198 protein-coding genes and 1 tRNA gene (2 of these 199 only partly in view) are annotated in these 228,571 nt (G+C 64.6%); 91 read left to right on the top strand and 108 right to left on the bottom strand.

Annotated elements, in window-relative coordinates; all coding sequences use genetic code 11:
- Both dinB and N2605_RS33680 read right to left on the bottom strand, forming a co-directional pair.
- A protein-coding gene (dinB, locus tag N2605_RS33685; RefSeq protein WP_260345089.1) for a DNA polymerase IV crosses the window boundary here: on the bottom strand, positions 1–273 show its 5' portion. The gene continues 828 nt to the left of window position 1, outside the view; 273 of the gene's 1,101 nt are visible here — the first part of the coding sequence; the start codon lies at positions 271–273; its stop codon lies off the left edge, out of view.
- Between the two features lie 193 nt (positions 274–466).
- Positions 467–2,344, bottom strand: coding sequence for an acyltransferase family protein (locus tag N2605_RS33680; RefSeq protein ID WP_260345088.1), 1,878 nt, complete (start codon positions 2,342–2,344; stop codon positions 467–469).
- A gap of 363 nt (positions 2,345–2,707) precedes the next feature.
- Here N2605_RS33680 and N2605_RS33675 point away from each other — a divergent pair, with 363 nt between their 5' ends.
- Together N2605_RS33675 and N2605_RS33670 are read left to right on the top strand one after the other, a co-directional pair.
- Positions 2,708–3,151, top strand: a complete 444-nt coding sequence (locus N2605_RS33675) for a TspO/MBR family protein (protein WP_036002487.1) — start codon at positions 2,708–2,710, stop codon at positions 3,149–3,151.
- A 96-nt stretch (positions 3,152–3,247) separates the two neighbouring features.
- Positions 3,248–3,457 carry a hypothetical protein gene (locus N2605_RS33670; RefSeq protein WP_225113284.1) on the top strand — a complete coding sequence of 70 codons (210 nt, stop codon included), beginning with the start codon at positions 3,248–3,250 and terminating at the stop codon, positions 3,455–3,457.
- Between the two features lie 226 nt (positions 3,458–3,683).
- Here N2605_RS33670 and N2605_RS33665 read toward each other — a convergent pair whose 3' ends face one another.
- The 14 genes from N2605_RS33665 to N2605_RS33600 form a co-directional block, all read right to left on the bottom strand.
- Positions 3,684–4,559 carry an SDR family oxidoreductase gene (locus N2605_RS33665; protein WP_260345087.1) on the bottom strand — a complete coding sequence of 292 codons (876 nt, stop codon included), beginning with the start codon at positions 4,557–4,559 and terminating at the stop codon, positions 3,684–3,686.
- A 129-nt stretch (positions 4,560–4,688) separates the two neighbouring features.
- Positions 4,689–5,522 (bottom strand): helix-turn-helix domain-containing protein, encoded by an 834-nt coding sequence (locus N2605_RS33660; protein ID WP_225153646.1) that lies wholly within the window; start codon positions 5,520–5,522, stop codon positions 4,689–4,691.
- A gap of 388 nt (positions 5,523–5,910) precedes the next feature.
- A tRNA-Arg gene (locus N2605_RS33655) sits at positions 5,911–5,987 on the bottom strand.
- 63 nt (positions 5,988–6,050) lie between these two features.
- Positions 6,051–7,088 (bottom strand): sensor domain-containing diguanylate cyclase, encoded by a 1,038-nt coding sequence (locus N2605_RS33650; protein ID WP_260345086.1) that lies wholly within the window; start codon positions 7,086–7,088, stop codon positions 6,051–6,053.
- Entirely contained in the window at positions 7,088–10,198 is a 3,111-nt protein-coding gene (locus tag N2605_RS33645) for a bifunctional diguanylate cyclase/phosphodiesterase (protein WP_260345085.1), read from the bottom strand. Before N2605_RS33645 ends, N2605_RS33650 begins: the two co-directional genes overlap by 1 nt.
- 171 nt (positions 10,199–10,369) lie before the next feature.
- The gene (locus N2605_RS33640; protein WP_225130158.1) at positions 10,370–11,455 is read right to left on the bottom strand and encodes a branched-chain amino acid ABC transporter permease; all 1,086 of its coding nucleotides are present in this window, start codon (positions 11,453–11,455) and stop codon (positions 10,370–10,372) included.
- Entirely contained in the window at positions 11,452–12,462 is a 1,011-nt protein-coding gene (locus N2605_RS33635) for a branched-chain amino acid ABC transporter permease (RefSeq protein ID WP_036002397.1), read from the bottom strand. The genes N2605_RS33640 and N2605_RS33635 overlap by 4 nt, the downstream gene beginning before the upstream one ends.
- On the bottom strand, positions 12,459–13,181 hold the full coding sequence (locus N2605_RS33630; protein ID WP_057025905.1) for an ABC transporter ATP-binding protein: 723 nt from the start codon (positions 13,179–13,181) through the stop codon (positions 12,459–12,461). Before N2605_RS33630 ends, N2605_RS33635 begins: the two co-directional genes overlap by 4 nt.
- Positions 13,178–13,954 carry an ABC transporter ATP-binding protein gene (locus N2605_RS33625; protein WP_225134715.1) on the bottom strand — a complete coding sequence of 259 codons (777 nt, stop codon included), beginning with the start codon at positions 13,952–13,954 and terminating at the stop codon, positions 13,178–13,180. Before N2605_RS33625 ends, N2605_RS33630 begins: the two co-directional genes overlap by 4 nt.
- 200 nt (positions 13,955–14,154) lie before the next feature.
- The gene (locus tag N2605_RS33620; RefSeq protein WP_036002387.1) at positions 14,155–15,339 is read right to left on the bottom strand and encodes a substrate-binding domain-containing protein; all 1,185 of its coding nucleotides are present in this window, start codon (positions 15,337–15,339) and stop codon (positions 14,155–14,157) included.
- A 104-nt stretch (positions 15,340–15,443) separates the two neighbouring features.
- On the bottom strand, positions 15,444–17,477 hold the full coding sequence (locus N2605_RS33615) for an acyl CoA:acetate/3-ketoacid CoA transferase (RefSeq protein WP_311735348.1): 2,034 nt from the start codon (positions 17,475–17,477) through the stop codon (positions 15,444–15,446).
- Between the two features lie 245 nt (positions 17,478–17,722).
- Entirely contained in the window at positions 17,723–19,165 is a 1,443-nt protein-coding gene (locus tag N2605_RS33610; RefSeq protein WP_225153639.1) for a sigma-54 interaction domain-containing protein, read from the bottom strand.
- Between the two features lie 272 nt (positions 19,166–19,437).
- Positions 19,438–21,174, bottom strand: coding sequence for a putative bifunctional diguanylate cyclase/phosphodiesterase (locus N2605_RS33605; protein ID WP_260345084.1), 1,737 nt, complete (start codon positions 21,172–21,174; stop codon positions 19,438–19,440).
- A gap of 433 nt (positions 21,175–21,607) precedes the next feature.
- Positions 21,608–22,573 (bottom strand): sensor histidine kinase, encoded by a 966-nt coding sequence (locus tag N2605_RS33600; RefSeq protein WP_057025911.1) that lies wholly within the window; start codon positions 22,571–22,573, stop codon positions 21,608–21,610.
- A gap of 179 nt (positions 22,574–22,752) precedes the next feature.
- Here N2605_RS33600 and N2605_RS33595 point away from each other — a divergent pair, with 179 nt between their 5' ends.
- Positions 22,753–23,592, top strand: a complete 840-nt coding sequence (locus N2605_RS33595; RefSeq protein WP_260345083.1) for an SDR family NAD(P)-dependent oxidoreductase — start codon at positions 22,753–22,755, stop codon at positions 23,590–23,592.
- A 128-nt stretch (positions 23,593–23,720) separates the two neighbouring features.
- Here N2605_RS33595 and N2605_RS33590 read toward each other — a convergent pair whose 3' ends face one another.
- Positions 23,721–25,097: a cytochrome P450 gene (locus N2605_RS33590; RefSeq protein ID WP_225130147.1), complete on the bottom strand. Its 1,377-nt coding sequence runs from the start codon at positions 25,095–25,097 to the stop codon at positions 23,721–23,723.
- 262 nt (positions 25,098–25,359) lie between these two features.
- A complete protein-coding gene (locus N2605_RS33585) occupies positions 25,360–26,595 on the bottom strand; it encodes an LLM class flavin-dependent oxidoreductase (protein ID WP_109142075.1) in 1,236 nt (411 codons plus the stop codon).
- A 472-nt stretch (positions 26,596–27,067) separates the two neighbouring features.
- Here N2605_RS33585 and N2605_RS33580 point away from each other — a divergent pair, with 472 nt between their 5' ends.
- The gene (locus N2605_RS33580) at positions 27,068–28,267 is read left to right on the top strand and encodes an extracellular catalytic domain type 1 short-chain-length polyhydroxyalkanoate depolymerase (RefSeq protein WP_260345082.1); all 1,200 of its coding nucleotides are present in this window, start codon (positions 27,068–27,070) and stop codon (positions 28,265–28,267) included.
- Between the two features lie 212 nt (positions 28,268–28,479).
- Here N2605_RS33580 and N2605_RS33575 read toward each other — a convergent pair whose 3' ends face one another.
- Positions 28,480–28,782 (bottom strand): hypothetical protein, encoded by a 303-nt coding sequence (locus N2605_RS33575; RefSeq protein ID WP_225113295.1) that lies wholly within the window; start codon positions 28,780–28,782, stop codon positions 28,480–28,482.
- Positions 28,783–28,977: 195 nt separating this feature from the next.
- Between N2605_RS33575 and N2605_RS33570 the strand changes: the two genes are divergently transcribed.
- The gene (locus tag N2605_RS33570) at positions 28,978–29,346 is read left to right on the top strand and encodes a winged helix-turn-helix transcriptional regulator (RefSeq protein WP_036038584.1); all 369 of its coding nucleotides are present in this window, start codon (positions 28,978–28,980) and stop codon (positions 29,344–29,346) included.
- A gap of 2 nt (positions 29,347–29,348) precedes the next feature.
- Here the strand turns inward: N2605_RS33570 and N2605_RS33565 are convergent, their stop codons facing one another.
- Positions 29,349–30,041: an MBL fold metallo-hydrolase gene (locus tag N2605_RS33565; protein WP_225157995.1), complete on the bottom strand. Its 693-nt coding sequence runs from the start codon at positions 30,039–30,041 to the stop codon at positions 29,349–29,351.
- Positions 30,042–30,202: 161 nt separating this feature from the next.
- Here N2605_RS33565 and N2605_RS33560 point away from each other — a divergent pair, with 161 nt between their 5' ends.
- Both N2605_RS33560 and N2605_RS33555 read left to right on the top strand, forming a co-directional pair.
- Complete coding sequence (locus tag N2605_RS33560) at positions 30,203–31,804, top strand: alpha-amylase family glycosyl hydrolase (protein WP_260345081.1); 1,602 nt, start codon at positions 30,203–30,205, stop codon at positions 31,802–31,804.
- A gap of 200 nt (positions 31,805–32,004) precedes the next feature.
- Positions 32,005–32,493 (top strand): MmcB family DNA repair protein, encoded by a 489-nt coding sequence (locus N2605_RS33555; protein ID WP_109145569.1) that lies wholly within the window; start codon positions 32,005–32,007, stop codon positions 32,491–32,493.
- A gap of 207 nt (positions 32,494–32,700) precedes the next feature.
- On the opposite strand, the gene N2605_RS33550 is transcribed toward N2605_RS33555, so the two are convergent.
- Positions 32,701–33,255 (bottom strand): ActR/PrrA/RegA family redox response regulator transcription factor, encoded by a 555-nt coding sequence (locus tag N2605_RS33550; RefSeq protein ID WP_036002403.1) that lies wholly within the window; start codon positions 33,253–33,255, stop codon positions 32,701–32,703.
- A 102-nt stretch (positions 33,256–33,357) separates the two neighbouring features.
- A complete protein-coding gene (locus N2605_RS33545; protein ID WP_109142077.1) occupies positions 33,358–34,680 on the bottom strand; it encodes an ActS/PrrB/RegB family redox-sensitive histidine kinase in 1,323 nt (440 codons plus the stop codon).
- Positions 34,681–34,799: 119 nt separating this feature from the next.
- On the opposite strand from N2605_RS33545, the gene N2605_RS33540 reads away from it, so the two are divergent.
- The 4 genes from N2605_RS33540 (at position 34,800) to N2605_RS33525 (ending at position 39,140) form a co-directional block, all read left to right on the top strand.
- The gene (locus tag N2605_RS33540) at positions 34,800–35,603 is read left to right on the top strand and encodes an ABC transporter ATP-binding protein (RefSeq protein ID WP_036023980.1); all 804 of its coding nucleotides are present in this window, start codon (positions 34,800–34,802) and stop codon (positions 35,601–35,603) included.
- Between the two features lie 211 nt (positions 35,604–35,814).
- Complete coding sequence (locus N2605_RS33535) at positions 35,815–36,633, top strand: ABC transporter permease (protein ID WP_036002338.1); 819 nt, start codon at positions 35,815–35,817, stop codon at positions 36,631–36,633.
- Positions 36,634–36,754: 121 nt separating this feature from the next.
- Positions 36,755–38,083, top strand: a complete 1,329-nt coding sequence (locus N2605_RS33530; protein WP_036023987.1) for a polyhydroxyalkanoate depolymerase — start codon at positions 36,755–36,757, stop codon at positions 38,081–38,083.
- Between the two features lie 217 nt (positions 38,084–38,300).
- Positions 38,301–39,140, top strand: a complete 840-nt coding sequence (locus tag N2605_RS33525) for a M48 family metallopeptidase (protein ID WP_036023974.1) — start codon at positions 38,301–38,303, stop codon at positions 39,138–39,140.
- 324 nt (positions 39,141–39,464) lie between these two features.
- On the opposite strand, the gene N2605_RS33520 is transcribed toward N2605_RS33525, so the two are convergent.
- Positions 39,465–41,675, bottom strand: a complete 2,211-nt coding sequence (locus N2605_RS33520) for a transglycosylase domain-containing protein (protein ID WP_225148433.1) — start codon at positions 41,673–41,675, stop codon at positions 39,465–39,467.
- Between the two features lie 170 nt (positions 41,676–41,845).
- Here N2605_RS33520 and N2605_RS33515 point away from each other — a divergent pair, with 170 nt between their 5' ends.
- Complete coding sequence (locus N2605_RS33515; RefSeq protein ID WP_036002330.1) at positions 41,846–42,271, top strand: DUF1330 domain-containing protein; 426 nt, start codon at positions 41,846–41,848, stop codon at positions 42,269–42,271.
- A gap of 129 nt (positions 42,272–42,400) precedes the next feature.
- Here N2605_RS33515 and N2605_RS33510 read toward each other — a convergent pair whose 3' ends face one another.
- Both N2605_RS33510 and N2605_RS33505 read right to left on the bottom strand, forming a co-directional pair.
- Positions 42,401–43,624: an ABC transporter substrate-binding protein gene (locus tag N2605_RS33510; protein WP_225148431.1), complete on the bottom strand. Its 1,224-nt coding sequence runs from the start codon at positions 43,622–43,624 to the stop codon at positions 42,401–42,403.
- A gap of 134 nt (positions 43,625–43,758) precedes the next feature.
- Entirely contained in the window at positions 43,759–44,142 is a 384-nt protein-coding gene (locus tag N2605_RS33505; RefSeq protein ID WP_081492917.1) for a DUF1304 domain-containing protein, read from the bottom strand.
- Positions 44,143–44,214: 72 nt separating this feature from the next.
- Here N2605_RS33505 and N2605_RS33500 point away from each other — a divergent pair, with 72 nt between their 5' ends.
- Positions 44,215–44,745, top strand: coding sequence for a methylated-DNA--[protein]-cysteine S-methyltransferase (locus tag N2605_RS33500; RefSeq protein ID WP_036023966.1), 531 nt, complete (start codon positions 44,215–44,217; stop codon positions 44,743–44,745).
- 8 nt (positions 44,746–44,753) lie between these two features.
- Here N2605_RS33500 and N2605_RS33495 read toward each other — a convergent pair whose 3' ends face one another.
- Together N2605_RS33495 and N2605_RS33490 are read right to left on the bottom strand one after the other, a co-directional pair.
- A complete protein-coding gene (locus N2605_RS33495) occupies positions 44,754–44,939 on the bottom strand; it encodes a hypothetical protein (RefSeq protein WP_036023964.1) in 186 nt (61 codons plus the stop codon).
- Between the two features lie 33 nt (positions 44,940–44,972).
- A complete protein-coding gene (locus N2605_RS33490) occupies positions 44,973–47,762 on the bottom strand; it encodes a [protein-PII] uridylyltransferase (RefSeq protein ID WP_260345080.1) in 2,790 nt (929 codons plus the stop codon).
- A gap of 242 nt (positions 47,763–48,004) precedes the next feature.
- Here N2605_RS33490 and N2605_RS33485 point away from each other — a divergent pair, with 242 nt between their 5' ends.
- The 3 genes from N2605_RS33485 (at position 48,005) to N2605_RS33475 (ending at position 51,551) form a co-directional block, all read left to right on the top strand.
- Positions 48,005–48,514 carry an OsmC family protein gene (locus tag N2605_RS33485; protein ID WP_225134727.1) on the top strand — a complete coding sequence of 170 codons (510 nt, stop codon included), beginning with the start codon at positions 48,005–48,007 and terminating at the stop codon, positions 48,512–48,514.
- A gap of 184 nt (positions 48,515–48,698) precedes the next feature.
- Entirely contained in the window at positions 48,699–49,508 is an 810-nt protein-coding gene (locus N2605_RS33480; protein ID WP_260345079.1) for a hypothetical protein, read from the top strand.
- A gap of 366 nt (positions 49,509–49,874) precedes the next feature.
- A complete protein-coding gene (locus N2605_RS33475; protein WP_225113301.1) occupies positions 49,875–51,551 on the top strand; it encodes a methyl-accepting chemotaxis protein in 1,677 nt (558 codons plus the stop codon).
- Positions 51,552–51,671: 120 nt separating this feature from the next.
- Here N2605_RS33475 and mutS read toward each other — a convergent pair whose 3' ends face one another.
- Positions 51,672–54,410, bottom strand: a complete 2,739-nt coding sequence (gene mutS, locus N2605_RS33470; RefSeq protein ID WP_260345078.1) for a DNA mismatch repair protein MutS — start codon at positions 54,408–54,410, stop codon at positions 51,672–51,674.
- A 320-nt stretch (positions 54,411–54,730) separates the two neighbouring features.
- On the opposite strand from mutS, the gene pcaF reads away from it, so the two are divergent.
- From pcaF to N2605_RS33440, 6 genes are all read left to right on the top strand, one after another.
- A complete protein-coding gene (gene pcaF / locus N2605_RS33465; RefSeq protein WP_260345077.1) occupies positions 54,731–55,939 on the top strand; it encodes a 3-oxoadipyl-CoA thiolase in 1,209 nt (402 codons plus the stop codon).
- Positions 55,940–56,037: 98 nt separating this feature from the next.
- Entirely contained in the window at positions 56,038–56,931 is an 894-nt protein-coding gene (locus tag N2605_RS33460) for a dioxygenase family protein (protein ID WP_260345076.1), read from the top strand.
- Between the two features lie 123 nt (positions 56,932–57,054).
- Positions 57,055–57,756 (top strand): protocatechuate 3,4-dioxygenase subunit beta, encoded by a 702-nt coding sequence (gene pcaH / locus N2605_RS33455; RefSeq protein WP_036023956.1) that lies wholly within the window; start codon positions 57,055–57,057, stop codon positions 57,754–57,756.
- Positions 57,757–58,359, top strand: a complete 603-nt coding sequence (gene pcaG / locus N2605_RS33450; protein WP_260345075.1) for a protocatechuate 3,4-dioxygenase subunit alpha — start codon at positions 57,757–57,759, stop codon at positions 58,357–58,359.
- A gap of 263 nt (positions 58,360–58,622) precedes the next feature.
- Positions 58,623–60,311 carry a methyl-accepting chemotaxis protein gene (locus N2605_RS33445; protein WP_260345074.1) on the top strand — a complete coding sequence of 563 codons (1,689 nt, stop codon included), beginning with the start codon at positions 58,623–58,625 and terminating at the stop codon, positions 60,309–60,311.
- Positions 60,312–60,381: 70 nt separating this feature from the next.
- Positions 60,382–61,443, top strand: a complete 1,062-nt coding sequence (locus N2605_RS33440; protein ID WP_260345073.1) for an ecdysteroid 22-kinase family protein — start codon at positions 60,382–60,384, stop codon at positions 61,441–61,443.
- 64 nt (positions 61,444–61,507) lie between these two features.
- Here N2605_RS33440 and N2605_RS33435 read toward each other — a convergent pair whose 3' ends face one another.
- The 3 genes from N2605_RS33435 to N2605_RS33425 are packed head-to-tail and all read right to left on the bottom strand — an operon-like array spanning position 61,508 to position 64,719.
- On the bottom strand, positions 61,508–63,064 hold the full coding sequence (locus N2605_RS33435) for an MDR family MFS transporter (protein WP_249782035.1): 1,557 nt from the start codon (positions 63,062–63,064) through the stop codon (positions 61,508–61,510).
- 16 nt (positions 63,065–63,080) lie between these two features.
- Positions 63,081–64,244: an HlyD family secretion protein gene (locus tag N2605_RS33430; RefSeq protein ID WP_036023947.1), complete on the bottom strand. Its 1,164-nt coding sequence runs from the start codon at positions 64,242–64,244 to the stop codon at positions 63,081–63,083.
- Complete coding sequence (locus N2605_RS33425; RefSeq protein ID WP_260345072.1) at positions 64,237–64,719, bottom strand: MarR family winged helix-turn-helix transcriptional regulator; 483 nt, start codon at positions 64,717–64,719, stop codon at positions 64,237–64,239. Before N2605_RS33425 ends, N2605_RS33430 begins: the two co-directional genes overlap by 8 nt.
- Positions 64,720–64,874: 155 nt before the next feature.
- Between N2605_RS33425 and N2605_RS33420 the strand changes: the two genes are divergently transcribed.
- From N2605_RS33420 to N2605_RS33405, 4 genes are all read left to right on the top strand, one after another.
- Positions 64,875–65,369: a Fur family transcriptional regulator gene (locus tag N2605_RS33420; RefSeq protein ID WP_036002259.1), complete on the top strand. Its 495-nt coding sequence runs from the start codon at positions 64,875–64,877 to the stop codon at positions 65,367–65,369.
- A 36-nt stretch (positions 65,370–65,405) separates the two neighbouring features.
- The gene (locus N2605_RS33415) at positions 65,406–66,359 is read left to right on the top strand and encodes a DMT family transporter (protein ID WP_225171960.1); all 954 of its coding nucleotides are present in this window, start codon (positions 65,406–65,408) and stop codon (positions 66,357–66,359) included.
- Between the two features lie 13 nt (positions 66,360–66,372).
- Complete coding sequence (gene ispG / locus N2605_RS33410) at positions 66,373–67,656, top strand: flavodoxin-dependent (E)-4-hydroxy-3-methylbut-2-enyl-diphosphate synthase (protein ID WP_128266114.1); 1,284 nt, start codon at positions 66,373–66,375, stop codon at positions 67,654–67,656.
- 147 nt (positions 67,657–67,803) lie between these two features.
- Positions 67,804–68,700, top strand: coding sequence for a TauD/TfdA dioxygenase family protein (locus N2605_RS33405; RefSeq protein ID WP_260345071.1), 897 nt, complete (start codon positions 67,804–67,806; stop codon positions 68,698–68,700).
- Positions 68,701–68,799: 99 nt separating this feature from the next.
- Here N2605_RS33405 and N2605_RS33400 read toward each other — a convergent pair whose 3' ends face one another.
- Positions 68,800–69,555 carry an outer membrane protein gene (locus N2605_RS33400; protein WP_260345070.1) on the bottom strand — a complete coding sequence of 252 codons (756 nt, stop codon included), beginning with the start codon at positions 69,553–69,555 and terminating at the stop codon, positions 68,800–68,802.
- A gap of 397 nt (positions 69,556–69,952) precedes the next feature.
- Here N2605_RS33400 and N2605_RS33395 point away from each other — a divergent pair, with 397 nt between their 5' ends.
- Complete coding sequence (locus N2605_RS33395; RefSeq protein WP_036023940.1) at positions 69,953–70,765, top strand: N-acetylmuramoyl-L-alanine amidase; 813 nt, start codon at positions 69,953–69,955, stop codon at positions 70,763–70,765.
- Positions 70,766–70,872: 107 nt separating this feature from the next.
- On the opposite strand, the gene N2605_RS33390 is transcribed toward N2605_RS33395, so the two are convergent.
- From N2605_RS33390 to N2605_RS33380, 3 genes are all read right to left on the bottom strand, one after another.
- Positions 70,873–72,480: a Na+/H+ antiporter gene (locus tag N2605_RS33390; RefSeq protein ID WP_192893034.1), complete on the bottom strand. Its 1,608-nt coding sequence runs from the start codon at positions 72,478–72,480 to the stop codon at positions 70,873–70,875.
- Positions 72,481–72,526: 46 nt separating this feature from the next.
- Positions 72,527–73,384, bottom strand: coding sequence for a class A beta-lactamase (bla, locus tag N2605_RS33385; RefSeq protein ID WP_260345069.1), 858 nt, complete (start codon positions 73,382–73,384; stop codon positions 72,527–72,529).
- Positions 73,385–73,567: 183 nt separating this feature from the next.
- Positions 73,568–73,942, bottom strand: coding sequence for a nuclear transport factor 2 family protein (locus N2605_RS33380; RefSeq protein WP_025033299.1), 375 nt, complete (start codon positions 73,940–73,942; stop codon positions 73,568–73,570).
- Positions 73,943–74,036: 94 nt separating this feature from the next.
- On the opposite strand from N2605_RS33380, the gene N2605_RS33375 reads away from it, so the two are divergent.
- Entirely contained in the window at positions 74,037–74,465 is a 429-nt protein-coding gene (locus N2605_RS33375; protein WP_036023934.1) for a GFA family protein, read from the top strand.
- Positions 74,466–74,646: 181 nt separating this feature from the next.
- Positions 74,647–76,440 (top strand): caspase family protein, encoded by a 1,794-nt coding sequence (locus tag N2605_RS33370; protein ID WP_260345068.1) that lies wholly within the window; start codon positions 74,647–74,649, stop codon positions 76,438–76,440.
- Between the two features lie 79 nt (positions 76,441–76,519).
- On the opposite strand, the gene N2605_RS33365 is transcribed toward N2605_RS33370, so the two are convergent.
- On the bottom strand, positions 76,520–77,443 hold the full coding sequence (locus N2605_RS33365) for a polyprenyl synthetase family protein (RefSeq protein WP_225144854.1): 924 nt from the start codon (positions 77,441–77,443) through the stop codon (positions 76,520–76,522).
- A gap of 161 nt (positions 77,444–77,604) precedes the next feature.
- On the opposite strand from N2605_RS33365, the gene mtgA reads away from it, so the two are divergent.
- From mtgA to N2605_RS33350, 3 genes are all read left to right on the top strand, one after another.
- Positions 77,605–78,279 carry a monofunctional biosynthetic peptidoglycan transglycosylase gene (mtgA, locus tag N2605_RS33360; protein WP_036002223.1) on the top strand — a complete coding sequence of 225 codons (675 nt, stop codon included), beginning with the start codon at positions 77,605–77,607 and terminating at the stop codon, positions 78,277–78,279.
- Positions 78,280–78,450: 171 nt separating this feature from the next.
- A complete protein-coding gene (gene rpmF, locus N2605_RS33355; RefSeq protein ID WP_007598106.1) occupies positions 78,451–78,633 on the top strand; it encodes a 50S ribosomal protein L32 in 183 nt (60 codons plus the stop codon).
- A 139-nt stretch (positions 78,634–78,772) separates the two neighbouring features.
- Complete coding sequence (locus tag N2605_RS33350) at positions 78,773–79,414, top strand: hypothetical protein (protein WP_036002287.1); 642 nt, start codon at positions 78,773–78,775, stop codon at positions 79,412–79,414.
- 155 nt (positions 79,415–79,569) lie between these two features.
- On the opposite strand, the gene N2605_RS33345 is transcribed toward N2605_RS33350, so the two are convergent.
- The gene (locus N2605_RS33345; RefSeq protein ID WP_036038508.1) at positions 79,570–79,830 is read right to left on the bottom strand and encodes a hypothetical protein; all 261 of its coding nucleotides are present in this window, start codon (positions 79,828–79,830) and stop codon (positions 79,570–79,572) included.
- Between the two features lie 221 nt (positions 79,831–80,051).
- On the opposite strand from N2605_RS33345, the gene N2605_RS33340 reads away from it, so the two are divergent.
- Positions 80,052–81,743, top strand: coding sequence for a bifunctional diguanylate cyclase/phosphodiesterase (locus N2605_RS33340; protein ID WP_109142101.1), 1,692 nt, complete (start codon positions 80,052–80,054; stop codon positions 81,741–81,743).
- 114 nt (positions 81,744–81,857) lie between these two features.
- Here the strand turns inward: N2605_RS33340 and N2605_RS33335 are convergent, their stop codons facing one another.
- The 7 genes from N2605_RS33335 to N2605_RS33305 form a co-directional block, all read right to left on the bottom strand.
- Entirely contained in the window at positions 81,858–83,366 is a 1,509-nt protein-coding gene (locus tag N2605_RS33335) for a tripartite tricarboxylate transporter permease (protein WP_225126232.1), read from the bottom strand.
- Positions 83,367–83,371: 5 nt separating this feature from the next.
- A complete protein-coding gene (locus N2605_RS33330) occupies positions 83,372–83,857 on the bottom strand; it encodes a tripartite tricarboxylate transporter TctB family protein (protein WP_074447634.1) in 486 nt (161 codons plus the stop codon).
- Positions 83,858–84,040: 183 nt separating this feature from the next.
- On the bottom strand, positions 84,041–85,018 hold the full coding sequence (locus N2605_RS33325) for a tripartite tricarboxylate transporter substrate binding protein (protein WP_036023927.1): 978 nt from the start codon (positions 85,016–85,018) through the stop codon (positions 84,041–84,043).
- A 201-nt stretch (positions 85,019–85,219) separates the two neighbouring features.
- Positions 85,220–88,087, bottom strand: a complete 2,868-nt coding sequence (locus N2605_RS33320; protein ID WP_260345067.1) for a PAS-domain containing protein — start codon at positions 88,085–88,087, stop codon at positions 85,220–85,222.
- A 229-nt stretch (positions 88,088–88,316) separates the two neighbouring features.
- On the bottom strand, positions 88,317–89,192 hold the full coding sequence (locus N2605_RS33315) for a GNAT family N-acetyltransferase (protein WP_225148604.1): 876 nt from the start codon (positions 89,190–89,192) through the stop codon (positions 88,317–88,319).
- A 95-nt stretch (positions 89,193–89,287) separates the two neighbouring features.
- Positions 89,288–90,268: an amino acid--[acyl-carrier-protein] ligase gene (locus tag N2605_RS33310; protein ID WP_225148603.1), complete on the bottom strand. Its 981-nt coding sequence runs from the start codon at positions 90,266–90,268 to the stop codon at positions 89,288–89,290.
- 56 nt (positions 90,269–90,324) lie between these two features.
- The gene (locus tag N2605_RS33305; protein ID WP_057025945.1) at positions 90,325–91,542 is read right to left on the bottom strand and encodes an acyl-CoA dehydrogenase family protein; all 1,218 of its coding nucleotides are present in this window, start codon (positions 91,540–91,542) and stop codon (positions 90,325–90,327) included.
- 360 nt (positions 91,543–91,902) lie between these two features.
- Here N2605_RS33305 and N2605_RS33300 point away from each other — a divergent pair, with 360 nt between their 5' ends.
- From N2605_RS33300 to mtnA, 3 genes are all read left to right on the top strand, one after another.
- On the top strand, positions 91,903–92,175 hold the full coding sequence (locus tag N2605_RS33300; RefSeq protein ID WP_036002155.1) for a phosphopantetheine-binding protein: 273 nt from the start codon (positions 91,903–91,905) through the stop codon (positions 92,173–92,175).
- Between the two features lie 87 nt (positions 92,176–92,262).
- A complete protein-coding gene (locus N2605_RS33295) occupies positions 92,263–93,138 on the top strand; it encodes an S-methyl-5'-thioadenosine phosphorylase (RefSeq protein ID WP_057025947.1) in 876 nt (291 codons plus the stop codon).
- A gap of 30 nt (positions 93,139–93,168) precedes the next feature.
- Positions 93,169–94,275 (top strand): S-methyl-5-thioribose-1-phosphate isomerase, encoded by a 1,107-nt coding sequence (gene mtnA / locus N2605_RS33290; RefSeq protein WP_260345066.1) that lies wholly within the window; start codon positions 93,169–93,171, stop codon positions 94,273–94,275.
- Between the two features lie 120 nt (positions 94,276–94,395).
- Here mtnA and N2605_RS33285 read toward each other — a convergent pair whose 3' ends face one another.
- The gene (locus N2605_RS33285; protein WP_260345065.1) at positions 94,396–95,031 is read right to left on the bottom strand and encodes an HAD-IA family hydrolase; all 636 of its coding nucleotides are present in this window, start codon (positions 95,029–95,031) and stop codon (positions 94,396–94,398) included.
- 104 nt (positions 95,032–95,135) lie between these two features.
- On the opposite strand from N2605_RS33285, the gene N2605_RS33280 reads away from it, so the two are divergent.
- Both N2605_RS33280 and N2605_RS33275 read left to right on the top strand, forming a co-directional pair.
- A complete protein-coding gene (locus tag N2605_RS33280) occupies positions 95,136–95,894 on the top strand; it encodes a S1 family peptidase (protein WP_036023917.1) in 759 nt (252 codons plus the stop codon).
- Between the two features lie 125 nt (positions 95,895–96,019).
- Positions 96,020–97,522: a flavin-containing monooxygenase gene (locus N2605_RS33275; RefSeq protein ID WP_036002183.1), complete on the top strand. Its 1,503-nt coding sequence runs from the start codon at positions 96,020–96,022 to the stop codon at positions 97,520–97,522.
- Positions 97,523–97,752: 230 nt separating this feature from the next.
- Here the strand turns inward: N2605_RS33275 and N2605_RS33270 are convergent, their stop codons facing one another.
- Positions 97,753–98,679 (bottom strand): response regulator, encoded by a 927-nt coding sequence (locus N2605_RS33270; RefSeq protein WP_081494488.1) that lies wholly within the window; start codon positions 98,677–98,679, stop codon positions 97,753–97,755.
- Positions 98,663–102,034, bottom strand: a complete 3,372-nt coding sequence (locus N2605_RS33265; RefSeq protein ID WP_260345064.1) for a hybrid sensor histidine kinase/response regulator — start codon at positions 102,032–102,034, stop codon at positions 98,663–98,665. The genes N2605_RS33270 and N2605_RS33265 overlap by 17 nt, the downstream gene beginning before the upstream one ends.
- Positions 102,035–102,203: 169 nt before the next feature.
- Here N2605_RS33265 and urtA point away from each other — a divergent pair, with 169 nt between their 5' ends.
- From urtA to N2605_RS33225, 8 genes are all read left to right on the top strand, one after another.
- Positions 102,204–103,463: an urea ABC transporter substrate-binding protein gene (gene urtA, locus N2605_RS33260; protein WP_036002134.1), complete on the top strand. Its 1,260-nt coding sequence runs from the start codon at positions 102,204–102,206 to the stop codon at positions 103,461–103,463.
- A 143-nt stretch (positions 103,464–103,606) separates the two neighbouring features.
- Positions 103,607–104,533 carry an urea ABC transporter permease subunit UrtB gene (gene urtB / locus N2605_RS33255; RefSeq protein WP_225141260.1) on the top strand — a complete coding sequence of 309 codons (927 nt, stop codon included), beginning with the start codon at positions 103,607–103,609 and terminating at the stop codon, positions 104,531–104,533.
- A 17-nt stretch (positions 104,534–104,550) separates the two neighbouring features.
- On the top strand, positions 104,551–105,693 hold the full coding sequence (urtC, locus tag N2605_RS33250; protein WP_260345063.1) for an urea ABC transporter permease subunit UrtC: 1,143 nt from the start codon (positions 104,551–104,553) through the stop codon (positions 105,691–105,693).
- 10 nt (positions 105,694–105,703) lie between these two features.
- Entirely contained in the window at positions 105,704–106,459 is a 756-nt protein-coding gene (urtD, locus tag N2605_RS33245) for an urea ABC transporter ATP-binding protein UrtD (protein ID WP_057025953.1), read from the top strand.
- A gap of 11 nt (positions 106,460–106,470) precedes the next feature.
- Positions 106,471–107,160: an urea ABC transporter ATP-binding subunit UrtE gene (gene urtE / locus N2605_RS33240; RefSeq protein ID WP_260345062.1), complete on the top strand. Its 690-nt coding sequence runs from the start codon at positions 106,471–106,473 to the stop codon at positions 107,158–107,160.
- Positions 107,161–107,187: 27 nt separating this feature from the next.
- Positions 107,188–108,417, top strand: coding sequence for a formamidase (fmdA, locus tag N2605_RS33235; protein ID WP_157285379.1), 1,230 nt, complete (start codon positions 107,188–107,190; stop codon positions 108,415–108,417).
- A gap of 111 nt (positions 108,418–108,528) precedes the next feature.
- Positions 108,529–108,906 (top strand): FmdB family zinc ribbon protein, encoded by a 378-nt coding sequence (locus N2605_RS33230; protein ID WP_260345061.1) that lies wholly within the window; start codon positions 108,529–108,531, stop codon positions 108,904–108,906.
- A 34-nt stretch (positions 108,907–108,940) separates the two neighbouring features.
- Positions 108,941–109,981 carry an aliphatic amidase gene (locus tag N2605_RS33225; RefSeq protein WP_225144868.1) on the top strand — a complete coding sequence of 347 codons (1,041 nt, stop codon included), beginning with the start codon at positions 108,941–108,943 and terminating at the stop codon, positions 109,979–109,981.
- A 191-nt stretch (positions 109,982–110,172) separates the two neighbouring features.
- Here N2605_RS33225 and N2605_RS33220 read toward each other — a convergent pair whose 3' ends face one another.
- The 4 genes from N2605_RS33220 to N2605_RS33205 form a co-directional block, all read right to left on the bottom strand.
- Complete coding sequence (locus N2605_RS33220) at positions 110,173–110,994, bottom strand: MlaD family protein (RefSeq protein WP_036002108.1); 822 nt, start codon at positions 110,992–110,994, stop codon at positions 110,173–110,175.
- A gap of 159 nt (positions 110,995–111,153) precedes the next feature.
- Entirely contained in the window at positions 111,154–113,370 is a 2,217-nt protein-coding gene (locus tag N2605_RS33215; protein ID WP_260345060.1) for an acetate--CoA ligase family protein, read from the bottom strand.
- 134 nt (positions 113,371–113,504) lie between these two features.
- Positions 113,505–114,074: a class GN sortase gene (locus tag N2605_RS33210; RefSeq protein WP_225148593.1), complete on the bottom strand. Its 570-nt coding sequence runs from the start codon at positions 114,072–114,074 to the stop codon at positions 113,505–113,507.
- Between the two features lie 180 nt (positions 114,075–114,254).
- Complete coding sequence (locus tag N2605_RS33205; RefSeq protein ID WP_260345059.1) at positions 114,255–116,519, bottom strand: marine proteobacterial sortase target protein; 2,265 nt, start codon at positions 116,517–116,519, stop codon at positions 114,255–114,257.
- A 186-nt stretch (positions 116,520–116,705) separates the two neighbouring features.
- Here N2605_RS33205 and N2605_RS33200 point away from each other — a divergent pair, with 186 nt between their 5' ends.
- From N2605_RS33200 to N2605_RS33160, 9 genes are all read left to right on the top strand, one after another.
- The gene (locus tag N2605_RS33200) at positions 116,706–117,476 is read left to right on the top strand and encodes a helix-turn-helix domain-containing protein (protein ID WP_057025963.1); all 771 of its coding nucleotides are present in this window, start codon (positions 116,706–116,708) and stop codon (positions 117,474–117,476) included.
- Positions 117,477–117,606: 130 nt separating this feature from the next.
- The gene (locus N2605_RS33195) at positions 117,607–118,743 is read left to right on the top strand and encodes an acyl-CoA dehydrogenase family protein (RefSeq protein ID WP_260347532.1); all 1,137 of its coding nucleotides are present in this window, start codon (positions 117,607–117,609) and stop codon (positions 118,741–118,743) included.
- 132 nt (positions 118,744–118,875) lie between these two features.
- A complete protein-coding gene (locus N2605_RS33190) occupies positions 118,876–120,039 on the top strand; it encodes an acyl-CoA dehydrogenase family protein (RefSeq protein WP_225153578.1) in 1,164 nt (387 codons plus the stop codon).
- Positions 120,039–120,695, top strand: coding sequence for a glutathione S-transferase family protein (locus N2605_RS33185; RefSeq protein WP_225141236.1), 657 nt, complete (start codon positions 120,039–120,041; stop codon positions 120,693–120,695). The genes N2605_RS33190 and N2605_RS33185 overlap by 1 nt, the downstream gene beginning before the upstream one ends.
- A gap of 184 nt (positions 120,696–120,879) precedes the next feature.
- A complete protein-coding gene (locus N2605_RS33180) occupies positions 120,880–121,680 on the top strand; it encodes a helix-turn-helix transcriptional regulator (RefSeq protein WP_036023887.1) in 801 nt (266 codons plus the stop codon).
- 209 nt (positions 121,681–121,889) lie between these two features.
- The gene (locus tag N2605_RS33175) at positions 121,890–122,756 is read left to right on the top strand and encodes a beta-keto acid cleavage family enzyme (RefSeq protein ID WP_225141234.1); all 867 of its coding nucleotides are present in this window, start codon (positions 121,890–121,892) and stop codon (positions 122,754–122,756) included.
- Between the two features lie 110 nt (positions 122,757–122,866).
- Entirely contained in the window at positions 122,867–124,483 is a 1,617-nt protein-coding gene (locus tag N2605_RS33170; RefSeq protein WP_260345058.1) for an acyl-CoA carboxylase subunit beta, read from the top strand.
- Positions 124,480–126,456, top strand: a complete 1,977-nt coding sequence (locus N2605_RS33165; protein WP_260345057.1) for an acetyl-CoA carboxylase biotin carboxylase subunit — start codon at positions 124,480–124,482, stop codon at positions 126,454–126,456. Before N2605_RS33170 ends, N2605_RS33165 begins: the two co-directional genes overlap by 4 nt.
- A gap of 204 nt (positions 126,457–126,660) precedes the next feature.
- Positions 126,661–127,494 carry a hypothetical protein gene (locus tag N2605_RS33160; protein ID WP_260345056.1) on the top strand — a complete coding sequence of 278 codons (834 nt, stop codon included), beginning with the start codon at positions 126,661–126,663 and terminating at the stop codon, positions 127,492–127,494.
- Between the two features lie 105 nt (positions 127,495–127,599).
- Here the strand turns inward: N2605_RS33160 and N2605_RS33155 are convergent, their stop codons facing one another.
- Both N2605_RS33155 and N2605_RS33150 read right to left on the bottom strand, forming a co-directional pair.
- Complete coding sequence (locus N2605_RS33155) at positions 127,600–128,574, bottom strand: ABC transporter substrate-binding protein (RefSeq protein ID WP_260345055.1); 975 nt, start codon at positions 128,572–128,574, stop codon at positions 127,600–127,602.
- A 492-nt stretch (positions 128,575–129,066) separates the two neighbouring features.
- Positions 129,067–130,038: an ABC transporter substrate-binding protein gene (locus N2605_RS33150; protein ID WP_036023876.1), complete on the bottom strand. Its 972-nt coding sequence runs from the start codon at positions 130,036–130,038 to the stop codon at positions 129,067–129,069.
- 628 nt (positions 130,039–130,666) lie between these two features.
- Here N2605_RS33150 and N2605_RS33145 point away from each other — a divergent pair.
- Both N2605_RS33145 and N2605_RS33140 read left to right on the top strand, forming a co-directional pair.
- The gene (locus N2605_RS33145) at positions 130,667–130,900 is read left to right on the top strand and encodes a hypothetical protein (protein WP_306469161.1); all 234 of its coding nucleotides are present in this window, start codon (positions 130,667–130,669) and stop codon (positions 130,898–130,900) included.
- Positions 130,901–130,930: 30 nt separating this feature from the next.
- On the top strand, positions 130,931–131,311 hold the full coding sequence (locus N2605_RS33140; protein ID WP_260347550.1) for a hypothetical protein: 381 nt from the start codon (positions 130,931–130,933) through the stop codon (positions 131,309–131,311).
- Positions 131,312–131,711: 400 nt separating this feature from the next.
- On the opposite strand, the gene N2605_RS33135 is transcribed toward N2605_RS33140, so the two are convergent.
- A complete protein-coding gene (locus tag N2605_RS33135) occupies positions 131,712–132,083 on the bottom strand; it encodes an SPW repeat protein (protein WP_225145710.1) in 372 nt (123 codons plus the stop codon).
- Between the two features lie 537 nt (positions 132,084–132,620).
- Here N2605_RS33135 and N2605_RS33130 point away from each other — a divergent pair.
- Together N2605_RS33130 and ftsH are read left to right on the top strand one after the other, a co-directional pair.
- Positions 132,621–132,902, top strand: a complete 282-nt coding sequence (locus N2605_RS33130) for a hypothetical protein (RefSeq protein WP_260345054.1) — start codon at positions 132,621–132,623, stop codon at positions 132,900–132,902.
- A 228-nt stretch (positions 132,903–133,130) separates the two neighbouring features.
- Positions 133,131–134,972, top strand: a complete 1,842-nt coding sequence (gene ftsH, locus N2605_RS33125; protein WP_225114817.1) for an ATP-dependent zinc metalloprotease FtsH — start codon at positions 133,131–133,133, stop codon at positions 134,970–134,972.
- Between the two features lie 6 nt (positions 134,973–134,978).
- Here ftsH and N2605_RS33120 read toward each other — a convergent pair whose 3' ends face one another.
- Positions 134,979–135,212: a hypothetical protein gene (locus tag N2605_RS33120; RefSeq protein WP_128262508.1), complete on the bottom strand. Its 234-nt coding sequence runs from the start codon at positions 135,210–135,212 to the stop codon at positions 134,979–134,981.
- A gap of 376 nt (positions 135,213–135,588) precedes the next feature.
- Here N2605_RS33120 and rpoH point away from each other — a divergent pair, with 376 nt between their 5' ends.
- Positions 135,589–136,476: an RNA polymerase sigma factor RpoH gene (rpoH, locus tag N2605_RS33115; protein ID WP_260345053.1), complete on the top strand. Its 888-nt coding sequence runs from the start codon at positions 135,589–135,591 to the stop codon at positions 136,474–136,476.
- 344 nt (positions 136,477–136,820) lie between these two features.
- Here the strand turns inward: rpoH and N2605_RS33110 are convergent, their stop codons facing one another.
- The 12 genes from N2605_RS33110 to N2605_RS33055 all read right to left on the bottom strand — a co-directional run bounded on the left by N2605_RS33110 (position 136,821) and on the right by N2605_RS33055 (position 150,424).
- Positions 136,821–137,153 (bottom strand): hypothetical protein, encoded by a 333-nt coding sequence (locus N2605_RS33110; RefSeq protein ID WP_225153563.1) that lies wholly within the window; start codon positions 137,151–137,153, stop codon positions 136,821–136,823.
- Positions 137,154–137,232: 79 nt separating this feature from the next.
- Complete coding sequence (groL, locus tag N2605_RS33105) at positions 137,233–138,852, bottom strand: chaperonin GroEL (RefSeq protein WP_225131536.1); 1,620 nt, start codon at positions 138,850–138,852, stop codon at positions 137,233–137,235.
- 35 nt (positions 138,853–138,887) lie between these two features.
- A complete protein-coding gene (gene groES / locus N2605_RS33100) occupies positions 138,888–139,202 on the bottom strand; it encodes a co-chaperone GroES (RefSeq protein WP_036002037.1) in 315 nt (104 codons plus the stop codon).
- Positions 139,203–139,563: 361 nt separating this feature from the next.
- Entirely contained in the window at positions 139,564–140,550 is a 987-nt protein-coding gene (locus N2605_RS33095) for an ABC transporter ATP-binding protein (RefSeq protein WP_225171941.1), read from the bottom strand.
- Positions 140,547–141,554 carry an ABC transporter ATP-binding protein gene (locus tag N2605_RS33090; protein WP_036002031.1) on the bottom strand — a complete coding sequence of 336 codons (1,008 nt, stop codon included), beginning with the start codon at positions 141,552–141,554 and terminating at the stop codon, positions 140,547–140,549. Before N2605_RS33090 ends, N2605_RS33095 begins: the two co-directional genes overlap by 4 nt.
- Positions 141,554–142,447: an ABC transporter permease gene (locus N2605_RS33085; protein WP_036020171.1), complete on the bottom strand. Its 894-nt coding sequence runs from the start codon at positions 142,445–142,447 to the stop codon at positions 141,554–141,556. Before N2605_RS33085 ends, N2605_RS33090 begins: the two co-directional genes overlap by 1 nt.
- A gap of 9 nt (positions 142,448–142,456) precedes the next feature.
- Positions 142,457–143,404, bottom strand: coding sequence for an ABC transporter permease (locus tag N2605_RS33080; protein WP_036002026.1), 948 nt, complete (start codon positions 143,402–143,404; stop codon positions 142,457–142,459).
- Positions 143,405–143,437: 33 nt separating this feature from the next.
- Complete coding sequence (locus tag N2605_RS33075; RefSeq protein WP_260345052.1) at positions 143,438–145,036, bottom strand: ABC transporter substrate-binding protein; 1,599 nt, start codon at positions 145,034–145,036, stop codon at positions 143,438–143,440.
- A 412-nt stretch (positions 145,037–145,448) separates the two neighbouring features.
- Complete coding sequence (locus tag N2605_RS33070) at positions 145,449–146,999, bottom strand: AMP-binding protein (RefSeq protein WP_036020173.1); 1,551 nt, start codon at positions 146,997–146,999, stop codon at positions 145,449–145,451.
- 18 nt (positions 147,000–147,017) lie between these two features.
- Positions 147,018–148,172, bottom strand: coding sequence for an iron-containing alcohol dehydrogenase (locus tag N2605_RS33065; RefSeq protein ID WP_260345051.1), 1,155 nt, complete (start codon positions 148,170–148,172; stop codon positions 147,018–147,020).
- A gap of 366 nt (positions 148,173–148,538) precedes the next feature.
- Positions 148,539–148,784: a PilZ domain-containing protein gene (locus N2605_RS33060; RefSeq protein ID WP_036002017.1), complete on the bottom strand. Its 246-nt coding sequence runs from the start codon at positions 148,782–148,784 to the stop codon at positions 148,539–148,541.
- A 305-nt stretch (positions 148,785–149,089) separates the two neighbouring features.
- Positions 149,090–150,424 (bottom strand): DUF2235 domain-containing protein, encoded by a 1,335-nt coding sequence (locus N2605_RS33055; protein WP_260345050.1) that lies wholly within the window; start codon positions 150,422–150,424, stop codon positions 149,090–149,092.
- Between the two features lie 161 nt (positions 150,425–150,585).
- On the opposite strand from N2605_RS33055, the gene N2605_RS33050 reads away from it, so the two are divergent.
- Positions 150,586–151,266 (top strand): hypothetical protein, encoded by a 681-nt coding sequence (locus N2605_RS33050; protein ID WP_260345049.1) that lies wholly within the window; start codon positions 150,586–150,588, stop codon positions 151,264–151,266.
- A 281-nt stretch (positions 151,267–151,547) separates the two neighbouring features.
- Here N2605_RS33050 and ftsZ read toward each other — a convergent pair whose 3' ends face one another.
- From ftsZ to N2605_RS33035, 3 genes are all read right to left on the bottom strand, one after another.
- The gene (gene ftsZ, locus N2605_RS33045; protein ID WP_260345048.1) at positions 151,548–152,804 is read right to left on the bottom strand and encodes a cell division protein FtsZ; all 1,257 of its coding nucleotides are present in this window, start codon (positions 152,802–152,804) and stop codon (positions 151,548–151,550) included.
- Between the two features lie 52 nt (positions 152,805–152,856).
- A complete protein-coding gene (locus N2605_RS33040) occupies positions 152,857–153,369 on the bottom strand; it encodes a hypothetical protein (protein WP_260345047.1) in 513 nt (170 codons plus the stop codon).
- Positions 153,370–153,461: 92 nt separating this feature from the next.
- Positions 153,462–153,680: a phospholipase effector Tle1 domain-containing protein gene (locus N2605_RS33035; RefSeq protein ID WP_425248828.1), complete on the bottom strand. Its 219-nt coding sequence runs from the start codon at positions 153,678–153,680 to the stop codon at positions 153,462–153,464.
- Positions 153,681–153,992: 312 nt separating this feature from the next.
- Here N2605_RS33035 and N2605_RS36615 point away from each other — a divergent pair, with 312 nt between their 5' ends.
- The gene (locus N2605_RS36615; protein ID WP_425248873.1) at positions 153,993–154,220 is read left to right on the top strand and encodes a DCL family protein; all 228 of its coding nucleotides are present in this window, start codon (positions 153,993–153,995) and stop codon (positions 154,218–154,220) included.
- A gap of 1 nt (position 154,221) precedes the next feature.
- On the opposite strand, the gene N2605_RS33030 is transcribed toward N2605_RS36615, so the two are convergent.
- The 3 genes from N2605_RS33030 to rpmB form a co-directional block, all read right to left on the bottom strand.
- A complete protein-coding gene (locus N2605_RS33030) occupies positions 154,222–156,753 on the bottom strand; it encodes a DEAD/DEAH box helicase (RefSeq protein ID WP_260345046.1) in 2,532 nt (843 codons plus the stop codon).
- Positions 156,750–157,703: a HamA C-terminal domain-containing protein gene (locus N2605_RS33025; RefSeq protein ID WP_260345045.1), complete on the bottom strand. Its 954-nt coding sequence runs from the start codon at positions 157,701–157,703 to the stop codon at positions 156,750–156,752. The genes N2605_RS33030 and N2605_RS33025 overlap by 4 nt, the downstream gene beginning before the upstream one ends.
- A gap of 233 nt (positions 157,704–157,936) precedes the next feature.
- The gene (gene rpmB / locus N2605_RS33020; RefSeq protein ID WP_036001998.1) at positions 157,937–158,245 is read right to left on the bottom strand and encodes a 50S ribosomal protein L28; all 309 of its coding nucleotides are present in this window, start codon (positions 158,243–158,245) and stop codon (positions 157,937–157,939) included.
- Positions 158,246–158,849: 604 nt separating this feature from the next.
- On the opposite strand from rpmB, the gene N2605_RS33015 reads away from it, so the two are divergent.
- The 5 genes from N2605_RS33015 to N2605_RS32995 all read left to right on the top strand — a co-directional run bounded on the left by N2605_RS33015 (position 158,850) and on the right by N2605_RS32995 (position 165,794).
- Positions 158,850–159,653 carry a DUF3108 domain-containing protein gene (locus tag N2605_RS33015; protein ID WP_370143494.1) on the top strand — a complete coding sequence of 268 codons (804 nt, stop codon included), beginning with the start codon at positions 158,850–158,852 and terminating at the stop codon, positions 159,651–159,653.
- Positions 159,654–160,356: 703 nt separating this feature from the next.
- Positions 160,357–163,818, top strand: coding sequence for a helicase-related protein (locus tag N2605_RS33010; protein ID WP_260345044.1), 3,462 nt, complete (start codon positions 160,357–160,359; stop codon positions 163,816–163,818).
- 84 nt (positions 163,819–163,902) lie between these two features.
- Positions 163,903–164,154 (top strand): RNA-binding S4 domain-containing protein, encoded by a 252-nt coding sequence (locus tag N2605_RS33005; protein WP_074447665.1) that lies wholly within the window; start codon positions 163,903–163,905, stop codon positions 164,152–164,154.
- Positions 164,155–164,286: 132 nt separating this feature from the next.
- Complete coding sequence (gene fdxA / locus N2605_RS33000; protein ID WP_018643465.1) at positions 164,287–164,625, top strand: ferredoxin FdxA; 339 nt, start codon at positions 164,287–164,289, stop codon at positions 164,623–164,625.
- 344 nt (positions 164,626–164,969) lie between these two features.
- The gene (locus N2605_RS32995; RefSeq protein ID WP_074447640.1) at positions 164,970–165,794 is read left to right on the top strand and encodes a CarD family transcriptional regulator; all 825 of its coding nucleotides are present in this window, start codon (positions 164,970–164,972) and stop codon (positions 165,792–165,794) included.
- An 84-nt stretch (positions 165,795–165,878) separates the two neighbouring features.
- On the opposite strand, the gene N2605_RS32990 is transcribed toward N2605_RS32995, so the two are convergent.
- Both N2605_RS32990 and N2605_RS32985 read right to left on the bottom strand, forming a co-directional pair.
- Positions 165,879–167,267, bottom strand: coding sequence for an adenylate/guanylate cyclase domain-containing protein (locus tag N2605_RS32990; protein ID WP_260347531.1), 1,389 nt, complete (start codon positions 167,265–167,267; stop codon positions 165,879–165,881).
- Between the two features lie 39 nt (positions 167,268–167,306).
- Positions 167,307–167,684, bottom strand: coding sequence for a winged helix-turn-helix transcriptional regulator (locus N2605_RS32985; RefSeq protein ID WP_036020233.1), 378 nt, complete (start codon positions 167,682–167,684; stop codon positions 167,307–167,309).
- Positions 167,685–167,792: 108 nt separating this feature from the next.
- Here N2605_RS32985 and N2605_RS32980 point away from each other — a divergent pair, with 108 nt between their 5' ends.
- Positions 167,793–168,497 carry a glutathione S-transferase family protein gene (locus N2605_RS32980; RefSeq protein WP_074447641.1) on the top strand — a complete coding sequence of 235 codons (705 nt, stop codon included), beginning with the start codon at positions 167,793–167,795 and terminating at the stop codon, positions 168,495–168,497.
- Between the two features lie 185 nt (positions 168,498–168,682).
- Here N2605_RS32980 and N2605_RS32975 read toward each other — a convergent pair whose 3' ends face one another.
- From N2605_RS32975 to cyoA, 7 genes are read right to left on the bottom strand one after another with little or no spacing between them, the layout of a single operon-like run.
- Positions 168,683–169,216 carry a response regulator transcription factor gene (locus N2605_RS32975; RefSeq protein WP_260345043.1) on the bottom strand — a complete coding sequence of 178 codons (534 nt, stop codon included), beginning with the start codon at positions 169,214–169,216 and terminating at the stop codon, positions 168,683–168,685.
- Entirely contained in the window at positions 169,206–170,609 is a 1,404-nt protein-coding gene (locus N2605_RS32970) for an ATP-binding protein (protein ID WP_260345042.1), read from the bottom strand. Before N2605_RS32970 ends, N2605_RS32975 begins: the two co-directional genes overlap by 11 nt.
- Positions 170,581–171,432 (bottom strand): SURF1 family protein, encoded by an 852-nt coding sequence (locus tag N2605_RS32965; RefSeq protein ID WP_260345041.1) that lies wholly within the window; start codon positions 171,430–171,432, stop codon positions 170,581–170,583. Before N2605_RS32965 ends, N2605_RS32970 begins: the two co-directional genes overlap by 29 nt.
- Entirely contained in the window at positions 171,429–171,809 is a 381-nt protein-coding gene (gene cyoD, locus N2605_RS32960; protein WP_036001948.1) for a cytochrome o ubiquinol oxidase subunit IV, read from the bottom strand. The genes N2605_RS32965 and cyoD overlap by 4 nt, the downstream gene beginning before the upstream one ends.
- Positions 171,806–172,435, bottom strand: coding sequence for a cytochrome o ubiquinol oxidase subunit III (gene cyoC / locus N2605_RS32955; protein ID WP_225147483.1), 630 nt, complete (start codon positions 172,433–172,435; stop codon positions 171,806–171,808). The genes cyoD and cyoC overlap by 4 nt, the downstream gene beginning before the upstream one ends.
- The gene (gene cyoB / locus N2605_RS32950; RefSeq protein WP_225188586.1) at positions 172,436–174,433 is read right to left on the bottom strand and encodes a cytochrome o ubiquinol oxidase subunit I; all 1,998 of its coding nucleotides are present in this window, start codon (positions 174,431–174,433) and stop codon (positions 172,436–172,438) included.
- 25 nt (positions 174,434–174,458) lie between these two features.
- The gene (cyoA, locus tag N2605_RS32945) at positions 174,459–175,619 is read right to left on the bottom strand and encodes a ubiquinol oxidase subunit II (RefSeq protein WP_109142143.1); all 1,161 of its coding nucleotides are present in this window, start codon (positions 175,617–175,619) and stop codon (positions 174,459–174,461) included.
- A gap of 182 nt (positions 175,620–175,801) precedes the next feature.
- On the opposite strand from cyoA, the gene N2605_RS32940 reads away from it, so the two are divergent.
- Complete coding sequence (locus N2605_RS32940; RefSeq protein ID WP_225114900.1) at positions 175,802–177,130, top strand: MFS transporter; 1,329 nt, start codon at positions 175,802–175,804, stop codon at positions 177,128–177,130.
- Between the two features lie 59 nt (positions 177,131–177,189).
- On the opposite strand, the gene N2605_RS32935 is transcribed toward N2605_RS32940, so the two are convergent.
- A complete protein-coding gene (locus tag N2605_RS32935; protein ID WP_260345040.1) occupies positions 177,190–177,684 on the bottom strand; it encodes a VOC family protein in 495 nt (164 codons plus the stop codon).
- 89 nt (positions 177,685–177,773) lie between these two features.
- Positions 177,774–178,319: a carboxymuconolactone decarboxylase family protein gene (locus N2605_RS32930; protein ID WP_036001930.1), complete on the bottom strand. Its 546-nt coding sequence runs from the start codon at positions 178,317–178,319 to the stop codon at positions 177,774–177,776.
- 127 nt (positions 178,320–178,446) lie between these two features.
- Here N2605_RS32930 and N2605_RS32925 point away from each other — a divergent pair, with 127 nt between their 5' ends.
- Entirely contained in the window at positions 178,447–179,661 is a 1,215-nt protein-coding gene (locus tag N2605_RS32925) for an acyl-CoA dehydrogenase family protein (protein WP_260345039.1), read from the top strand.
- A gap of 138 nt (positions 179,662–179,799) precedes the next feature.
- Positions 179,800–180,939 carry an acyl-CoA dehydrogenase family protein gene (locus N2605_RS32920; RefSeq protein WP_225157598.1) on the top strand — a complete coding sequence of 380 codons (1,140 nt, stop codon included), beginning with the start codon at positions 179,800–179,802 and terminating at the stop codon, positions 180,937–180,939.
- A 169-nt stretch (positions 180,940–181,108) separates the two neighbouring features.
- Here N2605_RS32920 and N2605_RS32915 read toward each other — a convergent pair whose 3' ends face one another.
- The 10 genes from N2605_RS32915 to N2605_RS32870 all read right to left on the bottom strand — a co-directional run bounded on the left by N2605_RS32915 (position 181,109) and on the right by N2605_RS32870 (position 192,675).
- Entirely contained in the window at positions 181,109–182,146 is a 1,038-nt protein-coding gene (locus N2605_RS32915) for an amino acid ABC transporter substrate-binding protein (protein ID WP_036001959.1), read from the bottom strand.
- 130 nt (positions 182,147–182,276) lie between these two features.
- The gene (locus N2605_RS32910; protein ID WP_260345038.1) at positions 182,277–182,870 is read right to left on the bottom strand and encodes a L,D-transpeptidase; all 594 of its coding nucleotides are present in this window, start codon (positions 182,868–182,870) and stop codon (positions 182,277–182,279) included.
- A 361-nt stretch (positions 182,871–183,231) separates the two neighbouring features.
- Positions 183,232–184,203: a hypothetical protein gene (locus N2605_RS32905; protein WP_260347530.1), complete on the bottom strand. Its 972-nt coding sequence runs from the start codon at positions 184,201–184,203 to the stop codon at positions 183,232–183,234.
- A 103-nt stretch (positions 184,204–184,306) separates the two neighbouring features.
- The gene (locus N2605_RS32900) at positions 184,307–184,870 is read right to left on the bottom strand and encodes a thioredoxin family protein (protein WP_260345037.1); all 564 of its coding nucleotides are present in this window, start codon (positions 184,868–184,870) and stop codon (positions 184,307–184,309) included.
- A 31-nt stretch (positions 184,871–184,901) separates the two neighbouring features.
- Positions 184,902–185,591: a cytochrome c biogenesis CcdA family protein gene (locus N2605_RS32895; RefSeq protein WP_260345036.1), complete on the bottom strand. Its 690-nt coding sequence runs from the start codon at positions 185,589–185,591 to the stop codon at positions 184,902–184,904.
- A 484-nt stretch (positions 185,592–186,075) separates the two neighbouring features.
- Entirely contained in the window at positions 186,076–186,687 is a 612-nt protein-coding gene (locus tag N2605_RS32890) for a sigma-70 family RNA polymerase sigma factor (protein WP_036020284.1), read from the bottom strand.
- A gap of 406 nt (positions 186,688–187,093) precedes the next feature.
- Positions 187,094–187,825 (bottom strand): response regulator, encoded by a 732-nt coding sequence (locus N2605_RS32885; RefSeq protein WP_036020286.1) that lies wholly within the window; start codon positions 187,823–187,825, stop codon positions 187,094–187,096.
- 39 nt (positions 187,826–187,864) lie between these two features.
- Positions 187,865–189,610 carry an ATP-binding response regulator gene (locus tag N2605_RS32880; protein WP_109142153.1) on the bottom strand — a complete coding sequence of 582 codons (1,746 nt, stop codon included), beginning with the start codon at positions 189,608–189,610 and terminating at the stop codon, positions 187,865–187,867.
- On the bottom strand, positions 189,580–191,610 hold the full coding sequence (locus tag N2605_RS32875) for a sensor histidine kinase (RefSeq protein ID WP_225128589.1): 2,031 nt from the start codon (positions 191,608–191,610) through the stop codon (positions 189,580–189,582). The genes N2605_RS32880 and N2605_RS32875 overlap by 31 nt, the downstream gene beginning before the upstream one ends.
- Positions 191,611–191,664: 54 nt before the next feature.
- Positions 191,665–192,675, bottom strand: coding sequence for a TRAP transporter substrate-binding protein (locus tag N2605_RS32870; protein WP_057028609.1), 1,011 nt, complete (start codon positions 192,673–192,675; stop codon positions 191,665–191,667).
- Positions 192,676–192,971: 296 nt separating this feature from the next.
- Between N2605_RS32870 and ugpB the strand changes: the two genes are divergently transcribed.
- The 11 genes from ugpB (at position 192,972) to N2605_RS32815 (ending at position 204,477) form a co-directional block, all read left to right on the top strand.
- Positions 192,972–194,294 carry a sn-glycerol-3-phosphate ABC transporter substrate-binding protein UgpB gene (gene ugpB / locus N2605_RS32865; protein ID WP_260345035.1) on the top strand — a complete coding sequence of 441 codons (1,323 nt, stop codon included), beginning with the start codon at positions 192,972–192,974 and terminating at the stop codon, positions 194,292–194,294.
- A gap of 251 nt (positions 194,295–194,545) precedes the next feature.
- Positions 194,546–195,502, top strand: a complete 957-nt coding sequence (locus N2605_RS32860; protein ID WP_260347529.1) for an aminoglycoside phosphotransferase family protein — start codon at positions 194,546–194,548, stop codon at positions 195,500–195,502.
- 366 nt (positions 195,503–195,868) lie between these two features.
- Positions 195,869–197,488, top strand: coding sequence for an ABC transporter substrate-binding protein (locus N2605_RS32855; RefSeq protein WP_260345034.1), 1,620 nt, complete (start codon positions 195,869–195,871; stop codon positions 197,486–197,488).
- A gap of 111 nt (positions 197,489–197,599) precedes the next feature.
- Entirely contained in the window at positions 197,600–198,613 is a 1,014-nt protein-coding gene (locus N2605_RS32850) for an ABC transporter permease (RefSeq protein WP_260345033.1), read from the top strand.
- Between the two features lie 3 nt (positions 198,614–198,616).
- Positions 198,617–199,516, top strand: coding sequence for an ABC transporter permease (locus tag N2605_RS32845; RefSeq protein ID WP_260345032.1), 900 nt, complete (start codon positions 198,617–198,619; stop codon positions 199,514–199,516).
- 94 nt (positions 199,517–199,610) lie between these two features.
- Positions 199,611–201,440 (top strand): dipeptide ABC transporter ATP-binding protein, encoded by a 1,830-nt coding sequence (locus N2605_RS32840; protein WP_260345031.1) that lies wholly within the window; start codon positions 199,611–199,613, stop codon positions 201,438–201,440.
- A 26-nt stretch (positions 201,441–201,466) separates the two neighbouring features.
- Positions 201,467–201,646: a DUF4089 domain-containing protein gene (locus N2605_RS32835; RefSeq protein WP_036001861.1), complete on the top strand. Its 180-nt coding sequence runs from the start codon at positions 201,467–201,469 to the stop codon at positions 201,644–201,646.
- A gap of 4 nt (positions 201,647–201,650) precedes the next feature.
- Entirely contained in the window at positions 201,651–203,045 is a 1,395-nt protein-coding gene (locus tag N2605_RS32830) for an AtzE family amidohydrolase (protein ID WP_260345030.1), read from the top strand.
- 1 nt (position 203,046) lies between these two features.
- The gene (gene hpxZ / locus N2605_RS32825; protein WP_109142158.1) at positions 203,047–203,442 is read left to right on the top strand and encodes an oxalurate catabolism protein HpxZ; all 396 of its coding nucleotides are present in this window, start codon (positions 203,047–203,049) and stop codon (positions 203,440–203,442) included.
- On the top strand, positions 203,439–204,161 hold the full coding sequence (locus N2605_RS32820) for a GntR family transcriptional regulator (protein ID WP_225128439.1): 723 nt from the start codon (positions 203,439–203,441) through the stop codon (positions 204,159–204,161). The genes hpxZ and N2605_RS32820 overlap by 4 nt, the downstream gene beginning before the upstream one ends.
- 100 nt (positions 204,162–204,261) lie before the next feature.
- Positions 204,262–204,477: a hypothetical protein gene (locus N2605_RS32815; RefSeq protein WP_029673845.1), complete on the top strand. Its 216-nt coding sequence runs from the start codon at positions 204,262–204,264 to the stop codon at positions 204,475–204,477.
- A 15-nt stretch (positions 204,478–204,492) separates the two neighbouring features.
- On the opposite strand, the gene atzF is transcribed toward N2605_RS32815, so the two are convergent.
- Both atzF and N2605_RS32805 read right to left on the bottom strand, forming a co-directional pair.
- Entirely contained in the window at positions 204,493–206,301 is a 1,809-nt protein-coding gene (gene atzF, locus N2605_RS32810; RefSeq protein WP_260345029.1) for an allophanate hydrolase, read from the bottom strand.
- A gap of 185 nt (positions 206,302–206,486) precedes the next feature.
- Complete coding sequence (locus N2605_RS32805) at positions 206,487–206,993, bottom strand: MarR family winged helix-turn-helix transcriptional regulator (protein ID WP_260345028.1); 507 nt, start codon at positions 206,991–206,993, stop codon at positions 206,487–206,489.
- 152 nt (positions 206,994–207,145) lie between these two features.
- Here N2605_RS32805 and N2605_RS32800 point away from each other — a divergent pair, with 152 nt between their 5' ends.
- Positions 207,146–208,993 carry a feruloyl-CoA synthase gene (locus N2605_RS32800; RefSeq protein ID WP_225147467.1) on the top strand — a complete coding sequence of 616 codons (1,848 nt, stop codon included), beginning with the start codon at positions 207,146–207,148 and terminating at the stop codon, positions 208,991–208,993.
- 345 nt (positions 208,994–209,338) lie between these two features.
- On the opposite strand, the gene N2605_RS32795 is transcribed toward N2605_RS32800, so the two are convergent.
- A complete protein-coding gene (locus N2605_RS32795) occupies positions 209,339–209,845 on the bottom strand; it encodes a MarR family winged helix-turn-helix transcriptional regulator (RefSeq protein ID WP_036001836.1) in 507 nt (168 codons plus the stop codon).
- Between the two features lie 83 nt (positions 209,846–209,928).
- On the opposite strand from N2605_RS32795, the gene N2605_RS32790 reads away from it, so the two are divergent.
- Genes N2605_RS32790 through N2605_RS32780 form a run of 3 tightly spaced genes read left to right on the top strand, consistent with a single transcriptional unit; the run spans position 209,929 to position 212,732 of the window.
- The gene (locus N2605_RS32790) at positions 209,929–211,137 is read left to right on the top strand and encodes a cytochrome P450 (RefSeq protein WP_225147466.1); all 1,209 of its coding nucleotides are present in this window, start codon (positions 209,929–209,931) and stop codon (positions 211,135–211,137) included.
- A gap of 11 nt (positions 211,138–211,148) precedes the next feature.
- Positions 211,149–211,472, top strand: a complete 324-nt coding sequence (locus tag N2605_RS32785; RefSeq protein ID WP_225147465.1) for a 2Fe-2S iron-sulfur cluster-binding protein — start codon at positions 211,149–211,151, stop codon at positions 211,470–211,472.
- Between the two features lie 48 nt (positions 211,473–211,520).
- Positions 211,521–212,732, top strand: coding sequence for an ABC transporter substrate-binding protein (locus tag N2605_RS32780; RefSeq protein WP_036001888.1), 1,212 nt, complete (start codon positions 211,521–211,523; stop codon positions 212,730–212,732).
- A 220-nt stretch (positions 212,733–212,952) separates the two neighbouring features.
- Here the strand turns inward: N2605_RS32780 and N2605_RS32775 are convergent, their stop codons facing one another.
- A complete protein-coding gene (locus N2605_RS32775) occupies positions 212,953–214,215 on the bottom strand; it encodes an NAD(P)/FAD-dependent oxidoreductase (protein ID WP_036001827.1) in 1,263 nt (420 codons plus the stop codon).
- A 322-nt stretch (positions 214,216–214,537) separates the two neighbouring features.
- Between N2605_RS32775 and N2605_RS32770 the strand changes: the two genes are divergently transcribed.
- Entirely contained in the window at positions 214,538–215,710 is a 1,173-nt protein-coding gene (locus tag N2605_RS32770; protein WP_036001824.1) for an ABC transporter substrate-binding protein, read from the top strand.
- A gap of 172 nt (positions 215,711–215,882) precedes the next feature.
- On the opposite strand, the gene N2605_RS32765 is transcribed toward N2605_RS32770, so the two are convergent.
- The 10 genes from N2605_RS32765 to N2605_RS32720 form a co-directional block, all read right to left on the bottom strand.
- Entirely contained in the window at positions 215,883–217,754 is a 1,872-nt protein-coding gene (locus tag N2605_RS32765; RefSeq protein ID WP_260345027.1) for a bifunctional sugar phosphate isomerase/epimerase/4-hydroxyphenylpyruvate dioxygenase family protein, read from the bottom strand.
- Entirely contained in the window at positions 217,751–218,809 is a 1,059-nt protein-coding gene (locus N2605_RS32760) for a Gfo/Idh/MocA family protein (RefSeq protein WP_260345026.1), read from the bottom strand. Before N2605_RS32760 ends, N2605_RS32765 begins: the two co-directional genes overlap by 4 nt.
- Positions 218,806–219,543, bottom strand: a complete 738-nt coding sequence (locus N2605_RS32755) for an ABC transporter ATP-binding protein (RefSeq protein ID WP_036020339.1) — start codon at positions 219,541–219,543, stop codon at positions 218,806–218,808. Before N2605_RS32755 ends, N2605_RS32760 begins: the two co-directional genes overlap by 4 nt.
- A gap of 9 nt (positions 219,544–219,552) precedes the next feature.
- Entirely contained in the window at positions 219,553–220,296 is a 744-nt protein-coding gene (locus tag N2605_RS32750) for an ABC transporter ATP-binding protein (RefSeq protein ID WP_225185353.1), read from the bottom strand.
- On the bottom strand, positions 220,293–221,291 hold the full coding sequence (locus tag N2605_RS32745) for a branched-chain amino acid ABC transporter permease (protein WP_225185352.1): 999 nt from the start codon (positions 221,289–221,291) through the stop codon (positions 220,293–220,295). Before N2605_RS32745 ends, N2605_RS32750 begins: the two co-directional genes overlap by 4 nt.
- Positions 221,288–222,163 carry a branched-chain amino acid ABC transporter permease gene (locus tag N2605_RS32740; protein WP_036020345.1) on the bottom strand — a complete coding sequence of 292 codons (876 nt, stop codon included), beginning with the start codon at positions 222,161–222,163 and terminating at the stop codon, positions 221,288–221,290. The genes N2605_RS32745 and N2605_RS32740 overlap by 4 nt, the downstream gene beginning before the upstream one ends.
- Positions 222,164–222,381: 218 nt before the next feature.
- Entirely contained in the window at positions 222,382–223,512 is a 1,131-nt protein-coding gene (locus N2605_RS32735) for an ABC transporter substrate-binding protein (protein WP_036001805.1), read from the bottom strand.
- Between the two features lie 56 nt (positions 223,513–223,568).
- Entirely contained in the window at positions 223,569–224,444 is an 876-nt protein-coding gene (locus N2605_RS32730) for a shikimate dehydrogenase (protein ID WP_225157581.1), read from the bottom strand.
- A 131-nt stretch (positions 224,445–224,575) separates the two neighbouring features.
- The gene (locus tag N2605_RS32725; protein ID WP_036001799.1) at positions 224,576–225,514 is read right to left on the bottom strand and encodes a LysR family transcriptional regulator; all 939 of its coding nucleotides are present in this window, start codon (positions 225,512–225,514) and stop codon (positions 224,576–224,578) included.
- A 368-nt stretch (positions 225,515–225,882) separates the two neighbouring features.
- Positions 225,883–226,059: a hypothetical protein gene (locus N2605_RS32720; protein ID WP_036001797.1), complete on the bottom strand. Its 177-nt coding sequence runs from the start codon at positions 226,057–226,059 to the stop codon at positions 225,883–225,885.
- A gap of 165 nt (positions 226,060–226,224) precedes the next feature.
- Between N2605_RS32720 and N2605_RS32715 the strand changes: the two genes are divergently transcribed.
- The 4 genes from N2605_RS32715 to N2605_RS32700 form a co-directional block, all read left to right on the top strand.
- Positions 226,225–226,953, top strand: coding sequence for a helix-turn-helix transcriptional regulator (locus N2605_RS32715; RefSeq protein WP_036001794.1), 729 nt, complete (start codon positions 226,225–226,227; stop codon positions 226,951–226,953).
- Between the two features lie 83 nt (positions 226,954–227,036).
- Positions 227,037–227,696, top strand: a complete 660-nt coding sequence (locus tag N2605_RS32710) for an acyl-homoserine-lactone synthase (protein ID WP_225157580.1) — start codon at positions 227,037–227,039, stop codon at positions 227,694–227,696.
- A gap of 1 nt (position 227,697) precedes the next feature.
- Positions 227,698–227,916: a hypothetical protein gene (locus N2605_RS32705; protein ID WP_036001783.1), complete on the top strand. Its 219-nt coding sequence runs from the start codon at positions 227,698–227,700 to the stop codon at positions 227,914–227,916.
- Positions 227,917–228,219: 303 nt separating this feature from the next.
- Positions 228,220–228,571 carry the 5' end (the start) of a branched-chain amino acid ABC transporter permease gene (locus tag N2605_RS32700; RefSeq protein WP_036001780.1) on the top strand. Its footprint extends 566 nt past the window's final position, so 352 of the gene's 918 nt are visible here — the first part of the coding sequence; the start codon lies at positions 228,220–228,222; its stop codon lies beyond the right edge, outside the window.

Below are 228,571 nucleotides of genomic sequence, written 5' to 3'. Positions count from 1 at the left end.
GTAGACCTCGAAGCGCGGCCTGACGAAGATCAGGTCGGGACATTGCCGCTTCGCCGTCACCGACGGCATGGCCGAGCGAACGCCGAACTTTCGAGCCTCGTAGCTCGCCGCAGCAACGACGCCGCGTTCCGCGGAGCCGCCGACCGCGACCGGCTTGCCGCGCAGCTCCGGATTGTCGCGCTGCTCCACAGAGGCATAGAACGCATCCATGTCGATATGGATGATCTTGCGGACAGGCGAGGGCTCGCCGGTCGTCGGGTCGGATTCGCTCATGGAAAGATGATACAATCGCGTGGGGAGATGCGCGAGCTGAGGGATGCTTCCGTCGATCCGGCGGCTGAATTGAGCTGCACAATCGCGGCAGGGTCAAAAGCCATCTCAGGCTCGTGACGAGAGGCGCTCGTCAGTTCCGTTCAGTCGAAATGGCTTCGGCTCGGCCGCGATCGCTTGGGAGAGGCAGAGGCTCCTACTTGCCACGGATGAACTCGAGGAGCTGGCTTGAGGCTCCGTCGCCAACGCGCTGCGCACCTGCGACGGTGAGGTGATTGACGTCCCAATAGAGCCAGAGGCCGTCCATGGCGGTCGGACACTCGGCTTCTCCGCACAAATAACGTTCTGGATAGAGCAGAAAGATCTGGTTCGGGTAGCGGCTCCGGATCTCCTCGAGCATGGCATGGAATTCGCGATTGTCGGCCTGCACGCGATCGAGGGGCACGGCAGGACAGGGCTTGCTTGGTGCGTGCCAGAGGGGTCCCGGTGCGAAGCGGGACATTGGGCTGCGGCAGCCCGGCTCGACTCCGGGCGCTATGATCAGGATGCGCCGTCCGCTGCCGCCCAGCTCATGGATCGTGTTCTCGATGCCGGCCCGCCAGACCTGCAGGGCCGGTGCATCGACCTCCGGCGTGAGCTCGTTGCGGAGCGCATCGCCGTAGGTCATCCAGGATTGACTGAGCACGATTGGAGCCTGGTTCTGCCTGATCGCGGCGAGGTAGGTATCGCGCTGGCGTTTGCAGTCCTGCGAGCCGTCGAAAGCTGTTCGCACGAGGCCGACGAGCAACGGACAACCTTCGGCCGTGTAGGCTTCTCCCCGGACGGCGGCGCGCTTTGCCGCCGGGTCCAGCGCTGCGACATAATGCTCGGCGAAGGAGTCGCCGAGCACTTGCACGCCAACGGGGTCGCTCAATGAACCGAAGGCACATTTCGATTGTGCGCTCTTGGCGCACGGCCAGAAGCCGAATCGCTGCAGATCGGCGACCTCGCGGGCCTGTGCCGGGAGCCGCCATGGCCAGCCATCTTGGCGGTTGGCCACAAATGCAACAATCGCGAGCGCGACGATCGTCGCGGCGGCGGGGCCGGCGACTCGCAGCAGTGACGAGCGACCCGCGCGATAAGGCTGTTCGATCAGCCGATACATCAGCACAGCCAGCGTCATCGCGAGGGCGACGATCAGCGCTTTCACCGCAACCGACTTGGCGTCGTCGCCCAGGATGTAGTTTGCGTAGACGATCAGGGGCCAGTGCACGAGGTAGAGCGAGTAGGACACCAGCCCGATCCCCGCACTCAGCGGATTGGTCAGGACAGGCGAAAGGACGTGACGCTCGCCCGCCAAGATCACGCAGGCTGCACCCAGGCATGGGATGAGGGCCGTCGCGCCAGGGAAGGAGGTCGCACTGTCGAAGCTGACGACCGCGTAAGCGATCAAACCGAATCCGGCGGCAGCCAACAGCGAGCGCGCTCCGGCCTGGAAGGTCAGCCTCTGCTCAGCAAAGATGACCAGCGCTCCGATCGCAAATTCGAAGGCGCGACAGGTCGGCAGGTAGAAAGCACCCGAGCTGTCGGTTGCGAGTGTCGCTTGCGCGACGCCGAGGGAAAGAATTGCGATGCCAAGAATGAGCAAAGGCAGTGCGCGACCGAGCAATCGGCGCCCCAGCAGAATGAACACGGGCCAAAACAGATAGAATTGCTCCTCGACGGCCAGCGACCAGAAGTGAAGCACGGGGCTGGGATCGGTCGAGTTGGCGAAATAGGCGTGGCTGCCGCGCCAGAAGTAGAAATTCGAGACCGATACCAGCGTAGCCACGGCGTCTTGAGCCAGGCCCTTGAAAAGCTCCGGAGAGAACCAGAGGCCACCGACGGCCAAGATGCCGATGATGGTGACGATCGCTGCGGGAAAGAGGCGCCGGATGCGGCGCTCGTAAAATCGCTGGAGCGAAAATTCGCCGCGATCTGCCTCGCTGAGAATGATCCGAGAGATCAGATAGCCGGACACGACGAAAAACAGGTCGACGCCAACGAAGCCGCCGCCGAACGGCGGAACGTCCAAATGATAGAGGAATACGCTCAAGACGGCGATCGCCCGGAGCCCGTCAATGTCGCGTCGATGGGATAGCTTTGTAACCAAGTGCTGAATCCACTGGCGGCGGTTCGTCCGACTGCGGATCCGCGCGCGCCCGCTTGCCTTTAGCGCGCCCGCATGCGTTCCTCAACCGCAGGACGGGCCGAATTCCCCCCAATCGGGCTCGCCCCGGTCAGGCCGTCTCCGTCAACGTCGGCAACCCATCCGACGCTGCTGCGAGAAGACGCAGGACTTTGCCATGGCGCTCAGCGCATCGCTTCTCGTCGCACGGCCGCGGCTGCGCCAGGCATCGAGTCGGATTGGCTCATGGAAGGATGTTACAATCGGATGATGAGAAGGGCGAGGTGACGGATGCTTCAGTTGTTGGTCTTCGTGGCGGGCGTCGTCGGCACCGGCTGGTTGATCGGCGCGACCAATCCCCCCGGTGAATGGTATGCCGGCCTTGCCAAGCCGAGCTTCGTCCCGCCGAACTGGGCGTTCCCGATCGCCTGGACCATCCTTTACGTTCTGATCGCTGTTGCGGGATGGCGGACCTTTCGCCGTGAGCCCAGGGGCAAGGCGATGCTGGCCTGGGCGGCGCAAATGGCGCTCAACTTCATTTGGTCTCCAGTCATGTTCACGATGCACCAGATCGGCGCCGCGCTCGTCATTCTTGTCGGCCTGTTCATCGCGATCGTGACCTACATCGGTCTCGAGCTGTCACGCGACAGGCTCGCCGCCGCATTGTTCGTGCCCTACGCAGCCTGGGTCGCGTTCGCCGGTGTGCTCAATGCGGCGATCTGGCGCTTGAATTGAGGCGCTCAGTCCGGATGGATTCAAAAAACGATCTCACGCTTGTGAGTGGCAAGCCGTAGCCTGTGCTTCCATATGAGCCCGCGGAGGACAAGGCCCATGCAATACAGCTCCGAGCTCATTCACACGATGCGTCAGGCATTGGAGACCGTGATGGCAAGCGTACCGGCGCATCAATCCGTGTTCGGCCTGAAAGCGGCCGTCGCCGAATGCATCCTGAACGCCGCCGCACACGGCCACACGTCATACGATGGATTGGTGACGGCAGCGTCCGACCAGCTCCAGGCGATCATCGCGATGCTGACGTGAGGGCCGGCCTCGTGCTCGTCTTCACGGTTCGGGTGCTGCGGGTCAGTGGGTGAGAGGCGCTGCTTCCTGCGCGCGGAGCTCTCGTCCAGTGCGCTGCCCAGCGCCGGGGTCAGCATCGCGAGCAGCTCCGGATTGTGCCCGGGGGATATCGAACGCCCGGACAAATCTTACGCAATGCCGCCAATGATGAGATCGAAAGATCTTTCGTGCGTCGCTTTCGAGTAGTTTATCGCCCGGTGTAGCCGCCGTTAATGTAGATAGTCTGGCCCGTGACCCAATGCGATGCTGGCGACGCAAGGAACCGAATCAGCGGAACGACGTCGGAGACCGTGCCGAGGCGCCCCGCTACAGAAAGACGCGTCGCGTAGGCGATGGCGGCCGCGTCCTCGGGCGCCCGATAGAAGGGTGTATCTATCGGTCCGGGCGCAACGGCATTGACCGTGACACCGCGAGGCCCGAGTTCGCGCGCCATGGAGCGCGTGAACTGTTCGAGAGCTGCTTTCGATCCCTGATATAACGCATAGTTGGGAAGGTAGCCGTCGATCAGCGACGAGCATGCATTAATGATTCGCCCACCGTCCGGAAGATGACGGCTCACCTCCTTCATTATGAAAAAGCTCGCCTTGGCGTTCACTCCGAACACGTCGTCGTATTCGGCCTCGCTGATTTCGGCCACCGGCTTCTTGACCATGCGACCGGCGTTGTTGATCAGTATGTCGATGCGACCGAATTCGCGCAGCGTCGCCTCCACGAGGCGCGAATGAGTCGGCATTTCGTGGAGTTCGCCTTCGATAGTGGCGGCACGAGCACCCTGTGCGCGGACAAGGTGCGCTGCAGTCTCGGCATCAGCTCGATCGCCCGCGTCATGATAGTGGATCATGATGCTCGCACCGTCCGCTGCGAGTCCTGCTGCATATGCGCGGCCGAGATTGCGCGGCCCTCCGGTGATTAGCGCGACTTTTCCCGCGAGAACACGGGTTGGGTCTCCCGACTGATTCGTTTGGGCGTCTGTTCGACCGACTGCAGCCGCCGTAGCCGCCGCCGCGGTGATGCCAAGTGTCATCGAACGACGCGATAGCCAAATGTTTTCGTTTTGAGTCATGGTTATCCTGCGCCTCCGCTTCAGCATGTCAGCAGGCCGTCGTTCACAAAAACGGCTTGGCTCTCCGGTCACGCGAACCTAGAGGCATGAGGCCGCTGCGCGGCAGGTCGATTCTTGCTGTCTTTTGCTTCAGCGCGCGCGGATATCAGACGGCAACAGACCTGTCCGGGCACGGAACTGACGACGAAAATGATTGATGTTCGAATAGCCGAGGTCGGCGGCGATCGCTTCAACGCTATCGGGCGTGTTCCGAAGGCGTTGGCGCGCGTGCTCTAGGCGGCGGCTCGACACATATTGATGCGGCGGAGATCCGGTGGCGGCCTTGAACGCCCTGGCAAAGTGAAACGGACTTAGTGCCGCAACTTCGGCCAGCCGCGCGAGCGTCAGATCCGTGGCGGTGTGTGCTTCTACAAAATCCAGCACTCTGCGCAGGCGCCGAGTATCCAGCGAGCCTTTTGAGCGCTCGATCGCCCGCCCTCCGAATTTTCCGCACAAGACAATCGCGTAGAGGGTCCGCACCAATGAATCGCGTTCGACGTCGTTCAAATGATGCCTCCCGCGCGCGGCTGCGCGGAAACGGTCAACGATCGCCCATGCGTGAAAGTTCTCCCAGCCATGAATATCGGCAAGATCGGCATGGCCCTCAGCACCAAGTTCCTCGGCAATTTGCCTCCGCAGCGAGCCATCCGCTGAAATTTCTACCACTTCAGCGGGCGAAGTTGTTCGCACCCATTTGACCGGTTCTCCGCCGGTCAGACCGATTGTTCCGGCAGGCGCATCGCGAGCGACCGTGCGTCCATTCGCCAGCATTACAGCGGCGTTCTTCTGGCCGTTAAACCCCACCGCGATCGCTCCAGGCAGCGCGAGCGATGCATCACCTGCGTCCGCCGCGGGCGGCAGACGGAGGTGCGCAACGCGCACGCTCCCCCATGTGAACCGGGCTATGTCGATGCGATTGAACATCCGACGTGAGATTTGGGGGACGGTGTACGTCGCATCAAGCCCGGTATCTCGCCGCCAATCGGTAACATTCGTCGCTCCGGGAGAGAGGCTCCGGCGGGCAGAACTGGCTCACGCGAGCCGAGGCCGTTGCATCGAAGACGTGATCGAAAAGGCTCTGGTGAATGTGGGGCGGTTCGGTAGCGCGAGCGACATTCCGCTGCTTCGCGCTTGGTCACTCTATCCTGATCTGGGGTGTGCTTCGCGATACAGGCCATCAGGGAGATTGATGAAGCGACCGGCCAGATGAAGCTGCCTGCCGAGGGCTAGTTGAGGTAGGGCTAGTTGAGGTAGCGCGCCGCATCGAGGGAGCTGCGCGTCAATCGGTGACAATATCGCGCAAATCACAAAATGGCGCACCCGACACGATTCGAACGTGTGACCTTTGCCTTCGGAGGGCAACGCTCTATCCAGCTGAGCTACGGGTGCTAGTCGAGGTTCATTTAGCCGATTGGCGCGGGGCGGGCAACCGCTTCTCGATGGAAGCGCGCTTCAGGCCGATTTGCGCTTGACCGGGTCCGGAACCGGCTTGCCGCCGAGGGCGGCGAATTCGGCCAAAACCCGTTCGGCGCAGATGACGCGGTTGCGGCCGAGGCGTTTGGCGACATAGAGCGCCTCGTCGGCCGCGCCGAGCAGCCGGTCGGGGCCGCCGTCGGCACCGCCGGGAATATGGCTTGCGACGCCGACGCTGAGGGTAACGTGGTCGCCGGCGCCGATCGCGCCATGGGCGATCGCCAAGGCCATCACGGCGCAGCGGATCGCCTCGGCCACCATGCAGGCGCTGTCGCAATCCATGTCGGGGAGGATCAGCGCAAACTCCTCGCCGCCATAGCGGCTGGCGAGGTCGAGCGGGCGCACCGCATGCCGGCTGACGACGTCAGCCACCGCGCGCAGGCACTCGTCGCCGCTCTGGTGGCCGTGCTGGTCGTTGAACAGCTTGAAATGGTCGACGTCGACGAACAGCAGGGCCAGCGGCTTCTGCGTGCGTTGGGCGCGGGCCCATTCGCCGAGCAGCATCTGGTCGAAGGCGCGGCGGTTCGCGAGGCCAGTGAGCCCGTCCTTGGTCGCGAGCTCCTTCAGCGCCATCTCGGCGCGCTTCTGGTCGGTGAGGTCGCGCAGAGTCTCCACCACCGCGATCAGGTTGCCGGCCTCGTCGTGGATCGGGCCGGCGTCGATGGCGAGATAGAGCTGGCTGCCGAGCTTGGGCATCACGCACCAGTTCTCCGCGGAGAAGCCGAGCCCGTTGTGGCCGCGCGCGGCATATTCCGAATAATACTCCGGCAACTGCTCGGGCCGGTCGAGCGCGACGAGGTCGGCAAGGCAGGGGCGCTTCGTCTCGTAGAATGCCTGCCAGTGCTTGCTGGTGCCGATCACTTCGGCGGCCCCGACGCCGGTCAGCCGCTCGCAGGCTCTGTTCCAGATCACGACGCGGCGCTTCGGGTCAATCACGAAGGTCGGCACCACGAGGTGCTGCATCAGCCGGACGGCGTAGGAATCGGCGACATCGAGCGCCTTGCGCGACTTCGGCATCAGGCCACCGCAGCCACGGGCAAGCCATCGGAGGGACCGAACAGCTTGCGTACCTCGCTGGCCGGCTTCGGTGCACTGAACAGATAGCCCTGCATCTGCGTGCAGCCGAGCGCGCGCAGCATGTCGCGCTGCGCCTCGGTCTCGACGCCCTCGGCGACCGTGGTCATGCTGCTGGCGGCCGCGATGTTCACCACCGCCTGCACGATGATGGGCGAGCCGCTCGCCTCGGCGATGTCGACGACGAAGCAGCGGTCGATCTTGATCTTGTCGAACGGGAAGCGCTTCAGATAGCTCAGCGAGGAATAGCCGGTGCCGAAATCGTCGAGCGCGATGCGCACGCCGATCGACCGCAACTGGTGCAGGATCGAGAGCGCCGCCTCGTCGTCGCGGATCAGCACGGCCTCGGTGATCTCGAGCTCGAGCCGGCGCGGGTCGAGGCCGGAGGCGGCGAGCGCGCCCGCGATTCGCAGCGCCAGCGTGTCGCATTTGAGCTGCACGGGCGAGACGTTGACCGCGAGGCGCACATGCGCCGGCCAGGTCGCGGCCTCACTGCAGGCGGTGCGCAGCACCCAGTCGCCGAGCTCGGTGATGAGGCCGGTGTCCTCGGCGACCGGAATGAACTCCGCCGGCGACACCATGCCGCGCTGGGGATGGCGCCAGCGCAGCAGCGCCTCGCAGCCGGAGACTTCACCCGAGCGCAGGTCGACCAGCGGCTGATAGTGAATCTCGAAGCCGCCGTTGACGAGGGCCTGGCGTAAATCCTGCTCCATGCTGAGGCGTGCCTTGGCGCAGGCATCCATTGCGGGCTCGAAGAAGCGGTGGGTGCGCCGCCCCTCGGCCTTGGCCCCGTACATGGCGAGGTCGGCGTTCTTGACCAGCTGATCGAGATCGGCGCCGTCCTGGGGCGCCAGCGCGATGCCGATGCTGGCATCGGTGGAGAGCTGATGGCCGAGGCAATGATAGGGCTGCCGGATCGCCTGGTAGATCCGCTTCACGAAGGACAGCACGTCGGCGGAAGACCCGATGTCGGTCTGGATCACGGCGAATTCGTCGCCCCCGAGCCGCGCGATCAAATCGCCCTGCTTGAGACAGCCGCGCAGACGGCCGCCTATCGCCTTCAACAGCTCGTCGCCGACGTGATGACCGAGCGAATCGTTGATGCCCTTGAACTCGTCGACGTCGATGTAGAGCAGCGCAAACTGGCCGCCCTCGGCGACCTTCTCCAGCTCGCATTCGATCTGCTCGCGGAACAGGGCCCGGTTCGGCAGGTCGGTCAGAGCGTCGTAATGCGCCATATGCGCGATCTTCTCGTGATCGCGCCGCCGCTCCGTGACGTCCTCGACGACATTGATGATGTAGCGCGGCTCGCCCGACCTGTCGCGGATTCCGATCCGGGTGGACGTGATGTAGCGCCGTCCGATGCTTGGCGTGGTCCACACGTGCTCGTCCAGGAACAGCCCGTCCGGCGATTGCAGCAGCTTGTCGTCGTCCCGGGTGATGATCCCGGCGGTTTCTGCCGGATAGAGATCGAACGCGGTCTTGCCGACGATCGTCTTGCTGGTTTCGCCGAGTTGTTGCTCGGCCACCTGGTTGGCCAGCAGGTAGCGCCGCGTGCGGGCATCCTTCACGGTGATCCGTGACGGGATATGGTCGATGATCTCGCGCAGGAAGGTGTAGTTGCGGTCGCGCTCCTGCTCCAGATTGCGCTGCTCGGTGATGTCCTCGATCGTGGCGACCCAGCCGCCCTGCGCGAGCGGCGTGTTGATGACCTGGAAGGCGCGGCCGTTGGCCAGCTGATGCGTTCTCGTCGAGACCGTGCCTTCGGCGACGACCCTCATGACGTCGGCGCAAAACGCTTCGACATCGCCATCGAATGCGCCGCGCTCCTTGCGATGATACATCGCCTCGCGGATGTGGCAGCCGGGCTTGATGACGTCGTGGGACAGGCCGAACATGTCGGCGTAGCGGCGGTTGCAGGTGACGATGGTGCCGCCCGCGTCGTACAGGATCAGCCCTTGCGACATGTTGTTGAGGGCGGTGTCGAGCCGCAGCCGCTCCGCCTCGATCCGCTGCTGGGCCTCGCGGTTCTGCCGGTTGATCTGGCGGATGATCAGATAGAGGATCAGCGCGATGGTGGCGGCCGAGAGGGCAGCGGTCGCCACCAGGAAGCCGGTCTGCTGGCGCCAGTCCGCGAGCGCGGCCGCTGTGGTGTTGGTGGCGATGATGACCAGCGGAAAGTGCTTCAGCGAGGCGGCCGAACCGAGCCGCTCCTCGCCGTCGATCGGGCTGTTGCCGCGGTGGCTCTGATGACCACCTTGCGCCAGCACCTTCTTCATCAGTGGCGCATCCCTGAAGTTCCGCCCGATCAGCTCTTCGCGATGCGGATGACGCGCCAGCATCTTGCCTTCGCGGTCGAACAGGGAGATGGCCGTACCCTCGCCGAGGGCGACGGAGGCGAAGTAGTGCTGGTAGCTGTCCGGATTGATCCGCCGGACCATCGCGCCGAGGAAGGCGCCGTCCGCGCCGTTCAAGCGGCGTGCGACGATCGTGGTCCATTTGTTGATGATGAAGCTGCGGACCGATTCCAGAAGCACCGGCTCGGACTGCGGATTCAGTTTGAATGTCTTGAAATAGGCGCGTGAGGAGACGTTGATCTTGGGCAGCGGCTGGGCCCGCGACCAGTTGATCAGCTCGCCCTCGGCATCGTAGATCGCGATGTCGCCGAGATACGACACGGAGCTCATCTTGCTGCGCAGCATCTGGTTGGCGGCAGGCCCGGACAGGCGCTCGCGGAACATCGCAGGCGAGGTGATCTCCGGCAGGTTCATCTGTCCGATCAGGTCGGCGGCGACGACGTCGGAATCCTCGAATTGCTGATCGAAATGCCGCGCGATCAGCTTCACCGTGTTTTCGAGCTCACGCTCGCGGTTGGCGAGGGTCCGCTCGCGGAATTCGCCGACCGCCATGGCCGTGACGATGAAAATGCCCGCGACCAGAAATACGCCGCACAAGGTCAGCCACAGGACAGGACCGCGGCGCGCCAAGGCCTCCCAGCCGTTCCCCGCGGCTAGAGACATTCCGGCTGCTACCTTGGCAAAGACCTGGCGCATTCCCCCTCCCTGGAAGAACAGGAATACACCGCACAAATGGCGCAAACCTTAGGAAAACCAGTTACCTGAGCGTTAATCCGGTTGCGTGATGGCGCCGATATGTAGCCGCGCTTGTATCGCGCCGGTTGTGCGGCGCCGCCGCAAACGCGGCGCTGCATCATGAATCATCGGTTAATGCGAGGCGCCAGCGGTCTTCTTGCCGCCGCCATGGCGCAGCCGTCCGACCACGCCGGTCGGGAAGAAATAGACGCTGGCGATGAATAGCAGCCCGAGCCACAGCAGCCAGCGGTCGGGATGCAACAGCCCCGGCAGCAGTGGCAGCCCGGCTTCGCCCGCCGCCTTGGAGGCGACGCCCATCAGCGACTGCAGATAGTTCTGGGCGAGGATGAAGATGGTGGCGCCGATGATCGCGCCGTAGATCGTGCCCATGCCGCCGATCACCACCATCAGCAGGATGTCGAGCATGATGGAGAAGCTCAGCGAGGTGTCGGGACCTGCATAGCGCAGCCACAGCGCATTCAGGATGCCGGCGCTGGCTGCGACGAGAGCGGCGAGGCAGTTGGCGTAGGTGAGGTGGAACACGGTGCGGAAGCCGAGCGCCTCGGCCCGGAAACGATTTTCGCGGATCGCCTGGAGCACGCGCCCGAACGGCGAGTTCACGACGCGCAGCAGCGCGAGGATCATCAGGGCCGAGATCGCGAACACCAGGTAGAAGGTCAGGATGCGGCCGTTGATCTCGAAGCCGAACAGGTTCTTGGAGATCAGCACCGTGCCGGGGCGCAGCAGCTCCGGCAGCTGGAAGCTGCGCCCGTCCTCACCACCGGTCAGCCAGGACAGCTGCGAGGCCAGCACCTGGAAGGCCGAGGCGACCGCAAGCGTGATCATGGCGAAGAAGATCGCAGCGACCCGCAGCGAGAACAGCCCGATCGCGAGCGCAAGCAGGGCTGCGAGCGGCAGGCCGGCGACGATGCCGGTGGCGACCGCGGCCCAGTTCGGACCCATGCCGTACAGCGCGATCGCGATCGCGTAGCTGCCGATGCCGTAGAACATGGTGTGGGCGAACGACACCGAGCCGGTATAGCCGAGCAGGAGATCGTAGGAGGCGACGAGGGCTGCGAAGATGCAGATCTTGGCCGCGACGTTCAGTGCCTTGGCGCCCGGGAACAGGAATGGCGTTGCCGCCAGCGCCAGGATGATGACGACGAGAACGAGCGTCAGGACGCGGCTGCGCGGCGGATCGCCTGAGAGGATCATCATCGGCTGGTCACTGCATAGAGGCCGCGCGGCCGCCACATCAGAATGGCGACCATCAGCAGGATGTTGGAGACGAGGGCGAGCTTCGGCACCAGGAAGCCGCCGTAATTGGCGACCATGGCGACGAGGATGGCGCCGATGAAGCAGCCGCCGATCGATCCCAACCCGCCGATGATGACGACGATGAAGATCAGGACGGTGAGGTCGTCACTCATGGAGGCGTGCACCTGCTCGCGGTAAAGCGCCCACATCACGCCGCCGAGGCCGGCCAGCGCCGATCCGGTCATGAACACGCCGAGGAACAGGCGGCGGATGCGGTAGCCGAGCGCCTCCACCATCTCGCGATTCTCGACGCCGGCGCGGATCAGGAGGCCGAGCTTGGTGCGGTTGAGCACGAGCTGGATCGCGATGAAGACGGAAAGCCCGATCAGCATCGCCAGCACGCGGTACTTGGCGATCGCGACGTCGCCGATGATGAAGGAGCCGCGGAGCGAGGCCGGCAGAGGCATCGGGATGATCTGCGGCCCCCACAGCGCATAGAGCGTCTGCTCGGCGACGATCAGGCCGCCGGTGGTCATCAGGATCTGCTTCAGGTGCTGGCCGTAGACGGGGAGGATCAGCACGCGCTCGACGACGAGGCCGAGCGCACCCGACACCGCCATTGAGAGCAGCGCGGCTGGCCCCAGCACCGCGAGGTTCATCCAGAGCGAATCGGCCTGGATGGACGCCGCGAACGGCGCCAGCACCAGGGTCGCGACATAGGCGCCGACGGCGATGAAGGCGCCGTGGCCGAAATTGAGCACGTCCATCAGGCCGAACACCAGCGTTAGCCCTGAGGCCATGATGAAGATCATCATGCCCATGGCGAGGCTCGCGACGGTCAGCGTCAGCCAGGACGAGGTCGATCCGATCAGCGGGATCATCAGCAGCGCGAGCGCGAGCGGCAGCAGGATCGGCGCGAGATCGCGTTTCGGCTTCGGCAGCGGATCGGTTGCGGCAAGGTCTGTCACTGATGCGCCTCCAGGCTCAGGCCGAGCAGCCGCTCCTGCAGCGGCACGTCGGCGGCGAGTGCCGCCATCTCGCCGCGATGAACGATGGTGCCGTTGTCCATCACCAGCACGTTGTCGCCGAGCTCGCGGGCGGCAAAGAAATTCTGCTCGACCATCAGGATCGTGGCGCCCTTGCGCTTGATCTCCTTCAGGCACTCGATCAGCGCCATCACGATGGCGGGCGCGAGGCCCTTGGTCGGCTCGTCGATCAGGAGCAGCTTGCGCGGCTCGACGATCGCGCGCGCAATCGACAGCATCTGCTTCTGCCCGCCCGACAGGCTTCCCGCGCGCGACAGCCAGAAGCGGCGCAGCGCCGGGAAGAAGCCGAAGATCCAATCCAGCTGCTTGTCGTCGAGCGGCGCGTCGCGCGCCGCCAGCACCAGGTTCTCCTTCACCGTGAGATCGGAGAACACGGCCATGCTCTCCGGCACGTAGCCGACGCCGAGCCGCGCGATGTCGGGCGTCGCAAGGCTCTCGATGCGCTGGCCTGCCAGGGTGATCTCGCCTTTCGAGGCCTGCCACAGGCCTATGATGGTCCGCAGCGTCGTGGTCTTGCCGGCGCCGTTGCGGCCGAGCAGCATCGTGACCTGTCCTTCCGCAACGGCGAGATCGATGCCCTGCAGGATGTGATAGCGCCCGATATGGGTGTGCACGCCGGAAAGCTTGAGGAGATCGCTCATGCTGCACTCCCTGCAGCGCTTTTGGGCGCGACGCCGAGATAGGCTTCCTGCACGATCGGCGAGGCGATCACCTCGGCGGGTGCGCCGTCCGCCACCAGCTGCCCGTTATGCAGCACGATGATGCGGTCGGCGAGCGAGCGCACCACATCCATCTTGTGCTCGACCAGGAGGATGATCTTGCTCCTGTCCTGCTTGAGCTGCGCGATCAGGTTCAGGACGATCGGCACCTCGTCGATGCTCATGCCGGCGGTCGGTTCGTCGAACATGAAGACTTTTGGCTCGAGCGCGATCATCAGCGCCACCTCGAGCTTGCGCTGGTCGCCATGCGACAACGCGGTCGCAGTGACGCCGCGGCGATTGCCGAGCGCGACCTGGTCGAGGATGGCGTCGGCGCGCGCGATCAGGTCGCGGCGCACCATCCAGGGCCGCAGCATGTCGTAATGCGTGCCCGCTGCCGCCTGCACTGCGAGGCGGACATTCTCTTCCACTGAGAGGTTCGGGAAGAGATTGGTGAGCTGGAAAGCACGTCCGAGACCCGCACGGGTGCGCATTGGTGCGGAATGCTCGGTGATGTCGGCGCCGTCGAACAGGATGCTGCCGCCGGATGCCCGCAGCTGGCCCGAGATCAGATTGAAATAGGTGGTCTTGCCGGCGCCGTTCGGCCCGACGATGGCGGTCAGCTCGCCCGGGCGAAACGTGCAGGAGACATTGTTGACCGCGACATGGCCGCCGAAGCGGATGGTGAGGTCGCGGGTTTCGAGGGTGAGCGGCATGGAGAGTCTGGCAAATGATGAAACGAGATAGATCCGCAGGTCACGCTGCGCTCCCTCCCCCGCTTGCGGGGGAGGGTCGGGGAGAGGGCTGTCTCCGCAGGCGAGAACCCCCAAGAGGAAGGAGTCCTCTCCCGGCCTCTCCGCATCCGCCTTCGCTAAGGCTTCGGCGGACGAGAGCGGGAGAGGTGAAGCAAGAAAGCTTACCGCTTGTTCTTGATCGGAACGTTCATGTCCTCGATCTTCAGCTCGCGCACCGGCTCGAGCACGGCCCAGGCGACGTTCGGATCGACCTTGACCTTGAAGTGATACATGCTCTGCAGCGCCTGATGGTCCTCTTTCCGGAACACCATCTTGCCCTTGGGCGTGTCGAACTCCAGGCCCTCCATCGCGCTGATCAGCTTCTCGGTGTCGGTCGACTTCGCCTTGGTGACGGCGGCGACGACGGACATCGCAGCCGCAAAACCGCCCGCGGTGAAGAAGTCCGGCGGCGCGTTGAAGCGCTTCTGGTGCTCGGCGACCAGCCAGTCGTTCACCGGGTTCTTCGGGATCTCGTAGAAGTAATAGGTCGCGCCTTCCATGCCGGGCAGACCCTTATAGGCCGCGAGCGCCGGCAGGATGTTGCCGCCGGTGGAGAGCTCGATGCCGTAGCGCTTCGGGTCCATGTCCTGGAGCTTGGCCAGCGGATTGCCGGCGCCGGCCCAGATCACCCAGATCACCTTGCGGCCCGGCTTGTCCTTCAGCGCGTCGAACAGGCGCTGGCCGACCGCGGTGAAGTCGGTGGTCGAGGTCGGGGCATATTCTTCCGCCGCGAGCGTCGCGCCGGTCTTGGCGAGCGCTTCCTTGAACGCGGCGACGCCGTCGCGGCCGAAGGCGTAGTCCTGCGCCAGCGTCGCCACGGTGACGCCCTGCTTGCCGATCGCGACCGCGTTGGAGATCGCGTCCTGCGAGGAGTTGCGCGCCGTGCGGAAGATGTAGCGATTCCATTTCTCGCCGGTAATCTGGTCCGCGACCGCGGGCTCGACGATCAGGATCTTCTTGTTCTCCTCGGCGACGGGAAGAATGGCGAGCGCCGCGGCCGACGAGGTCGTGCCGATCGCGATATCGACCTTGTCATCCTGATAGGCCTCCGAGAGCGCGGCCTTGGCGAGGTCCGGCTTGCCCTGGTCGTCCTTGGTGATGATGACGATCTTGCGGCCGTCGAGCGTCATGCTGCCCTTGGTGGCGTATTCGAATCCCATCTTCAGGCCGGTCTCGGTCTGCTTGGCGTAGGCCTCGAGCGGACCGGTCTTGCCGTAGATCAGCGCGATCTTGAGATCGTCGGCGAGCGCGGAGGTGCCCGCGCCGAGCGCGAGGATGGTTGTTGTTATGATGAGTGATCGACGCACGATGGTCCCTCCTGATGTAAAGTTTCTGCCAACAGCGATTTGCACAACGTCACGAACATTGCAATTGATCCTTCCGGCGGCGTGCGCCGGAGCGAGAGCATGCATCATTTTTGAGCCTGGCTCGCATTGCGCGCCGCGCCGGCCTCGACCTGGCGCCAGTCCGACTGCGCTTCCTCCGCGCTCTCGAAGATGTGCGGCGCGACGCCGCGCTTCTCCAGGGCTTCGCCGAGCTTGATGCGCAGGAAACCCGACGTGGTGTAGCGCGACACGCCGGAATAGAAGCGGTCGACGAGGCTGCGCACCATGGCCGAATAATCGTCCATCAGTTCCGGCAGGATAGAAAAATTGTCATAATTGACGATGGCGTAGACGCGGCGTCCGAGCGGCGCCAGGCGGGCCTCGACGATGGCGGCGATGGTGTCGATCTCCGCCTTGCTGCGCAGCGGATAGCGCTCGAGATTGACGAAGAACAGGTTCTGCTGCTCGTCCAGCGTGAAGCGCTGGTCGAGCGGGATGGTGAGCAGGCGCTCGCGCAGATCCATCAGGCCGTCGCCGAAGATGCGCGCGTCCATCAGGGCGGGGTCGCGCGGGATCAGCGGCTTGAAGTCCATCAGGCGCAGGATGTCGCGCTCGATCTCGATGCCGGGCGCGACCTCGACGAGCTCGAGCCCGTCCTCCCGGAGCTCGAACACGCAGCGCTCGGTGACGTAAAGGGTGCGTTGCTTGCGTGCGGCGGCAAACGGGCCGCTGAAGGTGACGTGCTCGACATTCTCGACGAATTTGCGCGACGTGGCCTCGTCCAGGATGACGAGCTTGCCGTCCTTTACCGCGATGCGTTGCTTGCCCGCACCGAACGTGCCGACGAAGATCACTTCCTTGGCGTTCTGGCTGATGTTGATGAAGCCGCCAGCGCCTGCGAGCTTCGGCCCGAACTTGCTGACATTGAGGTTGCCGGTGCGGTCGACTTGGGCAAGCCCAAGGAAGGCGGCGTCCAAACCGCCGCCGTCGTAGAAGTCGAACTGGTAGGGCTGGTCGATCACCGCCTGCGTGTTGATCGCCGCGCCGAAATCGATGCCGCTCGCCGGGATGCCGCCGATCACGCCCGGCTCCGCCGTCAGCGTGATGAGGTCGATGATCCGCTCTTCATTGGCGACCGAGGCGATCCCCTCGGGCATGCCGATGCCGAGATTGACGACGCTGTTGGCCTTCAGCTCCAGCGCCGCGCGCCGGGCGATGATCTTGCGCTCGCTGATCGGCATCACCGGCAGCGAGGCGGCGCGGACCCGGATCTCGCTCGAGAAGGCCGGATTGTATTGCGTGCCGAAAGTCTGCCAGTGGTTCTCGGGCCTCGACACCACGACGCAGTCGACCAGGATGCCGGGAATCTTGACCTGGCGCGGATTGAGGCTGCCGGTCTCGGCGACGCGCTCGACCTGGGCGATGACGATGCCGCCGGAATTATGCGCCGCCATGGCGATGGCGAGCGCCTCCAGCGTCAGGGCCTCCTTCTCCATGGTGAGATTGCCGTCGGGATCGCCGGTGGTGGCGCGGATGATCCCGACATCGATCGGGAAGGTCTTGTAGAGCAGGCACTCCTCGCCGCGCAGCGTGATCAGCTCCACCAGGTCCTCGGTGGTGCGTGCGTTCAGCTTGCCGCCGCCGTGCCGGGGGTCGACGAAGGTGCCCATGCCGACACGGGTGATGTGGCCGGGCCGGTGCGCGGCGATGTCGCGGAACAGGTGCGTGATGACGCCCTGCGGCAGGTTATAGGCCTCGATCTGATTCGCAATCGCGAGCTGCTGCAGTTTCGGCGCAAGGCCCCAATGCCCGCCGATCACGCGCCGCACCAGGCCTTCATGTCCGAAATGATTGAGGCCGCGCTGCTTGCCGTCGCCCTGACCGGCCGCATAGACCAGCGTCAGATTGCGCGGCTTGCCTTGCGTATAGGGCGCATCGCCCTCATGGGACAGATAGAGCTCCTCCAGTGCGATGGCGATCTCCTCGGCAAAGCCGATGCCGACGAAGCCGCCGGTCGCCACCGTGTCGCCGTCGCGGATCAGCATGACGGCTTCATTCGCCGAGACGACCTTGCCCTTCTCGGAGTTGCGCAAGTAAGGCAGAGCTGGATGATGGCTCACGGCGTTCCTCCCGCTCCCTGGACCGTAGGCCTTGTTGTGCTTGATCTTATCGCGAAGCGCTGCCCCGGAACAGGTTGCTCCTCGCGAAGGAAAGACGGCAAAGCGGAGAGCAAGGTCCGCGCCAGATCCCGCAGCTTCGCGCAAGACCGCTGAAATCTGCGGCAATTGCCTGCAATTCGCCTCGGAAGAGCAGCCGGGTGCGGTGTCCGGAATCCGAGACTCCGGACAGTCCGGTGTCTCGAAACTCAGACGGGCGCCGATCCCGAGGCGAGGCCGAATTTCGCGAGCTTCTTGTAGAAGGTCGCGCGCGAGATCCGCAGCATCCGGGCGGCCTCGGTGATCTGGCCGTTGCTGGCGGCGAGCGCCTGTTCGAGCGTGTGCTTCTCGAACTCGGCCTCGGCCTCGGCATAGGGCACCACCAATCCGGCCGGGCGCTCGGCCGGTGCGAGCCTGACCTCGGTGCCGATGGGGAGGATGCGGGCGACATCCTCGCCGGTCAGCCGCCCGGAATCGCTGAGGATCAGCGCGCGCTCGAGGATGTTGCGGAGCTCGCGGACATTGCCCGGCCAATCGTAGCGGGCGAGCGCGGCGAGCGCGCTCGGCGTGATCTTCGCCTTGACGTAGTCGCCCGACGCGCTGATGTCGTCGAGCAGCCGGGCGCAAATGTCGGGGAGATCGTCGAGGCAGTGGCGCAGCGGCGGCAGGTCGACTGAAAGCACGTTGAGCCGGTAGTAGAGATCGGCGCGAAATGCGCCGTCGCTGACACGCTTGCGCAGGTCCACATTGGTCGCGGCGATGACGCGGACGTCGACCCTGGTGATCTTGTCCGAGCCGAGCGGCTCGATCTCGCGCTCCTGCAGCACGCGCAGCAGCTTGGCCTGCAATTGCAGCGGCATCTCGCCGATCTCGTCGAGGAACAGCGTGCCGCCGTCAGCAATGCGGAACTTGCCCTCGCGTCCCCGTCGGTCGGCACCGGTATAGGCCCCCGGCGCAGTGCCGAAGAACTCCGACTCGATCAGCGTCTCCGGGATGGCGGCGACGTTGACGCTGACGAACGGCTTGTCGGCGCGCGAGGAGGCGTTGTGGATCGCCTGCGCCAGCATCTCCTTGCCCGTCCCGGTCTCGCCGGTGAGCAGGACCGTGACGCTCTGCCGCGCGGCTCGGCTGGCGAGCTCCTTGGCGTGAGCAATGGCAGGCGTCGTGCCGACGAAATCGGCGAAGGTGAAGCGCGCCGCGCGGGCGTTGGACAATTGCCGCCGAGCCAGCCGCAGATCGCTCTCGAGCTGGGCGACGCGGGCGAGCAGGGGCTTCAGGCTTTCGAGATGATCATAGAGCACGAAGCCGATCGCGCCGATCACCGTCCCGTTCTCGTCCTCGATCGGCATGCGGGTGACGACGAGCTGCTCGCCGCCGAGCTCCATGATGTCGAGCAGGATCGGCTCGCCGGTCTCGGCCACCTTCCGCATCAGGCTGTTCGGGATCACCTCCTCGATCGACCGGCCGATCGCCTCGCTGGCATGGTCGAGACCGAGCGCGGCAAGATATTTCTCGTTGACGTAGACGACGCGCCCGCCGCGATCGATCGCAATCGCGCCCTCGCAGAGCTTCTCCAGCCGCTCGAACAGCGTTTCCATCGCGCGCGCACGGAGATAGGCGGGATCGCTGATCGAGGAGGCGGCGGCAGGCATGAGATACCTCGGGGAGGTCCGCCCCGTGTATTAGCAAAAGTGCAGCGATTTCAAAGGGGGAAATGGCGCCAAAGGAGGAATGGGCACTGAACCCAGCTCAGCAATCGCTGTCGTCCCGGGGCGCGCAAAGCGCGAGCCCGGGACCCATAACCACAGGGCGCAGTTGCTGCGCGACGCTCCCACTCCGAGTCTTCGCTAAATTGCTCCCTTTGGGTATGGGTCCCGGGCTCGCTTCGCGCCCCGGGACGACAGCGGTATGTGTCGCGCCGCCCCTACCGCCGGTACCCGCTCGCCCGCGAATAGCCCTGGCGGTGCTGTTGCGCCGGGCGGCTTGCCACGCTGACCCGCGCCTCGCTCGAGGAGGGCGTTGCGAGCTTCAGCTCCTCCAGGAAGATCGGCCGGGAGAAATAATAGCCCTGCGCGTAGCGGATCTTGGTCGCCGCCTGCAGATAGGCCAGCTCCTCGTAGGTTTCGAGGCCTTCGGCGATCACCGTCATGCCGAGCGCCTCGCTCAAGGATTCGATCGCGCGCAGGATACCCTGGCTGCGCGGACGATTATGAATGTCGGTGATGAAGGAGCGGTCGATCTTGATCTCGTCGGCGGTGATGTCGGCCAGCGCCGAGAGCGAGGAATAGCCGGTGCCGAAATCGTCGATGGAGACGCCGACGCCGAGCTTGCGGAACATCGGCAGGATCTCGTCCTGAAAATGATTCTTGGCGACGAAAGCATCTTCCGTCACCTCGATCATGAACCGCTGCGGAAAGCCGGTCTCCTCCAGCGCCTGCGCAAAGCTGCGCATGAATTCGGGATTGCCGGCCTGCTTGGCGGCAACGTTGATGCTGATGGTCGCTTCCGGGCCGAACGTGTCGTTGATCAGGTCGATCGACTTGACGATCTCGGCGAGCACGAGATGGGTCAGCTCGTCGATCAGGCCGAGCTCGCCGGCAAGATCGATGAACGAGCCGGGCGCCTGGATCACGCCTTCGTCGTCGCGCAGGCGCACCAGGGCCTCGATGCCCTTCACCGCCTGGGTGCGGATGTCGACCTTGGACTGGAAGGCGCAGCAGAAGCGCTTTTCCAGGATCGCGAGCCGCAGCGACTGCTCGACCTTCATCCGCGCCTGTGCCTCGCGTTCCATGCTGGCATCGAAGAAGGCGGCCAGTCCCTTGCCGTTGTTCTTGATGCGGTACATCGCGATGTCCGCGTTCTGCCGCAGCGTTTCGAAGCTGCGTCCATGGTCGGGATAGAGGCTGATGCCGACCGAGGTCGAGGCGAACACTTCCGAATGGTCGATGAAGAACGGCGCGGTCAGCCGCTCCAGCGTCGATTGCATGAATTCGGCGACTTCCTCCTGGCTCTGGACCGGTGACAGCAGCAGCAGGAATTCGTCGCCCGAGATGCGCGAGAGTATGTCGGAATCGCGCAAGTCCCGTCCGAGCCGCTTCGCCAGCTCGACCAGCAGCGCGTCGCCCACGGCGTGGCCGTAATAGTCGTTGATGTGCTTGAAATTGTCGACGTCGAGGAAGGCCAACGCAAAGCGTTCGCCGCTGTGGGCGTGCGCCAGCAGGGCATTGGCGCGGTGCTCGATCACGCGGCGCGAGGGCAGCCCGGTCAGCTCGTCGAAATAGGCCGAGCGGAACAGCTGGTCCTCGAAATTCTTCTGCTCGGTGATGTCGGAGGATGCGGAGATCAGGAGCTCGCGTCCGTCGAGACGAACGGGGCGATGGGTCGTGAGCAGCACCTTTCGCGCGGCGCCGACGTGAAGCGCTTCCTCGGTCACGACGGGCTGCCCGTCGCTCAGGGCCTGGCGGCAGGCCTCGCGCCGCGGCGTCAGATCGGGTGAAGGACGGCTGCCGTCCAGGCCGAGCTGCGCGGCGGCGGCATCGTTGACCAGCAGCAACTCGCCATGCGCGTCCTGCACGGTGAGGCCGGCCGGCAGCATTCTAACGATTTCCTTGAGAAAACCGAGCTCGGCTTCAGTCGCGCCGGAATATTGATTGTCGTTCATAGAAGTCATGAATCTTGTTGTTTCAGCGCGCCTTTGCAATGGGCGCGATCTTCCGCGGTTCCCTCTTAAGTTTGGTTAAGGGGTCAGGAGAAATACGGGGGTGTTTTGGAGAAAACTTGCGACGATCCGACGCGCGCTGGCGATCGTCATTAACGGAGCGTCAACGCGCTCGGCGAAACAGCGAAGTATCCGCGTGGGAGCGATTTCGCCTGCGGCCATCCTTCGAGACGCCCGCCGTGGGCGGGCCCTCAGGATGAGGGCCGGAGTGCGCTGCGCGATATCACCCGAGCACCGATGCCGCTTAGCCTCATCCTGAGGAGACCGCGAAGCGGTCGTCTCGAAGGACGAGGCCGCTTGCTCAGGTCGCGCAAGTGCCACACGCGATTGCGCCACCGCGCGGGCAGCAAGGAGCACACCTTACATGTTGCGACGTCTACTCGCTTCGTGGAATTCGGCACTGCATGATGCAATGCAGCCCGGTTTTCAGATACGAGATCTCGGTTTTGCCGTCGAAAGCCGACAGCGCCGACTTCAAGAGCTTGGTGCCGAAGCCGGGCTCCGACACCTTGTCCACGCTCGGTCCTTCGGTTTCGTCCCAGGTGATCGTCAGGCGGTCGTCGGTGATGGTCCATGACACCTGCAACAGACCGCGCGGTGAGGAGAATGCGCCGTACTTGCCTGCATTGGTGGCAAGCTCGTGAAACATCAATGACAGCGTGACCGCGAGCTTGGGCGGCAGGAACAGCCGCTCGCCGTTGAGCGTGAAGCGGACATGGCCGTAAGGCCCGAGCTCGGAGATCAGAAGGTCGCGGATGTCGCAGCCGGCTTTGTCGATCCGCGAGATCAAATCATCGGTTGCGGCCAGCGAGCGCAGCCGCGGATCGACCCGGGCCCAGACCTGCGGCTGGTCGTGCAACACCTGGTGCACCACGGCATGCACCGTCGACAGCTTGTTCTTCAGCCGATGCTGGAGCTCCTCGACCAGCAGCTTGCGATAATCTTCTTCCTCGATCAGGCGTCTGGAAATTCGGCGCTGCTCGGCCAACATGGTGCGATAGTGCTCGACACCCCAGATGGTGATCGCGCACACGGTCCAGTAAAGCGCCAGCAGGACAAACCGCGCGCGATCGGCAAATGCATCGCCGAAATTCAGCGCGACGCCGAGCACGCCGCCGACGAGCGCCGTCACGATGCCGATCCGGAATCCGCCCAGGGCCGCAGCAAAGAAGACGGCCGGGAAGTACGGCGTGAAATAGATGTCGGGACGAACCTGAGCGAGGCCCCAGCGGACCAGGGTTGCAGCCAACAGGCAGACCACCGCAAAGCCGATGCTCAGAGCGAGCGAGGGCGGCGCCGCACCCTGCCAGCCCTTGCGGAACTCCTCGATCAGCTTCCTCATGCCCTGCCTGGTTGCGATAGGCGTTCGACGATCGAGCGGCCCGTGGGGATGTTACGCATGCCGCCCGTTGAAGCATAGCTTGCCTTGTCGGAAGCGGGCAGGAATAGTGACCGCTGCCGCGACGGCCGCGGCCGGCATACGCCATTTGGCATCAAATCACTCGAAAACAGGAACATTCCATGGGCAGGCTGGACGGCAAGGTTGCGGTGATCACGGGAGCGACGAGCGGCATCGGATTGCGCACTGCGGAAGTCTTCGTTGCCGAAGGTGCCAAAATTGTGATCGCAGGCCGGCGCGTACCGGAAGGCGAGGCGTTGGCGCAGCAGCTCGGGGCAAGCTGCGTCTTCCGTCAGACCGACGTCACCGTCGAAGCGCAGATGCAGGCGCTGATCGCGCTCGCGGTCGACAAGTTCGGCAGGATCGATTGCCTGTTCAACAATGCCGGCGGGCCGGCACAGACCGGCGGCATCGAAGGTCTCGAGGTCGAGCGGTTCGATGCGGCCATGGCGACGCTGGTGCGCAGCGTCATGCTCGGCATGAAGCACGCCGCGCCCTACATGAAGAAGCAGGGCGGGGGCAGCATCATCAACAATGGCAGCATTGCCGGCCGCCTCGCCGGCTTCTCGTCGTCGATGGTCTATGGCGCGGCCAAGGCGGCGGTGATCCATCTCACCAAATGCGTGGCGATGGAGCTCGGCGAATCCAACGTTCGCGTCAACTCGATCTCGCCCGGCGCGATCGCGACCGGCATCTTCGGCAAGGCGCTGGGGCTCTCGACCGATGCCGCCGAGAAGACGCCGGCGGTGATGCGCGAAGTCTACAAGACCGCGCAGCCGATCCCCCGCGCGGGTCTTCCTGAAGATATCGCCCAGGCCGCAGTGTTCCTGGCCAGCGACGAATCCAGCTTCATCAACGGCCACGACCTCGTCGTCGACGGCGCCATGACCGGCGGCCGCAACTGGAGCCAGCAGCAGCAGGGCTATGTGGCCCTGCGCAAGGCGTTCGACCAGGAGGCGTAGCAGCTCCGGCGATGGTGCCGTAGGGTGGGCAAAGGCGCGCCCTTCGCGCGCCGTGCCCACCATCGATGTTTGCACCCGGAGAAACGTGGTGGGCACGCTTCGCTTTGCCCACCCTACGAGATCGGCGCCTAAACCGCCTTCACCTTCACCCGCAGCCCGTCCCGCGGCTTCGGGATCGGCCACATCTGCCAGTCGGGCTTGTAGCCTGGCGCGAGCGACACTTCGATATTCTCCAGGAAATGCCGCGCGAAACATTTCGCCTGCATGTAGGCGAAGTGCAGGCCGAGGCACATATGCGCGCCGCCGCCGAACGGCACGAAGGCGAAACGGTGACGGCCACGCTGTGCGTCCTCGGTGAAGCGCATGGGATCGAAACGGTCCGGCTCCGGCCAGATCTCCTTCATGTGGTGGGTATAGAGCGGGTTGATGCCGATCGCCGTGCCGGCGGGAATCGCAAAACCCTTGAAGCTGAAATCGCGCATCGCGCGGCGCGGCATCGACGGCACCGGCGGCTTGAGCCGCAGCGCTTCCTTGAACGCCATCTCGGTCAGCGGCATCTTCTCGAGATCGTCGAAGCTGGTCGGCGCGCCGGAGGCGAGGCCGAGCGCGAGCACCTCCGCGCGCAGCCGGTCCTGCCAGTCCGGATTGGCGGCGAGCTCGCCGATGAAGGAGGTCAGTGACGAGGTCAGCGTGTCGTGCGCGGCCATCATCAGGAAGCTCATATGGTCGATGATGTCCTGGTCCGACAGCAGCGCGCCGTTCTCATGGGTGGCGCGGCAGAGCTGCGAGAACAGATCGTCGCCACCGTGATTGCCGCGCCGCAGCGGAATCTGCTCGCGGAAATAGGCGATGATGCGCTTGCGTCCCTTCACCCCTCGCGCCATCTGGGTGCCGGGCAGGGGGCGGCGGATCGGGGTGACGGCGGCGGCCACCATGTCGATGAAGGCGCGGTTGATCTCGTCGACCTCGGGCCCGATATCGGCGCCGAGGAACGAGGCCGCGGCGAGATCGAGCGTGAGCTGTTTCATCGCCGGATAAAGCTGCATCTCGCCCGGCTTCGCCTTCCACTGCGCGACGCGCGCGGAAATGCCCCGGTCGAGATCGCCGAGATAGGACTTCATCGGCCCGGACTTGAACGCGACCGAGAGCGCCTTGCGATGCAGGCGATGCTCCTCGAAATCGAGCAGCATCAATCCGCGCGGAAACAACAGCCCCAGCACCTTGTCCCAGCCATGGGTCGAGGAGAACAGCTTCTGCTGGTCGAACAGCACGAGCTCGTTGGCCTCGGGCCCGAGCAGCACGACGTTGGTCTCGCCGAAAAAGTGCGTGCGGTAGACCAGTCCGTACTTGGCGCCGTTCGCCTCGATATGGCCCTTGGGATCGGCGAGCACCTGAAAGGTCTTGCCGATGATCGGCCAGCCTTCGTCGCCGGGAATGTGGGTCAGCTCGTTGCGCTTGGGCGGAGTGAACGGAAGCGCAGGGGCGGCCACATTCTGCATCGACATGACGATTGCTCCGGTTGGCTGGCCCCGCAAACATAGCACGATCCGGCCGCGATGAGCTGCGGTCGTCTTGCGCACAAAATCGTCACTTCCACCGCCGTCGTCCCCGCGGAGGCGGGGACCCATAACCACAGGGAGGAGTTTTGGTGCGAGGCTGGTAGCTCCGAGTCTTCGTAAATCCGCATCCTGTGGTTATGGGTCCTCAGATGCGCAATTGCGCATCATAGCTCGCGCTGCGCGCGCCCCGGGACGACGAGTGGAGTGCCTACCGCTTCGCCGCTTCCTTCTGCAGATCCGGCGCGTTGACGGCGGGAATGGCGACGCGGCCGGGGCCTGTCACCTTCAGCGCCTCGGCGGCCTTCTCATTCTCCATGATCTTGGCCATCACCGCCTGGCCCGCGCGCTCGAAGATCGCGCGGTTCTCGATCACGAATTTTTGCGACCTGCGCAGCCCGTCGATATAGCCGTTGATCTCTGGCACGACGTAGCGCGCCACCATGTCCCAGCTCCGGCGGGTGTTTTCCGGATTGGCCCAGTCGTGCACGAAGCCGATGATGGCGCCGACGCCGCCGGAGACCTGCATCACGTTCTTGATGGTCTTGACGAGATCGTCGGGCGTGCCGATGGTGGACGCGGCCCCCTCGACGAAGGCGGTCTTGTCGACGGCCTCGTCGGGCGAGGAGAACGCGGTGAGGCCCGGCCGCTGCAGCGTTCCGACATTATATTCGTTGTGCCAGCGCATCAGCCCGGCGCCGGCCTCGCGGCGGGCTTGTTCGCGCGTCTCGGCGATGTGCCAGGTCAGGAGCACGCGCCAGTCGGCGCGACGCACCGTGGTTCCGTGCTTCTTGGCGGCATCCTCGGCGAACTGCCATTGCTGCTGCAGCGACATCAGGCCCTGGGTCGTCATCGAGCCCAGCGAGATGATGCCGATGCCGTATTTGCCGGCCAGCGTCATGCCGGAGGGCGAGATCTGCGAAGCTACCACGAACGGCATCTCCTCCTGCAGGGGCAGGATCTGCAGCGCGGCGTCGTTCATCGTGAACCAGTCGCTTTTGGCGGTGACGCGCTCGCCGTTGAAAAGGCGGCGGATGATGCCGATCGCCTCGTCCTGGCGGTCGCGCTGCGTCATCGGATCGATGCCGAGCGTGTGCGCGTCGGAGGCGAGCGCGCCCGGTCCGGAGCCGAAGATGGCACGGCCGCCGGTCATGTGGTCGAGCTGCACCATGCGCTGGGCAACGTTGAAGGGATGGTGATAGGGCAGCGACACCACGCCGGTGCCGAGCTTGATCCTCTTGGTGCGCTCGCCGGCCGCGGCCAGGAACATCTCGGGCGAGGCGATCATCTCCCAGCCCGAGGAGTGATGCTCGCCGCACCAGAACTCGTCATAGCCGAGCGCATCCAGCTGCTCGACCAGGTCGAGATCGCGCCGGAACTGCAGCATCGGATGCTCCCCGATCGGGTGATGCGGGGCAAGAAAGGCTCCGAACTTCAGGCGCGCCATGTGTTCTCTCCGGCTGAATTTTCTGTTTCTTGGTCGTGTCAGGCTACGTGCCTGACGGCACGAACGCAATCACGCGATGTCCCGCGCGGTGGAATGCAGGCATGCGCGGCGGCAAGCGAGACGTTGCGTAGTCCTCGCCCGCTTCGCGCTTCATCACGATAAGGACACGCAGCGCGACTGGGCGGGTCCCTTCATTCGCGTTCGACATCTCCGCGAAGCCTCACAATCAGCGCGCGCAGAATTCCTCGCCCCGCTCTTGTCATTTGTGACATTCGTCATGATGGGCGCCGCATTTCCGGCGCGGATACGCCGCGCATCGGCACGAGATTGCGGACGTTGCGGTTAATACGTGCGGATTCTTGCAGATTTTCAGCCAATTTCCCGAGATTGACAGCGCACGGTCTTTTTATTTTGCGCCGCAGCAACTATCTGGTTGGGCTGGACGTTGAACGTCGCCCACCAGGAACTTGCCGTGTCGCTAGCCAGAAACATCGATCTGTTGAGACGTCTGCCCCGGCTGGACGGACTGCGCTTCGCCGAGCCCGGCCGCGGTGCAGATGGATCGAGCCCGCTGCAGGAGGTCACTGGCTTCGGCGACAATCCCGGCGCCTTGCGCATGTTCGCGTTCGTGCCGGCGCAATTGCAGCGGCCGCGCGCGCTCGTCGTCGTGCTGCATGGCTGCGGGCAGACGGCGGCCGCTTACGATCTCGGCGCGGGCTGGTCGACGCTCGCGCAACATTACGGCTTTGCGCTATTGATGCCCGAGCAGCAGCGCATCAACAATGCCAACACCTGCTTCAACTGGTTCAATCCGGAGGACACCGCGCGGGACAGCGGCGAGCCGGGTTCGATCCGCGCGATGATCGCGCACATGGTGAAGACGCATCGCATCGATCCCAGGCGCGTCTTCATCACCGGCCTGTCGGCCGGCGGCGGCATGACCTCGGTGATGCTCGCGACCTATCCGGAAGTTTTCGCGGCCGGTGCGATCATTGCCGGGCTGCCTTACGGCATCGCCTCGAACTTGCGCGAGGCGCTCGATGGCATGTTTCATTCCCCGGCGCGTCCTGCGCGCGAGCTCGGCGATCTCGTGCGCAGCGCCTCCGATCATCGCGGCCCCTGGCCGAGGGTCTCGGTGTGGCACGGCAGCGCCGACCGCACCGTCAATCCCGGCAATGCCAACGAGATCGTCAAGCAATGGCTCGACCTGCATGGCCTGCCCGAACTGCCGATGGCGGAGACCAATGTCGACGGCTATCCGCGCCAGGCCTGGTGGGACAAGGACGGCGAGACGCTGGTCGAGTCCTATGCCATCACCGACATGGCGCACGGCACGCCGCTGGGGCTCGCCGACAACGATCAGCGCTACGGCATCGAAGGCGCCTTCCTGATCGAGGCCGGCATCTCCTCGTCCTACCACATCGCGAAGTTCTTCGGCCTCACCGGCTGGATTGCGGACGCCGCGACGACGAAGGCGGAAGCCAAGCCCGTCACCAAGTCCGCCACGAAGCCTACCGCGAAGCCGGCGCCCTCGCCCGCGCCGCATCTCGCCCGCTCGATCCGCACCCTCGTCGCCGCGGAGTCGGCCGAGCCGCAGGGCGAGAAGGCGCGCGGCTTCGACCTCGGCCAGATCATCACGCGCGCGCTCACGGCCGCGGGGCTGATGAAGTAGCGCCGCTGTCGTCCCGGACAAGCGCGCCTGAAGCGCGCGCCGATCCGGGACCCATAGCCACAGGACAAAGTTGGGCACGAAGAGGTGACTCCGAGTCCCCGTAACCACATCTCCCTGTGGTTATGGATCCCGGATCGGCGCGCGCTTCAGGCGCGCTTGTCCGGGACGACAGCGAAGTTGTAGCGGCGGCTTCAATTCAGCTCCGCGAAAAGCTACCCCGTCTGATCGATCACCTCGACCGGCGTCACGCTGATCTCGCCGCCCGCGACCTTCCGCGTCACCTCCTGGTAGTGCTTGAAGAAGTCCCGCGATTGCAGCGTTTTCTGCGCAGCATCGTCGGCGACGCTGGCGAAGTGGAGATAGCTGCCGTCGTCGCGATGCTTCAGGCAACGATAACCGATCCTCCCCTTCAGCTCCGCATCGGCGTCGATCGCCTTGATGAAGCGGCCGATCTCGCGGTGCCACTCCTCCGTCGTGCCGTTCTTGAACGCGTATCTGATCATGAAGTGCTTCATGTGACGCTCCCTGTTCGTCTTGTGCGTCATCATCTGCGCGCTTGATACGATCCCGCAAGTATGGACAAAATTGATAGTATGGACTTTTTCGCCGTTGCTCCTATCCTCATCGCATAGCGTTTTCGAGCGAAGTGGATACCGGTTCGCGTAAAGAAAACGCGTCAAAACAAGAATCTTCCACATGGAGGAAACGACATGGCGAAGACGTCTCCCGCGCGCACCTGTCCGGTTGCGGCGTTTCAGAAGATGATCAGCGGCAAATACAAGCTGCGCATCGTCTGGGACCTCAAGGACGGCCCGCGCCGCTACGGCGAGATCAGAAGCGGCTTGCTGCGCGGCGCATCAGGCAGCGCCGAGATCACCCCGCGCGTGCTCAGCCGCGAATTGAAGGCGTTGACGATGAGCGGCCTGATCGACCGCAAGGATTTCGGCGAGGTGCCGCCGAAGGTCGAGTACCGCCTGACGCGCAAGGGCAAGAGCTTCGTCCCCGTCGTTGCCGCAATCCGCGAGTGGGGCGAGCGCAATCTCGGTGAGGCGACGGCGCTCGCGGACGCCGCTGAATAAGCCTACATCTCGCCGGTGATGAACGGATTGGTCATCCGTTCCTGGCCGATGCTCGAGCCGGCGCCGTGGCCGCAGATGAAGCCGACATCGTCGCCGAGCGGCAGCAATTTCGTCTTGATCGAACTGATCAGCGTGGCGTGACTGCCGCCGGGCAGGTCGGTGCGTCCGACCGAGCCGGCGAACAGGACGTCGCCGACATGGGCAAACCGCAGATCCTTGTTGAAGAACACCACGCTGCCGGGCGAATGACCCGGACAATGCAGGATGTCGAACTGCAAGCCGCCGATCGACACGCTGTCGCCCTCGTCGAGCCAGCGGTCGGGCGTGAAATCGCGTCCTCCCGTCATGCCGAAGCGCGCGCCGCTCGCCACGACGTTGTCGAGCAGGAACTTGTCCGCGACATGCGGTCCCTCGATCGGCACCGTCAGCGCATCGCGCAGCTCGGCCGCGCCGCCGACATGGTCGATATGGCCGTGGGTCAGCCAGATCTTCTCCACCGTGACGCCGGTCTGCTTGATCGCATCCAGGATCTTCGGCACGTCGCCGCCGGGATCGATCACCACGGCCTTCTTGGAAGGCTCGTCCCAGATGATGGTGCAGTTCTGCTCGAACAGCGTCACGGGAACGATGATCGCGCCCGCCTTGGCTTGCCGGGATTCTCGCCGGGATTCTTGGCTGTCGTTTTGCTCGGTCATGGCCTCACAATGCCGATTTTTGCCGGGCCGCCAAGCAAAAGATTCGGGCCCGCGCCAGGGAACAACCGTCACACGGCCGTCCCAATTGGCCCGCCAATTTGAACCGGGGCGTTGCTGTCGCGTTCTCCCGCGCAAGGCGTCAGATTTGGGTGGTCTTCGGCATGGCTCACGACAACGAGAATTGGTGGCGCGACGGCATCTTCTATCAGATCTATCCGCGCTCGTTTCAGGACTCGGACGGTGACGGCGTCGGCGATCTCGCCGGCATCCTCAAGAGGCTGCCTTACGTCAAATCGCTCGGCGTCGATGCGATCTGGCTGTCGCCGATCTTTCCCTCGCCGATGGCCGATTTCGGCTACGACATCTCGGACTATGTCGGTATCGAGCCGCTGTTCGGCACGATGGCCGATTTCGACGCGTTGCTCGCGGCCGCCCACGACAACGGCCTGAAGCTGATCCTCGACCTCGTGCCGAACCACACCTCCGACCAGCATCCCTGGTTCGCCCTGAGCCGGTCCTCGCGCGACAATCCCAAGCGCGACTGGTACATCTGGCGCGATCCGGCGCCAGGCGGCGGCGTTCCGAACAATTGGTTGTCCGAGTTCGGCGGCAGCGCGTGGGCTTTCGACGAGACCACGGGACAATATTACTACCACGCCTTCCTCGCCCAGCAGCCGGATCTCAACTGGCGCAATCCGGACGTCCGCAAAGCGATCTACGACGTGATGCGGTTCTGGCTCGACAAGGGCGTCGACGGCTTTCGCGTCGACGTGATCTGGCACCTGATCAAGGACGCCGAATTCCGCGACAATCCGGCCAACCCGCACTACGTCGAGGGCCGTCCGCCGAACGAAAAAATCCTCACGCAATATTCTACCGACCAGCCGGAGGTGCATGACGTTATCGCCGAGATGCGGCGCGTCACCGATTCCTATGGCGCGCGCGTCTTGATCGGCGAAATCTATCTGCCGCTGCACCGGCTCGTGGCCTATTACGGCAACGATCTCACCGGCGCGCAGATGCCGTTCAACTTCGCGCTGCTCTCGACCTTCTGGAGCGCCCGCTCGATCGAAAAGATCATCGAGGATTACGAAAAGGCATTGCCGCGCGGCGCCTGGCCGAACTGGGTGCTCGGCAATCACGATCGTCCGCGCGTCGCGAGCCGCGTCGGGCCCGAGCAGGCCCGCGTCGCGGCGATGCTGCTGCTGACGCTGCGCGGCACGCCGACGCTGTACTACGGCGACGAGATCGGCATGCACCAGCTCGCGATCGCGCCGGAGGACGTGCGCGATCCTTTCGAGAAGAACGTCCCCGGCATCGGTGTCGGCCGCGACGGCTGCCGCACGCCGATGCAATGGGATTCCTCGAACTTCGCAGGTTTTTCGCAAGCAAGGCCCTGGCTGCCGCTGCCGGAGGACCACATCCGCGAGAATGTCGCCAATCTCGAAGCCGACCCGCGTTCGATCCTCAACCTCTACAAGCGCCTGATCGGCTTGCGGAAGAGCTGCCCTCCGCTGGTCACGGGCGATTATCATCCGATCGCCGCGCAAGGCGATCTGCTGATCTATCGCCGCGCGGCCGGCGGCAAGGCCGTGATCGTCGCGCTCAATCTCGGCCCCGATCCGGTCGCGGTGACCAGCAGCGCGATCCGTTTCGGCAGCAGCATCTTGCTGTCGACGTTCCTGGATCGCGAAGGTGAGGAGATCGAAGGCGTGCTGGACCTGCGCGGCAACGAGGGCGTGGTGGTGGCGTCGCCCGCCTAACTGTCGTTCCGGGGCGGGACGAAGTCGCGAGCTATGATGCGCAATTGCGCATCTGAGGACCCATAACCACAGGAAGAAGTTTTGCGACGACTCGGAGTTGCCCGCTTTGCCCCACACGTCTCCCTGTGGTTATGGATTCCGGGCTCGCGCTGCGCGCGTCCCGGAATGACGGGCGGGATGGAATCGGCTATTCTCCCGCCATGGACAACACCGCCCGCATCACACTCGTGCCGCCGCCGGATCGTCGCCAGTCGGAGACGGCGCTGGCGATCGCGCGCGGCACCGCGCGTCTGTTGCGCTCGCTCGGCTTCTCCTGCATCAGCGAATTGCCGCTGCCGTCGGGCCGGCGCGCCGATCTCGTCGCGCTGAACGAGCGCGGCGAGATCTGGATCGTCGAGATCAAGTCGTCGGTCGAGGATTTGCGCGCCGATCAGAAATGGCACGAATACCGCGCCCATTGCGACCGGCTGTTCTTCGCCTTCACGCAGGATCTGCCGTGCGAGATCTTCCCCGATGACACCGGCCTGATCGTCGCCGACGCCTACGGCGCACACCTGCATTGCGAGGCACCCGAGCACAAGCTCGCCGCCGCCACACGCAAGCAGATGACGGTACGTTTCGCGATGACGGCGGCCTTGCGGATCAACCGCCTGGTCGATCCGCAGGGCCATGCGGATTTCTGGGAGTAGGCTGACTTCGTAGCCCGGATGGAGCGCAGCGCAATCCGGGACAATTGCAGCCCGTCGCGCCAATCCCGGATTACGCTGCGCTCCATCCGGGCTACGCAGTGTCGTAGGGTGGGCAAAGCGAAGCGTGCCCACCAATTAAAATTAATCAGGATCGAAATAGAGAACGTGGGCACGGCGCTTCGCGCCTTTGCCCACCCTACGAGACCTTTACCTCGGCGCGCGCTTAGCCAGGATCCGCTGCAAGGTACGCCGGTGCATGTTGAGCCGGCGCGCCGTTTCCGAGACGTTGCGATTGCACATCTCGTAGATGCGTTGGATGTGCTCCCAGCGGACGCGGTCGGCCGACATCGGGTTGGCCGGCAGCTCGGATTTGTCCGTGTTGGTCGACAGCAGTGCGGCGACGACGTCGTCGGCATCCGCGGGCTTGGAGAGATAATCGATCGCGCCCATCTTCACTGCGGTCACCGCAGTGGCGATGTTGCCGTAGCCGGTCAGCACGATCGCGCGCGCATCCGGCCGCTTCTTCTTGAGCGCCGAGACCACGTCGAGGCCGTTGCCGTCGCCGAGCCGCAGATCCACCACCGCGAACGCCGGCGCCGATTTGCCGATCTGCGCAAGCCCGTCCGAGACCGTGTCGCATGATGTCACCGAAAAGCCGCGGCTCTCCATGGCCCGTGACAAACGCTCCAGAAACGGCTTGTCGTCTTCAACGATGAGCAGCGAGCGGTCGGTCTGTTCGTTCAGGTCGGCAATGGCGTTCAAGGTTGTTTCCTCTCTCCAGCGCATCGACATATGGCGTCGCAATCGCGCGGTGCCAAGGCGGCAAATGGTCGACCCGCCCCGTTGTGCGACGCAAGGTCGCGGCTATCCTATTGTTTCTTCGAGCGTCTCGATAGCCTCAAAACGCTGTCTCGGCCATGTGATCTGAACCACCGCACCATGGTCCGGAAAGATTCGGTTGGTAAACGAGACCTTCGCGCCGGTGCGCTCCAGCAAGGTGCGCGCGATGAAGACGCCGAGGCCGAGGCCGCGCCGTTCGCCGCCACCATCATCCTGGGGGCGTCGCCGCGACAGATAGGGCTCGCCGATCCGGTTGAGGATATCGGGTGGAATGCCCGGTCCGTCGTCGGAGATCACGAGCTCGATATGGTCCTGGTTCCACCAGGCGTTCACCTCGACGGTGGTGCGGGCGAAATCGACCGCGTTCTCGACGATGTTGCCGATGCCGTAGAGGATCGCGGGATTGCGCGAGCCGACCGGCTCCGCCGCCGCGGCCACCGCGATCCGCACCTTGATCTCGACGCCGAAATCGCGATGCGGCGCCACCACCTCCTCGATCAGCTCCGACAGCTTCATGTGGTCGAACGGCGCGCCGGTGGGGGAAAGCTGGGTGATCTTGCTGAGGATGTCGCGGCAGCGCTGGGTCTGCTCGCGCAAGGTCTTCAGGTCGGCGGCGATGCTTGGCTCCTTCACCGTCTTTTCCAGCTCGCGCGAGATCAGGAAGATCGTCGCGAGCGGCGTGCCGAGCTCGTGTGCGGCCGCGGCGGCAAGACCGTCGAGCTGGGTCAGGTGCTGCTCGCGCGTCAGCACCAGTTCGGTTGCGGCCAGCGCGTCCGCAAGTTTGCGCGCCTCCTCGGTCACCTGGAACGAGTAGAGGCTGGTGACGCCGATCGCGAGCGCAATCGAAAGCCAGACCCCGACGAGATAGACCGGCGGCAGCACCAGGGGATCCTCGGAATCCCACGGCAGCGGAAAATGGAAGAAGAACAGGACCGACGCGCAGGCCACCGCGAGCAGGCCGAGGCCGAAGGTGAAACGGGCCGGCAGCGCCGTGGCCGAGATCAGCACGGGTGCGAGGAACAGGAACGAGAACGGGTTCTGCAGTCCGCCGGTGAAGAACAACAGACCGGCCAGCTCGACGATGTTCAGCGCGAGCAGGCCGGCCGCCTGCATCGGCTCCAGCCGCTGCATCGGATTGGCTGCGGTCTGGAGTGCGAGGTTGAGCGCCGCCGAGAGCGCGATGATGCTGACGCAGGGAATGATCTCGACGTTGAACTCCAGCCCCTGGGCCACGATGAAGATCGCGGCGAGTTGCCCCAGCACCGCCAGCCAGCGCAGCCGCAGGATCGTGTCCAGCCGGATATGCCGCTGCGCGTGATGGAAGTCGGAATCGGCAATTTTGGTCATATCGGCCAATGTGGCGGCGCCTTCCAAGGTCACGGACGCCGGGCTGACGGAACCGCCCGGTGAGGAGCCCTTACATCGAGCCTTGCGCTCGCCGATGCAATAGCAGAAGAACGGCCAGCATGACCGAGAATGGCAAGGCTTCAAGTCGGCCGACTGTCGCGGATCGAGATTCGTCCGCGGCAATTGCCGTCGATCACCTCGTCAAGGTCTACAAGCAGACCCGCGCCGTCGACGACATCTCCTTCTCGCTGCCGCGCGGCAGCATCACCGGGCTGCTCGGCGGCAACGGCGCCGGCAAGACCACGACTATCGCGATGATCATGGGCTTGGTGCTGCCGACCTCCGGCCGCGTGCAGGTGCTCGGTCACGAGATGCCGGACGAGAGTGCGTCCGTGCTGGGGCGGATGAATTTCGAAAGCCCCTATGTCGACATGCCGATGCGGCTCACGGTGCGGCAGAACCTCACCGTGTTCGGCAAGCTCTATGCGGTGAAGAACCTCACTGAGCGCATTGCCAGGCTCGCCGCCGATCTCGACCTCGGCGATTTCATCGACCGCGCCAACGGCAAGCTCTCCGCCGGGCAGAAGACCCGCGTTGCGCTGGCAAAGGCGCTGATCAACCAGCCGGAGCTGCTCTTGCTGGACGAGCCGACCGCCTCGCTCGACCCCGATACCGCCGATTGGGTGCGGGCGCATCTGGAGCGGTATCGCCGGGACAACAACGCCACCATTCTCCTCGCCTCGCACAACATGCTCGAGGTCGAGCGGCTCTGCGACCGCGTCATCATCATGAAGCGCGGCCGCATCGAGGACGACGACACGCCCGAGGCGATCATGGCCCGCTACAACCGCACCACGCTGGAGGAGGTGTTTCTCGACGTCGCCCGCGGCCGGGCAAACGGGGCGAAGGAGGCGGTGAGGTGAGGGAGAGCTGTAATCGTAACTTCAATGGAGCGACGTCATTCCGGGGCGCGCGGAGCGCGAGCCCGGAATCCATAACCACAGGCGGCAGCTGTGAGGCGAGACTGGTAAATCCGAGTCTTCGCCAAATTCAATCCTGTGATTATGGATCCCGGGTTCGCGACTACGTCGCGCCCCGGGATGACACTTTCCATCCCGGCCACGGGGTACGGCCATGACCGAGCTCTCCCTCCACCGCGGCATCTCGCTCCACCGCATCGGCGCGATGATCCTGCGCTATTGGTATCTGCTGCTGTCGTCCTGGCCGCGGCTGCTCGAGCTGCTCTATTGGCCGGCGCTGCAGGTCATCACCTGGGGCTTTCTCCAGTATTACATCGCCGAGAACGCCAATTTCTTCGCGCGCGCCGGCGGCACGCTGATCGGCGCCGTCATCCTCTGGGACATCCTGTTCCGCGGCCAGCTCGGCTTCTCCATCTCGTTCCTGGAGGAGATGTGGGCGCGCAACCTCGGCAATCTCATGATGAGCCCCTTGAGGCCGATCGAGTTTCTGTTGGCGCTCATGGTCATGAGCCTGATCCGGCTTGCGATCGGCATCATTCCGATGACCCTGCTCGCGCTGTTCCTGTTTCACTTCAACATCTATGCCCTCGGCCTGCCCCTGATCGCGTTCTTCTGCAATCTGATCTTCACGAGCTGGTCGGTCGGCATCTTCGTCTCGGGCCTCGTGGTGCGTAACGGCCTCGGCGCCGAGAGCATCGTCTGGACCTTGATGTTCGCAATCCTGCCGCTTGCCTGCGTCTACTACCCCGTCAGCGTGTTGCCGGTCTGGCTGCAATACGTCGCCTGGGCGTTGCCGCCGACCTATGCCTTCGAGGGCATGCGCGCGCTGCTGATCGAGCAGACCTTTAGGAGCGATCTGATGATGGAGGCGTTGCTCATCAACGCCGTCCTTTTGGTTGCATCTTTTGGGGCATTCCTTGCCCTTTTGCGCAGCGCAAAGCGGCACGGCTCGCTGCTGTCGGGCGGTGAATAAAGTCACTTTCCCGTGGATTCACGCTGATTTGGCGGTTTTCGGCACGTAGATGTACGGAACCATGCATTGACGCAATATTACGCATTCGGCAGTATGCTGCGATGCGAAGAGGAATATGACGATGCCTATTGGTGAGTTCGGCGGCGCACCGCCCCTGGCGGCAGAAGGCAGTCCGGCCCTGACGACGCCGATGTACTGGATGTACGAGATGGCGCACGCCTCTCTCAATCCGGCGCGTGCGGTCACCGACGCGACCAAGCTGCTGTTTCAGAACCCCCTCAATCCCTGGTCGCGCACCGAGGTCGGCAAGTCGGTCGCCGCGGCCTGCGAATTGTTCGAGCGCACCACGCGCCGCTACGGCAAGCCGGAATGGGGTCTCAACGACACCGAGGTCAACGGCATCCGCGTCCCCGTCGAGATCCGCTCGGTCTGGGAAAAGCCATTCTGCAAGCTGCTCTACTTCGACCGCAAGTTCGCCCGTCCGCTGCGCAGTCCGCAGCCGCGTGTGCTGATCGTGGCGCCGATGTCCGGCCATTATGCGACGCTGCTGCGCGGCACGGTCGAAGCCTTCCTGCCGGCGCATGAGGTCTACATCACCGACTGGGCCGATGCCCGCATGGTGCCCTTGAGCGAAGGCCGCTTCGATCTCGACGATTACATCGACTATGTCATCGAGATGCTGCATGTGCTTGGCGGCAACACCCACGTGATGGCGGTGTGCCAGCCCTCCGTGCCCGTCGTCGCGGCGGTCTCGATCATGGAAGCGCGGCGCGATCCGTTCGTGCCGACCTCAATGACGCTGATGGGCGGCCCGATCGACACCCGCCGCAATCCGACAGCGGTGAACAATCTCGCCCAGGAGCGCGGCATCGACTGGTTCCGCAACCACGTCATCACCAAAGTGCCGTTCCCGCATCCGGGCATGATGCGCGACGTCTATCCAGGATTCTTGCAGCTCAACGGCTTCATCAGCATGAATCTCGACCGGCACATGGATGCCCACAAGCAGCTGTTTGCCCATCTGGTGAAGGGCGACGGCGATCTCGCCGACAAGCATCGCGACTTCTACGACGAATATCTCGCGGTGATGGATCTGTCGGCCGAGTATTACCTGCAGACCGTCGACACCGTGTTCGTGAAGCACTCGTTGCCGAAGGGCGAGATGACCCATCGCGGAACCCGCGTCGATCCTTCCAAGGTCAAGCGCGTCGCGTTGATGACGGTCGAAGGCGAGAACGACGACATCTCCGGTCTCGGTCAGACCGAGGCGACGCACACATTGTGCAGCGCGATTCCCGATCATCGCCGCGTTCATTACGTCCAGAAGGGCGTCGGACATTACGGCGTGTTCAATGGATCGCGTTTCAAATCGGAGATCGTGCCACGGATTCACGACTTCATGGTTTCGGCTGCGAATCCTGCTTCGTTGCAGGCGCTTGCGGCTGAATAACCTCGAATTTCGGCTTTCCCGTCGAAATTTAGGCCCCTGTCGCGGCCTCCGGCGGGCGCAACTCCACGCCAGATTCGCGGTATTTAGGTAGCTTTATAGGAGTGAGTCAGCCCTCACCCCTTGGGGGTGTTGCATGCGTCCAGCGGGGGCGAAAAAAGCCGGTTCCAACCCCAGTCTGTAGGGTCTCCCGGACGCCTGACCGCTGTATATTGGGCAAATGATTTGTTTTTGCGCCGAGCGCTTCCCATGGCGGCGGTTATGGCAGAATCCGGGCGCCCTCCTGCCCCCCGGACTGACAGACATGGCCACCCGCGCACTCCTTTATCGTAGGCCCCACGAACCGAAGACCCTCGTCATCACCCACGGATCGCAATTTTTTGCGATTCGGCTGCGCCGGCACCGCCGCGCGCGCCGTTACACGCTCCGAATCCATCCGAGCGACCGCGAAGCCATCCTCACCATGCCGCCGCGCGGCACGCTTGCGGAGGCCAAGGACTTCGCACAGCGTCACGGTGCGTGGATCGCAGCGCGCCTCGGCCGCTTGCCGAAGGCCGCACCGTTCCAGCCGGGCACGGTGATACCGCTGCGCGGGACGCCGCATCGCATCGTTCATCGCGCCGGCACCCGCGGCACGGTGTGGACCGAGGTGCGTGACAGCGGTGAGCGCATTCTCTGCGTCGCCGGCGGCCTCGAGCATGTCGATCGGCGCGTCAGCGATTTCCTCAAGCGCGAGGCGCGCCGCGACCTGCAGCGCTCGGCGGAGGTCTACGCGGCCGAGCTCGGGGTCAGGGTCAAGCGCCTCTCGATCCGCGATCAGTCCAGCCGCTGGGGCTCCTGCACCTCGGCCGGCTCGCTGTCGTTCTCCTGGCGGCTGATCCTCGCCCCGCCCTTCGTGCTCGACTACCTCGCCGCGCACGAAGTCGCCCATCTCGTCGAGATGAACCACTCGCCGCGCTTCTGGCGCGTCTGCGGCAAGGTCTGCCCGTCGATGGAGCGCGCCAAGAAGTGGCTCGACACGTACGGGAATGATCTGCACCGGTATGGCGTCGAGGATTAGTTCCTCGCAGATCAGGCCGCGCTCCCAGCGCTGTCATCGCCCGCGAAGGCGGGCGATCCAGTACGCCGCAGCAGCCGTTATGAATCTCGATGCCTCGGAGTCCTGGATTCCCCGCCTTCGCGGGGAATGACAGGAGAGAGTGGGCAGGCATCACCGCTCCATTATCGCCACACTTCGCGACGATTGCGCCGCTTGCCTGATTAATCCCGGCGCATCAACCGCTTCGCAGCATCCAGCGCGCATCGCGCCGGACCTCGTCTTCTACTGTGCATGGGGTTGTTTTCGCAGTTTGTGCTTTGAGGCCCGAAGGGTCCCAACCCACAACTACCGATTCCCGCCGAACAGCCGGTCCATCAGCCAGCCATCGAGCCCGGCTGCCGCCTCGGGGCGCACATTGGCGCGCGTCGGAGGCGGCGGGCGATAGCCGCCGGCGTTCGGTTGTGGCGGTGCCGCGGGCGTCGGCGGCGACACCTGCGAGGCCGCCTGCGCGAGGTTCGACAGGCCCCAGCCGCCGGGTGAGCTCGGCAACGCCGCCACCGGCACGCCCTCGTGCGCGGCCTTCATGAAGCGCGACCAGACTTCGACCGGCAGGCCGCCGCCGGTCGCCTTCTTGGTCGGCGAGTTGTCGTCGTTGCCGAGCCAGACGCCGGTGACGAGACTCGCGGTGTAGCCGATGAACCAGGCGTCGCGATAATCCTGGCTGGTGCCGGTTTTGCCCGCCGCCGGCCAGCCCGGGATCTCCGCCTTCTTGGCAGTGCCCGAAACAAGCGTCTCCCGCATCATCGCGTTCATCATGCCGACATGGCGGGGGTCGATGACCTGGTTGCGCTCCTCCGCCTGGCGCATGTAGAGCAGCTTGCCGCTGACTGTCCTGATCCTTGTGACGACATGCGGCGCCACGGCGAGGCCGCCATTGGCGAACGGCGCATAGGCGCCGACCAGCTCGACCATGGAGACTTCGGAGGTGCCGAGCGCGATCGAGGCGTTGGGCTCGAGCTTGGAGGAGATGCCGAGGCGGTGTGCGGTGCGCACCACGTTCTTCGGCCCGACCTCGAGGCCAAGACGGATCGCGACGGTGTTGAGCGACATCGCCAGCGCCTGGGTCAGCGTCACCGCGCCGAAATATTCATGGGTGTAGTTCTCAGGACGCCAGCCCTTGACCTCGATCGGCGCGTCCTGGCGCATGGTGTCGGGCGTCAGCCCCTGCTCGAGCGCGGTCAGGTACACGAACGGCTTGAACGAGGAGCCCGGCTGACGTTTTGCGGTGACCGCGCGGTTGTACTGGCTGTCGGAATAGTTCCGCCCGCCCACCATGGCGCGCACTGCGCCGTCGGGCGTCATGGCGACCAGCGCGCCCTGGCTGACGTTGAACTTCACGCTCTTGGCCGCGAGCTCGTCGATGATGGCGGCTTCCGCCACGCTCTGCAGTTTCGGATCGATCGTGGTCTCGACCTTGATGCTCTCGTCGATCTGCCCGACCAGATCGTCCAGCACCTCGCCGATCCAGTCGGCGACATAGTTCACCGTGCCGGCGCCGGCCGGCTTCACGTTGTAGGAGGGATGGCCGATCGAGGCCTTCGCCTGCGCGTCGGTGATGAACTTCGCATCCGCCATCGCCGCGAGCACGATCTGGGCCCGCGCTTCGGCACCTTCCGGATTGCGGTTCGGGGCAAGGCGGGATGGCGACTTGACGAGGCCGGCCAGCATCGCGGCTTCCGCGACGGTCACGGCCTTCGCCGACTTGCCGAAATATTTCTGCGCTGCCGCCTCGACGCCGTAGGCGCCGGAGCCGAAATAGACGCGGTTGAGATAAAGCTCCAGGATCTCGTCCTTGGAATGCTTGCGCTCCAGCCAGATCGCGAGCTCCACCTCCTGGAGCTTGCGCTGGATGGTGCGCTCCTGGGTCAGGAACAGGTTCTTCGCGAGCTGCTGCGTCAAGGTCGAGCCGCCCTGCGAGACGCCGCGATGAAGCAAATTGGTGACGAGCGCGCGCAGGATGCCGACCGGGTCGATGCCGAAATGCGAATAGAAGCGGCGATCCTCGATCGCGATGAACGCCTTGGGCAAATACGGCGGCAGATCCTTCAGCGCGACATTGGCGCCGGCCATCTCGCCGCGCTGGGCCAGAATGCTGCCGTCGATGCCGACGATCTGGATCGTTGGCGGGCGCTTCGGGATCTCCAGCGACTGGATCGGCGGCAGATGCGCGCCGACATAGATCACGACGCCGATCACCGCGATGACGCCCCACAGGCTCAGCACCGCGCCCCAATAGACCAGGCGGCCGAGACCGAACCCGCCACGCGACTTCGCTCGACGCTTGGCGCCGCTGCGGCCGGCTGGCGCCTTGCGCTCGCGCGGCGGCTCGGTGCCGGCATCCTCGCTCTTGCGCTTGGCGGATGGTTTCGCGGATTTTTTCGGCTTGTCGTCGCCGCCGGGAACGCGGTCTGCCGGGGTGAGCCGCAGATCGGCGAGCGCCGCGGGCAAGCCGAACAGCGGCTCCTTCCGCGCACCCTTTTTCTTTCCCCACGCCATACGCAAAACGCCCGGTCAGCCCGCCCCGCCGAGACGCTAGCGGTCGCTGTTTAAGGCCGGGTTACCCCGGCGTTAACGCACGATTAGGAGATGCGGCATTCGCCGGCCGCAGTTCCGCTTCCGGGGCCGCAAGGCTAGGATCGCTCGTATCAATAAGATGAGGGAGCGCCATGGGCCATATCGATCCGACCAAGGAGATCTTCGCGCAATTCCGGGAGAACGATCGGCCGGGCCCGATCCACATGCTCAACCTGGTGCGCCTGCGCAAAGAGGCGGCCTATCCCGACGGCCGCAAGGCGAGCGGCGCGGAAGCCTATGCGGCCTATGGCCGCGAAAGCGGCCCGGTGTTCGAACGGCTCGGCGGCCGCATCGTCTGGCAGGGCAAATTCGAGCTGATGCTGATCGGCCCGCAGGAGGAACGCTGGGACCATTGCTTCATCGCCGAATATCCAACCGTCGCCGCCTTCGTCGAGATGATCCGCGACCCCGTCTATCGTGAGGCGGTGAAGCACCGCCAGGCCGCGGTGGAGGATTCGCGGCTGATCCGGCACGCCGTGCTGCCGGTCGGGAAGAACTTTGGAGAGATACCGACCTGAACGCCAAGTAGGAGGCTCTCTCGATCGTCATGGCCGGGCTTGACCCGGCCATCCACGGCTTCCTTGACGCCCCAAGAACGTGGATGCCCGGGACAAGCCCGGGCATGACGTCGCAGAGGCAGATGCGTTCTAGCCCGACGGGCCGGTGTCCTCGATGATCGGTCCGAACAGCTCCCAGCGCTCGCCGTTGAACTTCATCATCTGCATCTGCTTGTTGACGCGGTAGTCGTTCGGCCCGGTGTTGATCTTGATGCCGGGCAGCGCCAGGCTCGGCGTGTAGCCCTTGATATTGGTGGCCTGCTTCATGATGTTCGCACGCGTCAGATCGTCGCCGCATTGCTTCAAGACCTGCACCAAGAGCTCGGCGACCGAATAGGCGTAGGTGTTGATGGTGTTGAGCTTGTCACCTTCCGGGAAATACTTGTCCATGAAAGCGAAGAAAGCCTTCACGCCGGGATCGTCCTTCCACTGCGGGTCGCTCGGCTCCTTGCCGTAATTGGTCGAGATGATGCCCTTGGAGATGTCGAGGCCTGCCGGCTTCAGCGTCGCCGAAATCGGGCTCGCATTGATGTCGAGGATGTGCACCGGCGTCCAGCCGAGATCGGCAAGCTTCTTAATCGCCTGCGCCGCGAATTTCGGCGTCGAGGCGTTATAGAACAGGTCGACGCCCATCGACTTCAGCTTCACCACCTGCGAGTCGACGGTGGGGTCGGTCACCTCATACGACACCTCGCCGACGATCATGTTGGCCTTGTCGCCGAGGCCGCTCTTGAGGCCGGCAAGATAGTCGCGGCCCATGTCGTCGTTCTGGTAGAGCACGCCGATCTTGGCGTTGGGGTGATTGGCGAGAATGTATTTTGCGTAGATCCGCCCCTCGGACACATAGTTGGGATTGTAAGCGATGGTCCAAGGATAGTTCTGCGGATCGTTGAAGCGCGCGGCGCCGGTCGAGGCCAGCAGCTGAGGTACCTTCTTGCCGTTGAGGTACTTCTGCACGGCGGCGTTCGCGGCTGTGCCGATCAGCTGAAAGGTGAACAGGACCTCGTCGCCCTCGACCAGCTTGCGCACCTGCTCGACGGTCTTCGGCGGCGAATAGGCGTCGTCATACTGGATCAGGTTGATCTTGCGGCCGTTGATGCCGCCCTGATCGTTGATCATCCTGAAATATGCGGCCTGGGTCTTGCCGATATTGGCGTAGACCGAATAGGCGCCGGAGAACGGCACGGTCTGGCCAATCTTGATCTCGGTGTCGCTTGCGCCGGTGTCGTATTTCTTCTGGGCGAGGGCCTGGCTGGTCGAGACTGCGACGGCGAACGCCGCCGTGGCAGCTAGGAAGGCTCTGCGATTGTTCATGTTGGTTCGTTCCTCCTGACGGAATTTTAGGTCGATGGTCTTTCTCCGTTGATTGCAACGGTCGCCATCGCTGCCGAAGATTGTGGAGGAAGCTTCGCCGCAGCGCAAGGATCGCGGCGCCGCGCCGTAGCGTCTCAGGCGAGAAACATCGCAATCAGCGCGATTGCCGCCGGCAGCGCCTGCACGATCAGGATCCGCGTGCTGACGGTCGCCGCGCCATAGGCGCCGGCCACGATCACGCAGAGCAGGAAGAACACCTTGATCTGGAATGCGAAGGCCGGGTTGCCGTGGAACAGGCCCCAGACCAGGCCGGCCGCGAGGAAGCCGTTATAGAGACCCTGATTGGCGGCCAGCACCCTGGTGATCTCGGCCTTCTCGGGCGAATTCCGAAACACCTTCAGGCCCAGCGGCTTGTCCCAGAGAAACATCTCCAGGACGAGGAAGAAGACGTGCAGCGCCGCGACCAGCGCCACCAGGATATTGGCGATCAGGATCAAGGCGAGCTCCCCCAAAAGCATCAGCTTTCGGGTGGACGTTAGCACGGCCGCCGTGGCAAGTGCGATCGATGTGTTTCGATTGCTGGTGCCGCAATGTCCGCTCGATCAACCAAGGTGCCTGAACGCTTCGGTCTCGACCACCTGGCGACGCCGATCGGGATTGCGCTGCTCGTCACCGATGCCGAGGGCAAGCTGCGCGCGCTCGACTGGGAAGACTATGAGCACCGCATGCGCGATCTGCTGCGCCTGCACTATGGCACAGTGGATCTGCGTGATCAGCCTGCGCCGTCGGACATGCGGACCGCACTCTCGCGCTATTTCGACGGTGATCTCGGTCAGCTCCAGAGCATCGCATGGCGTATCGCCGGCACGCCGTTCCAGCAAAAAGTCTGGACCGCGCTCGCGCAGATCCCCGCCGGCACCACGATGAGTTACGGCGCGCTCGCCGCGAAGATCGACATGCCCAGGGCGATACGAGCCGTCGGCCACGCCAACGGCTCAAATCCGATCAGTGTGGTGCTCCCGTGCCATCGCCTGATCGGAGCGGACGGTTCGCTGGTGAAGTATGGTGGTGGCCTCGAGCGGAAGAGATGGCTGCTGCGGCACGAGGGGGTGGAGATTTGACGCGCAGCTCAGATGCTGTTCGGGTTAATGCGCGGATCCCCCTGTTTCCAGTCAACCCATTCCTCTGCGTCTCGAAGCGAAACAAAGTCGGCGATCGGAATGTCTGTTAGGTCAGCGCGCCGTTCGATCACACGCCATCCGCCCTGTTCGAGGCGCTGGATTATGTAAGATTCGACCGGAAGGTAATCAGTCATTGCGGCTGAGCCTTTTGGGATTGCGAGGCTGGTTCAAGCCGCCGGCTGCACCGCCTTGTCGCCGGCCATCACATGGGTCAGCGCGCTCTTGATCGCGGCCTGGCGCGTCGGCGCGTTGATCTGGGCGCCCAGCAGGTCGGTGACGTAGAACACGTCGCGCGCGCGCTCGCCGAAGGTCGCGACATGGGCCGAGGCGATGTTGAGATTGAGCTTGGAGATCGCGGTGGTCAGCTCGTAGAGCAGGCCGGGCCGGTCGAGCCCGGAGACCTCGATCACGGTGTAGCGATCGGACCATTGGTTGTTGATCGTCACCTCTGGTTCGATCACGAAAGGCTTCGCCTTGCTGCGCACGGTGCGCCGCGCCACCACTTCCGGCAGGCGCAGCTTGCCCTCCAGCACGTCCTCGATCATCTCGCCGATGCGCGTGGCGCGCCGTCCCTCGTCCTCGTCGCGGTCGTACTCGCGCGAGATCGAGATGGTGTCGAGCGCGCGGCCGTCGGTCGTGGTGTAGATCTGGGCGTCGACGATGTTGGCGCCGGCCGAGGCGCAGGCGCCCGCGATGATCGACAGCAGCCAGGGATGGTCGGCGGCGAAGATCGTCAGCTCGGTGACGCCGCGCACCTCGTCGAAACCGACATTGATCGCGAGCTTGTGGCCGGCCTGCTCGCTGGAGCGGACGAAGCGGGCGTGCCGGATCTTGCGCGGCAGCTCGACCTTGAGCCAGTAGGCCGGATAGTGCCGGCCGATATAGGCGTCGAGCTCGTCGTTCGGCCATTCGGCGAAGGCCACGCGGAATTCGGCGTGCGCAGCGGCGAGGCGCTTGCCGCGGTCGACCTCTGAGAAGCCGCCGGTCAGCACCGGCTCGGTCTCGTAGTATAGCGAGCGCAAGAGCTGCGCCTTCCAGCCGTTCCACACGCCAGGGCCGACCCCGCGGATGTCGGCGGTGGTCAGGATGGTCAAGAGCTTCATCTGCTCCACAGACTGCACCACGGCAGCGAAATTCTCGATGGTCTTGCGATCGGAGAGGTCGCGCGATTGCGCGACCGTGGACATCGTCAGGTGCTCCTCGATCAGCCAGGCCACGAGCTCGGTGTCGGCCGGGCTGAAGCCGAGCCGCGGGCAGAGCCGCCGCGCCACCTTGGCGCCGGCGATGGAGTGGTCCTCGGGACGGCCCTTGGCGACGTCGTGCAGCAGCGTTGCGATGTAGATCACCGCGCGGTGCTCGGGCCGGATCTTGCGGAACAGGTCGCTCGCCAGCGCGAACTCCTCGATGCCGCCGCGCTCGATGTCCTGGAGGAAGCCGATGCAGCGGATCAGGTGCTCGTCGACGGTGTAGTGATGATACATGTTGAATTGCATCATCGAGACGATCTTGCCGAAGGCGCGGATGAAATGGCCGAGCACGCCGGTCTCGTTCATCCGCCGCAGCACGATCTCGGCATTGTCGGAGGTCAGGATCTCCATGAACAGCCGGTTGGCCTCGGGATTTTCGCGCAAGCCCGCGTTGATCAGGCCGAGCGAGCGCGTCACGTCGCGCATCGCATCCGGATGGAAGGCAAGGTTGTTCTTCTGCGCGAGGCGGAAGATGCGGATCAGATTGACCGGGTCGTGCTTGAACACGTCGGGCGCGGCAACATTGATGCGGTTGTTGTCGACGATGAAGTCGTCGCTGTCGGGGACGCGCCGCTTCACTGCGCTCGGTCGCAGCCGCGCCATCACCCGGCTCAGCACCGGCGCGGGCTTGGCCTGCTGGTCCTCGAGCTTGGCGCAGAGAATGGCGGTGAGGTTGCCGACTTCCTTGGCGACCAGGAAGTAGTGCTTCATGAAGCGCTCGACGTCCTGCATGCCCGGATGCGAGGTGTAGCCGAGACGTATCGCGATCTCGCGCTGGAGATCGAAGGAGAGGCGCTCCTCGGCGCGACCAGAGTAGAAATGCAGATTGCAGCGCACCGACCAGAGGAAGTCGGCGCAGCGGCGGAAGGTGCGATATTCCTGCGCGTCGAACACGCCGCGCCCGACCAGCTCGTGGGTGTCGCGGACGCGGTAGACGTATTTGGCGATCCAGAACAGTGTGTGCAGGTCGCGCAAGGCCCCCTTGCCGTCCTTGACGTTGGGCTCGACCAGATAACGCGACTGGCCGCCGCGGCGGTGGCGCTCCTCGCGCTCGGCGAGCTTTGCGGTGACGAATTCGGACGCGGTGCCCTGCACCACTTCCTTGTCGAAGCGCTCGACCAGCTCGTCGTAGAGCGGCTTGTCGCCGGTCAGGAAACGCGTCTCCAGGATCGCGGTCCGGATGGTCATGTCGCCGCGCGCCTGCCGGATCGATTCATCGACCGATCGCGTGGCGTGGCCGACCTTCAACCCCATGTCCCAGAGGCAATAGAGAATGGCTTCGGCGACCTGCTCGCCCCAGGCGGTCTGCTTGTAGGGCAGGATGAAGAGCAGATCGATGTCCGATTCCGGCGCCATCAGCCCGCGGCCGTAGCCGCCGGTCGCCACCACCGCCATGCGCTCGGCGCCGCTCGGGATCGGCGAGCGGTAGAGATGGCGCGTCGCGGCCGAATACAGGATGCGGATGATCTCGTCCTGCACGTGGCACAGCCGCTCGGCGCAGCGGCGGCCGTGGCGGTCCTTCAGAAGGATCGCCTGGGCGGCGGCGCGCGCCGCGATCAGCTCCGCCTTGAGCAATAGCGCCATCGCCGTGCGGAACGCGTCCTCGCGCCCCTCGTGCTTCTCGGCAAGCGCATCGACCGCGGCGGTGATCCGCGCGGTATCGAAGCGCTCGTCCACCTGTGGCTTCTGCTCAGTCGCGACGCTGTCCATGTCTTACCGGATATAAGAGGTGACAGGCGCTGTCACGAGACATTCGCAAGGGACGACCGGCGAGTTTCGCCATGCAGATGAATCGGCTTCGATATCGATATCGGCGCCTGGGGTAACGTCATGAATGTGCTCAGATTTTTCTCCTGGATCCCGGCTGGTCATGACTGCCTCCACCAATCATGGGCTGACACAAAACCAATCGCGCTCTATACCGCTCGTCGATATCCCCGGGAGAGAACAAGATGGACGCTGCAGAGCTGCGCCAGATGCAGGCCCCGATCAAGGAGCGCTACAAGACCGATCCCAAGGCTGCGCTGATCACGCTGAAGGCCAAGGGCTCCACCGATAGCGAAGGCATTGCGTGCAAGGTCGAGACCGGCCGCGCTATCGCGATGGCCGGCCTGCATCCGGGCACAGGCGGTTCCGGCCTCGAGCTTTGCTCCGGCGACATGCTGCTCGAAGCCCTGGTCGCCTGTGCCGGCGTCACGCTGAAATCGGTCGCGACCGCGATCGAGGTGCCCTTGAAGACCGGCAACGTCTATGCCGAGGGCGATCTCGATTTCCGCGGCACGCTGGGCGTCGACAAGGAAACCCCGGTCGGTTTCGCCGAGATCCGTCTCCGCTTCGAGGTCGACACGTCAGCGCCGCAGGACAAGCTCGATCTGCTGCTCAAGCTCACCGAGCGGTATTGCGTGGTCTATCAGACCATCAAGAACGGCCCGAAGGTTTCGGTGTCGATGCAAAGGATGTAAGACGCAGGTCGTCATTCCACCGAATGGTGTCGTCCCGGGGCGCGCCGCTTGGCGCGAGCCCGGGACCCATAATCCCCGGCCGTCGGGATTTTCGGACGGTCGTTGCTCCTAGCTCTTAAGCCACCATGGCCTGTGGTTATGGATTCCGGGCTCGCACTTCGCGCGCCCCGGAATGACAGATAAAATGTCCCTCGACCTCCACTTCCTCCTCTTCCTGCTCCTGCGCATGGCGATCGCGGCGGCGTTCGTGGTGACGGCATCGATCATCACCGAACGCTCGGGACCCGTGATCGGCGCGCTGATCGCGACCCTGCCGGTCTCGGCCGGGCCGTCCTACGTCTTCCTTGCGATCGATCATGACGCCGCGTTCGTCGCCCAGGGCGCGCTGGCGAGCCTGCCGGTCAATGCGGCAACGATCTTGATGTGCCTCACTTACGTTGTGCTGTCGCAGCGGCACACTCTCGTGGTGAGCTGCGGAAGCGCTTTCGCGGTATGGATCGGGATGGCCTCGATCATCCGCCAGTTCGACTGGTCGCTCGCCGCGGGGCTCGCCGCCAATCTGATCGCGTTCGGCATCTGCATTCCACTGCTCGCGCGCTATCGCCATGCGAAGATGCCGCTGGTGACGCGCCGCTGGTACGATGTGCCGATGCGCGCTGCGCTGGTTGCGACCCTTGTCGCCATCGTGGTTTCGACATCGAGTTGGGTCGGCCCGCGCATCAGCGGCATCATTGCACTCTTTCCCGTGGTGTTCTCCAGCATCATGGTCATCCTGCATCCGCGCATCGGTGGACCGCCGACCGCTGCCGTGCTCGCCAACTCCGCCTGGGGCCTGCTCGGATTTGGCATGGCGATTGCGGTCCTGCACGTTGCAGTCGTGTGGTTCGGCTCCGCCGCCGGCTTGTGCCTCGCGCTCGCAACCTGCGTGGCATGGAATCTGACGCTGTGGAGAATAGGACGGCGCGCCTTGCGCCGCACGCGGCGGATGCCGTGAGACTACGGATATGCGCGACGCGACGTCGCGAGAAGCCGATGTGGCCCGCTCGGATCAACCGTTGAATGAGCGCCATCATTTCAAGTCCTGCCGTACTGTTCCGGTGTGAGCTCCAGCGGCTCCTCGCGCTGACATGCTGATAACCCCCGTCGAATTCCCGACAGTAAAATTAGAACTTTGTTCGAGCTTTTGCCGTAAAGAATCAGGCTGCTCGCCCGCTTCGTTGCTGTCCGACCATCGCGACGGACCTTCCAATCGGATCTGGGGGAGACGCAGATTGGAATATGTCAGCACTGCTGCGCGATCAGTTCCTCGATACTGACGACCATATCCCCCTTCGGCTCAATTCGAGATGGAGATTTCCTGATGTTCGGCCGTAAATTCCACACTGATGCACAATCGCGGCTCGATGCCATCGGCCGTTCGCAGGCGATGATCGAGTTCAATCTTGATGGGACGATCATCACGGCCAACAAGAATTTTCTCGACGCACTCGGCTACCGTCTCGAGGAGATCCAGGGCAAGCATCACTCGATGTTTGTGCCGGCCGACCAGCGCGACAGCGCCGAGTACAAGGCGTTTTGGGCCGCATTGAACCGTGGCGAGTATCAGGCGCGCGAGTTCAAGCGGATCGCGAAAGACGGCCGCGAGGTCTGGATCGAAGCATCCTACAATCCGGTGCTCGACGGCAACGGCAAGACGGTGATGGTCGCCAAGATTGCGACCGACATCACCGAGAAGAAGATCCGCAGCATGACGGACGCCTCCAAGATCGCTGCCATCAGCCGCGCCCAGGCCGTCATCGAGTTCAAGCTCGACGGCACCATCCTCTCGGCCAACGAGAATTTCTGCAAGGCGCTCGGCTATTCGCTCGACGAGATCAAGGGCAAGCATCACAGCCTGTTCGTGGCCGAGGCCGACCGAAACAGCCCGGCCTATCGCGAATTCTGGGCCGCGCTCAACCGCGGCGAATACCAAGCCGGCGAGTTCAAGCGGATCGGCAAGGGCGGCCGCGAGGTCTGGATCCTTGCCTCCTACAATCCGTTGCTCGACGAAAACGGCAAGCCGTACGGCGTGGTCAAGTTCGCGACCGACGTCACCGCGGAGAAGCTGAAGAATGCCGATCTCGCCGGCCAGATCGCGGCGATCGACAAGGCCCAGGCCGTGATCGAGTTCAACATGGACGGCACGATCATCACCGCCAACGCCAACTTCCTCGGCGCGCTCGGCTATTCGCTGGCCGAGATCAAGGGCCGCCACCACAGCATGTTCGTCGAGCCCTCCGAGCGCGACGGTGCCGGCTATCGCGAGTTCTGGGCCGCGCTCAATCGTGGCGAGTACCAGGCGGCGGAGTACAAGCGCATCGGCAAGGGCGGCAAGGAGGTCTACATCCAGGCCTCCTACAACCCGATCCTCGACCTCAACGGCAAGCCGTTCAAGGTCGTGAAATACGCCACCGACGTCACCAAGCAGGTCCTGGTCCGCATGGGCAACGAGCGCGTGCGGGGCATGATGGAATCGGTCGCCGCCGGCTCGGAGGAGCTCAACGCCTCGGTGCGGGAGATCTCCGAGGCCATGACCAAGTCGCGCGAGACCGCGATGGGCGCGGTCGAGCAGGTCGGCGCCGCCGACGCGCAGGCCCAGCGCCTCACCGAGGCCGCGCAGGCGATGAGCGGCATCGTCGAGATGATCAACAACATCACTGGGCAGATCAACCTGCTCGCGCTCAACGCCACGATCGAATCGGCGCGCGCGGGCGAGGCCGGCCGCGGCTTCGCGGTGGTCGCTTCCGAGGTCAAGAGCCTCGCCAACCAGGCCAAGCAGGCGACCGACAAGATCGGCCAGGAGATCGGCAGCCTCAACAGCATCTCCGGCGACGTCGTCAGCGCGCTCGGCTCGATCAAGCAGGCGATCAACAATGTCAGCGAGTACGTGACCTCGACCGCCGCCGCGATCGAGGAGCAGAGCACGGTGACCAACGAGATGTCGACCAGCATGCAGCGCGCCGCCGCGGAAGCCGCGGCGATCGCGGCGCGGGGCTAGGCCGGGCTCGGAATTGCAGGGTGGGCAAAGGTGCGCTCTTTGCGCGCCGTGCCCACCATCTCTCCCCGATCGCTTCATGGAGCGGTGGGCACGCTCCGCTTCGCCCACCCTACGGCACCGTCACTGCTTCGGCAGTTTCGCCTTCAGCGCATACAGAGCATCGAGCGCCTCGCGCGGCGACATCTCGTCGGGGTGCAGCGCCTTCACCGCCTCCATCAGCAGCTCCGCTTCGCTCGGCGGCGCGGCTTCAGTGGCGGCGCGTGAGGGCACTGCGAACAGCGGCAGATCGTCCACCAGGGCTCGCGCGGTCTGGCCGCGGTCCTGTGCCTCCAGCTTGGACAGCACCGACTTGGCGCGCGTGATCACCGCCGGCGGCAGGCCCGCGAGTTTCGCCACCTGGATGCCGTAGGAGCGGTCGGCCGAGCCCGGCAGCACCTCGTGCAGGAACACGACGTTGCCCTGCCATTCCTTCACCCGCACCGTGGCGTTGAACATCCGCGGCAGTTTCGCCGCGAGCGCGGTCAGCTCGTGATAATGCGTCGCGAACAAGGTTCGGCAGCGGTTGCTCTCGTGCAGATGCTCGATCGCGGCCCAGGCGATCGAGAGGCCGTCGAAGGTCGCGGTGCCGCGGCCGATCTCATCCAGGATGACGAGCGAGCGCTCGCCGGCCTGGTTCAGGATCGCCGCGGTCTCGACCATCTCCACCATGAAGGTGGAGCGGCCGCGGGCGAGATCGTCGGCGGCGCCGACGCGCGAGAACAGGCGGTCGACGATGCCGATCCGCGCCCGCGTCGCCGGCACGAAGCTGCCGATCTGGGCCATCAAGGCGATCAGCGCGTTCTGGCGCAGGAAGGTCGATTTACCGGCCATGTTGGGACCGGTGAGCAGCCAGAGCTGGCCTGACTTCTGCGCCGGCGCGGGAGAGAGGTCGCAGGCATTGGCGATGAACGGCTCGCCGTTGCGCTTGAGCGCCTGCTCGACCACGGGATGGCGGCCGGCCTCGATCGCAAAGCTGAGCGAGCCGTCGACCTCGGGCCGCTCATAGTTCTCGTCCACGGCGAGCTTGGCCAGCGAGGTCGCGACGTCGAGCAGCGCAAAGCCCTGCGCCGCGGCGCGCAGATCGTCGCTAATCGCGAGCGCCTTGCCGCAGAGCCGCTCGAAGATCTCGAGCTCGAGGCCGAGCGCGCGGTCGCCGGCATTGGCGATCTTGGCCTCGATCTCCCCTAACTCGGCGGTGGTGAAGCGCACCTGTCCCGCCAGCGTCTGGCGATGGATGAAGGTCGCGTTCAGCGGCGGCGACATCAGCTTGTCGCCGTGCTGGGCGGTGACCTCGACGAAATAGCCGAGCACGTTGTTGTGCCGGATCTTGAGACCCTTGACGGAGGTCGCATCGGCGTAGCGCGCCTGCATCGAGGCGACCACGAGGCGCGAGGCATCGCGCAGGTTGCGCGCTTCGTCGAGCGCCGGCTCGTAGCCCTGGCGCACGAAGCCGCCGTCGCGCTTGATCAGCGGCAGCTGCTCGTCGAGCGCGCTGGCGAACTCGGCTGCGAGGGCGCGCGACGGCCGCTGCAGCGCCGCCATCACCGCCGCGATTTCCTGCGGCGGCTGATCCATTTCGGCGAGCCGCGTCAGCACCTGGTCGGCGGCGATGATGCCGTCGCGGATGCCGGCGAGGTCGCGCGGCCCGCCGCGGCCGACCGAGAGTCTGGCCAGAGCGCGCGACATGTCGGGCGCGCCGCGCAGGATGCTGCGGATGTCCTCGCGCGCGGCGGAATCGGCCACGAAGGTGCTGACCGCGTCTAGCCGCCGCGCGATCGCCGGCGCATCGGTCAGCGGCGCCGCCAGACGCTGCGCCAGCAGGCGGGAGCCTGCCGAGGTCACGGTGCAGTCGATCGCGTCGAGCAGCGAGCCGCGGCGTTCGCCGGCGAGCGTCCGCGTCAGCTCGAGATTGGCGCGCGTCGCCGGATCGATCGCCATGGTCGCACCCGAGGCTTCGCGCGCGGGCGGCGAGAGCGGCGGATGCTTGCCGACCTGGGTGCGGTCGACATAGGTGACGGCGGCGGCCGCCGCGGTGGCCTCCAGTCGCGTCAGCTGCGCGAGCCCGTCCATGGTCGCGACGGCAAAGTAGTCGCAGAGCCGCTTCTCGGCGGTGGCGCCGTCGAAGACGTCGCGGGTCAGCGGTGTCACCGCCGGCAGCTCGCGCAAGGTCTGGCCGAGCTCGTTGTCGCCAAAGAGCGCGTCGGTGACGATCGCCTCGTTCGGGTTGATGCGCGCCAGCGTCGCGGCGAGCTCGCCGCCCGAGACCTCGGTGACCATGAATTCGGCCGTCGAGATGTCGATCCAGGCAAGGCCGAAGCGGTCGCCGCCGGCGGAGGAGCGGGCGCGCGCGATCGCCAGCAGGTAATTATTGGCGCGTGCATCCAGCAGCGTGTCCTCGGTCAGCGTGCCCGGCGTCACTAGCCGCACCACGCCGCGGCGCACCACGCTCTTGTTGCCGCGCGCTTTCGCCGCCGCGGGATCCTCGGTCTGCTCGCAGACCGCGACCCGGTGCCCGGCGTTGATGAGACGATGCAGATAATCCTCTGAGCGCTCGACCGGCACGCCGCACATCGGGATATCCGCGCCCTGGTGCTTGCCGCGCTTGGTCAGGACGATGCCGAGCGTCTTTGAAGCGATCTCGGCATCCTCGAAGAACAATTCGTAGAAGTCGCCCATCCGGTAGAACAGCAGCAAGCCCTGATGCGCTGCCTTGATCTCCAGATACTGCTCCATCATCGGCGTGACGCGCGCGGCAGCCTCGGCCTGCGGCGCGGGCGGTTCGTCGGCGGGCGGAACTTGTATCGGCTGTTGCATCGTCATGGGCGGCGCAACCTACAAAATTTCGGCACCTGCTCCTATTTGCTTTGCCGGGGAAGCGAAGGTTTTCCACGTTGTCCGTGTAGCGCATGCGGCTGCCACATTTTCCGCCGTCATTCCGGAATGCGCCGGAACGGCGCAGGCCCGGAATCCATCGGGCCGCACGTCACGCCGACAAATGGATTCCGGGTTCGCGCCAAATGGCGCGCCCCGGAATGACGTCTGTCCCGCGAAACCGTCAATTGACCTGCCGCGGGCGCCCTCCTAAAACTCCGCCGACATTGAAGAATTTGGCCGGATCGCGGCATTCAGGGAGAACAACGATGCGTGACGTCTTTATCTGCGATGCCGTGCGGACCCCGATCGGCCGTTTCGGCGGCTCGCTCGCCAAGGTGCGCGCCGACGATCTCGCCGCCGCCCCGATCAAGGCGCTGATGGCCAAGCACCCCAATCTCGATTGGGCACAGGTGGACGAGGTGTTCTTCGGCTGCGCCAACCAGGCCGGCGAGGACAATCGCAACGTCGCGCGCATGGCGCTGCTGCTGGCGGGCCTGCCGGATTCGGTTCCCGGCCAGACTCTGAACCGGCTCTGCGCCTCGGGCCTCGATGCGGTCGGCGCCGCGGGCCGCGCCATTCGTTCCGGCGAGATCGATCTCGCGATTGCCGGCGGCGTCGAATCGATGACCCGCGCGCCCTTCGTGATGGGCAAGGCGCAGGAAGCCTTCTCGCGCTCGGCCGAAATCTTCGACACCACGATCGGCTGGCGCTTCATCAATCCGCTGCTGAAGGCGCAGTATGGCGTCGATGCGATGCCGGAGACCGGCGAGAACGTCGCCGAGGAGTTCCAGGTCTCGCGCGCGGACCAGGACGCCTTCGCCATCCGCTCGCAGCAGCGCGCAGGCGCTGCGATCGCGGCGGGGTATTTCGCCGAGGAAATCACGCCCATCACCATTCCCGGCGGCAAGGCCGGCCCGATCACCATCGACAAGGACGAGCATCCGCGTCCTGAGACCACGCTGGAAGGTTTGGCAAAACTGAAGCCGATCGTGCGCAATCCCGGCACCGTCACGGCCGGCAACGCCTCCGGCGTCAATGACGGCGCCGCCGCCATGATCCTGGCCTCGGAAGCCGCGGTCAGGAAGCACGGCCTGACGCCCCGCGCCCGCATCCTCGGGCTCGCCTCGGCCGGCGTGCCGCCGCGGATCATGGGCATCGGCCCGGTGCCGGCGACCCGCAAGCTGATGGAGCGCCTCGGCAAGAGGATCAGCGATTTCGACCTGATCGAGCTGAACGAAGCCTTCGCCTCGCAAGGCATCGCCTGCATGCGCCAGCTCGGCGTCGCCGATGACGCCGATTTCGTCAATCCGCATGGCGGTGCCATCGCGCTCGGCCATCCGCTCGGCATGAGCGGCGCCCGCCTCGCGCTCACCGCCGTGCACGGCATGGAGAAGCGCGGCGGCAAGCTCGCGCTCGCCACCATGTGCGTCGGCGTCGGTCAGGGCGTCGCCGTTGCGATCGAGAAGCTGAATTGAACTCTCTCCTTCGCCTCTCCCCGCTCTTTGCGGGGAGAGGCGAAGTGCCCGGGCTCGCGCATTTCTCTCGCGTTCCGGAAAGACAGGGAGAATAGTCTGTGATCATCGAGCGCGAGAAGGACGTCACGGCCGCGGCCCTGGCGGTAATGGAGCGGACATCCGATCCGCGGCTGCGCGAGATCATGCTCTCCCTGGTCAAGCATTTGCATGCCTTCGTCCGCGATGTCAGGCTGACCGAGAAGGAGTTCCGCGACGCCGCGGCGATCGTGGCCGAGCTCGGCAAGCTGACCACCGACACGCATAACGAAGTCGTGCTGATGGCGGGGTCGCTCGGCGTCTCCTCGCTGGTGTGCCTGCTCAACAACGGCGATCAGGGCAATACGGAGACCGATCAATCATTGCTCGGCCCGTTCTGGCGGTTGAATTCGCCCCGGGTCGAGAATGGCGGATCGATCGTGCGCTCGGAGACACCGGGAGCCACGCTGTTCGTCAGCGGCCGCGTCGTCGATCAGGGCGGCCGGCCGGTCGCCGGTGCCGAGGTCGATGTCTGGCACGCCTCGCCGGTCGGCCTCTACGAGAACCAGGACCCCGAGCAGGCCGACATGAACCTGCGCGGCAAGTTCACGACCGATTCCGACGGGCGCTTTTCCTTCCGCTCGGTGATGATGGTCGGCTATCCCATTCCGACCGATGGTGTCGTCGGCCGCCTGCTCGCGGCGCAGGCCCGCCACCCCTATCGTCCCGCGCATCTGCACGCCCTGATCTTCAAGCCGGGATTCAAGGTGCTGATCTCGCAGGTCTATGATCCCAGCGACCCCCATATCGACAGCGACGTGCAGTTCGGTGTGACGCAGGCGCTGATCGGCAAGTTCGTGCGCCACGATACGCCGCATCCGACGGCGAAGGACGCCTCATTGCCTTGGTATTCGCTCGACCATACCTACCGGCTCGAGGCCGGAGAGGCCGTGCTTCCGCGTGCGCCGATCAGGTAGCAGCGGCCGGCTGCCATGCGCGGGAACGCCGCCAAACCGGCTTTCCCAAATTAGTTATATCCTATAATGATTGGCGGAAGAGTTGACCGGCCGGACCGAAAACGGCCGGGGAGGAGTTCGCCAATGACATTCATCTATCCCACCGGCAGCAACGCGGCGCATCCGCTGCCGCTGTCGCCCGACTACAAGAGCTCGATCAAGCGCGCGCCGAACAAGCCCTTGATTCCGATGCCCCATACGCTGTCGGAGCTGACCGGGCCGGTCTACGGCCACGAGACCGTGCGCGAGGGCGACAACGACCTCACCCGCCAGCACGCGGGCGAGCCGCTCGGCGAGCGCATCATCGTGCATGGCCATGTGCGCGACGAGGACGGCCGCGGCGTGCCGAACTCGCTCGTCGAGATCTGGCAGGCCAATTCCTGCGGCCGTTATGTCCACGTCCGTGATCAGCATCCGGCGCCGCTCGATCCGAATTTCACCGGCGCGGGCCGCACCGTGAGCGATGCGTCCGGCTATTATCGCTTCGTGACGATCAAGCCTGGCGCCTACCCTTGGGGCAATCACCACAATGCCTGGCGTCCAGCGCACATCCATCTGTCGGTGTTCGGCCATTCCTTCGTCACGCGCCTGGTGACGCAGATGTATTTCCCGAACGACCCCTTGTTCCCGTTCGACCCGATCTTCAACTCGGTGCCGGACGAGAAGGCGCGGGCGCGGATGGTCTCGTCGTTCGACTTGGAGAATACCCAGCCCGAATGGGCGCTGTGCTACCGCTTTGACATCGTGCTGCGCGGCAAGGACGCCACCCCTATGGAGAGCCATTAAGTGCAAGAGTCCGTGAAGCCCGACGGGATCACCCCATCGCAGACGGTCGGTCCGTTCTTCAAATACGGCCTGACGCCGACCGGCGAGTACGCCTGGAACGACGCGTTCACCAATTCGACGCTGACGCCCAATGTCACCGGCGATCGCATCCGCATCGAGGGCCGGGTGTTCGACGGCGACGGCGTTGCCGTCCCCGATTGCATGCTGGAGATCTGGCAGGCGGATGCGCAGGGCCGCTTTGCCGATCCCCAGGACAAGCGCGCGCTGCCGAATGCGAGCTTCCGCGGCTTTGCCCGCTGCGGCACCGACAAGGACGGCAACTATTCCTTCGAGACCATCAGGCCGGGCGCGGTGCCGGATCCTGAGGGCAAGCCGCAGGCGCCGCACATCCTGCTTGCGGTGTTTGGCCGCGGCATGCTCAGGCATCTCTACACCCGCATCTATTTCAGCGACGAGGCCGGCAACGCCGCCGATCCCGTGCTGGCGCTGGTGCCTGCCGACCGCCGCGCCACGATCACTGCGGTCGGCGAGGCCGGCAAACCGGTCTACCGGCTCGACCTGCACCTGCAGGGCGACAACGAGACGGTGTTCTTCGACGTATGAGGGCAGGGCGTGCCGGGGAGGCCTGCTCCTCGGCACACATATCTCATTCGGCGCATTGGAGCCGGTGCTGCGTTGCCGCATCAGACTCGAACGTTGATTTTGCGCGGTTGTGCGTCAGCCTCGCAGACTCAATACCGATGACTTGACGCCTAATCTCCGTATTCATGCGGGGTTCGTGAAATACAATTCCGGCGCGAATCAATCCCGTATTTACCGTAGTCGTCTAGGGTGGCCGCAGTTTCGACGCCGACCTGGATTGTTTCATGAAATTTCGTCTGTCCTTGTCCTCTGCGATCGTCGCGTTTGGCATCGTTCTCGCCATTGGTTTCGCCGCCGTTGTTTCGACCAGCCTGTACGCCCTAAAAGAGCTCAAGGTCGGCGGTCCGCTCTATTCCGACATCAAGCTCGGCAACGACCTCATCGCCGACATCCTGCCGCCGCCCGAATACATCATCGAAGCCTATCTCGAGGCGACGCTGGCCATGCGCGAGCCGGATCAGCTGGCGGCCCACGGCGAACGTCTGGTCCAGCTCCGCAAGGACTACGACGAGCGCAAGGCGTTCTGGGTCTCCTCCAGCCTTTCGGCTGACCTCAAGTCCGCGCTGGTGTCGAAATCCGATGCGGAGGTGCAGAAATTCTGGAAGGCTTCGGATCAGCTTCTGCCCGCCCTCAAGGCCAAGGACGAGGCGGCTTCCGAGCGCGTCTATGCGCAGCTCAAGGAGGCTTATACCGCGCATCGCGCCGTCATCGACAGCATCGTCGAGAGTGCTAACAAGCGGAATGCCGCCATGGAGAAGCTGGCCGCGGACCGCGACAGCGCGATGCTCTATATCCTCCTCGGCGTCTCCATCGCCGTCCTCGCCTTTGTTACCGCCGGCCTGCTGGGTGTTGCCCTCGGCGTGGTGCGCCCGATCGTGCGCATGACGGACACGATGCAGAAGCTCGCGACCGGCGATCTCGCCGCCGAGATTCCGTTCGCGCAGCGCCAGGACGAGGTCGGCTCGATGGCGGGTGCGCTTGTGGTGTTCAAGCAGGCGGCGGTCGAGAACTCCCGTCTGCGCGAGGAGCAGTTGCGGCAGGAACGGGCGGCGGCGCTCGCCAAGCGCTCCGCCCTGCACCAGATGGCCGAAACGGTCGAACGCGAGACCGGCCGCTCGGTCGATACCGCGACTGCGGCGACGCAGGGCGTGGAGCAAGCCGCCTCCGGCCTCTCTGAGATCGCAAAGTCGCTCTCTGCGCAGTCGCAGGCGGTGGCGGCGGCCTCGACCCAGGCGCTCGGCAGCTCGCAGGCCGTCTCCGCTGCGGCCGAAGAGTTGAGCGCCTCGATCCGCGAGATCACGAGCCAGGTCGCGCGGACCAGCACCGTCACCAAATCGGCCGTCGCCGGCCGCGAGCAGGCGCGTTCGACCATTCAGGCGCTGGCCGGATCGGTGAAGAAGATCGCGGAGGTCTCCGACCTCATCGGCGGCATCGCAGGCCAGACCAACCTCCTCGCGCTCAACGCGACGATCGAGGCGGCGCGCGCCGGCGAGGCCGGCCGCGGCTTCGCGGTGGTTGCCGCCGAGGTGAAGTCCCTGTCCGACCAGACTGCCAAGTCCACCGAGGAGATCGGCCGGCTGATTGCAGAGATCCAGGCCTCGACGCAGGCCGCGGTCGACGCCGTCGAGGCCATGGGAGGCCACATCATCGAGATCGACGGCGTGGCGACATCGGTCGCTGCCGCAATGGAACAGCAGGATGCCGCGACCCGGGAGATCACGCGGTCGATTTCCGAATCGGCCTCCGCCGCACAGGAGGTCTCGGCCAAGATCGGCGACGTCAGCCGCGATGCCGCCTCCGTCAACCAGCGCGCCGCGGATGTGAGGCAGGCGATCGCCGGGATGACGGCCAATCTCGATCAACTGCGCGCGATTGTTGTGCGGACGGTGCGCGACTCGACCGCCGCAGCCTGAGCCGGCGGCAGCCGCTGGTGCCCGGGCATGTGATCGTGCAGTATGACGCGGGACAGGGGCATCGTGGTTCATGACATCTCCACAATTGCCGGCGGTCGTTGAGCCCGCCCGACTGACGGCCGCGCTGCGCCGGGGCGGCGCGCTGGATGCAGGCGCCGTCCGCGAGGTGAAGGTGCTGCATCAGCGCGACACAGTGGTGTCGCATATCGTCAGGCTCGGGCTGCGCTATGTCGGCGAGTCCGCCGGTGCTCCGCAGTCGCTGATCCTCAAGACGCCCAATGCCGCTTTCGCCAAGCGCCTCGCCAATGGCGGCCGGCGCGAGGTGGGCTATTACACGCAGCTGGTGTCGCAGATGCCGCCGGGACTCGTGCCGCGCTGCTTTGATGGGCATTTCGACGAGGACAGCTTCGCCTGGCATCTGCTCCTGGAAGATCTCACCGACAGCCACGAGATCGCGACGGCCTGGCCGGTGCCGCCGTCGCGTGAGCAGACGTTCGCCATCGTCACGACGCTGGCGCGCTGGCATGCAGCCTGGTGGGACCATCCGAGCCTCGGCGAGACCCTCGGCACCTGGGCCAGCGTGGAGGACAGCGCGCAACGCATGGAGACGTTCGCGGGGCATTACGACCGCTTTGCCGATCTTCTCGGCGATCGCCTCAGCGAGGAACGGCGGATCCTCTATCGTCGGCTCATCGATCAGTCGGAGCGGCTGTCCCAGCGTTACCATTCACGCCGCCACCTCAGTATCACGCATGGCGATGCCCATGTCTGGAATTTCCTGCTGCCGCGCACGGGAATCGATGACACCGTGCGCATCTTCGATTTCGATCTTTGGAGCATCGACGTTCCGACGCACGATCTCGCCTACATGATGGCGATGCATTGGTATCCGGAACGCCGGCAGGCGCTCGAACGGCTGCTGCTCAATCTCTACCACGACACGCTGATCGAGAGCGGCATCACCGGCTATTCGCGCGGAGCGCTCGACCGCGACTATCGCTGGGCGGTGCTCTGGCAGATCACGCGGCCGGTCTGGCAGTGGAGCATCAACATCCCGCCGCTGATCTGGTGGAACAATCTGGAGCGGGCGTTTGCGGCCGTGGATGATTTGGGCTGCGAGGAGCTGTTGTAGCGCTGTTGTGTCCCGGACGCGGTGCAACGTGTAGCGCTGCGCTGCGTCCGGGGCCCGAGATCCGCTACTCCATCACCGCATGCTCCGGCCCCGCCGCCTGCTTGCGCAGCGTCGCCTTGGTCGAGCCGATCAGCAAAGCGAGCGGGATGGTGCAGAGGATGAAGAGCATCACCAGCTGGTAGTCGTGCGCGAAGGCGATGATCTGCGCCTGCACGTTGACCATTCTGTCGGCCATGGCGCGGCCGGTGTCGGTCGACAGATTGATGATGCCGCTGACGCCGGGCATCTGCAGCGCGTGGTTGAACGGGTTGATGTGCTCGGACAGGATCGCGTAGGTCCATCGCGTGCCTTGCGTCAATTGCGCGATCACGACGGAAATGCCGACCGAGCTCGCGACGTTGCGCATCAGGGTCAGCATCGCGGTGCCGTCGGTGCGCAGCTCGTTCGACAGTGTCAGGAACGCCACGGTCGAGAGCGGCACGAAGACGAGGCCGAAGCCAAAACCCTGGATGACGCTGACCGTGACGATCTCCGGCACCTGGGTCAGATCGGTCCAGCCGGTCATCTGGAACAGCGAGCCCGCCGTCAGCGTCAGGCCGCAGATGATCAGCGTGCGCGCCTCGATATAACGCATCATGCGGCCGACCAGCATCATGGCGAAGAAGGTGCCGATGCCGCGGGTCGCCAGCAGCAGGCCGGCGGTGATGATGGGATAGCCGATCACGTTCTGCATGTAGGGCGAGGCGAGTGCCATGGTCGAGAACAGGACGAGCCCCATCACGATCATGAACAGGCAGCCGGTGACGAAGTTGCGGTCCCGGAACAGGGCGAAGCGGATGAACGGGGTCGAGGTCGTGAAGGAATGCGCGAGGAAGAAGTAGAACGCGACGGCCGAGACGATGAACTCGGCGAGGATCTCGTTCGATTCCAGCCAGCCCAATTGCTCACCGCGGTCGAGCGCGAGCTGGAGCGCGCCGATCGCGACCGCCAGCGCGGCGAAGCCGAACCAGTCGAATTTGAGGCTGAAATCCTTCCTGGTCTCGTCCATGAAGACGACCAGCCCGAGCACGGTGATGATGCCGAACGGCAGGTTGACGAAGAACACCCAGTGCCAGGAATAGGTCTCGGTGAGCCAGGCTCCCAGCGACGGTCCCATGATCGGACCCATCATCACGCCCATGCCCCAGATCGCCATCGCCTTGGCGCGTTCCTGAAGCGTGTAATAGTCGAGCATGACCGATTGCGACAGCGGTACCAGCGCTGCGCCGAACACGCCCTGCAGCAGGCGGAACAGCACCATCTGGTTGATGTCCTGCGCGAGGCCGCACAGCACCGATGCCATGGTGAAGCCGGCCGAGCAGATGATGAAGATGCGCTTGCGGCCGAAGCGGTTGGCGATCCAGCCCACCGGCGCCGTCATGATCGCGGCGGCGACGATGTAGGAGGTCAGCACCCAGTTGATCTGGTCCTGCGAGGCCGACAGCGTGCCCTGCATGTAGGGGAGGGCGACATTGGCGATGGTCGTGTCGAGCGCCTGCATGATGGTCGCGGTCATGGCGCAGATCGTCACCATGTTCCGGCGCAGGCCGGGGACCATCAGGCTGGCATTGGGGCCGGACATCGCGCCAGTCCTTGTCTTATTCTTTATCCTGGCCCGCGGTCGCGGACAGGCCGAGCAGGCCGGCAAGCGACCGCCGATGACCGGTGTCGATGGTGGCGTAGACGCTCATGCCGGCTTTCAGCTTCCGCACATATTTGTCGGTCTCGTCAAAATAGATGCGGATCGGCACACGCTGCACCACCTTGACGAAATTGCCCATGGCGTTCTGCGGCGGCAGGATCGCGAATTGCGCGCCGGTGCCGGGCGAGAGCGAGCCGATCTTGCCCTTGAAGACATGGTTGGGGAACGCGTCGACCTCGAGCGTGACGGACTGGCCTTCGGTGACATAGGTGAGGTCGCTCTCCTTCGGATTGGCGTCGACCCAGGGATGGGCGACGTCGATGATGGAGAACACCGGCGTGCCGGCGGGCACATAGCGGCCGAGCTGAATCTGCTCGACCTGCGTCGCCACTCCATCCATCGGCGCGCGCAGCACGGTGTGGTCGAGGTTGCGCTGCGCGTCATCCAGCTTGGCTTTTGCCTGAGCGTAGGGCGGGAATTGCTCGAGCGGCAGATCAGGGTTGCCGAGCAGCTGGGTCTTTGCGTTGGAGAGCTGCTGCTTGATGTACTGCGCCTGCGCCCCGGCGGTGACCAGTGCGTTGGAGGCGTTGTCGAGATCGAGCTGGGAGCCGAAATTGTTCTTCACCAGCGCCTGCTTGCGCTCGACGTCGCGCTGCTTCAGATCGATGCCCTGCTGGGCGAGGCCCAACATGTCGCCGTAGATCTTGATGTTGGCGACGAGGTTGTCATAGGTCGTGCGCGCCTGCGCGAGCTGCGCCTTGGTCTCCTCGACCGCGAGGCGGAAAGGAACCGGGTCGATCTCGAACAGTTCGTCGCCGCGCTTGACCGACTGGCCTTCCTTGACGATGACTTTCAGGATCTTGCCGGAGATGTCGGGTGTCACCAGCACCTTCTGTGCGCCGACATAGGCATCGTCGGTGCCGACATAGCGACCCCCATGCAGATAGAAGGTGATGCCGCCGATGGCGACGATGACAGGCAGCACGACCAGGAGCAGGAAACGGCGATAGCGGCGCAGGCCCGCCAGCAGGCGGCGGCGCGGATCGGTGCCGGCCTTCTTGGTCGGCTTGCCGCTGTCGCTCTTCTGCTCGGGCTGCAACTTGACGACCTGATCAGCCATGGCGCTGCTCCTTGCGTGCTTGCTCCGCGCCGGATGCCTGGATCGCGGTTCGCACGTTTTCCTTGATGGTTTCGAGCTGGGTGAGGAGGCGGTGCGCGTCCGCCGGATTGATGCCGTCGAGCGCGTTCGCCGTCAGCTCCGACTTCAGGCCGCTCATGCGGCCGAGCAATTGCCGCCCGGCCTTCTTGAGGTACAGGCGCTTGACCCGGCGATCCGAAGCGTCGTTGCGGCGCTCGATCCAGTCGTTGTCGCAGAGCTTGTCGATCAGCCGTGTCAGCGTGATCGGCTGCATCTCCAGGAGCTCGGCGAGCTCGGACTGCTTCATGCCCTCGCTGCGCTCCACCTTGGCCAGCACCGCCCATTGCGCCCGGGTGATGCCGAAGCGCGAGGCCTCCTTGTCGGCATAGACGCGCAAGAGGCGATAGAGCTCACCGAGCGTGAACAGGAAATTCTGGTCGACCGACCCGCGCGTCATGAGCGTGGTCTCCAATAAGCTTGAATATTATAAGCAAGCTTATGATTAATTCACGGACCGGGGGCGCGGTGCTGTCCCGCGGGAGGAGCATGGCTGGCAGCCGGACGGCTCGTCGTGCTTTGGGTTCCCCCGCCGAAATGCTAGAAGACGGCGACATGAGCCTCGCAAAGCCGGCATTCCCCGCGCCCGACCATGATCACGGCCGCTGCACCGCGGACGCGCTTGCGCATGCCGAGGTGGTCTGCCAGCAGCGCGCGCAGAAATTCACGCCGATCCGCCGCCAGGTGTTGGGTGCCTTGCTCTCCAGCCACCGCCCGCTCGGCGCCTACGAAATCATCGACGAGCTTGCCAAGTCGATGGCGCGGCCGGCACCGATCACGATCTATCGTGCGCTCGACTTCCTGATGGCCAACGGCCTCGTGCATCGCATCGAAAGCCGCAACGCCTATCTCGCTTGCGCAGCCCACGACCACGATTCGACCTCCGCGGTGGCGTTCCTGATCTGCGAGCGCTGCGGCCTGGTCGGCGAGATCTCCTCGGCGTCCTTCGCCAAGGACCTCAACGCCGCCGCGCGCAGCTCAGGCTTCGCGCCAAAGCTGTCTGTGGTGGAGATCACGGGCGTCTGCACGCATTGTCAGAAAATGTCTTGAAGCAACAACGGCGCAAAGCCGGATTTTTGGGAAGAAATGTCCGCACCTCAAGCCATACCGTCCGCCGGCCGTCCCCTCAGTGCCGGCGCCATCGCCCTGATGCTCATGCTATGCCTGACCTGGGGATTCAACCAGATCGCGGTGAAGCTGGTGCTGCCGGACATTCCGCCGATGCTCCAGGCCACCATCCGCTCGATGGGCGCGCTGCCGGTGCTGTTCCTCATCGGCACCTTTCGCGGCGTCAAATTCTTCGAACGTGACGGCACCTGGAAGCCCGGCCTGATCGCCGGGCTGATGTTCGGCATCGAGTTCGTGTTGATCTTCCAGGGGCTGCACTTCACGTCTGCTTCTCGTGCGGTGGTGTTCCTCTACACCGCGCCGTTCTTCGTGGCGCTCGGCTCCTACCAGGTGCTCGGCGAGCGTCTCGGTGGCGCGCAATGGCTCGGCCTAGCCATCAGCTTTGCCGGCGTGGCGCTTGCGATCGGCGTGCCCCAGCCCAATGTCGATTCGCAGGTTCTGCTCGGCGATCTCATGATCGTCGGGGGCGCCGCGCTGTGGGCCGCGACGACGCTGGTTGCCAAGGGCACGCGGCTGCGCTTCGCCGCGCCCGAGAAGGCCCTGGGTTATCAGGTCGCGACCTCGATCCCGATCCTGGGGCTGGCGGCCTGGCTGTTCGGCGAATCCATCACCCACACTCCGTCGCCGCTGTCGCTCGGCCTGATGGCCTTCCAGGCGATCTGGGTGGTCGGAACCACGTTCACGCTTTGGTTCGCGCTGGTGAAGGCCTATTCGGCCAGCAAATTGTCCGCTTTTACCTTCATCACCCCTTTGTTTGGCGTGGTGGGTAGCTATTTCATCATGCATGACACCCTGAGCCTGACATTCGGGGCCGCAGCGGTCCTTGTAATTGCTGGGCTTTTTCTGGTTAACCGTCCCAGCCCATCGGTTGCGGCGCCGCGTGATGCATTGCTGAACGTCACCAAAACCTGATATTTGGACCGCCATGAACAAGCTCGAAAACCCTCTCGATTCAGACATTGCGGGCCCAGCGCCCCGGCATCGGACCACCCAGGTCAAGGTCGGCAACGTCACTGTGGGCGGCGGTGCGCCGATCGTCGTGCAGTCGATGACCAACACCGATACCGCCGATGTCGAAGGCACCATCGCCCAGGTCGCAGCGCTCGCGCGCGCCGGCTCCGAAATGGTCCGCATCACCGTGGACCGCGAGGAGGCTGCGGCCGCCGTTCCGCACATCCGCGACGGCCTCGCCAAGCGCGGCATCACTACGCCCCTGATCGGCGACTTCCACTATATCGGCCACAAGCTGCTCGCGGCCTATCCGGCCTGCGCCGAGGCCCTGGCCAAATACCGCATCAATCCCGGCAATGTCGGCTTCAAGGACAAGCGCGACACCCAGTTCGCCGACATCATCGAGATCGCGAACAAGAACAACAAGCCGGTGCGCATCGGCGCCAATTGGGGCTCGCTCGACCAGGAGCTTTTGACCAAGCTGATGGACGAGAACGCGGCCTCGCCCAACCCGCGCGACGTGCGCGCGGTGACGCGCGAGGCCATGGTGCAGTCGGCGCTGCTCTCGGCGGCGCGCGCCGAAGAGCTCGGCATGCCCAAGGACCGCATCATCCTCTCGGCAAAAGTCTCGGCGGTGCAGGATCTCATCGCGGTCTATCAGGATCTCGCGTCCCGTTCGGACTACGCCATCCATCTCGGTCTCACCGAGGCCGGCATGGGCTCGAAGGGCATCGTGGCGTCCTCGGCCGCGCTCGGCATCCTCTTGCAGCAGGGCATCGGCGACACCATCCGAATCTCGCTGACGCCCGAGCCCGGCGGCGACCGCACCCGCGAGGTGCAGGTCGGCCAGGAGCTCCTGCAGACCATGGGCTTCCGCACTTTCGTGCCGCTGGTTGCCGCCTGCCCCGGCTGCGGCCGCACCACCTCGACCACGTTCCAGGAGCTGGCCCGCTCGATCCAGGATTTCATCCGCGACGAGATGCCGACCTGGAAGACCAAATATCCCGGCGTGGAAGAGCTCAACGTCGCGGTGATGGGCTGCATCGTCAACGGCCCCGGCGAGTCCAAGCACGCCAATATCGGTATCTCGCTGCCCGGCACGGGCGAAGCGCCGGCCGCGCCCGTCTTCGTCGACGGCAAGAAGTTCCGCACGCTGCGCGGCCCGACCATCTCCGCCGACTTCAAGGCGCTGGTGATCGACTACATCGACCAGCGCTACGGCCAAGGCGCCAAGGTGCCGGCTCCTGCGGCAGAGTAGGCGCTCCTCAACATCGGAATCGTAGGGCGGGTTAGCACAGCCTAACCCGCCCTATTTTTTGCGGGCGCGAGGTGGCGGGTTACGCTTCGCTAACCCGCCCTACGTTGCTACGATGGCTCCCAATCAAAAACGATCGGGAGACACGCCATGAGCTCACTCGCCGGCAAGCAGGGCCCGCGCTATCGTCACACCGCTGAAGACGGCGCGCCGTATGAGACCATCGCCGTCGAGAAGCTCACCCCCATCATCGGCGCGGAAATCTCCGGCGTTGATATCGGCAAGCTCGTCTCGGACGATGCCCGCTCCAACCGGCAGATGGACGAGATCCATCGCGCGCTCGCCGAAAACCTCGTTATCTTCTTCCGCGACCAGCACATCACGCCGCAGCAGCATCTCGCCTTCGGCCGCAAGTTCGGCGAGCTGCATTTTCATCCCGCCGCCCCGCATGAGGACGAAGACCCCGCCTTGATGAAGATCTATGCGGACAAGAACTCGCCGCGCGCCAATGGCGAGGGCTGGCACTCCGACGTGTCCTGCGATCTCGAGCCGCCGATGGGCTCGATCCTCTACATCAAGCAATGCCCGCCCCGCGGCGGCGACACGCTGTTTGCCAACATGTACGCGGCCTATGAGGCGCTGTCGGAGCGCATGAAAGCCTATCTCGATGGCCTGACGGCGCTGCACGATGGCGAGCCGATCTATCGCGGCCTTTACGCCAACTATGGCGTCGCCGATCGTCCCTCCTATCCCCATGCCGAGCATCCCGTGGTGCGCACCCATCCGGTCACGGCTAGGAAAGCGCTCTACGTCAACCGCGGCTTCACCCGCCACATCAACGGCATCCCGCGTGACGAGAGCGATGCGATGCTCGCCTATCTCTACCAGCACGCCGAGAACCCGCTGTTCCAGTGCCGCTTCCGCTGGACCGAGAACGCCATCGCCTTCTGGGACAACCGCTGCACCCAGCACCGCGCGATGTGGGACTACTGGCCGCACACACGCTCGGGCACGCGCGTGACGGTGAAGGGAGAGAGGCCGGTCTAATGGGCCGGGCTCGGGAGACCAACATCAATCAGTCGGCTTCGCGCAAAGGAAAGCCCCGGACGCGAGACCGGGGCTTCGTTTGTCGAAGAAGTGCCAAAGTCAGTATTTGGCGACGATCGGGCCACCGAAGCGGTAATTGACGCGGGCGGTGACAATGTCGACATCCTGACGGATCGTATCCCCGCGCGTGACCCCCGGAACGATCGTCGAGCTAAAGGAGATGTCGCGATTGCCCATGAACAGGTGATCGTATTCGAGCGCCAGCGACCAGTTCGGCGCGAAACCGAATTCGATGCCGGTGCCTACGACGCCGCCCCAGCGGGTCTCGGTGGCGCGATCAAACACCAAGCCGATGCTGGTGGTCACGCCCTCGTACTTGTCGCGGGTGACCGCGGCGCCGCCCTTCACGTACCAGAGAACGTTGTTCCAGCTGTAGCCGACCTGGCCGGTGAATAGGCCGAACGCATCAACCTTGGAGCGGTTGGTGAAATTGCCGTAGAACAAGCTGGAATTGGAGCCGGTGAAGTCGGCCCAGTTGCCCTGCGCCTCAACACCGAACACCCAATTGGTGGCCTGCCAGCGATAGCCGATCTGACCACCGACGGTGGCGCCGCTCGCATCGTGGCAGCCTTCCCGGAAGGGCGGCGCAACGGTGAAGCCGGCATCGTTGTAGATGTCCCAGCACTTGTCGGCCCAGCCGCCACCGCCGTTGGCGCCGACGTAGAAGCCGCTCCAGTCGTAGATCGGGGCGATTGCGGGTGCCTTGGTGTAGGGTCGGGCTGCAAGGTCAGCAGCCGACGCCGCGCCTGTGAACAGCACCATCAGAGCGGCGGTTGCGAATGCGAGTTTCTTCATTTGACCCCGTAGACATTTAATGGACGATTCGAATTCAAACCCGGTCTAAATACCGGCTAGTTGCGCGTTCGTCCGTCGCTCCGCCGCAACAGTCGCCGACAATCTCCGCGAGCGTGGGAATCGCGCGATTGCCAGTGCCGCATCGCGCAACGACACAATCGGCATTTTCATTTCGTCTCAAATACTTAGCTGCCGACGCGATGGTCGGCCTGATCGCCCAAGGCAGGGGGCGCCCTGGGGTCAGACCGCGCGTTGACGCTCGGACCTCCCTGCGTCAAGGTGATCAAAAGCAAAAAGCACCGCCGAAGGTCGCGTCATCTTTCGTCCCGAAAGACTACAACTTCCTCACCGAAAGCGGTCCTGGCACCGGCATGCGTGAGCAGCAGCGGAGTAGCGCTTGAGGCACCTGCGGAGCGTCATCGTCGGGCTGGTCGCCTCGATCGTTCTGTCATCGCTTGCATTCGTCACGGCCGGCGAGGCTGCTATCGCGCGCAAGAGTGCGAGACATGAGCCGAAACCCTCACCTTCATTCAAGTGCGAGACGCCCAAATTCCGGATCGTCGTGGATGTCGGCCACACGCCGGACTCCTACGGTGCATTGAGCGCACGCAACGATCCGGAGTTTGGCTTCAACTTCCGCCTCGCACGGCTCATCACGGCCAAGCTCAAGGCCGAGGGCTTTGCCGCAACCCGCCTGCTCGTCACCGACGGCAAGGCACGGCCGAGCCTGTTCAAGCGCGTCGGCGCTGCAAACGAAGGCCGCGCCGATCTGTTCCTGTCGGTCCATCATGATTCGGTGCCGGACAAGCTGCTCGAGACCTGGGAATTCGACGGCGCAAAGAGCTATTTCAGCGATCGCTTTTCGGGCCACTCGCTGTTCGTGTCGCGGCAGAATCCGCACTTTGCCGCCAGCCTGATGCTGGCCAGGATGATCGGCCGGCAATTGAAGCAGCAGGGCCTGCACTATGCCAGCCAGTACACGCTGCCGGTGATGGGCCGCTACCGGCGCCAGCTGCTCGACAAGGATGTCGGCGTCTACCGCTATGACGGGCTGGTCGTGCTGTCGCGCACGCGAAGCGCCGCCGTGCTGCTCGAGGCGGGCTCGATCATCAATCGCGACGAGGAAATGGAGATGAACTCGCCGGAGCGACACGAGGCGGTCGCACAAGCCGTCGCGGCCGCGATGAGGGAGTTTTGCGAGAGACGGTAGTTGGCCCTGCCGGTTCAGCAGCAGTCATTGCGAGCGCAGCGAAGCAATCCAGAGTCCTTCCGCAGAGGCAGTCTGGATTGCTCGCTGCGCTCGCAATGACGAGGAAGCTACAGCGGCCCGGCTCGATATTCCCTATTCGCCAGGCTCGCCTCCTCCAGATCCAGATCGCGCTCGATCCGCCGCCGCGTCTCGTCGGTGATCTGGCCGTCGCGCAGCAGCTTGTGGATGAATTTGCGCTCGGCGGCGATCAGGTCGCGGGTCAGAGCGGTGCCGGCGGCAGAGATGTCGTGACGGTTGGGATCGAGCGAGTCCGGGAGCTGGTTGAAGCGGATCTCGTGGCGGGCGCGCAGCAGCCGCATCACCTCGTCGGAAACCTCTTTTTCCGCCGTGAGCGCGTCGAGCGATTTCAGCGCGGCACCCAGCGCCTGACGGCGCGCGGCGATCTCCGCTTCGTGCTCGGCGGCATGCTCGTGACGACCGGCTTCGGCGACGCCGAGCCACCGCACGATCGGCGGCAGCGTCAGGCCGACGCCGATCAGCGTCACGAAGATGACACCGAAGGCGACGAACAGGATCAGGTCGCGATACGGAAACGCCTCGCCATTCGGCAGCGTGAACGGCAGCGCCAGCGCGGCGGCCAGCGACACCGCGCCGCGCACGCCGGTGAAGGCGAGCACGAACGGCCATTGCCATGGCGGCGAAGGATCGCGCTCGCGCAGCGACCGGGACAGCATTCGCGGCAGATAAGTTGCGGGATAGAGCCAGGCAAAACGCGCGATCACGACGATCACCAGGACCAATGCGGTTGCGATGAGAATGTCGTCGAGCGGAAAAGTCTTCGATTTCTCGTAGAGCGCGCGCATCTGGAAGCCGGTGAGCAGGAACAGCATGCCCTCGATCAGGTAGATCACGAGATCCCAGAAGAAGATGCCTTGCAGGCGCGTCGCCGAGGAGATCAGCAATGGGCCGTTCCAGCTGACATAGAGCCCGCAGGCCACCGTTGCGATCACGCCGGAGCCGCCGACATGCTCGGGCAGCCAGTACGAGACATAGGGCGTGATCAGCGACAGCGTCAGCTCGACCTGCGGATCTCCAGACCATTTGCGAAGGCGTAAGGAGAGCCAGCCGACGCCGATGCCGAAGGCGATCTCGCCGGCGACGATGAGGAGGAATTCACCGGCCGCGAGCGGCAGTGAGAAGTGGCCGACGAGGATCGCGGCGAGCGCGAAGCGATAGAGGATCAGTGCGGTGGCATCGTTGGCGAGACCTTCGCCTTCGAGCACGACCAGGATGCGGCGCGGCATGTTCAGCCGGCGGGCGATCGCGAGCGGCGCCACCACATCGGGCGGCGCGACGATGGCCCCGAGCAGGAAGCCGACGGTCCAGGGGAGGCCGATCATGTAGTGTGTGGCGGCCGCCACCATCGCCGTGGTGAAGATCACGGCGCCGACCGCGAGCAGCACGATCGGACGCAGGTTCTTCTTGAATTCGCGCCAGCTCATCGCGACGCTGGCCGAGTAGATCAGTGGTGGCAGCACCACCAGCAGCACCAGCTCCGGCGGCAGCTCCACAGTCGGCATGCCCGGCACGAAAGCGAGGCCGACGCCCGCCAGCATCAGCAGGATGGCAGGGGCGACGTTGAAGCGTCGCGCGGCCAGTGCCACGCCTGCCAGCACGGCCAACAGGATGAGAAAGGTCTGAAACTTCGCTTCCATGATGGTCTGTCTTGACCCGGAAGCGACGGCTAGGTCAATGCGCGGCTCACGCCAGCCGTTCGGCCACCATCCGCCCAATCCGCGCGAACGCGGATGTGATCTGCGCCGCGCTCGGCGTGCCGCCCTGGGTATAGGCCGCGATCAGGATCGGCGTATCCGGCTTCGGCCAGGCGACCGCGATGTCGCCCGAGGCGTCCTTGCCGTTGTTGCCGGTCTTGTCGCCGATCTTCCAGCCTGCCGGGAGTCCGCCACGCAGGCGATTTGCGCCGGTCTTGCAGTTCACCATCCAGTCGGTGAGCAGGGCCCGCGAAGCAGGCGACAGCGCCTCGCCCGCGACCAGCCGGCGCAAATTTCCCGCCATCGCTGCCGGCGTCGTGGTGTCCCGGGGGTCGCCGGGTTGCGAGCGGTTGAGCTCGGGCTCGTTGTGGTCGAGCCGCGAGGTGGTATCGCCGAGCGACCGCCAGAAGGCGGTCAGCGCGGCGGGGCCGCCGATCCGCGCCAGCAGCAGATTGGCGCAGGTGTTGTCGCTGAGCTCGACGATGGCCTTGCACATCTCGCCGACCGACATCTTGCCGGCCGCGAGATTTTCCCTCGCCACCGGCGCGTATTCCAGCAGATCCGACTGGCCATAGCGGATCATGGCCGCGAGTTGCTCCTCGCCGCGATCGACCCGCGCCAGCACGCTGGCGGCGAGCGAAGCCTTGAACGTCGAACACATCACGAACCGTTCGTCGGCGCGCCAGGAGAGCTTCTTGCCGGTTGCGAGATTCTCCGCATAGAGCCCGATCCGCCCGCCGCTCTCGCGCTCGTAGGATTCGAATTCTGATGGGGCCTCCCCGGCGAGCGCAGGGGAGGCGGCCAACCAGGCGAATGAGGCGAGCAGGGAGCGGCGGTCGACAAGCATGGTGATTTCCAGGCGAGCAGGGGTGGGAGATGGAGCGGACGCTGCATCCGCGTCGTCATTGCGAGCGCAGCGAAACAATCCAGACTGTCTCCGCGGTGAATTTCTGGATTGCTTCGCTGCGTTCGCAATGACGGAGAATTGGATAGCGAGTGCGTCCGAATTCGGGCAGCAGGACGGCGCCCGTCACTCCCTCAAATCATATCGGTACGACTTCGACACGATCTGCCAGCCGTCGGCGAGCTTCATCGCCACGAGATAGTCGGTGAAATAGCGCGGCGGCAGCTGGCAGCGCACCTTGATGAAAGCGGTCTTATCGTCCGAGCGGTCGATGGTGACGATGAAGTCCTCGCGCGGCTTGCCTTCGGCCTTGGCCGAGGCGCGCTTGCGCACGCGGTCGAGCCAGTCCGGCACGGTCAGAACCTGGAGCTCGCCCTTTTCGACCCAGCGCAGATCGGCGGAGGGATGGAAGATGGCGCCGAGCTTGTCGGCGTCGCCCTCGTAAAGTCCGTCAAAATAGGATTGCACGACGGCTTCGACGCTCGACCGGTCCTGGCTCATGGATCGTTCCTTTGCATGATGGCTTCGGGCCAACTTAGTCGTACACGTCGAAATGCGCTATGGGTGTGTCAGCGATTTGCGTGAAGGCGTCACGATGACAGAATCAGAAAATTCGAACGCTCGCATTCTTGTCGGCGAATGCTTTTGCCGCGCCGTGCGCTTCGAGGTGGCCGATGCGTTCGCCTATGCGATGAACTGCCACTGCTCGAACTGCCGGCGCACCACCGGTGCCGCCTTCAAGCCCTTCGCCGGCATCCGGCAAGACAGGCTTCGTATTGTCAGGGGTGGCGACCTCCGGATGATTTTCGGCGACGACACCACCCATGACGCGCATTGTGGCCGCTGCGGCTCGCTGCTCTATTCCCGGGTCCGAGAAGGAGAGTGGGTCCACGTCGCCATGGGAACCCTGGTCGATGCCCCCTCCATCCGGCCGAGCGCCCATATTTTCGTCGGCTCGAAGGCGCCTTGGCACGAAATTACGGACGATCTGCCGCAATATCGGGAGCACATCGGGGTTGTCTGACGGAACCCGGTCCGCACCGCCGTCCGTTGGCGAACCGCGACAGCGCTGGCGCGACAAACAAAAGAGGTCGTACGGCCTGCCGTCGGGGTCCGCTTCGTGACCTCCATCACAAGCGCCGGCGGTGGATGTTGCTAAAGCGGTCCCAAAGGGCCGAACGGCCCGGAACATCGAAAGTCGTGTCATGCGCAGCTTGTTCAGACTTTGTCCGCTTCTCGTCGCCCTCGGCCTGATGTTCGGCGCGGGGCCTGCTTATGCCGGAAAGCGCGTGGCGCTGGTGCTGGCCAATTCGGCTTATCAGCACGCGCCCTCGCTCGCCAATCCCGTCAATGACGGGTCGGTGATGGCCAAGACCCTGAAGGAGGCCGGCTTCGACGTCGTCGACTCCCGGCACGATCTGTCGGCGCTGGAGACACGGCGCGTGCTCCGCGACTTCGCCGACGCGACCCGCGACGCCGAAATCGCCGTGGTCTACTACGCCGGCCACGGCATCGAGGTGGAGGGCTCGAACTATCTGATCCCGGTGGATGCCAAGCTCGAGCGGGACACCGACGTCTTTGACGAGGCGCTCTCCCTCGACCGTGTCCTGGTCGCGGTCGAGCCCGCCAAGCAATTGCGTCTGGTGATCCTCGATGCCTGCCGCGACAATCCGTTCAGCAAGCGGATGAAGCGCACGGTCGCTTCGCGCGGCATCGGCCGGGGCCTCGCCCAGGTCGAGCCGTCCAGCCCCAACACGCTGATCGCCTATTCGGCCAAGGCCGGCTTCACCGCGCAGGACGGCGACGGTGCCAACAGCCCGTTCACAATCGCGCTGTCGAAGCATCTGACGACGCCGGGCCTCGACGTCCGCCGCGCCTTCGGATTCGTGCGCGACGATGTGCTGAAGTCGACCGGCAACAAGCAGGAGCCGTTCGTCTATGGCTCGCTTGGTGGCGAGGACGTGCCGCTGGTGCCGGTCAAGCTGGCGCCGGCAGCGCCCGTAGCCAATCCCCAGGCCGATATCCGCCGCGACTACGAGCTCGCGCTCCAGGTCGGCAACCGGCCGGCGTGGGAAGCCTTCCTTGCCCAGCATCCCGACGGGTTCTATGCGAGCCTTGCCAAGCTCCAGCTCGAGAAGATCGGCGCGGAGCAGGCGCATGCGGCGGCGATCGCGAAAGCGAAGCAGGCCGAGGCCGAGCGCGACCGCCTTGCTGCGCTCGGCGCGCAGAAGGATGCGCAAGCCAAGGCCGCGGCCGATGCGAAGGCCGCCGAGCAGGCGCAGCTTGCCGCGCAGAAGGCCAAGGAGCAGGCCCAGCAGCAGGCCGCCGCCGCCGAGCAACAGCGCGTCAACCTCGCCGCCACGGCGCCGGGCGTTGCGCCGGGCAACACCACGAGCGCTGCCGGCACCAACGTCGCCGCGCTCAGTCCGACGACCGCGCCGGCCGATCTCAACCGCTCGGTGCAGAGCGAGCTCGGCCGCGTCGGCTGCTTCTCCGGGCAGGCCGACGGCAATTGGAATACGTCCTCGCAGCGGTCGCTGTCGCAGTTCAACCGCTATGCCGGCACCAAGCTCGACGTGAAGGTGGCGAGCACCGACGCGCTCGATGCGGTCAAGGCCAAGCCGTCGCGGGTCTGCCCGCTGGTCTGCGAGCACGGTTTCAAGGCCGAAGGCGACAAGTGCACCAGGATCGTTTGCGGCAACGGCTATGTCCTGAACGACGACAATGAATGCGAGAAGAAGCGCGCCGCCAAGCCGGCGTCAAAGCCCGCGACCTCGCGGCGCGACGACGGCGAGGACCGCCCCGCACGGCAGCGGGCCGGTGCTGTAGCGGGCGGCTACGGTGCAGCTGCGGCGGCTGGCGCGGGTCGTGCATCGAGCGGCAGTGGTCAGATCTTTTGCAACGCTCTGCTCTGCCGGCCGGTCAGGCCCGGTTGCCGCCTCGTTTATCGCGGCGGCGGCGGCCCCCACGTCGACGCCAATGTCGAGGTCTGCAACTGAAATGGCACGGCTTTCCTGACCACTCGAACAATAACCTAAAGCGCGACGACGATTCATCCTGATCGCATCGCGCTTTAGCTCAGTTCTTCCGCTCGGCCACGAAACGCGCGGCGGCCTGCAAAATTGCGGCGCGGTCGCCGAAGATCGAGACGGCGCTGTCGGCGCGCGCGAGCAGGTCGCGCACGCGCTGCTTGGCGCCTTCGATCCCGAGCTGGGTCACGAAGGTGGTCTTGCCGAGCGCGGCATCGGCGCCGGCCGGCTTGCCGAGCGCGGCCGCATCGCCCTCGACGTCGAGCAGATCGTCGGCGATCTGGAAGGCTTCGCCGAGCGCGCGGCCGTAATCGTCGAGCGCCTGATATTCCGCCTTCGAGGCCTGGCCGAGGATCGCGCCGGCAATGCAGCCGTAGCGCAAGAGCGCGCCGGTCTTCATCTGCTGGATACGGGCGACGTCGATCGGCTCGTTGCCGCCAAAGCGGCCTTCGCCGGCGAGATCGAGGATCTGGCCACCGACCATGCCGCCGATGCCGGCGCAGCGCGCCAGTGCTCGCGTCAAGAGCAGCCGCACATTGGCGTCGCGATGGACCTCGTCGCGGGTGATGATGTCGAAGGCGAGCGTCAGGAGGCCGTCGCCGGCGAGGATCGCGGTGGCGTCATCGGTCTGCTTGTGCAGCGTGGGGCGGCCGCGGCGCAGGTCCGAATTGTCCATGGCCGGCAGGTCGTCATGGATCAGCGAATAGCAATGGATGCATTCGAGCGCGGCGCCCACGAGCAGGGCCGCCTCGCGCGGCACGCCGAACACGCCGGCGCTCTCGACCACCAGGAACGGCCGCAGGCGCTTGCCGCCGTTCAGGCTCGAATAGCGCATTGCGTCCATCAGTCGCTTGGGCCGGGCGATTTCGTCATGCAGGATGTCGTCCGACAGCAGGCGCCCGAGCAGGGCTTCGGTGTCATCAGCGGTCTTGTCCAGACGTTTGGCGAAATCGGACGGGGACGTGCCGGTCATCAAGAAAGGCTCCAGAACTAAAATTCGGCGGGACAATCCTTTATGCGCCCGCGCCAGTCAATCGTTTGGAAGGCCTAAAAAGTGCTGGAAAAGGCCCGAATTATCACAGACTTAATGCTCCAGCCCGTGGCCGCTCGTCAGTTCGTGCCGGAAAGGTCGATTTGCGCATCGTCAAAATCCTGCTGGTGGTGCTCGCGCTCGTGGTCCTCGCGCCCTATGTGATCGCGCCGTTCTACCGCACCGGCCACCCAGTTTCGACGCTGATGGCCTGGCGCAGCCTGCGGGGCGCGCCGATGCAGCGGGAGTGGATCGATCTCGCTGATATGTCGCCCTCTCTGCCGCGCGCGGTGGTGGCGGCCGAGGATGCCCATTTCTGCAAGCATCACGGCATCGATTGGGGGGCGCTGCGCGAGGCGATCGACGACGCCAGGGAGGACGGCACCGCCTTCCGGGGCGCCTCCACCATCACCCAGCAGGTCGCGAAGAACCTGTTCCTGTGGCAGGGGCGCGACTTCGTTCGCAAGGCGCTCGAATTCCCGCTGGCGCTTTGGATCGACCTCGTCTTGCCCAAGCAGCGGATTCTCGAAATCTACCTCAACATCGCCGAGCTCGGCCCGCAGGGGCAGTTCGGGGTCGAGGCGGCCAGCGCCTATGCCTTCGGCAAATCGGCCGAAAGCCTCTCGCCCCGCGAGGCGGCGCTTCTGGCCTCGATCCTGCCGAATCCGGTCAAGCGCAGCGCCCGGACCCCGGGACCGGGCGTCCGGCGGCTGGCAGCCACCTATATGGCGCGGGGGCAGGCGAGCTCGCTTGCGACCTGTTGGCGGGAAAATCGCTGATTTTTGGCCCGTTCCGGGCGCATTTTCCGGCCCAAGAGCCTAGCTTTACGGCCAGCCTTCCTCTATAAGCGCGGCCTTGATCGGCATTCAGCTCGCCTCGTTATTTGCGGGTGCTGAGCCGTCCCTTCGCGGACGATGCCCTGATGACACCAATCCCTAGAGGATACTGAAATGGCCGTTCCGAGAAGAAAAACCTCGCCGTCGCGCCGTGGCATGCGCCGCTCGGCGGACGCCATCAAGAAGCCGACCTATGTGGAAGACAAGGACTCCGGCGAGCTCCGTCGTCCGCACCATCTCGACCTCAAGACCGGCATGTACAAGGGCCGCCAGGTCCTGAAGAAGAAAGAGTCCTGAAGCCAGGATCTTTCTCGGGCGGGAGATCGGACCCGCCCGATTCGGCCAACCCATGAGATAGACGGTGATGGCGGCGGAGCGGATGCTTCGCCGCTGCATTGTTCTGTCCGGACATCTTGATCGAGAAGGCATCAAGCCGATGGTCGGTTTCCCGCTGCTCCTGATTCCGCTCGCGGTCTACAACATCATCGCCTTCCTGATGCCGACCGTGTCCTTCACGGACGTGCTGTTCAAGGTGCCTATGGTGTCCGGAGAGGTCTGGCCGGTCACGCTCGCCGATCTCCTGCTCGCGCTCGGCATCGTTCTGTTGCTGCTCGAGGTGGTCAAGGGTGCGCGGCCGGGCTCGAAATTCCTGATGGATCATTTGCTGTCGCTGATCATCTTCGGCGCGGCCGCTGCCGAATTCGTGATGTGGCCCAAATTCGGCAACTCCACCTTCTTTCTGCTGGTGCTGCTGGCGATGGCGGACTTCTTCGCTGGCATCGCCCAGCGCACGCGCCGCCGAGTCACCTATGTCGCCGAGACCACGGTGCCGGCCCCTCGTAAGGCCAAGCGCAGGGCCGAAGCGCCGGCGGAAGACGTGGAGTCCGAGCGCAAGTTCGAGCCGGTGATCGCGCCGCAGCCGGCGCCGGCCGCGCCTACCGCGCAATCCGTCGCCGAATCCGTGCTGATGGATCACCCGGCGCCCAAGCCCGTGCAGGGCGCCCCCTCGCCGGAAATTCCCTCGCCGCAGCTGCAGCCGGGGAACGGCACGCCGTCTTCCGACACGCCGCCGCGCTGATTGGGCCACTGAGGCCTCCGCCGTCATGGCCGGGCTTGTCCCGGCCATCCACGTCTAGCCACGCGGAAAGAAGAACGTGGATGCCCGGGACAAGCCCGGGCATGACGATTCCATCAAACAGCGAGTGCGAAGCAATTGGCGACCGGAATATCCGATCAAGCCACCTGCCGTGTCCGCGCGCTGACGGTTCCGAGCGGGCGCTTGCTGCCATAGGCCATCAGCGCATCCTCGGAAGAGGCGCGGCGGAGGCGGCTCGTTTGCGGCAGCTGCTCGGCATTGGCGATCAATTGTGTGACGAAGCTCGGATCGGGGCGCGGCAGCGGCGCCTTGCGGACCCACTGCAACGTCGGCATCAGCGGCACCAGGGCCGTGCCTGTGCCGTTGTCCGCCGCGTCCGATCGATCAGCACCCAACATCGCAATCACCGTTGATCCGGCGAGACTGTCGCGTTTCGGGACGCAGGCGCCGGTGCGAGTCCTGTACTCGCAAGGCCTATGCCGGCCGAGCCGGATTGGTTCCGACGCCTTCGGAAACGTGGTTTCCAAATTGTTTATCAACTTTGCCTAGGTTCGGCAGCGAATCTGGCTCTATCCTGTGCCGGCTCAGGACTTCTCCACTGTCCCGAAACGAGGCGACTTTGACCCCTGGATTGCCGCAAGCCTCCGACATCCTGGCCGCGCTCGGTCAGGCCGTGTTCGCCTGGGACATCGCCAGCGATGCCATCGTCTGGGGTGAGCAGGTCAGCGCCGTATTCCCCGGCATTCCCGCCGAGCGGCTTTCGACCGGCGCCGAATTCGCCAAGCTGATCGAGCCCGCGCAAACGCTGCGGACGGCGGCGCTGGCACTGACGTCCCCGGTGCACGGCGCCGACGGCACCCCTTACCGAATCGAGTACGGCGTGCGCATGAGCGCCTCCGATCCCGTGATCTGGATCGAGGAGACCGGCCGCTGGTTCGCAGGTCCCGACGGCCGTCCCACGCGAGCGATCGGCTCCGTCCGCATCAACAATGAGCGCCACGCCCGGGACGAGGAATTGAGCAGGCTGGCCCGGCTCGATCCGCTGACCGGCGAGCTCAACCGCTCGCATCTGATCGCGGCGCTGGCCGAGGCGATCGAGGAGACCACGCGCTTCCGCTCGACAGCGGCCTTCATGCTGGTCGGCATCGATCATCTCGCCCGCGTCAACGATGCTTTCGGCTTCGACGTCGCCGACGCCGTGATCCTCGACGTCGCCAAGCGCATTCGCGCGCGCCTGCGCGGCGGCGACGTGCTGGGGCGCTTCTCCGGCAACAAGTTCGGCCTGATCCTGAAGAACTGCACCGTCGACGACATGAACGTGGCTGCGGAGCGCTTCCTCGCCGGCATCCGCGACGAGGTGGTGCCGACCAAATCCGGTCCGGTCTCGGTCACCGCGTCGATCGGCGCGGTCAGTCTGCCGCGCTATGCCCGCAACACCGACGAGGCCGTCAACCGCGCCCATGAGACGCTGGACGCCGCCAAGCGCCGCCGCTCCGGCTCGTTCGCGGCCTGGCGTCCGGATGCCGCGCGCGACGCACAGCGCCGCGTCAACATCCGCGTCACCGACGAGATCGTCACCGCGCTCAACGAGCGCCGCATCAGGCTCGCCTATGAGCCCGTCGTCTCGGCTGTCTCGCGCGAGCGCGCATTCCATGAATGCCTGGTGCGGATGGACCAGGGCGACGGCCAGGTGCTGCTCGCGCCCGACATCGTGCCGGTCGCCGAACGGCTCGGCCTGATCCGCCTGGTCGATCACCGCGTGCTCGAGCTCGTGGTCGCCGAACTCGCGGCGGCGCCCGACGTCTGCCTCAGCCTCAACATCTCGCCCGATACGACCATGGATCCGGACTGGTGGGCGGGGATCGAATCGCTGATGCTGGCCCATCCCGGCGTTGCCGAGCGGCTGATCGTCGAGATCACCGAGACGGTCGCGATCCAGGACATCGACGACGTCCGCGCCTTCGTCAGCCGCCTCAAGCATTTCGGCAGCCGCATCGCCATCGACGATTTCGGCGCCGGCTACACCTCGTTCCGCAATTTGCGCAAGCTCGGCGTGGACATCGTCAAGATCGACGGCGCCTTCGTGCAGAACATCACCCATTCCGCCGACGACCGCGCCTTCGTGCAGACTCTGATCGATCTCGCTCGCCGCCTCGACATCAAGACCGTCGCCGAATGGGTGCAGGACGACGAAGCGGCAAACATGCTGCGTGACTGGGGCTGCGACTACATCCAGGGCCGCCTGATCGGGCTGGCTTCGGCGGAGCGCCCGTGGGGCCTGCCGTCGGATGCGCTGCCTGCGGCGGGCTGAGATGCTGTAGGGTGGGTTAGCCGAAGGCGTAACCCACCACTTTACCGTCCGCGTCGAGAGAGAAGCGGTGGATTACGCCTTCGGCTAATCCACCCTACAGACTACGAGATCTCCTCACGCTCCCTCGTCCAGCGCCACCAGCTCGCGCTTCTTGCGCAGCGACGGCAGCAGCGGCGCGATCAGCAGCACCAGGGCAAACACAAGGCACACTGCCGAGATCGGCCGCTGCACGAAGGTCCAGAGATCGCCCTGCGACAGGATCAGCGACTTGCGCAAATTGTTCTCCATCATCGGACCCAGCACGAAGGCCAGCACCAGTGGCGCCGGCTCGTAGCCGAGCTTGCGCATGAAATAGCCGATGATCCCGAACGCGATCATCACATAGACGTCGAACACGTTGTTGCTCGAGCAGTAGACGCCGAGGATCGTGAACAGGATGATCAGGGGGAACAGGATGTTGTAGGGCAGCTTGAGCAGCTGCACCCACATGCCGATCATCGGCAGGTTCAGGATCAGCAGCATGACGTTGCCGATATACATGCTGGCGACGATGCCCCAGAACAGGCCGGGGTTCTGCGTGATCATCAGCGGGCCCGGCTGCAGGCCGTGAATGACGAAGGCTCCGAGCAGCAGCGCCATCACCACGTTCGGCGGGATGCCGAGCGTCATCAGCGGAATGAAGGCGCCGCCGGCTGCGGCGTTGTTCGCCGATTCCGGGCCGGCGACGCCCTCGATCGCGCCGTGGCCGAACCTTTCAGGGGTCTTCGACAGCCGCTTCTCCAGCGCGTAGGACGCGAATGACGAGACCACGGCGCCGCCGCCCGGCAGGATGCCGAGGAAAAAGCCGAGGATGGTGCCGCGGCCGACCGGACCGGCGCTCGCCTTCCAGTCCTCCTTGCTCGGCAGGAGATGGGTGATCCTGGTGTTGATGACGTCGCGCTTGATCGCCTGCTCGGTGTTGAGCAGCACCTCGGCGACGCCGAACAGGCCCATCACCACGGGCACGAGGCCGATGCCGTCGATCAGCTCCATGCGGCCGAAGGTCAGTCGCGGCTGCGCGGTGATGCTGTCGAGCCCGATCAGCCCGAGCACGACACCGATGCACGCCATCAGCAATGCCTTCGGCATCGATCCCTGGGTGAGGAAGGTGAGCACGACGAGGCCGAGCACCATCAGGCTGAAATACTCGGCCGGGCCGAAAGCAATGGCGAGACTGGCGAGCTTCGGCGCCACCAACATCAAGGCGACCAGCGCAAAGGTGCCGGCAGCGAAGGAGCCGAACGCGGCGATGCCGAGCGCGGGGCCCGCACGGCCCTGCTTCGCCATTTGGTGGCCGTCGATGCAGGTGACGACGGAGGCCGCCTCGCCGGGGATGTTGACCAGGATCGAGGTGGTCGAGCCGCCATACATCGAGCCGTAATAAATGCCGGCCATCATGATGATGCCGGATTCCGGCGTTCCCGACAGCGTCACCGGTAGCAGTAGCGACATCGCCGAGATCGGGCCGATGCCGGGCAGCACGCCGACCAGCGTGCCAATGAACACGCCGATGAAGCAGTAGAGCAGGTTGATCGGCAGCAGCGCGACGCCGAATCCATGTGCCACGTTGACAAGCGTATCCATGGGGGTCAGCCGATCCCGAACAGGCCTGACGGCAACTGGATCAACAGCAGCCGCTTGAGCACCCACCACATGCCCGAGGGCACCAGCACCGCGATCGGAATCGCCAGCGTCCAGCGCACCGGATCGATCAGCCGCAACAGCAGCAGCATCAGCGGGATCGATGACAGCAGGAATCCCAGCGGCTCCAGCGCGAACGCGAATGCAGTGAGGCAGGCGATGAGGACAAGCGGCTTGCTCCAGCGCACGTTCTCCCAGCGCGAGGCCAGCGTCGGCCCGCCCTCGGTGATCGCCGAGACGATGATCGCGCTCGCGAACACGCACATCAGGATGCCCGTGTAGAACAGCACATAGCCGGAGCCGGGATCGTTGATGGTGCCGAGCCTGAGCTTCAAGCCCGACCAGATCACGAAGCCGCCGAGTGCGAGCCCGATCAGCCCGCCCCAGAGTTCGGAGTTGCTGAGGCGGAGCTTGACGTTGGTTGGATCGTTCATCGATTCTCTCTCGTGCCCCGGACGCAGCGCAGCACCGCAAGTTGCGTTCACGCACGTCTTCGACGTGCTATGGTAGGTGCGCTGCAAAGCCGGGGCCCATGCGTGTGGGCGAAGAAGATGGGTCCCGGCACTGCGCAGCAGCGTTGCACGCTGCAGCGCGTCCGGGACACAAGCAGCGCGGTCTTACTTCTTCGCGAGCCCGAGCGTCTCGATCACCTTGCGCTCGGACTCCGTGACCTCGACGATGAATTTCTTGTAATCCTCCGTGTTCTTGTAGTTCGGCACCATGTCGTATTTGGCCAGCGTGGCGACCACCGCAGGATCCTCGACCGCCTTCTTGAATGCGTCGTGCAGCTTGGCGACGATCTTGGGATCCATCCCTTTCGGTCCTGCAATGCCGAACGGGGAATCATAGACCATGGGATAGCCGAGCTCCTTCAGCGTCGGCACGTCGGGATAGTTCGGCGAGCGTGCGCCGGTCCACACCATCAGGAGCCGCAGCTTGCCGGCGTCGACCAGCGGCCGCCATCCCGTGGAATCAGCCTGCAGCATAGTGTGCTGTCCCAGCACGGCGGCGTTAGTCTCCGCGCCGCCCTTGAAAGGGACCTGCGTCAACTTGATGCCGGACATCGCGGCGATCTGCTCCATGCCGATATGCAGCGAGGTGCCGGCGCCGGGCGTGGCGTAGGTTACCTTGCCCGGATTCGCCTTTGCGAACTCCACCACGTCCTTCCAGCTCTTGAACTGCGATTCCGCGCTCGTGGTCACGCCGAAAGTGTAGCCGGTGAGATGGACGATATAGGTGAAATCCTTTGCCGGATCCCACGACACCTCCTGCATCAAGGGCAGGCGAAACACGGTGATCGGGATCTGTGAGATGGTATAGCCGTCCGGCTTCGCCGCCGCGGCCATCGTCGCCGGCCCGACCGTGCCGCTGCCGCCGGCCTTGTTGTCGATCACGATCGGCTGGCCCAGTACCTTCGAGGCGCTGTCGGCGATCGCGCGCATCGAGAGATCAGTCGATCCGCCGGCCGGCCAAGGCACGATCAACGTGATCGGCTTCGTTGGATAGTCCTGCGCATTGACCGCCGTGGAGAGCAATAAGCCCATGACGGCGTGCACCGCGGCAAATGCAATCGTCTTCAGCCCGTATCCCGACATCGAAAGCCTCCCTCGCGGCGGCCTCTCTGGGGGCGCCGTCTCTCGTTGCGAGGCGATTGTTCCTGAATTTGACGGAGAAGAAAAGCGTGTTGCGCGCATCGCTGTGCGGCCGTCGGTCAGCTAACGCCGACAGAGCCGACCTCTGCGACAATTCGTCGTTTGGCCGCGTGCCGAGAGGCGGAATTTGAGCGGCCGAAGCGGTCAGGCCACCCGCCGGACCGTGTTCAGCTTCTCGATGGTGCGACCGACTTCTGAGGCGAGACACGGCTTGCCGAAATAATAGCCTTGGACCGCGGTGCAGCCGCATTCGCGGACGAAGTCGAGCTGTTCCTCGGTTTCCACGCCCTCCGCCGTGGTCTCGACGCCGAGCACGGAGCCGAGGCTCGCGATCGTTCTGACGATGGCAACGCTCTCCGGGCTTTCGCCGAGCGTGCCGACAAAGGAGCGGTCGATCTTGATGCGGTCGAATGGAAACTTGCGCAGATAGCTCAGGGAGGAATAGCCGACCCCGAAATCGTCGAGGCTGACGCGCACCCCGAGCGCGCGGAGCTGGTGCAGGATGTCGATGGTCGCCTTGCTGTCGTCGAGCAGCGCCGTCTCGGTGACCTCGAGCTCGAGCCGCTGCGGCGGCAGGCCGGCTTCCGCAAGCGCGCTCGTGACCATCGCCACCAGGCCGCGGGAGCGGAATTGCACCGGAGACAGGTTCACCGCGACGGTGACGCCGGGCCAGGACGCGGCGGTGGCGCAGGCCGTGCGCAGCACCCATTCGCCGATCGGAACGATCAGCCCGTTCTCCTCCGCAATCGGGATGAACTCGGCCGGAGAGACGAAGCCGCGCGAGGGATGCTTCCAGCGCAGCAATGCCTCGAAGCCGGTGAGCTCGGAGGAATCGAGCCGCATCTGCGGTTGAAACACCAGGTGGAATTCACGCCCTTCCAGCGCGCCGACCAGGTCCTGCTCCAGCGCGTGCCGGCTGCGCGCCTGTTCCTCCATCTCGGGCTCGAACAACTGATAGGCTCCGCGCCCCTTGGCCTTGGCCTGGTAGAGCGCGAGGTCGGCGCATTTCATCAGCTCATCGGCATCGAGTCCGTGGTCGGGCGCGATCGCGATGCCGACGGAGACGCCGACATGGATCGACTGGCTTTCCAGCGGCGGCGGATGACCGATGATCTCGACCAGGCGGCGGGCGAGCGCCTCGGCCGATTGCGGCTGCGGCCCGCGCTGGAGCACGGCGAACTCGTCGCCGCCAAGCCGCGCGACGGTGTCGTGCTCGCCGACATTCTCCTTGAGGCGCGCCGCGACCCAGCGCAGCAGGCGGTCGCCGGCGGCGTGGCCGAGGCGGTCGTTGACGGTCTTGAAGTTGTCGAGGTCGAAGCACAGCACGGCCATGGCGCCGCCGGCGATCGCGACCTGGTTCAGCCCCTCGCCCATCTTCTCGCGGAACAGCGTGCGGTTGGGCAGGTCGGTGAGTGAATCGTGCCGCGCCATGTGCGCCACCCGGGCCTGGGCCTTGTGGCGCTCGGTGACGTCCTCATAGGTCACGACCCAGCCGCCATGCTCCATCCGCTTGTGGTTGAGCTTGATGATGCGGCCGTCGTTCAAATGGCGGTGCAGCGTGTGCTCGCCCTCGCGCAGCCTCTCGACGTAGTCGGCATAGAGCTTGGCGCCGGTCATGTTCGGATGGATGCCGAGCTCGCAGGCGTGCTCCATGATGTCGCGCATCGAGACGCCTGGCTTCACGGTCTCCGGCGACAATCCATACATCTCGATATAGCGGCGGTTGCAGACGATCACGCGCAGGCTGGCGTCGAGCATGCACAGGCCCTGGCTCATGTTGTTCAGGGCAGCGTCGAACCGGCGGTACTGCTCGCTCAGCTCCTCGATCGCACGCTCGCGCTCGGTAATGTCCTCATAGGTGGCGACGAAGCCGCCTTCGGCCAGCGCGCAATAGCGCACCGAGATCACCGTGTCGTTCGACATGCGCCGGCGCATCGGCGAGGAATCACGGCTTGCGATCCGCGCGCGGGCGGCTTTGAGGATCTGCTGCGGGCTGTATTCCGGGGAGAACGCGCCGTTCGCCATGGATCGCTCGATCAGCTCGGCGAGGTGTGTGCCGGGGCGGGTCTCCTCCGGCGACAACAGGTAGATCTTGAGGTAGGTGGAGTTGCAGACCCGAAGCCGCATGTCGCTGTCGAAGAAGGCGAGCCCGTGGGCCATGTTCTCCAGCGCCGCATCGAGGATGAAATTCTGCTGCCGCAGCGTTTCCTCGTATTGCAGCCGCTCCGTGACGTCCTCGTGCACCGTCACCCAGCCGCCGTCGGGCAGGAAGCGGGAGACCGCCTGCACCATCCGTCCGTCGTAGCGCATCACCAGCAGCGTCTTCGGCTTCCTGCTGCGCACGTCCTCCAGCCGGCTCTGGTAGAATTCGTCGCCCGACATGCCCGGCAGGTTGCCGCGCGACATCCAGTGCTCGATCACCGTGGAATGCGCGACGCCCGGCTTCACGATCTCGGGGTCGAGGTTGTAGAGCTTCAGGAACCGTTCGTTGCAGACGACGACACGGCTGTCGACGTCGTACATGATCAGTCCGTGCGACATGTTGGCGAGCGCGTGCTGGCTGCGCTCGGTCTGCACGAGCAGTTCCGCTTCGAGCCGGGCGAGGCGGGTGACGTCATCGCAGATCGTCATCCAGCCGCCGCCGGGGAGCGGCTTCAGCTCGAGCGACATAACGAGGCCGCTCGCCAGCATTTGCTCGGTGCGGAACGGCTTGCCCGCGGCGATCTGCGCCATCCGCCTCGAATACAACGCGTCGAGCTGGTCTTGCGGAAAGTTGCCGCGGCTTGCGCTGTGCGCGAGCACCTCGCGATAGCTGGTGCCGATCCGCACGATTTCGGCCGACATGTCGAACAGTCTGAGATAGCGCTGGTTCGTCAGCACGATCCGGTTGTCGGCATCGTAGACGCAGACGCCCTGTTCCATGTGGTCGAGCGCAAGCTGGCTCAGCGCGACGAGGGCGCCTGGGCCCTGCTCACGGCCTGTACCAAGCTCGCTGTCGCGGGTCGACATCATGGGGTCGGCGGGGCCTCGGCCAGCAATAGACTTAATGCAACCTAATTCAGCCGCCGAGGCTAGCGAACAGGCCGGAAAATTCCCTTAAGCGCTGTAGTTTACGGAGGATGACCGGCGATGGTGAGCGCACGCGTAAACGGCCCGCTGCTAAGGCAATAGGCCGTAGCTCCGGACGAGCGCGGCGATATTCCCGCTCCGCTCGTACAGATTTACAGCGCCGGGCGTTGCTCTACGGCCCGTACAGCACGAGCTCCGTGTCGGTGAGGTCGCCGAGCTGTGGCTGGTGCGGGCCCCTGAAGTATTTCCGGCCGCGCCGCTCGGTGTAAATGCCGACGAGACCGGGAACCGGACCGTTGGCATCGACGGCCACCGCGATCTTGCCGAGCCGCAGCAGCAGCCGTCCGATGCGGCCGGCGCATTCGGCAAATTCTGCGGTGCTCCGGCAATAGATCAGCTTCATGGCGGGCGGTGCGATGAAACCGCGGCGGATGCGCACCGGTTGCAGGATGAAGGGGAAGGTTCCCTTCGGCGTGCGGCACACCAGACTGAGGCAATTGTAACGCGCATGTCGCGTCAAAAGCTCGGTCTCCGCCTCGGAAAGCCCCTTGATCTCCTTGGCGTGCGGCGGAATGACCTCGATCTCGTTCCAGCGCGGGACGCGCGCTAGCGCAGGGACCGAGAAGAATATGCCGCGGCAATAGGCGCGAAAGCCCTGCGTCTCGATGATTGGCCAGGTCCACTGCGCCGGGCTGATGTTGAAATAAGTGACGTGCTTGTGCCGCTGGGCGATCTTGGTCAGCAGCGGCGCGTAGTTGCGGTAGGCCGGGTCGACATACCAGCTCGACAAATTGCACCGGATGGCGGTCTCTTCGCCCTCCTTGCGTGAGGTGTAGATCAAGAGCAGCACGCCGACCGGCCTGCCGTCGTCGTCGAGCATGTAGCCGAAGCGCGGATAGCCCTCCGGCGCGGCCCGGAAGGCCTGCCGGCGCAGACCCTGGATCCAGTAGTCGCGTGAACGGCCGACGAAGCCGCGCGTCAGCAAGTCCGCGATCCTATCGACGTCGGACTCGGTGATCTCGCGGCATCGGACCTTGGTATGGATCACGCTCGTCTTGCCCGTGGAAATGGTCGGCCTCGTGAGGTCTATCGTTTCAGCATGATCTTCTCGGAAAACCGCTCCGCACTTTTCCGGATCATGCTCTAGCGCCAGCCTTCGCCATGGGCCTCGGCCGCGACAGGCGGCTGCAGGCTCAGGACGTCCCGCACCTTGGCGGGCCAGGCGGAAAGATCGGTGCCGTGGGTGTGGAACATGGCGACGGCCAGGCGGTCCATGCCGAAGGCAACGCAGCCGGTGTGCGCCGGCTCGCCGTCGGCGTCCTGGATTCCCCAGGTCGTACCGAAATGCTCGCGGTGATAGTTGAAGCTCATGCACGCCGTCGGCTGCTCTTCCGAGCGCAGCGGGATGAGCAGCTCGAACTTGAGCTGCTGCTGCTTCTGGCTCACCGCCTTCATTTGGCCGACCCGGCCGAAGAACGGATCGCTGGCATAGTCGACGCGGAAGCTGAGGCCGAGGTCGGTCGCGATCTTCTGCGCGCGCACCATCCAGCGCTCGCGGAAATCGGCGACGTTGTCGGGGCTGCCGATGCAGACATATTCGCGCATGCGGAACGATTGCAGCCGGTCAAGATGCTTCGACGGCTCGCGGCGGAAGCAATCCGCGGCAACGTCGAAGCGCAGCCCGCCCTTCGGCAATTGGCCGCGGCTCGCCGCGATCGGATAGACCGGATAGCAGGCGGCCGGCGACAGCACGAGATCGGCCGGCGACAGCGAAGTCGTCCAGTCGCCGCCGGCATCGAAGCGGCTCACTGCGGCGTTGATCTCGCGTTCGGTGCCGTGCAGGCCGCAGACGCAGCCGAGCAGGTTCGGAAAGCTCTTGAGATAGCCGGACTTCTCCAGCTGGGAGCGGCTCATCACCGGCGGGAAGCGCATCACCTCGGTGCCGGCCTCGCGATAACCGGTGATCAGCGCGGCGAGCTTCTCGACGATGCCCTCGTAGAGCGCGGTGCGGGCATAGACGCCGTCGGCGCCCATGCGGTGGAACAGCTTGTCGGCGAGATGATCGAGCGGATCGATCATTTGCGGGGCGGTGGTGGGCGAGTCGGGGAGGACGGCAATATTCATGGTTCGATGTCCTGCTATCTCAAAATTGTTCTTGTTGAATCGGCCGCGGAGGTACGTCAGTCGCGAAGGCTCGCCGGCACCCCGCTCATCAATGTCGATGTCGCGGCATTGGCCAGGATCCGGTCGTTGTTGATCATGATCGGCGACGACAGCACGTCGCGGAGGTGACGGCCCATGGTGAACTCGCCGTCGTTGCGATAGCCGGCAAGTCCCGCGGTGCGCATCGCGTGCATCACGGTCTCGACCGCGAGCTCGGAGGCCTGCACCTTCAAGAGCGTGATCGAGGACTGGAAGTCGAGCGAGCTCAGAGCACGCTCGTCATGCTCGACGCGGGCGAAAGCGTCGATATTGGCTGATATCAGCGCGCGCAGCTTGGCCAGCGACATCTTGGCGGCGGTGAAGTGCGCCGCGGCCGGGGGCATCTGTCCGCCGGACGAGCGGGCCGCCTTGCGGATGAAGGCCTGCGCGCGCGTCACCGCCGCAGCGGCGATGCCGGCCCAGGCCGACGACCAGCACAGATGCGCGAACGGCGTCATGGTCTGGGCGTGGATCTTGTCATAGGATTCCGGGAAGATGCGGTCGGCGGGGCAGTCGACCTTCAGCTCGAACCCGGTCGAGCAGGTGCCGCGCATGCCGAGCGTTTCCCAGCCCAGCGTCCGCTTCAGCGAATAATCGTCCTTGGCGAGCGCCAGCAGCACCTGGTCGGAGGCGGCGGCTTCGGTGGCGCGGCGGGCGATGGTGACGAGGCCATCGGCTTCGGCGCCGTAGGAGATCACGGTGGCGTCGCGCACCAGCGAGACGGTATCGCCGGCATGGTCGACCGCAGCCGCGCTGGCGCGGATGTTGCCGCCGTTCTGGCCTTCGGTGGTGGAGGAGGCGAGCAGCCACTGGTCGCGGGCGACCCGGCGCATCATGGTCTCCATCCAGGGGATGCCATGGCCGTGCCTGATGACGCAGGCGACCTTGGTCTGGTGCATCGCGTAGATCATCGCCGTGGACGCGCAGGCGCGTCCGAGCGTGTAGCAGATGTCGGTGACGTCATGGATCGAGGCGCCGAAGCCGCCGAACTCGACCGGAATCATCACGCCGAGCAGCTTCTGCTCGCGTGCGACGTCGAAAGCCCGGTGCGGGAAGCGGGCGTCGCGATCGACCTCGTCGGCGTCGGCCGCGGCCGCTGCGGCGGTCCGGGCGGCGCGCTCGATCAGGGAGGGACCCTGCTCGAGAAAGCTCGCCTGCATTTCGTCGACAGTGAGGACTGCTTCACGCACGTTCATGCTCGTCCGCCTCCGGTTTGCCGTTCGAGATCGCCGGCATCATTCGCGATGCCGCTTGAGGCGATCCTCCAGCCATCTTTGCTTGTGAGACGAGGCTACGGATTTAATTCAAATTCGTCGATGAAATAGAGGGTAAACAAAACCCAATTCCGAACGAACAGTTAAGGCCCGGTTGTTCGCATCACCGGATTCTCCGGCATCGCGTTAGGACTCTGGAAGAAGGGCTGGATTTCCGACAATCTGAGTCATCGTTTACTAAGAATCGCGAAGTATTGGTGCCGCCCATTGCAGGACCGGCAGCCCGCACCCATCGTAGCCGGCAGTCCGGTCCGCCTCCGATAGACAGATGGGAATTTGCCGATGCAGGCCTTTGATACCGTTTTGCGCAATCGCATCATCAAGCTGGTGAAGGGCATCCTCGAACAGAATTCGCTCACCGCGAACGTTACGCCTTCGGCCAAGCTCGTCGATATCGGCCTGACCTCGATGGACATGGTCAATCTCATGCTCGGCGTCGAGGCCGAATTCGACTTCACCATTCCGCAGTCCGAGATCACGCCGGAGAATTTCCAGTCCGTCGAGACGCTGGAGCGGATGGTCGCGATGCAGCTCCAGCCGGCGACCGCGGCTTAACAGGGGCGCATCTCCCCCCGTTCCAAATCCGCCGCAAAACTGGCATAGCTTAACCATGTCACATTTGGCGGACAGGGTGGAGCAGGCATGACGCAGGCGGTATTGGGCATCATCGGCGGCTCGGGCATCTATGACCTGCCCGGCTTAGAGGGTGCGCGCGAAGAGGTGATCGAGAGCCCCTGGGGCGAGCCGTCGGCTCCTTTAAGGCGTGGCTCCATCGCCGGCCTGCCGATCGTGTTCCTGCCCCGGCATGACAAGGGGCACCGGCTGTCCCCCTCCGACATCAATTATCGCGCCAACATCGACGTGCTGAAGCGCGCCGGCGTCACCGATTTGATCTCGCTCTCGGCCTGCGGTTCCTTCAGGGAGGAACTGCCGCCGGGCACCTTCGTTCTCGTCGACCAGTTCGTCGACCGCACCCATAAGCGCGAGAGTTCGTTCTTCGGCCGCGGCTGCGTCGCGCATGTGTCGATGGCGCACCCGGTCTCGCCACGGCTGCGCATCCATCTGGCGGCCGCCGCGGAAGCCGAAGGCATCGCGATCGCGCGCGGCGGCACTTATGTCTGCATGGAAGGGCCGCAATTCTCCACTTACGCCGAAAGCATGACCTACAAGACGCTGGGCTACTCGGTGATCGGCATGACCAATATGCCCGAAGCCAAGCTCGCCCGTGAGGCGGAGATCTGTTACGCCACCGTCGCAATGGTGACGGATTTCGACTGCTGGCATCCCGACCACGATGCGGTCACTGTGCAGGACATCATCCGCGTGCTGAATTCGAACGCCGACAAGGCGAAGGCGCTGGTGGCGCGGTTGGCCAAGGATTTTCCGCGTGAGCACGAGCCGTGCCCGATCGGTTCGGACCGTGCGCTCGACACCGCGCTGATCACGGCGCCCGAGGCGCGCGATCCCGAGCTCCTGAAGAAGCTCGATGCGGTGGCCGGGCGCATCCTGCGAGCGTGAGACGCAAGACAAACGAAAAGGCAGAATGCCATGAAGGTCGACGGCAAGCATTTCCGCAGCATCTGGCGCGAGCGCGACGGCTGGTTGGTCGGCGCGATCGATCAGCGCCGGCTGCCGCATGAATTCGTCATTGCGCGGCTGACCTCGTGTGAAGATGCGGCCGTTGCAATCAGGGACATGCTGGTGCGCGGCGCGCCGCTGATCGGCGCCACGGCCGCCTACGGCATGGCGCTCGCGATGCGCGAGGACGCTTCCGACGCCGGGCTGCAACGCGCCTATGACACGCTGGTCGTGGCGCGGCCGACCGCGATCAACCTGAAGTGGGCGCTGGACGAGATGCGCGCGGCGCTCGCGCCGATCGATCCGGCGGAACGGGCGGAAGCAGCCTATGCACGCGCCGACGAGATCGCCGAGCAGGACGTCGAGATCAACCGCGGCATTGCCGACAACGGCCTGAAGCTGATCGAGGCGACCGCGGCGAAGAAGCCGGGCGAAGTGGTCAACGTGCTGACCCATTGCAACGCCGGCTGGCTCGCCACCGTCGACTGGGGCACGGCGACGGCGCCGATCTATCTTGCGCATGAGCGCGGCATCAAGGTCCATGTCTGGGTCGACGAGACGCGTCCGCGCAACCAGGGCGCCTCGCTCACGGCCTGGGAGCTCGGCCATCACGGCGTGCCGCACACGGTGATCCCGGACAATACCGGCGGGCACCTGATGCAGCACGGCATGGTCGATCTCGCCATCGTCGGCACCGACCGCGTCGCCGCCAATGGCGACGTCTGCAACAAGATCGGCACTTACCTGAAGGCGCTTGCCGCGCATGACAATGGCGTGCCGTTCTACGTCGCGCTGCCGTCGCCGACGATCGATTTCGCCGTCCATGACGGCATCCGCGACATCCCGATCGAGCAGCGCAGCGGCGTGGAGGTCACCGACATGACCGGCCGCACCGCCGACGGCCGGCTGGAGACGGTACGCATCGTGCCCGAAAACTCGCCGGTCGCGAACTACGCCTTCGACGTGACGCCGGCGCGGCTCGTCACCGGTCTCATCACCGAGCGCGGCGTGCTGAAGCCGGATCGCGCCGCGCTGGCGGCGGCGTTTCCGGAGCGGATCTCTACGGCGGCGAAGTAGATTTGGTTGGGCGATATCTCGCCACAACCGTCATTGCGAGCGCAGCGAAGCAATCCAGACTCCCTCCGCGGAAAGACTCTGGATTGCTTCGCTGCGCTCGCAATGACGGCGTATGTCGAACTACCCCAGCTTCAGCCCCGTCGCCGTCTCCAGCTCCGCGATCGCCTGCGCCTCGCTCGTCACCTTGATCGTGGTCATGCCCATCTGACGCGCCGGCTTCAGGTTGACGCCGAGATCGTCGAGATAAACGCAATTGTTCGGATCGACCTTCAGCGTCTCGACCATCATCTGGTAGATGCGTGGATCCGGCTTGCGCAGACCGATCTTGGCGGATTCGATGACGTGATCGAACAGCACCATGACTTCGGCGATGTAGAGAGAACGCCCCGTCATGCTGCCGATCGCGTTGGCCGGCAGATTGTTGGTGATGCAGCCGGTCTTGAATTGCGCCTTGATGCGCTTCAGGGCCTCGACCATCTCCGGGCGCAGATCGCCCTGCAGCAGCGGCAGCACGTCTCGGCCGCGCACCTCCGCACCGAGCGCGAGCGATTCGGCGGCGAACAATGCGTCGAACGTCTCGATGTCGACCTCGGCCCGCTCGAATTTGGCCCAGGCGTTTTCCAGATGATTGGCGGCGTTGGTGCGCCGGATGATATCGGCGGGCAGGCCGCGCTCGGTCTCGAACCGCGTGAACGCCTCGAAGGGCGAGCTCGTCAGCACGCCGCCAAAATCAAAGATCACCGCCTCGATCGCCAATGTCCTGCCCTCGTCAATTGCTTTCCAAGAGGGCTAGCATGCGCTATCGGCAAGAGCCAGTCCGAAGCAATCGCCCGCCTTCATCGATGCCGATGCGTGTTCCCATGAAGAAGCTCGCCACCCTCATCGCAGCTACGCTGCTGCTCGCTGCGCCCGCTCACGCCATCGTCGGCGGCGGCACGCCGCAAGCCGATGGCGTCGCCCGCGCCGTCGTCACCATCGTCGGATCGCGCGGCAATTTCTGCACCGGCAGCCTGATCGCCCCGAGGCTGGTGTTGACGGTCGCCCATTGCGTGCAGCCCGGCGCGGATTACAAGGTGGTCGATCGCGGCGGCGACGGCCAGCCGCAATTGCTGAACGTGCGCACCGTCGCGATCCATCCGAACTTCAACATGCAGGCGATGCAGGCGCATCGCGCCACCGCCGACGTGGCGCTGCTGCAGTTGGAAATTCCACTGAAGGGAAAATCCACGGTGACGGTCGGCATGCCCACGATTCCAATTCAGGTCGGCAGTCGCTTCGTCGTCGCCGGCATCGGCGTCACGGTTCTCGGTGATGGCAAGAGCGGCGGCACCACGCGCGTCGCCGGCCTCGTTGCGACCGGACAGCCCGGCACGCTGCAGATCCGTCTGGTCGATCCCGTAACCAACGGTGTTCGCGGCGGAATTGGCGCCTGCACCGGCGATTCCGGCGGCCCCGTGTTCGAGGACAGGTCGAACGGTCCCGTGCTCGTCGGCCTCATCAGCTGGTCGACAGGACCGAACGGCGCCGCCGGTTGCGGCGGCTTGACCGGCGTGACGCCGCTGACGCTCTATCGCGACTGGATCTTGCAGACCGCGCGGAGCTGGGGTGCGGCACTGTGATTTGACCGCGACTTGATCTATGTCATTTTGAAGCGGAGGCGCGGCGGGTGATCATGCCCGTCGCGGAGGAAACGCGCCGTCCAATCAAGGACGGCCACAAAGACAAGCAAGGCATAGAAGCAACAATGAATGTCGCTGTTCGCAGTCACGCCACGGCCAAACAGGCTTCTGAACATTTCGACGTGCTGATCGTCGGCGCCGGCATATCCGGCATCGGTAGCGCCTATCACATCCAGAAGCAGCTGCCGGGCACGAGCTACGTCATCCTGGAGACGCAGGAAACATTCGGCGGCACCTGGAGCACACATCGCTATCCCGGTATTCGCTCCGACAGCGATCTCCACACTTTCGGCTACAGCTTCAAGCCTTGGGTCGGCCCGCCGATTGCGACCGCCGAAGAGATCCTCTCCTATATGAAGGAGGTGATCGACGACAACGATATCGCGCGGCACATTCGCTACAAGCACAAGATCAATTCCGCGAGCTGGTCGAGCGAGCAGAATCTCTGGACCATCGACGCCGTGACGACCGACACCGGCGAGCCCAGGACCTTCACGGCGAACTTCCTCTGGATGTGCCAGGGCTATTATCGGCATTCCGAAGGCTACACGCCGGAATGGAAGGGCATGGACCGTTTCAAGGGCCGCATCGTCCATCCCCAGACCTGGCCCGACGATATCGACCTCACGAACAAGAAGGTCGTCGTGATCGGCTCGGGCGCAACCGCGGCAACACTGGTGCCGAACATCACCGACAAGTGCGCCCATGTCACCATGCTGCAGCGCTCGCCGACCTATTTCCGCCTCGGCCGCAACGCCATCGAGATCGCGGAAGAGCTGCGCCGGTTGCAGGTCGATGAAGCCTGGATCCACGAGATCGTGCGGCGCAAGATCCTGTTCGAGCAGGATGCGTTCACCAAGCTCTGCGTGTCCAAGCCCGAGCAGGTGAAGAAGGAGCTGATCGGCCAGATCAGCGCCGTGCTCGGTCCCGACTACGACGTCGAGACCCATTTCACGCCAAAATACCGGCCGTGGCGGCAGCGCATCGCCTTCGTGCCGGATGCCGATTTGTTCAAGGGCATCGCCAGCGGCAAGGCCTCCGTCGTCACCGACGAGATCGAATGCTTCGTCGAGAACGGCATCCAGCTCAAGTCCGGCAAGCTACTCGAGGCCGATGTCGTCGTCACTGCGACCGGCTTCAATCTTGCCGCGCTCGGCGATATCGCCTTCGAGATCGACGGCAAGCCGCTCGCCTTCGGCGACACCGTCACCTATCGCGGCATGATGTTCACGGGCGTGCCGAACATGGTCTGGGTGTTCGGCTATTTCCGCGCCAGCTGGACGCTGCGCGTCGATCTCGTCGCCGATTTCGTTTGCCGGCTGCTCGGGCACATGAAGGCGAAGGGTGCAAAGAAGGTCGAGGTCAAGCTGCGACCTGAAGACCACAACATGCCGATCCTGCCCTGGATCGATCCGGAAAACTTCAACCCCGGCTACATGATGCGCAACATGAACCTGCTGCCCAAGCGCGGCGACAAGCCGGAATGGCAGCACAGCCAGGATTACTGGACCGAGAAGGACGAGATTCCGAAGACGGACCTGGACGACAAGGCGTTCGTCTACAGTTGACGATGCCGATGTAAGGCGAGGTTAGCGATCGCCACTGTCGTCCCGGGGCGCGAAGCGAGCCCGGGACCCATACTCCCAGGCGGTGGTTATAGAGCGAGCTGGTCACTCCGAGCCTTCGCCAAACTACTCCCTGGGGTTATGGGTCCTGGATCGGCGCTCCGCTTCGCTGCGCTTGTCCGGGACGACACCATTTGCTCGGTTGGCAGCGCCTCAACTCATCTACACCACGCTCAAGAATTCCGCCGCGTCGCATTCGCGGCGATCGCGGCCGCGGCGGTCCGGTTCTCGACGCCGAGCTTGGCGTAGATCTGCTCCAGGTGCTTGTCGACGGTGCGCGGGCTGAGGCCCAGAATTTGCGCGATGTCGCGATTGGTCTTGCCCTTGCTGAGCCAGGCCAGCACCTCGCCTTCGCGCGTGGTGAGGCCGAGCTCGCTGGTGAATTCGGGCGGCAGCGCGGTGCCGGCTTCCTTGGACAGCCGCAGCAGGAATTCGTTCGGCGCGGTCTCGCCCATGTAATAGAAGCGGAGCTGCGGACTATCGGGCAGCGACGCGGCCTGGGATTTCGAGCCGCTCTTGGCCTTCGCCTGCTCGAGCCATTGCAGCAGCGTCGGCGGCAGCACGAAGTCGTCGGTCTGCGCGCCGTGATGATCGGATAGCAGCTTCTGCGCCTGCGGCGTCGCCCACAGCACGCTGCCCTGGCGATTGACCGCGAACAGGAAACGGCCGGAGACGTCGAGCGCGGCGCGCGCGCTCTGGGTCAGCCGGGCATTGCCGAGATGGACCCGGATGCGCGCGAGCATCTCCTCGATCACGATCGGCTTGGTCACGTAGTCGACGCCGCCGGCCTCCAATCCACGCACGATGTGCTCGGTTTCGGCCAGACCCGTCATGAAGATGACTGGGACATTGGCGAGACCCGCATCGCGCTTGAGCCGGCGGCAGGTCTCGAAGCCGTCGATGCCGGGCATCACGGCATCGAGCAGGATGATGTCGGGCGTGATCTGGTCGATGATGCGCATCGCCGCGGCGCCGTCGAGCGCCACCATCACCGTCATGCCGGCGCCGTCGAGCGCGTCGGTGAGCAGCCGGAGCGTCTCCGGGGAATCGTCGACGACGAGCGCGACGTCGCGCTTCTTCGATTCAATGCTCATAAGCATGCAACGTCTTCAATGTGTCCATGTACTGGTCGAGATCGAAGCGATCGACCAGCGACCGCATCTGCGCGACGAAGTCGGCATGCTCGGGGTGCTCGCTGCCGATCTCGTCCAGCTTCAGCTGGATGCCCTTGACGTAGCCGATCTGGCCGAGCCCGATCAGCGCCTCGATGTGCCGCAGCGGCGGCTTCGATCCGGTCTCCGGATGCCAGAACGGCACCGCGACCTCATGCGAGCCGTATTGCCATTCGATCTTGAGAAGCTGGCGAATCGTCGCCAGCAGCCGCGGGATGTCGATCGGCTTCATCAGGTAGCCGTCATGGAAGGGCTGCGCCAGCGGCGTGCCATGAGCCTCGAGCGCGCTTGCCGACACCATCAGGATGCGGGCCTGATGATGGCCGCTGGCGCGCAAGGCCTCGGCGACCGCCCAGCCGTCCATGGCAGGCATCGAGATGTCGAGCAGGAACAGATCGGGCCGGCAATGCTGCGCCAATGCGAGGCAGCCGGCGCCGTCGGGTGCGCTGAGCAGGATGAAGCCGAGCGGCGTCAGCACCTCGCGCAGGAGGTCGCGATGCACGGGATCGTCGTCGGTGACGAGGATGGTCTTGCGCGGGCCGTGATACCCTGAGACCGGCGCCTCCACCGGCGCGATCCGCTGGGGATTGGCGACCTCCGAGAGCAGGATCTTGACCCTGAAGGTCGAGCCGGTGCCGACCGTGCTCGTGACCTTGATGTCCCCGCCCATCACGCCGGCGAGCAGGCGGCTGATGGTGAGCCCGAGGCCGGTGCCGGTCTGCGGCTGCGACGCGCCGAGCGCACCCCGCTCGAATGGCGCGAAGATGCGTTCGAGGTCGTCGCCCTGGATACCCGGGCCGGTGTCGATCACCTCGAACTCGGCGACCGGGCTGCGGTAGTGCACCACGAACTGCACGCTGCCGGACTGGGTGAACTTGATGGCGTTCGAGAGCAGGTTGATCAGCACCTGACGCAGCCGCTTCTCGTCGGCATAGACCACCCCCGGCAGCGTCGGCGGCCGCCTGAACACGAAGTCGATGCCCTTGGCGGCGGCCTGGAGGCGGAACATGCCGACGAGCTGGTCGAGGAACTCGCTCAAGCGCACCTCGTCGCGCGACAGATACAGCCGCCCCGCCTCGATCTTGGAGATGTCCAGGATGCCGTCGATCAGGCCGGAGAGATGGTCGGCGCTGCGGCGGACGACGCGGACCTGGTCGCGGGGCTTGGCGCCGAGCGTCGTATCCTGCTCGAGCAGTTGCGCATAGCCGCTGATCGCATTGAGCGGCGAGCGCAGCTCGTGGCTCAGGCCGACCACATAACGGCTCTTGGCGAGGTTGGCGGATTCGGCGACCTCCTTGGCACGCTGGAGCTCGGCGTCAGTGCGCTTGTGCGCGTCGATCTCCTGGATCAGCAGCGCGGTCTGCCGCCGCGTCTCGGCCTCGGCGGCGCGGCGGCTCTGCTGCGCCAGCACGAACAGCCACGCCACCACGCCGATGATGATGCTGAGGGAGAAGAACACTTTCCACAGCACGTCGGACACGAGCTCGTTGTCGCCGTGCACGTTCGCCGACGTCTGTAGATAGATGAGTCCCAGCACCAGGGCGATCAGGCCGGCGGAGACCACGAACACGCCGATATAGTGGCCGACTTGCGAGTTGATCCGGGCGTAGATCGGCTGCGGCATCAGCCGGCCCAGCGTCTCCGACACCTGCGCCTGGAATCTCGCATGCGGCTTGCAGAGATCGTGGCAGCGCGCGTCCAGCGAACAGCACAGCGAGCAGATCGGGCCGGCGTAAGCGGGGCAGGAGGCCATGTCCTCCGGCTCGAACGAGTGCTCGCAGATGCAGCACTGGATCGCCTCGATGTTCTGCCAGCTCCGCTTCGGCTTGCGCGCGATGTAGTATTTGCCGCCTGTGGCCCAGGCGATCAACGGCGCCGTGAGGAAGGCCGCCGCGAGCGCGATGAAGGCCGACAGCGCCTTCGCGGTCGGCCCGAACAGGCCGTAGAAGGCGCTGATCGAGACGATGGTCGCGATCGTCATCGCTCCCACGCCGACTGGATTGACGTCGTAGAGATGCGCGCGCTTGAACTCGATCTGCTGCGGCCGCAGTCCGAGCGGCTTGTTGATGACGAGGTCGGCGACCAGCGCGCCGACCCAGGCGATCGCGACGTTGGAATAGAGCGCCAGCGTCTGCTCCAGGGCCTTGTAGACGCCGATCTCCATCAGCAGCAGGGCCACGACGACGTTGAAGACCAGCCACACCACGCGCCCGGGATGGCTGTGGGTCAGGCGCGAGAAGAAGTTCGACCAGGCGATCGAGCCGGCATAGGCGTTGGTGACGTTGATCTTGACCTGCGACAGGATCACGAAAGTGCCGGTCAAGGCCAAAGCGAGGTCGGGCTGCGACAGCACATAGCGGAATGCTTCGAGATACATGTGCGCCGGCTCGGCGGCTTCTTCGGGCGGCACGCCGTGGCTGAGTGCGAAGAAGGCGAGGAACGAGCCCGCCAGCAGCTTCAGCGCGCCCAGCACGATCCAGCCCGGCCCCGCGCTCATCAGCGCCATCCACCAGGAGGCCCTGGAGGCGCGGCGGTCGCGCGGCAGGAACCGCAGGAAGTCGACCTGCTCGCCGATCTGCGCCACCAGCGAGAACACGACCGAGGCCGCAACGCCGAACAGCAGGAGATCGAAATGCCCGTTGAGGTCGCCGTGCTCGCCGGAGAACTTGTGCCACTCCGCAAACGAGTGCGGGTTGTGCCAGGCGATCGCGGCAAACGGAATGATGTGAAGGATCACCCACAGCGGCTGCGTCCACAATTGGAAGCGGCTGATCAGCGTGATGCCGTAGGCCACCAGCGGGATGATGACGACGGCGCTGATGAGATAGCCCACCGGCCGCGGAATCCCGAAGCACATCTCGAGCGCGGATGCGAGGATCACGGCCTCGATCGCGAAGAAGATGAAGGTGAAGGAGGCGTAGATCAGCGAGGTGACGGTCGAGCCGATGTAACCGAAGCCGGCCCCCCGCGTCAGCAGGTCGATGTCGATGCCGCATTTGGCGGCATAATACGCAATAGGCACCCCGCAGCCGAAGATGATGATGGAAACCACGACGATGGCGGCAGTCGCGTTGGTGACGCCATAATTCAGCGTGATGGTCCCGCCGATCGCCTCCATCGCCAGGAACGAGATCGCGCCCAGTGCCGTGTTGGCGACGCGGGCGGCGGACCAGCGCCGCGCGCTCTTGGCGGTGAAGCGCAGGGCGTAATCTTCCAGCGTCTGGTTGGCGACCCATTGATTGTACTGGCGCCTGACGCGGTCTATTCGCTGCCGCCCTGCCACTTAACCCCACTCCCGATACGGACCCGGACCCCTCGCAAATTCCGTACCAGAAGCCTACGTCGGCATTTTGCGGTGCAGTATACGCGATCTTGCGTATGCGTGGGCTGCATAAATTCGAGCCATCCTCACGGGCACCAATCGCGTGTTCTCGAACAAAAGTGGGGTGCTCATGTCAGACGAAGCAAACAAGGGCCTGTTGTCGCCGCTGCGGCGCAAATTATTGATGGGAATGGCCGCGGTCCCGGCCATCACCATGCTGCCGCGCGGGTCATTTGCGCAGGCGCCGGCGACCTCGGCGGTCAACACCACGGGTCTGGCCGTCACCGACACCGAGGTCACGGTCGGCATCCTGCATTCGGCGACCGGCACCATGGCGATCTCCGAGACCGGCTCGATCCAGGCCGAAAAGCTTGCGATCGAGCAGATCAACGCGGCCGGCGGCGTGCTCGGCCGCAAGATCAAATTCATCCAGGAGGACGGCGCATCGGACTGGCCGACCTTCGCCGAGAAGGCGAAGAAGCTCCTCGTCAACGACAAGGTCGCGGCGATCATGGGCTGCTGGACCTCGGCCTCGCGCAAGGCGGTGCTGCCGGTCGTCGAGCAATATAACGGCATGCTCTACTACCCGACCTTCTACGAAGGCCTCGAGCAGTCCAAGAACGTCATCTATACCGGCCAGGAAGCGACCCAGCAGATTCTCGCCGGCCTGAACTGGATCGCCAAGGAGAAGGGCGCCAAGTCCTTCTTCTTCATCGGCTCGGATTACATCTGGCCGCGCACCTCCAACAAGATCGCGCGCAAGCACGTCGAAAACGTGCTCAAGGGCAAGGTCGTCGGCGAGGAATATTATGCGCTCGGCTCGACGCAGTTCAACTCTGTCATCAACAAGATCAAGCTGACCAAGCCGGACGTGATCTTCACCGACGTCGTCGGCGGCTCCAACGTCGCCTTCTACAAGCAGCTCAAGGCGGCCGGCATCGATCTCTCCAAGCAGGCACTGCTGACGATCTCGGTGACCGAGGACGAGATCGACGGTATCGGCGGCGAGAACATCGCGGGCGCCTATGCCTGCATGAAGTACTTCCAGTCGCTCGACAATGCGAACAACAAGGCTTTCGTCTCGGCGTTCAAGAAGATGTGGGGCGAGAAGACCGTGATCGGAGACGTCACCCAGGCTGCCTATCTCGGCCCGTGGCTGTGGAAGCTGACGGTCGAAAAGGCCGGCTCTTTCGACGTCGACAAGATCGCCACGGCTTCGACCGGCGTCGAGTTCAAGGGCGCGCCGGAGGGCTATGTGCGCATCCATGAGAACCATCACCTCTGGTCGAAGACCCGGGTGGGGCGCGCCAAGCTCGATGGCCAGTTCGAGCTGATCTACGAGACCGCCGATCTCGTCGAGCCGGATCCGTTCCCGAAGGGTTACCAGTAAGAAGCGTTACCGGTAAGTCGCGGCGCCCGTCGCACCCCCTCAAGGCAAAACCGCTCCCTGGCGTGGATCGCAAGTCCATGCCTCAAGCCCCCGCGTCGCGAACCTGCTCGCGACGCGGGACCCTTTCCCGACGGAGGACACGGATGTTCGGCGACTATTCGATTGGCGACCTCGGCTCGATCTTCGTCATGCAGGGATTTGCCGGACTGATCCTGTTCTCCGTCTATGTCCTGATGGCGCTCGGCCTTGCGATCATCTTCGGCCAGATGGGCGTCATCAACATGGCCCATGGCGAGTTCATGATCCTCGGCGCCTACGTCACCTGGATGACCTCCAATCTCTTCCAGGCTAATTTGCCGAGCCTGTTCAGCGGCTACTTCTTCCTCGCGATGATCCTGGCCTTCTTCGCCTCCGGCGCCTTGGGGATGCTGGTGGAATGGGTGCTGATCCGGCACCTCTACAAGCGCCCGCTCGACACGTTGCTCGCCACCTGGGGCCTCAGCCTGATGCTGCAGCAGGCCTATCGCTCGGTGTTCGGTGCGCGCGAGGTTGGCGTCGAGCTGCCGCAATGGATGCTGGGCTCGCTCCGCGTCACCGACAGCATCGAGGTGCCGATCAACGGCGTCTTCGTGATGTGCCTCACCGTGCTGATCACCATTGCCGTCGCCTACGTTCTCTACATGTCGCGCTGGGGCCGTCAGGTCCGCGCGGTCGTGCAGAACCGCATCATGGCCGGCGCGGTCGGCATCAACACCGAGAAGGTCGACCGCTACACCTTCGGCCTCGGCTGCGGCATCGCCGGTGTCGCCGGCAGCGCCTTCACCATGATCGGCTCGACCGGGCCGACGTCGGGGCAGCTCTACATCGTCGACACCTTCCTCGTCGTCGTGTTCGGCGGCGCCGCCAGCCTGCTCGGCACCATCGCCTCGGCCTTCTCGATCTCGCAGACGCAATCGACGCTCGAGTTCTTCATGTCGGGCTCGATGGCCAAGGTGCTCACGCTGCTCGCCGTCGTCGGCATCCTGATGCTGCGGCCGCAGGGTCTGTTCGCCCTCAAGGTCCGCAAATAACGAGAAGCAGGCAAGTCATGATCATCAACTCACGCTTCTTCAACCGATCCGAACTGATGGGCTTCATTGCGCTCGCCGCCGTGCTGTTCGTGATCCTGCCGCTGACGCTGGATGTGTTCCGCCTCAATCTGGTCGCGAAATATCTGACCTACGCCTTCGTCGCGATCGGCCTCGTGCTGTGCTGGGGCTACGGCGGCATCTTGAGCCTGGGGCAGGGCGTGTTCTTCGGCCTCGGCGGCTATTGCATGGCGATGTTCCTCAAGCTCGAGGCCTCCAGCGTCGAGAACACCAAGATCCAGTCGACGCCCGGCATCCCCGATTTCATGGACTGGAATCAGATCACGGCGCTGCCGTTCTTCTGGCAGCCGTTCCACAGCCTCACCTTCACCATCCTCGCCATCATCCTGGTGCCCGGCCTGTTCGCTCTGATCATCGGCACCGCGATGTTCAAGCGCCGCGTCGGCGGTACCTATTTCGCGATCATCACCCAGGCCGTCGCCGCCATCCTCACCATCCTGATCGTGGGACAGCAGGGCTATACAGGCGGCATCAACGGCATGACGGACCTGCGCACGCTGAAGGGTTGGGATATCCGGCCCGATCACGCCAAGATCGTCCTGTACTTCGTCGAGGTGGTATTGCTGTTCGCCTGCATCGGCATCGCGCAGTTCATCCGCCTGACCAAGCTCGGCCGCATCCTGGTGGCGATGCGCGAGCAGGAGGATCGCGTCCGCTTCTCCGGCTACAGCGTCGCCAATTTCAAGATCTTTGCCTTCTGCATGGCCGCGATCTTCGCCGCGATCGGTGGCGCCATGTTCGCGCTCAACGTCGGCTTCATGTCGCCGTCCTTCGTCGGCATCGTGCCGTCGATCGAGATGGTGATCTACACCGCGGTCGGCGGACGGATGTCGATCTTCGGCGCGGTCTGGGGCGCGATCCTGGTGAATTTCGCCAAGACCAGCCTGTCGGAATCCTTCCCGCAACTCTGGTTGTTCGGCCTCGGCGCGCTGTTCATCGCGGTCGTGCTCGCTTTCCCCAACGGCCTGTCCGGGCTCTGGGCCGACTACGTGCAGCCGCGCATCGACCGGCTGTTCGCCTCGCGCAAGGCGAAGGAGAACTGGACCGACAATTCCGTCGCCGACGGCGCGCCGGCAGAGTGAGGAGGCGATCATGCTCATCGGTCATCAGCCCAAGGACTTCCTGCTCGCGGTCTCCGGCCTCACCGTCTCGTTCGACGGGTTCAAGGCGGTCAACGATCTCTCGTTCTATGTCGAGGAGAACGAGATCCGCGTCATCATCGGTCCCAACGGCGCCGGCAAGACCACGGTGCTCGATTTGATCTGCGGCAAGACCAAGGCGACCTCGGGTTCGATCCAGTTTCGTGGCAAGGAGCTCACGAAGATGAAGGAGAACGAGATCGTGCAGACCGGCGTCGGGCGCAAGTTCCAGACGCCGTCGGTGTTCGAGGATCTCACCGTATTCGAGAACCTCGAGATCTCGTTTCCGCGCGGCCGCACCGTGTTCGGCTCTCTGACCTTCCAGCGCGACCAGCTGGTGAAGGAGCGGGTCGAGGAGGTCGCGGAGATGATCTTCCTCAAGGACAAGCTCAATACCTATGCCGACGAGCTCAGCCACGGCCAGAAGCAGTGGCTCGAGATCGGCATGCTGCTGATCCAGGATCCCGACCTCTTGATGCTCGACGAGCCCGTCGCCGGCATGAGCGTGTCCGAGCGCGCCAAGACCGCCGAATTGCTCAACCGCATCATCAAGAACCGCTCGGTGCTGGTGATCGAACACGACATGAAGTTCGTCGAGGACATCGCGCACAAGGTCACCGTGCTGCACCAGGGCCAGATCCTTTCGGAAGGGACCATGGAGAAGGTGAAGAACGATCCCAAGGTCATCGAAGTGTATCTCGGCCACTAAGGAGCGCGCTGATGCTGGCTATTTCCGATCTCCACGTCGCCTACGGCCAGAGCGAGGTGCTGCACGGGCTCAACGTCAAGGTCGCGGCGAACGAGATCGTCGCGATCATGGGCCGCAACGGCATGGGCAAGACCACGCTGATGAAGTCGCTGATGGGCATCCTGCCGGCCAAAAGCGGCTCGGTGAACATGGACGGCGCCGAGCTCGGCAATCTCAAGAGCTTTGAGCGCGTCGCCAAGGGCCTCGCCTATGTGCCGCAGGGCCGCATGATCTTCTCCACCATGACGGTGAAGGAGAACATCGAGACCGGGCTCGTCGTCTCCGGCGGCTCCGATGTGCCTGACGACATCTACGAACTGTTCCCGGTGCTGCTCGAGATGAAGGGCCGCCGCGGCGGTAATCTCTCCGGCGGGCAACAACAACAATTGGCGATCGCGCGCGCGCTCGCCACCAAGCCGAAGGTGCTGCTGCTGGACGAGCCGACCGAAGGCATCCAGCCCTCCATCATCAAGGAGATGGCGCGCACCCTAAAGCGCATCCGCGACGAGAAGGGGCTCTCGATCGTCGTTTCCGAGCAGGTGCTGAGCTTCGCGCTCGACATCGCCGACCGCGTGCTGGTGATCGAGAACGGCGAGATCGTGCGCGACGATCCGCGCGATGCCGTCGATGCCGCGCAGGTCTCGAAATATCTGTCCGTCTAACCAACCGTGTAAAAGGGGAGCATCTCGATGCCAGAGACACTGATCAAGGTCGATCTCACCAAGTCGGCCTATGAAAATGACATGGTGCACAACCGCTGGCACCCCGACATCCCGATCGTGGCTTGGGTCAATCCCGGCGACGATTTCATCATCGAGACTTATGACTGGACCGGCGGCTTCATCAAGAACAACGATTCAGCTGATGACGTGCGCGACATCGACCTGTCGATCGTGCACTTCCTCTCCGGCCCAATCGGCGTCAAGGGCGCCGAGCCCGGCGACCTTCTCGTGGTCGACCTGCTGGACGTCGGTCCGCTCAAGGAGAGCCTGTGGGGCTTCAACGGCTTCTTCTCCAAGCAGAACGGCGGCGGCTTCCTCACCGACCATTTCCCGCTGGCGCAGAAGTCGATCTGGGACATCAAGGGTCTCTACACCTCGTCGCGTCACGTGCCCGGCGTCAACTTTGCCGGTCTGATCCATCCCGGCCTGATCGGCTGTCTGCCCGATCCGAAGATGCTGGAGACCTGGAACAAGCGCGAGGCCGAGCTGATCTCGACCAACCCGACCCGCGTGCCTGGTCTGGCCAATCCGCCGTTCGCGCCGACCGCCCATGGCGGCCGCGCCAAGGGCGATGTGAAAGCCAAGATCGGTGCCGAGGGTGCGCGCACCGTGCCGCCGCGCGAGCATGGCGGCAATTGCGACATCAAGGATCTCTCGCGCGGCTCGAAGATCTACTTCCCGGTCTACGTGCCCGGCGCGGGCCTTTCGATGGGCGATTTGCACTTCAGCCAGGGCGACGGCGAGATCACCTTCTGCGGTGCGATCGAGATGGCGGGCTGGCTGCACCTGAAGGTCGAGGTGATCAAGGATGGCATGTCGAAATACGGCATCAAGAATCCGATCTTCAAGCCGTCGCCGATCACGCCGAACTACAAGGACTATCTGATCTTCGAGGGCATCTCGGTGGACGAGGCCGGCAAGCAGCACTATCTCGACGTCCACATCGCCTATCGTCAGGCCTGCCTCAACGCCATCGAATATCTCAAGAAGTTCGGCTATTCCGGCGCCCAGGCCTATTCGATCCTCGGCACCGCGCCGTGCCAGGGCCACATCTCCGGCGTGGTCGACGTGCCCAACGCCTGCGCCACGCTATGGCTGCCGACCGAGATCTTCGACTTCGACGTGATGCCGTCGGCGGCCGGACCCATCAAGCACATCACCGGCGACATTCAGATGCCGATCTCGCCGGACAAGTGACGCCGCGCTCCCTCTCCCCGTTCTCACGGGGAGAGGGTTCGGGGTGAGGGGCTGTCTCCACACGCACGGTGGCAGCGAGTTGTGTGAACAGGTAAGAGCGTAGGTGATGCGATGCCGGTCTACGAATATCTCTGTGACGACTGCGGTCCCTTCAAGGACCTGCGCCCGATGGCGGAATGCGACGATCCGCAGAGCTGCCCCCACTGCGAGACGATGGCGCCCCGCGTCATCCTGACGGCGCCGAACTTCTTCTGCATGCCGGCGGAGAAGCGCAAGGCGCACGTCGTCAACGAACGCAGCACGCACGCGCCGCAGACGCTGGCGCAATATAAAGCCTCGCACGGCCCGGGCTGCGGCTGCTGCTCCTCGGGCAAGACCGTGAAGGACAAGAGCGCGGCGGACAGGACAAAGCCGGCGCGGCTGATGACCAAGACCAAAAGCGGCGCCAAGGGCTTTCCGACCGCACGTCCCTGGATGATCAGCCACTAACCCACGCCAGCATCAGACAACAGGAGCGCTCCACATGCTTCACGGTGACATCTCCAGCAGCAACGACACGGTCGGCGTCGCGGTGGTCAATTACAAGATGCCCCGCCTGCACACCAAGGCCGAGGTGCTCGACAACGCCCGCAAGATCGCCGACATGATCGTCGGCATGAAGGTCGGGCTGCCCGGCATGGATCTCGTGATCTTCCCGGAGTATTCCACACAAGGCATCATGTACGATGCCAAGGAGATGTACGAGACGGCGTCAATGGTGCCGGGCGAGGAGACCGCGATCTTCGCCGAGGCCTGCCGCAAGGCCAAAGTGTGGGGCGTTTTCTCGCTCACCGGCGAGCGTCACGAGGAGCATCCGCACAAGGCGCCCTACAACACCCTGATCCTGATGAACGACAAGGGCGAGATCGTGCAGAAGTATCGCAAGATCATGCCCTGGGTGCCGATCGAAGGCTGGTACCCCGGCAATTGCACCTATGTCTCCGAGGGCCCCAAGGGTCTGAAGGTCAGCCTGATCATCTGCGATGACGGCAATTATCCGGAGATCTGGCGCGACTGCGCCATGAAGGGCGCGGAGCTGATCGTGCGCTGCCAGGGCTACATGTATCCGGCCAAGGAGCAGCAGGTCATGATCTCCAAGGCCATGGCCTGGGCCAACAACGTCTATGTCGCGGTCGCCAATGCCGCCGGCTTCGACGGCGTCTATTCTTATTTCGGCCACTCCGCGATCATCGGCTTCGACGGCCGCACGCTCGGCGAATGCGGCGAGGAGGATTACGGCATCCAGTACGCCCAGCTGTCGAAGCATCTGATCCGCGACGCGCGCCGCAACGGCCAGTCGCAGAACCATCTCTACAAGCTCGTTCACCGCGGCTACACCGGCATGATCAATTCCGGCGACAGCCCGCGCGGCGTCGCCGCGTGCCCGTATGATTTCTACAAGAACTGGATCAGGGATCCCGAAGGCACGCGCGACATGGTCGAGGCAATGACCCGCGCGACGCCGGGCACCGAGGAATGCCCGATCGACGGCATCCCGAACGGCGCGGCGGCCGGCAATTACTGAGCCGTCGCCGATTCCGCCTTACCCTCCCCTGGAGGGGGAGGGTTGATCGCGCGTAGCGCGAGCGGGGTGGGGTGATCCCTCCTCTCGGGCGCTGTTGGATGGGGAGAGACCGTCACCCCACCCCGTCTCACATTTCGCTACGCTCCATGTGAGCCGACCCTCCCCCTCCAGTGGAGGGTAAGAAAGAGGCGTTACCGCTTCTGCTCGGTGGGCCTGCGCGGGGGCCGCGGCGGCGCCGGCGTGCCGCTCATCTTGTTGGCGGCCTCGCTGACGTCGAGCAGCGAGCGGCGAATGTCGTCGAGGTAGGCCGCCGATTTCTTCTTCATGGTGCCGGCAAGCTCGTGCAGTCCCTGGATCTTCTCGAACAGCTCGTCGGCCTTGCCGTCGACGAAGCCCGGCACCGCGCCCTCGATCTTGGCGACCGCCTTGTCGAAGCCCGCAAAGGCGCTGTCGACCTTGGCCATGACCGAATCGATCTCGGCGCCCTTGCTCCTGAGGTCGGCGGTATAGGTCTCGAACGTGTGCAGGCCCTCCTTGATTGCGGGGGCGTTGTTCACGATGGTGCGGTCGACGCTGTGCAGGGTTTCGACGATGGTTTCGGCGTCGCTGAGATCGGCCGTCAGCACCGGGATGCCGTCCGCGTCCAGCGGCACCGGCGGTGCAGAGGGGGCGCCGCCGATGAGTGAGATCGCGGCAATGCCGGTGAGGCCCTGGAACTCGATTCCGGCCACGGTGTCCTTGCGGATCGGCGCGGTGTTGTCGAGCATGACGAGTGCCACGATCCTGCGCGGACTATCCAGCTTGATCGACAGGATCTGGCCGGCGGGCACGCCGTCGAAATTGACCGGCCCGCCGCGGCGCAGCCCGCTGGCGGAGCCGCCCTCGAACACCACGCGCAACTGGCTGCGGCTCTGGATGGTGCGCCATTTCTGCGCGCCGAGCAGGCCGCCGAACGCCACGGCGATCGCCGCCAGCGTTGCCGTTCCGATCACAAGATTGCTCGCGCGTGCCATGCAGGGGCGATTTTACGGCCAAAGCGGGGAAGTTGGAAGGAGCCCGCGATGTTACGTAGGGCGGGTTAGCGAAGCGTAACCCGCCACCATCTCTCGTACGCCTGGGGATGAATTGGTGGATTACGCTGGCGCTAATCCACCCTACGGCACGGCGCGACGTTAATGCCCGGCCGCCCGCTTTGCCGCAGCATTGTTCAGCACGATCAGGGCATCGACGGCCACGCCCGTCCTGGTGTTGATCAGGAACGGGTTGATGTCGATCGAGGCGATGCGATCGCCCGCATCCGCGATCAGGTTGGACAGCCCGACCAGCGCCTTCACCGCCGAGGCCTCGTGCAAGACCGGCCTGCCGCGATAGCCGCGCATCTTGACGCCGGCCTTGGTGCGGCCGATCAGGAGCCGTGCCTCGCTCTCATCCAGCGGCGCGCCGGCGAGCGCGACGTCCTTCATCAGCTCGATATCGATGCCGCCGGTGCCGAACAGCACGACCGGCCCCATCTCTGCATCGAGCGAGGCGCCGACGACGAGCTCGAGCTCGGCCTTGACTTGCTGTGCGATCAGGATGCCGTCGAGCTTCGGCTTGCCCTTGAGCTTCGCCACGCGCGCGGTGATGTCGGCGAACGCCTTCTTCACCTCGGCTGCGCTGTTGAGGTTCAGCACCACGCCGCCGATGTCGGACTTGTGCAGGATCTCCGCACTGACGAGTTTTGCCACGACCGGAAAACCGATCTGCTTGGCAATCTTGATGGCGTCCGCCGCGGTCTGTGCGATCGCCTCCTTCGAGATCGGGATGCCGTAGGCCTTGAGCAGCTTCTTCGAGGCGACCTCGTCGAGCGCAGCACCGGTCGCGGATGTCAACGTCTTCTCCAGCACGGCGCGGGCGGCGGGTTTCGAGCTCGAGACGATATCGGGCACCTCCTTGCGCAGCTTCGCATAGGCGAGCAGCGACTTGATCGCGGTCACCGCGCGGTCCATGCCCTGCATCACCGCGAGATGCGGCAGCGACTTCCGCAAGTCCTTGGTGTATTCGGTGAAGCCGATCGACATCGCGCTGATGTAGATCACCGGCTTGCCCGCCTGGCTCGCCATCTCGTTGACGATGCGCAAATTGCGCTCGCGCAGCTCATGCGGCGCCTTCGGCAGCTCGGCATCGACGATGACGATGTCGATATCGGGATCGTCGATCATCAGCTTGATCGACTTCATGTAGACGGAGGGATCGACCACCGCGGCGAAGCCGGCATCGAGCGGATTGCCGACGATCGAGCCGGGGCCGAGCATCTTCGCCAGCTCCGCGCTGACATGCGGGCTCAGCGGCGCGAAATTGAGGCCCGCGGCGTAGAAGGCGTCGATTAGCATGCCGCGCTTGCCGCCGGACAGCGTCACCGCGGCGAGCCGGTCGCCTTTGGGCAAGCCAGCGTGGACGAAGCACTCGGTGGTCTCGATCAGCTCGTCGAGGCCGCCGACCCGGATCACCCCTTCGCGCGTCGCGATCGCGTCGAACGTCTCGATCGAGCCGGCGAGTGCGCCGGTATGCGCCATCGCCGCGGCGCGGCCGCCTTCGGAGGCGCCGAGCTTGAGCGCGATCACGGGCTTGCTCGCCGCGCGCGCCGCCTTGCAGGCATCGCGGAACGCCTTGGTGTTGCGCACGCCTTCGAGGTAGACGACGATCACCTTGATGCTCGGATCCTCGGCGAAGTAGCGCATCAGATCCGGCGTCTCGAGCCCGGCCTCGTTGCCCGTGGTCACCATGTAGCCGACGCCGACACCCCGGTCTTCCAGCGTCTGGCGGATCGCCATGACGATCGCGCCGGATTGGCCGGCGATCGCCACCGCGCCCTGTTCCATGGTGACGATGCGATCGTCGATATTGGTGAAGAGCTTCTCGCCGGCGCTCAAATTGCCGAGGCAGTTCGGGCCCGTGACCGCGAGCCCCGTCTCGCGCACCGCAGCCTGCAATTCGGCAGCGAGCTTTTGGCTTTCGTCATCCTGCAGCTCGCTGAAGCCGGAGGTGACGATGGTGGCCGACCGCGCGCCGGCTGCGGCGGCATCGCGGATCACCTGCACGGCAAAGCGCGCAGGCACCAGCACCAGGACGTGATCGGGCTTCTCCGGAAGACTCGCAAAATCCTTGTAGCAGGGAACGCCCCAGACGGTATCGCGCTTGGCGTTGACCGGATAGAGCCCGCCTTCGAAACCATACTTGATCAGATTGTTCCAGATGCGCTCGGCATAATTGCCGGGCTTGTCGGTCGCGCCCACCAGCACGATGTTGTGCGGGTGCAGCATTGCGTGGATGCCCTTGACGATGTCGCTGGCATCGGGCGGCGGAGACCATGGACGTGATGCGGGCGCAGCAGACACACGGGCTTCCATGGCGTGACCTCACCTGTTGTTCTTATTGGTGTCGCGTCACTCTGTTCTATGGCGAGTCCTTTGGCAACTGTGTGGCTGGTATGCCGTGTGGTGGAATGAAGCGCGCACCGGTGCGTGTCAGTCCGATCGGCGCTCTATCCGTCGGCGCCAATCAATGTCGCATGCACGATGTAGCGCTCGGGGCCGGATGTGACGGCATCGAATGGCCAGCAGGTCGCGAGAACAAGCTCGAAACCCTGTGCCATGGGATCGATGCCGGATGCATCGAAGCGAACCACGGCCGAGGAATCCGCGCGATAGCGAAAGTGTCGACCGTCACTGCGCGTGACATCGATGACGTCGCCAATGGCAACATCCTTCAGGAAGCGGAAATGAGTGTCGCGATGGGCGGCATAGACGGCGATCCCGCGTTCGCCCGCATCAGCCGTGTGCTGGATATGACCGGGCCCGAAAGCGAGCGCTTGTCCGCTCGTGCCTTCCAGCACGATGGCGCTGGCACCGATCCGCTTCACCTCGATCCGCGCGACCGGCCAGGTGTCGGCCCAGGACCAGGGCTTTACCGCCTGTCCCGTGGCAATGCTCCGGTCGAAGGCGCGCTCCAGCAGCACCTGCGCCAGCCACGCCTTGGCATGGATATAGGCGCCGTCGCCGAACAGGAAGAGGCCGACAAGCGCGAGGACCGGCGGAGAGATGAAGCGGGGCATTGTGTTTCGTCTCTCGTCATTGCGAGCGAAGCGAAGCAATCCAGACTGTCTCCGCGGCGGCAGTCTGGATTGCTTCGTCGCTTCGCTCCTCGCAATGACAGTGAAAAAAGGCGCGCGCGGCCGTTTGGAGGGGACGGGCAGCCGCGCGCGCTAACAGAGGAGTTCGGGGGAGCTCCTCTCTCAAGCGGCGTCGGTGAGCAAGGTCCGACGCCGGTTGAACACGAACAGGATCAGGGCGAGCACGATCAGGATGAAGCCTGCGATCATCTTCAGCTCGGCCGAGGTCGCGGTCTTGGGCAGGCGGATCGGATCGGGCGCAGCAGGCGCTGGCCGTCGCGTCGCCGGCTGGTTGCGCGCATCGGCATGGCGCTCGTGCAGCTGCGTCGGCGTCAGATGCGGCCGCTCGCCGAACACCTTCTCGAACTCCCAGCCCGCGGGTAGGTTGATGGGCAGCTCGCTGAGCTTGAGTGGCGCGCCCTCGGGCCGGCTCGGCGTCTTGTCGACCGCGACGAGGCTGGTCAGCCGCGTGACGATCTGATGGTCGAGCGCCAGCGCCAGGATCGCCTTGTCAGCTTCCTCCGGCGTCATCTCGCGCAGGGTGCGCGCGACTTCCGCATCGGCGATCTTCCGCCTGGCCCAGAGCTTTGACAGGCCCTTGCCTTCGGCTGCGTTTTGCAGCGGCAGCGTCACCGACCACGGACGGTCGCCGACGCGGCCCTTGATCTCGAGCGAGCCTGCGAGCTTGTCGAGTCTCGCCGCCAGCACCAGGGGCTCGTCGCGATAGACGTCGGGGATGATCGCCGGGGTGACGTCGGCATTGGCCTCGGAAAACCTTGCGGTGAGGCCGGTCACGGCCGGATTCTCCAGCTTGGCGAACAGGCCGCGCATGCGCTCCTCCACCTGCTCGGTGGAGCCGATATGGGTGAAGGCGCCGCGGCCGAGCTCGGCGGCACGGGTCATCAGATAGGTGTTGGGCGCGGACCCGATGCCGACCATGAAGACGCGCGAGCGGCCGCGCATCGTCGTGATCGCATCGAACAATTGCTGCTCGTTGCCGATCGCGCCGTCGGTCAGGAACACGACCTGGCGGACCATGCCGGTGTCGCCGAGCCTGTCGGCCAGTGCCGCGCGCATCGCCGGCACCATCTCGGTGCCGCCGCGCGCCTGCAAGGCGCCGACGAAGGAGGTCGCCTCGCCGACATGCGCAGCATCGGCCGGCACGGAGGCCGAAAACAGCATGTCCATGGTGTCATCGAAGCGGATCACGTTGAAGCGGTCATTCGGCTGCAGGCGGCCGAGAGCGTAGAGCAGGCTTGCCTTGGCCTGCACGATGGACGTGCCGCCCATCGAGCCGGAATTGTCGATCACGAACACGACCTCGCGCGGCAGCGGCTTCTGCGCCGCCTGCTCGGCGCTCGGTGGGGTGACGAAGGCGAGCAGGTAATCGGCATCGCCGATGTGCTCGCGAAACAAGCCGACCGACGGAGCTTTCTCGGCCGCCGGCTTCCAGGTCAGCTCGAAGTCGCGGTCGGCGGGAATAGTACCGTCGGCGAGCGTCACCACGCGCGTCATGTTGTCCGGGCTTTCCGTCTTGACGTTGTGATGGTGGCTCTTGACCTCGCCGAGCGCAAAGCCGGCCTGCAGGCGCACAATGATGCTGGTCGGATTGAGCGGCGCATGTTTGGCGGGATCCAGCACAGGGGGCGAGATGCGCTCGCGATCCGGCACCGGGTCCGACGACGTCGCGCCCCAGCCCGAGCCGTCCTTGCGGAAATCGACGCTCTGGATGATCGGTGCGGGATTGTAGCGCGGCCCGACCACGAGCGGCAGGCGCAACGAATATTCGTTGCCGACTTGATGCACCGGCTCCTGGTACTCGATCTGCACCAGCACGGTTTCGCCGGGACCGATATTGGCGACCGAGTTGGTGAAGATGTTCGGCCGCTCCTGCTCGGTGAGCGCGGCCTTCTGGCCGGCGCGGCGCGCCTCCTCGTAGATCACGCGCGCCTGCTGCCGTTCCTTGATGTCGCCGATGATGACGCGGTCGCCGACCACCATCTTCAGTGTGTCGACGGCGCCGCCGGCCGCGAGCGGATAGACGTAGGTGGCCTCGACCCAATCCTTGGTCGGGTTGCGGAATGCTTGCGTGACGCGGACGCGCAAGGTCGGGCCCGACACGGTGATATCGATATCGGTCCCGAGGCGGATCGCCTCCGTGGTAGTGCCCTCCTCTTTCAGCAGCAGGCTGCCCGACCGTGCTTCGCCGGGCTGGAGCAGGCTGGCCTGTTCGGTCGTTGCCGACCAGCTCGCCCCGAAACTCACCAGCAGGGCCAGGAAGGCGACCAGCATCACGGCGATGCCCTGCGCCAGAAGGAACAGTCCGACCTTGATGAGGCGGCTCAACAGCGGGTGGTCGTCGCTATCGGCCGTGTCGTAGGCGTTCATTTGGCTTGCTCCGAAGCATGTTTGCTGGTCCTCAGCATCCGCCGGCGGGGCGGGATTTCGCGAGCAGAATGATCGGCAATGTTCCGCCGCGGCCGGCCCAGGCTCGCTTGAGCCGGGGCGGTCATGTGCGGTTTTGTGCTGGTTTGTCCGCCCTGCTAGAGTGACCGGCCTGGAGCGGGGCTGACGGTGCAGATGCAGGACAAACTCACGGACAAGCAGCTTTCGGACGAGCAGAGCCGCGAGATCGCCGAGACCATTCGCGAGGAGCTCGCCCGGCGCCGGATGTCCCGGCAGGCGCTGGCCGAGCAAGCCAAGCTCAGCCTGTCGACGCTGGAGAAGGTGCTCGGCGGCCGGCGGCCGTTCACGCTGGCGACGACAGTCCGGCTGGAGCAGGCGCTCGGCGTTTCCTTGCGCAAAAATGTCGTCGCGGCGGCGCCTCCCGCCGCAAACGACGTCGCGCCCGACAGTCTCGGCTCCTATGCCCATCGCGCGGTGACCTGGCTCGAGGACGTCTACATCACCCTGCGGCCGTCGTTCGGCGACAAGGATGCGATCTTCGCCTATCGCACTGAGATCGCCTGGGAGCCGAAGCTCTCGTCGCTGGTCTTCCGCGAGGGCGATCGGACCGATGCCGCCTACGAGCATACCGGCGAGGTCGCCGTTCCCCATCAGTCCGGCTTCATCTACCTCGTCATCATCAAGCACGGCCAGCACCGCGTGATCACGGTGTCGCGGCCGACGGTATCAGGCGAGATGTACGGCATCATCTCGACGCTGCGCGCCGGGCCCGGCTCGCAGCTCACGCCGATCGCGGCGCCGATCGCCTATGTGCCGCTCAGGAATATTCCAAAACCCTCCTTGGGCCGGGTTGCGCCCGAGGATCCCAACCACGCCTTGTATCGAAAGCACTTGCGCCGCACGGTGGAAGAGCCGTTCGCGTTGTTTCTGACGCTGTGACAGCAATCCGCTGGGGGTGCGTTGCTGGCTTGCTCGAAGCGTTCGCGCCCGATCAGCCACTCCGCGCAAGTGAACGGCCCAGGTTAGAGCCATGGTGGCTGAGACGAAACCGTTCGAGGCAAGTCTCGCGATGAAGAGCCCGTTCTATACCGCCGAGCACGACGCGTTCCGCGACGTGATGCGGCGCTTCGTCGAGAAGGAGATCGCGCCCTTTGCCCATCAATGGGACGAAGCGGGCGAATTCCCGCGCACGCTCTATCGCAAGGCGGCCGAAATTGGCCTCTTGGGACTTGGATTCCCGGAAGAATATGGCGGCATCGCCGCCGACCAATTCATGAAGATCGTGGCGAGCCAGGAGCTTGCGCGCGCCGGCGCAGGCGGCGTCAGCGCCAGCCTGATGAGCCATACGATCGGCTCTCCCCCGATCGCGCGGGCCGCACGCGCCGAGGTGAAGGCGCGCGTGCTGCCGCAGGTGCTGGCAGGCGAGAAGATCTCCGCACTGGCGATCACCGAGCCGGGCGGCGGCTCGGACGTTGCGAACCTGCGCACCCGGGCGCGTCGCGACGGCGATGACTACGTCGTGAGCGGGGAGAAGACCTTCATCACCTCGGGGATGCGTGCCGATTATCTGACCGTTGCGGTGCGGACCGGCGGCGAGGGCGCCGGCGGCGTCAGCCTGCTCCTGATCGAAGGCGACACGCCCGGCCTGTCCAGGACCAAGCTGAAGAAGATGGGCTGGTGGGCCTCCGACACCGCGACGCTGCATTTCGACGCATGCCGTGTGCCGGCCGAAAATCTGATCGGCGAGGAGGGCCAGGGCTTCAAGATCATCATGCAGAACTTCAACAGCGAGCGCATGGGCATGGCCGCGAGCTGCACCGCCTTCGCGCGGGTCTGTCTCGACGAGGCGATCGCCTATGCCAAAGAGCGCACGACCTTCGGCAAGCCGCTCGCGCAGCACCAGGTCATCCGCCACAAGATCGTCGACATGGCGCAGAAGGTGGCGGCATCGCAAGCCATGCTGGAGATGCTGGCCTGGCGGCTCGAGCAGGGCGAGAGCCCGGTCGCCGAAATCTGCATGATGAAGAACCAGGCGACGCAGACCATGGCGTTCTGCGCCTCGGAGGCCGTGCAGATCTTCGGCGGCGCCGGCTTCATGCGCGGCATCAAGGCCGAGCGCATCTACCGCGAGGTCAAGGTCAACGCCATCGGCGGCGGCACCGAGGAGATCATGAAGGATCTGGCGTCGCGGCAAATGGGGCTTTGAACGCTCTCTCCTCGCGTCATTCCGGGGCGCGAGCGAAGCGGAGCGAGCCCGGAATCCATAACCACAAGCGGAGGTTATGGATTCCGGGCCCGCGCCAAGGGGCGCGTCCCGGAATGACGAGGCTGAGAGAGAATGTTATTCACCGCCGACCACGACGACATCCGCCGCTCGCTACAAAGATTCATCGCCAACGAGATCAATCCGCACGTCGACGCGTGGGAGAAGGCCGACATCTTCCCGGCGCACGAGCTGTTCAAGAAGATGGGCAGCCTCGGCTTCCTCGGCCTGAACAAGCCGGTCGAATTCGGCGGCTCGGGCCTCGACTATTCCTACGCGCTGATGATGGCGGAGGAACTGGGCGCCATCACCTGCGGCGGCGTGCCGATGGCGATCGGAGTGCAGACCGATATGGCGACGCCGGCATTGGCGCGGTTCGGCTCGGATGAGGTGCGGCGCGAATTCCTGGCGCCCTCGATCTCGGGCGATTACGTCGCCTGCATCGGCGTCTCCGAGCCGGGCGCAGGCTCGGACGTCGCCTCGATCAAGACGAGTGCGCGCTCCGACGGCGACGATTACGTCATCAATGGCGGCAAGATGTGGATCACCAACGGCACCCAGGCCGACTGGATCTGCCTGCTCGCAAACACCGGCGACGGCCCCGTTCACCGCAACAAGTCACTGATCTGCGTGCCTATGAAGAGCAAGGGCGTCACCGTCGCGCGCAAACTCGACAAGATGGGGATGCGCTCGTCCGACACCGCGCAGATCTTCTTCGACAATGTCCGCGTGCCCAAGCGCAACCGGATCGGCGAGGAGGGCCAGGGTTTTACCTACCAGATGATCCAGTTCCAGGAGGAGCGCTTGTGGGGCGCGGCCGCCTGTCTGAAGGCGCACGAATACATCATCGACCAGACCATCGAATACACCCGCAACCGCAAAGCCTTCGGGAAGTCCATCCTCGACAACCAGGTCGTGCACTTCAAGCTCGCGGAGATGCAGACCGAGGTCGAGCTCCTGCGCGCGCTGATCTATCGCGCCGGCGAGCAGCTGGTCGCCGGCGAGGATGTGACGCGGCTTGCGACCATGGCCAAGCTGAAGGCCGGCCGGCTCGGCCGCGAGCTCACCGACGCCTGCTTGCAATACTGGGGCGGAATGGGCTTTACCAACGAGACACCGGTCAGCCGCGCCTATCGCGACAGCCGTCTGACCTCGATCGGCGGCGGCGCCGACGAGGTCATGCTGATGGTCCTGTGCAAGATGATGGGGACGCTGCCGGGCAGCAAAGGAAACGCCTGATGATCACGCTGTATCATTGCGACGCCGCACGCTCGTTCCGTCCGCTCTGGATGCTGGAGGAGATGGGGCTGCCCTATGAATTGAAGATGCTGCCGTTCCCGCCGCGCGTCTTCGCCAAGGACTATCTCGCGCTCAATCCGCTCGGCACCATTCCCTTCATGATCGACGGCGAGACCAGGATGACGGAATCCTCCGGCATCTGCCATTACCTCGGCATCACATACGGCCCGACGCCGTTGATGGTCGGTCCTGAGGATCCCGCCTACGGCGCGTTCCTGAACTGGATGTATTTCAGCGATGCCACGTTAACCTTCCCGCAGACGCTGGTGCTGAGATACACCCAGCTCGAGCCGGAGGAGCGCCGCAACCCGCAGGTCGCCACCGATTACGCGAAATGGTTTCTGGGCAGACTGCGCGCCGTTGAGGCAGCGACGGCGAATGCCGAAACATTGTGCGCGGGCCGCTTCACCGCCGCCGACATCGTCATCGGTTACGCGCTTCGGCTCGCGAGCAATATCGGGCTTGCCAAGGATTTTGGCCCTAACGTCGCAGCCTATTGGTCGCGTCTGCAGCAGCGCGACGGCTATAAGCGCGCGGTTGCTGCGGAGCAAAAGGCCGGGCAAGAGCAGGATGTTGCGCCGAGGGTGAGGGCGTAAGGGAGGCTGTCATTCCGGGGCGCGGAAGCGCGATCCCGGAACCTCGCGTTTCCCGGTTCGCGTTATTGCGCGTCTACGACGCGCCATGTCTTTTGACAGCGCTATCCTACCGTGACAGCGCCCAAATTTCCGCTAAGGTGACCTCCGTCCGCAGCGGCCAGAGAGCCGCGCGAGGAGGAACCCAATGGAATATAACGGTCGCGAATCCGACCACCTGATGCTGATCACGCCGGAGCGGGTGTTTTATGCGGGCCTGCTCGGCCGTCCGCGCAAACGGACACCCGGCTGCTGCCATGTCTATGTCGCGGTGAAGGGCAATCTGCACCTGACCATCGACGACGTTCTCGCCACCGGCGAGCTGTTCGTCACCCTGCCGAACCAGCGGCACTCCATCGCCAGCGACTATCGCACCGTCATCAGCGTGACGCTGGAGCCGGAAAGCATGGCGGATGGCGTGATTGAAGCCTTGGCCGCGCGCCTGACCGGACCCGATCAGGCCGCCTATGCCCGCAAGATCCTCGCCGCCTACGCACTTTTGCGTCAGCGCCGCTATGGCGACATCACCACGGCCGAGTTCGACGAGATGTGCTTTGGCGAGGCGCTGCCGCGCCGCGTGCTGGATCCGCGCGTGATGCGTGCGGTGGCCCGCATCGAGCGCTTCTCCGGCGAGCCGGTGACGGCGGATACCTGCGCCGCTGAAGCCGGCCTCTCGGCCTCGCGCTTCCTGCACCTGTTCAAGGAGGAGACCGGCATCTCGTTCCGCTCCTTCCGCGCCTGGAAGCGCGCGCGGTATCTGCTGCACTTCGCCAACCAGGACCTCAACCTCGCCCATCTGGCGCAGGACATCGGCTATCCCGATTCCACGCATTTCAGCCACTCGATCCGCCGCTTCTACGGATTGAAGCCGCGGGCGATCTTCGTCGGCTCGCGCGATCTTGCGATCTACCGCAGCACCGAGACCGTGCGGATGGCGGAGGCTTCGTAGGGTGGGTTAGCCGATCAGATGCGCGAAGCGCAGCTGCTCGGCGTAACCCACCTCGTCAATTTCACGGAGGCAGACAGTGGTGGGTTACGCCTTCGGCTAACCCACCCTACGAATTCGTCGTTTTTCCCAGCTTCTCCGCGCAAGAAGCCGCATGTCGCGCGTCACATGATCGCAAGCGTTGAATTCTCAACGTGCGAGACAGTGAACGCATGAGCGACAAGGCCGTCATCACCTGCGCGCTGAACGGCGTGCTCACCGACCCCAAGCAGCACAACGTGCCCGTGACGCCCGAGCAGATGGCGCGCGAGGCCAGGGCTGCGTTCGAGGCCGGCGCGTCCATCATGCACATCCATCTGCGCCAGCAGGCGCCGGGCAAGGGACATCTGCCGTCCTGGGAGCTCGCGGTCAGCAAGGAGATCCAGCAGGCGATCCGCGAAGCCTGCCCGGGCGTGATCATCAACCACACCTCGGGCGTGTCGGGGCCGAACTACTCAGGCGCGCTCGACTGCATCCGCGAGACGAAGCCCGAGATTGCCGCCTGCAACGCAGGCTCGCTGAACTACCTGAAGGTGAAGGCCGACAACAGCTGGGCCTGGCCGCCGATGATGTTCGACAATTCGGTCGAGAAGGTGAAGGACTATCTTGACGTCATGAACGCGGTCGGCACCATCCCCGAGTTCGAGTGCTTCGACGTCGGTATCGTCCGCTGCGTCGGCATGTACCACCAGGTCGGCATGTACAACGGCCCGCTCGAGTACAATTTCGTCATGGGCGTCGCCTCCGGCATGCCGGCCGATCCTGAATTGCTGCCGATCCTCTTGAAGCTGAAGCGCCCCGAGGCGCATTGGCAGGTCACCGCCATCGGCCGCGAGGAGATCTGGCCGCTGCACCAGCGCTGCGCCGAGCTCGGCGGTCATCTGCGCACCGGCCTCGAGGACACCTTCTATCTCGCCGACGGCAAGAAAGTGACGTCGAACGGCCAGCTGATCGAAGCCGTCGCCGCCTGCGCAAGGCGCGCCGGCCGCGAGATCGCGAGCCCCGCCGAGGCGCGGAAGATCTTTGGGACGAACAGGTAAGGTATCGCCCCGTCATTGCGAGCGAAGCGAAGCAATCCAGAATCTTTCCGCGGATGCAGTCTGGATTGCTTCGTCGCTTCGCTCCTCGCAATGACGAGCAGGATCAAGTCATGTCCACCATCGAAAACACCATCTCCCCCGGCAGCGCCGCCTACCAAGCCAACCGCGACGGCATGCTCGGCCTGATCGACCGCATGCGCGCGCTCGAGGAGCGCACGCGCGCCGCGTCCGCCGCGGCCAAGGACCGCTTCCACAAGCGCGGCCAGCTGCTGCCGCGCGAGCGCGTCGCGCTGGTGCTCGATCCCGGCGCGCCCTTCATCGAGCTCTCGACGCTGGCGGGCTACATGTTCGACGTGCCGGATGCGAGCAAGAGCGTGCCGGGCGGCGGCGTCATCGCCGGCATCGGCTTCGTCTCGGGCATCCGCTGCATGGTCAGCGCCAGCGATTCCGGCATCGACGCCGGTGCGCTGCAGCCTTACGGTCTCGACAAGACGCTGCGGGTGCAGGAGCTCGCGCTGGAGAACAAGCTGCCCTATGTGCAACTGGTCGAAAGCGCCGGCGCCAATCTGCTGCGCTACCGCGTCGAGGATTTCGTTCGCGGCGGCAACATCTTTCGCAACCTGGCGCGGCTCTCCGCTGCCGGTCTGCCGGTCGTCACCGTCACGCACGGCTCCTCCACCGCGGGCGGCGCCTATCAGACCGGCCTCTCCGACTACATCGTCATGGTCCGCGGCCGCACCCGCGCCTTCCTCGCCGGGCCCCCGCTGCTGAAAGCCGCGACCGGCGAGATCGCGACCGAGGAAGAGCTCGGCGGCGCCGAGATGCATACGCAGATCTCCGGCCTCGGCGATTACCTCGCCGAGGACGATCGTGACGCATTGCGCATCGCGCGCGAGATCATGGCCGCGCTGCAATGGGAGCGGCCGGGCAAAGCGGCGGCGCAGTTCAAGCCGCCGCGCTATGACCAGGACGAGCTGCTCGGCATCATGCCGATGGACCACAAGCGCCCGGTCGACATGAAACAGGTGATCGCGCGCATCGTCGACGATTCCGATTTCACCGAGATGGCACCGAGTTACGGCCCGGCCACCGTCTGCGGCCATGCCCGCATCGAGGGCCAGGCCATCGGCATCATCACCAACAACGGCCCGCTCGATCCCGCCGGCGCCAACAAGGCGACGCATTTCATCCAGGCCTGCTGCCAGACCCGCACGCCGATCCTCTATCTCAACAACACCACCGGCTACATGGTCGGCAAGGCCTATGAGGAGGCCGGCATGATCAAGCACGGCTCCAAGATGATCCAGGCGGTGACGTCGGCGACGGTGCCGCAGATCACCATCTATTGCGGCGCCTCGTTCGGCGCCGGCAATTACGGCATGTGCGGCCGCGGCTTCCATCCGCGCTTCTGCTTCTCCTGGCCCAACGCCAAGACCGCGGTGATGGGCGGCGAGCAGGCCGCCGAGACCATGGCGATCGTAACCGAGGCCGCAGCGGTGCGCCGCGGCAAGCCGATCGAGAAGGACAGGCTGGACGCCATGAAGGCTGAGATCATCGGCGTGTTCGACGGCCAGATGGACGTGTTCTCGACCAGCGCCCGCGTGCTCGACGATGGCGTGATCGACCCGCGCGACACCCGCGCCGTGCTATCGGAGGTGCTCGCGATCTGCCGCGAGGGCGATGCGCGCACGCCCCAGCGCATGCAGTTTTCGGTGGCCCGCCCATGAGGAACGGATCAGTGCAGCACCGGCCGTTCTTCAAGGTCCTGGTGGCAAACCGCGGCGAGATCGCACTGCGCGTGATGCGCAGCGCGCGAAAACTCGGCCTCGGTGTCGTCGCGGTCTATTCCGATGCGGATCGCGATGCGCTCCATGTGCGCGAGGCCGACCAGGCCGTGCGCATCGGCGAAGCCTTGCCGGCGCAATCCTATCTCAACATCCCCGCGATCATCGAAGCGGCCAAGGCCAGCGGCGCGGATGCCGTTCATCCCGGCTATGGCTTTCTTGCCGAGAACGAGGCGTTTGCGCGCGCCTGCAAGGATGCCGGCCTCGTCTTCATCGGCCCGTCGCCGCAGGCGATCGAGGCGATGGGCAACAAGGCCGGCGCCAAGGAGATCATGAAGAAGGCCGGCGTGCCCATCATGCCCGGCTACCAGGGCGCTGAGCAAGGCGACGAGGTCATGCTCGCCGAAGCCGGGAAGATCGGCTTCCCCGTGATGATCAAGGCGGTCGCCGGCGGCGGCGGCCGCGGCATGCGGCTCGTCACTGACGCTGCGTCCTTCCCCGAAGCCCTGCGCAGCGCGCGGTCGGAAGCGAAAGCCGCGTTCGGCGATGCTGCCGTCATCCTCGAGCGTGCGATCCAGAATCCGCGCCACATCGAGATCCAGGTGTTCGGCGACAGCCACGGCAATGCCATCCATCTCGGCGAGCGCGATTGCTCGGTGCAGCGGCGGCACCAGAAGCTGATCGAGGAGGCGCCGTCGCCGGCGGTTACGCCGGAGCTGCGCGCGAAAATGGGCGAGGTCGCGGTGTCAGCGGTCAAGGCGCTGCGCTATGAAGGCGCCGGCACGCTGGAATTCCTGCTCGATGCCAGTGGCGCGTTCTACTTCATGGAGATGAACACGCGGCTGCAGGTCGAGCATCCCGTCACCGAGGCGATCACCGGGCTCGATCTCGTCGAGCTGCAATTGCGCATCGCGCGCGGCGAGCCGCTGCCGATCAAGCAGCAGGACATCAAGTTCTCCGGGCACGCCATCGAGGTGCGGCTCTGCTCGGAAGATGCCGCGCAGGATTTCATGCCGCAGTCCGGCCGCATGGCGCGCTGGCAGGTGCCTGAGGGCATCCGCGTCGAGCACGCGTTGCAACCGGGCTCGGAGATTCCGCCGTTCTACGATTCCATGATCGCCAAGCTGATCAGCCATGGCGCCAATCGCGAGGAGGCGAGGGGACGGCTGATCGTTGGCCTCGAGCAGCTTACGGCCTTTGGCGTGACGACCAATCAGGCGTTCCTGTTATCGTGCCTGCGTCATCCCGGCTTTGCCAAGGGTGAGGCGACGACGGCTTTCATCGGCGCCCATCGCAACGAGCTGCTTGCGCCGCGTGCGGACGCGGCATTCAAGATCGCGCTGGCAGGCCTGCTGCTCTACGTCACCAATCCGCGCGCGCCATCGCGGCAGGGCGGACGGAGCCTCGCCGCCACCTTTCCGCTGCCGGCGAAAATCGACATCGGCGGCGATGCGCACGAGCTCGACATCATGCGCGAGCGCGACGGCAGCTACACCGTCGCCGTCGAAGGCCGCCAGCATAAGTTCGAGATCGACCAGCTCGATCCCGACGCCGTCCGCTTCCGCCTCGCCGGCGTGATGGACAGCGCAAAATTCCGGCGGGATGGCGAACGGCTGTACGTCCAGCACCGCGGCATCCCGCTCGGCCTCACCGATCTCACCCTCGCGGCACCAAAAGCAGCCGCAAGCAATGGCGGTGACGGCAAGGTCCGCGCCGCTATGAACGGCCGCGTCGTCGCCGTCCTCGTCAAGCCCGGCGACCGCGTCACCGCCGGCCAGCCGGTGCTGACGCTGGAAGCGATGAAGATGGAGCACGTCCACAAAGCCGGCATCGACGGCGTGGTCAGCGCGATCGACGTCTCCGAGGGCGAGCAGGTCACGACGGGCAGGATCGTCGCGGAGATCGGGGCGGGGTAGCGCCACAAACGCGGTCTGGTAGGTGGGCAAAGGCGCGCAGCGCCGTGCCCACGAATGTCGATTGCAAAAGGGGGTCGTGGGCACGCTTCGCTTTGACCACCCTACGGCCCCCCCCCTGAAACGTAACGATTTCAACGAGGTATGCACTCGCAAGGTTTTGTGCGCAATCTCTATTGAACAAAGTTCATTTTCAGGCGACAAATATTGAACGATGTTCAATGCCTGGAGATCCGCATGCTGCGCGCGCGCGACCAAGCTCAACCGGCCAATGCACTGGTCCCGCCAGTCGTTCGCCGACTCTCGTACGCCCCCCTTCAAACCGGCGAGAAATATCTTATCGGTGCGCTCCTCGTCCTGACGCTCACCGCGCTTCTGGCGCCCACGATGCCCGCCGCCGCCTGGCACATCCCGCATTTCGTCGATAGCCGCACCTTCCTCGGCGTGCCCAACGCCGGCGACGTGCTGAGCAATCTCGCCTTCCTCGCGATGGGCGTGTGGGGCTCGGAGCGGCTGCGCGCCCGAAATGATGCGCCGGTGGGTGCAAGCTGGTTCTTCGTCGGGCTGATCCTCACTTGCCTCGGCTCGGGCTTCTATCATCTCGACCCCGACGTGCCGCAACGGCTCATCGCCGATCGTCTCGGCATGGCGGTCGCGTTCGCAGGCTTTCTGGGCATCGCGGCCAGCGAACGCATCAGCGCGCGCGCAGGCGAAACGGTGCTGGTGCTGGCGATGGTTGCTGGCCTGCTCGCTGCCTGGGTGGCCCGCGAGAATCTCACGCCTTGGGTGGTGGTGCAGTTCGGCGGCATGGCGCTGGCCGTGGGCCTTGCGTTGACACGCCCGCGGCCCGGCGCACTTGGCGTGCCGCTCGGCGGCGTGATCGTCTTCTATGTGCTGGCCAAGCTGTTCGAGCTCGGCGATGTGACCGTGTTCGAAGCGACCGGCCACATGGTCTCAGGCCATACGCTCAAACATCTCGCCGCCGCGCTCGCGGCCTGGCCGGTGATCCGGGCACTGGGATCTAGGCCGTGTACGCATTAAGCGGCTGGCCGTCGACTGATGTCCGCTTAAGCCCCAACACCAGCGGAGAAGCAGCAATCTTCCAATGTAGCTGAAGGGCCACATGCGGACTCATGCAGCGCAGCATCATTCAATCACCTCGTCAGCCGTCGCGAGTAGCGCGGTTGGAATATTCAGACCGAGAGCGCGAGCAGTCTTAAGATTGATCACCAATCGGAAGCGTTCCGGCTGCTGGATCGGGAGTTCGGCCGCTTTCGCGCCCCGCAGCAGTTTTGCAACATAACCGGCGGAGCGGCGATTGAGGTCAATGATGTCAGGGCCATACGCGAGAAGGCCGCCTTCGACCGCTTCTTCACGCCAGTGATACACCGCCGGAATGCGGTTTTGCGCGGCGAGCTCGATGATCTTGCGCCGGTTGGCGAACCCGATGGGGTCCACAAGCACGAGCAGGCCCTGAATATCCTTCGAAGCTATGGTCTGGAAAGCAGGGCCTATGTCCTCCACCGAGCGTTTGATCACCGGAAGTATCTCGACCTGCCGGTCCGCGGCGGTTTTCTGGAAGTCGGCCATCAGCCGTGCATGATATTGGTTGTCGGGGTCGAGGAGCACCGCGAACCGCGACGCCCGTGGCAGTAACTCCAACAGAAGCCCGAAATTCTTGCCGCTGCTTGCGACCCCGGTCAGTCCCGTCACGTTTCCACCCGGCCGCGCAAGACTTGCCGCAAGGCCGACACCGACCGCGTCTGCGGTGGCAGTCACGATGGGGATCGTGCCGGTGACCGCCCTGGCGGCAATTGCCTCGGGCGTGCTGGACGCCACAATCACCTCGACTTCGAGAGCCACCAGCTCGGCGGCAAGTCTCGCCAGTTGTTCCCGGTCATTCTTCCAGAACCGGCGCTCGATGATGATGTTCGCGCCCTCCACATATCCCATCTCGCGGAGTCCGCGATCGAAGGCTTCGATTCGTTGGTGCGGAACTGACGCCAGGAAACCGATGCGAGGCATCTTCTTCATGAGCTGATGGGCGGGCTGCGCAATCAAGCTGCGCGGCCAAACGGCACCGATGGCCCCGATCAGTGCAATGAACTCCCGCCGCTGCATGTACCCTCCAAGGACCACGCCTGGGGATGACTACATTAGCATTTTGCCATGGGACCGTGTGATCGACGGAGGTATGCGGGATTGAGATGGGCCGTTTGGGTTGAATAAGTCGAAAAATAACGTCACAGCAAGAACCTCGCTGAATTAGGTCAGAGCGAGTGATGAAGTTCTCGCCTTCAACCCAACTATGCTCTCGGAGCTTTCGCAGAAAAGCATCGAGCGCGCGTTGTACCAACTCCCGGCTCGGAGCACTTAGATAAACAATTCGATGGACACGTTCCTTTTGCCAGGCGCGCGGCAACTGGCCAAATTGCAGCCAATCCGCCGAGGGTCGACATGAAATCGCGTCGCCTCATGACTAGCCTCCAAATAGCGGAGCATTATGGGACGCAATCAGGACCGAGGATAGGGAAATGAGTCCGCAATGGGTCGAATGCAGACGGTCGCGGTCGCGCGGCAAGGTCGCTACGGGCCGACATCGGGCGTAGAGCCTTATTCGATCACCTCGTCCGCACGGGCGAGCAGTGATGGCGGGATTTCGATGCCTAAGGAGCGCGCGGTTGCTGAGTTGAGAACCAAACTGAACTCCGTGGGCTGCTGAATGGGCAAATCCTCCGGCCGAGCACCTCCCAAGATTCGTGCGGCGTAGATGCCGGCTTTTTCAAAGTTTGCGACAAGGCTCGGCCCGTAGCTCATCAGGCCACCGGCCGCCGGAAACTCGCGGAATTCATAGGACGCCGGAAGCGAATGACGATCGGCCAATGCGACAAGTTGCGCACGCAGGTTGAAAAATATCGCATCGTTGCTGACGAGGACCGCACCGACTTGGGCGCTAACAAGCTGCCTGAAAGCTGGCTCTAATTCATCCTGGTTGCGCGCCTTGGCTACTTTCAAGGTCCGCCCGGTCGAACGGGCAACTTCGTCAATTTCCTGAAGCAAGTCTTGATTGTCAGGGTTCACCAAAAATCCGACGGTAGCCTTTTGCTGGAGCAGCTCCTGGATCAGTTCGAGGCGCTTTAGGACAAGCCTCGCTGTCATCATAGATATGCCCGTGGCGTTGCCCCCGGGGTGAGCGAAACTCTTTGCCAGTCCGAGCTTCACGGGGTCTGACGCGATTACGAATACGATCGGAATGGTTGAAGTTACTTTCCTTGCGGCGAGCGCAACCACATTGCCCCCTCCGATGATCAGCGCTGGATTGAAATGCAAGAGCTCCTGAGCGAGCTCCGGAAGCCTACTGTGGTTTCCTCGTGCCCACCTACGTTCTATCGTAACGTTTTTGCCAACTACGAAACCCCTCTCCGCGAGACCTCTTTCGAATGCTGCGTCATAGGGACTCGCAATGTCAGGGGAACCCACGGACAACACACCGATAACAGCTACCGCTGAACGTTGCGCGCTCGCCGTCAGCGGCCACAGAGGTGCCGCGCCGACAAGAAGCGTGATGAACTCCCGCCGTCTCATGTGCGCTCCTAAGCTCTCTGGTGACGGCATCGTAGCCGTTCAGGCGAGCTCATTGAAAGTGGCCAAGGTCAAAAGTGTTGCATCCGCGAACCGCCGCAGACTTCTGTCTCCCCCAGCTCCACGAAGCGAGAAACATTTGTTCCCGCTCCTAGAATTGCAATATGGCAAGCCAATTTGCGACAGCATTGCTGCTACACATCTCGCTGGGATTGCTGACCATGCCATTGTTTAAGGAGATCAGGGACCCTGACGATGCTCACGTTCCGGCGTCAGGCACGTGCAACCGCAAGAATGAGTTTCGACCCGGGCGGTTGAGGGGTTGGAGTGCAGGCTCAGACTTCTGCTATGGGTCAAAAGCGGTGCTCGGAGGGCGAGGTCCCAATGGTCGGCTGAGGGCCACAAGCGGACATCAACGGGACGATGCAAGAGCACATGGCGGATTTTCGGTTGCCATGATCCGGCCCCGCGCTGGGGAGCACGGAGCGTACAGAACGCTGGCTTGAGGTTGAGGCAATTGGTCCAATCTTCTGATCCATCTTGAACCAAGATCAAGCCTCTCTAAGTCTCACGCCGGAGGGCTCCTCCGACCTCTTTTGGAAAGGATTGCTTGTAACCGTCGAGGACGACGATGATGACACTGGAAGAAAAGCTCGCCCGCTTGCGCACCCACCGCAATAGCATTCACCGCTACCACCGGCTGCTCAAGACCCGCCTTTCCGATCTGGAGCGCGAGTACATCGAAAGCCGTCTCTCCGAGGAACGGGCGGCGCTGGTAAGCCTCGCGCGCACGCCGTTCCCCATTCCTTTTAAAATGCCGCCGCCAGAGCAGCAGCCGCAGACCTTCAAGCCTGAGGTGACCTGAGCTTGCCGTGGGCATCAGGAGGTCGCTCCCGTGCGACAGCGGCCCATCAACGGCGTCGAGCCGGAAAGAACCGAGGATGACATTACGCGTGAGCTGCTCGGCCCCAGGGGCGTTCCGGGCGGTCCCGATCCCGCCCGCATGGTCCCGCAGGTCGAGAAGAACACGCCAAAGCACATAAGGTGGAGAACCCCGAGCTCCCGCGATGAACCGAGCGCCAGAAACCGGAACCTTGTTGATCTGGTCAAGGGCAGAGAGGCGGAACGGGTAGTGACAAATCAACGTTGCTCCGAATTGCGGGGCGCCTTTGATTGCGGTGCAATGATGCAAGACGCTCAGAAGTACATCAACATTGCCGCTCTAGTCGCGCTCGCTGGTTGGCTTGGTCTCTGTTTCAAGATGGGCTGGTACTGATGGGGCGGCTTACGCCCGGAGTAGACCACATCGGCCCCAGCCTGGAGGTTTTTCCGGATCGAAAAACGAGCTGGGACCGAGAGGTCTGCCGTTGGATGGCAAACGCAGCTTGGTCCCAAAAATCATGCCCCGTGGCATTCAAATTTGGGAATCCGACGCAAACGGAATGCCCGATGAACCTAGCCCCGGAGCAAGGCCTTTCCATCGGCACTTTCGCAATTTGGCGCCGGGAGTAAGCCGTCCAGCAAGGCTAGCTCGAGCTGCGGCACTTACGGCTGACCCAAGGCCGACTGCGCTGAGTAGCTGCCGGCCCCAGGTCCGCACCGAATTTCGTCCGCGTCGGCTGGACAGGTTTTTCCGATGACGGCGAAGCTATGCCACGAGCCAACGATCCAGCTTCTCAGCTACCGGTGGTCAGCCGCGGCGGGTTGCGGGACATAATCCAGAGCTCGATCGCTGCCAAGATTGCGACCGCCGCGCCGATGATCACATGCACGGTCATCGCGGTGGTTCCCTGGAAGCCCAATACCCAGGGCGACACCAGTGCCCACAAGCCGACGACGAGGTTCAGCCATTCCTCCCACACCGCGAACGCCGCCAGCGCCGCGACCGCAAGGATCGCGATGGCGATACCGGTGATAACGGCGTTTTGAGAGACCGTCCCCGCATCGAAACCGAATATCCAGGGCGAAACGAACAGTACCGCGCCGAGGATCAGGTTCGCAACATCACAAAACTTTGCGTTCGTCCAATTCCCTTCCCAATTCTGCATGGCACCCTCCATTGGAGGTTTCGATGCCAAATCAACCGCGTAATCGCCGAGCCGGTTTCCATCGCGGCCCGCGGCATAATGGCAACGGAGAGGCGGACCCGCCGCGCCGGTGCTGTCCTAGGCTGTGTGCTCATTAAGCAGCTGACCGCCTGCGGTCCCAACCTTAACAGCGGCGGGAAAGCGGACGGCTCCGGAGGTCGCTGAAGGGTCAAAATGCGAAGAACTCAGGTTGAGCAAATCTGGACCGCTCTGCCGCGATAAGCAGACCTCTGTGAGACGCAGCGCAACTTCGCAGATGGACCAAAGGCTGAATTTACGGACTTAGTCACTATTGGCACGCGCCAGCAGGGACGTTCGAAGCCCTTCTTCGATTGACACGATCTGACTGTTCTCTCCACTTGGCCAATTGTCGGTTAGAGGCTTGAAGTCGTCGCCGCCCATCCTAAGTTCAGACGCTGCCGGCTGTGTCCGGCAAAACGAAACTCATGCAAAGGATCGAGAAGCCCGCTTGCGCGGGCATAAGTCGAGGGAAGTCACATGAGAAAGCTTGCTCTTGCAATCGCCGCGGCAGCAACGCTCCTCATCGGAACCGTTGCGCCGGCCTCGGCCCATTGGCGGGGCCATCATCATCATTGGGGCGGTCCAGGCATTGGTCCGGCCATCGCGCTCGGCATGTTCACCGGAGCGCTGGCCGCCGCGGCCGCACCTGCGGTCTATTATGCGCCGGTCTATGGTCCGCCGCGATACTATTATGGCCCCCGCTATTACCGGACCGTCCGGTATTATCCGGCGGCATATCCTTACTGGTATCCCTGGTGAACTGATGCAAAGGCCCGGCCCGCAACCGGGCCTTATCGCTGTCCGGCATCTCGATCGCCTGCGTCCGGCGCTGCCGAGCCCGCGTTTGAGATGACTGGAACCGATGGCAGCAGGAGAAGTTCTGTCGCTAAGATGCAGGTCCGGAGGCGCACCGGGCCCGAACGAGCGCGCCAAAATGCGCCTCGACGTTAGCCCGGCCCGCGTAACACGATCGGATCTGGCCTCCCCATGAACAAGAATGCCCGTTTCAATATCGGATACGCCATCGCCGCAATTTTCGCGGTCTTCCTGATTCAGTATCTGATCTCGGCGGCGAACCAGATCGCGGTGATCCCCTACAGCGAATATCAGCAATTGCTGCGCCAGGGGAAAGTCGAGACGGTCGGCATCTCCGACCGCACCTTGCAGGGCACGCTGAAGGAGCCGCTGTCCGGCGGCCAGAAGCAATTCGTCACCACGCGCGTCGACCAGGACGTCGCCCAGGAGCTCGAGAAGCACAACGTCCGTTTCACCGGGCAGATCGAGAGCACGTTCCTGCGCGACCTGTTGTCGTGGGTCATGCCCGTGCTGCTGTTCTTTGGCGTCTGGTGGTACATCGGCCGCCGCATGGCCGAGGGCGGCGGGATCGGCGGCGGGCTGATGGCGATCGGCAAGAGCAAGGCCAAGGTCTACGTCGAATCCAACACCGGCGTCACGTTTGCCGACGTCGCCGGCGTGGACGAGGCCAAGGACGAGCTGCGCGAGGTTGTCGATTTCCTGAAGAACCCGACCGACTATGGCCGGCTCGGCGGCCGTATGCCGAAAGGCGTGCTGCTGGTGGGGCCGCCGGGCACAGGCAAGACCTTGCTGGCCAAGGCGGTGGCCGGCGAGGCCAGGGTGCCGTTCTTCTCGATCTCCGGCTCGGAGTTCGTCGAGATGTTCGTCGGCGTCGGCGCGGCGCGGGTGCGGGACCTGTTCCAGCAGGCGCGCGAAAAGGCGCCGGCCATCATCTTCATCGACGAGCTCGACGCACTGGGCCGCGCCCGCGGCATCGGCCCGTTCGCCGGCGGCCATGACGAGAAGGAGCAGACGCTCAACCAGCTGCTCGTCGAGCTCGACGGCTTCGATTCGCGCTCCGGGCTCGTCATCCTCGCCGCCACCAACCGGCCCGAGATCCTCGACCCTGCCCTGCTCCGCGCCGGCCGCTTTGACCGCCAGGTGCTGGTCGACCGTCCAGACAAGCGGGGCCGGATCGAGATCCTCAAGGTGCACATGAAGAAGGTGCGCCTGGCCGAGAATGTCGATGCAGACGCCGTTGCCGCGCTGACGCCAGGCTTCACGGGCGCGGATCTGGCCAATCTCGTCAACGAGGCCGCGCTGCTGGCGACGCGCCGCGCCGCCGAGGCGGTGACCATGAGCGATTTCAACAATGCGGTCGAGCGCATGATCGCAGGCCTGGAAAAGCGCAACCGCCTGCTCAACCCCAGGGAACGCGAGATCGTCGCCTATCACGAGATGGGGCACGCCCTCGTCGCGCTCTCACTGCCGGGGACCGATCCCGTGCACAAGGTCTCGATCATCCCGCGCGGCGTCGGCGCGCTCGGCTACACCATCCAGCGGCCGATCGAGGACCGCTTCCTGATGACCAAGGAGGAGCTGGAAAACAAGATGGCGGTGCTGCTCGGCGGCCGCGCCGCGGAGCTGATCGTGTTCGGGCACTTGTCGACCGGTGCGGCGGACGACCTGCGCCGCGTCACCGATATCGCCCGCAGCATGGTGACGCGCTACGGCATGTCGGAGCGTCTCGGCAGCGTCGCCTATGAGCGCGATCCCGGCAACTTCCTGGCCGGCCCTGACCGCCCCTATCCGACGCGCGAGCGCGACTATGCCGAGGAGACCGCCGCCGCGGTCGACCACGAGGTGAAAACCATCGTCGACCAGGTGTTCCAGCGCACCCAGGGCATCCTGACCACGCGGCGGCCGATCCTGGACCGCGCCGCAAAAAAGCTGCTCGAGAAGGAAACGCTGGAGCAGAGCGACATCGATGTGCTGATCCGGGAGATGCCCAAGGAAGGGCTGCGGGCGATCTAGGGCCACTCACGCGGCGCGCTTGCGCCTGATCTCGGCGGGAAGCTCGATCATCCGCCTGTCCGGAGGCGAACCGTTCGAGATGAGCGGCGCGGGCGCGCCCTCGCGCTTCGGCGCCTCGATCCCGATGCCGGGATCGGTGCTTCTGGCGTGCCATTCGATCAGGAGATGGCCGGCCACCAACATCAAGCCGGCGCAGAACAGCGCAAGAGCTGCGCTCACGAGATCACGATAGTCATCCATCCCACGAACCAAGCATGCGTGCAGCCTCATCGGCGCCTGCGTGGACCAGATTGGAATGAAGGCTCCGCGTTTCAAGAGCCTGTCTGCAGCGGCAAAGGCATACGGCAATCGCAATTTCCGTCACGACCGTTCACGCTGGAACATTCCGGCCATTTCCAAATTCTAGTGGCGCCCACCGGCCTGAGGCGTCTGGGTGCCATGATCGGGCTCAGCGGATCAGGTTCGCGGTGGTCCAACCATCTTGCTCTAACGAGGATTTGGCCATGAAACCTGACTGCGCTCGGACCGCGCCGCTCTCGGCGCTTCACTCAGATTATCGCTTGGATCGGCAAGGCGCCCCTGATCGGGGCGAACGGTGCTCGTGAGGGAGGGCGCGATGTTGGTTGCCTCACTTCCTGCCCTTCACGGGGAAAGCGGGCTATCCCGCTATCTCAAGGAGATCCATCGTTTTCCGCTGCTCGAGGCAACGGAGGAAGCCGACTATGCGAGGCGATTGCGCGATTGCGGCGATCGTGACGCCGCCTATCGGCTGGTGACGAGCCATTTGCGGCTCGCGGCGAAGATCGCGCTGCAATATCGCCGCTATGGCCTCGCCATCGCCGACCTCATCTCGGAGGCCAATGTCGGGCTGATGCTGGCCGTCAAGCGGTTCGATCCCGAGAAAGGCTTCCGGCTTGCGACCTATGCCTCCTGGTGGATCAAGGCCTCGGTTCAGGAATACATCCTGCGATCATGGTCGCTCGTCAAGCTGGGCACCACTGCTGCGCAGAAGAAGCTGTTCTTCAACCTGCGCAAGCTGAAGAGCAGACTTGGCGTCGCGGAGGATGGCGATCTCCGGACGGATCAGCTGACATCTATCGCCAAACATCTCGACGTCAGGGAAGCCGACGTCGCCGAGATGAACGGCCGGCTGCGCGGCGACATCTCACTCAACGCGCCGATCAGCGTCGAGACGGAAGGCGACCAATGGCAGGACCGGCTGGTGGATCTCTCTCCCGATCCGGAGAGTCTGCTGCTGGACGCGGCCGACCGTGAACGCACCAAGGCTGCCCTCGCCGATGCACTCGCTGCGCTGACACCGCGGGAGCGCAGCATCGTCGAGGCGCGATATCTCGGCGAGCCGCAGCAGACGCTGGATGCGCTCGCCGGCAAGTTCGGCATCTCGCGCGAGCGCGTCCGGCAGATCGAGCAGCGCGCGTTGCAGCGGATCAAGGCGAAGATGTCCGCGCGTCTCGATGAGGCGCGCCTTGCGACGTCGCGTTAGGCGAGCGAAGAAGAATGCTGATCGGCCAAGGCCGATCAGCATCCTCTGCAGATATCGGGGACAAGACGTTCGGGCGAAAACTCCCGGCTCCTGCGCTCGGTCTGGCCGGACTTCTCAGGATTGCTCCGAGACGCTCCGACGGAACTGGTCGCAAGCTGCCGGGCGGGCTCGGCCGAGCTCCGCATCTCGGCGCGAGGCGTGTCGGCCTCCTTGGCCTGGAGCCCATTGGCCATGCCCAACAAAGCGACGGCGAGGACAATGCCTCTCATCTGATGATCCTCCTTTCGCGTGAGCGATGAGTGGCTGCAACGATGAGGAGCGGCCTCGCCGGCCGCTCCCCCGTATCAGCTGGTGGCAGGCTCCGGCCTGTCCCGATCAGGCGGCGTGAGGTCGAGCCGGATCCCGGATGGCCCGAGGACCGGCAGCAATGTGTCCACCTTCATGGTCGGGCTGCCCCGGTCCCAGCTCGACCACGGCATCGTGTCCAGGTACGGGATCGGCGGCAAGGCGAGCCGCTCGAAACTGTCCGCCGTCTTGGCGGCAGGGCCGGGGCTTTCGGCGCCAAAGGCCGCAAAGGGCACCAGCGAGAGGCCAGCCCCAACGGCCAAGGCGGCGAGCCGCCGCAACGTTTTCCGAGTGGTTTCCCCGCGAGCGGAGAAAGCACGATCCTTGATCATTTCATCCTCCTTTCGTTCGAGAACACAGTCACAGATCCATGGCAAACGAGCCCGGCCGTTCGGCCGGGCTCGCCCGTCCTTAGAAGTCCATCGCGGGAGCGCTCGGCGCTTCCGTCTTCTTCGGCTTCTCGGCCACCAGCGCTTCGGTCGTGATGAGCAGCGAGGCCACCGAGGCCGCATCCTGCAAGGCGGTGCGGACGACCTTGGCAGGATCGATCACGCCGGCCTGCACCAGATCCTGGTACTCGCCAGTCGCGGCATTGAAGCCCCAGGTGTAGGTCTGGTTCTCGAGCAGCTTGCCGACGACGACCGAGCCGTCCTCACCCGCATTCTGCACGATCTGCCTCGCCGGGACCTGGATGGCGCGCCGCACGATGTCGACGCCGGCCTTCTGGTCGGCATTGGCGGTCTTGACGCCGTCGAGCGCCTTGAGCGCGCGCAGCAGTGCCACGCCGCCGCCCGGCAGGATGCCTTCCTCGACCGCGGCCCGGGTCGCATGCAGAGCGTCGTCGACGCGATCCTTGCGCTCCTTGACCTCGACCTCGGTCGCGCCGCCGACCCGGATCACCGCGACGCCGCCGGCGAGCTTGGCGAGGCGCTCCTGCAGCTTCTCGCGGTCGTAGTCCGAGGTGGTTTCCTCGATCTGCGCCCTGATCTGCTGGCTGCGCGCCTCGATGTCCTTCTTGGCGCCGGCGCCGTCGACGATCGTCGTGTTCTCCTTCTCGATCACCACTTTCTTGGCACGGCCCAGCATCTTCACGGTGACGTTCTCGAGCTTGATGCCGAGATCTTCGGAGATCACGGTGCCGCCGGTGAGGATCGCGATATCCTCCAGCATCGCCTTGCGGCGGTCGCCGAAGCCCGGCGCCTTGACGGCTGCCACCTTCAGGCCGCCGCGCAGGCGGTTGACGACCAGCGTCGCCAGCGCCTCACCCTCGACCTCCTCCGCGATGATCAGGAGCGGCTTGCCGGATTGCACGACCTGCTCCAGCAGCGGCAGCACGGTCTGCAGGCCCGACAGCTTCTTCTCGTGGATCAGCACATAGGGATCTTCGAGCTCGGCCTTCATCTTCTCGGCGTTGGTGACGAAATAGGGCGAGATGTAGCCGCGGTCGAACTGCATGCCCTCGACCACTTCGAGCTCGGTGTGCAGGCTCTTCGCTTCCTCGACCGTGATCACGCCCTCATTGCCGACCTTCTGCATCGCATCCGCCAGGAAGCGGCCGATCTCGGTGTCGCCGTTGGCCGAGATGGTGCCGACCTGGGCGATCTCGTCGTTAGAGGTGATCTTCTTGGCGTGCGACTTGAGGTCGGCGACGATCGCATCCACGGCAAGGTCGACGCCGCGCTTGAGGTCCATCGGATTCATGCCGGCCGCGACGGCCTTGGCGCCCTCCTTGACGATGGCCTGCGCCAGCACCGTCGCCGTGGTGGTGCCGTCTCCGGCGAGATCACTGGTCTTCGAGGCGACCTCGCGCACCATCTGGGCGCCCATATTTTCGAACTTGTCCTCCAGCTCGATCTCCTTGGCGACGGTGACGCCGTCCTTGGTGATGCGGGGAGCGCCAAACGATTTCTCGAGGACGACGTTGCGCCCCTTTGGACCGAGCGTGACCTTCACCGCATTCGCCAGTGTGTCGACGCCCTGCAGCATGCGCTCGCGGGCCTCGGTCGCGAACTTCACGTCCTTGGCAGCCATGTTGTTAAACTCCTTTCCGTTCGATGCTGTCAGCGTTACGCCGCCTTCTTCAGCGTGCCGGCCTGCTCGGCCACGCCGAGAAGATCGCTTTCCTTCATGATCAACAGCTCCTCGCCGTCGATTTTGACCTCGGTGCCCGACCACTTGCCGAACAGCACCCGGTCGCCGACCTTGACGTCGAGCGGCACGAGCTGGCCCTGCTCGTTTCGCCCGCCCGGCCCCACGGCGATGATCTCGCCCTGCTGCGGCTTCTCCTTGGCGGTATCGGGAATGATGATGCCGCCGGCGGTCTTCTCCTCGGCATCGATGCGGCGCACGAGCACACGGTCGTGCAACGGGCGGAAATGCATGCACATCCTCCTTGGGTAGGTTCAGCGATGTCCAAAATCCGGGTCCGGAACCGGCCCCCGGGCGGCAAACGACCTAGGAATACGCGGATTTCTAGTCAAGAGGACCTGCAAAAATTTTTGCGCTACTTCAAGGTTCTTGTCCGGATGGATGTGCCGCCGTCCCTGTCACGCCTGCTTGGCGGGCGAGGTGCATCGGCTTGGGCCCGCAAATCTCGAGAGCCGCCCTTACTGGTCATTTCCATGTGAGGATGATCCCATATAGCCCCTTGAGGTCCGCTTCGGGTCAAAAGCGGTAACGCCCTGCCGAGCAGAAGATTTCCGCTTCTCCCTCAGGAGCTGACATTTCTTCTATGAGTCCGCCTTAGCGGCCTCGCCCCGTCCCGTCATTGAGCAAACACGCGACCTGATGCCCGTCACCGGCGTCCAGCAGCGCCGGGCGTTCCGTCTTGCACCGCTCCATCGCAAACCGGCAGCGGGTGTGAAATGCGCAGCCTGACGGCGGATTGACCGGGCTCGGCACGTCGCCGTCGACCAGGGGCGCGAGCTTCTTCGCCAGCGGATTGGCGATCGGCACCGAGGCGAGCAGGGCCTGGGTGTAGGGGTGCCTGGGATTGCGGAACAGCTCGTCCTTGTCGGCGATCTCGACGATGCGGCCGAGATACATCACGGCGACGCGGTGGCTGATATGAGCGACCACGGCGAGGTCGTGCGCGATGAAGAGATAGGAAAAGCCGTGCTGCCGCTGCAGGTCGATCAGAAGGTTGATCACCTGCGCCTGGATCGAGACGTCGAGCGCGGAGACCGGCTCGTCGCAGACGATCAGGCGTGGCCCCAGCGCCAGCGCGCGGGCAATGCAGATGCGCTGGCGCTGACCGCCGGAGAATTGATGCGGGAAATTGCGCATCTGGTCAGGCCGCAATCCCACCTGCTCGAACAGTGTTGCGACCCGGGCTTCCAGCTCCTTGCCTGTGGCAAGTCCGTGCACGGCGATCGGCTCGCCAACGATGTCGCCGGCGGTCATGCGCGGATTGAGCGAGGCGAACGGATCCTGGAACACGATCTGCATCGAGCGGCGATGCGGCCGCATCGCCGTTTTCGACAGATGCGTGATGTCCTCGCCGTCGAGACGGATCTGGCCCGAGGTCGGCTCGACCAGCCGCAGCACGCTGCGCGCCACCGTGGACTTGCCGCAGCCGGATTCGCCGACGAGGCCGAGCGTCTCGCCGGTGCCGAGCGCGAACGAGACGCCATCGACCGCGTGCACGGTGCCAACCTGCCGGCGCAACACGCCGGCGCGCACAGGGTAGTGCTTCTTGAGGTCGGTGACTTCGAGCAGCGCCTCGGTCATGCCACCTCCGCGACTTCTTCGGCGCGCCAGCAGGCGGCCAGATGCCCGCCGCCCCAATCTGCCAGCGGCGGATATTCGGCCTCGCAGCGCTTGATGGCGAGCTTGCAGCGCGGCGCGAAGGCGCAGCCTTGCGGCAGCCGCACCAGCGACGGCACCGTGCCGGGGATTTCGTTCAGCCGCGCCTGCGCGGCGGCGCCGGAGGCCGGCACGGCCGGGATCGAGGCCATCAGCCCGCGCGTATAGGGATGCTTCGGCGCGGCGAACAGCGCCTCGACGCTGGCTTCCTCGACCTTCCGCCCCGCATACATCACGATCACGCGTTGCGCGGTCTGCGCGACCACGCCGAGATCGTGCGTGATCAGCACGAGCCCGGTGCCGAGCTCCTTCTGCAGGTCGAGGATCAGCGCCAGGATCTGCGCCTGGATGGTGACGTCGAGCGCGGTGGTCGGCTCGTCCGCGATCAGGAGCGCCGGCCGGCACGCCAGCGCCATCGCGATCATCGCGCGCTGGCGCATGCCGCCGGAGAGCTGATGCGGATATTCGCGCGCCCGCCGCGCCGGCTCGGGGATGCGCACCAGCCGCAGCATCTCGACCGCGATGCCTTGCGCCTCTTTCGCCGAGATATGCCGATGCAGCCGCACCGCCTCGACGATCTGGTCGCCGATCCGCATCACCGGATTGAGCGATGTCATCGGCTCCTGGAAGATCATGGAGATGCGATTGCCCCTGACCGCGCGCATCTGCGCCTCATCCAGCGCCAGCAGGTCGGTGCCTTCCAGCGAGACGGAGCCGCCGACGATGCGGCCGGGCGGATCGGGCACGAGACGCATCAGCGACAGCGCGGTCACGCTCTTGCCGCAGCCGGATTCACCGACGATCGCCAGCGTCTCGCCGCGCCTCACGCTGAAGGAGAGGTCGTCGACCGCCTTGAACAGGCCGGAATTGGTGAAGAACACCGTCTTCAGGTTCTTCACGTCGAGCACGAGATCGGTCTTGTCCGCCATCAACCGCGCTGCCTCGGATCCAGGATGTCGCGCAGGGCGTCGCCGAACAGGTTGGCGCCGAATACGGCGAGGCTGATCGCGACGCCCGGGAAGATCACCAGCCACGGCGCGGTGCGGACATATTCGGCGGCGGATTCGGACAGCATGCGCCCCCACGACGGATAGGGTTCGGGAATGCCGAGGCCGAGGAAGGACAGCGAAGCCTCGGTCAGGATGGTCGAGCCGAGCTGGGCCGTCGCCAGCACGATCAGCGGCGCCAGCGTGTTCGGCAGCACATGGCGCAGCGCAATCCGCATCTCGCTCATGCCGATCGACTTGGCGGCCTCCACGAACGGCTGCTCGCGCAGCGCCAGCGTGTTGGCACGGATGACGCGCGCCACCGTCGGGATCAGCGGAATGGCGATGGCGATGATCACGTTCGGCAGCGAGGGCCCGAGCGCGGCCGTCATCACTAGCGCCAGCACCAGGAGCGGCAGCGCCTGCAGCACGTCGGAGACGCGCTGGAACACCAGATCGAACCAGCCGGAGAGATAGCCCGAGGTAAGGCCGACGATCACGCCGATGGTGCCGCCGAGCACGGTCGAGCCGATGCCGACCGCGAGCGAGATCCGTGCGCCGTGGATGATGCGGCTGAACACGTCGCGGCCGAAGGAATCGGTGCCCATCCAGTGCGCCCAGCTCGGGCGCGCCAGCGCGCGGGCGGAATCGACGGTCAGCGGATCATAGCGCGCAATGACATCGGCGAAGATCGCCGTCAGCACGAACAATGTCATGATGACGAGCCCGGCCGCGCCCAGCACGTGCCGCTGCGCCATGAACAGCACGCGCCGCCAGCCCCCGGTCGCATGCGCCCCGGCCCGCCTCAGCTCAACGTCGAAATCGATCGCGGCCAAGCTGCTCTCCTAATCCGTGTACCTGATCCGCGGGTCGAACACCGCGTAGAGCATGTCGACGGTGAAATTGGCGAACACCACCACGACCGCGATGAACATCACGAGGTTCTGCACGATCGGATAGTCGCGCCAGCGGATCGCCTCCACCAGGAAGCGCGCGACGCCGGGGATGTTGAACACGGTCTCGGTGACGATCAGGCCGCCGATCAGGAACGCCGCCTCGATGCCGATCACGGTGATCACGGGCAGGATCGCGTTCTTCAGCGCGTGGTGATAGTTCACCGCCGCTTCGGATGCCCCCTTGGCGCGGGCGGTGCGGATGTAGTCCTGCCGCAGCACCTCCAGCATCGAGGAGCGCGTGATGCGCATGGTCAGCGCTGCGCTGCGGAAGCCGACGGCGGCGGCCGGCACGGCGTAGGTCGCGAACGCCTCGAGCCATGTCTTCGGATTGGGATTGAAGATCGGCATCTGCCCGAACATCGCCACCGAGGCGGTGAGGATCAGAAGGCCGAGCCAGAACGAGGGCAGCGACAGCCCGCTGAGGCTGACGACGCGAAGCGCGTAGTCGAGCTTCGTGCCCTGCTTCACCGCGCTGATGACGCCGAGCGGAATGCCGATCGATGCCGAGAACAGCAGCGCGAGGCCGGCGAGCTTTGCCGTGATCGGAATCCGCGGCAGGATCTCCTGCAGCGCCGGCTTCTCCGAGACGTAGGAGAAGCCGAAATCGCCGCGCATGAAGCCGCTGATCCAGTGCCAATATTGCACGATCAGGGGACGGTCGATGCCGAGCTCCTTCTCCAGATTGGCCTTGTCGGCCGGGTCGACATAGCCGGCGGCGGCGAACAGGATGTCGACGATGTTGCCCGGCACGATGCGCAGCAGGAAGAAGATGACGATCGAGATCCCGAACAGGGTCACGAACATCAGGAACAGGCGCCGCACCAGATAGGCAAACATGCACCGCCCTCCGCGCTAGCCGTCAACGTCGCGTCACTTGTCGAGCCACACATCCTCGTAGCGGAAGCCGTTGTAGGAGCTGTTCGACATGATCGTGACGCCCTTGACGTGGGGGTGCCAGCAGGTGCCGGCGCGGGCATGGAAGATGATCGGGCGGGCGACGTCCTCCTGCAGCTTCTTGTCGATGTCCCACACCAGCGGCCTGCGCTTTCCGATGTCGGTCTCCTGCGACTGCACGTCGAACAGCTTCTCGATCTCCTTGTTGCAATAATTGGTGTAGTTCCGCTCCGAGCCGCAGGCATAGTTCTCGTAGAACGACTGGTCGGGATCGTCGACGGCATTGCCGGTCAGGTTGAGGCCGAGCATGTAATCCTTGCGCGCGACCTTCGGGAACCAGTTCGCGGTTTCCACGACGTCGAGCTCGCCGTCGATATAGATGGTCTTGAGCTGGTCGATCAGGATCACGGCGGGGTCGCGATATTCCGCGATGTTGCGCGTCGAGACTTTCACGGCGAGGCGCTTGTCCGGACCGTAGCCCGCCTTCTGCATCAGCTTCCTGGCTTCCTCGCGGTTGGCGTTGATGTCGCGGCCATAGCCCGGGATGGTCTCCAGCCTGTCCTTCGGCATGCCCCAGAGGCCCTGCGGCGGCGGCAGCATGGTGCCGCCGATGTCGCCCTGGCCTTCGAACAGGATGTCGACGAACGCCTTGCGGTCGAGCGCGAGCGCCATCGCGCGGCGGATGTCGATGTTGTCGAACGGCGCGGAGGTCGAATTGACGATGATGTTGGTCGAGACGTTGGTCGGCTCGACGACGCAAGTCGCGTTCGGCGCCTGTGACTTGATGTCCTTCAAAAGCGGGATCGTGATGTGCGTCGGAAAGGTCATGTCGAACTTGCCGGCGACGAAGGCCAGGATCGCGGTCGAGCGGTTGGTGATGATGGTGTATTCGATGCCGTCGAGATAGGGCAGGCCCTTCTTCCAATAATTGGGATTGCGCGTCAGCTTGATCGATTCATTGGCCTTGAACTCGACGAACTTGAACGGCCCGGTCCCGATCGGATGGGTGCGCATGTCCGCCGGCGAGACGTGACAGGGATAGACCGGCGTGTAGCCGGAGGCGAGCATCGCCAGCAGCGAGGGCTGCGGCCGCTTCAGGTCGAAGGTGACCTCGAACTCGCCGTTGGTCGTGACCTCGTTGACCTCGCTGTACCAGGCCTTGCGCGGATTCTGCCGCAGCTTCTGCTGCGACTTGCCCATCAACAGATCGAAGCTGCATTTGACGTCGGCCGAGGTGAACGGCTTGCCGTCGTGCCATTTCACGCCCTGGCGCAGCTTGAACGTCAGCTTCTTGTTGTCGCTGCTCCAGGACCAGCTTTCGGCGAGGTCCGGCCGCAGCGTATCGGGGCTGTTCTGCGCGATGTGCTGATCGTAGATGAGGAGATTGTTGAACACCCCCATGAAGGGAATGTTGATCGAATAGGTCGCGCCTTCGAGGATCGAGGCGTTGGCCGGACTGTCGCGGTGATACATCCGCAAAATGCCGCCCTGCTTGGGCTCGCCGGCGAGCGTGGCAGTTGAGGTCGTCAGCACAGATAACGCCGCCATTGCGGCGAGCGCCCACACGCTCCGCATGCTCATCCTCCCTGGACCTCGGCCTTTTGCGGCCTGTTTATCCCGACGATAGCGAGGCGCGTGCAGCGAGGCAACCCGCAAGGCTAGCTGCGCTCTCGACAATTCGGATGACGGAATATCTCAGGCGCTTCTCTCACGATGGGGAGTGCAGGTGCGAAGAGCCGATTCCTGTGCAGAGTTTGCGCGAGGTCGCATCAGCAACCTCCGCTGTCATCCTGGACAAGCGCGCCCTAAGCGCGCGCCGATCCGGGATCCATAGCCACAGGGAGGAGTTTGGCGAAGACTTGGAGTTGCCAGCTCATGCCGCAACTCCTTCCTGGGGTTATGGGTCCCGGGCTCGCGACTTCGTCGCGCCCCGGGAAGACAGTTGCGTGTATGGCGCTTGCTTGCGCACCTTACGTAGCGGAAACCCTCACACGATCCGCGAGACCTTGTTCCCCCAGTACCGGTCCCGCAGCAGCCGCTTGTACAGCTTGCCGGTCGGCAGCCGCGGCAATTCCTTTTCGAAATCGACCGAGCGCGGCACCTTCTGCCGCGACAGCGACTTTGCGCAGAACGCGATCAGCTCCTCGGCGAGCGCCGGCCCCGGCTCCACGCCGGGCATCGGCTGCACCACCGCCTTCACCTCCTCGCCGAGATCGGCATTGGGTACGCCGAACACCGCGGCGTCCGCCACCTTGGGGTGGGTGATCAGGAGGTTCTCGCATTCCTGCGGATAGATGTTCACCCCGCCGGAGATGATCATGAAGGTGGCGCGGTCGGTCAGGTATAGGAAGCGGTCGGCATCGACATAGCCGACGTCGCCGACCGTGCTCATGCTCCCATCGGCAGAGCGCGCCTCCTTGGTTTTCTCGGGATCGTTGAAATATTCGAACGGCGTTGCCGTCTTGAACCAGACCTGGCCGGGCGTGCCGGTCGGGCATTCCCGCATGTTCTCGTCGAGAATGTGCAGGTCCCCGAGCAGCACCTTGCCGACGGTGCCGCGATGCGCCAGCCATTCCTCGCTGTTGCAGGCGGTGAAGCCGAGGCCTTCGGTGGCGCCGTAATATTCGTGGATGATCGGTCCCCACCATTTGATCATCTCGTCCTTGACCTGCGGCGGACAGGGCGCGGCGGCGTGGATGGCGATCTCCAGCGAGGACAGATCGTAGCGGGCGCGCACCTCCTCCGGCAACTTCAGCATGCGCGAGAACATCGTCGGCACCAATTGCGTGTGGGTGATGCCCCATTGCTCGACCAGCTGCAGGTAACGCTCGGGATCGAAGCTTTCCATGATGATCACGGTGCCGCCCATGCGGATCGTGAGGTTCACGGCCGCCTGCGGCGCCGAATGATAGAGCGGCGCCGGCGACAGGTAGACCATGCCCTCGCGGTAGTGCCAGAGCCTCAACAGGAAATCGAACAGCGGCAGATTGTGCTTCGGCTTCTCCTCCGGCAGCGGGCGCAGGATGCCCTTAGGTCGTCCCGTCGTGCCGGAGGAATAGAGCATGGCGGTGCCGAGCCACTCGTCGGGAATCGGCGTTGCCGGCAGGCCGGCGGTCACCTCCGATAGGCCAACGATGCGCTCGCTCTCGCCCGGGCCGTCGGCGACGATGCAGAGCTTGATGTCGGGACAAGCCTCGATCGCCTCGCGCGCGATGGCGAGCTTGGCCATCGACGTGATCAAAATCTTCGACTGGCTGTTGACGAGCAGATAGGCGAGCTCGCCCGGCGTCAGGAACGAGTTGATGCAGGTGTAGTAGAGCCCGGAGCGCTCGCCCGCGCCGCAGGCTTCGAGATAACGCGCATTGTTCTCCATGAAGATTGAATAATGGTCGAGCCGCCTCAAGCCGTGCTGGCGGAACAAGTGCGCCAGCCGGTTGCTGCGCGCCTCCAAGTCGCGATAGGTGACGGCCTCGCCGGTCGCCGCCATGATGAAGGCGGGCTGCAGCGGACGCAGGCGGGCGTGGTGACCTGTGTACATCGATCCTCCGGATGTCGATCAGGCGGCAAGCAGCAGGATCTCGCGCACATCGGCGGGGCCCTCGATCTTGCGCGGGTTGCGCGGAATCCAGTTCGTCCGCATCGCGGCTTCCGCGATCGCATCGAAATGATCCGGCGCGATGCGCACGTCGGCGAGGCTGCGCGGCATGCCGAGCGAGCGGATGAAGGCATCGAGCACGTCGGCTGCGTCACGGCCGGGATAGCCCATGGCGGCCGCGACGATCATCTGCCGCTCGGCATTGTCGCGCGCGTTCCAGCGCATCACCGCCGGCAGCATGACGCAGGAGGTGTAGCCGTGCGGCACGTCGTAGGCCCCGCCCAGCACGTAGCCGATGCCGTGGCTCGCGCCCATGGGCACGCCGGCGGCGAGCGCGCCCATCGACAGCCAGGTGCCGATCTGCGCATCCATCCGCGCATCGAGATCTCTAGGGTCGGCCTTCACCCGCGGCAGCGCGTCGGCGAGCATGGCGAGGCCCTTCACCGCCTGCGCATCGGCGTAAGGATGCGTCTCGCGCGAGCAGATCGCCTCGACGCAATGGTCGACGGCGCGGATGCCGGTCGACAGGAACAGCCATTCCGGCGTGTGCACGGTGATCGCAGGATCGAGGATGGTCGCGCGCGGGACAGTGAGCGGATGCCGCAGCATCTGCTTCACGTGGCTCGCGCGGTCGGTGACGCCGGCGATCGATGAGAACTCGCCGCCGGCGATCGTGGTCGGCACGCTGACCTGCCGCACGATGGGCGCCTTCATCTCGGGCGCGGCACCCTTGTGCACGCGGATGCGGTCGATGCCCGCGATATCGTCGATGCCGTTGGCAAGGCAGAGCTGCACCGCCTTGGCGCCGTCGGTGATGGAACCGCCGCCGATTGTGACGATCAGATCCGCCTCCGCCGCGCGCGCCGCTTGTGTCGCCGCGATCACCGCCTCGCGCGGCGTATGGGCCGGCATCGCGTCGAACAGGCCGGCGCAGCGGGAGCCGAGCGCCTCTCTGATTTTCGTGATTTCGTCGGTTTGCCGGTTCAGCGTCCCCGACACCATCAGGAAGGCGCGGCTTGTTCCGAGCCGGTCCATCTGCGCGACGATGGCTTCAGCCGCAGGATGGCCGAACACGACCTCCTCGATCGCGCCGAACACGACACGTCCCTGGTGCACGCCTGTCCTCCCCGGACAATTCGTTCTTGTTGTTAGGGACGCAATCTAGCCGACCCCGCCGGAGCCGTCATGCGCGAAGACGCTGGCCGTTTGCAGCGCAAGGGCGGGCTGTTGCAGATTGTGTGAACAGTGCTTCGGCGTCGGTACTGAGCTCCCTCTCCCGCTTGCGGGAGAGGGTTGGGGAGAGGGCTCTCTCCGCGGCGGAGCCGTCGCGGGTATCCCGCAGAGATCTCTCGCCGCGCAGGGAGAGCCTCAGTCAATTCTCGAAAATCCCAACGCGGAGACACCCTCTCCCCAGCCCTCCCCCGCAAGCGGGGGAGGGAGCGCAGTGCCGATGCCGCTGCATGGGATGTCAGGAGCGCCCCCTCAAAACACCACGCCCACGCGCGTGCCGCGCTTCCAGGCTATGCGGCAGCGCTTCTTGGTGTTGACGTGCAGCAGCTCGAAGCGATCGGGAATCGTCACCTGCCCGCCGAGATCGACGCAGGCCCCGCCGGGCGAATAGTCGATCAGCGTGCACGGGATCACGGGCGCGCGCGGGTCGGTGATGATCTTGGCCTGGCGTGACACCAGGCCCGCGGGCTTCACACGGACAAACTTGCGCGGATGCATTGGCACGTCTCCTCCAACTCCGCAGGTCGCGGCGGCTGATCTGTCCCAATCATGGAAAAGAGTTGATGCGATCCCCCTAAGCCGCGCCCGAGAATTTTAACGAAAAGTGTCAGCGAAAGGCAAAAGCAGCGGTAGCGGGCTGCCACCCTTCCCTGGAGGGGAATGGCGATGTGGCGCGCGTCTGTCTCCGCACCCGTCATTGCGAGCGAAGCGAAGCAATCCAGAAATCCCTCCGCGGAGGCAGCCTGGGTTGCTTCGTCGCAAGGGCTCCTCGCAATGACGAGCAGCGAGCCGTGCCCACGCCCTCACTCCGTCACCGGCACCACCTCGATCCCCGCCGCCAGCCCCGGCGGCACCGGCATCGGCACCGTCACGTAATCCTTCGGCAGGTTCACCGGCCGGTAGTCCGGCTCCACCGTCATGCGCTTCAGCACGCTCTCATGCACATGTGCGCCTTCGGGGATCAGGCGCGGCTCGCCATCGGGGATGTAGAAGCCGAAATAGACTTTCCGCGCCGGCCATTCCCGGTACTTCGCGCGCTTCGGCAAGAACTCCAGCACGCGCCAGGCCGCCGTCATGGAATCGTGCAGCATGCCGCTCTTGCCGGTAAAAGCGGGCTCGACATAGGTGAACGGCGAGTTCTTGCGCTGGATACCCCAGGCAAGCTGGTTCACCGTGCGCGGGTTGAACTTCAGCCCGGCCTTCTCGGCCTCGTCGATCATCCAGAGCAGCGGATATTTGGACTCGCCGCTCTCGGCCTCCGGATAGCCGCCGCCGACGTCGCAATGCACGCCGGCGAACCACACCTGCATGATGTCCTGCGGCACCTTCTTCTCGTCAGGCACGTAGCGGTTGCTCCAGAACTCCTGCGGCTCCGCGTAGGGCTTCAGGCGGAACATGCGCCGCCACTCGTCGATCGCGATCGCCTGCCGGAAGATCCTGATGCTGGGATCACGCAGCGTGAAGGCAAGCTCCTCCAGGCTCGGCCAGTAGAAGCGGTCGGCGCGCGGCACGATCACGCTCGCCACCGTGTCCCACACGCCGACGAAATGGATGGTCGGCCAGCGCGTCGAGGTGATGCGCGCGAACTGCGCGGCGAGGTCGAACTCGTCCTTCGGCAGCGGCCCGCTCTCGTCGAACACGATGTTCTTGATATCCTCGACGTCGTTGCCGCGCCCGCTGCCGGAATATTGCTTGTAGGCGATGAGGCCCGAGCCGGCGAGGTTCGCCTGCTCCGGCGAGATCAGGCCGATCTTGTGGATCAGCCCCGCCAGCACGCGCACCGTGTAGGCCCCGCGCGAGAAGCCGAACAAATAGATCTTGTCGCCCGGCGCGTAATGCTGAACAAGGAAGCAATAGGATGACAGCACGTTGTCATCGAGCCCGTATCCGGTCGCGAGCCCCCACACCAGCTTGATGTTGGCCTTCCAGCGCCCCCACGTCGACGGCTCCGTCATGGTGCCGACCCCGGGATCGTAAAACACCATCTGCCGCGGCTGCGTCTTGTCCGTCTTGCGCAGGCAGCGATAGAGCTTCAGGACGTTGGAGATGTTCTCTGAGATCTCGTTGCCGGTGCCGTCACAGCAGATGACGAGGTTCTTGCCGGCGGGCTTGTGGTCGGCGGGGTGGGCGGATTCCATGGGATGCGCCTCCGGGGGATGCTACCGGGGCGAGTATAGCGGAAAATGGATGGCAGCGAGGAGGCGACGTCGCCGGCACCCGGTCCCATGGCCGAAGGCTGTGTTGACATTAACCTCTTGTTAACCATGCGGTTGCCTAATGTCGACGATGGGGGATCACCATGTCGGCCGATGTGACGCGACGGAAGTTGATGCCTGTTTCGGCCGATCCGGCCATCCGGTCGATGGCGAGGCTGGCGGTTCGCGCCAAGGCCGTCCTACAGGGCAGAACGCCTGTCCTATGGAGCAAAGCCATGTTCGCAAGGGACGACTTAGTGGACAATCTCAGCCGCGATCTCGATCGCGCGCGTGGCAGACGCGATGCGCTCGCATCCGAAGCCACGACCCTGGCGGCGCAGATCGCCGAAATTGAAGCCCGCCTTTCGGAGGAGAAGAAAAGGCGAGAGCGTGAACGCGTCCTGAGTGAGATCGAACTGATCAAGACGCGAATCAAGCAAGCCGCCGGAGCGTTTGCACCTGTCGTGGACGGTCTCTCCAGGGCGGTCGAATCGGCGGCGGCCGTTGTGCCCGAGGCGCGCGAGCTCAATAGTTTCCTGGTGTCGGTGGCGACCGAGGTCGACAGCGTGCTCGATCCCCTGTTGCGTGAACTGGATCAGCGCGCGGATGCAGTGCGATCCGGCCACGCGGCGCTGGACTTGCCGAGTTCGGCCGTTGAAGTGCCGCCCGTCGAGCTGCCGAAGGACACCAACGAACGCCTGCTTCGCTTTCCGGCCTGGCTGTCCCGCGACAAGGAAACGGACAAGAAGGAAACCGCCGAGAGCCCGCGCAGCACGGCGGCGTGAAGCATCGGCGGCTGGTTTCGTTGCGGCGTATCCTTCGAGACGCCCGCTTGAGGCGGGCTCCTCAGGTGCTGCTTTGCTCCGTCATTCCGGGGCGCGCCCCTTGGCGCGAACTACGGTGCGCAATTGCGCACCTGAGAATCCATTGCTCAACGGTCACCGCGGCTAAATGGATCCTCCGATGCGCAATTGCGCATCATAGCTCTCGCTTTCGCGAGCCCCGGGGGATGACGACCTGTTATTTGGCTCGCTGGTCGTCCGATCCGCAGCCCGGCTCGACCCGCTCAGTTCGCCGCGCGGCGCAGGAAGGCCGGAATATCGAGAACGGCCTCGTCGGGCGCATTGCGCGCAGGCGCGCGGCCGTAAGCATCGAGCGGCTGAAGCGCCGCCTGCCGCGCATGGTCCAGGCCCGGCCGTGCCGGTGGCCCCACGGGGTGGTGCGGCTGCGGCCGCAGCGGCGGGTTTCCCGCTTGCGGCAGGGGGGCACTGCGCTCGATGCGATCGGCGATGCGACGGCCGTCGTTGCGCAGCCTGCCGGCGAGCTGGGTGAGGGCGGTTTCCACCGGGTGCGCCTGCGCCGGATCGAGATTATCGATACCGGTCGCCACCACCGAGACGCGGACGATGCCCTCTAGGCTTTCGTCAAAGGACGCACCGACGATGATGTTGGCGTCCGGGTCCGCCTCGTCGCGAATGCGGGTGGCGGCTTCGTCGACCTCGTACAGCATGAGATCCTTGCCGCCGGTGATGGAAATGATGAGGCCACTGGCGCGCTTGATCGAGGGGTTCTCGATCAGCGGATTGGAGATCGCGGCGACGGCGGCGGCGAGCACGCGCTTCTCGCCGGAAGCCTCGCCCCGTCCCATCATGGCCTTGCCCTTTTCCTTCATGACGGAGAGGACGTCGGCGAAATCGAGATTGATCAGACCTTCCTTGACGATGAGGTCGCTGATGCAGGCCACGCCCGAATAAAGCACCTGGTCGGCAAGGGCGAAGGCGTCGGCGAACGTGGTCTTCTCGCTGGCCACCCGGAACAGGTTCTGGTTCGGGATGATCAGGAGGGTGTCGACCGTCTTCAGCAGCTCCTCGATGCCGGCTTCGGCAAAGCGCATGCGGCGCTGGCCCTCGAAGTAGAACGGCTTGGTGACGACGCCGATGGTGAGAATGCCGAGCTCGCGCGCGATCCTGGCGACGACGGGTGCAGCCCCGGTGCCGGTGCCGCCGCCCATGCCGGCCGTCACGAACACCATGTGCGCGCCGGTCAATTGCTCGCGGATCGTGTCGATCGCCTCCTCGGCTGCGGCGCGTCCCAGTTCCGGCTGCGAGCCGGCGCCGAGCCCTGCGGTCACCTTCGTGCCGAGCTGGATGAGGCGCTTCGCCTTCGACATCGCCAGCGCCTGCGCGTCGGTGTTGGCGACCACGAACTCGACCCCCTGCAGCCCGGCCGTGATCATGTTGTTGACGGCATTGCCGCCGGCGCCGCCGACGCCGAACACGACGATGCGGGCCTTCATCTCATGGATATCGGTGTTGCCAGTCATTCTTCCCTCGCGATTGCTCCGGCAAGCCGGGGATTAAAGAAAGTTCTGAGTCCTACCTGCGGGCCGCGCGGTCTGCTTGCACGATGAAGGCGGCCAGATGTCCCAACCGGCGCACCGCGTGTCCCGCGATCGAGCCGCCAGGGCGGCGACCGCTCCGCAGCGCCGTCACTTCGTCTTCCAGTCGTGCAGCCCATGCATTGGCGGCCGTCGTCTCGGCGGCCGCCTGCGTCAGCTCGACGGCGAGGCGATCGGCACGTTCGCGCTCGCGCTCGAACACGGCCCTGTAGGCGGTTGCGACGGATTCGAGCCGCGCGATCTCTGCCTTGAACACCTCGGTCTTGACGGCCTCGATCCTGGCCAGGGAGACCCCGATGGGATCTTCCCGGCGGGCTCGTCGCGGGCGCGGCGTGTAGCGGAGAGCGGCGAGATCGACGCTCACCACCGCCTTGCCGTCGTCCGACCGCGAGCGCGGCAACCGCCGACGCCGCGCCAGTGCCCGCGCGGCCTCGCGCGAGACATTGAGGCGGGCACCGAGATCGGCATACGTCAACAACTCAACGCACATCGGCGCTTCTCCTGGAGCGAACCGGGAAGGCATTTCGAGCTAATGATGGCTGGACGATTACCGCAGGCTAGGGTGCGTTGGTTAATGGACGGTTAACGCGCGCGGGGGGTGTTTACGGGTGGGGCCGCGGTGACGGCCGCCGGAGTCGAAGGCGCCATCTGTCGCGGCGAGGGCTTGTCCGTCTTGCGCAGGCAGCGATAGAGCTTCAGGACGTTGGAGATGTTCTCCGAGATCTCGTTGCCGGTGCCGTCACAGCAGATGACGAGGTTCTTGCCGGCGGGCTTGTGGTCGGAATTGGCCGCGGTCTCCATGGGATGCGCCTCCGGGGGATGCTACCGGGGCGAGTATAGCGGAATTTGGCGAAAGAACTTAGCCAGAATGCACCCTTGGGCAACTGTCCTGCTACGGTCTGCAGTTGCAAACAATCCCCCGGTTGTAATATGGAGGAGGTGCGCCTAAATGTTGCGCGTGCGCAGGGCTGAAGTCCGGGCCAGCTTTTTCATAGACAAAATCTTTTTACATCAGTCATTGAGACGGAGGGAGACTTGGGGCGTAAAAATCCAGTGGTTCTGTCGACACGGACTTTTGCTACGCAAGGGGAAGCATCAAAGTTCTTCAGCGACATGCTCCATCGGTATCGGCCGGGCGACAGGGTGTTGGACGTCGACGCAGCTGATCTTGTCAGCCTCTTGGAACGCCATCCCAATCGCGACGAGAAAGTTGGCGTAGGTATCGACCACTTCGAAGTGCAAGCCGCGGACTACTCATCGCAATGCTTTCGAGTGGTTCGCACCGACGGTACATGGGCGAGGTTTTCTTATAAGCCTTGTATCGCACCTCACCTTTTCTAGCTCAGCCGGTGCCTGCGTTTGCGAGCGCCCGTTCAATGTCCGCTAATACGATGGATGAAAGACCGAGGCTTCCGAGGTCTTGTTGTTTGAGCCACGTGAGTGCAGCCTCTGGGCCCATCTCCTTATCCATCAGCCTATCGGTCAATATGCGGGCTGTCATTCTTGATACGCCAAGATTAATAAAGCTGATCATAGTTTGATCTGAGGCCCCCATCTCGAGATATGATGGAAGCGAAGATAGCCCGCTTAAGTATGCAGAGTAGCCGCTGGACTTTAGTACATGCGAGAGAACCGCGATGTAGCAAGAGGTCAGTCTAAGATATTTGAAGCGAACTTCTTGTTCGATATCGCTCAGTGTATTTCTGATGTTGGATGATAAATTGCCGCCCGACCTCTTGTGGTTCTCGTCGATGATTTCTGGAAGTGGTTCGCCACGCATCCATTTGAGCGAGATCGCAGCCATACGAACATGAAGCTTCGGTACGATGAGGGTCAATAGGTGTTCGTGACAGATGCGATAGATTTCTGACAAGGCTTTAAAGGAGTCTGGGTCTCGTGGATGCTGTGGCAAGAGCTCTTTTAGACGAGGGAGGCCGCCCCCCTTTATCTCGGACGTGAGATACTTCGCGAGCCGTTCCTGCCGCAGCGCAGACACAGTCGGTGATGACGCGATTACCACCAAGGGCAAAGTTATCTTCCGTTGCGCAATCTCCATCGCGCTTGCGAGCCGTGTTTGCCATTCTGGGGGAACGCTGTAACGTGCTAGCGTCTCGGGAAGGCGCCCCTGCATTTGGTCTGAAAGTAGTCTCGCAAAGGCGGCCTCCATGTCGGCTCTCTCAGGGGTCTCGATCTGAGGGTTGTCTTCGAGAGCGCACGCCTCCAATTCAGCAGGACTCATATCTAGCGTTGACTTGAGATAGCTGGCAATTTTGATCTCGCTGCTCTCGTTTGCTAACGGGCCAGGCCAATTGTCGTAGTCGACTAGGAAGATATTTCCCTGGAATTCCTTTCCTAATCTCCCGGCTCGTCCCGCGAGATTCCAGAATTCGCCCGCATTCATCTGAAGTGTCCTGCCCTTCTTCGGGTGGCAAACAAAGAGGTTGCGGGCAGGAAAATTGACGCCCTGAATAAGCGTACTTGTCGTAACCAAGAATCGAATCTCGCCTTCGGCGAAGGCTGATTCAACCCCACGTCTTACTAGCGCCGGTATTCGTCCGTAGTGATAGCCGACACGGCGCAATAAGCAGCGTGCAAGGTCGTATTCTTTGTGCACCGCCACTTTTACAAACTCAGCAAGCTCCTTTAGTCGATCGCTGGGCTCTACTTGAGAGAATACATCGGTAAGTCCAAGGGCCACGCCTTCCGCGTCAGCTGGGGTATTGGCGTAAACGATCGAGGGTTTGTCTGCACCAAACCGCTCGGCCACTCGTACTAGTCGCTCCTTTATGCTGGGAAGAGCGTGCCTAATATTTGCATGACCAAGACTATGCCGGCTGTCGCTTGTAAATTTCTCAAGCGCTAACTGCCCTTTTATTCCGGTCCGAGTGTTTACCACTATGAGATTTTGCACGACACTTGGGGTGCGGCTTCGGACATGCGCGATTTTCTCAAGGCGAAACGTCTCTTCAAACGTTGAGAGATTGCCAATGTTCGGGCCAGCGAAGATTAGCTGGGCGGTCGGACATCTGGCTATCAAGCTCTCGACCACATTGTGAAGCAACATTCCTCGTGCTCCATCTTGGATGGACTGAGCTTCATCGCAAACAACAACTTTAGGTGCGAAACTTGGGTGCGTGCTCAAAATGGCTTGGGCGCGCTCTTGTGTGAGTATGTAAATGGTTCGACCTGGCAGCTTGGTCGTTTCCGTGAGCGGGACGTTGATGATCGATAGCTCACGTAGATCGTCTTCTTTTCTCCAGCGCGCAATGGAGTCTGTCACCTCACCTATTAGTGCGCGACTTGGGACAAGGTAACAGGCCGAGAAAAGCTCCTTGCGGCGAGCTAAGTTGCGGAGATACGCTTGTAATACAAAGGACTTTCCTGCCGACGTGGGCGCCGAAATGGCAGCGCTCCGTCCGCTTGTGATTACGTCCCACAATTGCTTTTGAAAGTCCGTTAGGGTGAGTGTAATGCCACCAGCATCGACCTCATTTTGCCTGCGTCGGAGCTCCTCTGAAAGGGCGACGCGTGTCGGTAGCCGATGAAAGGCCTCTACGGAATCTGCTGTCTTGATGGCGGGAAAATTTCCCATTCGCGTCAACACAATACGCAGAGCTCCCGCAAGACCGGGGAGTCCTTCACCCATTAGATCGTTTGCGCACGCCGCAATGCTGTAGGCAGCACGCTGACGATCTGGATCAGCGTTTCCAGATAGGATCACAGCAGCTTGGATGCACCGAATAACTTCGTTCTCGGAGATCCCGGTTGTTGGATCAACTGCTAGCTCCTTTCGAAGCCATGCGGCATTTAGATGTGAGAACTGTGCCCAGAACGCTTCGCTCTTCCAAATGCGGTTGGAAAGCTCTTCGTTCACGGAGTCCACCCGATCTTATCCTGAAAGAGGCTGCGCATTTGATCAACCGACGGAAGTGGAAGGAAGAAAACTTCCATGTTGTGCTGCTTGACATCATGTTTCTTTAGCAGCTTGTCGAATTGGTCAGCATATAGTTTCAGAGCAGTGCAAAGTTCGGATACGAATTTTTGTTCGACCTCGTTCGGTTTCAGGCTCTTGATCTTCGCATAAACCGCGAAGTCAAAGACGATTAAGACAACCGAGACATCGGTCCGCTTGTTATAGTTTTCGTCGTAGGGGTTCAGGAAAGAGAGGATTGCTTTCTTGAACTTTTCAGGAAAGTCGGCTTGGTCGAAGTATTGTTCAACGAGAAATAGCTCGTGAGACATCTTCTGATGTTCTAGGTTATCGGCGACCGACGTCACGGCGTTTTTGATTGCCGCTTTAACAGACGAATAGCATTTCGACTCGCCCCAGTAGAGGCGCAGCTCTTCAGCCCTTTCATCGTAGCTTATGTGAATTCCATCTGAGCCGTGAACCGGCATCTGTGGACTTGTCTTTAGGCTCATCTTCGCGACGAACTGTGGTGCTTTCAGCACGGACTCGATGAGCAAGTAGGCAATAAGCTCACCAAATTCGCCATTACGGTTTGTTTTCTTGTGCGCTCGCTTAAAAAGATCGATCGCTTTTTGGTTTAGTTGAATTGCGCTTTGTTGGATCTTTCCCGGGGTTAGGGTTGCCCAGTCACCTTGCACGGCCGAGATATATTTCCGGTGCAAACAGAATGGCACGAGCTTGAAAGACAGAAGATTCACGAACTCTTCGACGGTTGGTTGACCCGCTCGAAACGACAAGAAGTGCGCGTGAATTCGGACTAGGTCATTGTTGCTCTTGGTTGAATGTGTGACGGTGCGGATTCGAGGGGGCAGGTCGTCGTGCCCTTCCGCGAGCGCCGCAATAAACGCCTCCATTGAATTTGCCCTTGGCATGTGAGCCATCGTCTTTTGCAATGCACGCGCTGATTCGGACGCCAATAGGCTAAAACCGACAGTTGAGTGCGCATAGCCTTTTGCACATTCTTCCCTTAAGTCCCCCACAAACAAAAACGGCCGGATCTCCCGATCCGGCCGCTACTCAAACTCTTTACTCGGCTAAGCCTACGCCACGCGACGCAACTTAGCCCCCGCCCTAACGGTAAATCTTCTCAGCTCGCCTGCTTCGCCGGCTGGGTGTCGCCGACCTTCTTCTGGATGGCGCGCTTCAGCTCGACCGCGCGCGGGGAGAGCGCGTCAGTGTTGGCCTTGAGCAGGTAGGCATCGAGGCCGCCATTGTGGTCGACGCTCTTGATCGCGTTGGTGGAGACGCGCAGGCGCACGTTGCGGCCCAGGGCTTCCGAGATGAACGTCACGTTGACGAGGTTCGGCAGGAAGCGGCGCTTGGTCTTGATGTTGGAGTGGCTGACCTTGTGGCCGACGAGGGGGCCCTTGGCCGTCAGTTCGCAGCGACGAGACATGGTAGAAATCCTTAGGTTCGAACCCCCAACGAGTGCGGCCGCCATTTCGGCGCCACGGGGGCAAATTCTTTCGTCCTTGCAGGGAGCGGGCGGACGTATAGGGGGGAAGGGGCCTTGCGTCAAGGCGACGGGCCGTTTTTGGCCCGTCGTCCCGGGGCGGGCAGAGCCCGAACCCGGGATCTCGTGCCCCGCCTCGGTGTCATCGCCCGCGAAGGCGGGCGATCCAGTACTCCGCGGCGGCGCGGCTGACCAGAGGCGCTGCGGCGTACTGGATGCCCCGCCTTCGCGGGGCATGACAGCGGAGTGGGGAGAGGTCGGCACGCCCCCCGTTACCGCCGATCACCAAAACGGCAATGATTGTCGCGCCTTACCATCACATAAAGGGCGTATTCGCCGTCGAAGAGTCCGGTGGAGTTCCCGGGGCTGCATGCCCCGACACATTGTTTGTCGCCGGTTTTGGCTTAAGTAACAGCATATCGCGCTCTGATTGGATTGTTTCGTGCCGACAACGCTTCATTTCGCGCAAGTCCTGCGCTCAGCCTATCTGCGTCGGGGCGTCCGCTTGGACGTCCCCTTGGCCGGCCGGCTGATGGCGCTTTGTGGCCTGGCGGCGGTGCTGGGCCTGGCGTCCGGCGCAGCGCCCGCGGCGGCGCAAGGTAAGCTCGAGGCGCAATATGAGGCGACGCTGGCGGGCATTCCCGTCGGCAAGGGCGCCTGGAACATCGATATCCAGGACGACGTGTTCTCGGCGGCGGCCGCCGGCGGCACCACCGGGCTTTTGAAGTCGTTCACGGGCGGGTCCGGCACCGGCGCCAGCCAGGGGCGCGTCGTTGGTGGCGCGCTGGTTGCGACCGGCTACCAGGCCTCCACCACCACCCAGAAGAAGACCGAAGAGATCCGCATCACCCTCGACAAGGGCAATGTGAAGGATTTTGCGATTTTGCCGGAGCCGCCGGTCGATCCGGACCGCATCGTCGTCACCGAGGCGCACCGCCGCGGCGTCTGGGACCCCATGACGGCCTCGCTGCTGCGCGTACCCGGCACCGGTGATCCCGTTTCGCAGGACGCCTGCCACAGCTCCGCGCCAGTGTTCGACGGCCGCATGCGCTACGAGCTCAAGCTCGATTTCAAGCGCATGGAGACCGTGAAGGCGGAGAAGGGGTACAAGGGCCCGGTCGTGGTCTGCGCGATCTATTTCGTGCCGATCGCCGGCTACATTCCCGACCGCCCGGTGATCAAATACCTCGCCGCCCAGCGCAACATGGAGATCGCGTTCGCCCCCATCGCCGGCACGCGCATCCTGGTCCCGTTCTGGCTGAAAGTGCCGACGCCCCTGGGGCCGGCCATGCTGGAAGCCACCAGCTTCATCACGTCGCCCCAGCCGCCAAGGGTCGCGAAGACGCAGTAGGCAAGGAGGCCGCACCGCTCTCTCCGCCGTCATTCCGGGGCGCGCCCCTCGGCGCGAACCCGGAATCCATCAGGCCGCAGAGACGGTTGCGCGATGGATTCCGGGCTCGCGACTGCGTCGCGCCCCGGAATGACGAGCGTTCAACGCAGGCTAAGCAAAATCAATCACTTACCTACTGTGCATGGGGTTGTTTTCGCACTCTTCGTTTGACCAACCCCCGTCGCAGGGAATCCATTTGACTCCTCCCCGATTCTGATTCGACTCGCCGCCGTCCCCAGCTTTAACCACCCCGGTCGCTTGTGTGCCCTCGCAAAACTCCATCTAGTGCGCAACCAAGACGAGTCCCGCGACATGTTGCGTGAACGGAACGGGACTCACAGGGGAGTCAGCGATTCGGCCGCGATTCGTTCTAGAGTCGTTCCGAAGCTTAAAGCGAACGGGAAAAGCGTCGCAAAGTGAGACAGTTGCGCGGGATTTGGGGCGGGCGCTTTCACGCCCGCGGTGTGCCCCTCACCCTGAGGAGGCCGCGCAAGCGGCCGTCTCGAAGGGCGAGGGGCTTGGCTTGCCCAGCAGCACCAGCCGGGCCTTCATGCTTCGAGACGCGCTGACGCGCTCCTCAGGATGAGGAACGAAGAGCCAGCCCCCTCACCGCCCCATCCAGCACTGACATTCGCCCAAATCGCCATTACCTAATCCGATAGACATGGCTTTCTCCTCCTCTCCCTTCGCCTCCGAGCGCGCCCCCGGCGCGGGCGTCACCGCGGTGCTCGGTCCGACCAACACCGGCAAGACTCATCTCGCCATCGAGCGGATGCTGGCGCATCCCTCGGGCATGATCGGCCTGCCGCTGCGCCTGCTCGCGCGCGAGGTCTACAACAAGATCGCCGCTCGATCCGGCGAGGCCAGTGTCGCGCTCGTCACCGGCGAGGAGAAGATCAAGCCGAAGAACCCGCGCTATTGGGTCTCGACCGTCGAGGCGATGCCGCGCGATATAGACGTCTCCTTCCTCGCCGTCGACGAGGTCCAGATCGCCGCCGATCTCGAGCGCGGCCACGTCTTCACCGACCGCATCCTCAACCGCCGCGGCCGCGACGAGACGCTGCTGCTGGGCGCCGCCACCATGCGCCCGATCATCGAGCGCCTGTTGCCGGGCGTGTCCATGATCACGCGGCCCAGATTGTCGCAGCTCGAATTCGCCGGCGACCGCAAGATCACGCGCCAGCCGCGCCGCACCGCCATCGTCGCGTTCTCCGCCGATGAAGTCTATGCGATTGCCGAGCTGATCCGCCGCCAGCACGGCGGCGCGGCCGTGGTGCTGGGCTCGCTAAGCCCACGCACACGAAACGCGCAGGTCGCGATGTTCCAGAACGGCGACGTCGATTATCTCGTCGCCACCGATGCCGTCGGCATGGGCCTCAATCTCGACGTCGATCACGTCGCCTTCGCCTCCGACCGCAAGTTCGACGGCTACCAGTTCCGCCGCCTGACACCGTCCGAATTCGCGCAGATCGCAGGCCGCGCCGGCCGCGCCACCCGCAACGGCACCTTCGGCACCACGGGCCGCTGCGCGCCGTTCGAGCCCGAGCTCGTCAACGCGCTGCAGAACCACACCTTCGATCCGGTGAAGGTGCTGCAATGGCGCAATTCCAAGCTCGATTTCTCCTCGCTCGGCGCGCTGCAGGTCTCGCTGAACCTCGCCCCCGGCCACGAGACGCTGACGCGTGCCCCGATCGCCGAGGACATGCGCGTGCTCGATCACGCCGCCCGCGACGGCGAGGTGCGCGATATCGCGCATGGCAAGGCTGCCGTGGAGCGGCTCTGGGAAGCCTGCCAGGTCCCGGACTACAGAAAGCTGTCGCCGGCCGCCCATGCCGAGCTGGTGACGACGCTCTACGGCTTCCTGATGCGGAAAGGCTGCATTCCCGATTCCTGGTTCGAGTCCCAAGTCATCCAGGCCGACCGCATCGACGGCGACATCGACACGCTGTCGGCCCGAATCGCCCAGATCCGCACCTGGACCTTCGTCGCCAACCGCCCGGACTGGCTGAAAGACCCCGAACGCTGGCAGGGGATCGCGCGGGAGGTCGAAAATAAATTATCGGATGCGCTCCATGAACGCTTGACTGAGCGTTTCGTTGATCGCCGGACCAGTGTATTGATGCGCCGCCTGCGGGAGAACACGAGCTTGAATACTGAAATCGGCAAGACCGGCGAAGTCATCGTCGAAGGCCATGTCATCGGCCGTCTCGATGGCTTCACCTTTGCACCGGATGCGGCGGAAGCCGGCTCCGATGCGAAAGCCTTGCAGGCTGCAGCGCAAGCGGTGCTCGCCGGCGAGATCAATGCGCGCGCCGAAAAGCTGGGTAATGCGCCGGACGAGCAGTTCGTGCTGACCTCCGAAGGCATCATCCGCTGGACCGGCGATGCCGTGGCGCGACTCGCTGCCGCAGACGACGCGCTGCATCCGCGCATCCGCATCATCTCCGACGAGCGCCTGACCGGCGCCCCCCGCGACAAGGTGCAGGCGCGGCTCGAGCTCTGGCTCAAGACCCATATCGAAAAGCTGCTCGGGCCGATGTTCGAGCTGTCGAAGGCCGAGGACGTCACCGGCATTGCCCGCGGCATCGCCTATCAGCTGGTCGAGGCGCTCGGCGTGCTCGAGCGCCCGAAGATCGCCAGCGAGCTGAAGGATCTCGATCAGCCCTCGCGCGCCGTGCTGCGCAAATACGGCGTCCGCTTCGGCGCCTATCACATCTATTTCCCCGGCCTCCTGAAGCCCGCCGCGCGCGCGCTCGCCGCGCTGCTCTGGGCGCTGAAGCAGGACAATGTCGATCTGTCCGCGCTCTCGGGCGCGCAGCATCTGGCCTCCTCGGGGCGCACCTCGTTCCCGGTCGACAAGGCGCTGCCGCGCGATGCCTATCGCGTGCTCGGCTACAAGCAGGCCGGCGAGCGCGCCGTGCGCGTCGACATCCTGGAACGCCTCGCCGACCTGATCCGCCCGGCTTTGGCCTGGCGCGAGAATTCGCCGGGCGAAAAGCCCGCCGGTGCGTTCGACGGTCGCAGCTTCGTGGTGACACAGGCGATGACCTCGCTCACGGGATCTGCCGGCGAAGATTTCGCCTCGGTGCTGCGCGCGCTCGGCTATCGCATGGAGAAGCGTCCGCCGCTGCCGCCCAAGCCTGTCGTGACCAAGCCTGTCGTGACCGAGCCTGTTGCGACCGAGCAGGTCGTGACCGAGACGGTCTCAGCCGAGGCGCCGCCCGCTGAAGGCAGCGCGGAAACCTCGACCGAGACTGCAGCTGAAGCCGTTGCCGGCCTGCCGGCGGAGGCCCCGGCCACGGAGGCCGCCGCCGAATCCGTCACCGTCGAAGACGCGCCCGGCATGGAGCCGCACGACGAGCCCGCTCCTGCGGAGGCTCACGAGGAGCCGGCGCTGGAAGCGTCTCCGGAAGCGCCCGTTACGCCCGAGGACGCCCCCGGCATCGCGCCGCCTGCAGAAGAGGCTGCATCGCCCGCCGAGGCTGCCGGCCTCGAAGCGGCTGCCGCCGAGACCGCCGCGACGGAAGCTGCTGCATCCCCCGATGCTGCCGCGCCTGAGGCAACAGTCGCATCCGCCGAGCCCGAGCTGGTCGAGGTCTGGCGTCCTGCCGGCCGTCACGAGGATCGCAAGCCGCGCCACGAGCGCCATCGCCATCAGCGTCACAACAACCAGCGTCGTCCGCAGGCCGGCGCTGAGGCTGGCGCTGCAGCCGATGCAGCGAACGCCGCGCCCGGCGAAGCCGCCGACGGCGCGAAGCCGGGCCAGCGTCATGGCGGCGGCCATCGCCGCGATGGCGGCCGCGACTTCCGCAAGCCGCGTGAAGGCGGCGAGGGCGGTGAGCGCCGCGACGACCGCAATCGCAACTTCCAGGGCAAGGGAGACCGCGACAAGGATCGCGATCGCAACCGCGACAACAAGAAGTTCGGCGGCGACCGCGACAAGGGCCGCGACAATCGTGGCCGCGACCGCGACAAGGGCCGTGACCGCCGTGATCGCGAGTCCGGTCCGTCATTGCGCCCCTACGCGTCGAGTGCGAACCCGCGCGAGCGCGATCGTCCGATCGATCCGAACTCGCCCTTCGCCAAGCTCGCCGCGCTCAAGGAGCAGTTGGGGCGGAAGGAGTAACATAGCGTTTTCGAGCGAAGTGCGGAGCGGTTGGCGTGAAGAAAACGCGTCAAAAGGAATAGAGCCACGACCGAGCGGCAGCGCATCGACAAATGGCTGTGGCACGCGCGCGTGGTGAAGGCGCGCACCTCCGCGGCCGAGCTCGTCGTCACCGGCCATGTCCGCGTCAACGGCGTGCGCGAGACATCGCCCGGCCATGCGATCAAGCTTGGCGACGTCCTCACCATCGCGCTCGATCGCACCGTGCGCGTGCTGAAGGTCACCGCCTTCAACGAGCGCCGTGGCGATGCCGCCTCGGCTCGCGTGCTCTACGAGGAGCTCGGGACGCGCAATTAATTGCGCTTTGCATTCATTTCTTGATCGATCAAACACACAAAGCCGTCATGATCGGGCCTTCCCGACCTTGCGGCGCCCGGCCATCCGCGCTAGGCAAGCCGCGACTTCTAAAAGAGCTTTTCGGAGCGTTGGATGACTTACGTCGTCACTGAAAACTGCATCAAGTGCAAGTACACCGACTGCGTCGAGGTCTGCCCGGTCGATTGCTTCTACGAGGGCGACAACATGCTCGTCATCCATCCCGACGAATGCATCGATTGCGGCGTGTGCGAGCCGGAATGCCCCGCCGACGCCATCAAGCCGGACACGGAACCGGGCCTCGAAAAGTGGCTCCAGGTCAACGCCGACTACGCCAAGAGCTGGCCGAACATCACCCAGAAGAAAGAATCACCTGCCGACGCCAAGGAATTCGACGGCATGGAAGGCAAGTTCGAGAAATATTTTTCTCCGAACCCCGGCTCTGGGGACTAATTCGCGTCCAAACTTAACCCTAATAGCGGCGCTGCCGCCGAAAACCAGCCCTCAAGACCCCTAAATCATTGATTTTTGCGGGAAATGTGCTATATTGGGCACATTAAGCCGAACCCCGTCAGCCCCGTTGGCCCCTCTGGGTTCCCGTGAAACCAAATGTCGAACAGGGGCGTGGCAGTTTCCGCGCGCAGGCTGTGTCACAGAAAACGCGTAAAAAGAGTACTTCAGCGAGGGCTTCCCATAAGGAGGCCAAAAAAGTCGCCGCGGCCAGCCGTAGCGCATCCAAGGGTCGGACCGCGACGAAGGCGCCGGCTGCAAAGTCCTCGAAGAACAAAAGAAGCGCAATGCCTAACAAGACTGCCAAACCGGCCGCGAAAGCGACCGCTGCCAAGCCTGCTGCCGCCAAGCCTTTGAATGTCAAGCCTGTGACTGCCAAGGCCCCCGCTGCCAAGCCCGCCGCGACGAAGGCCCCTGTTGCCGTTGCGCCCGCCAAGGCTCCCGTCGCCGCCAAGCCGGCTGCCAAGCCCGCGGCTGCGCCGAAGGTCGAGGAAAAGAAGGTCGTGACCCAGCGTCAGGGCTTCAAGGCCAACGAGTTCGTGGTCTATCCCGCTCACGGCGTCGGCCAGATCCTGGCCATCGAGGAGCAGGAGATCGCCGGTGCGAAGCTCGAGCTGTTCGTCATCAACTTCATCAAGGACAAGATGACGCTGCGCGTGCCGACCGCCAAGGTCGCCAATGTCGGTATGCGCAAGCTGTCCGATCCGGCCCTGGTCAAGAAGGCGCTGGAGACGCTCAAGGGCCGCGCCCGCGTCAAGCGCACCATGTGGTCGCGCCGCGCCCAGGAATACGAAGCGAAGATCAATTCGGGCGATATCGTCGCGATCGCGGAAGTCGTGCGCGACCTCTATCGCTCGGAATCGCAGCCCGAGCAGTCCTACTCGGAACGCCAGCTCTATGAAGCGGCGCTCGACCGCCTGTCCCGCGAGATCGCGGTGGTGCAGCACTCGACCGAGACCGAAGCGGTCAAGGAGATCGAGGCGCAGCTCGCCAAGAGCCCGCGCCGCAATGCCAAGGCGGAAGCTGCCGAGGGCGAGGCCGACACGGATGCCGAGGGCGATACCGACGATACCGATGGCGACGACAGCACCGTCGCCGACGAGGCCGCGTAAGCCGGCACCGAACGCAAGCAATCAAAAGCCCGGCCGTTTGGCCGGGCTTTTTGTTTGGCTTCCTGAGGCCGCGGGAGTTCGGCTCTACGCGCCGCGCGGCTGGGTCCAGATCGCGATCGGCTGCTGAATGCCGCGGACCGCCCGCGCCTCTCGCGCTTCCAATGACTGAAACGTTGCGGCTGCGCCGCCCAGCTCGGCCTTCGCCTGGCTGACGAGGTCGTCACTTGCCACCAGCGCGCAGCCCAGGGTGCGGGTCAAGGCCTCGAGACGGCTTGCCACGTTGACGGTCGCGCCGATCACGGCAAATTCCAGACAGGTCTGCCCGAGGTCGCCGAGCACCACCGGCCCATAATGCAAGCCAAAGCTCACATGCAGCTTTGGCTCGCCTGACGCTGCCCGCTGATCGTTCCAACGCTCCGCCGCCGCGATCATAGCCTGGGCACATCGCAGCGCGTTGCTGGCGTCGTGCTCGCCGGCAAAGGGCGTTCCGAACGTCGCCATCAATCCGTCCCCGAGATATTTGTCGAGCGTGCCGCTATGGCGGAAAACCTCCTGCTCCATCAATCCGTGGAATTCCCGCAACGTCCGCACAACCTCCTGCGGCGAGCGTCCATCGGCAAAGGCCGTGAAGCCGACGATGTCGACGAACAGCACCGCGACGTGTTGCGTGCGCACCTGCTTCAACGGCTCGTCCTGTTTCGACAATTCCGCCACGACATTGGGGGAGAAGTAGCGCGCTAGGTTGCCGCGCTCGCGCTCCACCGCGGCATGCCGGACCAGGAGGTCGTTGCTGCGGCGGACCGCGAGCGCCAAGGTCATGGCCACGATCATGAAGACGACGATCTCCTGGATGCGAACGTGGAACACGATCTCGCTCGGCGAGATCATCGCAAACAAGCGCTCATCGTTGCCTGTCGCGGCCGCGATGCGGGCCGTCAGCGCAGGATCGCGATCGGGTTGCCACCAGACCCAGGCGATGCCGATGATCCAGAGCGCAGCCGTCCACATGCCGACCGCAATCACAGTCCGCCAGGTATAGGCCAATGTGGCGCCCGCGAGCAGCACGAAGAAATAGATGAAGTTGCCGGAATGGAACTGCATCGCGACCGGCCAGTACGAGGCTCCGAACGGATTGGGAATCACGATGAGGCACGTGAGCAGCGCCAGGTCGCAAAACAGGAGTGCCAATTCCGGCCGTGACACGCCCACCCGCCCAACCCTGACCTGGGCCCAGCCGATCAGTGCGAACAAGCCGAGCAGCGCCACGTAGTAGAGCTGCTCCCAGGCCGGGTTGATCGCCATGATCAGGCAGCCAATGACGACCAGGGCGACATAGCGCGCCCGCACCGCAAGTTGCAGGCCCTCCCGCTTGGCGGACGCCAGCGCGGCCTGTGCGAACTGAACTGTTTCGGCATCGCGCTCGATCGGCGCGGGCGAAGCCGCAGCCGGCAGGTTGAAGCGCTCGACGAGCATTGTCACGGCAGTCTCCTCACAGTCTCCACACTTGGGCCTTCAGCCGCTGGTTCGCTGCGCCCTTGCCGAGACGCTGATTTCATTCCGGCGGCCTTCTCCGTCAGCCGCTGCCGCAACCGACGTCCACCAGTTCCCCAAGGCATCGATCAACGGCACGAGCGCGTGACCGGCGGCCGTCAGATCGTACTCCACGCGCAACGGATAACCGCCGAATTCCGTGCGGCTGACGATGCCGGCGTCCTCCAGCTTGCGGAGCTCGAGCGCGAGCATCCTGTGCGAGATGGTCGGATTGTCTCGGCGCAAGTCGCTGAAGCGCTTGGTGCCCTGCTTCAAATAATAGATCAGCAGCGTCGGCCAGCGACCGCTCAGAATCTGCATCACTTCCTCGATCGGACATCTCGACACGAGATCCTTCATCGGCGCCTCCAGGTTACAAAAAAGTTCGTAATTTACTTGATGCGGCGAGCGGCTAGGGTCGCATCACCGCTGCGCAGCGTGATCATCAGAAATCACGGAGAATGGATCATGGACCCAATTCTACTCTACGGCTTTCCGAAGGGAAGCTCCATGGGGCTCGTTGCGGCTCTCGAATGGCTGGGCAAGCCATATCGGCTGTGTCGGATCGATATGTTGGGCGAGATGCGAAACCCGTCATACGCCCGTATCAATCCGCGACACGAGACGCCGGTCTTTATCACCGGGCAGGGCGAGGTGCTGACGGAAACGATGGCGATCGCGGCCTGGCTAGAGGCCAGGGATGTCGAACGCCGCATCAGCTTCGATCCCTCTTCGCGGCAAGCCGATCGCATGCATCAGCTCATGGCATTCGTGAATACCGGTTTCACCGCCGCCTTCGCGCCGCTGTGGGCCGCATTGGAAGCCGAAGCCATGGAGCCTGCCGCGAAGTCGGTCCTGCGCGCCTTCGGCACAGCAAGGGTCATCGAGCGTCATGACAAGCTCGAAGAAATGATCGAAACGCAGCAATTTCTGCTCGGGGACCGGCCGACCCTCGCCGACGCCGTGCTTGTCGGTGTCGCACGCTGGCTCGACTTCCACGCGGTCGCGGAGAGGAGCCGCTGGCCGAAGCTGGCGGCGCTGCGCGCGCGCCTCGAAGCCGATCCCGCGGTCCTCTACGCCACCGCTCTGGAGGACGGCGGGTCTGATCCGGGAACGGGATCGTGCACAGGCCACGTCGCGCTAGCCGAATTGATCGCGCAGTTCGGCAAATAGCGGCCGGTGCGCACGCCTCGTCCTTCGAGACGGCGTTGACGCGCCTCCTCAGGATGAGGCTCATCAGCATCAGTGCTCGTTGAAAACTGCTGCCGCGCACTCCGCACTCATCCTGAGGAGCCCGCTTAAAGCGGGCGTCTCGAAGGATGGGCCGCAGGGAATGCTCTCAAATGGCGATAGCGCTCCTACTTCACCGGGCGCTTCTCGAGCTTCCTCGCCAGCGTCCGCCGGTGCATGCCCAGCCGGCGGGCCGCTTCCGAGATGTTGAAGTCGGTCTCGATCAAGGTCTGGTGAATGCGTTCCCATTCCAGCGTCTTGATCGAGGTCGGCCGCGAATCGAGCGCGACCTCGGCGTTGCCTTCGGCCTTGTGGAAGGCGGCCTCGATGTCGTCGGTGTTCGACGGCTTTGCCAGATAGTGGCAGGCCCCCAGCTTGATCGCCTCGACCGCGGTGGAGATGCTGGCAAAGCCGGTCAGCACCACGATCAGCATGTCGGGATCGTGCTTGTGCAGGAGCTCGACGCAGGCAAGGCCCGAGGCGCCGCCGAGCTTGAGGTCGACCACGGCATGACCGAAAGAGCGTTCCTCCAGCACCTGGCGCACCTCCTCGATCGAGGCGGCGAGTACCACCTCGTAGCCGCGGCGCTCGAACGAGCGCTTCAGCGTGCGGGCAAAACCCGCATCGTCCTCGACAACGATCAGCGAACGGTCAGGCGTCAAAATTCCCTCCGATCGCCAATGTTGCGAGCGGCAGCGTGAGGCGCACCGTGGCGCCGCGCTTCCTGTGGTTCTTGGCGCTCACGGTGCCCCCCAATTTGCGCACGACGTTCACCACCAGGAACAGGCCGAGCCCGCCGCCGGCGCGACCCTTGCTCGACTGGTAGGGCTTGCCCAGCTGCGCCAGCATCTCCGGCGCAAAGCCCGGGCCGCGGTCGGAGATCGACAGCACGAGATTGTCGCCCTCGCGCTCGGCGACGAGCTCGACCCACTCGCGCGAGACCTCATAGGCGTTGTCGAGCACGTTGAAGATCACCTGCTTCAGCGCGACGTCGGAGACGATTGCGACGTCCTCGCCGAAGGTGTTGACGAAGTAGAGCGTGCGGGCGGAGCGCGCATTGCGCCATTCGTCGACCAGCGCGGTGATGAAGGCCGTCACCGTCGTCGGTGAGGAGCCTTCACCGCGCGCTTCGCCCGCCAACACCAGGATGCCGGTGACGATCGACTTGCAGCGCTGCAACGACGTCTCCATTTCGGCGAGGTCCTCGGCAAGCTCCAGATCGGCGGCGAGATCCGGCATGCGGCGCCAGTCGCTGAGGATTACCGAGAGCGAGGCGAGCGGCGTGCCGAGCTCATGCGCCGCACCGGAGGCGAGCAGGCCCATGCGCACGATATGGTCCTGTTCGGCGGCATGCTGGCGCAGCGCCGCCAGATGCGCGTCGCGCTCGCGCAAATTCCTGTTGATGCGGGTGACGAACACGACGAGCAGCACGGCGTTGAGCACGAAGCCCAGGAGCATGCCTGTTACGGTGAGCGTATAGGTCTCGCTCAACGGATTGGGCGGCAGATCGAGCGGCCGGTAGGCCAATGTCAGCCAGACGAAGCTGGCGCAGGTCAGCGCCACCAGCGACCAGGTCGATCGGGCATCGAGCAGCACCGCACCGAGCGTCACCTGGAGCAGGAACAGCGAGGTGAAGGGATTGGTGGCGCCGCCGGAGAGATAGAGCTGCGCGGTCAGCGCGGCGACGTCCAGTATCAAGGCGACCAACAGCTCGTTGTTGGTGATCGCAGCGCGATGGCGCACCCAGACCAGGCTGGAGACGTTGAGCAGCACCAGCGCGCCGATCACCGCGCCCATCCGCTCCAGCGGCAGGGGGATGTCGAGGCCGAAATGCACGGCACCGATGGTCACGATCTGGCCGACCACCGCGGTCCAGCGCAGCTGGATCAGCAGCGCCATGTTCTTGCGGTTGGTCTCGTCCTCGGTCGGCATGGTGCCGATCAGCTCGCTGCGCGCGTCGGCCTGCGATTGCAGCGCGACGGCTTGCCCGTCACGCCCAAGCGTCTGGGAAAGCGTTTTCCCGTCGTCAGGTCGGCTCGACGATCGTTCCAGCATCTGATCCCGTCCTGCGGGCGACGGCATCCGAGCCGCCGGCCTTGTCGTGGACGAAGCGCCTGCGACGGAACAGCCCGCCGCCGAATGTGACGAAAAGTCTGCCGGCCAGCATGAAAGCCAGGGTAAACCACGTCAGCGCGTAGATCAGGTGGTTATTGGGAAAGCGGATCACGGTCAATCCGCCGATTGGGCCGCCGGCGATTTGTGATCCGGCGTCGGCGTCCACGAAGAAGGGCGCGACCTCGCCAAGGCCGCGCGCCGCCGCAATGGCGGCGACGTCCCGCGAGTACCAGCGGTTGTGCTGGGGCACGTTGGTCCGCAAGAAGCCGCCCTTCGGCTCGGTGATGCGCAGGAGGCCGGTGATCTCGACCCGACCTTGCGGATTGCCGTCCCGGCGCGTCGATGCGTCGCGGCGCTCGGACGGCACGAAGCCGCGATTGATCAGGACCAGCGTGCCGTCGTCGCGCGCAAGCGGCGTCAGCACCCAATAGCCGGGGCCTTCCTCGGTAACGGCCTGAACCAGCGTCTCGCTCTCATGCAGGAAGCGCCCGCTGAGGCTGACGTGCCTGTATTCGTCATTTGCGGCGCTGACGGTGGACCACGCCGCGGGCGAGGGAATCGGCTGAGCCGGCGCGTGGACGCGCTGCTCGACCCGGTCGATCAGCGCCAGCTTCCAGGCGCGGCGCTCGATCTGCCAGACGCCGAGCGCGATCAGAAGCACGAAAGTAATGAGCGACAGGATCGTGAGCCACAAGGACGGCGACCGCGCAGCCTTGCTGCGCGCATCTCCGTCCTCACCCGTCACGGTCCCGGTTTCGCTCACTTCATGCCGCTCATCTGGTGCATCGGCATCATGTTGCTGTTGAGGTGGCTCATCACCCACAGCGAACCCGACAGTGCGATCACCACCATCACGATGGTGAAGATCAGCGCCATCATGGTCCAGCCGTTCTCGGAGGTCGTGTTCATGTGCAGGAAGTAGACCATGTGCACGACGATCTGCACGATTGCGAAGGCCATGATCACCAGCGCGGTGATCTGCTTGCTCGGCAGCGCGCCGCTCATCACCAGCCAGAACGGGATCGCGGTGAGCACGACCGAGAGCACGAAGCCGAGCATGTAGCCCGAGAACGTGCTGTGGGCGTGGCCGCCCTCGTGGTGATGGTCGTGCGCGCCGGCTGCGTGGGTATCGGTGCTCATCGCAGAACTCCCAGGAGATAGACGAAGGTGAAGACGCCGATCCAGACCACGTCGAGGAAGTGCCAGAACATCGACAGACACATCAGGCGGCGGCGGTTGGCCTCGATCAGGCCGAACTTTCCGACCTGCACCATCAGCGTCACCAGCCAGATCAGGCCGCAGGTGACGTGCAGGCCGTGGGTGCCGACCAGGGTGAAGAAGGCGGAGAGGAAGGCGCTGCGCTGCGGCGTGGCGCCCTCGTGGATCATGTGGGCGAACTCGAAGAGCTCGATGCCGATGAAGGCGAGGCCGAACAGGCCGGTGATCGCGAGCCAGATTTGCGTCTGCGCGACCTTGTTCTGCTGCATCGTCAGCATCGCAAAGCCGTAGGTGATCGACGACAGCAGCAGCATCGAGGTGTTCACCGCGACCAGGGTGAGGTCGAACAGGTCCTTCGGCGCGGGGCCGGCGGCATAGTTGCCGCCGAGCACGCCGTAGGTGGCGAACAGGATCGCAAAGATGAGACAGTCGCTCATCAGATAGATCCAGAAGCCGAGCGAGGTGCTCCAGCCTTCCGGATGCGGATGCTCGTCGGCGAGGTAGAAGACCGGTTCGCCGGTCTGCGAGGGATGAACAGCGGCAGTCATTTACTTGGCTCCGGCGAGCAGCTTGGTGCGCGCGTCCTCGGTCCGGATGACGTCGTCAGCCGGAATGTCGAAGTCGCGGTGATAGTTGAAGGTGTGGCCGATCCCGACGGCGAGCATCGCGATGAAGCTCAGGGCGGCGAGCCACCACATGTACCAGACGAGGGCAAAGCCCATCGCGGTGGCGAAGCCGGCGAGGATGATGCCGGTGCCGGTGCTGCTGGGCATGTGGATCGGCTTGAACCCGGTGAGCGGACGCTGATAGCCGCGCCGCTTCATGTCCCACCACGCGTCATTGTCGTGAACGACGGGGGTGAAGGCGAAGTTGTAGTCCGGCGGCGGCGAGGAGGTCGCCCATTCCAGCGTGCGCGCGTCCCAGGGATCGCCGGTGACGTCCTTGAGCTGCTCGCGCTTGAGCAGGCTGACCGCGAACTGCATCAGCATCGCGAGGATGCCGAGGAAGACGAACACGGCACCGATCGCGGCGATGATGAACCAGATCTGCAGGGACGGATCGTCGAACACGCGCAGGCGGCGGGTCACGCCCATCAGGCCGAGCACGTAGAGCGGCATGAAGGCCAGGTAGAAGCCCGTGACCCAGAACCAGAACGACATCTTGCCCCAGAACGGATCGAGCTTGAAGCCGAACGCCTTCGGAAACCAGTAGTTGATGCCGGCGAACGCGCCGAACACCACGCCGCCGATGATCACGTTGTGGAAGTGCGCGATCAGGAACAGGCTGTTGTGCAGCACGAAGTCGGCCGGCGGCACCGCGAGCAGCACGCCGGTCATACCGCCGATCACGAAGGTCAGCATGAAGGCGATGGTCCACATCATCGGCAGCTCGTAGCGGATGCGGCCGCGATACATCGTGAACAGCCAGTTGAACATCTTCGCGCCCGTCGGGATCGAGATGATCATCGTGGTGATGCCGAAGAACGAGTTGACGCTGGCACCCGAGCCCATCGTGAAGAAGTGGTGCAGCCAGACCAGGTAGGACAGGATGGTGATGACCACCGTGGCGTAGACCATCGAGGTGTAGCCGAACAGCCGCTTGCCCGAGAAGGTCGAGGTGACCTCGGAGAAGATGCCGAAGGCCGGGAGAACCAGGATGTAGACTTCGGGGTGGCCCCAGATCCAGATCAGGTTCACGTACATCATCGGGCTGCCGCCGAAATCGTTGGTGAAGAAGTTGGTGCCGACGTAGCGGTCGAGCGACAGCAGCGCGAGCACCACGGTCAGGACCGGGAAGGAGGCGACGATCAGCACGTTGGTGCAGAGCGAGGTCCAGGTGAACACCGGCATCTTCATCATGGTCATGCCGGGGCAGCGCAGCTTGACGATGGTGCAGATCAGGTTGATGCCGGATAGCGTCGTTCCGACGCCGGCGACCTGCAGCGCCCAGATGTAATAGTCGACGCCGACATCGGGACTGTAGCCGATGTTCGACAGCGGCGGATAAGCCAGCCAGCCGGTGCGGGCGAATTCGCCGATGAACAGCGAGGCCATCACCAGCACCGCGCCGCCGACCGTCATCCAGAAGCTGAAATTGTTCAGGAACGGGAACGAGACGTCGCGCGCGCCGATCTGCAGCGGCACGACGTAGTTCATCAGGCCGGTGACCAGCGGCATCGCCACGAAGAAGATCATGATCACGCCGTGGGCGGTGAAGATCTGGTCGTAGTGATGGGCGTTAAGATAGCCTTCGGAGCCGTTGAACGCGAGCATCTGCTGGCCGCGCATCATCAGCGCGTCGGCAAAGCCGCGCAGCAGCATCACGATGCCGAGGATCATGTACATGATGCCGATGCGCTTGTGGTCCACCGTGGTGAACCATTCGCGCCAGAGATAGCCCCAGAGGCGGAAATAGGTGAGGCCGCCGAGCAGCGCGGCGCCGCCGAGCGCGACCACCACGAAGGTGCCGACGACGATCGGCTCGTGCAGCGGCAGCGATTCGAGGCCGAGCCGGCCGAAGATGAGCTTGAGAAGATCAGGAGACATGCGCGTTCTCTTTAGGAATCTGACTTCAGGAATCGGACTTGGGACGCTGTCCGAGGAAGAAGGACGAGGACTTCAGCGGCGTGAACGACGGCCGCTTCAGGCCGGCACCCAGGAGCGGCGCGAAATCGGTCGGAGCCTTGATCGAGGCGGTGGTCTGCCCCTGCGGCGCATCCGGCGTGCAGGTGCCGGCGACGAAGGTCGGCTCTGGTCCGAGCACCGTGCCGCGGCGGGCATACTTGTCGTAGGCGAGCGGCAGGGTGTTGTTCAGGCCCTGATGGCCGTTGCCGCCCTTGGCGTCGATCGCCATCATCTCGCTCTGGCACATCTTGCCGGTCTCGACGCACATGTTGAGGATCAGGCGGTAGAGATCGGCATCGACGGCGCCCCAGCGCCGCACCGGCTCGTTCTGGCTGGGCTTCTCCAGCTGGAGATATTCGGCCCGGCCGAGCGAGCCGCCGGCCGACTTGGCGCTGGCGATCCAGGCGTCAAAGCCGTTGTCGTCGAGTCCCTTGAAATTGAAGTGCATGCCCGAGAAGCCGGCGCCGCTATAGTTCGCCGAAAAACCCTTGTAGGTGCCGGCGTGGTTGACGACGGCGTGGAGCTTGGTCTCCATGCCCGGCATCGCATAGATCTGGCCGGCGAGCGCGGGGATGTAGAACGAGTTCATCACCGAGGACGCGGTGATGCGGAAGGTGATCGGGCGATCGACCGGAGCTGCGAGCTCATTGACGGTGGCGATGCCGTAGTCCGGGTAGATGAAGAGCCACTTCCAGTCGAGCGCGACGACGTCGACCTCGAGCGGGGCCTTGGACTTGTCCACGGCGCGCTCGGCATGAATGCGGCCGAGGGTGCGATAGGGATCGAGCAGATGCGTGCCCATCCAGGTCAGCGCGCCCAGGCAAATGATGATGAGAAGCGGCGCCGACCAGATCACCAGCTCGAGCTTGGTCGAGTGATCCCAGTCCGGCTCGTAGCGGGCCTCGGTGTTGGACTGGCGGTAGCGCCAGGCGAACAGCACCGTCAGCGCCATCACGGGCACGACGATCAGCAGCATCAGGACGGTGGAGATGATGACGAGGTCGCGCTGTTGCGCTGCGATATCGCCGGCTGGCGCCAGCACGACATAGTCGCAGCCGCTGAGCGCAGCAGCCAGAGGTAGTAGCGCCAGGATCTTGAGACGAGACACGGGCCGAGCCTTATGAGAATGAGTTTCCTTTGCGGGGCCAAGGGGTAGCTGCGGCGCAACAATCCGGACATTGGACAATTTGTCCAATGTTGCAGTGCGGGAGCTTGCGCCAGACAGGGTCAGATTGCCTGGCGCCCCGCCGGGCGGTCAGCTTTGGTTTTCAGGACGTTAAGGGCGCACGAATGGCGACGGCACAGACCCCCGCAATGGCAAACCTCCACACGGGCGAGCACGGCCACGACCAGGCCAGTCCCGGCGAGATCGCCATCGGCGTCATCATCGGCCGTACCTCGGAATTCTTCGACTTCTTCGTCTTCGCGATCGCCTCGGTGATCGTGTTTCCGCGCCTGGTGTTTCCGTTCGCGAGCGAGCTGACCGGGACCCTCTATTCCTTCATGGTCTTCGCGCTGGCCTTCATGGCCCGTCCGATCGGCACCGTCATTTTCATGACGATCGACCGGGAATACGGCAAGACAGCCAAGCTGATCTCGGCGCTATTCCTGCTCGGCACCGCCACCGTCGCGCTCGCGTTCCTGCCCGGCTATCAGGAGATCGGCGTCGCCGCGATCTGGCTGCTGGCGCTGGCGCGCATCGCGCAGGGTCTGGCCTGGGGCGGCGCCTGGGACGGCATGGCTTCGCTGCTGGCGCTGAATGCGCCGGCCTCGCAGCGCGGCTGGTACGCGATGGTGCCTCAGCTCGGCGCCCCGCTAGGGCTGATCGTGGCGAGCGCGCTGTTCGCCTATTTCGCCGGCCTCCTCTCGGCCGATGACTTCTTCGACTGGGGCTGGCGCTATCCGTTCTTCGTCGCCTTCGCCATCAATGTCGTCGCGCTGTTCGCGCGTCTGCGCATGGTGACGACGGAAGAATACGCTACGCTATTCGAGACCCGCGAACTTCAGCCGGCGCGGATCTCCGAGACAGTCGCGCGCGAAGGCCAGACCATCATGCTAGGGGCCTTCGCGCCGCTGGCGAGCTTCGCGCTGTTTCACATGGTCACGGTGTTCCCGCTGTCCTGGGTGTTCCTGTTCACCCACGAAAGCCCGGTGCGCTTTTTGATCATCGAGATCGTCGCCGCCGTGTTCGGCGTCGCCGCGATCGTGGCGTCCGGCATCATTGCCGACCGCGTCGGCCGCAAGTCGCTCTTGATGGGATCGGCGATCGCGATCGCGATCTACAGCGGCTTCGCGCCGCAGCTGCTCGACGCCGGCGCGTTCGGCGAGACCATCTACATGGTGATCGGCTTCATCCTGCTCGGCCTGTCATTCGGCCAGTCGTCGGGCGCGATCGCCTCGAATTTCCGGCAGGCCTATCGCTACACGGCGTCGGCGCTGACCTCCGACATGGCCTGGCTGTTCGGCGCCGGCTTCGCCCCGCTGGTCGCGCTGCTGCTCGCCACCAATCTCGGCGTCATCGCCTCGGGTGCGTATCTGTTGTCCGGCGCGTTCTGGACCCTGCTCGCGCTCTGGCTCAGCGGCCAGCGCGAGGCGGGGGATATGGACGCCGGGCGCTGATCGCTCGGCGCGTGCTGGGTGGGCAAAGGCGCTGGTTGCGCCGTGCCCACCTCTAGGCATCACCCCTGCCGCTGCCGCAACAGCGCTTCGACATCCAGCCGCTTGGTGAACATCGCGAGCTTCCCGTCAGGCCCGAACGGCCATTGCTCCCGCGGCTTGTCCCAATACAGCTCCACGCCGTTCTGGTCGGGATCACGCAGGTAAAGCGCCTCGCTGACGCCATGGTCGCTGGCGCCATCGAGCGCAATCCCGGCCGTGAGCACCCGATGCAGCGCATCCGCCAACGCGGGGCGCGTCGGAAACAGGATCGCGGTGTGATAGAGCCCGGTCGCATCAGGCGGCGGCGGTGAGCCGCCCTTGCTCTCCCAGGTGTTGAGCCCGATGTGGTGGTGATAGCCGCCGGCCGAGATGAAGGCCGCCCCCGAGCCCATCCGCTGCATCAGCTCGAAGCCGAGCACGCCGCAATAGAAGCCGAGCGCACGATCGAGATCGGCGACCTTGAGATGGACGTGGCCGATCCTGGTGCCGGCAGGAATGGTGGGGCTTTGCGACATGTGAATGCTCCCTCGAAAACATGCACGTAAGCCCCGCTTCGAGCCAGTGCTACGGCCAAACTCGAAACCCATCGTTTCTGAATGGGAAACTAAGCGAGCTCCGACACCTCGCCCTCGGGCAGGCCGAACTCGAACGTGTTCAGCGTCATCGACACCAGCGTGTAGTAGCCGCACAGCCCGATGACCTCGACGACGCCGCGCTCGCCGAGCAGCTTGACCGCTTCGTCGTAGAGACCCTTCTCGACGCCGTGGCCCTCGTGCAGCGACTTCGCGAGATCGTAGATCATCTTCCCCATGGGATCGTCGAAATCGGGGGTGCGGCGGTCGCGGATCGCATCGATGATCTCGCCCTTCATGCCGCCGGCGAGCGCGAGGCGCTTGTGCGCGTACCATTCGTAATGCGCGGTCCAGTGCCGCGCCGTCACCAGGATCGCGATCTCCGACAGCTTGGCCGGGAAGATCGTGTCGAAGCGCATGACCTCGCCGAGCCGCGTGGCGTGCCGGGCCATCTCGGGACTATTGAGCCAAGCCATCATCGGAGGCGGCGGCTTGCCGCGCTTGCCGGCGATCGACTCGTCATAGGTCTGCCGCTGGCTCTCGTTCATTTCGCCAGGCGAAAGAAGTTTTAGGCGCATTGTCGTTTCCTCTTTGTTTTCAAGGCTCGCCGCAGCAATGACTATAACCGATAAGTGGTTGAATTCCGCGGGGGCTTGGCCCAGACTCGCTGTCAACAATTCGAATGTTGGGTGATGGAAACGACCAATGACCGATCTCAAAACCAGCGATTCCGAATCCGCCGATCTCGAAACATTCCGCAACGAGACCCGCGCCTGGCTGGAGGCCAATTGCCCGCCGGAGATGCGCAAGCCCGCAACGTCCGATGCCGACGTGTTCTGGGGCGGACGCAACGCGAAATTCTCGTCCGAGCCGCAGCGCATCTGGTTCGAGCGCATGCGCGACAAGGGCTGGACCGTGCCCGACTGGCCGAAGGAGTATGGCGGCGGTGGCTTAAGCGCTGCCGAGCACAAGGTGCTGCGTGCGGAGATGGCGCGGATCGGCGCGCGGCCGCCGCTGTCGAGCTTCGGCATCTGGATGCTCGGGCCGGCGCTCTTGAAATACGGCAACGAGGCCCAGAAGAAGGAGCATCTGCCGAAGATCGCCGCGGGCGAGATCCGTTGGTGCCAGGGCTATTCGGAGCCGAACGCCGGTTCCGACCTCGCTTCGCTCCAGACCCGCGCCGAGAGCGATGGCGACGACTTCATCATCAATGGCCAGAAGATATGGACGTCCTACGCCAATTACGCCGACTGGATCTTCTGCCTGGTCCGCACCGACCCGGCCGCGAAGAAGCATGACGGCATCAGCTTCATCCTGTTCGACATGGCCTCGAAGGGCGTCTCGACCAAGCCGATCCTGCTGATCTCGGGCTACTCGCCGTTCTGCGAGACCTTCTTCGACAATGTCCGCGTGCCGAAGTCGCATGTCGTCGGCACCATCAACCGCGGCTGGGACGTTGCGAAATACCTGCTCCAGCACGAGCGCGCGATGATCTCGGGGATGGGCGAGCGCGGCGTCGGCCGGCCGCTCGGCCAGATCGCGGCCGATTCCGTCGGCACCGATGGGCAGGGCAGGCTCGACGACGCCATGCTGCGCGGTAGAATCGCGACCTTCGACGTCGATGAAGCTGCGCTCGCGGCCTGCGCCGAGCGCGCGGTCGATCTCGCCAAGGCCGGGCAGGCACATCCGGCGTTCTCCTCGGCGATGAAATATTACGGCACCGAGCTCAACAAGCGCCGCCACGAGATCCTGATGTCGGCGGGCGGCGTCGATGCGCTGGAATGGGAGAGCGAGCGCTCCAGGCAGGGCGCGCGCCCGCGCGCCTGGCTGCGCACCAAGGCCAACTCGATCGAGGGCGGCACGTCCGAGGTCATGCTCGGCATCGTCGCCAAGCGCATCCTGGATCTGCCGGGGGCGTGAGCCTTTCTGTCATTCCGGGGCGCGCGTAGCGCGAGCCCGGAATCCATAACCACCAGTCGGGAGTATGGATTCCGGGCCTGCGCCTGCGGCGCATCCCGGAATGACGAACCAGATAGATTTCGAATCGGAAACACGCATATGGCCCTCGTCCTCACCGAAGAACAATCCATGCTCCGCGACTCCGCGCGCGGGCTGATCAGCGACAAGGCGCCGGTGTCGCACCTGCGCCACTTGCGCGACAGCAAGGACCCCACCGGCTTCTCCAAGGATCTTTGGCATTCCTTCGCCGAGATGGGGTTTGCCGGCTTGCTCGTGCCGGAAGAGTTCGGTGGCAGCGGTCTCGGTTTCGTCGAAGCCGGAATTATCATGGAGGAGATCGGCCGCACCTTGATGCCATCGCCCTTCCTCGCGACGTCAGTGGTGGCGGCATCAGTGCTGACCCGCGGCGGCAATGCCGCGCAGAAATCGGAATATCTGTCGAAGATCGCGAACGGCTCGCTGCTCGCGACGCTCGCGATCGACGAGGGCGCCAAGCATCGCCCGCTGCAGACCAGCCTCAAGGCTGTGCGCGCCGGCAACGGCTTCAAGCTCTCCGGTGCCAAGGCGCTGGTGATCGACGGTCATGTCGCCGATCTCCTCATCGTCGCCGCGCGCACCGCGGGCTCTGCCGGCGAACGCGAGGGCCTGACGCTGTTCCTGGTCAACCCCAAGGCCAAGGGCGTTGCGATCGAGCGCACCATCATGGTCGATGCGCACAATGCGGCGCGGATCGAGTTCGCCAATGTCGAGGTCACCGCCGACAGCGTGCTCGGCGAGGTCGACCAGGCGGCTGGCCTGCTCGATGGCGTGCTCGATATCGGCCGCGGCGCGGTGGCCGCCGAAATGGTCGGCCTCAGCGATGAAGTGTTTGGCCGCACCGTCGAGTATCTGAAGAGCCGCAAGCAATTCGGCAAGCTGATCGGCGAATTCCAGGCGCTGCAGCATCGCGCCGCCGAGCTCTACATCGACATCGAGATCACCCGTGCTGCCACCATGAAGGCGCTGCAGGCACTGGATGCCGACGTCGTCAAGGCCGCACCCGCCGTCGCCGTGGCAAAAGCCCGCGCTGGCACCACCGCCACGCGCGCGGTGCAGGAAGGCGTGCAGATGCACGGCGGCATGGGCATGACCGACCAGTTCGACATCGGCTTCTTCATGAAGCGCGCCCGCGTCTGCGAGGAGTTGTTCGGCGATGCGAACTATCACACCGAGCAGTTGGCCAGGTCGCGTGGTTATTGAGATGCTCTCGTAGGGTGGGTTAGCACTGCAGAAGCGCGAAGCGCATCTGCAGTGCGTAACCCACCATCTTCGTCCGGCAAACGCGGAAGCATGGTGGGTTACGCCGAGCAATTGCGCTTAGCGCAATTGCAAGGCTAACCCACCCTACGACGTTCCCCGGAGACACCCCTTACCGCATCGGCGGTGCGTACTGCACGCCACCTGCGTTCCACAGCTGGTTCATGCCGCGCGGGATCTTCAACTTCGACTTCTCGCCGATGTTGCGATCATACATCTCGCCGTAATTGCCAACGTGGCGGATGATGCGCGCGGCCCAGTCCTTGGTGAGGCCGAGCTGCTCGCCGTAACGGCCTTCGGTGCCGACGAGGCGCATCACCTCCGGCTTCTTCGACTTCAAGGCCTCGTCAATGTTCTCCGAGGTCACGCCGAGCTCCTCGGCGTTGATCATCGCGTAAAGCGTCCACTTCACGATCATCATCCAGTCGTCGTCGCGCTGGCGCACCACGGGGGCGAGCGGCTCCTTGGAGATCATGTCCGGCAGGATCATGTGGTCGCCGGGCTTCGTCAGGTTCAGCCTGAGAGCATAGAGCTGAGAAACGTCGGCGGAGAACGTGTCGCACTTGCCGGTGTCGTACGCCTTCACCACGTCGTTGAGGTTATCGAACTTCACCTCTTCATACTTCATGTTGTTGATGCGGAAGTAATCGGCGACGTTGAGTGTCGTCGTGGTTCCGTTCTGCACGCAGACCTTGCTGTCTGCCAGGTCGAGCGAGGTCTCCTTGTTGCGCGTGCGCGGCACCATGAAGCCGACGCCGTCGTAATAGGCCACGGCCGGGAAATACAAATCGTAGTCGAGCTCGCGCGCCATGCTCCAGGTCGTGTTCCGCGAGAGGATGTCCACCTTGCGGCTCTGCAGCTCCTTGAAACGCTCGTTGGCGTCGAGCGGAACGAACTTCGCCTTGCCGGGGTCGTTGAAGATCGCAGCGGCCACCGCGCGGCAGAAATCGACGTCGAAGCCGGTCCAGTTGCCCTTGTCGTCGGGGATCGAGAAGCCCGGCAGGCCCTTGTTGACGCCGCACAGCACCTCGCCGCGGCGAACCGTGCGCCTCAGGGTGCGGGTGTCGTAAAACTCGTAAATGATCGCGCCGATGGCGACCAGCACGGCGATGGCGACCCCGATCAGCAGGCCGCCACGAAAAGTGCGCATCATGTTGCTCTCTCGAAAAATCGGGAAAAGGAATCAGGCGAGGACGGACTGCATGATCCGGATCCGGACGGCCGCGTTGGCGCAAGGCACGCTGCGGCCGTCCGAAGCAATCATGCCGGGATCATGAACCTTAGAGCTCGGGCTTCTGCCGGATGACCACCTTGGTGCCGACAGGGACGCGATCGTAGAGGTCGGCGACGTCGGCGTTGACCAGGCGGAAGCAGCCCGAGGACACCTTGGTGCCGATCGTGTCGGGTCGGTTGGTGCCGTGGATGCGGTAGACGGTGGTGCCGAGATACATGGCGCGGGCGCCCAGCGGATTGCCGGGTCCGCCGGCCATGAAGCGCGGCAGATAGGGCTGGCGCTGGATCATCTCCGGCGGCGGCGTCCAGTCCGGCCACTCCTTCTTGTTGGTGATGGTCACCAGCCCCTGCCACTGGAAACCGTCGCGGCCGACGCCGATGCCATAGCGGATCGCGCGCCCGCCGGGCTGCACCAGATAGAGGTGACGCTCGGCCGTCGAGACGATAATCGTGCCCGGCGGCTCGGTGGTGCGGAAGTAGACCACCTGCTTCTGCCATTCCGGATCGAGCTGGTATCCGTCATCGGCGATCAGGCCTGGCTCGTCGCCGCGGTCCGGCTGCTGGGCGAAGGCGTGCAGCGTAGACAGGACCAGTCCCATCGCAGCCACGAAAATCCCGGTCAGGCGACGAAAATCCGTCATTCAAGCTCTCCCCGCTGCCACACAGCGCAAATCATTCGGAACCATCAAACCTGAGGGGCAAGTTCATGGCAAGTTGATGGCGCGCCGTCCTGGCATGTCACGAGAATGCTTTGGTTTTTTGACGGGCTCGGCGCAATGCCACGAACAGGGGATGGCGCGAAAAGCATAGGATCTGCGGCTGGGCGGGGTGCGCTCCCTCTCCCGCTTCCGGGAGAGGGTGGGGGGTATCTCCGCAAAGGGACACTCCCGATCCGGAAAGAACCCTCACCCGCGCCTTCGGCGCGACCTCTCCCGCAAGCGGGAGAGGCTCAGACCGAGCTCGCCGAAAGGGTCAACTTCGACAAGTGGCAATCGAGGCCAGTCAGATCTTGTTGCTCTCCGCCGGGATCCCGAGCCGCCGCACGATCTCCGCCGCGACGGCGCGGGCCTCGACGCGCGAGCCGATGCGGGGGCTGCGAAACCGCCGCCCCGAATGCAGCCGGATCACCACGATGCAATGCTCGTCCTCGGAGCGGCCGCGGCGCTCGACCGTGATCGACTTGACGTCGGGTCCGGTGATTTGGTCGGCGCGCAGGCTGCCGTCGCCCCACAGGCGCTCGACGCGAATATCGTTCGGTCGAATGACCCAGAACGCGCCGGTCGCAAGGTTGGCATAGCGATAGATGGTGAATGCCGCGATCGCACCCAGCGGCAGCAGCAGGATATCGACATGGCTGGGGGAAAGGCCGCGCCACAGCTTGTAGGCATAGGGGGCTGCGGACAAAGCCACCGCGATCAGTGCGACGATGCGGATCTCCCGTGCAGGAAACGCCTCGAGAGGCTCGCCGAGATGCATCTCGGGATTGCTGGCATCGAGCGGGTTGCTCGGCGCCTCGACATTGGGAACGTCAAAATGCGCCGCGATCCACGCCACGGTGTCGCGGACATGGGTGACGTCGGAAATCGGCGGCGAGGTCAGCCGCTCGCCCGAGGCCAGGGTGAAGACGAGCTGGAAGCGGGCCTTCACCCGCTTGCTGCCGGGGACCTGTAGCGCCGTGATCTCGTCCTTGCCGACGAGGCGCGTCCGGAGCTTTCCGAACGGCCGCTGCCGCCCGATCAGGATCTCGTCCGGCGTGATGATCCACACCACCGCCGGCGCCATCATGATGCCGACGACGAATCCGGCTCCCACCAGCAGCGCCACCGTCGATATCGTGATTTCCAGGAGGTCCTGCGTGAACAGTCCCGGCGTGAAGCAGAGTGCGACGGCAGCCGCACAGCCGGCCACGACCAGCCGCTGCGCGATCGAGGAACCTTCACGAAGGCGGATGTCGGTGCTGGTGGTCGCGTCCATTGCGGGCGGCTGATTGCGTCGGTTGCGAAACTCCACGGACGGCTCCGTGGAGTCAAGCAACAAGGGCGACAATTGAAGCCCGCCGCGCGATGACCGTGCGGCGTCAGCTGCTCGCGTTCAGCAGCTTGGCCACCGTGCGATCGATCTCGTCATAGCTGCCTTCGCCGGCGTGCTGGAACACGATCTTGCCGCTCTGGTCGACGATGTATTGCGCCGGCCAATATTGATTGCGATAGGCGTTCCAGGTCTTGGACTCATTGTCCTGCGCCACCGGATAGGTGATGCCATGGCGCTTCAGCGCGGCTTGCACGTTGGCGGCGGAGCGCTCGAACGGGAATTCCGGCGTGTGCACGCCGACCACGACGAGGCCTCGATCCCGGTACTTGGCGTAGAGGCCGGTGACATGCGGCAGCGTGTTGACGCAGTTGACGCAGCCATAGGTCCAGAAATTGACCAGCACGACCTTGCCGCGGAGATCGGCGATATGAAGCGGCTTCGAGTTGAACCAGTTGGTGATGCCGGTGAAGTCGGGCGCGGCCTGCTGGTTCGCGGCGGCGGTGACGACAGGCGCGGCGCGTGCGGCCTCGTCGCAGTTACCGGGGATGACGGCGCCGGTCACTGTGATGCCGATCAGTGCAGCAGACATTGCGAGCAGCTTGAGAGTCATGGAAAGCGTCCTCCGGTGAAGATGAGGGGGATCACAGGCCGATCTGGCCGGTGGGGTAGAAGCCGGTGAGCCACGCCACGATCAGCGTGTCGTAGGCGGCGACCGCGAAGCCGATCACGACGACGCCAAAGCCCTGCTGCAGCCGCGGTGAGATCCGGGCCAGGCTGCGTACGCGCGTGGTCGCGGCCTGTCCGCCATAGGCTATTCCAAGCATCGGGATCGCAGCGCCAATGGCATAGGCGACCAGCAGCGTGCCGGCCCAGGCAACGTTCTTCGACGTCGCCACCAGCGTCAGGATCGAGCCGAGCACGGGCCCTGCGCAGGGCGTCCAGACCAGTCCCAAGGTGGTGCCGAGGATCAGCCCACCGAGTGCGCCGTCGCGCTGCGTGGCGCCGATGTTGCCGAGATCGAGCCAGCCGTTGATCCGGAGCGACAGCCATTCGAACGGCGCCGGCCACAGCATCAACAGGCCGAAGCCGAGCAGCAGGACCGCTGCCGCCTCGCGCAGCACGTTCGGATCGAAATCGAAGGCCCGCGTGATCGCGCCGAGCGCCAGCGCGACCACCGAGAAGGAAAAGACGAAGCCGAGCGCGATCATCGCGGGTCGCAGATGCCCCGCGCGCCCGATCGAGGCGCCGAGCAGGATCGGCAACATTGGCAGCGTACAGGGCGCCGCGATGGTGAGGATGCCGGCGAGGAGAGCAAAGAGCAGGTCGAGCATGAGGCACTCGTGAGGGAGGTCACGAGGGCTGTTCGCGTGCGGTGGGACGGTCGTTACGCAGCGTCACGGCTTCGTGACGGGGGCTGTTGCTTTGCAGAGCACGGTGGCCGCGGGCTCCCGCCTCTCCCCCTTGCCGGAGAGGCCGGCGCACTCGCAAAGTGCGGCGGGTGAGGGTTCTTTCCTCTGGGGGGAGTGCCCCGTTGCGGAAACACCCTCTCCCCAGCCCTCCCCCGCAAGCGGGGGAGGGAGCGCACCGACCGCGGAGCCGGCAACCACTCAGGCCCAAATAAAAACGACCCGGACGGGGCATCGTCCGGGTCGCTGGAGGTCTTGGGAGGTTTAACGAAACCGTATGGGAGCTTTATAGAAGGGAAGTTTTTCCGCCTGATGTTGTCGTTTGTTTCAATTGTTTCGTCAGTGGTAACGCTTCCGTGTCCGGGGAGAGGGCCAAAACGGAGGTCCTATCCCCTTGAAAACATTATTGTTAAGCGGCGAAACGGTCGACGCCGGCGCCCTTAAGCAAATCGGCGAGTTGCTTACGGGCATAGAACATCCGCGTCTTCACCGTGCTCTGGGGAATGCCGATGATCTGGCCGACCTCCTCCACCGACTTCTCGTGGTAATAGACGAGGTTGATGATCTCCCGATGCGCCGGCGACAGCTTCTGCACGCAGGCGCGCAGGATGGCGCTGGTGTCGCTGCGGTCGAGCGAGGTCTCCGGCGTGTCGCAACCATCAGGGATCTGACGCACGTCCTCCTGATCGATGTCCTCAAAGCGGCGCTGGCGCATCGCGGTCAGCGCCTTGAAGCGGGCGATCGAGAGCAGCCAGGTGGACACCTGCGAGCGGCCCTGGAATTGGCCGGCGGTCCGCCACACATCCAGAAACACCTGGCTGACCAGATCTTCCGCCGTGGTGGCGTCGCGCACGATGCGCAGGATGAAGCGGTACACCCGTACATTGTGCCGGCAGTAAAGGATGTGCATGGCCGTCCGGTTGCCGTCGGCAATGCTTGCGAGGAGCATGTCGTCCGAGGTCGCCTGAGCGGCAATGATGCTCTGGCTGGCTTGGGCGTTGATGGCAATGACGTTCGGCATGGACTTGGCTCCCCGTAGCGCCGCAACCGAGCGGCGTTTCCTTGGGTCAAAGTGTTAATGAGCCAACGTTTCGGGACGTCTGCACGAAAAGCGGAAAATGGTTTCGTGCGCCGTCAAATTGTTTCGCCGGACAGGGTGCGACGAAACATTCGGGGCAAAAAACCTTGTGATTTCAACGTACGGAAAATACGGGGGTGGGGATTCGGGGCCGGACGGGCGCGCCGCGGAACGAATTTAGGAGGATTGCGTTTGGTGCGCCACATCTACCGCTGTCGTCCCGTGGCGATAATCTCGTAGCCCGGATGAAGCGCAGCGAAATCCGGGGCAACTCCATCCGCGGCTACAGCACCCCCGGATTGCGCTGTGCTCCATCCAGGCTACGGCAGAGCGGGTTGTGCCGCTCGCCCTACGCCTTCTCGCCCTGCGGCGAGAACAGATAGCCGCCGCCGCGGATGGTGCGGATTACGGCAGGCTTGGCCGGGTCGGGCTCGATCTTGCGGCGGATGCGCATGATGCGCAGATCGACCGCGCGGTCGAAGGCTTCGGCGTCGCGGGCGTTGGCAAGCTCGAGCAGGCGCTCGCGCGACAGCACGCGCTTCGGATTGGCCGCGAACACCTTGAGCAGCCCGAACTCGGATGCGGTCAGCGGATGCTCGTTGCCCTCGTCGTCGCGCAAGGCCTGCGCTTCGAGGTCGAGCCATTTGGTGCCGAAGCGCACCAGCTGCTCCTTGTCCGACTTCGCCGCCGGCGCGTCTGCCGCCTTGGCCGGTCCGCTCCGCCGCAGCACCGAGCGGATGCGCGCCATCAGCTCGCGCAGCTCGCAGGGCTTCGCCACGTAATCGTCCGCGCCGAGCTCAAGGCCGACGACGCGGTCGATCGGGCTCGCGGTCGCCGTCAGCATGATGACGGGCACGTTGATGCGGCTCTTGAGGTCGCGGATGATCGAGAGCCCGTCTTCCTCGGGCATGTTGAGGTCGAGCACGACGAGATCAGGCATGCTGCCCTGGATCGCGGCGCGCAAGGACTTGCCGCCGTCGCACAGCGTCACGGTGAAGCCGTGCATCTTGAGGTAATCGCCGACCATCTCCCGGGCCGGAGCCTCATCGTCGACGATCATGATGTGCTGGCTTTGGGTCATGGTCTTTGCATCATGGGCTTTGCATCACGGGCTTTGGCATCACGGCATTTCAGTCGCGGGGAGGGTGATGGTGAAGGTCGAGCCCTTGCCGGGGCCCTCGCTCTCGGCGGTCACCTCGCCGCCGTGCATGTCGATGATACGCTTGACGATGGAGAGACCAAGTCCCGTCGAGCTCTCCCCGGCAGTCGGCTTGGCCGACAGCCGCTGGAACCGGCCGAACAACCGGCCGAGGTCCTCCGGCGACAGCCCGGCGCCCTCGTCGCTGACGCTGACGATGGTGTCGCTGCCCTCGTGGACCACGGTGACGTCGATCTTGCCGCCGATCGGCGAGTATTTGATGGCGTTGCTGATGAGATTGTCGATCGCCTCGCGGATTCGGTCGGTGTCGCACATGGTGACGATGTTGGGCGGCGCGGTGACGCTGATCGCCTGCTGCTTGTTGACCGCGAGCGGCTGGTTGGCCTCGGCGACTTCCTTGACCAGGGCGGCGACGTCGACCGGCTCGCGGCGGATGGTGATGTCGAAGGCATCGGCCATCGCGTCCGAGATCAAATGATCGACCATCGTGGTCAGGCGTTTGGTGGCGTCGCGGATGTGGTCGACCTGGGCGACGACCCCGCTTTCCGAGGCGCCGGTCGAGATCAGCTCCTTGAGCATCTCGGTGCGGCCGAGAATGACGCCGAGCGGGTTCTTCAGGTCGTGCGCGACGGTGCCGAGAATCTCGTTCTTGAAGCCGTTGGCGCGCTGCAACCGCAGCCATTGCGCCGAGAGGCGGCGGTTGGCCTGCATCAGGGCGCGGGTGCGCTGGGCGACGCGGTCCTCCAGCTGGGTATTGGCGTCCTGCAGCTGCTGGTAGAGGATGACGTTGTCGAAGGCGATCGAGAGCCTGGAGGAGAAGATCTCGACCAGCGAACGGTCGGTCTCCGACAGCTCGCGCTCGGCCTGGAGGAGCACCACGACCTCGCGGCCCGATCCGGTGCGCAAATAGATCACGCTCCGGTGGTCGGCGAATTCGTTCTTGCGGCGCTGGAACGCGGCCTCCACCATCTCGCGCAGCTCGGGGTCGAGCGCCTTCGAGGAGGTGGTGCCGATGAAGCGGCTGTAGCAGCCGCTGCCGGCGAGCACCGAGAGCTCGGGATCGATGCCGCCATTGTCGCGCAGCACCAGGATGCCGGCGCAGTCGACGTTGAGCAGCGAAGCGAGCTGGGTCAGGACGCCCTCGGCGAGCCGCTGCATCGACTTGAAGTCGTACAGCGTCGAGGCCGCGTCGATGATGATCTCCAGCCCGCGCCGGGTCTGCACCATGCGCTCGAGCTGCTGGTAGGAGCGCAGCGCCGCGGTCAGCGAGGTGAACAGCTTGTCGGCGGTGAGCTCGGTCTTGGCCTTGTAGTCGTTGATGTCGTACTGAACGATGACGCGCCGCTCCGGCGCCTGGCCGGGCTGGCCGGTGCGCAGGATGATGCGCACGGTCTCGTTCCGGATCTCGTTGCGGATGAACTCGACCAGCTCGAGGCCGGCGACGTCGGTCTCCATGATGACGTCGAGCAGCACGGCGGCGACGTCGCGGTGCTCGGCCATCAGCTTGCGGCCTTCGGCCGCGGAATAGGCCGACAGGATCTCCAGGCTCTGGCCGTTCAGGCTGTAGTCCGACAGCGCAAAACGCGTGCCGTCATGCACGGCCGGATCGTCATCGATGACGGCGATCTTCCATTTCCGGGCGTTGCTGTCCTCCGACGCGGTACCGGTGTCGTCGATCAGGTGGAGGACATCGTCCTGTTCGGCCATTGCGAAGATCCGTCACTTTCTGTGCTTTGCGCGCCGCCCTTGGCGACACGGGGCATGATAATGCGAAAAGTAGTGCCTTGTCCCAGCTTGGATTCCAGCATCATCCGGCCGCCGAGCTGCTGGGTGACGAGGTTATAGACGATATGAAGGCCAAGTCCCGTGCCGCCTTCATTGCGCCGGGTGGTAAAGAAAGGGTCAAAGGCCTGGCGCTGCACGTCCGGGGTCATGCCGGCCCCGTCGTCGGAGAAGCTGATCTCGATGTCCTCGGTGCCGCGCGGCCGCGCCGAGATCGCGATCCGGCCGGCGCGGCCGTCGGCGAAGGCGTGGTTGGCGGCGTTGAGGAAGAGGTTGGTCAGGATCTGGCCGTAGGAGCCGGGATAGCCGTCGAGCAGCAGCCCCTCGGGGACGTCGACCTCCAGCGTGATCGGCGAGCGCTTCAGCACGGGCTTGAGGCTGGCGATGATCTGGTCGGTGGCTTCGCTCAAGGAGAATTGCCGCCGCTCGGCATGGGAACGGTCGACCGCGACCTGCTTGAACGACTGGATCAGCTCGCCGGCGCGGGTCAGATTGGCGACGAGCTGCTGCGAGGCGTCGCGCGAGGACTGCACGAATTCCTCCAGCTGCGAGCGGCGCAGGCCGCCCTCGCCCTTGAGCTGGGCTTCGAAAATCTCGGTGCGCCGGGCAAAGCTCGAAGCCACCGTCAGGCTGATGCCGATCGGGTTGTTGACCTCGTGCGCAACGCCGGCAACGAGGCCGCCGAGCGCGGCCAGCCGCTCGGCGTCGATCAGGTTCTGCTGCGCGGTGTTGAGCTCGAGCAGGGCGCTCTCGGCCTTTTCCTTGGACGCGCGCAGCTCGTCCTCGGTCCGGCGCTTGGCGATCGCGTTCTCGCGGAACACCTCCACCGCGCGCGCCATGGCCCCGACCTCGTCGCGCGCTTTCGTGCCCTGCACCTCGCGGTCGAGATCGCCGAGCGTGATCGCCCGCATCGCGGACATGATCTGCTGCAGCGGCAGGCGGATCGACAGCGCGATCAGGACGCCCGCGGTGAGGATGATGCCGAGGAAGATCACCGCGATCGACAGCACCCGGCGTGAGATATCCGCCAGCGTGCGGTCGAACACCTCCTGCGCCTTCTGCTCGCGCTGGCGCATCTTGGTCGAGAGGTCGTCGATGGCGCCGATCGCCTCGGCCTGGCTGGCGTCGATGGTGTTGCGGAGCAGCTCGGTGCGGCTCGCAAGCTGCTCGGAGAGTTTTGCAAAGCCCTCGCGAAGTGCGGCGGTGCGGGCCGCGAGCCGCCGCAAGGCCATCTTCTGCAGGTCGTTGTCGGCGAGATCGATCATGACCGGGATGGTCCTCTCGATCGTCTCGGTATGGCGGCGCGCGTCGTCGGCGGCGCCCGACGACTGCGATAGATAGTAGGAATTGGCCGCGACCAGCATCGCGGTGAAGGCTTCGCGGGATTTGCCGAGCGAGGGCCAGATCAGCGCGTCGCGATGGCCAGTGGCACCCTCGATGATGGAGTAGAGGCCCGCCATGTCCCTGGCTGGGCCCTGCACCTGCTCCTCATAGGTCTTGGCGATGGTGGACTGCACGCTGCGCAGCTCGCCGAAGCCGTTGAGGAAACGGTCGGTGGTGCGCTCCAGCTCCTCGACCGACCCTGATAGCATCGGGTCCTTGGCGGCGCGATTGGTCAGCGTGCCCAGCACCGCCTCGCGCAGCAACAGGATCTCGGCGAACAGGTCCGGACTCGGCTGGTTGATGTAGCGGTGGATCAGGTTCTGCAGCCGCCCGGTCTCGCTTTCGAGCAGCGCCAGGATCCGGTCGGACTCGCGCACCTGGCGCACATCGTCCCAGGCCGAGCCGAGCACCTTGGCGCCGTTCCAGATCATCGCCACCAGCACCACGACCACGGCGGAGTTCAGCGCGGCGATCGACAGGATGCGCCAGCGGATCGGCACCGCCCGTAAGAGGCCGACGATGCGCGCGCGCAGCTGCCCGATCGGGCCGGGTGGCTTGTCCGCGTGATCGCTATGTCCAAGCGCAGCCAACAGGCCTCACTCCACCTTGCGAATCCGTTCGATCAGCGCGGCCGCCGCGGGGTCGCGCGCGGCCTTGGCGTAGATTGCGGCCATGGCGTCCTCGAACGGCTTGCGGTCGATGTCCCTGATGATGGTCACGCCGGCTTCCTGCGCTTTGCGCTGCGACTGTTCCTCGAGGTCGCGCCACTTCTCGCGCATGAACCGGCTGGAGCGCTGCGCGGCCTCCTTAAAGATCGTCTGCTCCTCCGCCGACAGGCTGTTCCAGGCCTTCAGAGAGATCACCAGCACCTCCGGGCTCATCGTGTGCTCGGTCAGCGTGTAATGGCCGGCATGCTTGTAATGGTTCGTGGTCACGAAGGATGGCCAGTTGTTTTCGGCGCCGTCGATCAGATGGTTGGCAAGCCCGGTGAGCACCTGCCCGTAGGGCAGCTCGACCGGTTCGGCGCCGAGCGCGCGCATCATCTGGCTCATCAACTCCGACTGCTGCACGCGGATCCGCAATCCCTTGAGGTCCGCGATGGTCTTCACCGGGCGGACCCCGTTATAGATCGAGCGCGCACCCGAATCGTAGAAGGCGAGCCCGACGAAGCCGTAGGGCTCGAAGCTACCGAGGATCTCGCTGCCGACAGGTCCGTCCAGCACCTTCTGCATGTGCTCGATGGACCGGAACAGGAACGGCATCGCCAGCACGTTCATCGCCGGGACGAAATTGCCGATCAGGGCGACATTGGTCCGGTTGAGGTCGATCGCACCGGCCCGGGTCTGCTCGATCGTCTCCTTTTCCTCCCCGAGCTGGCGGGAGTGGAACACCTTGATCTCGTGGCGGCCCTTGGTGCGCTCGGCGATCAGGGCGCCCATGTAGCGCAGCGCCTGGACGGTCGGGTAATCTTCGGCCTGGGTGTCGGCGGCGCGAAATTCGCGCGCAACCGCACTCGTCGCGCGCATGCTCGACGAGACTGCGGCAAGCAGAAGCGCGACGAAGACCACCCCGGTCCGCGAGAGTTCGGCACGGCTCAACACTGGCACACTCAACCCCTCAGTGGTGGAGTCTATGGCGGAAGGAAAAGGTTCAATGCAATCTAAAGCGTTTTCAAGCGAAGTGGATACCGGTTCGCGTAAAGAAAACCCGTCAAATTAATAATTTAGAACCCGTTCCGATCGGAACGGGGCTCCAGCAGAAGTTAAGGGAAGCCCCATCCCGTCCCCGGCCAGCGGGCTGATTGTGCGGCGCGGCCGGCGTTCATTCCCGGTTGAAACGGCCACTGCCGGGCCTTAAGCAGGACAGCCGCCACGTCGACCGCGGCCTGGGAAGAGCCATCCTGATGCCAGCCTTGCGCCTTTTGCAGCTCGTTGCCGCCTTTGCGGCCCTCGCATTGGCCGCCCCTGCGCGGGCTGCCACCGAGATCGCCTGGTGGCACGCCATGTCCGGCGAGCTCGGCCGGCAGCTGGAAAAGCTCGCCGCCGACTTCAATGCCTCGCAATCCGATTACCGCATCGTGCCCGTCTACAAGGGCAATTACACCGAGACGGTGACGGCGGCGATCTTCGCCTTCCGCTCGCGCACCCAGCCCGCCATCGTCCAGGTCAACGAGGTCGCCACCGCCACCATGACCGCGGCCAAGGGCGCGATCTATCCGGTGTTCAGCCTGATGCGGGACCAGGGCGAGCCGTTCTCGCTCAGTGATTATCTGCCGGCGGTCTCCGGCTACTACACCGATGCCGCCGGCAATCTGTTGTCGTTCCCGTTCAATTCCTCGACCCCGATCCTGTACTACAACAAGACCATGTTCCGCGACGCCGGCCTCGATCCGGAGACGCCGCCGAAGACCTGGCCGGAACTGGCAGCGACCGCCAAGCGCCTGCGCGACCGCGGCGCTGCTTGCGGCTTCACCACGTCCTGGCCGTCCTGGATCCATGTCGAGAATTTCGCCGCCTTCCATAACCTCGCGGTCGCGAGCCGGGCGAACGGCTTCGCCGGGCTGGATGCGGAATTGACCATCAACAATCCGAGGCTGGTGCATCACGTCGCGGCGCTCAGCGAGTGGCAGAAGACCAGGCTGTTCGACTATAGCGGCCGTGGCCAGTCGGCCGAGCCGCGCTTCCAGAAGGGCGAGTGCGGCATCTTCATCGGCTCCTCGGCGACGCGCGCCGACATCAAGGCCAATTCGAAGTTCGAGATCGGCTACGGCATGATGCCCTATTGGCCCGACGTGAAGGGCGCGCCGCAGAACTCGATCATCGGCGGCGCCACGCTGTGGGTGCTGCGCGACCGTCCGCGCGAGGAATACAAGGGCGTAGCGCGGTTCTTCGCCTATCTGTCCCAGCCCGGCGTGCAGGCGGCCTGGCACCAGAACACCGGCTATCTGCCGGTGACCCGCGCCGCCTTCGAGCTGACGCGCTCGCAAGGCTTCTATGAGCGCAATCCCGGCTCGGCGATCTCGTTCGAGCAGATCACGCTCAATCCGCCGACCGAGAATTCCAAGGGCATCCGGCTCGGCTCCTTCATCCTGATCCGCGGCGTGATTGAGGACGAGCTCGAGCAGGCCTTCGCCGGCCACAAGAGCGCGCAATCAGCGCTCGATTCCGCCGTCGAGCGCGGCAACAAGCTCTTGCGCCAGTTCGAGCGCGCGAGTCCCGAGCGGTAGGGTGTGTTGCGATTAGGTCTCGCCGCCGCTGCGAACGAGGTGCGCTCCCTCCCCCGCTTGCGGGGGAGGGTTGGGGAGAGGGTTCTCTCCACGTTGGGATTGTCTGAAGTCTGCGGAGAGTGTCCCCACGTGGAGAGAGCCCCCACCCGGCGCTTCGCGCCGACCTCCCCCGCAAGCGGGAGAGGTGCACCGTTTCCTTGGCTTGCACCGGGTCAACCAAAGTTGCCCCTGCATTCGATACGCGAGTGCAGATGACAATCACGCCGCAACAGCTGCCTCCCTTCACCGACGCCGCAAGCTTCCGCGCCTTCCGCTCGGCGTCCACGCAATGGCTGCCGATCGCCCTCGACATCGCACGTAGCCATGGCCTCGATGCCGGCTCGCCGCATGTGTTTGCGACCGGCACCAATCTCGTGGTCGGCCTCGGCGACAGGCTGATCCTGAAAATCTTTCCGCCGCTGCTCGCAGCGCAGTTCGTCTCGGAGCGCGCCGCGCTGACGCAGCTCAAAGGCCGTCTGCACCTGCCGATCCCCGAGATCGTCGCGGAGGGGATGCGCGACGGCTGGCCCTATCTCGTCATCACGCGCCTCGCCGGCACGCTGGGTTCGGAGGTCTGGCCATCACTGCCGGAGCCGCAGAAGGAGCGCCTGCTGCTCCAGATCGGGGAGACCATCGCCGCCGTGCAGCGCGTTCCGCTCGGGGAGCTCGCGTCCATCGAGCCGCGCTGGGATGCGTTCATGCGCGCTCAGATGCAGGGCTGCCGCGCGCGGCACACGCGTCTCGGCCTCGCACCAAAATTCCTCGAAGGCCTCGACGATTTCCTACGTGACGCCCCGAAGCTGATCCCGATGGACGCGCCGCCCGTGATCCTGATCGGCGAATACATTCCCGAGAACTTCCTGCTCGCCTGCGACGACGGCCAATGGTCGCTCGCAGGTCTGTTCGATTTCGGCGACGTGCTCACAGGGTGGCGCGACTACGATCTGCTCGGCCCCAGCGCCTTCATGGCGGCGGGCCATCCGGGAAGGGTGAAGAGCCTGCTCGAAGGTTTTGGCTATACGACGCTGGATTTCACCCTCAAGCGCCGCCTGATGGCCCTGATGCTGCTGCACCGCGCCAGCGACCTCAACAGCCACATCTGCATCGAGGGCTGGCAGGAGCGGGCCGCCAATCTCGTCGAGCTCCAGGACCTGATCTGGCCGGGCTGAGCGCTCCGCTCCGTCATTCCGGGGCGCCGCGCAGCGGCGAGCCCGGAATCCATTGTGCCGCGCGTCCTGCCGCCCGACGGATTCCGGGTTCGATGCTGCGCATCGCCCCGGAATGACGAGGGCGTGGCGCGAGCGCCGGATGGCAGGCCTCGGCGGTCGCCTCGATAATGAGCTCTCGAGCAAACCAGACTAATTTTTATGCAATTGCCCGTCTTTGTATGCAATCGCGCAGGAGGCATAGATTGGCGGGAATGTGAAATAGTCCGCGATATCAGTGGTTTAGCGCGATTTCAGTCGTCCGGTAAGCCTTGGCACAAACCTTGCGAATCCAGTTCCAACCAAAAACTTTCATGTTGGAGCGATTTCATGAAGCGCCGCGATTTCCTCAAATCCGTTTCCGGGTTGGCCGCTGGCGCGGCGCTCCCGGCCGTGCCGTCCGTGATCTCCTCGGCCAAGGCCGATGCCCGCTCGGAGACCTTGCTGATCGTTTCCGAAGGCGGCCCGAACAATCTCGACATCCATGGCATCGGCACCAACGTGCCCGGCTATGAAGTCTCCTGGAATTGCTACGACCGCCTGATCAGCCACGAGATGAAGAGCGGTCCCGGCGGCGTGCCCTATTACGACCGCGACAAGTTCAAAGGCGAGCTCGCCGACGACATGAAGATCGACGACATGTCGGTCACCTTCAAGCTGAAGAAGAACGCCAAATTCCACGACGGCGCGCCTGTTACCGCGAAAGACGTGAAATGGTCGCTCGACCGCGCCGTCAGCGTCGGCGGCTTCCCGACCTTCCAGATGAGCGCGGGTTCGCTCACCAAGGCCGAGCAGTTCGTCGTGGTCGACGATCACACTGTGCGCGTCGACTTCCTGAAGAAGGACAAGCTGACGATCCCCGATCTCGCCGTGATCGTGCCCTGCATCGTCAATTCCGAGCTGGTGAAGAAGAATGCCAGCGAGAAGGATCCCTGGGGCCTCGAGTTTACAAAACAGCAGACCGCCGGCTCCGGCGCCTACAAGGTGACGAAGTGGACCGCCGGCACCGAAGTGATCATGGAGCGCAATGAGGATTGGGTCGGCGGTCCGCTTCCCAAGATCAAGCGCGTGATTTGGCGCATGGTGCCGCAGGCCGGCAACCGCCGTGCGCTGCTCGAGCGCGGCGATGCCGACATCTCCTATGAGCTGCCGTTCAAGGATTTCCAGGAGATGAAGGCGAACGGCAAGCTCAACGTGGTGTCGCTGCCGTTCTCCAACGGCATCCAGTATATCGGCATGAACGTCACCAAGCCGCCGTTCGACAATCCGAAAGTGCGGCAGGCCATCGCCTATGCGTTGCCGTACCAGAAGATCATGGACGCCGTGCTGTTCGGTCTCGGCAATCCCATGTTCGGCGCAAAGGACAAGGCCACCGAAGTCGCCTGGCCGCAGCCGCACAAGTACAACACCGACATGGAGAAGGCGAAGGCCCTGCTGGCTGAAGCCGGTTACGCCAACGGCTTCGAGACCACGATCTCGTTCGATCTCAACTTCGCCGGCGTCAACGAACCGCTCTGCATCCTCGTGCAGGAGAGCCTCGCCCAGCTCGGCATCAAGACCACCATCAACAAGGTGCCAGGCGCCAACTGGCGCACCGAGCTCAACAAGAAGGAGATGCCGCTGTTCACCAACGTGTTCTCGGGCTGGCTCGATTACCCCGAGTACTTCTTCTACTGGTGCTATCACGGCAACAACTCTGTCTTCAACACCATGAGCTACAAGTCGGCGGCGATGGACAAGTTCATCGACGGTGCGCGCACGGCGGCCGCCACCGGAGACAAGGCCGCTTACGATGCCGACGTGAAGGGCTTCGTCGATCTCGCCTTCGCCGACGTCCCGCGCATCCCGCTCTACCAGCCCTTCGTCAACGTCGCGATGCAGAAGAACATCAGCGGCTACCAATACTGGTTCCACCGCAGGCTCGATTATCGCGCGATGGCGAAGGGGTGAGGAAAGCGAATAGGGAGTGGCGAATAGCGAGTAGGGGGACGTGATGGTCGACAGGAGCGAATATCCATTCGCCACTCGCTATTCGCCATTCGCGCGAGCGGAGCGAGCATCATGCTGACCATGATCGGCAAGCGCCTGATGTTCGCGATTCCCTCGCTGATCGGCGTCGTCATCGTCACCTTCCTGCTGACGCGCGCGCTGCCGGGCGATCCCGCCGCCTACTTCGCCGGCCCCGCCGCGACCAAGGAAGCCGTCGAGCAGATCCGCAAGAAACTCGGCCTCGACAAGCCGCTGATCGAGCAGTTCTTCCGCTATGCCAACGATCTCGCGCACGGCGATTTCGGCAACTCGCTGACGACGGGCCAGCCGGTCGCCACCGAGATCCGTAACCGCCTGCCGGCCTCGGCCGAGCTGACGCTGCTCGGCCTGTTCGTGTCCGTTGCGATCGCCATTCCGCTCGGCGTGCTCGCGGCAACGCGGCCGGGATCATGGATCGATCATCTCTGCCGGGTCACGACCACGGCCGGCGTGTCGCTGCCGGTGTTCTTCACCGGCCTCGTGCTGGTTTATGTCTTCTACTTTCGCCTGGGCTGGTCGCCGGCGCCGCTCGGCCGTCTCGACGTGTTCTACAGCGCGCCGCCGACGGTAACAGGCTTCTATCTGATCGACACTTTGATCGCGCGCGATCTCGAGGCGTTCCGCTCGGCGCTGAGCCAGCTCATCCTTCCCGCGACGACGCTCGCAATCTTCTCGCTGGCGCCGATCGCGCGCATGACCCGCGCCTCAATGCTCGCGGTGCTCGCGTCCGAATTCGTCCGCACCGCGCGCGCCAGCGGCCTGTCGCCGGCAACCGTGATCGTCACCTACGCGTTCCGCAACGCGATGCTGCCGGTCATCACCACGCTCAGCATGGTGTTCTCGTTCCTGCTGGGGGCCAACGTGCTGGTCGAGAAAGTGTTCGCATGGCCGGGCATCGGCTCCTACGCGGTGGAAGCGCTGATCTCCTCCGACTTCGCGCCGGTGCAGGGCTTCGTGCTGACCATGGCGGTGATGTACGTGCTGCTCAATCTGATCATCGACATTTTGTACGGCGTGATCGATCCGCGCGTCAGGCTGGAGGGCTAGGTTATGAGCTCCGTTGCGCCTGCTGTTGAACCTGTCGGCCCCGCCCGCACATCAGGCCTCGTCGCGGTGCTCGAGCAGACCCGCTACGTCCTCGGCGAGAACAAGGTCACGGGCTTTGCCTTTGCGCTGCTCCTGATCATCGTGTTCGCCGCGCTGTTCGGCCCTTACGTGGTGCCGTACGACCCGCTCGCCTCGGATACGGCCGCCGCGCTGAAGCCGCCGTCGGCGGCGCACTGGTTCGGCACCGACCAGCTTGGGCGCGACATCTTCAGCCGCGTCATCGTCGGCACGCGCCTCGACTTCTTCATCGCGATCGCGTCGGTTGCTCTGGTGTTCCTGATGGGCGGCCTTGCCGGCATCGCGGCCGGCTATTTCGGCGGCTGGACCGACCGCGTCGTCGGCCGCATCGCCGATACCATCATGGCCTTCCCGCTGTTCGTGCTGGCGATGGGCATCGTCGCCGCGCTCGGCAACACCGTGCAGAACATCATCCTGGCCACCGCGATCGTGAACTTCCCGCTCTATGCCCGCGTCGCCCGCGCGGAAGCCAATGTCCGCCGCAATGCCGGCTTCGTGCAGGCCGCGCGTCTCTCAGGGAACGGCGAGTTCCGCATCCTTCTGGTGCACATCCTGCCGAACATCATGCCGATCATGATCGTGCAGATGTCCCTGACCATGGGCTACGCCATCCTCAACGCCGCCGGCCTGTCCTTCATCGGCCTCGGCGTCCGTCCGCCGACGGCCGAATGGGGCATCATGGTCGCCGAAGGCGCGGGCTTCATGGTGTCGGGCGAATGGTGGATCGCGCTCTTCCCAGGCCTTGCCCTGATGATCGCCGTGTTCTGCTTCAACCTCCTCGGCGACGGCCTGCGCGATATCGTCGATCCCCAGCGGAGGACGTGATGGCAGCCGTGCGTCCGAAATTCTCCAATGATTTCAGTCGCCGCTCTACTGTGCATGGGGTTGTTTTCGAGTGTTCGAGTGACGGGAGCCGTCCATGACTTCCCAGCCGCTGCTCGAGGTTCAGGACCTCACGGTCGAATTCACCACCCGCCGCGGCATCGTCAAGGCGGTGCAGCACGTCAACATCTCCGTGGCCAAGGGCGAGACGCTCGCCATCGTCGGCGAATCCGGCTCCGGCAAGTCGGTGACCTCCTACGCGGTGATGCGCATCCTCGACCGCGCCGGCAAGATCGCCGAGGGCTCGGTGATGTTCTCCGGCATCGACGTCAAGGCGGCGACAGAAGACCAGATGCGGGACTTGCGCGGCCGCGAAGTCTCGATGATCTTCCAGAACCCGCGCGCCGCTCTGAACCCGATCCGCAAAGTCGGCGACCAGATCGAGGACGTGCTGCGCACCCATGTGCAGCAGGCCCAGGTCGCCGACCACGGCGAGAAGGCGATCGAGGCGCTGGAGCAGGTCAAGATCGCCCGCCCACGCGAGCGGTATCACGCCTATCCGTTCGAGCTGTCGGGCGGCATGTGCCAGCGCGTCGTCATCGCGCTCGCGCTGGCCTGCAATCCGCAGCTGCTCATCGCCGACGAGCCGACGACCGGATTGGATGTCACCACGCAGAAGGCGGTGATGGACCTGATCGTCGAGCTGACGAAACGCCGCGCGATGTCGACCATCCTGATCACGCACGATCTTGGCCTCGCTGCCGCCTATTGCGACCGCGTCGTCGTCATGGAGAAGGGCCGCGTCGTCGAGACCGCCACCGCCGCCGACATTTTTGCCAACCCTCAGCACCCCTACACCAAGAAGCTGATGCGCGCGACGCCGCGGCTCGGGGTGAGCTTGCGCGATCTGCTGCCGGAAGAGGAGACTCTTGCCTCTCCCCGCGTGCGGGGAGAGGCCGACGCACGAAGTGCGGCGGGTGAGGGGGACTCTCCACGAGTCGAGTTCGCAGAGGCAGCCCCTCACCCCAACCCTCTCCCCGTGAAGGACGGGGAGAGGGAGCAGAGCGGTGCAAGCGGTGAGAGGGAGAAGACGCTCCTCCTCCGCGTTGAAAAGCTCGTCAAGGAATATCCCCGCCAGGGCGCGACCGCCGTGCTCGGCAAGCTGTTCGGCCGCAAGCCGCCGGTCGAGCCGGACGTGTTCCGCGCCGTCGACGGCATCAGCTTCGTGATCGGTCATGGCGAGAGCGTCGGTCTCGTCGGCGAATCCGGCTGCGGCAAATCGACCACGTCGATGATGGTGATGCGTCTGCTCGACCAGACCTCCGGCCTGATCCAGTTCGACGGCGAGGACATCGGCGGCATTCAGCCTGCCGCCTTTGCCCGGCTGCCGCAGCGTAGCCGCATCCAGATGGTGTTCCAGGATCCCACCGACAGCCTCAACCCGCGCTTCACCGCCGCGCGCGCGATCGCCGACCCGATCATGCAGCTTGGCGATATCAAGGGCCGCGACGCGCTCCGCGCCCGCTGCGAGGAACTCGCCACCATGGTCGGCCTGCCGCACAATCTGCTCGACCGCTTCCCGCACCAATTGTCCGGCGGCCAGAAGGCCCGTGTCGGCATCGCCCGGGCGATCGCGCTGCATCCCAAGCTCGTCATCCTGGACGAGCCGACCGCGGCGCTGGACGTCTCCGTGCAGGCTGTCGTCCTCAACCTGCTGCAGGACCTCAAGGCGCGGCTAGGTATGAGCTATCTGTTCGTCTCGCATGATTTGAACGTGGTGCGCTTGTTGTGCGATCGTGTCATTGTGATGCGGACCGGACGGATCGTCGAGGAGGGCTCTTCCGAGCAGGTTCTCGGCGATCCCAAGGACGACTACACCAAGGAGCTGCTGACGGCGATCCCGCATCCGCCGTTGCCGACACACTGAGACTGCACTGATTGCTTGAGAGCGTGATGGCCGAACCCCTGGACGACTATATCGACGCCGTATCGAAGGCGCTGGCGCTGCCGATCGAGGAGGCCTGGCGGCCTGCGGTTCGCGCCAATCTCGAGGTCTCGCTGCGGCTTGGCCGTCTGGTCGACGAATTCGCGCTGCCGGACGAAACCGAGCCGGCGCCGATCTTCACGGCCTGACGCCATGTCCGCCAAGCCAGAGATGACGGCCTCCGAGATCGCAAGTGCGGTTGCGGGGCGCAAGATGTCCGCGCTCGATGCCACCGAAGCCGCGCTCGCGCGCATCGCGCAGCATGACGGCATCCTCAATTCCTTCACCGACGTCACCGCCGAACGCGCCCGTGCGAAAGCGCGCGCGATCGATGCCGACATCGCTGCGGGCAGGACAATCGGTCCGCTCGCCGGCGTACCCTTCGCGGTCAAGAACCTGTTCGATGTCGCGGGCCTGCCGACGCGCGCCGGCTCGAAGATCAACCGGGACCTCGCGCCCGCCAGGCGCGATGCGACCTTGATCGAACGGATGGAGGCGGCCGGCGCCGTTCTCGTCGGTGCGCTCAACATGGGCGAATACGCCTACGATTTCACGGGCGAGAACATCCACGACGGTCCCTCGCGCAATCCGCACGACACCACGCGGATGAGCGGCGGCTCCTCCGGCGGCTCGGGCAGCGCCGTCGGCGGCGCGCTGGTGCCGATCGCGCTCGGCTCCGACACCAACGGCTCGATCCGCGTGCCGTCGTCCTTCTGCGGCATCTTCGGCCTGAAGCCGACCTATGGCCGGCTGTCACGTGCGCGCTCCTTCCCGTTCGTGGCGAGCCTCGATCATCTCGGCCCGTTCGCGCGCTCCGTCGCCGATCTCGCGCTCGCCTATGACGCGATGCAGGGTCCGGATGCCGACGACGGCGCCTGCACCACGCGCGGGTTGGAGCCCGTCACGCCGCGGCTCGATGAGTCCATCTCCGGCCTGCGCGTTGCGATCGCCGGCGGACACTTCCAGAAGAACGTGTTTCCGGAAGCGGTCGAAGCCGTCAGCCGCGTCGGCCAGGCGCTGGGCGCGACGCAAGTGGTGGATGTTCCCGAAGCATCGCGCGCCCGTGCGGCGGCTTACGTCATCACCACCACCGAAGGCGCTTCGCTCCATCTCGATCGCCTGCGCAAGCGCCCTGGCGATTTCGACCCGGCGGTGCGCGACCGGCTGATCGCGGGCGCCATGGTGCCGGCCTCGCTGGTCGACCGCGCGCAAAAATTCCGCCGCTGGTATCGCGCGCAGCTTGCCGAGATCTTTCGATCGGTCGACGTGCTGCTGGCGCCGGCGACGCCCTGCACCGCGCCGAAGCTCGGCCAGGTCAATTTCAATCTCGACGGCGTCGAGCTGCCGGTGCGCGCCAATATCGGCATCCACACCCAGCCGATCTCCTTCATCGGCCTGCCGGTGGTCGCGGTCCCCGTGCCGCTCGAGCCGCTGCCGATCGGCGTGCAGATCATTTGTGCGCCCTGGCGCGAGGACATCGCGCTGCGCGTCGCGCACGCATTGGAGAAGATGGGCGTCGTCGCTGCGCCCGCGCCGAGAGGGTTCTAAGATGCAGATCGATCTCCCCGAGGTGATCGCGGAAGTCAAAGCCGCGTTCGAGCGCTATGAGCAAGCCCTCGTCAGCAACGACGTCGCCGTGCTCGGCGAGCTCTTCCGCAACGATCCGCGCACCTTGCGCTACGGCATCGGCGAGAACCTCTATGGCTACGAGGCAATCTCCGGTTTCCGCGCCGGCCGTTCGCCGGTCGGGCTGAACCGCCGCACCGCCAAAACCGTGATCACCAGCTATGGCCGCGACACGGCCGTGGCGTCCACCTTGTTCTATCGCGATACGGCTCCCGGCAAGGTCGGCCGGCAGATGCAGACGTGGATACGTTTCCCGGAGGGCTGGCGCGTCGTCGCCGCTCATGTCAGCATCATCGACGAGCCGAAAGAGACCGTATGACGCTTGATGATCTTCCGCAGGGCGCATTGCCGGCCGAGCCGGTGGTGCCGCGCGTCGACCGTGCATCGCCGTCGCTGCTGAAGGTCACGCGCGCCGAGGAGCTGCGGCTGCAGCTTGCCGACGAGATCGTGCGGGGAACGCTGGCGCCGGGCTCGCCGCTGGACGAGACCGACATCGCGCGGCGCTTCAACGTCTCGCGCACGCCGGTGCGCGAGGCGCTGCGCCAGCTGGTGGCGAGCGGCCTTGTCGAGGCGCGGCCGCATCGCGGCGCCGTGGTGGCGCGGCCATCTGTCGAGCGGCTGAAAGGCATGTTCGAGGCGATGGCGGAGCTCGAGGCCTTGTGCGCGGGTCTTGCCGCCGAACGCATGTCGGCGGCCGAGCGTCACGGCCTGGAGGCCGTCCACGAGGAGCTGCGGGTACTGAGCTACACCGGCAATCCCGAGCGCTTCCACGAGGTCAACGAGCGCTTCCACAACGCGCTCTATGCCGGCTCGCAGAACGGTTACATCGCCGAGATCACGCTCGCGACCCGCGTCCGCGTGCAGCCGTTCCGCCGCGCCCAGTTTCGCAATCTCGGCCGTCTCGCCAAGTCGCAGGCCGAGCACGACCGCGTCGTCGTCGCCATCATGCGCGGCGACAAGCAGGGTGCCGCCGCCGCCATGCGTGCGCACATCGAGCTGGTCCGCGGGGAGTATGAGATCTACGCGGTGTCGGTGTGAGTTGCGTGTTCACCACGAGGTGAAGGAGAGGCGTCGGTTCTCAGGAACCCGGCTTTGCACCGATCGTTTCCTCCCATCGATCCGATAAGGAGAAAACACCATGGCCTCCTCCGAGAAAGATCCGCGCCATCACACCCAGAAGATGAAGCAGCGTCTACAGGAGACGGTGACGCATCTGCGCGAAGACATCCGCAAGGTCGACGAGCCCCAGCTCACCGCGATGTTCGAAACGTCCGCAGAGGTGCTGTCCGGCCTCGTCAAGGCGTTCGACGATTACGAGAAGAAGAACGAAGCCGCCTGGCGCAAGTCGGCGTGAGGCCGCGGTCGCTGTCTACGCCGTCGTGGCTTCAGCCATAAACTTGCGCCAGCCGCCATAGGCGGTGATGTCGCGAGCTTCGCCCAGCACTTCCGGCTCGACCAAAAATCCCTTCACGCTGCGGCCGTCGGCGAGCCTGATCGTGCCGATCGCCATGGGCGCGGGAATCGCGTTGACGAACTTGCCGAAGGCGGAAGACGACAGCGACCAGATCTCCAGCTCGATCGCAGCGCCTTGGCCGGCCTCGACGCGCAGCATGCCCGGCTTCGGCGGCGTGGTCTGGAGTGCATAGAGCTTGTAATCGGCGGCCGTCCTGGTGGCCTCGATCATGTGTGCGTTCAGCGCCGTCAGCTCGCCGTTCAGCGCCATGCCGGACAGATGTGCGCCGACCACCGCGATCGGAATCTCGTCGTCGCTGCTTGCGGGCAGGGGCGCGAGCGGGGCCTGCGCCACACCCTTCGCGCCGACCGTCAGTTTCGTGTCGCCATGGAACACCCGTCCGATGCTGGCCAGCAGCGCGTCGCGCCCTGCGGGCGCCAGCAGCGTGATGCCGAACGGGATGCCGTCGCTGCGCATCGCAGCCGGCACGGCGAGGCCGCAGAGGTCGAGCAGGTTGACGAAATTGGTGTAGGTGCCGAGCCGGCTGTTGAGCTCGATCGGATTGGCCAGCACCTGCGCGGTCGTATAGGCCGTCGGCGCCGTCGGCAGCACCAGCGCGTCGATGTTGGCGAACGTGCGCTCGGCGATCTTGCGCAGGCCCTGCAGGCGATAGAGCGCCGAGAAGGTTTCCGCCGCGGTCAGCCGCGCGCCGGCCGCGGTGATCTCCCGCGTGACGGGGTGGATCGTGTCTGGCGCGGACGCCAGCAGGTTCTTGATCACGAGGTAACGCTCGGCGGCCCAGGGGCCCTCATAGAGCAGCCGCGCCGTCTCGTAGAACGGCTCGAGGTCGAACTCGACCAGCTTTGCCCCGAGCGCGGTCCATCGCTTCAGCGCATCGTTGTAGGCGGCTTCCGCTTTCTTGTCGCCGAAGAAGATCAGCTGGCCGTTGCGCGGCACACCCAAGCGCAGGTTTGCCGGCATCGGCGTGATCGCGCCGAACGGCCGGTCGCGCGAGAATGGATCGGCCTGGTCGGGGCCGGCCATCACCGACAGCGCGAGTGCGGCATCGTCCACGGTCAGTGCGAACACCGAGATGCAGTCGAGCGTGCGGCAGGCCGGCACCAGGCCTGCGGTCGAGATCATGCCGAGGCTCGGCTTCAACCCGACGATGTTATTGAGCATCGCCGGCACGCGGCCCGAGCCGGCGGTATCCGTGCCGAGCGACAACGGCACGAGCCCGGCGCCGACCGCGGTGGCCGAGCCCGAGCTCGAGCCGCCGGGAATCAGATCCTCGCGGATCGAATTCCGGGGAATGCCGTAGGGCGAGCGGACGCCGACGAGGCCGGTCGCGAACTGGTCGAGATTGGTCTTGCCGATGATGATCGCCCCCGCCCCGCGCAGCCGTTCCACCGCGGTCGAGTCGTGTGCCGGCGTGTAGGAGAAAGCCGGGCAGGCCGCGGTGGTAGGGAAGCCCAGCGCGTCGATATTGTCCTTCACCGCGACCGGCACGCCGTAAAGCGGCAGGCTGGCAGCATCCGCCTGGGCCGCGAGCTTCTCTGCTTCCGCGATCGCGTCCTTCTCGTCGCGCAGGCTGATGAACACGGCAGGATCGTCGTGATCGCGGATGCGCTGATAGGTCCGCGCGACCGTCTCTGCCGGCGTCAGCGTCCCCGCGCGGTGCGCGGCCACAATCGCGGCGATCGTTTCAGGCTGCTCGGCCCCCATGGCGGCAAAACTCCGGCAATTCGACTTCGCCCGGAGCGAAGCAAGCGATGTGCCATTGTGTACAGAATCGGGGCAGGATGATCGTGCCGGATCTTATCGTGCGATCAGTGGCTTGGGGGACATTTCGGCCGGCGCACGGCCAGTCGCCTCAGTGACCTATCTGCCCAAATCATAGGCAGCCGGGATCAGGTGAAGCCGGAGAGGATCCGGAGCAGCTGTGCCCGGTTCTCCTTGCCGATCTTCGCCTCGACGTGCCGCTCGTGCTCGGCCGCGAGCCGCTTGAATTTCGTCAGCGCCGTCTCGCCCTGCGCGGTGAGGTGCAGCGCATGCGAGCGCCGGTCCTGCTTCGACTTGATCCGCTTCACCAGCTTGCGCTGCTCGAGGCTGTCGAGCAGGTGCACCAGCCGGGCGCGCTCGATGCCGAGGCGTTTTGCCACCGCCATCTGCGACAGGCCCGGATTGGCGCCGATCACGGTCAGCACCGAATATTGCGTCGGCCTGATGTCGACCTCGCCGAGCGTCTTGATGAAGTCCTGAAAGATCCAGATCTGGAAGCGCCGTACCGCATAGCCGGCGTGGCCGGCCAGTGCGTCGAGGCCGATGTCGTCGGCACCATCGCGTGGTGCTGCGCCGTTGCCGGCGCGCTTGCGCGGGGCGTGGCGGCCGTCGGCCCGGGATGCTGTGGCTGTCACGTCGTGTCTCCTGTCGCGCAACCCTAGCGCCCTTGGACCCGGAGCGAAAGATTGTTGTTGACGACAACAATTGGCGTGCCCAACATTATAGGCCAAAGCAGCCCGGAACGAGGCCGCGGCCGATCCTGTAACCGGGATGGAGGAGGAAACACATGACAGTCGCCTCACATGGTGACGTTGCAGGCCTGTTCGCAACGCCAAGGACCGTCGCAGAGCATCGGCCCGACGGCAGCATCGTTCTGCGCTCGCCTGAGCCTCTCGGCGAGACTGCGCGCTGCACCGGCGATTGGCTGGAGCAATGGGCGCAGCAAAGGCCGGATGCGATCTTCCTGGCCGAGCGCGGCAATGTCGAAATGCCCTGGACCACCGTCACCTATGCGCAGGCGCTTCGCAAGGTGCGCGCCGCCGCGTCCTGGGTCCTGGCACAAGGGCTCAGCGCGGACCGCCCCGTCGCGATCCTCTCGGACAACAGCATCGATCATGCGCTGCTCGCGCTCGCCGCCCAGCATGTCGGCGTGCCCTCGGCGGCGATCTCGCCGGCCTATTCGCTGATGTCGAAAGATTTCGACAAGCTCAAGAGCATGATTGCGCTGCTCGATCCTGGCGCGATCTACGTCTCTGCGCTTCAGCCGTTCGCACCGGCGCTGGCTGCCATCGAGCCGCTGCACAGCGCGCAGATCATCAGCGGCAATGCCGATGACACTGAGGTGCTCGCGTTCCGCGCCGTTGCGGCCACCCCCGAGACGGCCGACGTCGCAAGAGCCTTTGCGGCACTCACGCCTGATACGATCGCGAAATTCCTGTTCACCTCGGGCTCGACGGGCACGCCGAAAGCCGTCATCAACACCCAGCGCATGCTGACGTCGAGCCAGCAGGCCAAGGCGCAGACCTGGACCTTCCTCGAACGGAGCCGCGATCTCGTCATTCTCGATTGGCTGCCCTGGAGCCACACCTTCGGCGCCAACCACAATTTCAACCTCGTGCTGCGCAACGGCGGCGCGCTCTACATCGACGGCGGCAAGCCCGCGCCCGGCCTGTTCGCGACCTCGCTCGCCAACCTCAGAAGCGTGATGCCGACGGTCTATTTCAACGTGCCGCGCGGCTTCGACATGCTGATCGCGGCACTGCGCAGCGACGAGGAATTGCGCCGCCGCTTCTTCGGCGAGGTGAAATTCGCCTTCTATGCCGGGGCCGCGCTGCCGCAGAATCTGTGGGATGCTCTCGAAGAGCTCTCACTCGAGACGGTCGGCCGCAAGCTGCCGATGGTCTCGGCCTGGGGCTCGACGGAAACCTCACCGCTCGCCACCGACTGTCATTTTCTCGCCGAGCGCTCCGGCAACATCGGCGTGCCCATTCCCGGCACCGAGCTGAAGCTCGTCACCTCCGGCGACAAGCTGGAGGTGCGGGTGCGTGGCCCCAACGTCACGCCCGGCTATTGGAAGGCACCCGAGCTGACCAGGCAAGCGTTCGACGAGGAGGGCTTTTACTTGATCGGCGACGCGGTGAAGCTTGCCGATAGCGCGCGCCCCGAGCGCGGCCTGTTCTTCGACGGTCGCGTTGCCGAAGACTTCAAGCTCAATTCCGGCACCTGGGTCAGCGTCGGCGGCTTGCGCGTTGCCGGCATCGCCGCGCTGGCGCCGCTGGCTCAGGACATCGTCGTCGCCGGTCACGGCGGTGACGAGGTGCGTTTCCTGGTGTTCCCGAATATTGCGGCTTGCCGCGCCCATGCCGGTCTGCCCGAAACGGCGGCGGCCAGCGACGTGCTGGCGCACGACAAGGTCCGCAGCGCCATCGCGCAGGGTTTGGCGAAGCTGAAACAGCAGAGCGCCAACTCCTCCGGTCACGCCACCCGCGCGCTGCTGCTCGCCGAGCCACCGTCGGTCGACGGCGGCGAGATCACCGACAAGGGCTACATCAACCAGCGCGCCGTGCTGACGCGCCGCGCCGATGCGGTAGCGCGGCTGAACGATGATGCGTCGGGTGAGTGGATCGGATTGTAAAGGCCGAGTTAGCGACGCCACATTCCGCTGTCATTCCGGGGCGCGCCTCTTGGCGCGAGCCCGGAATCCATTTCACCGTAGGGGTGGTGCACGATGGATTCCGGGTTCGCGCTACGCGCGCCCCGGAATGACGAGTGGGATACGCCAACAACCCTGTCGCAACATCCTGCCGATTCTTTTGTTGCCTAAGCAACTAATCTGTGCGAACCGTTCCAGACAGAGATGACGGCGGGCGAACCGCCGCGTTCTTTTCTGGAGGAAGCAATGCGCGGCAGAAGGGGTGCCGTCGGCAAATGCCGGCGCATGATCGGGAGTGACGGGAGCTTGCGCGCCGCGCGCGACCCGTCAGGTGTCGACGCTGCCGGTGACTGCGCCGAGGTTTTCGTGCAGCCGGCGCAAGAGATCGATCAGCACCTCGCGTTCGTCCTTACTGAGGCAGGACAACAGCCGTCGCTCGCGTTCGAACGCAGCGACGATCACCTTGTCATGGGTGGCGCGGCCCCTTGCCGTCAACGAGATCGAGTGGGTGCGGCCGTCGTTCGGGTCGGTGCGGATCGACACCAGCCCGCGCTTTTCGAGGCCGGCAAGCGTCCGGCTCACCGGCCCCTTGTCGAAGCCGATGACGTGGCAGATGCGCGAGGCCGGGATGCCGGGTTCGATCGCCAACAGCGACATGATCCGCCATTCGGTGACGTTGACACCGAACTCGCGCTGATAGAACGCGGTCGCGCTGTTCGAGAGCTTGTTGGCGATGAAGGTGATGAACGCCGGGACGTAACGGTCGAGATCGAGCGTCGGCCCTGCATCATGGGGCGCGGGCTTGTGGCGGGCTTTGGTCGAGGACGGCGGCATATCGGGTTTCTGACTCGCGGCGGGCCCAAAGACCTAAGGGCATGCGTCGTCCTTTCACAAGATCAAAATGAGGGAGGTCTTCCATGACCGCATCCGGCTGCGCGGGATCGGGTGTCCCGCATGTCGACGTCGACCCCTTCGACATGAGCTTTTTTGCCGACCCCTATCCGGCGCATGAGCTGCTGCGGGAAGCCGGCCCCGTGGTCTATCTCGACAAGTGGAACGTCTATGGCGTGGCGCGCTATGCGGAGGTCCACGCTGTGCTGAACGATCCCGCAACCTTCTGCTCCAGCCGCGGCGTCGGCCTTTCCGACTTCAAGAAGGAGGCGCCGTGGCGACCGCCGAGCCTGATCCTCGAGGCCGATCCGCCGGCGCACACCCGCACCCGCGCCGTCCTGTCAAAAGTGTTGTCGCCGACCGTGATGAAGCAGGTCCGTGACCGCTTTGCCGAGGCGGCCGAGGCGCGTGTCGATGCCCTGCTGCAGATGCGCAGCTTCGATGCGATCGCGGATCTCGCCGAGGCCTACCCGCTCTCGATCTTTCCGGATGCGCTGGGCCTGAAACCGGAGGGGCGTGAGCATCTGATTCCCTACGCGAGCGTGGTATTCAACGCGTTCGGCCCGCCCAACCGGCTGCGCCAGGAGGCGATCGAACGATCGGCGCCGCATCAGGCATACGTTGCCGAGCAGTGCCAGCGCGAGAATCTGGCACCCAGCGGCTTCGGCGCCTGCATCCACGCGCAGGTCGACGAGGGTGCTATCACGGCCACCGAAGCGCCGCTGCTGGTGCGCTCGCTGCTGTCGGCCGGACTCGACACGACAGTCAACGGCATCGGCGCTGCGGTGTATTGCCTCGCGCGCTTTCCCGATCAATGGCAGCGGCTGCGCGACGACCTCACGCTCGCGCGCGGTGCCTTCGAGGAGGCCGTGCGCTTCGAGAGCCCGGTGCAGACCTTCTTCCGCACCACCACCCGTGAGGTCGAGCTCTCCGGTGCGCGAATCGGCGAGGGCGAGAAGGTGCTGATGTTCCTTGCCGCCGCCAACCGCGATCCGCGGCGCTGGGATGCCCCCGACAGGTACGACATCACCCGCCGCACCTCCGGCCATGTCGGCTTCGGCTCCGGCATCCACATGTGCGTCGGCCAGCTCGTCGCCCGCCTCGAAGGCGAGGTGATGCTGACGGCGCTGGCGCGCCGCATCGCGAGAATCGAGATCACGGGCGAGCCGAAGCGCCGTTTCAACAACACGCTGCGCGGGCTCGACAGCCTGCCTGTGACGATCACCCCGGCCTGACGAGGAGCTTGATGCCTGCCATTACCTTCATCCATCCCGACGGCAAGTCCTATCGCGTCGAGACCGCGGGCGGCGAGAGCGCCATGCAGGCCGCGACCCGTCACGGCCTCGACGGCATTCTGGCCGAATGCGGCGGCAACGCGATGTGCGCGACCTGCCATGTCTATGTCGACGAGAGCTGGCTCGCGCGCCTGCCTGCGATGGCCGACGACGAGGATGCGCTGCTCGACGGCACCGCCGCTGAGCGGCGACGGACGAGCCGACTGTCCTGTCAGATCACGATCACGCCCGATCTCGATGGGCTCGTCCTGAAGTTGCCAGAGCGGCAGGTCTGATCTGCCAAGCCGTCGGATCTTCGCAAAATATCAAACAGGGAGGGAATGATGAAACATCTGAAGTGGACGCTCGCGCTGGCTGCGAGCTTGGTGACCGGCGCGGCCAACGCCGAAATATCGGACAACGTCGTGCGCATCGGCGTGCTCAACGACATCTCCGGCATCTTCCAGGACACCAATGGCATGGGCTCGGTCGAGGCCGCGCGGATGGCGGCGGAGGATTTCAACGGCGGCGGCAAGGGCATCAAGGTCGAGATCGTCTATGCCGATCACCAGAACAAAGCCGATGTCGGCAACGCCATCGCGCGCAAATGGCTCGACGTCGAAGGCGTCGACGCGATCGTCGACGTGCCGAACTCGGCCGTCGGTCTTTCCATCAACGCGCTTCTGCGCGACAGCCGCATGACCTTCCTGGCGTCCTCGACCGCAAGCTCGGACCTCACCGGCAAGGCCTGCTCGCCCAACACGATCCAATGGGTCAACGACGCCTGGGCGACCGGCAACACCACCGCAGCCGCCATGGTGTCGCGCGGCGGCAAGGATTGGTATTTCCTCACGGTCGATTACGCGCTCGGCAAGGGCATCGAGGCGGAGGCGCAGAAATACATCGAGGGGCACGGCGGCAAGGTGATCGGCTCGTCCAAGCATCCGCTCGGCACCTCCGATTTCGCGTCCTTCCTGCTGCAGGCGCAAAGCTCGAAGGCGCAGGTCATCGGGCTCGCCAATGCAGGCGGCGACACCATCAACGCGGTGAAGCAGGCCGCCGAATTCGGCATCCAGCAGAGTGGGCAGAAGCTCGTCGCCTTTCTGCTCTTCATCAACGACGTTCACGGCATGGGCATCAAGGTCGCGCAGGGCCTCCAGCTCATGGAAGCCTTCTACTGGGACATGAACGATGATACGCGCGCGTTCGCCAAGCGTTTTGCTGCACGGCCCGGCATGAACGGCAAGATGCCGAGCGGCAATCAGGCCGGAGTCTATGCTTCCACGCTCGCTTATCTCAACGCCGTCGCCGCCACCGGCAGCGACAATGCCAAGCAGGTCGTGCCCGAGATGAAGAAGTTCAAGGGCAAGGACAAGCTGTTCGGCGACACCGCGATCCGTCAGGACGGTCGCGTCGTGCATCCGATGTACCTGTTCGAGGTGAAGAAGCCGGAGGAGTCGAAATATCCGTACGATTATTACAAGCTGGTCGCGACGATTCCCGCAGACCAGGCGTTCCGCCCGCTGGCGGAGGGCGGGTGCGAGCTGGTGAAGTAGCGGCCGCGAGCGCGGCGCAATTGCACCCTCTCCCCTTGTGGGAGAGGGTGGCTTCGCGAAGCGAAGCCGGGTGAGGGGTCTCTCTCCTCACGAACAATCGCGAGAGTTGAGAGAACCCCTCATCCGGCGCCGTAGCCGAAGCTCTGCTTCGGCGTTCTTAAGAACGGCGGCCGAAGGCCGCCTATGCCACCTTCTCCCACAAGGGGAGAAGGAAGTAAGACTACACCACCTTGCTCGACCCCTGCGTGATCAACCGCGCTGCGCGCTGGTCTCGCGCGTAGATCCACAGCCAGCTCAGCGCGACGCTGAGGCGGTGGCGCAGGCCGATCAGGAAGTAGATGTGGGCGATGCCCCAGATCCACCACGCGATGGTGCCGCGCAGCTTGATCTTGCCGAAATCGATGATTGCGAGCCGCTTGCCGATCTGCGCGAGGTTACCGGAATGCTTATAGCGGAACGGACCCGCTGCAGCGCCGCGCAGGCGCGCTTTGATGGTCTCCGCGACGTGACGGCCCTGCTGCTTGGCGGCCGGCGCGATGCCGGGCACCGGCTTGCCGTCCCAGGCGTTGATGCTGACGGTATCCCCGATCGCGAAGATCTCGGGATGGCCTGATATGGTGAGGTCGGCCTCGACCAGCACGCGCCCGGCGCGATCGTGCGCTGCGCCGAGCCATTCGGCAGCGGGCGAGGCGCGCACGCCGGCGGCCCAGATCCGTGTCTTGGCCTCGAGCAGTTTGCCGCCGAACACGACGCCCTCGCGATTGATCTCGGTGACGGCCTGCCCGAGCACGACTTCGACGCCGATCTTTTCCAGCGAGGCCTGCGCATAGGCTGATAGCTCGTCGGGAAAGCCGGCGAGCACGCGCTGGCCGGCCTCGATCAGCACGACGCGGGCCTTGTGCGTGTCGATGTTGCGGAAATCGGCGGGCAGGGTGTGATGCGCCATCTCGGCGATGGTGCCGGCGAGCTCGACGCCGGTCGGGCCGGCGCCGACGATCACGAAGGTCAGCCGTGCCGCGCGCCGCTTTGGATCGATCTCGCGCTCGGCGCGCTCGAACGCCACCAGGATGTGCCGGCGCAAGGTGGTCGCATCCTCCAGCGTCTTCAGGCCGGGGGCGAACTGCTCCCATTCATCGTGGCCGAAATAGGCGTGCCGCGCGCCCGTGGCCAGCACCAGCGTGTCGTAGGGCACCTCGCTGCCGTCGTCGATCAGCACGCAGCGTCGTTCGGCATCGACGCCGCTCACGGTGGCGAACAGCGTCGTCACCTCGCGCCGGTCGCGCATGAGATGACGGATCGGCCAGGCGATCTCGCTGGTTGCGAGCGAGGCGGTCGCGACCTGGTAAAGCAGGGGCTGGAACAGATGATGATTGCGGCGGTCGATCAGCGTGATCTCGACGGGAGCGCCCGCAAGCCGGTAAGTCGCCTCCAGCCCGCCGAAGCCGGCGCCGACGATGACGACGCGATGGGGATTTGCGGCCATGATTTAACCCTCGAATCTCGCTGCTGCTCGCCTTCATTTAAGTGCGGATTGGGCGCCGCGGTCCAATAGAGGTCATCAATCGTCGCATAGGCCTGATGTATCGATCTGGCGCGAAAAAGCGCCGCAGCCTCCCGGACCGGCCCTGGGCCGGCCTCGGCCGAAGTGAGTAGAATTATAATTCTTGCCATCTCAGATTGGGGCGAAATATGGTGCAGGGCGGGCGCTGAGCCATTGGCGGCGCGACATATTTTGCGTTCAATAGAGACAGGCCTGGAGCGGCGATCACCCCGCTTCCAGGACCGATAATTAAGGAGGGAGTGTTATGAGGACGGCATTCTGGCTGGCGGGCGCAGCGGCGCTGGTGCTGGCAAATCAGGCATTCGCCGGAGACACCATCAAGATCGGCTTCGTCTCGACCTTCAGCGGCCCGACCGCCGTGATCGGCAACGACATGCGCAATTCCTTCGAGCTCGCGCTCGATCATCTCGGCCGCAAGATGGCCGGCAAGCCGGTCGAGGTGCTCTACGAGGACGACGGGCAGAAGCCCGACGTCGGCAAGCAGAAGACCGAGAAGCTGGTGCAGTCGGACAAGGTCGATTTCATCGTCGGCTATATCTGGTCGAACGTGCTGCTCGCCTCGCTCAAGACCGCGGTCGATTCGAAGACCTTCCTGATCTCGGCCAATGCCGGGCCGTCGCAGCTCGCGGGCGAGCTGTGCTCGCCTTACGTGTTCTCGACCTCCTGGCAGAACGACCAGACCCCGCAGGCGGTCGGCACCTATATGAACCAGAAGGGTGTCAAGTCGGTGTTCCTGATCGGCCCGAACTATGCCGCCGGCAAGGACATGCTGGCCGGCGTCAAGAGCACCTTCAAGGGTCAGGTCGTGGGTGAGGAATATACGGTGTGGCCGAGCCAGCTCGACTTCTCCGCCGAGCTCTCCAAGGCGCGTGCCTCCGGCGCCGAGTCGATCTTCGTGTTCTACCCGGGTGCTGCTGGCGTGCAATTCCTGAACCAATATGCACAGGCCGGGCTAAAGAGCACGATGCCGCTCTACACCGCCTTCACCATCGACGAGCTCTCGCTGCCGCTCCAGAAGGAGAACGCGCTCGGGGTGCCCGGCGCGCAGCAATGGGTCAACGACCTCCCCAACGAGCAGAACAAGCGCTTCGTCGCCGACTACCGCAAGAAGTACCCCGGCCTGCGCCCGACCTTCTACGGCGCGCAGTCCTATGACGCCGCGAACCTGATCAACAGCGCCGTCGTCGCCGTGAAGGGAGACACCTCCAAGAAGGACGAGATGAAGGCCGAGATGGAGAAGGCCAACTTCAAGTCGGTGCGCGGCGCGTTCAAGTTCGGCAACAACCACATCCCGATCCAGAACTTCTATCTGCAGGACGTGGTCAAGGATTCCGAAGGCCAGCTCGCCTTGAAGACCGTCGCCACCATCGTCGAGAACGACCAGGATCGCTTCCACGAGAAGTGCAAGATGAAGTGAGCCACAAGCGACGTAGCCCCTTCTCCCCTTGTGGGAGAAGGTGGCGCGAAGCGCCGGATGAGGGGTTCTCTCCCCTTGCAAGATTGTCCGTGAGGAGAGAGACCCCTCACCCGTTCCGCCGCTTTGCGGCGAGCCACCCTCTCCCGCAAGGGGAGAGGGGAAGCAGAATTGCCTACACCCTCGGCATGCTTGCCGGGCGCACCTCGCGCGCTTGCGCTGCGAGCCTGATGCCGGCGTTGGCCGCGCCAAAACCCTGATAGTTCCTGCGCTCGACGATCTCGAAGAAGAAGCGCTCGTCGAAGATGTGGGTGTAGACCTGGAAGAACTCGCCGTCGCCTTCGCGGTCGTAGAGGATGTGGTTGGCGCGCAGCTGCGCCATCAGTTCGGGCGAAAGATCGTATTTGGCTTCGATGTCGTCGTAGTAATTGTCGGGGATGTCCAGGAAGCCCGCGCCGCGCTGGCGCATCGCGGCGACGGTCGCAAAAATATCCTGACACGCGAAGGCGACATGCTGCACGCCCGAGCCGAAGAACTCGGAGATGAAGCGCGCCGGCAGGGTGCGGTTGGCAGAGGAGCCGTTGAGCACGAAGCGCAGGCTCTGGTCGGCGTTGATGACGGCCTGGCTCTGCACGAGGCCTCTGGGGTCGGCGATCTCTATCTGCGGCAGGCGTTTCAGATCGAGAATGCCGGTGTAGAACAGCAGCCAGGTCAGCATCTCGTCATAGGGCATCGACTGCGCGATGTGGTCGACGGCGACCAGCGCATCGGCGCTGGCGTCGCTTGCGACAGGCTCGAAATCGGTGTCCCAGTTCTTGCCGGCTTGGTCGAGAAAATAGAGCAGGCTGCCGCCGACGCCATGGATCGCGGGAATCTCGAGTTCACCCGGTCCGACCGGCTGGTAGAAGGTGCGCGCTTTCAGCGTCTCGGCACGCTGCATGGCGCGGTCGGCGTCGTCGACGTCGAGCGCGATGGCGCAGACGCCGGGCCCGTGGGTGACATAGTGCGAATGCGCAAAGCCGTCGGTCTCGCAATTGATGACGAGCTCGACCTTGCCCTGCGACCAGCGCTCCACCGCCTTGCTGCGGTGCTGGCCGCTCTTGCGGAAGCCGAGCTGTGAGAACAGGCGGCCAAGCTCGCCGGCCTTGCTCTCGTTCACGGCAAATTCGATGAAGCCGGTGCCGCGGCTCTTCGCCTTCGGGGCCAGCGCCTTGCCGGCGAAATTCGGCCAGTCCGGTGCGAGCTGGTCCTCCAGCAGAATCAGCGAGCGCAGGCCATCGACGGCGGTCTGTGCGGCCGAGCCGGCGCGGAACTGGTCGTTGAAGATTTCCAGCGACAGCGGTCCGGCATAGCCGGTCGCTGCGATCGCCGCCATGAACGCGCCGACCGGCAGGTCGCCCTGGCCGGGGAAAGAGCGGAAGTGCCGGCTCAATGACAGGATGTCGAGCTCGAGCCTTGGCGCGTCGGAGAGCTGCACCAGAAAGATCTTGTCGCCGGGGATCGAGGCCATGGCGCGGGTCGGAAAGCCAGGTGCCAGCGCATGGAAGCTGTCGAGGATGACGCCAATCGCGGGATGATCGGCGCGGCGCACGATCTCCCAGGCGTCGCGGTAATCGTTGACGTGGCGGCCCCAGGCCAGCGCCTCATAGCCGACGCGCAAACGACGTTTCGCGGCGCGATCGCCAAGCTCGCGAAAATCGTCAGCCGCGCGGTCGATGCCGCCGAGCGCGGCGGGTGAGACGTTGGAGCAGATCAGCAACAGATCGGTGCCGAGCTCCTGCATCAGGTCGAACTTCCGCTCCGCGCGGGCGAAGTTGCGCGCACGCTGCGGCTCCGGCATGCCCTCGAAATCGCGGAACGGCTGGAACGCACAGATCTCGAGATTGAGGTCCGTGCACATCTTCGCGATATCGCGTGGGCCGGCACCGAACGACAGCAGGTCGTTCTCGAAGATTTCGACCGCATCGAAGCCCGCGGCGGCGATGGCGCGGAGCTTTTCGTCGAGGCTGCCTGAGAGGGAGACGGTGGCGATCGAGCGCTTGTTCATGCGGCCTGCTCCATGATCTGCCCCGGCGAGATCGTTTGCCCGGTACGCGCGGCCGCGCTGACGGCTTCGACGACGGCGAGCGTTCCCATCGCGTCCTCGACCGAGATCAGCGGCTGTTCACGGCCGGCAATCATTGCGCAGAAATGCCGGAGCTGCTCGACCAGCGGATCGAACGCGGGCGGCGCGATGGTCGCGCGCGACAGCGGCGCGTACCAGCCGGGCTGCTCTGTGTATGACCACAGCTCCATGTTCGGCACGGAGAGCGAACCCGCCGTCCCTGCGAAGATGTAGCAGGGCTGGTCCTGCCTGGGATAGGCCGGGTTCTCGCCTGAGGAGAGCTCCCAGCTCCACGGCGCCGGCGTCGCATCCGACACGGTTACCGTGCCCAGCGCGCCGTTGGCAAAGCGCAGCAGCAGCGCGGCGGTGTCTTCGACCGGAAAGTCGCGCACCTTGTTCGAGGTCAGCGCCTGCACCTCGACGATCTCGCCGCAGATGAAGCGGAGATTGTCGATGTCGTGGATGAGATTGATCAGCAGTGGCCCGCCGCCTGCCTCGCGCCGCCAGGCGACCTCGAAATAGTCGTCGGGCTTCTTGAGGAGCCATAGCCCGACCACGGCCGTGAGCTGGCCGAGCTTTCCGTTCGTCACGGCCTCGCGGGCCGACTTGATGACGGGATTGTGCCGCCGGTGGTGGCCGACCAGCATCGGCACGCCGGTGCGTCTCACCGCCGCGCACAGGCGTTGCGCGGTGGCAACCGTCTCGGTCACCGGCTTCTCGATCAATGCCGGCACGCCGGCTTCGGCGCAGTCGAGCGCCATCGGCAAGTGCAGCGTGTTGGGCGAGGCAATGATGAGGCCGTCGGGCCTCTCTTCTGCCAGCAGGGCGCGATGGTCCGCATAGCAGGGCACGCCATGCGCCAGCGCATAGTCCTTGGCGGCGGGCGAGGGGTCCGCAATGCCGGCGAGCACGCAATCCTGGGAGGACTCGATCAACTCGATATGGCGACGGCCGATCAGGCCGGCGCCTGCCACGGCGATCCGCATCTTCGCCTTCATGCCGCACTCTCCTCCATGGCGCCGCCGAGGAAGAGCTGCCCGATGCGCGGATCGTTCAGAATGCGCCTGGCGTCATCGACCATGCGGGTCTGGCCAAGCTCCAGCACGATGCCGATGTCGGAGATCTCCAGCGCCGAGCGCGCGTTCTGCTCGATCATCAGGATGGTGACGCCGCGATCGCGCAAGCTCTTGAGGATGTCGAAGGTCTGCTGCACCATCAGCGGCGACAGACCGATCGAGGGCTCGTCGACCAGCACCAGCTTCGGCTCGAGCAGCAGCGAGCGGGCGATCTCGAGCTGCTTCTGCTCGCCGCCTGACAGCGTCGAGGCCTGCTGCGCGGACTTGCGCCGCAATGCCGGAAACAGGTCGAGCGCCGCCTCGATCCGCTTGGGCAGGTCGAGGCCCTTGTCGGCGGCGACGCCGCCGAGCTCGATATTGTGGCGCACCGACAGCTCGGGAAAGATGTTGCGGCCCTGCGGCACGTAGCAGATGCCGGCGTTGAGCAGCGCGCGCTGGCTCAAATTGGTGACGTCGCGGCCGGCGAAGCTGATCTTGCCTTCGCGCAGCTTGAGCAGGCCGAAGATGGCCTTGAATACCGTCGATTTGCCGGCGCCGTTCGGGCCGATGATCGTCGTGATCGTGGCTGACGGCACGGCAAACGTCGTGCCGTTCAAGATCGTCATCTTGCCGTAGCCGCCGACGAGATTGTGGACCGAGAGAATGGGATCGCTCATTACGCGCTCCTAATGTCCGAGATAGGCTTCGATCACGGCGGGGTTCTTGCGAACCTCGTCGGGCCGGCCCATCGCCAGCACCTTGCCTTCCGCCATCACCATCACGCGCGAGCACAGCGACATCACGAACTCCATGTTGTGCTCGATCACGACGAAGGTGGCGTTCTTCTCGCGGTTGATCGCGACCAGGCGCTCCTTGAGGTCCGCCAGCATCGACGGGTTGACGCCGCCGGCTGGCTCGTCGAGCAGCACCAGGCGCGAGCCGCCCATGAAGGCCATGGCGGCATCGAGCAGTTTTTGCTGACCATAAGAGAGAGCCCCAGCCGGCTCGTCGGCGAGATGGTCGAGCTTGAAGAAGCCGATCATCTGGTTCGCGGCCTCCGTCAGCCCGGCATCGGAGCGGCCGACCAGGCGCGAGGCCATGTTGCCCTGGTGCTCCTGTCCGGCGAGGATCAGGTTCTCGCGCACCGAGAGCTTTGGGAACACCTGCAACAGCTGGAAGGTGCGGCTGACCCCGAGCTTGTTGAGCTCGGAGGGACGCAGGCCCGTGACGACCTGTCCGTCGAGCTTGACTTCGCCGCCGGTCGGCGTGAGCTGGCCGAGGATGCAGTTGAACAGCGTGGACTTGCCGCAGCCGTTCGGCCCGATCAGGCCGAGGATCTCGCCCTCGCGCACGTCGAACGAGACCCCGTTGACGGCGTGGATGCCGCCAAAGCTCTTCTTGATGTCGGTGACTTCGAGGACCGCGCTCATTGCGCCGTCTCCAGGCGCGACTTTGCGACGGCGCGCAGCGCGGACGCCGCCTTGGTGCGGCGCTCGGCGAGATATCGGTCGAGGATTCCGAGAATGCCGGTCGGCGACCAGATCAGCAGCAGCATCACGGCGACGGCGTAGAGCATCAGGTAGTAGCCTTCCGTGAAGCGCAACCATTCCGGCAGCAGCACCGCGATCATCGCTCCCAGGAACGGACCGAGATAGAAGCCGGCGCCGCCGACGATCACCATCAGCAGGAGGTCGAGCGAGAGCGACAGGTTGAACGGCACGGGATCGATATATTGCGTCAGCGGCGCATAGAGCGCTCCGGCGACGCCGCCGAGTGCCGAGCCGATCGCGAAGGCCATCAGCGTGTAGCGGCGGGTATCGACGCCGAGGGATTGCGCGCGCAACGGATTCTCGCGCAGCGCCATGAAGGCACGGCCCCAGGGCGATCGGATCAGCCACCACACCGCAAGCGAGACGATCGCGAGCGAGCCGAGGCAGACATAGTAGAACGGCAGCGGTTTGTTGGTCGCGATGCCGAAGATGTGCGGACGCGGAATGTTGGAGATGCCGTAGATGCCGCCGGTCAGCCAGCTCTCGTTGCGGAACACCAGGAAGGCGAGGGTGGAAAAGGCGAGGGTGACGAAGGCGAGGTAATGGTGCTGCACGCGCAGTGCGGGATAGCCGAGCACCCAGCCGATCGCAAAGCTCAAGACGATCGCCACCAGGATCGCCGCCGGCAGCGGCCAGCCATGTGTGGTCATGATCGCGGCCGCATAGGCGCCGATGCCGACGAAGGCGCCTTGCGCCAGCGAGACCTGGCCGGCATAGCCGAGCGTGAGATTGAGCCCCATGGCGGCGATGCTCATCACCGCCCATTGGCTCAGGATGAACAGGCCGTAGCGGTTGAAGTTCATGGGGACGATGATCAGCGCGGCGATGATGGCAAGGCCGAGCGCGATCTTCAGGGGTTTGGCGATGCCGCTCATACGGTGCGCTCCTCGGCACGGCCGAGCAAGCCCTGCGGCCGGAACAGGATGACGGCGATCAGGAACATCATCGGCACGGCGGCGCGATACTGCGTCGAGACATAGGCCGCCGCGAGATTGTCGAGTACGCCGATCAGCAGGCCGCCGGCGATGGCGCCGCGCACCTGGTTGAAGCCGCCGACGATCGCGGCGATGAAGGCGGCCTGGCCCAGCACCTCGCCGGACGAGAATTTTGCGAGGTAGATCGGTGTGATCAGCAGCGAGGCCAGCGCCACCAGGAAGGCGTTGATCAGGAAGGTCAGCAGGATCATGCGCTCGACCGGGACGCCGATGATGCGGGCCACCGTCGGGTTCTGCGCCGCCGCCTGCATCTGGTGGCCGAGCGAGGTACGGCTCAGCAGCGTGGTCAGGCCGAGAACGGCGAGGATGGCAACAGTGAGCACGCCGATGCTCTGCAGCGACACAGCATGGCCGAGGATGGAGATGTCGCCGGTCGGCACGATCGAGGGGAAGGGCGAAGCCTCCGCGCTGTAGAACTGCTTGACCGATTCCTTGATGGCGATCGCGAGCGCCATGGTCGCGATCGCCAGCGGTAGCACACCGTGACGCATCATCGGGTCCACCAGCAGCATCTTGAAGGCGAGCCCGAGCAGGATCAGCGAGAGCAGGATGCCGAGGATGATCGCGAGCCAGAACGGCGCGCCCACATGCATCGCGGCCAGCATCAGGAACGCCGGCAGCATCACGAACTCGCCTTGCGCGAAATTGATAGTCTGCGAGGTCTGCCACAGCAGCGTGAAGCCGACCGCGACCAGCGCGTAGATGGCGCCGGTGGCGAGCCCCGCGACCAGTAGATCGAATAGGTTGGACATGTTCCCCTCTTTCCTCTCCCTCTCCCCGCTCTCTTTCTTCTCCCTCTCCCCGTACTTACGGGGAGAGGGTTGGGGTGAGGGGCTGTCTCCGCGTACTCGATTGTCACCGTCGTCGCGGAAGCAGCCCCTCACCCCGCCCTCTTCCCGCGAAGGGGCGGGGAGAGGGAGACGAAAGATCTCTCCCCGCGTAGAGCGGGGCGAGGGAGAAGGGCCACGCTTCACTTCACCTTGGGCAGCACCTGCTTCACCACCTGCTTGCCTTCGACCACCTCGACCAGGAAGCTCTGGCGGTCGATGTCGCCGGTGTCGCTGAAGGTGACGTCCATCAAAATGCCCGGCTCGTCCGCGGCCTTGATGGTGAGGCCGTGCAGCGTGTCGGCGAACTTCTTCGGGTCGACCTTGCCCATCTTTTCCGTGGTCGCCTTCACCATGTAGACGGCGAGGTAGCCCTTCAGGCCGTTATGATCGGGGACGTAATTGTACTTCTTGGAGAACTTCTCGCGGAACGCCTTGACCAGATCGACCGGCGCGTCGGTGGTGAGGCCGACATGGCCGCGCGCGCCGTTGGCGGCATCGCCCGCGAGCTCGATCACCTTCTGGCCGATCAGCGTGGTCTCGCCCATCAGCGGCGCGGTGACGCCCTGGCGCTTCAGCTCCTTCAGGATGCGCGCGCTCTCTTCCTCGTTCAGGTAGACGAACACGGCGTCGGGATTGGCGGCCTTGATCTTGCCGACGTCGGCGGCGAAGTCGGCCTGGCCCGCTTCGGTGGAGAGATCGGCGACGACCTTGGAGCCGAGCCGGTCGAGCTCCTTGACCACGACGTCGCGGCCACCGCGGCCGAAATCGTTGTTGACCCAGACCACCGCAACGGTCTTCGCCTTCATCTCGTCGTGGATGTACTTTGCGACCTTCGGCATTGAGGATTGCTGGCCGAAGGAGGTGCGGAACAGGAACTTGTTTCCTGTCTGCGTCAGCTCGGCGGCTTCGCCGCCCATGATCTGCGCGATGCCGGCTTCGGCCGCGAGCGGCGCGGTCACCTTCACCGAGCCGGAATAACCGGGCCCGAGCAGCACATAGGGCTCGGCGTCGAGCGCCTTCTGCACCTGGGCGCGCGCCACGCCGGGGTTGGACTGCGAGTCGGCGTGGCTGACCTCGAGCTTGCGGCCGAGCACGCCGCCCTTGGCGTTGATCTCCTCGATCGCGAGGTCGATGCCGTTCTTCCAGTTCGTGCCGACGGTGGCGCCGCCGCCCGAGAGCTCCGCGACGTTGGCGAGCTTGATTGCCTGGGCAAAGGCGCCCGTTGCAGTCATGACGGTGAGCAATGCGCCCACCACTAGCGTTGATTTCATCGTCCTCTCCTCCCGTTTCAAATCTTGCAAGCAGCCTTGTATCCGGCCGCTTCGCCTCAAGCTGCCTGATAGGCGGCGCTGCGCGCTGCCATCACGGCGTCGAAAGCCTCTCCCATGATCTCGGTGGATGGGGCAAGGCCTGTGAACAGTTCGAAGGCGTCGGCGGCCTGGTAGATCGCGAGGTCGCGGCCGGTCATGATCTTCGCGCCCTTCTCTCGCGCTGCGGCCAGCAGCGGCGTGATCAGCGGCGAGTAGACGGCGTCGGCGACCCAAAGGTCCGCCCTGAGCAGTCTCGCCGGCACCGGCGTGTCACGGTTCGGCAGCATGCCGACCGGCGTGCCGTTGACGAGACCGGTCGCACCCTCGAGCGCATCCTCGACGCTGGCGGCGACGCGGGCGCCGCGCGGGGCGAGCATGGTGGCCAGCTTCTCGGCGCGCGCCGGCTCGCTGTCGAAAATGCGGATGTCAGCCACCTCTTGGCTCGCCAGCGCAAACGCGATGGCCTTGCCGACGCCGCCGGCGCCGATCAGGGCGATGGCGTTGCCGGAGGGCGCCAGCAACGGCGTCACCGCCCGCGCGAAGCCCGTGGTGTCGGTGTTGTGGCCGGTCAGCCGGCCGTCCCTGACCACGACGGTGTTGACCGCGCCCATGCTGGCTGCGCCCGGCGCCAGCGCGTCGAGCAGCGGCACCACCGCTTCCTTGTAGGGGTAGGTGACATTGACGCCGGCAAAGCCGAGCCGCCGGACGCCCTCGAGCATCATGCGCAGTCCGGCCGCATCGGCCCCGGCGACCTCGATAAGCTGGTAATGGCCGCGCAGGCCGAGCGCTTCGGCGGCGCGCTCATGCATGGCGGGCGAGGCGGAATGCGCGATCGGGGCGCCGATCAGGCCGGTGAGGAGCTTCTTGCTGGCGGCGTATCCGCGTTTCGACATGGTTCGCTATCGTCTCAAGGGAGCGTCCGGCCCCGGCCATTAGCGGGGAAATCCGTGCAATTCCAGCTGCGACGATAGCCTTTCCCCCGCCTAACACAATTACCCTTTTATCTGGCAAACCTAACATCATGTTATTTCCTCCGCCCGCGGGCAGGGGCGGTCTTGCCACTGCCGCGGGAGGGCTCGACCGCGCGCATCTCGGCGCGCAGGGCCTCGATGAAATACTCGGCATGCAGCGACAGCGGCGTGCCGCGCTTGACTGCGATGTAGGTGTCGAAGCGCGTCGGCTCGGCGATCTTCAGAAGCTCGATCCCGGGATAGCCGCCATGGGCGACGGTGAACTGGTCGATGATGGCGATGCCGAGTCCCGCCTTCACTAGCGCGCAGACGGTGGTGCCGAAGCGCGCGCGGATCGTGATGTTGTAGTCGAGCCGGTGGCGCGCGAAGATCCCGGCCATGATCCGGCCGTAGGGGTCGTTGGGATCGATGCCGATCAGCGGATAGCGCGTGATCTCGGCGGCGGAGACCTGCTTGCGGCCGGAGAGCTCGTGGCCGGGCGGCACGATGCAATAGAGCTCGCCCGAAGCGAGCGGCATGAAGTCGAGCCCGGAATGCTCGAGCCGATAGCTCATCGCCACGCATTCGCCGCGGCCGAGCATCAGGTAGTCGATGGCTTCCTCGAGCTTGAGGATGTTGATGTCGATGCCGAGATCGGGATAGCGGCGGCGGACGCGCTCGATCGCACGCGGCACCATCACCTGCGAGATGCTCGGCACCGAGCCGATGCGCAGCTCCGACAGGCCGCCGCGGCCGATCTTGGAGATGATCTCGGAGAGGTCGTCGACCTTCTTGTAGACGCCGTTGATCTGCTCGAAGATGTTCTCCGCTTCCGGCGTCGGGAAGTAGCGCCCGTTCTGGCGCTGGAAGAAGCGGATGCCGAGCGAGCGCTCGGTGTATTTGACGAGGCGGCTGATCCCCGGCGCCGAGACGTTGAGCAGCTTCGCCGCACCGCCGATGGTGCCCGTCACCATCACGGCACGGATCACTTCGACCTGGCGCAGCGTCATCATGGCCTTGAACCGTTCCTGGCATCGACAAGAGATCGCGGCGATCATCTCACGAGAGATGCGCTGTCATCCAGCGGCAAGTGTGCGCCGATGTGACCGGAGGCTGGCGCTTTCCCTCTCCCCTTGTGGGAGAGGGTGGATCGCCGCAGAGCGGCGAGACGGGTGAGGGGTCTCTCTCCGCGACTTCAAATGGGAGTTGGATTCGCGGAGAGAGACCCCTCATCCGGCGCTTCGCGCCACCTTCTCCCACAAGGGGAGAAGGGAAGCCAAAATTCGCAGTCAGAGTGTTTCGACTAAAACCCGCGCGGTCAGATGGAGAGGCGTCCTCGTGACGCGATCTGTTGCTCCGGCGTCGTCTTTGCAACGGCGTTCTAGCTCGCCGGCCCTTCCGGCGACACGCTCTCGGCCAGCTCCGCGCGCTCGCTCTGCAGCACCTCGCGCGCAAACTCGATGATCTTCTGCTTGTTCGCCGTTTCGCGGACGGCAAAAAACACGCGGTTCAATTCCAGGCCGAGCACGCTGTTGAGGGCGATGTCCTCGTCTTCCATCGTTGGCTTCCCGCTTCGGATGTTCTCAGGTGTATCGTGGCGTCAATTCTGCCACAAGTAGTTAAATCCTCAGAGCGCATGAGCACCGGGAAACTACGGCCACAGCGAATTGAGGCGGTCTGTGAATACGTGCTATACGGAAGCGCGAGGGTCAGGAAACGTACGATGTCCGCCGTAGACTATGGCCGGGAGGCGCTCGACTTCATCGAAGGTCTGCAGACCTACCGCAAGGTACCAGAGGCCATGAACGCGCTCGAAGCGGCGTTCGGTCGCTTCGGCTTCGAAACCATCATCGTGACGGGGTTGCCCAATCCCGATCAGCAGTTTGCGCAGATGGTGCTCGCCAAACGCTGGCCTGCGGGATGGTTCAGCCTCTACACCGAGAAAAACTACGATCGTTTCGATCCCGTGGTGCGGTTGTGCCGGCAGTCGGTCAATCCGTTCGAGTGGTCGGAAGCGCCCTATGATGCGGAACTCGAGCCGAATGCGGCCGAGGTGATGAACCGTGCCAGCGAGTTCCGCATGTCGCGCGGCTTCATCGTGCCGATCCACGGCCTCACCGGCTACGAGGCGGCGGTCTCGCTCGGCGGTGTCCATCTCGACCTCAATGCCCGCAGCAAGCCGGCGCTGCATCTGATGGCGATGTATGGCTTCGACCACATTCGCCGTCTGCTCGAGCCGATGCCGCATCCGTCGACGCGCCTCACCCCGCGCGAACGCGAGGTGATCGCCTGGGCTTCGCAGGGGAAGTCGGCCTGGGAAATCGGCGAGATCCTCCACATCACCCAGCGCACCGCCGAAGAGCATCTTGCAACTGCTGCGCGCAAGCTCGGCGCGGTCAACCGTACGCATGCGGTCGCGCTGGCGATTCGGAACAAGATCATCAATCCTTAAGCCGCCTTACTGGGAAATTTCCCAATACCGAAGCTGCGTCTTTTCGCAGAATCTCCCCCCATTGAGGATGAATGGGGGTTTTCATGATTCACGCAGTTTCCGCGGTAAATCGTCACCTTTATGAAGACGTAATCGAGCAGCATTTCCGGCTGCGTCACGACATCTTCGTCGAGGAGCGGCGCTGGGAGACGCTGCGCAGGCCGGATGGCCGTGAGATCGATTCCTACGACGACGAGGACACCGTCTACCTGCTGGCGCTGGAGGGCCGCCGCGTTGTGGGCGGTCATCGGCTCTATCCGACCACCAAGCCCTCGATGATGAGTGAGGTGTTTCCGCATCTGGCGGCGGTTCGCGGCTGGCCCGCCGATCCGCTAGTGTGGGAATGGTCGCGCTACTTCGTCGTGCGCGATCGCCGCGACGGCGCGCTCAACCTGCAACTGATGGCTGCGGTGCAGGAGTTCTGCCTCGACCAGGGAATCGCGCAGGTCAGCGCGATCATGGAGACCTGGTGGCTGCCGCGCTTCCACGAAGCCGGCTTCGTCGTGACGCCGCTCGGCCTACCGGCTCTGGTCGAGAACGCATGGACCATGGCGGCGATCATCGACATTCGTCGGGAGACGCTCGATGCCCTGCATCGTCGGATCGGCACGGCTTCGGTCGTGCAGCAGGACGGCCCTCGTCTCGATGCCGTCGCACGTGCCAACCTCTGCGGTCATGTTGCCGCGCAACGAAAGAGCGCCTGAGATGTCGAACGTGATGCGGGACAGCCAGATCATGGCGCAAATGAAAGACGAGGATCTCGGCTACATGTCCGACATGGCGCTCGAACTGGCGCAAATGGCGGAGGACACCGGATTGACGACGCTCGCCTATCTGTTTCGGATGGCGGCTCTGGAGGCGTCGACGGCCAACAGCGTTCTCGCCGAGCCGGACGAACTCCCCCGGCAGATGACGTCGCACTAGACGCAGCCCTGCTCGACTTTACGACGATCGTACCCTCTCACCGCCAGCCGGTGAGAGGGTGATGCCGTTTGGCTGCGGCAGGTTGCCTCATGCCGCGCGGCAGCCTTTTTGCATTGCGGGGCGCGTCCCGGCCGCACGTGCCGAGATGCAACAAAGTGCATGTTTGATGTCGAATCGCTCTTGCCTCGGAACGATACTGCCATTACCCATTTTTCGGCCTTGAAGAGGCAGGGGGAGCTCTTTCACTGATGGCGACAGTGTTCGAACATCGGCGCGCGTCTGTATGCGCCTGAAAGAGTCCTGATGCTGCTCGTCGTCGAACAATTCTTGAATGGGTTGCAGTTCGGTCTGCTGCTGTTCCTGCTCGCCGCGGGCCTGACGCTGGTGTTCGGGATCATGGATCTCGTTAACCTCGCGCACGGCTCGCTCTATATGATGGGCGCCTATTTCGCCGCCACCTTCGCGGCGTGGACCGGCAGCTTCCTGCTCGGCGCGCTGATGGCGTTGGGCGCGACGCTGGTGCTCGGCATCGTGCTGGAGGTGAGCGCGCTGCGGCATCTCTATGGCCGCGACCATCTCGACCACGTGCTCGCGACCTTCGGCCTGATCCTGTTCTTCAACGAAGCCGTGCGGCTGATCTGGGGCCCGGCGGGCC

This window comes from Bradyrhizobium yuanmingense (assembly GCF_025200905.1).
Taxonomy (GTDB): domain Bacteria; phylum Pseudomonadota; class Alphaproteobacteria; order Rhizobiales; family Xanthobacteraceae; genus Bradyrhizobium; species Bradyrhizobium yuanmingense.
Note: the sequence above shows the minus strand (reverse complement) of the source record. Positions and strands in the feature narration are given on the sequence as shown.

What these genes read in the sequence shown, in the direction of transcription:
- N2605_RS33675 (WP_036002487.1), top strand. Translation starts at nt 2,708, where the DNA reads ATGCTTCAGTTGTTGGTCTTCGTGGCGGGCGTCGTCGGCACCGGCTGG.
- N2605_RS33670 (WP_225113284.1), top strand. Translation starts at nt 3,248, where the DNA reads ATGCAATACAGCTCCGAGCTCATTCACACGATGCGTCAGGCATTGGAG.
- N2605_RS33665 (WP_260345087.1), bottom strand. Translation starts at nt 4,559, where the DNA reads ATGACTCAAAACGAAAACATTTGGCTATCGCGTCGTTCGATGACACTT.
- N2605_RS33660 (WP_225153646.1), bottom strand. Translation starts at nt 5,522, where the DNA reads ATGTTCAATCGCATCGACATAGCCCGGTTCACATGGGGGAGCGTGCGC.
- N2605_RS33650 (WP_260345086.1), bottom strand. Translation starts at nt 7,088, where the DNA reads ATGCCGAAGTCGCGCAAGGCGCTCGATGTCGCCGATTCCTACGCCGTC.
- N2605_RS33645 (WP_260345085.1), bottom strand. Translation starts at nt 10,198, where the DNA reads ATGCGCCAGGTCTTTGCCAAGGTAGCAGCCGGAATGTCTCTAGCCGCG.
- N2605_RS33640 (WP_225130158.1), bottom strand. Translation starts at nt 11,455, where the DNA reads ATGATGATCCTCTCAGGCGATCCGCCGCGCAGCCGCGTCCTGACGCTC.
- N2605_RS33630 (WP_057025905.1), bottom strand. Translation starts at nt 13,181, where the DNA reads ATGAGCGATCTCCTCAAGCTTTCCGGCGTGCACACCCATATCGGGCGC.
- N2605_RS33625 (WP_225134715.1), bottom strand. Translation starts at nt 13,954, where the DNA reads ATGCCGCTCACCCTCGAAACCCGCGACCTCACCATCCGCTTCGGCGGC.
- N2605_RS33610 (WP_225153639.1), bottom strand. Translation starts at nt 19,165, where the DNA reads ATGCCTGCCGCCGCCTCCTCGATCAGCGATCCCGCCTATCTCCGTGCG.
- N2605_RS33605 (WP_260345084.1), bottom strand. Translation starts at nt 21,174, where the DNA reads ATGAACGACAATCAATATTCCGGCGCGACTGAAGCCGAGCTCGGTTTT.
- N2605_RS33600 (WP_057025911.1), bottom strand. Translation starts at nt 22,573, where the DNA reads ATGAGGAAGCTGATCGAGGAGTTCCGCAAGGGCTGGCAGGGTGCGGCG.
- N2605_RS33595 (WP_260345083.1), top strand. Translation starts at nt 22,753, where the DNA reads ATGGGCAGGCTGGACGGCAAGGTTGCGGTGATCACGGGAGCGACGAGC.
- N2605_RS33590 (WP_225130147.1), bottom strand. Translation starts at nt 25,097, where the DNA reads ATGTCGATGCAGAATGTGGCCGCCCCTGCGCTTCCGTTCACTCCGCCC.
- N2605_RS33585 (WP_109142075.1), bottom strand. Translation starts at nt 26,595, where the DNA reads ATGGCGCGCCTGAAGTTCGGAGCCTTTCTTGCCCCGCATCACCCGATC.
- N2605_RS33575 (WP_225113295.1), bottom strand. Translation starts at nt 28,782, where the DNA reads ATGAAGCACTTCATGATCAGATACGCGTTCAAGAACGGCACGACGGAG.
- N2605_RS33570 (WP_036038584.1), top strand. Translation starts at nt 28,978, where the DNA reads ATGGCGAAGACGTCTCCCGCGCGCACCTGTCCGGTTGCGGCGTTTCAG.
- N2605_RS33565 (WP_225157995.1), bottom strand. Translation starts at nt 30,041, where the DNA reads ATGACCGAGCAAAACGACAGCCAAGAATCCCGGCGAGAATCCCGGCAA.
- N2605_RS33560 (WP_260345081.1), top strand. Translation starts at nt 30,203, where the DNA reads ATGGCTCACGACAACGAGAATTGGTGGCGCGACGGCATCTTCTATCAG.
- N2605_RS33555 (WP_109145569.1), top strand. Translation starts at nt 32,005, where the DNA reads ATGGACAACACCGCCCGCATCACACTCGTGCCGCCGCCGGATCGTCGC.
- N2605_RS33545 (WP_109142077.1), bottom strand. Translation starts at nt 34,680, where the DNA reads ATGACCAAAATTGCCGATTCCGACTTCCATCACGCGCAGCGGCATATC.
- N2605_RS33540 (WP_036023980.1), top strand. Translation starts at nt 34,800, where the DNA reads ATGACCGAGAATGGCAAGGCTTCAAGTCGGCCGACTGTCGCGGATCGA.
- N2605_RS33535 (WP_036002338.1), top strand. Translation starts at nt 35,815, where the DNA reads ATGACCGAGCTCTCCCTCCACCGCGGCATCTCGCTCCACCGCATCGGC.
- N2605_RS33530 (WP_036023987.1), top strand. Translation starts at nt 36,755, where the DNA reads ATGCCTATTGGTGAGTTCGGCGGCGCACCGCCCCTGGCGGCAGAAGGC.
- N2605_RS33525 (WP_036023974.1), top strand. Translation starts at nt 38,301, where the DNA reads ATGATTTGTTTTTGCGCCGAGCGCTTCCCATGGCGGCGGTTATGGCAG.
- N2605_RS33520 (WP_225148433.1), bottom strand. Translation starts at nt 41,675, where the DNA reads ATGGCGTGGGGAAAGAAAAAGGGTGCGCGGAAGGAGCCGCTGTTCGGC.
- N2605_RS33515 (WP_036002330.1), top strand. Translation starts at nt 41,846, where the DNA reads ATGGGCCATATCGATCCGACCAAGGAGATCTTCGCGCAATTCCGGGAG.
- N2605_RS33510 (WP_225148431.1), bottom strand. Translation starts at nt 43,624, where the DNA reads ATGAACAATCGCAGAGCCTTCCTAGCTGCCACGGCGGCGTTCGCCGTC.
- N2605_RS33505 (WP_081492917.1), bottom strand. Translation starts at nt 44,142, where the DNA reads ATGCTTTTGGGGGAGCTCGCCTTGATCCTGATCGCCAATATCCTGGTG.
- N2605_RS33500 (WP_036023966.1), top strand. Translation starts at nt 44,215, where the DNA reads ATGTCCGCTCGATCAACCAAGGTGCCTGAACGCTTCGGTCTCGACCAC.
- N2605_RS33495 (WP_036023964.1), bottom strand. Translation starts at nt 44,939, where the DNA reads ATGACTGATTACCTTCCGGTCGAATCTTACATAATCCAGCGCCTCGAA.
- N2605_RS33490 (WP_260345080.1), bottom strand. Translation starts at nt 47,762, where the DNA reads ATGGACAGCGTCGCGACTGAGCAGAAGCCACAGGTGGACGAGCGCTTC.
- N2605_RS33485 (WP_225134727.1), top strand. Translation starts at nt 48,005, where the DNA reads ATGGACGCTGCAGAGCTGCGCCAGATGCAGGCCCCGATCAAGGAGCGC.
- N2605_RS33480 (WP_260345079.1), top strand. Translation starts at nt 48,699, where the DNA reads ATGTCCCTCGACCTCCACTTCCTCCTCTTCCTGCTCCTGCGCATGGCG.
- N2605_RS33475 (WP_225113301.1), top strand. Translation starts at nt 49,875, where the DNA reads ATGTTCGGCCGTAAATTCCACACTGATGCACAATCGCGGCTCGATGCC.
- mutS (WP_260345078.1), bottom strand. Translation starts at nt 54,410, where the DNA reads ATGACGATGCAACAGCCGATACAAGTTCCGCCCGCCGACGAACCGCCC.
- pcaF (WP_260345077.1), top strand. Translation starts at nt 54,731, where the DNA reads ATGCGTGACGTCTTTATCTGCGATGCCGTGCGGACCCCGATCGGCCGT.
- pcaH (WP_036023956.1), top strand. Translation starts at nt 57,055, where the DNA reads ATGACATTCATCTATCCCACCGGCAGCAACGCGGCGCATCCGCTGCCG.
- N2605_RS33445 (WP_260345074.1), top strand. Translation starts at nt 58,623, where the DNA reads ATGAAATTTCGTCTGTCCTTGTCCTCTGCGATCGTCGCGTTTGGCATC.
- N2605_RS33440 (WP_260345073.1), top strand. Translation starts at nt 60,382, where the DNA reads ATGACATCTCCACAATTGCCGGCGGTCGTTGAGCCCGCCCGACTGACG.
- N2605_RS33435 (WP_249782035.1), bottom strand. Translation starts at nt 63,064, where the DNA reads ATGTCCGGCCCCAATGCCAGCCTGATGGTCCCCGGCCTGCGCCGGAAC.
- N2605_RS33430 (WP_036023947.1), bottom strand. Translation starts at nt 64,244, where the DNA reads ATGGCTGATCAGGTCGTCAAGTTGCAGCCCGAGCAGAAGAGCGACAGC.
- N2605_RS33425 (WP_260345072.1), bottom strand. Translation starts at nt 64,719, where the DNA reads ATGACGCGCGGGTCGGTCGACCAGAATTTCCTGTTCACGCTCGGTGAG.
- N2605_RS33420 (WP_036002259.1), top strand. Translation starts at nt 64,875, where the DNA reads ATGAGCCTCGCAAAGCCGGCATTCCCCGCGCCCGACCATGATCACGGC.
- N2605_RS33415 (WP_225171960.1), top strand. Translation starts at nt 65,406, where the DNA reads ATGTCCGCACCTCAAGCCATACCGTCCGCCGGCCGTCCCCTCAGTGCC.
- ispG (WP_128266114.1), top strand. Translation starts at nt 66,373, where the DNA reads ATGAACAAGCTCGAAAACCCTCTCGATTCAGACATTGCGGGCCCAGCG.
- N2605_RS33405 (WP_260345071.1), top strand. Translation starts at nt 67,804, where the DNA reads ATGAGCTCACTCGCCGGCAAGCAGGGCCCGCGCTATCGTCACACCGCT.
- N2605_RS33400 (WP_260345070.1), bottom strand. Translation starts at nt 69,555, where the DNA reads ATGAAGAAACTCGCATTCGCAACCGCCGCTCTGATGGTGCTGTTCACA.
- N2605_RS33390 (WP_192893034.1), bottom strand. Translation starts at nt 72,480, where the DNA reads ATGGAAGCGAAGTTTCAGACCTTTCTCATCCTGTTGGCCGTGCTGGCA.
- bla (WP_260345069.1), bottom strand. Translation starts at nt 73,384, where the DNA reads ATGCTTGTCGACCGCCGCTCCCTGCTCGCCTCATTCGCCTGGTTGGCC.
- N2605_RS33380 (WP_025033299.1), bottom strand. Translation starts at nt 73,942, where the DNA reads ATGAGCCAGGACCGGTCGAGCGTCGAAGCCGTCGTGCAATCCTATTTT.
- N2605_RS33375 (WP_036023934.1), top strand. Translation starts at nt 74,037, where the DNA reads ATGACAGAATCAGAAAATTCGAACGCTCGCATTCTTGTCGGCGAATGC.
- N2605_RS33370 (WP_260345068.1), top strand. Translation starts at nt 74,647, where the DNA reads ATGCGCAGCTTGTTCAGACTTTGTCCGCTTCTCGTCGCCCTCGGCCTG.
- N2605_RS33365 (WP_225144854.1), bottom strand. Translation starts at nt 77,443, where the DNA reads ATGACCGGCACGTCCCCGTCCGATTTCGCCAAACGTCTGGACAAGACC.
- rpmF (WP_007598106.1), top strand. Translation starts at nt 78,451, where the DNA reads ATGGCCGTTCCGAGAAGAAAAACCTCGCCGTCGCGCCGTGGCATGCGC.
- N2605_RS33350 (WP_036002287.1), top strand. Translation starts at nt 78,773, where the DNA reads ATGGTCGGTTTCCCGCTGCTCCTGATTCCGCTCGCGGTCTACAACATC.
- N2605_RS33345 (WP_036038508.1), bottom strand. Translation starts at nt 79,830, where the DNA reads ATGTTGGGTGCTGATCGATCGGACGCGGCGGACAACGGCACAGGCACG.
- N2605_RS33335 (WP_225126232.1), bottom strand. Translation starts at nt 83,366, where the DNA reads ATGGATACGCTTGTCAACGTGGCACATGGATTCGGCGTCGCGCTGCTG.
- N2605_RS33330 (WP_074447634.1), bottom strand. Translation starts at nt 83,857, where the DNA reads ATGAACGATCCAACCAACGTCAAGCTCCGCCTCAGCAACTCCGAACTC.
- N2605_RS33325 (WP_036023927.1), bottom strand. Translation starts at nt 85,018, where the DNA reads ATGTCGGGATACGGGCTGAAGACGATTGCATTTGCCGCGGTGCACGCC.
- N2605_RS33320 (WP_260345067.1), bottom strand. Translation starts at nt 88,087, where the DNA reads ATGATGTCGACCCGCGACAGCGAGCTTGGTACAGGCCGTGAGCAGGGC.
- N2605_RS33310 (WP_225148603.1), bottom strand. Translation starts at nt 90,268, where the DNA reads ATGAATATTGCCGTCCTCCCCGACTCGCCCACCACCGCCCCGCAAATG.
- N2605_RS33305 (WP_057025945.1), bottom strand. Translation starts at nt 91,542, where the DNA reads ATGAACGTGCGTGAAGCAGTCCTCACTGTCGACGAAATGCAGGCGAGC.
- N2605_RS33300 (WP_036002155.1), top strand. Translation starts at nt 91,903, where the DNA reads ATGCAGGCCTTTGATACCGTTTTGCGCAATCGCATCATCAAGCTGGTG.
- N2605_RS33295 (WP_057025947.1), top strand. Translation starts at nt 92,263, where the DNA reads ATGACGCAGGCGGTATTGGGCATCATCGGCGGCTCGGGCATCTATGAC.
- mtnA (WP_260345066.1), top strand. Translation starts at nt 93,169, where the DNA reads ATGAAGGTCGACGGCAAGCATTTCCGCAGCATCTGGCGCGAGCGCGAC.
- N2605_RS33280 (WP_036023917.1), top strand. Translation starts at nt 95,136, where the DNA reads ATGAAGAAGCTCGCCACCCTCATCGCAGCTACGCTGCTGCTCGCTGCG.
- N2605_RS33275 (WP_036002183.1), top strand. Translation starts at nt 96,020, where the DNA reads ATGAATGTCGCTGTTCGCAGTCACGCCACGGCCAAACAGGCTTCTGAA.
- N2605_RS33270 (WP_081494488.1), bottom strand. Translation starts at nt 98,679, where the DNA reads ATGCTTATGAGCATTGAATCGAAGAAGCGCGACGTCGCGCTCGTCGTC.
- urtA (WP_036002134.1), top strand. Translation starts at nt 102,204, where the DNA reads ATGTCAGACGAAGCAAACAAGGGCCTGTTGTCGCCGCTGCGGCGCAAA.
- urtB (WP_225141260.1), top strand. Translation starts at nt 103,607, where the DNA reads ATGTTCGGCGACTATTCGATTGGCGACCTCGGCTCGATCTTCGTCATG.
- urtC (WP_260345063.1), top strand. Translation starts at nt 104,551, where the DNA reads ATGATCATCAACTCACGCTTCTTCAACCGATCCGAACTGATGGGCTTC.
- urtD (WP_057025953.1), top strand. Translation starts at nt 105,704, where the DNA reads ATGCTCATCGGTCATCAGCCCAAGGACTTCCTGCTCGCGGTCTCCGGC.
- urtE (WP_260345062.1), top strand. Translation starts at nt 106,471, where the DNA reads ATGCTGGCTATTTCCGATCTCCACGTCGCCTACGGCCAGAGCGAGGTG.
- fmdA (WP_157285379.1), top strand. Translation starts at nt 107,188, where the DNA reads ATGCCAGAGACACTGATCAAGGTCGATCTCACCAAGTCGGCCTATGAA.
- N2605_RS33230 (WP_260345061.1), top strand. Translation starts at nt 108,529, where the DNA reads ATGCCGGTCTACGAATATCTCTGTGACGACTGCGGTCCCTTCAAGGAC.
- N2605_RS33225 (WP_225144868.1), top strand. Translation starts at nt 108,941, where the DNA reads ATGCTTCACGGTGACATCTCCAGCAGCAACGACACGGTCGGCGTCGCG.
- N2605_RS33220 (WP_036002108.1), bottom strand. Translation starts at nt 110,994, where the DNA reads ATGGCACGCGCGAGCAATCTTGTGATCGGAACGGCAACGCTGGCGGCG.
- N2605_RS33215 (WP_260345060.1), bottom strand. Translation starts at nt 113,370, where the DNA reads ATGGAAGCCCGTGTGTCTGCTGCGCCCGCATCACGTCCATGGTCTCCG.
- N2605_RS33210 (WP_225148593.1), bottom strand. Translation starts at nt 114,074, where the DNA reads ATGCCCCGCTTCATCTCTCCGCCGGTCCTCGCGCTTGTCGGCCTCTTC.
- N2605_RS33205 (WP_260345059.1), bottom strand. Translation starts at nt 116,519, where the DNA reads ATGAACGCCTACGACACGGCCGATAGCGACGACCACCCGCTGTTGAGC.
- N2605_RS33195 (WP_260347532.1), top strand. Translation starts at nt 117,607, where the DNA reads ATGAAGAGCCCGTTCTATACCGCCGAGCACGACGCGTTCCGCGACGTG.
- N2605_RS33190 (WP_225153578.1), top strand. Translation starts at nt 118,876, where the DNA reads ATGTTATTCACCGCCGACCACGACGACATCCGCCGCTCGCTACAAAGA.
- N2605_RS33185 (WP_225141236.1), top strand. Translation starts at nt 120,039, where the DNA reads ATGATCACGCTGTATCATTGCGACGCCGCACGCTCGTTCCGTCCGCTC.
- N2605_RS33180 (WP_036023887.1), top strand. Translation starts at nt 120,880, where the DNA reads ATGGAATATAACGGTCGCGAATCCGACCACCTGATGCTGATCACGCCG.
- N2605_RS33175 (WP_225141234.1), top strand. Translation starts at nt 121,890, where the DNA reads ATGAGCGACAAGGCCGTCATCACCTGCGCGCTGAACGGCGTGCTCACC.
- N2605_RS33170 (WP_260345058.1), top strand. Translation starts at nt 122,867, where the DNA reads ATGTCCACCATCGAAAACACCATCTCCCCCGGCAGCGCCGCCTACCAA.
- N2605_RS33165 (WP_260345057.1), top strand. Translation starts at nt 124,480, where the DNA reads ATGAGGAACGGATCAGTGCAGCACCGGCCGTTCTTCAAGGTCCTGGTG.
- N2605_RS33155 (WP_260345055.1), bottom strand. Translation starts at nt 128,574, where the DNA reads ATGCAGCGGCGGGAGTTCATTGCACTGATCGGGGCCATCGGTGCCGTT.
- N2605_RS33150 (WP_036023876.1), bottom strand. Translation starts at nt 130,038, where the DNA reads ATGAGACGGCGGGAGTTCATCACGCTTCTTGTCGGCGCGGCACCTCTG.
- N2605_RS33145 (WP_306469161.1), top strand. Translation starts at nt 130,667, where the DNA reads ATGATGACACTGGAAGAAAAGCTCGCCCGCTTGCGCACCCACCGCAAT.
- N2605_RS33135 (WP_225145710.1), bottom strand. Translation starts at nt 132,083, where the DNA reads ATGCAGAATTGGGAAGGGAATTGGACGAACGCAAAGTTTTGTGATGTT.
- N2605_RS33130 (WP_260345054.1), top strand. Translation starts at nt 132,621, where the DNA reads ATGAGAAAGCTTGCTCTTGCAATCGCCGCGGCAGCAACGCTCCTCATC.
- ftsH (WP_225114817.1), top strand. Translation starts at nt 133,131, where the DNA reads ATGAACAAGAATGCCCGTTTCAATATCGGATACGCCATCGCCGCAATT.
- N2605_RS33120 (WP_128262508.1), bottom strand. Translation starts at nt 135,212, where the DNA reads ATGGATGACTATCGTGATCTCGTGAGCGCAGCTCTTGCGCTGTTCTGC.
- rpoH (WP_260345053.1), top strand. Translation starts at nt 135,589, where the DNA reads ATGTTGGTTGCCTCACTTCCTGCCCTTCACGGGGAAAGCGGGCTATCC.
- N2605_RS33110 (WP_225153563.1), bottom strand. Translation starts at nt 137,153, where the DNA reads ATGATCAAGGATCGTGCTTTCTCCGCTCGCGGGGAAACCACTCGGAAA.
- groL (WP_225131536.1), bottom strand. Translation starts at nt 138,852, where the DNA reads ATGGCTGCCAAGGACGTGAAGTTCGCGACCGAGGCCCGCGAGCGCATG.
- groES (WP_036002037.1), bottom strand. Translation starts at nt 139,202, where the DNA reads ATGCATTTCCGCCCGTTGCACGACCGTGTGCTCGTGCGCCGCATCGAT.
- N2605_RS33095 (WP_225171941.1), bottom strand. Translation starts at nt 140,550, where the DNA reads ATGACCGAGGCGCTGCTCGAAGTCACCGACCTCAAGAAGCACTACCCT.
- N2605_RS33090 (WP_036002031.1), bottom strand. Translation starts at nt 141,554, where the DNA reads ATGGCGGACAAGACCGATCTCGTGCTCGACGTGAAGAACCTGAAGACG.
- N2605_RS33080 (WP_036002026.1), bottom strand. Translation starts at nt 143,404, where the DNA reads ATGTTTGCCTATCTGGTGCGGCGCCTGTTCCTGATGTTCGTGACCCTG.
- N2605_RS33075 (WP_260345052.1), bottom strand. Translation starts at nt 145,036, where the DNA reads ATGCGGAGCGTGTGGGCGCTCGCCGCAATGGCGGCGTTATCTGTGCTG.
- N2605_RS33070 (WP_036020173.1), bottom strand. Translation starts at nt 146,999, where the DNA reads ATGTACACAGGTCACCACGCCCGCCTGCGTCCGCTGCAGCCCGCCTTC.
- N2605_RS33060 (WP_036002017.1), bottom strand. Translation starts at nt 148,784, where the DNA reads ATGCATCCGCGCAAGTTTGTCCGTGTGAAGCCCGCGGGCCTGGTGTCA.
- N2605_RS33055 (WP_260345050.1), bottom strand. Translation starts at nt 150,424, where the DNA reads ATGGAATCCGCCCACCCCGCCGACCACAAGCCCGCCGGCAAGAACCTC.
- N2605_RS33050 (WP_260345049.1), top strand. Translation starts at nt 150,586, where the DNA reads ATGTCGGCCGATGTGACGCGACGGAAGTTGATGCCTGTTTCGGCCGAT.
- ftsZ (WP_260345048.1), bottom strand. Translation starts at nt 152,804, where the DNA reads ATGACTGGCAACACCGATATCCATGAGATGAAGGCCCGCATCGTCGTG.
- N2605_RS33040 (WP_260345047.1), bottom strand. Translation starts at nt 153,369, where the DNA reads ATGTGCGTTGAGTTGTTGACGTATGCCGATCTCGGTGCCCGCCTCAAT.
- N2605_RS33035 (WP_425248828.1), bottom strand. Translation starts at nt 153,680, where the DNA reads ATGGAGACCGCGGCCAATTCCGACCACAAGCCCGCCGGCAAGAACCTC.
- N2605_RS36615 (WP_425248873.1), top strand. Translation starts at nt 153,993, where the DNA reads ATGCTCCATCGGTATCGGCCGGGCGACAGGGTGTTGGACGTCGACGCA.
- N2605_RS33025 (WP_260345045.1), bottom strand. Translation starts at nt 157,703, where the DNA reads ATGGAGGCGTTTATTGCGGCGCTCGCGGAAGGGCACGACGACCTGCCC.
- rpmB (WP_036001998.1), bottom strand. Translation starts at nt 158,245, where the DNA reads ATGTCTCGTCGCTGCGAACTGACGGCCAAGGGCCCCCTCGTCGGCCAC.
- N2605_RS33010 (WP_260345044.1), top strand. Translation starts at nt 160,357, where the DNA reads ATGGCTTTCTCCTCCTCTCCCTTCGCCTCCGAGCGCGCCCCCGGCGCG.
- fdxA (WP_018643465.1), top strand. Translation starts at nt 164,287, where the DNA reads ATGACTTACGTCGTCACTGAAAACTGCATCAAGTGCAAGTACACCGAC.
- N2605_RS32995 (WP_074447640.1), top strand. Translation starts at nt 164,970, where the DNA reads ATGCCTAACAAGACTGCCAAACCGGCCGCGAAAGCGACCGCTGCCAAG.
- N2605_RS32990 (WP_260347531.1), bottom strand. Translation starts at nt 167,267, where the DNA reads ATGCTCGTCGAGCGCTTCAACCTGCCGGCTGCGGCTTCGCCCGCGCCG.
- N2605_RS32985 (WP_036020233.1), bottom strand. Translation starts at nt 167,684, where the DNA reads ATGAAGGATCTCGTGTCGAGATGTCCGATCGAGGAAGTGATGCAGATT.
- N2605_RS32980 (WP_074447641.1), top strand. Translation starts at nt 167,793, where the DNA reads ATGGACCCAATTCTACTCTACGGCTTTCCGAAGGGAAGCTCCATGGGG.
- N2605_RS32970 (WP_260345042.1), bottom strand. Translation starts at nt 170,609, where the DNA reads ATGCTGGAACGATCGTCGAGCCGACCTGACGACGGGAAAACGCTTTCC.
- cyoD (WP_036001948.1), bottom strand. Translation starts at nt 171,809, where the DNA reads ATGAGCACCGATACCCACGCAGCCGGCGCGCACGACCATCACCACGAG.
- cyoC (WP_225147483.1), bottom strand. Translation starts at nt 172,435, where the DNA reads ATGACTGCCGCTGTTCATCCCTCGCAGACCGGCGAACCGGTCTTCTAC.
- cyoB (WP_225188586.1), bottom strand. Translation starts at nt 174,433, where the DNA reads ATGTCTCCTGATCTTCTCAAGCTCATCTTCGGCCGGCTCGGCCTCGAA.
- N2605_RS32940 (WP_225114900.1), top strand. Translation starts at nt 175,802, where the DNA reads ATGGCGACGGCACAGACCCCCGCAATGGCAAACCTCCACACGGGCGAG.
- N2605_RS32935 (WP_260345040.1), bottom strand. Translation starts at nt 177,684, where the DNA reads ATGTCGCAAAGCCCCACCATTCCTGCCGGCACCAGGATCGGCCACGTC.
- N2605_RS32930 (WP_036001930.1), bottom strand. Translation starts at nt 178,319, where the DNA reads ATGCGCCTAAAACTTCTTTCGCCTGGCGAAATGAACGAGAGCCAGCGG.
- N2605_RS32925 (WP_260345039.1), top strand. Translation starts at nt 178,447, where the DNA reads ATGACCGATCTCAAAACCAGCGATTCCGAATCCGCCGATCTCGAAACA.
- N2605_RS32920 (WP_225157598.1), top strand. Translation starts at nt 179,800, where the DNA reads ATGGCCCTCGTCCTCACCGAAGAACAATCCATGCTCCGCGACTCCGCG.
- N2605_RS32915 (WP_036001959.1), bottom strand. Translation starts at nt 182,146, where the DNA reads ATGCGCACTTTTCGTGGCGGCCTGCTGATCGGGGTCGCCATCGCCGTG.
- N2605_RS32910 (WP_260345038.1), bottom strand. Translation starts at nt 182,870, where the DNA reads ATGACGGATTTTCGTCGCCTGACCGGGATTTTCGTGGCTGCGATGGGA.
- N2605_RS32905 (WP_260347530.1), bottom strand. Translation starts at nt 184,203, where the DNA reads ATGGACGCGACCACCAGCACCGACATCCGCCTTCGTGAAGGTTCCTCG.
- N2605_RS32900 (WP_260345037.1), bottom strand. Translation starts at nt 184,870, where the DNA reads ATGACTCTCAAGCTGCTCGCAATGTCTGCTGCACTGATCGGCATCACA.
- N2605_RS32895 (WP_260345036.1), bottom strand. Translation starts at nt 185,591, where the DNA reads ATGCTCGACCTGCTCTTTGCTCTCCTCGCCGGCATCCTCACCATCGCG.
- N2605_RS32890 (WP_036020284.1), bottom strand. Translation starts at nt 186,687, where the DNA reads ATGCCGAACGTCATTGCCATCAACGCCCAAGCCAGCCAGAGCATCATT.
- N2605_RS32885 (WP_036020286.1), bottom strand. Translation starts at nt 187,825, where the DNA reads ATGACCCAAAGCCAGCACATCATGATCGTCGACGATGAGGCTCCGGCC.
- N2605_RS32880 (WP_109142153.1), bottom strand. Translation starts at nt 189,610, where the DNA reads ATGGCCGAACAGGACGATGTCCTCCACCTGATCGACGACACCGGTACC.
- ugpB (WP_260345035.1), top strand. Translation starts at nt 192,972, where the DNA reads ATGCCAGCCTTGCGCCTTTTGCAGCTCGTTGCCGCCTTTGCGGCCCTC.
- N2605_RS32860 (WP_260347529.1), top strand. Translation starts at nt 194,546, where the DNA reads ATGACAATCACGCCGCAACAGCTGCCTCCCTTCACCGACGCCGCAAGC.
- N2605_RS32855 (WP_260345034.1), top strand. Translation starts at nt 195,869, where the DNA reads ATGAAGCGCCGCGATTTCCTCAAATCCGTTTCCGGGTTGGCCGCTGGC.
- N2605_RS32850 (WP_260345033.1), top strand. Translation starts at nt 197,600, where the DNA reads ATGCTGACCATGATCGGCAAGCGCCTGATGTTCGCGATTCCCTCGCTG.
- N2605_RS32845 (WP_260345032.1), top strand. Translation starts at nt 198,617, where the DNA reads ATGAGCTCCGTTGCGCCTGCTGTTGAACCTGTCGGCCCCGCCCGCACA.
- N2605_RS32840 (WP_260345031.1), top strand. Translation starts at nt 199,611, where the DNA reads ATGACTTCCCAGCCGCTGCTCGAGGTTCAGGACCTCACGGTCGAATTC.
- N2605_RS32835 (WP_036001861.1), top strand. Translation starts at nt 201,467, where the DNA reads ATGGCCGAACCCCTGGACGACTATATCGACGCCGTATCGAAGGCGCTG.
- N2605_RS32830 (WP_260345030.1), top strand. Translation starts at nt 201,651, where the DNA reads ATGTCCGCCAAGCCAGAGATGACGGCCTCCGAGATCGCAAGTGCGGTT.
- hpxZ (WP_109142158.1), top strand. Translation starts at nt 203,047, where the DNA reads ATGCAGATCGATCTCCCCGAGGTGATCGCGGAAGTCAAAGCCGCGTTC.
- N2605_RS32820 (WP_225128439.1), top strand. Translation starts at nt 203,439, where the DNA reads ATGACGCTTGATGATCTTCCGCAGGGCGCATTGCCGGCCGAGCCGGTG.
- N2605_RS32815 (WP_029673845.1), top strand. Translation starts at nt 204,262, where the DNA reads ATGGCCTCCTCCGAGAAAGATCCGCGCCATCACACCCAGAAGATGAAG.
- atzF (WP_260345029.1), bottom strand. Translation starts at nt 206,301, where the DNA reads ATGGGGGCCGAGCAGCCTGAAACGATCGCCGCGATTGTGGCCGCGCAC.
- N2605_RS32800 (WP_225147467.1), top strand. Translation starts at nt 207,146, where the DNA reads ATGACAGTCGCCTCACATGGTGACGTTGCAGGCCTGTTCGCAACGCCA.
- N2605_RS32795 (WP_036001836.1), bottom strand. Translation starts at nt 209,845, where the DNA reads ATGCCGCCGTCCTCGACCAAAGCCCGCCACAAGCCCGCGCCCCATGAT.
- N2605_RS32790 (WP_225147466.1), top strand. Translation starts at nt 209,929, where the DNA reads ATGACCGCATCCGGCTGCGCGGGATCGGGTGTCCCGCATGTCGACGTC.
- N2605_RS32785 (WP_225147465.1), top strand. Translation starts at nt 211,149, where the DNA reads ATGCCTGCCATTACCTTCATCCATCCCGACGGCAAGTCCTATCGCGTC.
- N2605_RS32780 (WP_036001888.1), top strand. Translation starts at nt 211,521, where the DNA reads ATGAAACATCTGAAGTGGACGCTCGCGCTGGCTGCGAGCTTGGTGACC.
- N2605_RS32775 (WP_036001827.1), bottom strand. Translation starts at nt 214,215, where the DNA reads ATGGCCGCAAATCCCCATCGCGTCGTCATCGTCGGCGCCGGCTTCGGC.
- N2605_RS32770 (WP_036001824.1), top strand. Translation starts at nt 214,538, where the DNA reads ATGAGGACGGCATTCTGGCTGGCGGGCGCAGCGGCGCTGGTGCTGGCA.
- N2605_RS32765 (WP_260345027.1), bottom strand. Translation starts at nt 217,754, where the DNA reads ATGAACAAGCGCTCGATCGCCACCGTCTCCCTCTCAGGCAGCCTCGAC.
- N2605_RS32760 (WP_260345026.1), bottom strand. Translation starts at nt 218,809, where the DNA reads ATGAAGGCGAAGATGCGGATCGCCGTGGCAGGCGCCGGCCTGATCGGC.
- N2605_RS32755 (WP_036020339.1), bottom strand. Translation starts at nt 219,543, where the DNA reads ATGAGCGATCCCATTCTCTCGGTCCACAATCTCGTCGGCGGCTACGGC.
- N2605_RS32750 (WP_225185353.1), bottom strand. Translation starts at nt 220,296, where the DNA reads ATGAGCGCGGTCCTCGAAGTCACCGACATCAAGAAGAGCTTTGGCGGC.
- N2605_RS32745 (WP_225185352.1), bottom strand. Translation starts at nt 221,291, where the DNA reads ATGAGCGGCATCGCCAAACCCCTGAAGATCGCGCTCGGCCTTGCCATC.
- N2605_RS32740 (WP_036020345.1), bottom strand. Translation starts at nt 222,163, where the DNA reads ATGTCCAACCTATTCGATCTACTGGTCGCGGGGCTCGCCACCGGCGCC.
- N2605_RS32735 (WP_036001805.1), bottom strand. Translation starts at nt 223,512, where the DNA reads ATGAAATCAACGCTAGTGGTGGGCGCATTGCTCACCGTCATGACTGCA.
- N2605_RS32730 (WP_225157581.1), bottom strand. Translation starts at nt 224,444, where the DNA reads ATGTCGAAACGCGGATACGCCGCCAGCAAGAAGCTCCTCACCGGCCTG.
- N2605_RS32725 (WP_036001799.1), bottom strand. Translation starts at nt 225,514, where the DNA reads ATGATGACGCTGCGCCAGGTCGAAGTGATCCGTGCCGTGATGGTGACG.
- N2605_RS32720 (WP_036001797.1), bottom strand. Translation starts at nt 226,059, where the DNA reads ATGGAAGACGAGGACATCGCCCTCAACAGCGTGCTCGGCCTGGAATTG.
- N2605_RS32715 (WP_036001794.1), top strand. Translation starts at nt 226,225, where the DNA reads ATGTCCGCCGTAGACTATGGCCGGGAGGCGCTCGACTTCATCGAAGGT.
- N2605_RS32710 (WP_225157580.1), top strand. Translation starts at nt 227,037, where the DNA reads ATGATTCACGCAGTTTCCGCGGTAAATCGTCACCTTTATGAAGACGTA.
- N2605_RS32705 (WP_036001783.1), top strand. Translation starts at nt 227,698, where the DNA reads ATGTCGAACGTGATGCGGGACAGCCAGATCATGGCGCAAATGAAAGAC.